227 protein-coding genes, 3 tRNA genes and 7 pseudogenes (2 of these 237 cut by a window edge) are annotated in these 223255 nt (G+C 61.7%); 115 read left to right on the plus strand and 122 right to left on the minus strand.

Translation table 11 applies throughout. From position 1 onward, the window contains the following. The 3 genes from coaD to ACMHLQ_RS02800 form a co-directional block, all read right to left on the minus strand. A protein-coding gene (gene coaD / locus ACMHLQ_RS02790) for a pantetheine-phosphate adenylyltransferase (RefSeq protein ID WP_415403243.1) crosses the window boundary here: on the minus strand, positions 1 to 131 show its 5' end (the start). 361 nt of this gene lie to the left of the window's left edge; only the first 131 of its 492 coding nucleotides appear in the window; its start codon is at positions 129 to 131; its stop codon lies beyond the left edge, outside the window. Between the two features lie 63 nt (positions 132 to 194). Next, entirely contained in the window at positions 195 to 629 is a 435-nt protein-coding gene (locus ACMHLQ_RS02795) for a CBS domain-containing protein (RefSeq protein WP_415403244.1), read from the minus strand. A gap of 156 nt (positions 630 to 785) precedes the next feature. Next, the gene (locus ACMHLQ_RS02800; protein ID WP_415403245.1) at positions 786 to 1721 is read right to left on the minus strand and encodes a LysR family transcriptional regulator; all 936 of its coding nucleotides are present in this window, start codon (positions 1719 to 1721) and stop codon (positions 786 to 788) included. 182 nt (positions 1722 to 1903) lie between these two features. Here ACMHLQ_RS02800 and ACMHLQ_RS02805 point away from each other — a divergent pair, with 182 nt between their 5' ends. The 5 genes and pseudogenes from ACMHLQ_RS02805 to mmsB all read left to right on the plus strand — a co-directional run bounded on the left by ACMHLQ_RS02805 (position 1904) and on the right by mmsB (position 6955). Then, a complete protein-coding gene (locus tag ACMHLQ_RS02805) occupies positions 1904 to 3403 on the plus strand; it encodes a CoA-acylating methylmalonate-semialdehyde dehydrogenase (protein ID WP_415403246.1) in 1500 nt (499 codons plus the stop codon). A gap of 1 nt (position 3404) precedes the next feature. Next, the gene (locus ACMHLQ_RS02810) at positions 3405 to 3839 is read left to right on the plus strand and encodes a hypothetical protein (protein ID WP_415403247.1); all 435 of its coding nucleotides are present in this window, start codon (positions 3405 to 3407) and stop codon (positions 3837 to 3839) included. Positions 3840 to 3902: 63 nt separating this feature from the next. Continuing rightward, on the plus strand, positions 3903 to 5045 hold the full coding sequence (locus ACMHLQ_RS02815; protein ID WP_415403248.1) for an acyl-CoA dehydrogenase family protein: 1143 nt from the start codon (positions 3903 to 3905) through the stop codon (positions 5043 to 5045). After that, positions 5042 to 5998 (plus strand): annotated as a pseudogene (locus ACMHLQ_RS02820) (enoyl-CoA hydratase/isomerase family protein); the annotation flags it as partial. The gene ACMHLQ_RS02815 and the pseudogene ACMHLQ_RS02820, both read left to right, overlap by 4 nt. Positions 5999 to 6082: 84 nt before the next feature. Continuing rightward, positions 6083 to 6955: a 3-hydroxyisobutyrate dehydrogenase gene (mmsB, locus tag ACMHLQ_RS02825; RefSeq protein ID WP_415405349.1), complete on the plus strand. Its 873-nt coding sequence runs from the start codon at positions 6083 to 6085 to the stop codon at positions 6953 to 6955. 34 nt (positions 6956 to 6989) lie between these two features. On the opposite strand, the gene ACMHLQ_RS02830 is transcribed toward mmsB, so the two are convergent. From ACMHLQ_RS02830 to ACMHLQ_RS02870, 9 genes and pseudogenes are all read right to left on the minus strand, one after another. After that, entirely contained in the window at positions 6990 to 7697 is a 708-nt protein-coding gene (locus ACMHLQ_RS02830; protein ID WP_415403249.1) for a GIN domain-containing protein, read from the minus strand. A 73-nt stretch (positions 7698 to 7770) separates the two neighbouring features. Next, a pseudogene (gene uvrA, locus ACMHLQ_RS02835) lies at positions 7771 to 10651 on the minus strand (excinuclease ABC subunit UvrA). A gap of 104 nt (positions 10652 to 10755) precedes the next feature. Then, entirely contained in the window at positions 10756 to 11910 is a 1155-nt protein-coding gene (locus tag ACMHLQ_RS02840; protein ID WP_415403250.1) for an MFS transporter, read from the minus strand. 77 nt (positions 11911 to 11987) lie between these two features. Next, positions 11988 to 12389 carry a hypothetical protein gene (locus tag ACMHLQ_RS02845; RefSeq protein WP_415403251.1) on the minus strand — a complete coding sequence of 134 codons (402 nt, stop codon included), beginning with the start codon at positions 12387 to 12389 and terminating at the stop codon, positions 11988 to 11990. 79 nt (positions 12390 to 12468) lie between these two features. Beyond that, on the minus strand, positions 12469 to 13866 hold the full coding sequence (gene lpdA / locus ACMHLQ_RS02850) for a dihydrolipoyl dehydrogenase (RefSeq protein WP_415403252.1): 1398 nt from the start codon (positions 13864 to 13866) through the stop codon (positions 12469 to 12471). Between the two features lie 144 nt (positions 13867 to 14010). Further along, complete coding sequence (locus tag ACMHLQ_RS02855) at positions 14011 to 14589, minus strand: DUF924 family protein (protein ID WP_415403253.1); 579 nt, start codon at positions 14587 to 14589, stop codon at positions 14011 to 14013. An 89-nt stretch (positions 14590 to 14678) separates the two neighbouring features. Continuing rightward, complete coding sequence (locus ACMHLQ_RS02860) at positions 14679 to 15947, minus strand: MFS transporter (RefSeq protein ID WP_415403254.1); 1269 nt, start codon at positions 15945 to 15947, stop codon at positions 14679 to 14681. Between the two features lie 75 nt (positions 15948 to 16022). After that, entirely contained in the window at positions 16023 to 17096 is a 1074-nt protein-coding gene (queA, locus tag ACMHLQ_RS02865) for a tRNA preQ1(34) S-adenosylmethionine ribosyltransferase-isomerase QueA (protein WP_415403255.1), read from the minus strand. 21 nt (positions 17097 to 17117) lie between these two features. Beyond that, a complete protein-coding gene (locus tag ACMHLQ_RS02870; protein WP_415403256.1) occupies positions 17118 to 20405 on the minus strand; it encodes a DUF3971 domain-containing protein in 3288 nt (1095 codons plus the stop codon). A 193-nt stretch (positions 20406 to 20598) separates the two neighbouring features. On the opposite strand from ACMHLQ_RS02870, the gene ACMHLQ_RS02875 reads away from it, so the two are divergent. The 5 genes from ACMHLQ_RS02875 (at position 20599) to ACMHLQ_RS02895 (ending at position 25358) form a co-directional block, all read left to right on the plus strand. Continuing rightward, positions 20599 to 21060, plus strand: a complete 462-nt coding sequence (locus ACMHLQ_RS02875) for a peroxiredoxin (protein WP_415403257.1) — start codon at positions 20599 to 20601, stop codon at positions 21058 to 21060. Beyond that, on the plus strand, positions 21060 to 21869 hold the full coding sequence (locus ACMHLQ_RS02880) for a ferritin-like domain-containing protein (protein ID WP_415403258.1): 810 nt from the start codon (positions 21060 to 21062) through the stop codon (positions 21867 to 21869). The genes ACMHLQ_RS02875 and ACMHLQ_RS02880 overlap by 1 nt, the downstream gene beginning before the upstream one ends. Positions 21870 to 22045: 176 nt before the next feature. Then, the gene (locus ACMHLQ_RS02885) at positions 22046 to 23377 is read left to right on the plus strand and encodes a DUF5930 domain-containing protein (protein WP_415403259.1); all 1332 of its coding nucleotides are present in this window, start codon (positions 22046 to 22048) and stop codon (positions 23375 to 23377) included. Continuing rightward, positions 23367 to 23876, plus strand: a complete 510-nt coding sequence (locus ACMHLQ_RS02890) for a bactofilin family protein (protein WP_415403260.1) — start codon at positions 23367 to 23369, stop codon at positions 23874 to 23876. Before ACMHLQ_RS02885 ends, ACMHLQ_RS02890 begins: the two co-directional genes overlap by 11 nt. A 30-nt stretch (positions 23877 to 23906) precedes the next feature. Then, the gene (locus ACMHLQ_RS02895) at positions 23907 to 25358 is read left to right on the plus strand and encodes an MFS transporter (protein ID WP_415403261.1); all 1452 of its coding nucleotides are present in this window, start codon (positions 23907 to 23909) and stop codon (positions 25356 to 25358) included. 116 nt (positions 25359 to 25474) lie between these two features. On the opposite strand, the gene ACMHLQ_RS02900 is transcribed toward ACMHLQ_RS02895, so the two are convergent. Both ACMHLQ_RS02900 and ACMHLQ_RS02905 read right to left on the minus strand, forming a co-directional pair. Beyond that, on the minus strand, positions 25475 to 26035 hold the full coding sequence (locus tag ACMHLQ_RS02900; RefSeq protein ID WP_415403262.1) for a peptidylprolyl isomerase: 561 nt from the start codon (positions 26033 to 26035) through the stop codon (positions 25475 to 25477). Next, positions 26025 to 26534, minus strand: coding sequence for a peptidylprolyl isomerase (locus ACMHLQ_RS02905; RefSeq protein ID WP_415403263.1), 510 nt, complete (start codon positions 26532 to 26534; stop codon positions 26025 to 26027). The genes ACMHLQ_RS02900 and ACMHLQ_RS02905 overlap by 11 nt, the downstream gene beginning before the upstream one ends. A 127-nt stretch (positions 26535 to 26661) precedes the next feature. On the opposite strand from ACMHLQ_RS02905, the gene ACMHLQ_RS02910 reads away from it, so the two are divergent. From ACMHLQ_RS02910 to ACMHLQ_RS02935, 6 genes are all read left to right on the plus strand, one after another. Further along, positions 26662 to 27852, plus strand: a complete 1191-nt coding sequence (locus tag ACMHLQ_RS02910) for a phosphoglycerate kinase (RefSeq protein WP_415403264.1) — start codon at positions 26662 to 26664, stop codon at positions 27850 to 27852. A gap of 74 nt (positions 27853 to 27926) precedes the next feature. Next, positions 27927 to 28700 carry an SDR family NAD(P)-dependent oxidoreductase gene (locus ACMHLQ_RS02915; RefSeq protein ID WP_415403265.1) on the plus strand — a complete coding sequence of 258 codons (774 nt, stop codon included), beginning with the start codon at positions 27927 to 27929 and terminating at the stop codon, positions 28698 to 28700. 90 nt (positions 28701 to 28790) lie between these two features. Further along, positions 28791 to 29090, plus strand: coding sequence for an FtsB family cell division protein (locus tag ACMHLQ_RS02920; RefSeq protein WP_415403266.1), 300 nt, complete (start codon positions 28791 to 28793; stop codon positions 29088 to 29090). 129 nt (positions 29091 to 29219) lie between these two features. Further along, the gene (gene pdhA / locus ACMHLQ_RS02925) at positions 29220 to 30209 is read left to right on the plus strand and encodes a pyruvate dehydrogenase (acetyl-transferring) E1 component subunit alpha (protein ID WP_415403267.1); all 990 of its coding nucleotides are present in this window, start codon (positions 29220 to 29222) and stop codon (positions 30207 to 30209) included. 17 nt (positions 30210 to 30226) lie between these two features. Beyond that, positions 30227 to 31606, plus strand: a complete 1380-nt coding sequence (locus ACMHLQ_RS02930; RefSeq protein ID WP_415403268.1) for a pyruvate dehydrogenase complex E1 component subunit beta — start codon at positions 30227 to 30229, stop codon at positions 31604 to 31606. Positions 31607 to 31618: 12 nt separating this feature from the next. Beyond that, a complete protein-coding gene (locus ACMHLQ_RS02935; RefSeq protein ID WP_415403269.1) occupies positions 31619 to 32914 on the plus strand; it encodes a pyruvate dehydrogenase complex dihydrolipoamide acetyltransferase in 1296 nt (431 codons plus the stop codon). Between the two features lie 68 nt (positions 32915 to 32982). On the opposite strand, the gene cysE is transcribed toward ACMHLQ_RS02935, so the two are convergent. The 13 genes from cysE to fabD all read right to left on the minus strand — a co-directional run bounded on the left by cysE (position 32983) and on the right by fabD (position 44350). Next, positions 32983 to 33792 (minus strand): serine O-acetyltransferase, encoded by an 810-nt coding sequence (gene cysE / locus ACMHLQ_RS02940; RefSeq protein WP_415403270.1) that lies wholly within the window; start codon positions 33790 to 33792, stop codon positions 32983 to 32985. Between the two features lie 85 nt (positions 33793 to 33877). Next, positions 33878 to 34165 (minus strand): hypothetical protein, encoded by a 288-nt coding sequence (locus ACMHLQ_RS02945; protein ID WP_415403271.1) that lies wholly within the window; start codon positions 34163 to 34165, stop codon positions 33878 to 33880. Then, a complete protein-coding gene (locus ACMHLQ_RS02950) occupies positions 34165 to 36621 on the minus strand; it encodes a baseplate megatron protein TIM-barrel domain-containing protein (RefSeq protein ID WP_415403272.1) in 2457 nt (818 codons plus the stop codon). The genes ACMHLQ_RS02945 and ACMHLQ_RS02950 overlap by 1 nt, the downstream gene beginning before the upstream one ends. Continuing rightward, positions 36545 to 36889, minus strand: coding sequence for a hypothetical protein (locus ACMHLQ_RS02955; RefSeq protein WP_415403273.1), 345 nt, complete (start codon positions 36887 to 36889; stop codon positions 36545 to 36547). The genes ACMHLQ_RS02950 and ACMHLQ_RS02955 overlap by 77 nt, the downstream gene beginning before the upstream one ends. A 293-nt stretch (positions 36890 to 37182) precedes the next feature. Then, on the minus strand, positions 37183 to 37833 hold the full coding sequence (locus ACMHLQ_RS02960; RefSeq protein ID WP_415403274.1) for a hypothetical protein: 651 nt from the start codon (positions 37831 to 37833) through the stop codon (positions 37183 to 37185). A 44-nt stretch (positions 37834 to 37877) separates the two neighbouring features. Continuing rightward, positions 37878 to 39038 carry an endolytic transglycosylase MltG gene (gene mltG, locus ACMHLQ_RS02965; RefSeq protein WP_415403275.1) on the minus strand — a complete coding sequence of 387 codons (1161 nt, stop codon included), beginning with the start codon at positions 39036 to 39038 and terminating at the stop codon, positions 37878 to 37880. Continuing rightward, on the minus strand, positions 39038 to 40297 hold the full coding sequence (gene fabF, locus ACMHLQ_RS02970) for a beta-ketoacyl-ACP synthase II (protein ID WP_415403276.1): 1260 nt from the start codon (positions 40295 to 40297) through the stop codon (positions 39038 to 39040). Before fabF ends, mltG begins: the two co-directional genes overlap by 1 nt. 359 nt (positions 40298 to 40656) lie before the next feature. Next, on the minus strand, positions 40657 to 41193 hold the full coding sequence (locus ACMHLQ_RS02975) for a GNAT family N-acetyltransferase (RefSeq protein WP_415403277.1): 537 nt from the start codon (positions 41191 to 41193) through the stop codon (positions 40657 to 40659). A gap of 150 nt (positions 41194 to 41343) precedes the next feature. Further along, entirely contained in the window at positions 41344 to 41577 is a 234-nt protein-coding gene (locus tag ACMHLQ_RS02980) for an acyl carrier protein (RefSeq protein WP_415403278.1), read from the minus strand. A 184-nt stretch (positions 41578 to 41761) separates the two neighbouring features. After that, positions 41762 to 42499 (minus strand): 3-oxoacyl-ACP reductase FabG, encoded by a 738-nt coding sequence (gene fabG / locus ACMHLQ_RS02985; RefSeq protein ID WP_415403279.1) that lies wholly within the window; start codon positions 42497 to 42499, stop codon positions 41762 to 41764. A 61-nt stretch (positions 42500 to 42560) separates the two neighbouring features. Further along, positions 42561 to 42965 carry a hypothetical protein gene (locus ACMHLQ_RS02990; protein ID WP_415403280.1) on the minus strand — a complete coding sequence of 135 codons (405 nt, stop codon included), beginning with the start codon at positions 42963 to 42965 and terminating at the stop codon, positions 42561 to 42563. Between the two features lie 16 nt (positions 42966 to 42981). After that, positions 42982 to 43425: a hypothetical protein gene (locus tag ACMHLQ_RS02995; RefSeq protein ID WP_415403281.1), complete on the minus strand. Its 444-nt coding sequence runs from the start codon at positions 43423 to 43425 to the stop codon at positions 42982 to 42984. Further along, complete coding sequence (gene fabD / locus ACMHLQ_RS03000) at positions 43418 to 44350, minus strand: ACP S-malonyltransferase (RefSeq protein WP_415403282.1); 933 nt, start codon at positions 44348 to 44350, stop codon at positions 43418 to 43420. Before fabD ends, ACMHLQ_RS02995 begins: the two co-directional genes overlap by 8 nt. Before the next feature lie 187 nt (positions 44351 to 44537). On the opposite strand from fabD, the gene ACMHLQ_RS03005 reads away from it, so the two are divergent. Next, positions 44538 to 45764: a cytochrome b/b6 domain-containing protein gene (locus ACMHLQ_RS03005; protein WP_415403283.1), complete on the plus strand. Its 1227-nt coding sequence runs from the start codon at positions 44538 to 44540 to the stop codon at positions 45762 to 45764. A 132-nt stretch (positions 45765 to 45896) separates the two neighbouring features. On the opposite strand, the gene ACMHLQ_RS03010 is transcribed toward ACMHLQ_RS03005, so the two are convergent. Together ACMHLQ_RS03010 and ACMHLQ_RS03015 are read right to left on the minus strand one after the other, a co-directional pair. Continuing rightward, the gene (locus ACMHLQ_RS03010) at positions 45897 to 46469 is read right to left on the minus strand and encodes a YceI family protein (protein ID WP_415403284.1); all 573 of its coding nucleotides are present in this window, start codon (positions 46467 to 46469) and stop codon (positions 45897 to 45899) included. 134 nt (positions 46470 to 46603) lie between these two features. Further along, a complete protein-coding gene (locus tag ACMHLQ_RS03015; protein ID WP_415403285.1) occupies positions 46604 to 47098 on the minus strand; it encodes a hypothetical protein in 495 nt (164 codons plus the stop codon). Between the two features lie 255 nt (positions 47099 to 47353). Between ACMHLQ_RS03015 and rpsF the strand changes: the two genes are divergently transcribed. From rpsF to ACMHLQ_RS03035, 4 genes are all read left to right on the plus strand, one after another. After that, the gene (rpsF, locus tag ACMHLQ_RS03020) at positions 47354 to 47716 is read left to right on the plus strand and encodes a 30S ribosomal protein S6 (RefSeq protein WP_415403286.1); all 363 of its coding nucleotides are present in this window, start codon (positions 47354 to 47356) and stop codon (positions 47714 to 47716) included. Between the two features lie 18 nt (positions 47717 to 47734). Beyond that, positions 47735 to 47962, plus strand: coding sequence for a 30S ribosomal protein S18 (gene rpsR / locus ACMHLQ_RS03025; protein ID WP_415403287.1), 228 nt, complete (start codon positions 47735 to 47737; stop codon positions 47960 to 47962). Positions 47963 to 47974: 12 nt separating this feature from the next. Beyond that, a complete protein-coding gene (gene rplI / locus ACMHLQ_RS03030; protein ID WP_415403288.1) occupies positions 47975 to 48616 on the plus strand; it encodes a 50S ribosomal protein L9 in 642 nt (213 codons plus the stop codon). A gap of 209 nt (positions 48617 to 48825) precedes the next feature. Beyond that, positions 48826 to 49305 carry a DUF4329 domain-containing protein gene (locus ACMHLQ_RS03035; protein WP_415403289.1) on the plus strand — a complete coding sequence of 160 codons (480 nt, stop codon included), beginning with the start codon at positions 48826 to 48828 and terminating at the stop codon, positions 49303 to 49305. A 53-nt stretch (positions 49306 to 49358) separates the two neighbouring features. Here ACMHLQ_RS03035 and ACMHLQ_RS03040 read toward each other — a convergent pair. The 3 genes and pseudogenes from ACMHLQ_RS03040 to tig form a co-directional block, all read right to left on the minus strand. Beyond that, positions 49359 to 49834: pseudogene (locus ACMHLQ_RS03040) on the minus strand (carboxymuconolactone decarboxylase family protein). Between the two features lie 45 nt (positions 49835 to 49879). After that, positions 49880 to 50230: a DUF6404 family protein gene (locus ACMHLQ_RS03045; protein WP_415403290.1), complete on the minus strand. Its 351-nt coding sequence runs from the start codon at positions 50228 to 50230 to the stop codon at positions 49880 to 49882. A gap of 187 nt (positions 50231 to 50417) precedes the next feature. Beyond that, entirely contained in the window at positions 50418 to 51752 is a 1335-nt protein-coding gene (tig, locus tag ACMHLQ_RS03050; protein ID WP_415403291.1) for a trigger factor, read from the minus strand. A 274-nt stretch (positions 51753 to 52026) separates the two neighbouring features. Here tig and ACMHLQ_RS03055 point away from each other — a divergent pair, with 274 nt between their 5' ends. The 6 genes from ACMHLQ_RS03055 to ACMHLQ_RS03080 all read left to right on the plus strand — a co-directional run bounded on the left by ACMHLQ_RS03055 (position 52027) and on the right by ACMHLQ_RS03080 (position 59807). Further along, positions 52027 to 52776, plus strand: coding sequence for a substrate-binding periplasmic protein (locus ACMHLQ_RS03055; protein WP_415403292.1), 750 nt, complete (start codon positions 52027 to 52029; stop codon positions 52774 to 52776). Then, positions 52776 to 54254 carry an ATP-binding protein gene (locus ACMHLQ_RS03060; RefSeq protein WP_415403293.1) on the plus strand — a complete coding sequence of 493 codons (1479 nt, stop codon included), beginning with the start codon at positions 52776 to 52778 and terminating at the stop codon, positions 54252 to 54254. Before ACMHLQ_RS03055 ends, ACMHLQ_RS03060 begins: the two co-directional genes overlap by 1 nt. Then, positions 54247 to 54636: a response regulator gene (locus ACMHLQ_RS03065; protein ID WP_415403294.1), complete on the plus strand. Its 390-nt coding sequence runs from the start codon at positions 54247 to 54249 to the stop codon at positions 54634 to 54636. The genes ACMHLQ_RS03060 and ACMHLQ_RS03065 overlap by 8 nt, the downstream gene beginning before the upstream one ends. Positions 54637 to 54694: 58 nt before the next feature. Beyond that, a complete protein-coding gene (locus ACMHLQ_RS03070) occupies positions 54695 to 57985 on the plus strand; it encodes a chemotaxis protein CheB (protein ID WP_415403295.1) in 3291 nt (1096 codons plus the stop codon). 148 nt (positions 57986 to 58133) lie between these two features. Then, complete coding sequence (locus ACMHLQ_RS03075; RefSeq protein WP_415403297.1) at positions 58134 to 59297, plus strand: sensor histidine kinase; 1164 nt, start codon at positions 58134 to 58136, stop codon at positions 59295 to 59297. 117 nt (positions 59298 to 59414) lie between these two features. Further along, positions 59415 to 59807, plus strand: coding sequence for a response regulator (locus tag ACMHLQ_RS03080; protein WP_415403298.1), 393 nt, complete (start codon positions 59415 to 59417; stop codon positions 59805 to 59807). Positions 59808 to 59814: 7 nt separating this feature from the next. On the opposite strand, the gene ACMHLQ_RS03085 is transcribed toward ACMHLQ_RS03080, so the two are convergent. Next, positions 59815 to 60840: a LacI family DNA-binding transcriptional regulator gene (locus ACMHLQ_RS03085; protein ID WP_415403299.1), complete on the minus strand. Its 1026-nt coding sequence runs from the start codon at positions 60838 to 60840 to the stop codon at positions 59815 to 59817. 220 nt (positions 60841 to 61060) lie between these two features. Between ACMHLQ_RS03085 and ACMHLQ_RS03090 the strand changes: the two genes are divergently transcribed. From ACMHLQ_RS03090 to ACMHLQ_RS03125, 8 genes are all read left to right on the plus strand, one after another. Beyond that, complete coding sequence (locus ACMHLQ_RS03090; protein WP_415403300.1) at positions 61061 to 62359, plus strand: extracellular solute-binding protein; 1299 nt, start codon at positions 61061 to 61063, stop codon at positions 62357 to 62359. A 73-nt stretch (positions 62360 to 62432) separates the two neighbouring features. Next, positions 62433 to 63314 carry an ABC transporter permease subunit gene (locus ACMHLQ_RS03095; RefSeq protein ID WP_415403301.1) on the plus strand — a complete coding sequence of 294 codons (882 nt, stop codon included), beginning with the start codon at positions 62433 to 62435 and terminating at the stop codon, positions 63312 to 63314. An 8-nt stretch (positions 63315 to 63322) separates the two neighbouring features. Continuing rightward, the gene (locus ACMHLQ_RS03100; protein ID WP_415403302.1) at positions 63323 to 64216 is read left to right on the plus strand and encodes an ABC transporter permease subunit; all 894 of its coding nucleotides are present in this window, start codon (positions 63323 to 63325) and stop codon (positions 64214 to 64216) included. Positions 64217 to 64228: 12 nt separating this feature from the next. After that, positions 64229 to 65278: a sn-glycerol-3-phosphate import ATP-binding protein UgpC gene (locus tag ACMHLQ_RS03105; RefSeq protein ID WP_415403303.1), complete on the plus strand. Its 1050-nt coding sequence runs from the start codon at positions 64229 to 64231 to the stop codon at positions 65276 to 65278. Then, entirely contained in the window at positions 65275 to 66279 is a 1005-nt protein-coding gene (locus ACMHLQ_RS03110) for an endonuclease/exonuclease/phosphatase family protein (RefSeq protein WP_415403304.1), read from the plus strand. The genes ACMHLQ_RS03105 and ACMHLQ_RS03110 overlap by 4 nt, the downstream gene beginning before the upstream one ends. A 337-nt stretch (positions 66280 to 66616) precedes the next feature. Continuing rightward, positions 66617 to 67105, plus strand: coding sequence for a helix-turn-helix domain-containing protein (locus ACMHLQ_RS03115; protein WP_415403305.1), 489 nt, complete (start codon positions 66617 to 66619; stop codon positions 67103 to 67105). Beyond that, positions 67078 to 67635 carry a GNAT family N-acetyltransferase gene (locus ACMHLQ_RS03120; protein ID WP_415403306.1) on the plus strand — a complete coding sequence of 186 codons (558 nt, stop codon included), beginning with the start codon at positions 67078 to 67080 and terminating at the stop codon, positions 67633 to 67635. Before ACMHLQ_RS03115 ends, ACMHLQ_RS03120 begins: the two co-directional genes overlap by 28 nt. A 6-nt stretch (positions 67636 to 67641) precedes the next feature. Further along, positions 67642 to 68106, plus strand: coding sequence for a DMT family transporter (locus ACMHLQ_RS03125; protein ID WP_415403308.1), 465 nt, complete (start codon positions 67642 to 67644; stop codon positions 68104 to 68106). 67 nt (positions 68107 to 68173) lie between these two features. Here ACMHLQ_RS03125 and ACMHLQ_RS03130 read toward each other — a convergent pair whose 3' ends face one another. Further along, positions 68174 to 69034, minus strand: coding sequence for a DMT family transporter (locus tag ACMHLQ_RS03130; RefSeq protein WP_415403309.1), 861 nt, complete (start codon positions 69032 to 69034; stop codon positions 68174 to 68176). Between the two features lie 111 nt (positions 69035 to 69145). Between ACMHLQ_RS03130 and ACMHLQ_RS03135 the strand changes: the two genes are divergently transcribed. Further along, positions 69146 to 70012 carry a LysR substrate-binding domain-containing protein gene (locus ACMHLQ_RS03135; protein WP_415403310.1) on the plus strand — a complete coding sequence of 289 codons (867 nt, stop codon included), beginning with the start codon at positions 69146 to 69148 and terminating at the stop codon, positions 70010 to 70012. On the opposite strand, the gene ACMHLQ_RS03140 is transcribed toward ACMHLQ_RS03135, so the two are convergent. Continuing rightward, a complete protein-coding gene (locus ACMHLQ_RS03140) occupies positions 70009 to 70737 on the minus strand; it encodes a citrate/2-methylcitrate synthase (RefSeq protein ID WP_415403311.1) in 729 nt (242 codons plus the stop codon). The genes ACMHLQ_RS03135 and ACMHLQ_RS03140 overlap by 4 nt on opposite strands. A gap of 477 nt (positions 70738 to 71214) precedes the next feature. Here ACMHLQ_RS03140 and ACMHLQ_RS03145 point away from each other — a divergent pair, with 477 nt between their 5' ends. Then, positions 71215 to 72558: a CoA transferase gene (locus ACMHLQ_RS03145; RefSeq protein WP_415403312.1), complete on the plus strand. Its 1344-nt coding sequence runs from the start codon at positions 71215 to 71217 to the stop codon at positions 72556 to 72558. Positions 72559 to 72566: 8 nt separating this feature from the next. On the opposite strand, the gene ACMHLQ_RS03150 is transcribed toward ACMHLQ_RS03145, so the two are convergent. The 3 genes from ACMHLQ_RS03150 to ACMHLQ_RS03160 all read right to left on the minus strand — a co-directional run bounded on the left by ACMHLQ_RS03150 (position 72567) and on the right by ACMHLQ_RS03160 (position 74970). Continuing rightward, positions 72567 to 73421 (minus strand): DMT family transporter, encoded by an 855-nt coding sequence (locus ACMHLQ_RS03150; protein ID WP_415403313.1) that lies wholly within the window; start codon positions 73419 to 73421, stop codon positions 72567 to 72569. Next, positions 73418 to 74320 (minus strand): DMT family transporter, encoded by a 903-nt coding sequence (locus ACMHLQ_RS03155; RefSeq protein ID WP_415403314.1) that lies wholly within the window; start codon positions 74318 to 74320, stop codon positions 73418 to 73420. The genes ACMHLQ_RS03150 and ACMHLQ_RS03155 overlap by 4 nt, the downstream gene beginning before the upstream one ends. Before the next feature lie 170 nt (positions 74321 to 74490). Next, entirely contained in the window at positions 74491 to 74970 is a 480-nt protein-coding gene (locus ACMHLQ_RS03160; protein WP_415403315.1) for an OsmC family protein, read from the minus strand. 70 nt (positions 74971 to 75040) lie between these two features. On the opposite strand from ACMHLQ_RS03160, the gene ACMHLQ_RS03165 reads away from it, so the two are divergent. Continuing rightward, positions 75041 to 75919: a DMT family transporter gene (locus tag ACMHLQ_RS03165; protein WP_415403316.1), complete on the plus strand. Its 879-nt coding sequence runs from the start codon at positions 75041 to 75043 to the stop codon at positions 75917 to 75919. Here ACMHLQ_RS03165 and ACMHLQ_RS03170 read toward each other — a convergent pair. Beyond that, positions 75903 to 76202, minus strand: coding sequence for a winged helix-turn-helix transcriptional regulator (locus ACMHLQ_RS03170; RefSeq protein WP_415403317.1), 300 nt, complete (start codon positions 76200 to 76202; stop codon positions 75903 to 75905). The two genes, ACMHLQ_RS03165 and ACMHLQ_RS03170, sit on opposite strands and share 17 nt — an antisense overlap. A 177-nt stretch (positions 76203 to 76379) precedes the next feature. Between ACMHLQ_RS03170 and ACMHLQ_RS03175 the strand changes: the two genes are divergently transcribed. Then, complete coding sequence (locus tag ACMHLQ_RS03175; protein WP_415403318.1) at positions 76380 to 77012, plus strand: LysE family translocator; 633 nt, start codon at positions 76380 to 76382, stop codon at positions 77010 to 77012. Between the two features lie 60 nt (positions 77013 to 77072). Next, positions 77073 to 77516, plus strand: coding sequence for a RidA family protein (locus ACMHLQ_RS03180; protein WP_415403319.1), 444 nt, complete (start codon positions 77073 to 77075; stop codon positions 77514 to 77516). On the opposite strand, the gene ACMHLQ_RS03185 is transcribed toward ACMHLQ_RS03180, so the two are convergent. Beyond that, positions 77506 to 78105, minus strand: coding sequence for an NUDIX domain-containing protein (locus tag ACMHLQ_RS03185; RefSeq protein WP_415403320.1), 600 nt, complete (start codon positions 78103 to 78105; stop codon positions 77506 to 77508). The genes ACMHLQ_RS03180 and ACMHLQ_RS03185 overlap by 11 nt on opposite strands. A 67-nt stretch (positions 78106 to 78172) precedes the next feature. Between ACMHLQ_RS03185 and ACMHLQ_RS03190 the strand changes: the two genes are divergently transcribed. Together ACMHLQ_RS03190 and ACMHLQ_RS03195 are read left to right on the plus strand one after the other, a co-directional pair. Beyond that, on the plus strand, positions 78173 to 78937 hold the full coding sequence (locus ACMHLQ_RS03190) for a DeoR/GlpR family DNA-binding transcription regulator (RefSeq protein WP_415403322.1): 765 nt from the start codon (positions 78173 to 78175) through the stop codon (positions 78935 to 78937). Positions 78938 to 79086: 149 nt separating this feature from the next. Continuing rightward, positions 79087 to 80271 (plus strand): benzoate/H(+) symporter BenE family transporter, encoded by a 1185-nt coding sequence (locus ACMHLQ_RS03195; RefSeq protein WP_415403323.1) that lies wholly within the window; start codon positions 79087 to 79089, stop codon positions 80269 to 80271. A gap of 282 nt (positions 80272 to 80553) precedes the next feature. On the opposite strand, the gene ACMHLQ_RS03200 is transcribed toward ACMHLQ_RS03195, so the two are convergent. The 6 genes from ACMHLQ_RS03200 to ACMHLQ_RS03225 form a co-directional block, all read right to left on the minus strand. Continuing rightward, positions 80554 to 80907, minus strand: coding sequence for a hypothetical protein (locus ACMHLQ_RS03200; RefSeq protein WP_415403324.1), 354 nt, complete (start codon positions 80905 to 80907; stop codon positions 80554 to 80556). Positions 80908 to 81392: 485 nt separating this feature from the next. Next, positions 81393 to 82601: a helix-turn-helix domain-containing protein gene (locus tag ACMHLQ_RS03205; RefSeq protein ID WP_415403325.1), complete on the minus strand. Its 1209-nt coding sequence runs from the start codon at positions 82599 to 82601 to the stop codon at positions 81393 to 81395. A 34-nt stretch (positions 82602 to 82635) separates the two neighbouring features. Further along, entirely contained in the window at positions 82636 to 83646 is a 1011-nt protein-coding gene (locus tag ACMHLQ_RS03210; protein WP_415403326.1) for a serine hydrolase domain-containing protein, read from the minus strand. Positions 83647 to 83734: 88 nt separating this feature from the next. Continuing rightward, on the minus strand, positions 83735 to 84475 hold the full coding sequence (locus tag ACMHLQ_RS03215; RefSeq protein WP_415403327.1) for a uracil-DNA glycosylase family protein: 741 nt from the start codon (positions 84473 to 84475) through the stop codon (positions 83735 to 83737). 45 nt (positions 84476 to 84520) lie between these two features. Continuing rightward, the gene (locus tag ACMHLQ_RS03220; protein ID WP_415403328.1) at positions 84521 to 84889 is read right to left on the minus strand and encodes a hypothetical protein; all 369 of its coding nucleotides are present in this window, start codon (positions 84887 to 84889) and stop codon (positions 84521 to 84523) included. 109 nt (positions 84890 to 84998) lie between these two features. Further along, a complete protein-coding gene (locus ACMHLQ_RS03225) occupies positions 84999 to 85955 on the minus strand; it encodes an AraC family transcriptional regulator (protein ID WP_415403329.1) in 957 nt (318 codons plus the stop codon). A gap of 136 nt (positions 85956 to 86091) precedes the next feature. Here ACMHLQ_RS03225 and ACMHLQ_RS03230 point away from each other — a divergent pair, with 136 nt between their 5' ends. Beyond that, positions 86092 to 86616 (plus strand): DUF4142 domain-containing protein, encoded by a 525-nt coding sequence (locus tag ACMHLQ_RS03230; RefSeq protein WP_415403330.1) that lies wholly within the window; start codon positions 86092 to 86094, stop codon positions 86614 to 86616. Positions 86617 to 86663: 47 nt separating this feature from the next. Beyond that, positions 86664 to 86960 carry a copper-binding protein gene (locus tag ACMHLQ_RS03235; protein ID WP_415403331.1) on the plus strand — a complete coding sequence of 99 codons (297 nt, stop codon included), beginning with the start codon at positions 86664 to 86666 and terminating at the stop codon, positions 86958 to 86960. A 224-nt stretch (positions 86961 to 87184) separates the two neighbouring features. Here ACMHLQ_RS03235 and ACMHLQ_RS03240 read toward each other — a convergent pair whose 3' ends face one another. Then, positions 87185 to 87898: a putative quinol monooxygenase gene (locus ACMHLQ_RS03240; protein WP_415403332.1), complete on the minus strand. Its 714-nt coding sequence runs from the start codon at positions 87896 to 87898 to the stop codon at positions 87185 to 87187. A gap of 156 nt (positions 87899 to 88054) precedes the next feature. Here ACMHLQ_RS03240 and ACMHLQ_RS03245 point away from each other — a divergent pair, with 156 nt between their 5' ends. Further along, positions 88055 to 88921, plus strand: coding sequence for a LysR family transcriptional regulator (locus tag ACMHLQ_RS03245; protein WP_415403333.1), 867 nt, complete (start codon positions 88055 to 88057; stop codon positions 88919 to 88921). Between the two features lie 87 nt (positions 88922 to 89008). On the opposite strand, the gene ACMHLQ_RS03250 is transcribed toward ACMHLQ_RS03245, so the two are convergent. From ACMHLQ_RS03250 to ACMHLQ_RS03295, 10 genes are all read right to left on the minus strand, one after another. After that, a complete protein-coding gene (locus ACMHLQ_RS03250; RefSeq protein ID WP_415403334.1) occupies positions 89009 to 89767 on the minus strand; it encodes an isocitrate lyase/PEP mutase family protein in 759 nt (252 codons plus the stop codon). Further along, entirely contained in the window at positions 89754 to 90839 is a 1086-nt protein-coding gene (locus tag ACMHLQ_RS03255; protein WP_415403335.1) for a bifunctional transcriptional activator/DNA repair enzyme AdaA, read from the minus strand. The genes ACMHLQ_RS03250 and ACMHLQ_RS03255 overlap by 14 nt, the downstream gene beginning before the upstream one ends. Positions 90840 to 91158: 319 nt before the next feature. After that, complete coding sequence (locus tag ACMHLQ_RS03260) at positions 91159 to 91764, minus strand: glutathione S-transferase family protein (RefSeq protein ID WP_415403336.1); 606 nt, start codon at positions 91762 to 91764, stop codon at positions 91159 to 91161. Then, the gene (locus tag ACMHLQ_RS03265) at positions 91751 to 92260 is read right to left on the minus strand and encodes an SRPBCC family protein (RefSeq protein ID WP_415403337.1); all 510 of its coding nucleotides are present in this window, start codon (positions 92258 to 92260) and stop codon (positions 91751 to 91753) included. The genes ACMHLQ_RS03260 and ACMHLQ_RS03265 overlap by 14 nt, the downstream gene beginning before the upstream one ends. 2 nt (positions 92261 to 92262) lie before the next feature. Further along, positions 92263 to 92604, minus strand: coding sequence for an ArsR/SmtB family transcription factor (locus tag ACMHLQ_RS03270; protein WP_415403338.1), 342 nt, complete (start codon positions 92602 to 92604; stop codon positions 92263 to 92265). 35 nt (positions 92605 to 92639) lie between these two features. Next, positions 92640 to 92996 (minus strand): nuclear transport factor 2 family protein, encoded by a 357-nt coding sequence (locus tag ACMHLQ_RS03275; protein WP_415403339.1) that lies wholly within the window; start codon positions 92994 to 92996, stop codon positions 92640 to 92642. 70 nt (positions 92997 to 93066) lie between these two features. Continuing rightward, entirely contained in the window at positions 93067 to 93318 is a 252-nt protein-coding gene (locus ACMHLQ_RS03280; RefSeq protein WP_415403340.1) for a helix-turn-helix transcriptional regulator, read from the minus strand. Then, positions 93318 to 93716: a hypothetical protein gene (locus ACMHLQ_RS03285; RefSeq protein ID WP_415403341.1), complete on the minus strand. Its 399-nt coding sequence runs from the start codon at positions 93714 to 93716 to the stop codon at positions 93318 to 93320. The genes ACMHLQ_RS03280 and ACMHLQ_RS03285 overlap by 1 nt, the downstream gene beginning before the upstream one ends. A gap of 277 nt (positions 93717 to 93993) precedes the next feature. After that, on the minus strand, positions 93994 to 94677 hold the full coding sequence (locus ACMHLQ_RS03290) for a GntR family transcriptional regulator (protein WP_415403342.1): 684 nt from the start codon (positions 94675 to 94677) through the stop codon (positions 93994 to 93996). A 9-nt stretch (positions 94678 to 94686) separates the two neighbouring features. Next, positions 94687 to 97503, minus strand: a complete 2817-nt coding sequence (locus ACMHLQ_RS03295; protein WP_415403343.1) for an FAD-binding and (Fe-S)-binding domain-containing protein — start codon at positions 97501 to 97503, stop codon at positions 94687 to 94689. A gap of 196 nt (positions 97504 to 97699) precedes the next feature. Between ACMHLQ_RS03295 and ACMHLQ_RS03300 the strand changes: the two genes are divergently transcribed. From ACMHLQ_RS03300 to ACMHLQ_RS03320, 5 genes are all read left to right on the plus strand, one after another. After that, a complete protein-coding gene (locus ACMHLQ_RS03300) occupies positions 97700 to 98887 on the plus strand; it encodes a pyridoxal-phosphate-dependent aminotransferase family protein (protein ID WP_415403344.1) in 1188 nt (395 codons plus the stop codon). 35 nt (positions 98888 to 98922) lie between these two features. Beyond that, complete coding sequence (locus ACMHLQ_RS03305; protein ID WP_415403345.1) at positions 98923 to 99903, plus strand: TRAP transporter substrate-binding protein; 981 nt, start codon at positions 98923 to 98925, stop codon at positions 99901 to 99903. Positions 99904 to 100010: 107 nt separating this feature from the next. Then, positions 100011 to 100553: a TRAP transporter small permease gene (locus tag ACMHLQ_RS03310; RefSeq protein WP_415403346.1), complete on the plus strand. Its 543-nt coding sequence runs from the start codon at positions 100011 to 100013 to the stop codon at positions 100551 to 100553. Next, entirely contained in the window at positions 100553 to 101833 is a 1281-nt protein-coding gene (locus ACMHLQ_RS03315) for a TRAP transporter large permease (RefSeq protein ID WP_415403347.1), read from the plus strand. The genes ACMHLQ_RS03310 and ACMHLQ_RS03315 overlap by 1 nt, the downstream gene beginning before the upstream one ends. A gap of 64 nt (positions 101834 to 101897) precedes the next feature. After that, a complete protein-coding gene (locus ACMHLQ_RS03320) occupies positions 101898 to 102296 on the plus strand; it encodes a GlcG/HbpS family heme-binding protein (RefSeq protein ID WP_415403348.1) in 399 nt (132 codons plus the stop codon). 84 nt (positions 102297 to 102380) lie between these two features. On the opposite strand, the pseudogene ACMHLQ_RS03325 reads toward ACMHLQ_RS03320, so the two are convergent. Together ACMHLQ_RS03325 and ACMHLQ_RS03330 are read right to left on the minus strand one after the other, a co-directional pair. Next, positions 102381 to 103063: pseudogene (locus tag ACMHLQ_RS03325) on the minus strand (fumarylacetoacetate hydrolase family protein). 195 nt (positions 103064 to 103258) lie between these two features. Further along, positions 103259 to 103975: a FadR/GntR family transcriptional regulator gene (locus tag ACMHLQ_RS03330; protein WP_415403349.1), complete on the minus strand. Its 717-nt coding sequence runs from the start codon at positions 103973 to 103975 to the stop codon at positions 103259 to 103261. Positions 103976 to 104199: 224 nt separating this feature from the next. On the opposite strand from ACMHLQ_RS03330, the gene ACMHLQ_RS03335 reads away from it, so the two are divergent. The 5 genes from ACMHLQ_RS03335 to ACMHLQ_RS03355 are packed head-to-tail and all read left to right on the plus strand — an operon-like array spanning position 104200 to position 108813. Further along, positions 104200 to 104991 carry a fumarylacetoacetate hydrolase family protein gene (locus ACMHLQ_RS03335; RefSeq protein WP_415403350.1) on the plus strand — a complete coding sequence of 264 codons (792 nt, stop codon included), beginning with the start codon at positions 104200 to 104202 and terminating at the stop codon, positions 104989 to 104991. A gap of 58 nt (positions 104992 to 105049) precedes the next feature. After that, positions 105050 to 106078 (plus strand): ABC transporter substrate-binding protein, encoded by a 1029-nt coding sequence (locus ACMHLQ_RS03340; protein WP_415403351.1) that lies wholly within the window; start codon positions 105050 to 105052, stop codon positions 106076 to 106078. Then, on the plus strand, positions 106075 to 106884 hold the full coding sequence (locus tag ACMHLQ_RS03345) for an ABC transporter ATP-binding protein (RefSeq protein WP_415403352.1): 810 nt from the start codon (positions 106075 to 106077) through the stop codon (positions 106882 to 106884). The genes ACMHLQ_RS03340 and ACMHLQ_RS03345 overlap by 4 nt, the downstream gene beginning before the upstream one ends. After that, a complete protein-coding gene (locus ACMHLQ_RS03350; RefSeq protein ID WP_415403353.1) occupies positions 106881 to 107747 on the plus strand; it encodes an ABC transporter permease in 867 nt (288 codons plus the stop codon). The genes ACMHLQ_RS03345 and ACMHLQ_RS03350 overlap by 4 nt, the downstream gene beginning before the upstream one ends. Continuing rightward, positions 107740 to 108813 carry an Ldh family oxidoreductase gene (locus ACMHLQ_RS03355; protein ID WP_415403354.1) on the plus strand — a complete coding sequence of 358 codons (1074 nt, stop codon included), beginning with the start codon at positions 107740 to 107742 and terminating at the stop codon, positions 108811 to 108813. Before ACMHLQ_RS03350 ends, ACMHLQ_RS03355 begins: the two co-directional genes overlap by 8 nt. Positions 108814 to 109244: 431 nt before the next feature. Here ACMHLQ_RS03355 and ACMHLQ_RS03360 read toward each other — a convergent pair. After that, a tRNA-Thr gene (locus ACMHLQ_RS03360) sits at positions 109245 to 109320 on the minus strand. Between the two features lie 134 nt (positions 109321 to 109454). Between ACMHLQ_RS03360 and ACMHLQ_RS03365 the strand changes: the two genes are divergently transcribed. After that, complete coding sequence (locus ACMHLQ_RS03365; protein ID WP_415403355.1) at positions 109455 to 110330, plus strand: hypothetical protein; 876 nt, start codon at positions 109455 to 109457, stop codon at positions 110328 to 110330. A gap of 2 nt (positions 110331 to 110332) precedes the next feature. Here ACMHLQ_RS03365 and ACMHLQ_RS03370 read toward each other — a convergent pair whose 3' ends face one another. Then, the gene (locus ACMHLQ_RS03370; protein ID WP_415403356.1) at positions 110333 to 110761 is read right to left on the minus strand and encodes a GFA family protein; all 429 of its coding nucleotides are present in this window, start codon (positions 110759 to 110761) and stop codon (positions 110333 to 110335) included. A gap of 96 nt (positions 110762 to 110857) precedes the next feature. On the opposite strand from ACMHLQ_RS03370, the gene ACMHLQ_RS03375 reads away from it, so the two are divergent. Next, positions 110858 to 111298, plus strand: a complete 441-nt coding sequence (locus ACMHLQ_RS03375) for a winged helix-turn-helix transcriptional regulator (RefSeq protein ID WP_415403357.1) — start codon at positions 110858 to 110860, stop codon at positions 111296 to 111298. A gap of 24 nt (positions 111299 to 111322) precedes the next feature. Here ACMHLQ_RS03375 and ACMHLQ_RS03380 read toward each other — a convergent pair whose 3' ends face one another. Continuing rightward, positions 111323 to 111586 carry a DUF2312 domain-containing protein gene (locus ACMHLQ_RS03380; protein WP_299376497.1) on the minus strand — a complete coding sequence of 88 codons (264 nt, stop codon included), beginning with the start codon at positions 111584 to 111586 and terminating at the stop codon, positions 111323 to 111325. 107 nt (positions 111587 to 111693) lie between these two features. Between ACMHLQ_RS03380 and ACMHLQ_RS03385 the strand changes: the two genes are divergently transcribed. The 4 genes from ACMHLQ_RS03385 to ACMHLQ_RS03400 are packed head-to-tail and all read left to right on the plus strand — an operon-like array spanning position 111694 to position 113249. Next, positions 111694 to 111936 carry a hypothetical protein gene (locus tag ACMHLQ_RS03385; RefSeq protein WP_415403358.1) on the plus strand — a complete coding sequence of 81 codons (243 nt, stop codon included), beginning with the start codon at positions 111694 to 111696 and terminating at the stop codon, positions 111934 to 111936. 11 nt (positions 111937 to 111947) lie between these two features. Further along, complete coding sequence (locus tag ACMHLQ_RS03390) at positions 111948 to 112367, plus strand: YeeE/YedE family protein (protein WP_415403359.1); 420 nt, start codon at positions 111948 to 111950, stop codon at positions 112365 to 112367. Next, positions 112367 to 112798, plus strand: a complete 432-nt coding sequence (locus tag ACMHLQ_RS03395; RefSeq protein ID WP_415403360.1) for a DUF6691 family protein — start codon at positions 112367 to 112369, stop codon at positions 112796 to 112798. The genes ACMHLQ_RS03390 and ACMHLQ_RS03395 overlap by 1 nt, the downstream gene beginning before the upstream one ends. A gap of 10 nt (positions 112799 to 112808) precedes the next feature. Continuing rightward, positions 112809 to 113249 (plus strand): TIGR01244 family sulfur transferase, encoded by a 441-nt coding sequence (locus ACMHLQ_RS03400; protein WP_415403361.1) that lies wholly within the window; start codon positions 112809 to 112811, stop codon positions 113247 to 113249. A 23-nt stretch (positions 113250 to 113272) separates the two neighbouring features. On the opposite strand, the gene ACMHLQ_RS03405 is transcribed toward ACMHLQ_RS03400, so the two are convergent. From ACMHLQ_RS03405 to ACMHLQ_RS03425, 5 genes are all read right to left on the minus strand, one after another. Next, positions 113273 to 114517 carry a hypothetical protein gene (locus ACMHLQ_RS03405; protein ID WP_415403362.1) on the minus strand — a complete coding sequence of 415 codons (1245 nt, stop codon included), beginning with the start codon at positions 114515 to 114517 and terminating at the stop codon, positions 113273 to 113275. A 78-nt stretch (positions 114518 to 114595) separates the two neighbouring features. After that, positions 114596 to 117277 carry an ATP-binding protein gene (locus tag ACMHLQ_RS03410; RefSeq protein WP_415403364.1) on the minus strand — a complete coding sequence of 894 codons (2682 nt, stop codon included), beginning with the start codon at positions 117275 to 117277 and terminating at the stop codon, positions 114596 to 114598. Next, entirely contained in the window at positions 117277 to 117510 is a 234-nt protein-coding gene (locus ACMHLQ_RS03415; protein WP_415403365.1) for a hypothetical protein, read from the minus strand. Before ACMHLQ_RS03415 ends, ACMHLQ_RS03410 begins: the two co-directional genes overlap by 1 nt. A gap of 55 nt (positions 117511 to 117565) precedes the next feature. Then, entirely contained in the window at positions 117566 to 117940 is a 375-nt protein-coding gene (locus ACMHLQ_RS03420; protein WP_415403366.1) for a response regulator transcription factor, read from the minus strand. Positions 117941 to 118038: 98 nt separating this feature from the next. Then, positions 118039 to 119337: a short-chain fatty acyl-CoA regulator family protein gene (locus tag ACMHLQ_RS03425; protein WP_415405350.1), complete on the minus strand. Its 1299-nt coding sequence runs from the start codon at positions 119335 to 119337 to the stop codon at positions 118039 to 118041. 231 nt (positions 119338 to 119568) lie between these two features. Here ACMHLQ_RS03425 and ACMHLQ_RS03430 point away from each other — a divergent pair, with 231 nt between their 5' ends. The 9 genes from ACMHLQ_RS03430 (at position 119569) to aat (ending at position 128939) form a co-directional block, all read left to right on the plus strand. Next, a complete protein-coding gene (locus tag ACMHLQ_RS03430; protein WP_415403367.1) occupies positions 119569 to 120909 on the plus strand; it encodes a substrate-binding protein in 1341 nt (446 codons plus the stop codon). A gap of 105 nt (positions 120910 to 121014) precedes the next feature. Beyond that, the gene (locus ACMHLQ_RS03435; RefSeq protein ID WP_415403368.1) at positions 121015 to 122046 is read left to right on the plus strand and encodes a branched-chain amino acid ABC transporter permease; all 1032 of its coding nucleotides are present in this window, start codon (positions 121015 to 121017) and stop codon (positions 122044 to 122046) included. Between the two features lie 3 nt (positions 122047 to 122049). After that, on the plus strand, positions 122050 to 123249 hold the full coding sequence (locus tag ACMHLQ_RS03440) for a branched-chain amino acid ABC transporter permease (protein ID WP_415403369.1): 1200 nt from the start codon (positions 122050 to 122052) through the stop codon (positions 123247 to 123249). Between the two features lie 12 nt (positions 123250 to 123261). After that, complete coding sequence (locus ACMHLQ_RS03445) at positions 123262 to 124026, plus strand: ABC transporter ATP-binding protein (RefSeq protein WP_415403370.1); 765 nt, start codon at positions 123262 to 123264, stop codon at positions 124024 to 124026. A 12-nt stretch (positions 124027 to 124038) separates the two neighbouring features. Further along, positions 124039 to 124794 carry an ABC transporter ATP-binding protein gene (locus ACMHLQ_RS03450; RefSeq protein ID WP_415403371.1) on the plus strand — a complete coding sequence of 252 codons (756 nt, stop codon included), beginning with the start codon at positions 124039 to 124041 and terminating at the stop codon, positions 124792 to 124794. Positions 124795 to 124962: 168 nt separating this feature from the next. Then, the gene (locus ACMHLQ_RS03455) at positions 124963 to 126126 is read left to right on the plus strand and encodes a calcium-binding protein (protein ID WP_415403372.1); all 1164 of its coding nucleotides are present in this window, start codon (positions 124963 to 124965) and stop codon (positions 126124 to 126126) included. Between the two features lie 159 nt (positions 126127 to 126285). Then, positions 126286 to 126795 (plus strand): acetyl-CoA carboxylase biotin carboxyl carrier protein, encoded by a 510-nt coding sequence (accB, locus tag ACMHLQ_RS03460; RefSeq protein WP_415403373.1) that lies wholly within the window; start codon positions 126286 to 126288, stop codon positions 126793 to 126795. A gap of 10 nt (positions 126796 to 126805) precedes the next feature. Further along, entirely contained in the window at positions 126806 to 128152 is a 1347-nt protein-coding gene (accC, locus tag ACMHLQ_RS03465; protein WP_415403374.1) for an acetyl-CoA carboxylase biotin carboxylase subunit, read from the plus strand. Positions 128153 to 128297: 145 nt separating this feature from the next. Then, a complete protein-coding gene (gene aat / locus ACMHLQ_RS03470; RefSeq protein ID WP_415403375.1) occupies positions 128298 to 128939 on the plus strand; it encodes a leucyl/phenylalanyl-tRNA--protein transferase in 642 nt (213 codons plus the stop codon). Here the strand turns inward: aat and ACMHLQ_RS03475 are convergent. From ACMHLQ_RS03475 to ACMHLQ_RS03510, 8 genes and pseudogenes are all read right to left on the minus strand, one after another. After that, positions 128903 to 129283, minus strand: a complete 381-nt coding sequence (locus ACMHLQ_RS03475) for a DUF2155 domain-containing protein (protein ID WP_415403376.1) — start codon at positions 129281 to 129283, stop codon at positions 128903 to 128905. The genes aat and ACMHLQ_RS03475 overlap by 37 nt on opposite strands. Next, on the minus strand, positions 129280 to 129732 hold the full coding sequence (gene mlaD, locus ACMHLQ_RS03480; RefSeq protein ID WP_415403377.1) for an outer membrane lipid asymmetry maintenance protein MlaD: 453 nt from the start codon (positions 129730 to 129732) through the stop codon (positions 129280 to 129282). Before mlaD ends, ACMHLQ_RS03475 begins: the two co-directional genes overlap by 4 nt. 13 nt (positions 129733 to 129745) lie before the next feature. Continuing rightward, a complete protein-coding gene (locus tag ACMHLQ_RS03485) occupies positions 129746 to 130129 on the minus strand; it encodes an NADH:ubiquinone oxidoreductase subunit NDUFA12 (RefSeq protein WP_415403378.1) in 384 nt (127 codons plus the stop codon). A gap of 81 nt (positions 130130 to 130210) precedes the next feature. Continuing rightward, positions 130211 to 130573, minus strand: a complete 363-nt coding sequence (locus ACMHLQ_RS03490; protein ID WP_415403379.1) for a RidA family protein — start codon at positions 130571 to 130573, stop codon at positions 130211 to 130213. A gap of 97 nt (positions 130574 to 130670) precedes the next feature. After that, positions 130671 to 131120 carry an SRPBCC domain-containing protein gene (locus ACMHLQ_RS03495; RefSeq protein WP_415403380.1) on the minus strand — a complete coding sequence of 150 codons (450 nt, stop codon included), beginning with the start codon at positions 131118 to 131120 and terminating at the stop codon, positions 130671 to 130673. Continuing rightward, positions 131117 to 131461 (minus strand): ArsR/SmtB family transcription factor, encoded by a 345-nt coding sequence (locus tag ACMHLQ_RS03500; protein WP_415403381.1) that lies wholly within the window; start codon positions 131459 to 131461, stop codon positions 131117 to 131119. The genes ACMHLQ_RS03495 and ACMHLQ_RS03500 overlap by 4 nt, the downstream gene beginning before the upstream one ends. Before the next feature lie 122 nt (positions 131462 to 131583). Then, positions 131584 to 132848 (minus strand): annotated as a pseudogene (gene clpX, locus ACMHLQ_RS03505) (ATP-dependent Clp protease ATP-binding subunit ClpX). A 183-nt stretch (positions 132849 to 133031) separates the two neighbouring features. Continuing rightward, positions 133032 to 133670, minus strand: coding sequence for an ATP-dependent Clp protease proteolytic subunit (locus ACMHLQ_RS03510; protein ID WP_415403382.1), 639 nt, complete (start codon positions 133668 to 133670; stop codon positions 133032 to 133034). A 133-nt stretch (positions 133671 to 133803) separates the two neighbouring features. Here ACMHLQ_RS03510 and ACMHLQ_RS03515 point away from each other — a divergent pair, with 133 nt between their 5' ends. Then, a complete protein-coding gene (locus ACMHLQ_RS03515) occupies positions 133804 to 134835 on the plus strand; it encodes an FAD-binding domain-containing protein (RefSeq protein WP_415403383.1) in 1032 nt (343 codons plus the stop codon). Continuing rightward, positions 134832 to 135032 (plus strand): hypothetical protein, encoded by a 201-nt coding sequence (locus tag ACMHLQ_RS03520; protein WP_415403384.1) that lies wholly within the window; start codon positions 134832 to 134834, stop codon positions 135030 to 135032. The genes ACMHLQ_RS03515 and ACMHLQ_RS03520 overlap by 4 nt, the downstream gene beginning before the upstream one ends. 1 nt (position 135033) lies before the next feature. Here ACMHLQ_RS03520 and ACMHLQ_RS03525 read toward each other — a convergent pair whose 3' ends face one another. Next, a complete protein-coding gene (locus ACMHLQ_RS03525; protein ID WP_415403385.1) occupies positions 135034 to 136143 on the minus strand; it encodes a zinc ABC transporter substrate-binding protein in 1110 nt (369 codons plus the stop codon). A gap of 149 nt (positions 136144 to 136292) precedes the next feature. Between ACMHLQ_RS03525 and ACMHLQ_RS03530 the strand changes: the two genes are divergently transcribed. The 3 genes and pseudogenes from ACMHLQ_RS03530 to ACMHLQ_RS03540 all read left to right on the plus strand — a co-directional run bounded on the left by ACMHLQ_RS03530 (position 136293) and on the right by ACMHLQ_RS03540 (position 138285). Then, the gene (locus ACMHLQ_RS03530) at positions 136293 to 136775 is read left to right on the plus strand and encodes a Fur family transcriptional regulator (RefSeq protein ID WP_415403386.1); all 483 of its coding nucleotides are present in this window, start codon (positions 136293 to 136295) and stop codon (positions 136773 to 136775) included. Continuing rightward, the gene (locus tag ACMHLQ_RS03535) at positions 136766 to 137497 is read left to right on the plus strand and encodes a metal ABC transporter ATP-binding protein (protein ID WP_415403387.1); all 732 of its coding nucleotides are present in this window, start codon (positions 136766 to 136768) and stop codon (positions 137495 to 137497) included. Before ACMHLQ_RS03530 ends, ACMHLQ_RS03535 begins: the two co-directional genes overlap by 10 nt. Continuing rightward, positions 137490 to 138285: pseudogene (locus ACMHLQ_RS03540) on the plus strand (metal ABC transporter permease). Before ACMHLQ_RS03535 ends, ACMHLQ_RS03540 begins: the two are co-directional and overlap by 8 nt. A 3-nt stretch (positions 138286 to 138288) precedes the next feature. Here ACMHLQ_RS03540 and ACMHLQ_RS03545 read toward each other — a convergent pair. From ACMHLQ_RS03545 to ACMHLQ_RS03570, 6 genes are all read right to left on the minus strand, one after another. Further along, the gene (locus ACMHLQ_RS03545) at positions 138289 to 138978 is read right to left on the minus strand and encodes an ABC transporter ATP-binding protein (protein ID WP_415403388.1); all 690 of its coding nucleotides are present in this window, start codon (positions 138976 to 138978) and stop codon (positions 138289 to 138291) included. Next, the gene (locus ACMHLQ_RS03550; RefSeq protein ID WP_415403389.1) at positions 138975 to 139730 is read right to left on the minus strand and encodes an ABC transporter ATP-binding protein; all 756 of its coding nucleotides are present in this window, start codon (positions 139728 to 139730) and stop codon (positions 138975 to 138977) included. Before ACMHLQ_RS03550 ends, ACMHLQ_RS03545 begins: the two co-directional genes overlap by 4 nt. Then, on the minus strand, positions 139723 to 140706 hold the full coding sequence (locus tag ACMHLQ_RS03555) for a branched-chain amino acid ABC transporter permease (RefSeq protein ID WP_415403391.1): 984 nt from the start codon (positions 140704 to 140706) through the stop codon (positions 139723 to 139725). The genes ACMHLQ_RS03550 and ACMHLQ_RS03555 overlap by 8 nt, the downstream gene beginning before the upstream one ends. Further along, complete coding sequence (locus ACMHLQ_RS03560) at positions 140703 to 141623, minus strand: branched-chain amino acid ABC transporter permease (RefSeq protein WP_415403392.1); 921 nt, start codon at positions 141621 to 141623, stop codon at positions 140703 to 140705. The genes ACMHLQ_RS03555 and ACMHLQ_RS03560 overlap by 4 nt, the downstream gene beginning before the upstream one ends. Positions 141624 to 141710: 87 nt before the next feature. Beyond that, positions 141711 to 142853, minus strand: coding sequence for an ABC transporter substrate-binding protein (locus tag ACMHLQ_RS03565; protein ID WP_415403393.1), 1143 nt, complete (start codon positions 142851 to 142853; stop codon positions 141711 to 141713). A 229-nt stretch (positions 142854 to 143082) separates the two neighbouring features. Continuing rightward, complete coding sequence (locus ACMHLQ_RS03570) at positions 143083 to 144210, minus strand: LacI family DNA-binding transcriptional regulator (RefSeq protein ID WP_415403394.1); 1128 nt, start codon at positions 144208 to 144210, stop codon at positions 143083 to 143085. A 33-nt stretch (positions 144211 to 144243) separates the two neighbouring features. Between ACMHLQ_RS03570 and ACMHLQ_RS03575 the strand changes: the two genes are divergently transcribed. The 6 genes from ACMHLQ_RS03575 (at position 144244) to ACMHLQ_RS03600 (ending at position 150051) form a co-directional block, all read left to right on the plus strand. Next, positions 144244 to 145329, plus strand: coding sequence for an ABC transporter ATP-binding protein (locus tag ACMHLQ_RS03575; RefSeq protein ID WP_415403395.1), 1086 nt, complete (start codon positions 144244 to 144246; stop codon positions 145327 to 145329). 36 nt (positions 145330 to 145365) lie between these two features. Further along, the gene (locus tag ACMHLQ_RS03580; protein WP_415403396.1) at positions 145366 to 146694 is read left to right on the plus strand and encodes an extracellular solute-binding protein; all 1329 of its coding nucleotides are present in this window, start codon (positions 145366 to 145368) and stop codon (positions 146692 to 146694) included. A 66-nt stretch (positions 146695 to 146760) separates the two neighbouring features. Then, positions 146761 to 147669 (plus strand): carbohydrate ABC transporter permease, encoded by a 909-nt coding sequence (locus ACMHLQ_RS03585; RefSeq protein ID WP_415403397.1) that lies wholly within the window; start codon positions 146761 to 146763, stop codon positions 147667 to 147669. Continuing rightward, complete coding sequence (locus ACMHLQ_RS03590; RefSeq protein ID WP_415403398.1) at positions 147669 to 148607, plus strand: carbohydrate ABC transporter permease; 939 nt, start codon at positions 147669 to 147671, stop codon at positions 148605 to 148607. The genes ACMHLQ_RS03585 and ACMHLQ_RS03590 overlap by 1 nt, the downstream gene beginning before the upstream one ends. Positions 148608 to 148611: 4 nt before the next feature. After that, complete coding sequence (locus ACMHLQ_RS03595; RefSeq protein WP_415403399.1) at positions 148612 to 149310, plus strand: cytochrome b561 domain-containing protein; 699 nt, start codon at positions 148612 to 148614, stop codon at positions 149308 to 149310. 60 nt (positions 149311 to 149370) lie between these two features. Beyond that, positions 149371 to 150051 (plus strand): GntR family transcriptional regulator, encoded by a 681-nt coding sequence (locus ACMHLQ_RS03600; protein WP_415403400.1) that lies wholly within the window; start codon positions 149371 to 149373, stop codon positions 150049 to 150051. Here ACMHLQ_RS03600 and ACMHLQ_RS03605 read toward each other — a convergent pair. The 7 genes from ACMHLQ_RS03605 to ACMHLQ_RS03635 are packed head-to-tail and all read right to left on the minus strand — an operon-like array spanning position 150048 to position 155889. After that, entirely contained in the window at positions 150048 to 150914 is an 867-nt protein-coding gene (locus ACMHLQ_RS03605; RefSeq protein WP_415403401.1) for a dioxygenase, read from the minus strand. The two genes, ACMHLQ_RS03600 and ACMHLQ_RS03605, sit on opposite strands and share 4 nt — an antisense overlap. 15 nt (positions 150915 to 150929) lie before the next feature. Next, positions 150930 to 152234, minus strand: a complete 1305-nt coding sequence (locus ACMHLQ_RS03610; protein WP_415403402.1) for a TRAP transporter large permease — start codon at positions 152232 to 152234, stop codon at positions 150930 to 150932. Next, a complete protein-coding gene (locus tag ACMHLQ_RS03615; protein WP_415403403.1) occupies positions 152231 to 152716 on the minus strand; it encodes a TRAP transporter small permease subunit in 486 nt (161 codons plus the stop codon). Before ACMHLQ_RS03615 ends, ACMHLQ_RS03610 begins: the two co-directional genes overlap by 4 nt. 51 nt (positions 152717 to 152767) lie before the next feature. Beyond that, the gene (locus ACMHLQ_RS03620) at positions 152768 to 153853 is read right to left on the minus strand and encodes a C4-dicarboxylate TRAP transporter substrate-binding protein (RefSeq protein ID WP_415403404.1); all 1086 of its coding nucleotides are present in this window, start codon (positions 153851 to 153853) and stop codon (positions 152768 to 152770) included. Between the two features lie 33 nt (positions 153854 to 153886). Beyond that, positions 153887 to 154342, minus strand: a complete 456-nt coding sequence (locus tag ACMHLQ_RS03625; RefSeq protein WP_415403405.1) for an OsmC family protein — start codon at positions 154340 to 154342, stop codon at positions 153887 to 153889. A 3-nt stretch (positions 154343 to 154345) separates the two neighbouring features. After that, entirely contained in the window at positions 154346 to 155011 is a 666-nt protein-coding gene (locus ACMHLQ_RS03630; RefSeq protein ID WP_415403406.1) for a malonic semialdehyde reductase, read from the minus strand. Beyond that, a complete protein-coding gene (locus tag ACMHLQ_RS03635; RefSeq protein ID WP_415403407.1) occupies positions 155008 to 155889 on the minus strand; it encodes a fumarylacetoacetate hydrolase family protein in 882 nt (293 codons plus the stop codon). Before ACMHLQ_RS03635 ends, ACMHLQ_RS03630 begins: the two co-directional genes overlap by 4 nt. Positions 155890 to 155986: 97 nt before the next feature. Between ACMHLQ_RS03635 and ACMHLQ_RS03640 the strand changes: the two genes are divergently transcribed. The 3 genes from ACMHLQ_RS03640 to ACMHLQ_RS03650 are packed head-to-tail and all read left to right on the plus strand — an operon-like array spanning position 155987 to position 159162. After that, entirely contained in the window at positions 155987 to 156361 is a 375-nt protein-coding gene (locus ACMHLQ_RS03640) for a YciI family protein (protein WP_415403408.1), read from the plus strand. Between the two features lie 21 nt (positions 156362 to 156382). Then, complete coding sequence (locus ACMHLQ_RS03645) at positions 156383 to 157666, plus strand: malonyl-CoA decarboxylase domain-containing protein (RefSeq protein ID WP_415403410.1); 1284 nt, start codon at positions 156383 to 156385, stop codon at positions 157664 to 157666. Beyond that, positions 157666 to 159162 (plus strand): malonate--CoA ligase, encoded by a 1497-nt coding sequence (locus tag ACMHLQ_RS03650; protein ID WP_415403411.1) that lies wholly within the window; start codon positions 157666 to 157668, stop codon positions 159160 to 159162. Before ACMHLQ_RS03645 ends, ACMHLQ_RS03650 begins: the two co-directional genes overlap by 1 nt. A gap of 72 nt (positions 159163 to 159234) precedes the next feature. On the opposite strand, the gene ACMHLQ_RS03655 is transcribed toward ACMHLQ_RS03650, so the two are convergent. Beyond that, positions 159235 to 160005 carry a class I SAM-dependent methyltransferase gene (locus ACMHLQ_RS03655; RefSeq protein WP_415403412.1) on the minus strand — a complete coding sequence of 257 codons (771 nt, stop codon included), beginning with the start codon at positions 160003 to 160005 and terminating at the stop codon, positions 159235 to 159237. A gap of 111 nt (positions 160006 to 160116) precedes the next feature. Then, positions 160117 to 160206 (minus strand) — tRNA-Ser (locus tag ACMHLQ_RS03660). Between the two features lie 210 nt (positions 160207 to 160416). Between ACMHLQ_RS03660 and ACMHLQ_RS03665 the strand changes: the two genes are divergently transcribed. The 7 genes from ACMHLQ_RS03665 (at position 160417) to ACMHLQ_RS03695 (ending at position 166910) form a co-directional block, all read left to right on the plus strand. Continuing rightward, positions 160417 to 161322 carry an SPOR domain-containing protein gene (locus ACMHLQ_RS03665; protein WP_415403413.1) on the plus strand — a complete coding sequence of 302 codons (906 nt, stop codon included), beginning with the start codon at positions 160417 to 160419 and terminating at the stop codon, positions 161320 to 161322. A 20-nt stretch (positions 161323 to 161342) separates the two neighbouring features. Beyond that, complete coding sequence (locus tag ACMHLQ_RS03670) at positions 161343 to 162506, plus strand: D-alanyl-D-alanine carboxypeptidase family protein (protein WP_415403414.1); 1164 nt, start codon at positions 161343 to 161345, stop codon at positions 162504 to 162506. After that, entirely contained in the window at positions 162503 to 163150 is a 648-nt protein-coding gene (gene tmk / locus ACMHLQ_RS03675; protein WP_415403415.1) for a dTMP kinase, read from the plus strand. The genes ACMHLQ_RS03670 and tmk overlap by 4 nt, the downstream gene beginning before the upstream one ends. 53 nt (positions 163151 to 163203) lie before the next feature. Next, positions 163204 to 164319, plus strand: coding sequence for a DNA polymerase III subunit delta' (locus ACMHLQ_RS03680; protein WP_415403416.1), 1116 nt, complete (start codon positions 163204 to 163206; stop codon positions 164317 to 164319). After that, the gene (locus ACMHLQ_RS03685) at positions 164316 to 165116 is read left to right on the plus strand and encodes a TatD family hydrolase (RefSeq protein WP_415403417.1); all 801 of its coding nucleotides are present in this window, start codon (positions 164316 to 164318) and stop codon (positions 165114 to 165116) included. Before ACMHLQ_RS03680 ends, ACMHLQ_RS03685 begins: the two co-directional genes overlap by 4 nt. Beyond that, the gene (locus ACMHLQ_RS03690) at positions 165113 to 165913 is read left to right on the plus strand and encodes an MBL fold metallo-hydrolase (protein WP_415403418.1); all 801 of its coding nucleotides are present in this window, start codon (positions 165113 to 165115) and stop codon (positions 165911 to 165913) included. The genes ACMHLQ_RS03685 and ACMHLQ_RS03690 overlap by 4 nt, the downstream gene beginning before the upstream one ends. Before the next feature lie 67 nt (positions 165914 to 165980). Continuing rightward, complete coding sequence (locus ACMHLQ_RS03695) at positions 165981 to 166910, plus strand: AEC family transporter (protein WP_415403419.1); 930 nt, start codon at positions 165981 to 165983, stop codon at positions 166908 to 166910. Here ACMHLQ_RS03695 and ACMHLQ_RS03700 read toward each other — a convergent pair. Together ACMHLQ_RS03700 and ACMHLQ_RS03705 are read right to left on the minus strand one after the other, a co-directional pair. Further along, complete coding sequence (locus ACMHLQ_RS03700; RefSeq protein WP_415405351.1) at positions 166876 to 167694, minus strand: YihY/virulence factor BrkB family protein; 819 nt, start codon at positions 167692 to 167694, stop codon at positions 166876 to 166878. The two genes, ACMHLQ_RS03695 and ACMHLQ_RS03700, sit on opposite strands and share 35 nt — an antisense overlap. A 194-nt stretch (positions 167695 to 167888) precedes the next feature. Further along, positions 167889 to 167972 (minus strand) — tRNA-Leu (locus ACMHLQ_RS03705). Positions 167973 to 168111: 139 nt separating this feature from the next. On the opposite strand from ACMHLQ_RS03705, the gene ACMHLQ_RS03710 reads away from it, so the two are divergent. Then, positions 168112 to 168615, plus strand: coding sequence for a Hint domain-containing protein (locus tag ACMHLQ_RS03710; RefSeq protein WP_415403420.1), 504 nt, complete (start codon positions 168112 to 168114; stop codon positions 168613 to 168615). On the opposite strand, the gene ACMHLQ_RS03715 is transcribed toward ACMHLQ_RS03710, so the two are convergent. Next, positions 168612 to 170315, minus strand: a complete 1704-nt coding sequence (locus ACMHLQ_RS03715) for an NAD(P)H-hydrate dehydratase (RefSeq protein WP_415403421.1) — start codon at positions 170313 to 170315, stop codon at positions 168612 to 168614. The genes ACMHLQ_RS03710 and ACMHLQ_RS03715 overlap by 4 nt on opposite strands. A gap of 174 nt (positions 170316 to 170489) precedes the next feature. On the opposite strand from ACMHLQ_RS03715, the gene ACMHLQ_RS03720 reads away from it, so the two are divergent. The 5 genes from ACMHLQ_RS03720 to ACMHLQ_RS03740 all read left to right on the plus strand — a co-directional run bounded on the left by ACMHLQ_RS03720 (position 170490) and on the right by ACMHLQ_RS03740 (position 174439). Then, positions 170490 to 170828 carry a P-II family nitrogen regulator gene (locus ACMHLQ_RS03720; RefSeq protein ID WP_039683188.1) on the plus strand — a complete coding sequence of 113 codons (339 nt, stop codon included), beginning with the start codon at positions 170490 to 170492 and terminating at the stop codon, positions 170826 to 170828. Positions 170829 to 170861: 33 nt separating this feature from the next. After that, positions 170862 to 172265, plus strand: coding sequence for a type I glutamate--ammonia ligase (glnA, locus tag ACMHLQ_RS03725; protein WP_415403422.1), 1404 nt, complete (start codon positions 170862 to 170864; stop codon positions 172263 to 172265). Between the two features lie 171 nt (positions 172266 to 172436). Beyond that, entirely contained in the window at positions 172437 to 172715 is a 279-nt protein-coding gene (locus tag ACMHLQ_RS03730; RefSeq protein WP_415403423.1) for a hypothetical protein, read from the plus strand. Positions 172716 to 173019: 304 nt separating this feature from the next. Then, positions 173020 to 173829 carry a lytic murein transglycosylase gene (locus ACMHLQ_RS03735; protein ID WP_415403424.1) on the plus strand — a complete coding sequence of 270 codons (810 nt, stop codon included), beginning with the start codon at positions 173020 to 173022 and terminating at the stop codon, positions 173827 to 173829. A 166-nt stretch (positions 173830 to 173995) separates the two neighbouring features. Beyond that, entirely contained in the window at positions 173996 to 174439 is a 444-nt protein-coding gene (locus ACMHLQ_RS03740) for a glyoxalase superfamily protein (RefSeq protein ID WP_415403425.1), read from the plus strand. A gap of 36 nt (positions 174440 to 174475) precedes the next feature. Here the strand turns inward: ACMHLQ_RS03740 and ACMHLQ_RS03745 are convergent, their stop codons facing one another. Beyond that, positions 174476 to 175219, minus strand: coding sequence for a heme-dependent oxidative N-demethylase family protein (locus ACMHLQ_RS03745; protein ID WP_415403426.1), 744 nt, complete (start codon positions 175217 to 175219; stop codon positions 174476 to 174478). Positions 175220 to 175259: 40 nt separating this feature from the next. After that, positions 175260 to 176381, minus strand: coding sequence for a S41 family peptidase (locus tag ACMHLQ_RS03750; RefSeq protein WP_415403427.1), 1122 nt, complete (start codon positions 176379 to 176381; stop codon positions 175260 to 175262). Positions 176382 to 176488: 107 nt separating this feature from the next. Between ACMHLQ_RS03750 and dddP the strand changes: the two genes are divergently transcribed. Further along, positions 176489 to 177829: a dimethylsulfonioproprionate lyase DddP gene (dddP, locus tag ACMHLQ_RS03755; protein ID WP_415403428.1), complete on the plus strand. Its 1341-nt coding sequence runs from the start codon at positions 176489 to 176491 to the stop codon at positions 177827 to 177829. Here the strand turns inward: dddP and ACMHLQ_RS03760 are convergent. Continuing rightward, entirely contained in the window at positions 177816 to 178907 is a 1092-nt protein-coding gene (locus ACMHLQ_RS03760; protein WP_415403429.1) for a Hint domain-containing protein, read from the minus strand. The two genes, dddP and ACMHLQ_RS03760, sit on opposite strands and share 14 nt — an antisense overlap. Positions 178908 to 179182: 275 nt before the next feature. On the opposite strand from ACMHLQ_RS03760, the gene ACMHLQ_RS03765 reads away from it, so the two are divergent. Then, the gene (locus ACMHLQ_RS03765) at positions 179183 to 180418 is read left to right on the plus strand and encodes an alpha/beta fold hydrolase (RefSeq protein WP_415403430.1); all 1236 of its coding nucleotides are present in this window, start codon (positions 179183 to 179185) and stop codon (positions 180416 to 180418) included. A gap of 97 nt (positions 180419 to 180515) precedes the next feature. Here ACMHLQ_RS03765 and ACMHLQ_RS03770 read toward each other — a convergent pair whose 3' ends face one another. Continuing rightward, positions 180516 to 181115 carry a biotin transporter BioY gene (locus tag ACMHLQ_RS03770; protein WP_415403431.1) on the minus strand — a complete coding sequence of 200 codons (600 nt, stop codon included), beginning with the start codon at positions 181113 to 181115 and terminating at the stop codon, positions 180516 to 180518. 150 nt (positions 181116 to 181265) lie between these two features. On the opposite strand from ACMHLQ_RS03770, the gene ACMHLQ_RS03775 reads away from it, so the two are divergent. Next, positions 181266 to 181523 carry a DUF6455 family protein gene (locus ACMHLQ_RS03775; protein ID WP_415403432.1) on the plus strand — a complete coding sequence of 86 codons (258 nt, stop codon included), beginning with the start codon at positions 181266 to 181268 and terminating at the stop codon, positions 181521 to 181523. On the opposite strand, the gene ACMHLQ_RS03780 is transcribed toward ACMHLQ_RS03775, so the two are convergent. Both ACMHLQ_RS03780 and ACMHLQ_RS03785 read right to left on the minus strand, forming a co-directional pair. Further along, entirely contained in the window at positions 181501 to 181914 is a 414-nt protein-coding gene (locus ACMHLQ_RS03780) for a DUF6314 family protein (protein WP_415403433.1), read from the minus strand. The genes ACMHLQ_RS03775 and ACMHLQ_RS03780 overlap by 23 nt on opposite strands. Beyond that, positions 181904 to 182236 carry a hypothetical protein gene (locus ACMHLQ_RS03785; RefSeq protein ID WP_415403434.1) on the minus strand — a complete coding sequence of 111 codons (333 nt, stop codon included), beginning with the start codon at positions 182234 to 182236 and terminating at the stop codon, positions 181904 to 181906. The genes ACMHLQ_RS03780 and ACMHLQ_RS03785 overlap by 11 nt, the downstream gene beginning before the upstream one ends. 82 nt (positions 182237 to 182318) lie before the next feature. Between ACMHLQ_RS03785 and purB the strand changes: the two genes are divergently transcribed. The 6 genes from purB to ACMHLQ_RS03815 all read left to right on the plus strand — a co-directional run bounded on the left by purB (position 182319) and on the right by ACMHLQ_RS03815 (position 187765). Continuing rightward, positions 182319 to 183626: an adenylosuccinate lyase gene (gene purB, locus ACMHLQ_RS03790; RefSeq protein ID WP_415403435.1), complete on the plus strand. Its 1308-nt coding sequence runs from the start codon at positions 182319 to 182321 to the stop codon at positions 183624 to 183626. 226 nt (positions 183627 to 183852) lie between these two features. Continuing rightward, complete coding sequence (locus tag ACMHLQ_RS03795) at positions 183853 to 184017, plus strand: hypothetical protein (RefSeq protein ID WP_415403436.1); 165 nt, start codon at positions 183853 to 183855, stop codon at positions 184015 to 184017. Positions 184018 to 184106: 89 nt separating this feature from the next. Beyond that, complete coding sequence (locus ACMHLQ_RS03800) at positions 184107 to 184709, plus strand: tetratricopeptide repeat protein (protein ID WP_415405352.1); 603 nt, start codon at positions 184107 to 184109, stop codon at positions 184707 to 184709. Between the two features lie 181 nt (positions 184710 to 184890). Further along, positions 184891 to 185856 carry a flagellar motor switch protein FliG gene (locus tag ACMHLQ_RS03805; protein ID WP_415403437.1) on the plus strand — a complete coding sequence of 322 codons (966 nt, stop codon included), beginning with the start codon at positions 184891 to 184893 and terminating at the stop codon, positions 185854 to 185856. A 100-nt stretch (positions 185857 to 185956) separates the two neighbouring features. Then, entirely contained in the window at positions 185957 to 186820 is an 864-nt protein-coding gene (locus tag ACMHLQ_RS03810) for a DMT family transporter (RefSeq protein ID WP_415403439.1), read from the plus strand. A gap of 30 nt (positions 186821 to 186850) precedes the next feature. Continuing rightward, positions 186851 to 187765, plus strand: a complete 915-nt coding sequence (locus ACMHLQ_RS03815) for a lysophospholipid acyltransferase family protein (RefSeq protein WP_415403440.1) — start codon at positions 186851 to 186853, stop codon at positions 187763 to 187765. On the opposite strand, the gene ACMHLQ_RS03820 is transcribed toward ACMHLQ_RS03815, so the two are convergent. Next, entirely contained in the window at positions 187758 to 188450 is a 693-nt protein-coding gene (locus ACMHLQ_RS03820; RefSeq protein WP_415403441.1) for a DUF1223 domain-containing protein, read from the minus strand. The two genes, ACMHLQ_RS03815 and ACMHLQ_RS03820, sit on opposite strands and share 8 nt — an antisense overlap. Before the next feature lie 249 nt (positions 188451 to 188699). Here ACMHLQ_RS03820 and acnA point away from each other — a divergent pair, with 249 nt between their 5' ends. Together acnA and ACMHLQ_RS03830 are read left to right on the plus strand one after the other, a co-directional pair. After that, on the plus strand, positions 188700 to 191387 hold the full coding sequence (gene acnA / locus ACMHLQ_RS03825) for an aconitate hydratase AcnA (RefSeq protein WP_415403442.1): 2688 nt from the start codon (positions 188700 to 188702) through the stop codon (positions 191385 to 191387). A gap of 62 nt (positions 191388 to 191449) precedes the next feature. Continuing rightward, entirely contained in the window at positions 191450 to 192151 is a 702-nt protein-coding gene (locus tag ACMHLQ_RS03830; protein ID WP_415403443.1) for an SDR family NAD(P)-dependent oxidoreductase, read from the plus strand. A gap of 128 nt (positions 192152 to 192279) precedes the next feature. Here ACMHLQ_RS03830 and ACMHLQ_RS03835 read toward each other — a convergent pair whose 3' ends face one another. From ACMHLQ_RS03835 to yajC, 10 genes and pseudogenes are all read right to left on the minus strand, one after another. Next, a complete protein-coding gene (locus ACMHLQ_RS03835; protein ID WP_415403444.1) occupies positions 192280 to 192819 on the minus strand; it encodes a DsbE family thiol:disulfide interchange protein in 540 nt (179 codons plus the stop codon). Beyond that, positions 192812 to 192967, minus strand: coding sequence for a heme exporter protein CcmD (ccmD, locus tag ACMHLQ_RS03840; RefSeq protein WP_415403445.1), 156 nt, complete (start codon positions 192965 to 192967; stop codon positions 192812 to 192814). The genes ACMHLQ_RS03835 and ccmD overlap by 8 nt, the downstream gene beginning before the upstream one ends. Next, complete coding sequence (locus ACMHLQ_RS03845) at positions 192960 to 193691, minus strand: heme ABC transporter permease (protein ID WP_415403446.1); 732 nt, start codon at positions 193689 to 193691, stop codon at positions 192960 to 192962. Before ACMHLQ_RS03845 ends, ccmD begins: the two co-directional genes overlap by 8 nt. Before the next feature lie 47 nt (positions 193692 to 193738). Then, a pseudogene (gene ccmB / locus ACMHLQ_RS03850) lies at positions 193739 to 194394 on the minus strand (heme exporter protein CcmB). Continuing rightward, positions 194391 to 195005, minus strand: coding sequence for a heme ABC exporter ATP-binding protein CcmA (gene ccmA / locus ACMHLQ_RS03855; RefSeq protein WP_415403447.1), 615 nt, complete (start codon positions 195003 to 195005; stop codon positions 194391 to 194393). Before ccmA ends, ccmB begins: the two are co-directional and overlap by 4 nt. An 82-nt stretch (positions 195006 to 195087) precedes the next feature. Then, a complete protein-coding gene (locus ACMHLQ_RS03860) occupies positions 195088 to 195441 on the minus strand; it encodes an Mth938-like domain-containing protein (protein WP_415403448.1) in 354 nt (117 codons plus the stop codon). Between the two features lie 3 nt (positions 195442 to 195444). Next, the gene (locus ACMHLQ_RS03865) at positions 195445 to 196197 is read right to left on the minus strand and encodes a sulfite exporter TauE/SafE family protein (RefSeq protein WP_415403449.1); all 753 of its coding nucleotides are present in this window, start codon (positions 196195 to 196197) and stop codon (positions 195445 to 195447) included. Between the two features lie 73 nt (positions 196198 to 196270). Beyond that, positions 196271 to 197239, minus strand: coding sequence for a protein translocase subunit SecF (gene secF, locus ACMHLQ_RS03870; protein WP_415403450.1), 969 nt, complete (start codon positions 197237 to 197239; stop codon positions 196271 to 196273). 2 nt (positions 197240 to 197241) lie between these two features. After that, positions 197242 to 198906 carry a protein translocase subunit SecD gene (gene secD / locus ACMHLQ_RS03875; protein ID WP_415403451.1) on the minus strand — a complete coding sequence of 555 codons (1665 nt, stop codon included), beginning with the start codon at positions 198904 to 198906 and terminating at the stop codon, positions 197242 to 197244. Then, positions 198906 to 199184: a preprotein translocase subunit YajC gene (gene yajC, locus ACMHLQ_RS03880; protein WP_415403452.1), complete on the minus strand. Its 279-nt coding sequence runs from the start codon at positions 199182 to 199184 to the stop codon at positions 198906 to 198908. The genes secD and yajC overlap by 1 nt, the downstream gene beginning before the upstream one ends. Before the next feature lie 167 nt (positions 199185 to 199351). Between yajC and ACMHLQ_RS03885 the strand changes: the two genes are divergently transcribed. Next, complete coding sequence (locus ACMHLQ_RS03885; protein WP_415403453.1) at positions 199352 to 200731, plus strand: pentapeptide repeat-containing protein; 1380 nt, start codon at positions 199352 to 199354, stop codon at positions 200729 to 200731. A gap of 312 nt (positions 200732 to 201043) precedes the next feature. Then, complete coding sequence (serS, locus tag ACMHLQ_RS03890) at positions 201044 to 202336, plus strand: serine--tRNA ligase (RefSeq protein ID WP_415403454.1); 1293 nt, start codon at positions 201044 to 201046, stop codon at positions 202334 to 202336. Here the strand turns inward: serS and ACMHLQ_RS03895 are convergent. Then, entirely contained in the window at positions 202333 to 203409 is a 1077-nt protein-coding gene (locus tag ACMHLQ_RS03895; RefSeq protein WP_415403455.1) for a DUF2235 domain-containing protein, read from the minus strand. The genes serS and ACMHLQ_RS03895 overlap by 4 nt on opposite strands. 90 nt (positions 203410 to 203499) lie before the next feature. On the opposite strand from ACMHLQ_RS03895, the gene ACMHLQ_RS03900 reads away from it, so the two are divergent. Beyond that, positions 203500 to 204189: a hypothetical protein gene (locus ACMHLQ_RS03900; protein WP_415403456.1), complete on the plus strand. Its 690-nt coding sequence runs from the start codon at positions 203500 to 203502 to the stop codon at positions 204187 to 204189. Here ACMHLQ_RS03900 and der read toward each other — a convergent pair. The 3 genes from der to ACMHLQ_RS03915 form a co-directional block, all read right to left on the minus strand. Next, entirely contained in the window at positions 204186 to 205637 is a 1452-nt protein-coding gene (gene der, locus ACMHLQ_RS03905; RefSeq protein ID WP_415403457.1) for a ribosome biogenesis GTPase Der, read from the minus strand. The genes ACMHLQ_RS03900 and der overlap by 4 nt on opposite strands. An 81-nt stretch (positions 205638 to 205718) precedes the next feature. Beyond that, the gene (locus ACMHLQ_RS03910; protein WP_415403458.1) at positions 205719 to 207062 is read right to left on the minus strand and encodes a PQQ-binding-like beta-propeller repeat protein; all 1344 of its coding nucleotides are present in this window, start codon (positions 207060 to 207062) and stop codon (positions 205719 to 205721) included. A gap of 10 nt (positions 207063 to 207072) precedes the next feature. After that, on the minus strand, positions 207073 to 207744 hold the full coding sequence (locus ACMHLQ_RS03915; RefSeq protein WP_415403459.1) for a tetratricopeptide repeat protein: 672 nt from the start codon (positions 207742 to 207744) through the stop codon (positions 207073 to 207075). 246 nt (positions 207745 to 207990) lie between these two features. On the opposite strand from ACMHLQ_RS03915, the gene ACMHLQ_RS03920 reads away from it, so the two are divergent. Genes ACMHLQ_RS03920 through ACMHLQ_RS03930 form a run of 3 tightly spaced genes read left to right on the plus strand, consistent with a single transcriptional unit; the run spans position 207991 to position 213186 of the window. Next, positions 207991 to 209298 carry an efflux RND transporter periplasmic adaptor subunit gene (locus ACMHLQ_RS03920; protein ID WP_415403460.1) on the plus strand — a complete coding sequence of 436 codons (1308 nt, stop codon included), beginning with the start codon at positions 207991 to 207993 and terminating at the stop codon, positions 209296 to 209298. Then, positions 209295 to 211613 carry an efflux RND transporter permease subunit gene (locus ACMHLQ_RS03925; RefSeq protein WP_415403461.1) on the plus strand — a complete coding sequence of 773 codons (2319 nt, stop codon included), beginning with the start codon at positions 209295 to 209297 and terminating at the stop codon, positions 211611 to 211613. Before ACMHLQ_RS03920 ends, ACMHLQ_RS03925 begins: the two co-directional genes overlap by 4 nt. Next, positions 211552 to 213186, plus strand: a complete 1635-nt coding sequence (locus ACMHLQ_RS03930) for an efflux RND transporter permease subunit (protein ID WP_415403462.1) — start codon at positions 211552 to 211554, stop codon at positions 213184 to 213186. The genes ACMHLQ_RS03925 and ACMHLQ_RS03930 overlap by 62 nt, the downstream gene beginning before the upstream one ends. A gap of 172 nt (positions 213187 to 213358) precedes the next feature. Here ACMHLQ_RS03930 and ACMHLQ_RS03935 read toward each other — a convergent pair whose 3' ends face one another. From ACMHLQ_RS03935 to ACMHLQ_RS03945, 3 genes are all read right to left on the minus strand, one after another. After that, on the minus strand, positions 213359 to 214369 hold the full coding sequence (locus ACMHLQ_RS03935; protein ID WP_415403463.1) for a hypothetical protein: 1011 nt from the start codon (positions 214367 to 214369) through the stop codon (positions 213359 to 213361). 201 nt (positions 214370 to 214570) lie between these two features. After that, entirely contained in the window at positions 214571 to 216424 is a 1854-nt protein-coding gene (locus tag ACMHLQ_RS03940; protein WP_415403464.1) for an ABCB family ABC transporter ATP-binding protein/permease, read from the minus strand. A 78-nt stretch (positions 216425 to 216502) separates the two neighbouring features. Next, positions 216503 to 217933: a peptigoglycan-binding protein LysM gene (locus ACMHLQ_RS03945; protein ID WP_415403466.1), complete on the minus strand. Its 1431-nt coding sequence runs from the start codon at positions 217931 to 217933 to the stop codon at positions 216503 to 216505. Positions 217934 to 218060: 127 nt separating this feature from the next. Between ACMHLQ_RS03945 and ACMHLQ_RS03950 the strand changes: the two genes are divergently transcribed. Then, the gene (locus tag ACMHLQ_RS03950) at positions 218061 to 218609 is read left to right on the plus strand and encodes a TIGR00730 family Rossman fold protein (RefSeq protein ID WP_415403467.1); all 549 of its coding nucleotides are present in this window, start codon (positions 218061 to 218063) and stop codon (positions 218607 to 218609) included. A gap of 62 nt (positions 218610 to 218671) precedes the next feature. On the opposite strand, the gene ACMHLQ_RS03955 is transcribed toward ACMHLQ_RS03950, so the two are convergent. The 4 genes from ACMHLQ_RS03955 to ACMHLQ_RS03970 all read right to left on the minus strand — a co-directional run. After that, a complete protein-coding gene (locus tag ACMHLQ_RS03955; protein WP_415403468.1) occupies positions 218672 to 219271 on the minus strand; it encodes a superoxide dismutase in 600 nt (199 codons plus the stop codon). A gap of 122 nt (positions 219272 to 219393) precedes the next feature. Continuing rightward, positions 219394 to 219747 carry a hypothetical protein gene (locus ACMHLQ_RS03960; protein WP_415403469.1) on the minus strand — a complete coding sequence of 118 codons (354 nt, stop codon included), beginning with the start codon at positions 219745 to 219747 and terminating at the stop codon, positions 219394 to 219396. Between the two features lie 81 nt (positions 219748 to 219828). Beyond that, the gene (locus ACMHLQ_RS03965; protein WP_415403470.1) at positions 219829 to 220404 is read right to left on the minus strand and encodes a sarcosine oxidase subunit gamma; all 576 of its coding nucleotides are present in this window, start codon (positions 220402 to 220404) and stop codon (positions 219829 to 219831) included. Next, a protein-coding gene (locus ACMHLQ_RS03970; RefSeq protein ID WP_415403471.1) for a sarcosine oxidase subunit alpha family protein crosses the window boundary here: on the minus strand, positions 220397 to 223255 show its 3' portion. It continues 156 nt past the right edge of the window; 2859 of the gene's 3015 nt are visible here — the last part of the coding sequence; the start codon falls outside the window, past its right edge; its stop codon occupies positions 220397 to 220399. Before ACMHLQ_RS03970 ends, ACMHLQ_RS03965 begins: the two co-directional genes overlap by 8 nt.

The raw sequence follows: 223255 nt of genomic DNA on the forward strand, positions 1-223255 counted from the left end.
AAAGGCCCCTTGTCCCGGTTGATCGCGACCCCGATGACCAGACGGTCGACCATGGGGCTGGCCCGGCGGATAATGTCGATATGCCCCAATGTGATGGGATCGAATGTGCCGGGGTATAGGCCGATACGCATGTGCGGCTCCGTCAGTCGTAATTACCGCACTGCATCATTAACGCGCAGCGATTGCAAGCAGGCTCAGTGGCCCATGATCATCCCTTCGAGGGCGTCCTTTTCCATCGCCAACTCGGTCAGCCGCGCCTTGACCACATCCCCGATGGTGATGAGGCCGACCAGTTGCCCGTCCTCGAGAACGGGCATGTGGCGGAACCGCCCGTCTGTCATCTTTTGCAGGATCTCATCCGCGCTGTCATCGCGGTGGCAGGTGACCAGCTTGGTGGTCATGAAGGTCTCGACCGGGTCGTTCAGGATCGCGCCGCCCCGCTTGGCCAGTACACGCACGATATCCCGCTCAGACAGGATGCCTTCCGCCGTGACACCATCGCCCGACACCACCACAGTCCCGATCTTGCGCTCTGCCAGAATCTTGGCGGCGTCCGAGACTTTGCTGCCCGGTGCGACAGTCACAACGGCATCGTCGGATTTGGACTTGAGAATTTGGTGCACAAGCATGGTTGGATCCTTCGCGTTGACAGTTATGTAGCCCAGCGTCGGACCCCGGGCGGGGGTCTGTCAAGCCTGCTTTGGTCCTGTGGCGTACAGTCGCTGGTTGAATGGCGGATTTTACCCAACATCAACCTTACCTCTTACTGCATTGTTTTATAGTAGTTATGAGAGATTTTCGCCCTCTGTCAGCGCCTCAAGCCGTGCAACCTCTGCGCGGATACCCTGGCCCAGCAGATCGGCAAAGCGCCCCAGGCGGCCACGTCCCTGATCCGCAGCGTGCCGGATCAGGTAAAAACTGCGCGTGATCGAGAACTGATCCAGCAACACACGCCGCACCCCCGGCGCTGCCGCCAGCGCAAAGTCATGGACAACGCCCACGCCCCCGCCCGTGCGCAGCATGTTCAACTGCACGGCGACCGAATTCGACGCCAGCGCCACGCGGGACACGCCCGCATCCGCCAGATAGTCCAACTCGCGATCAAAGATCATGTCGGGGATGTAGCCGACAATCCGATGCGCGCGCAGATCGGACAGGCGCGACAGCGGCGCAGATGCAGCGAGGTAGTCGGCATTGGCCGCGAAATGAAGTTTGTAGTCAGTAATGCGCTGCACCGTCAGCCGCCCCGCCGTGGGCGCACTGACCCCGATCGCGATATCCGCCTCGCGCCGCGACAGGTTCACGACGCGCGGCAGGGCCACGATCTGGATGTCGAGGTCGGGGTGCTGCGCGGTCAGCGCCGCGCAGACCTGCGGCAGCAGGAAATTGGCGCAACCATCGGGCGCGCCAATGCGGATTTGCCCGCTCAACCCCGCCGATTGCGCAGCCTGGCCCGCATTGTGCCCAGCCACCCCATCGGTGGCGGCGCGCATGGCCACTTCGGCAGCCTCGGCCTTGGCCAAAAGGCGCGCGCCCACGTCGGTCAGCGCATAGCCTTGCGGGGATTTCACAAAAAGGGCCGCGTTCAAATCACGCTCCAACCGGGCGATGCGACGGCCCAGGGTCGCCGCATCCAGACGGACAAGTTTGCTGGCACCCGACAGGGTTTCGGCCCGCGCCACAGCCAGGAACAGCCGCAAGTCATCCCAACGTGTTTGCAAACCTGTTCCCCTCCCTTTGCAAAGCCAACGTCGCGCGCCATATTGCAAAAACGCAAAACGATTTTGCCCACTTGCCTCTTTTACCCCGCATTTTGCAAGACTATCGTGCCGCCAACGCGCACAGACCCGCTGTGCGCACCCTCTCAACCCAGATCGGCGCCACCGCGCGACAAGGAGACCCCATGCAAGAGCTTTCCCACTATATCGACGGCGCCCATGTCAAAGGCACGTCCGGCCGCTTTGCCGACGTTATGAATCCGGCCACGGGTGAAGTGCAGGCGCGCGTCCCCCTCGCCTCGACCGCAGAGGTGGCGCAGGCAGTCGAGATCGCGGCCAAGGCCCAGCCCGCATGGGCCGCCGTGAACCCGCAACGCCGCGCGCGGGTGATGATGAAATTCGTCGATCTGCTCAACCGCGACATGGACAAACTGGCCGAAGCGCTGAGCCGCGAACACGGCAAGACGCTGCCCGATGCCGCCGGTGATGTGCAGCGCGGGCTGGAAGTGGTCGAGTACTGCATCGGCGCGCCCCACCTGCTGAAAGGTGAATACACCGACAGCGCAGGCCCCGGCATCGACATGTATTCCATGCGCCAGGCCCTTGGTGTGACGGCGGGCATCACGCCCTTCAACTTTCCCGCCATGATCCCGATGTGGATGTTCGCGCCCGCCATCGCCTGCGGCAATGCCTTTATCCTGAAACCGTCCGAGCGTGACCCGTCCGTGCCGCTGATGCTGGCCGAGTTGATGGAGGAAGCCGGGCTGCCCAAGGGCATCCTGCAAGTGGTCAACGGCGACAAGGAAGCGGTGGATGCGATCCTGCACCACGATGTCGTGCAATCCATCGGCTTTGTCGGATCGACCCCGATTGCCGAATACATCTACGCGACGGGCTGTGCGAACGGCAAACGGGTGCAGTGTTTCGGCGGGGCCAAGAACCACATGATCATCATGCCTGATGCCGACATGGATCAGGCCGCCGATGCGCTGGTGGGCGCAGGGTACGGCGCCGCAGGGGAACGCTGCATGGCGATTTCCGTGGCCGTGCCCGTGGGCGACGAAACAGCCGACCGGCTGATCGAAAAGCTGGTGCCGCGGATCGAACGGCTGAAAGTCGGCCCCTACACCGCGGGCAATGATGTCGATTACGGCCCCGTCGTCACCGCCGCCGCCAAGGCCAACATCGAACGGCTGGTGCAGTTGGGCGTGGATCAGGGCGCCAAACTGGTCGTCGATGGGCGCGATTTCAGCCTGCAAGGCTATGAGGACGGATACTTTGTCGGCCCGCACCTCTTCGACAACGTCACCAAGGACATGGATATCTACACCCAGGAAATCTTTGGCCCCGTCCTGTCCACGGTGCGCGCCCAAAGCTACGAAGAAGCATTGGGGCTGGCGATGGACCACGAGTATGGCAACGGCACAGCCATCTTTACGCGCGACGGCGATGCGGCCCGCGATTTTGCCAACCGGATCAACATCGGCATGGTGGGCATCAACGTCCCCATCCCCGTCCCACTGGCCTACCATACGTTCGGGGGCTGGAAAAAATCGGTCTTTGGCGACCTCAACCAGCACGGGCCTGATGCATTCAAGTTCTACACGCGCACCAAAACCGTGACAGCGCGCTGGCCTTCAGGCATCAAAGAAGGCGGAGAGTTTTCGATTCCTGTCATGGAGTAACATGCCACTCACCTTTCGCATTCTGGCGGATCGCGGCCTGGTCGTGGTTCGCTATTCCGGGCACGCCACCATCGAGGAAACGATGGCGGCGACCAAGGCCTATGTGGCCTCTCCCGACTATGCGCCCGGGCAAAAGCAGTTGATCGACATGACCCGCATCACCAGCTACGAAAAGGACTATGTCCGTTTCTTGGAGATGCAGGCGGCCAAGGCGGACCGGTTCATGAGTTCCGGCGTGCAGTCGCTGGTTGTCTACATCGCCCCCACCCCCGTCGCGCAGGAAATCGCGGGCCTGTTCATCCGGTCCTGGGCGGATGTGGACGCGGTCGTACCCTTGATGCAGCATTCCGAAGCCGAGGCCCTCGCCCTGCTCGGCCAGGCCGAGGACAGCGTCGACACGCTGCTGGCCCCCGTTGACGGACAAGCCTTGCAATAGTCTTGCAAAGATCGGAATTTAACACACGTTCAATTCGACCGATGTGACGCTGAGGGAGGCATCATGGACTTCGCCCTGACCGAGGAACAGACTGCAATTTTCGACATGGCCCATGCCTTTGGCCAGGATCAGATTGCCCCCTACGCCCGCGACTGGGAGGCCGCCGGCACCATCCCGAAAGAGCTGTGGCCCAAGGTGGGCGAATTGGGTTTTGCGGCACTCTACGTGTCTGAGGACGCGGGCGGCTCGGGCCTGTCGCGTCTGGATGCAACGCTTGTGTTCGAGGCACTTTCCATGGCCTGCCCTTCGGTCGCCGCCTTTCTGTCGATCCACAACATGTGCGCCAAGATGCTGGACAGTTTCGGCAATGACGACCTCAAGGCCCGCGTCATGCCTGGCGTGCTGAGTATGGAAACGGTGCTCAGCTATTGCCTGACTGAACCCGGCAGCGGGTCGGACGCCGCCGCCCTGCGCGCCCGTGCCGAACGCACGAATGAGGGCTACACCCTGAACGGCACCAAGGCCTTCATCTCCGGGGGCGGCTATTCCGATGCGTATGTCTGCATGGTGCGCACGGGCGAGGACGGGCCCAAGGGCGTCTCGACCGTCTATGTCGAAGACGGCACCGAAGGGCTCAGCTTTGGCGGCCTCGAGGACAAGATGGGCTGGCGCAGCCAACCCACCGCCCAAGTCCAGTTTGACAATTGCAACATTTCCAGCGGCAATCTGGTGGGTGAAGAGGGTCAGGGTTTCAAATATGCGATGATGGGGCTGGATGGCGGCCGGTTGAACATCGCGGCCTGTTCGCTGGGTGCCGCGCAGACCGCGCTTGACCTGACGCTGGCGTATATGGGCGAGCGCAAAGCCTTCGGCAAAGCCATCGACCAGTTCCAGGGCCTGCAATTCCGCCTCGCGGATATGGAGATCGAGCTGCAAGCCGCCCGCACCTTCCTGCGCCAGGCCGCATGGAAACTGGACACCGGTGCGCCGGACGCAACCAAGTTCTGCGCCATGGCCAAGAAATTCGTGACCGAGGCGGGATCGAAGGTCGTCGACCAATGCCTGCAACTGCACGGCGGCTACGGCTACCTCGCCGACTACGGCATCGAGAAGCTGGTGCGAGACTTGCGCGTGCACCAGATCCTCGAAGGCACGAACGAGATCATGCGGGTCATCGTGGCCCGCGACATGCTTAAGAACCGATGACAGACATTTCCATCCGCATCACCGGGCGCGCGGGCCGGATCACCCTGCAACGCCCCCAGGCGCTGAACGCCATGACATATGACATGTGTCTGGCGATCGAGGCGGCGATGGATGCCTGGGCCCGTGACGACGCGGTGCAGATCGTCGTGCTGGATGCGGAAGGTGACCGCGCCTTCTGCTCAGGCGGCGACATTGCCGAACTTTACGACACGGGCACCAAGGGCGACTACGCCTATGGCCAGACATTCTGGGCCGACGAATACCGCCTGAACCACAAGATTTTCCAATATCCCAAACCGGTCGTCAGCTTTCTGCAGGGCTTCACCATGGGCGGCGGGGTTGGCATCGGCTGTCACGGCTCGCACCGCATCGTGGGCGACACCAGTCAGATCGCCATGCCCGAATGTGGCATCGGCCTTGTCCCGGATGTGGGCGGCACGTTGATGCTGGCCCTCGCCCCAGGGCGTCTGGGCGAATATCTGGGCACCACGGCGGCCCGGATGAATGCGGGCGATGCCATCTATGCGGGGTTTGCCGATCTCTACATTCCCGAAACCGACTGGCCCGCCCTGATCGCCACTCTGGAAGCCACAGGCGATCCCGCCACAGTCGAACAGGCGGCACGCACCGCCGCCCCCGGCCCCTTGCAAGCGGGGATGCCCGACATCGACCGGCACTTTCACGGCGCGTCCCTCGGCGATGTTCTGACCACGCTGCGCGCAGAAGACAGCGATTTCGCCCGCGACACGCTGAAACGGATGGGGCGCAACAGCCCCCTGTCCATGGCCTGCGCCATCGAGACGCTGCACCGCCTGCGTGGCCCCTCCCTGACGCTGGAAAAGGCGCTCGACCTCGAATACCGTTTCACCGCGCGGGCGATGGAACATGGCGATTTCCTCGAGGGGATCAGGGCTGCGATCATCGACAAGGACCGCGCCCCGAAATGGCAGTATGCGGATGGCGACGTGCCAGCCTCTGCGGTCAGCAAGATGCTGATGCCATTGGGAAAGATGGCACTCAAGCTGGGAGATACAGGCATGAAGATCGGGTTTGTCGGACTGGGCAATATGGGCGCGCCAATGGCCGCCAACCTCGCCAAGGCCGGGCACAGGGTTACAGGGTTTGATGTGGCGGGCACCACCGCTGAGGGCGTGCAATCGGTGCCAAGCGCAGCCGAGGCGGCGGCAGGTGCCGATGTGGTCATCACCATGCTGCCCAACGGCGACATCCTGCGCGCTGTCGCGGCCGAGGTCCTGCCGGCGATGCCCAAGGGCGCAACCCTGATCGACTGTTCAACCGTGGATGTGGAAAGCGCGCGCGCGGTGGCCGCACAGGCACAGGACGCAGGCATGCTCTGCGTCGATGCGCCCGTGTCGGGCGGTATCGGCGGGGCGGCCGGTGGCACGCTGACCTTCATGGCGGGCGGATCGCCTGCGGCCTTCGACGTCGCACGCCCCCTCTTTGACATCATGGGCCAAAAGGCGGTGCATTGCGGTGAGGCTGGCGCAGGCCAAGCGGCCAAGATCTGCAACAACATGATCCTCGGCGCGACCATGATCGCCACCTGCGAGGCCTTTGCTCTGGCCGATAAGCTGGGGCTGGCGCGGGACAAGATGTTCGACGTGGTCAGCACATCCTCGGGCTACAGCTGGTCCATGAACGCCTATTGCCCGGCCCCCGGGATCGGGCCGCAAAGCCCGGCGGACAACGACTACACACCCGGATTTGCAGCGGAATTGATGCTGAAAGACCTCGGGTTGAGCCAGCAAGCGGCAGAGGCCGTTGATGCCGACACGCCCATGGGCGCGCGCGCCTTGGAACTCTACCGCCAATTTGTCGAGGACGAAGGCGGAAAAGGCAAGGATTTCAGTGCCATGCTCCCCCGGTTCACGGATCGCGGACGGGGCTGATCACGGCGCAGCACCATGCACCGGGATGCGCGGATCAAGAGCCCGGCAGACGGACCCGGCCACCTGAGCTTTCGTTGATCTTGGCATCTGTCGGCGCCCCTTCCACGGTGATGTCGGCCCCGCTCGATGCGCGCGCCAGCAACGCGCCCGTTGCGTGAATTTCAATGTCCGAGCCGCTGGATGCTTTTGCCTCGATGGTTGCGCATTCAAAGTCTTCGGCATCAATGTCCGATCCGCTGGACGCGTTGATCAACAAAGAGGCACAGGTGCCCCGCACATCCAGATCAGAGCCGGAGCTTGCCGTCAGGATCACCGTTTCCGCCTCAAGGCCATCTATGTCGACCTCGGCGCCGCTGCTGGTCTGCGCCTTGAACACACCCGAAAATGTCCCCGATGCATCCACGTCGACACCCCGGCTTGCCGTGATCCCTTGCAACTCTGGCAGATGGACCGTGACGGTATAGTAATCTGCCATCCCCATGAGGATCATCGACGACCGTCCCTTGCGCGAGATGATCAGCGTCTCACCGTCCTGCTCGATGACCAGCCTTTGTGCGCGGGCCGTACCGGACACGTCCGACACGACGCTGTAGTCGGAGCCAGAAAACACTTCGATCTTTACATGATCCGAGGCCACGATCTTGGAAAAACCGGTCAAATCATGAACGGTTTCGCGCGCGGCCAAGGGTGAGGAAAGCGCGACAGCACACAGAGCTGACACGGCATAACGAGATGGTCTCATCTTCACTCTCCTGACATGATTGTGAAGATGAGATGGTGTTAATAGGATTCACATTCAAGGCGCGGCGGCAATTTTACTCCGCCGCCACCTTGCGCCCCTCGAGCATCGGTTTGAGGTAGTGGCCGGTATGGCTTTCGGCGACCTCTGCCACCTGTTCGGGCGTGCCCGTGGCAACCACCTTGCCACCCCCATCACCCCCTTCGGGACCGATGTCGATGATGTGGTCGGCGGTTTTCACAACGTCCAGATTGTGTTCGATCACGATGACTGAATTGCCTTGTTCGACCAATTCATGCAGCACTTCCAACAGCTTGCGCACATCTTCGAAGTGCAAGCCGGTCGTCGGCTCGTCCAGGATGTAAAGCGTGCGACCGGTCGACCGCTTGCTCAGCTCCTTTGACAGCTTCACCCGCTGCGCCTCGCCCCCCGACAGGGTCGTCGCCTGTTGGCCCACCTTTATATAGCCAAGGCCGACCCGCATCAGTGCATCCATCTTTTCCCGGATCGAGGGCACCGCCTGAAAGAAGGTTTGCGCGTCCTCGACCGTCATATCCAGCACATCCGCGATGGACTTGCCCTTGAACTTGATCTCGAGCGTTTCGCGGTTGTAACGCGCGCCCTTGCAGGTCTCGCATTCCACATAGACATCCGGCAGGAAGTGCATCTCGATCTTGATGACACCGTCCCCCTGACAGGCCTCGCAGCGCCCGCCCTTGACGTTGAAGCTGAACCGGCCCGGCTTGTACCCGCGCGCCTTGGCCTCGGGCAGGCCCGAGAACCAGTCGCGGATCGGGGTAAAGGCGCCGGTATAGGTCGCAGGATTGGATCGCGGCGTGCGGCCGATGGGGCGCTGATCGATGTCAATCACCTTGTCCAGATGCTCCAGCCCCTTGATCGTCTCACAAGGTGCCGGCGTCTGGCGCGCACCGTTCAGGCGCATCGAGGCGGTCTTGAACAGCGTCTCGATGGTCAGCGTGGATTTACCGCCCCCAGACACCCCCGTCACGCAGACAAACTTGCCCAACGGGAAATCGACGGTCACGTTTTGCAGATTGTTGCCCGTGGCCTTGACCACTTTTACGGCCTTCTTCTTGCCCTTGCGCCGGGTGGCAGGCACCGCGATCTCGCGCACGCCCGTCAGGTATTGCCCGGTGATCGAGTCTGCATGGCCCGCAATCGCCGCAGGCGTCCCGTGGGCGACAACCTCGCCCCCATGCACACCGGCCCCTGGGCCAATGTCGAACACGTAGTCGGCCTCGCGAATGGCTTCTTCATCATGCTCAACAACGATGACCGTATTGCCCTGATCCCGCAGGTTCTTCAGCGTCCCCAGCAGGCGGTCATTGTCGCGCTGGTGCAGGCCAATCGACGGCTCGTCCAGCACGTACAAAACGCCCGTCAGGCCCGACCCGATTTGCGAGGCCAAACGGATACGCTGGCTCTCTCCACCACTTAAAGTGCCACTTGAACGTGACAGCGTAAGATATTCCAAACCCACGTTATTCAGGAATCCAAGACGCTCGCGTATCTCCTTGAGGATCGCGCGCGCAATCTCGTTTTTCTGGGCGGTCAGATGCTCGGGCACGGACGAACACCAGTCAAAGGCCTCGCGGATCGACATCTCGACCACCTGGCCCGCATGCAGCAGCTTGTCCGCGTCATCTGCCGGGCCGATCTTGACCGCCAGTGCCTCGGGGCGCAGCCGGTAGCCGCCGCAATCGCCGCAGGGGCGGTTGTTCTGGTAGCGCTCGAATTCCTCGCGAGATCCAGTTGCTATCCGTCTCGCGGTAGCGGCGTTCCATGTTGGGAATGACACCTTCGAAGACACGCGTGACCTGATAGACGCGGCCCCCCTCGTCATAGCGGAACGGGATTTCCTCATCGCCAGAGCCGTACAGGAACACCTGCTTCACATGGGCCGGCAGATCCTTCCACTTGGTCTGGGGGTCAAACTCGTAATGCTTGGCAATGGCCTCGATGGTCTGCAAGAAATACGGGCTTTTCCCCTTCCGCCACGGGGCCAGCGCGCCGTCATAGACCTTCAGCGATTGATCCGGCACCACCAGCCGCTCGTCAAAGAACAGCTCTTGCCCCAACCCGTCACAGGTCGGACAGGCCCCGAAGGGCGCGTTGAACGAAAACAGGCGCGGCTCGATCTCGGGGATGGTAAAGCCGCTGACCGGGCAGGCGAATTTCTCGGAAAAGGTAAAACGATCCGGCTCGCCCTCGGAGGGCGCAGTTTCCAGCACGGCAATGCCATCGGCCAGATCGAGTGCTGTGCGCAGGCTGTCCGCCAGCCGCGTCTCTAGCCCCTCGCGCACCACGATGCGGTCCACCACCACGTCGATATCATGGCGAAACTTCTTGTCGAGCGTGGGCGGCTCGTCCAGCTCGTAAAACGCGCCATCCACCTTGACCCGCTGGAACCCCTGCTTGCGCAGCTCGACAAATTCCTTGCGATACTCGCCCTTGCGGTCGCGGATGATGGGGGCCAGCAGATAGGCGCGCGTCCCCTCCTCCATCGCCATCACGCGGTCGACCATGTCCTGCACCTGCTGGGCCTCGATGGGCTTGCCGGTCGCGGGGCTGTAGGGCGTGCCGACACGGGCAAACAGCAGGCGCATGTAGTCGTAAATCTCGGTCACGGTGCCGACGGTCGACCGGGGGTTTTTCGACGTCGTCTTCTGCTCGATCGAAATCGCGGGGCTCAGGCCGGTGATGTGATCCACATCCGGTTTCTGCATCATGTCGAGGAACTGGCGCGCATAGGCCGACAGCGATTCGACATAGCGGCGCTGCCCCTCGGCATAGATGGTGTCAAAGGCCAAAGAAGACTTGCCCGACCCGGAAAGCCCGGTGATCACAACCAGTTGGTCGCGTGGAATATCGACGTCGATGGATTTGAGGTTATGCTCGCGCGCGCCGCGCACCTCGATGTTCTTTAGCTCGGCCATGGTCAGCCCCCCGAATTAACGATCTGTACATAGGTCAAAGGGCCGTGACAGCCAATGAAAAAGTGAGAACATGTCGTGAACATGTCTATTGCTGCCGCAATGTGTCAGTTGGCCCGCCGGATCGACATCCACGCATGGATGCCAAACCCGGCAGCAAAGACGGCGATGCAGGTCCACACAAGGCCCGGAAAGCCTGCAACCCCAAGGATGGCGAGCAGGACGGGCGTGCCCAGCGTGTTGCCCAGATTGCCGGTCTGGGCGATGCCCCCATAGGCCTGCGCCTGATGCGCGGCGCTGTCGTTCAACTGCGGTACGGCGGCAAAGCTCGCCCCCTGCACCAGCCCCAGTGCCCCGGCCAGCGCAAGGCAGGCCAGCGGCAGCCCCGGCGCAACCCACAGCCACAGCAGCGAGGCGATGCACAGCATGAAACCGGCCTGTACCAATTGCACCGCGCTGATGACCCGCAGGGCGACAACCCCCAGCGTCATCGACACCGCAATCGACGTCAGCGGCATCGCCCCCATCACCCAGGTTCGCCATTCCGGCGCGATATAGGGCGGCAGAACCGTCAGGATCGCGAGAAAACAGAAGGTGTAAAACAGCCACCCTGCCCCCGGCGCCGCAATGCGGGGCGAGCGGTATATGGCCACGTGGTCATGCAGAATGCCGGACAGCGACAGGCGCCCCTCGGCAGGCACCTCCAACGGGCGCAGGAACATGGTCAGGATCACCGCGAATGCCACCAGCCAGATGGCGTGGGCCATGAACAGCGCAGGCAGGCCATAGGCATCGACCAGCGGCAGGCCCAGGGCCACAAGCAGGGTAAAGGCAACGCTGAAAAATGTGCTCCACAAGGTCAGGGTCAAGCCGCGGTGCCGCTCTGCACTCAATTGCGCGATCAGCGTGGGGGCCGCAACCACCATGGCGAGGTGCGACAGCCCCTCGATCCCCCGGCTCAGCAACATCCACGGCAGGCTGGGCAGCGTGGACTGGAACAGCGACAGCAGCGCACCGGCCCACAGCGCCCACAGCATCGCGCGACGATAGCGGATGCGCGCCACGACAAGGCCCGCAACCACCCCCAGCACAATGCCGACAAAGCCGACAAGCGAGACGATGAACCCCAGCGCCGCCCCCGCTTCGGGATAGACGGCGGGCAATTGGTCGAAAATCACGCTGATCTTCGCATATTGCCCGGCCGCCCCCAGGCCCGCGCCCCAAAGAACCAGAACAAGAGGGAATGAGGTGCGATCAGCCATGCCCTTGCGCTACGCTGCAACGCACCCGCTTGCAAGGCCATGTTCTGTGCGCCATCGGCTAGGCTGTCGCGCCTTGGTCAGCCAGCGCCGTTGCGAACGACCATACGCGTCAATTGCCCTGCGTCCTGATACACAATCACCCAGACATAGATGCCGCCGTAGCGCGCAATCGTATCGGTCACAAAGGGAAAGCCACCGGATGCGCGGCACAGATCACCCAGCCGGGCGCGCATCGTCCGATTCCCGAACACCGGATCAACTCCGTCGCCTTGGTGCGCTCGGCCAAACCGGTGCACATTGGCCCGATCCTGTTGCAAAATGGCGCATGTATCTCCCAGCGGCACGCCCGAAGAATTGACCAAATCGACATCGCTCAAAGTCGAAAAGTACTCGACAAATACGTTTTCCGCAGTCGCCGGTACAACATTCCAAAACAGGGTGCAGAGCCCAATAATCACGTTCCTCAAAAAGCCACCCATTCTCAAAACCAAGACAAAAAAACCGATGGTCGCATCGTAGCAACCATCGGGCTTTGAGAACCACAAAAAACGTGGACGCTTACATGTGAATGACGCGGTCGTAGGCGTCGAGCACCGACTCGTGCATCATTTCCGACAGCGTCGGGTGCGGGAAAACGGTGTGCATCAGGTCTTCTTCCGTCGTCTCCAGCGCCTGCCCCACGACATAGCCCTGGATCAGCTCGGTCACTTCGGCCCCGATCATATGCGCGCCCAGCAACTCGCCCGTCTTGGCGTCGAACACGGTCTTGATCAGGCCCTCGGGTTCACCCAGGGCGATGGCCTTGCCGTTGCCGATGAACGGGAACCTGCCCACCTTGATGTCATAGCCCGCTTCCTTGGCCTTGGCCTCGGACAGACCGACGCTGGCCACCTGCGGGTGGCAATAGGTGCAGCCCGCGATCGAGTTCGGCTTGATCGGGTGCACGTCATTTTTGCCCGCGATCAATTCGGCCACCATGACGCCCTCATGGGATGCCTTGTGCGCCAGCCAAGGGGCGCCCGCGATGTCACCGATGGCATAGATGCCTTCGACACCCGTGCGGCAGTATTCATCCGTCACCACGTGGGTCCGGTCGACCTTCACGCCCAGCTTTTCAAGGTTCAGCCCCTCGACATTGCCCACGATGCCAACGGCGGAAATCACCGTGTCAAACTCGTGCTTTTCAACCTTGCCGCCCACTTCGATATGGGCCGTGACCTTGCCTTTGGCGCGATCAAGCTGCTTGACCATCGCCTTTTGCATGATGGTCATGCCCTGCTTTTCAAAGCTCTTCTTGGCAAATGTGCTGATCTCTTCATCCTCGACGGGCAGCACGCGGTCCATGACCTCGACCACGGTCGTGTCGGCGCCCAGAGTGTTGTAAAAGCTCGCAAATTCGATGCCGATGGCACCCGATCCGATGACCAGAAGCTTTTTCGGCATCCGCGTGGGCGTCAGGGCCGCCTTGTAGGTCCAGACCAGGTCGCCATCCGCCTCCAGCCCCGGCAATTCGCGGGCCCGCGCGCCGGTGGCCAGGATGATGGACTTGGCCGCGATCTCTTCGGTGCCCTTGTCGGTCTTGACGCTGACCTTGCCCTTGGACGGGATCGTGCCCTCGCCCATGATTACGGTCACCTTGTTCTTTTTCAGCAGGTGCTGCACGCCGCCCGACAGCTGGCCCGCGATCTTGCGGGACCGGTCCACAACGGCGGGCAGATCATAACCGATACCATCCGCCTTCAGGCCAAATTCCTTGGCGCGGTGCATCAGGTGGAACACTTCGGAACTGCGCAACATCGCCTTGGTCGGGATGCAACCCCAGTTGAGGCAGATGCCGCCCAGATGCTCGCGCTCGACCACGCAGGTGCTCAGGCCCAGCTGGGCCGCACGGATCGCTGCCACATAGCCGCCGGGGCCCGAGCCGATCACCACCACATCAAAGGATTTCGCCGCCATATCAATGTCCTCGCCAAACGCTGTCCCAGATTTAGTTTACCGTTAAACTATTTCTGCCCCAACCTCAACGAAACACTGGCGCGACAAATCGCCTGACGCAGGGGAAGGCCCTGCGCCGCCGCGTTCAAAGCAATGGAAATCGGATCAGGCCGCCGCGTTCGCCTGCATGCTGCGCACGACTGCGCCGTAACCGCCCGCGTCCAGATGCGCCTGCTCGGCCCCCGTGGTCTTGCGACCCAGGCAGGCGTTGCGATGCGGAAAACGGCCAAACTGGCGGATCACCTCGCGATGGGCGCGCGCGTGCAACAGGAAGGTCTCGTCCTCCATCCGCTCGCAGATCAGGCGCACGGCGCGATCCTGATCACACAGGTTCTCCGAATGCTCGAGCGGCATGTAAAAGAACTGGCGCGCCGGCGGGTCGACCCGCAAATCCCACCCTTTGGCAATGGCAGACTTGGCTGCAGCCAAGGCCGCGCGGTCTGTGGCAAAGGCGGTCGCATCATCGCGGAACATGTTGCGCGGGAACTGGTCGGTCAGGATGATATAGGCAAGCGCCCCGTTGGGGTAAGTCAGCCAGAGCGAAAACCGCCCCTCTGTTGCGGCCTTCCAGGTCGCGCCAAAACGCTCCCGTATGGTCTGGTCAAGCGCGGGGTCGGTCGAAAACCATTCCTCCGGACCACACTCGTCTAACCAAAACTTCAATACCTCGTCCGGACTCACCATGGCGTTCACTCCCGCTCCCATGCCCCGTACCTCATCGTTACACATGTTCCTGGCGGCTCCCAATCACGAAATACGACAGCTCCGACACATTAAGCGGCCGATGTGTCCTCTTCGCCTTCCAGATCGCTTTCAATGGCATATTCCTGCGCGATCTCCATCGCGACAGGTGTTGTCGCGGCCTGGGACATCACAACATAAGACCCTGTTTCATCGACAGGAATCGCAGGCCGCTGCGTCATCCGGTACCCGGCATAGATCACCAGCACGACAAACAGGATGGCAGTGAACAGATAGAAGCCACCGGGGCCCACATTCTCCATCAGCGCGCCCACGATCAGCGGGCCAAACACCGCGCCCAATCCGTTCAGAAATATCAACCCGCCAGAGGCCGCAGCCATGTCGTCGTGATCCAGAAAATCGTTCGTGTGCGCGATCAACAGGGAATAAAGCGGGTTGGACATGCCCCCCACCACAAAGGCCGAGGTCAACAGCAGCACAAAATTGCCACCCAGCACCATGCCAAGGAAGGATCCCGCAACACCAACCGCCGACACGCCCACAATCAACAGGCGGCGGTCCAACCGGTCCGATAACCATCCGATGGGATATTGCAGCACAACCGCGCCGACAAAGAACGTGGCCACAAAGGTCGAAATCTGTGCCACGCTCAGACCCGCCTGCGCACCATAAACCGACGCCATGCCGAACTGCGCCGAAAACACGCCGCCCAGCACGAACATGCCAAAGGCACCCAGCGGCGACACGCGCGTCAACTCGCGCAGCGTCATTGGCTTGGTCGTTTCAAAGGCGGGCGTGGGGCTGATCGACAAAAGGATCGGCGTGATCGCAATCGACACCAGCACTGATGGAATGACGAACAGCACAAATCCCGACGGGTCCGCTGTCAACAACAGCGCCTGGCTGGCCACGATGCCCAGCGTCTGCACGATCATATACAGCGACAGCGCCTGCCCGCGATTGGAATTGTCCGCCGCATCGTTCAGCCAGCTTTCCGCCGTCACATACACGGCCGAAAAGCAGAACCCGATCAGCACGCGGCCCGCTGTCCAGACCCAGGGGTCGGCAAAGGTCGGGTACAGGATCATCACCGCCGAGATCAGCGAGGCAAGCGCCGCAAACACCCGCACATGGCCAACGCGTCGGATCATGCCCGGCGCCATGCGGCTGCCCCCAAGGAAGCCCGCGAAATAGGCCGACATCACGATCGACATCTCGAGGGTCGAAAACCCCTCGATCTCGCCCCTGACCCCCAGCAGCGTGCCTTGCATGCCGTTGCCGACCATCAACAGGAACATGCCCAGCAACAGGGCCCACGCGCTGGTCAATACTTGCAACATGGCCGTCTACTCCTGCGCGTTGTGTGCCCCAGCCGTGACATGGAATCAGGGGGCCTGTCGGCGGTGGAAACGACCTCAGGATGTCGATTTTGTCTGCTCACCCGCTGGCAGCAACAGCGACGCATCGCCATAGGAAAAGAAACGGTATTGCTGGGCGACGGCATGGGCATAAATGCGCCGGATCGTCTCTTGCCCCATGAGGGCCGACACCAGCATCATCAGGGTCGAGCGTGGCAGGTGAAAATTGGTCATCAGCCCATCTGTCACGCGAAAGGTGAAACCGGGGTAAATGAAAATGTCGGTGTCCCCCTCCCACGGGGCGATGCCGCCATCGCGCGCCATCGTCTCGATCAGGCGCAGGGCCGTCGTGCCCACCGGAATGACCCGCGCCCCCCGCGCCTTGGCGGCGGCGATGTCGCGAGCCGCCTCGGCACTGACCTGCCCCCATTCAGCATGCATCTTGTGCGTGGTCACATCATCGACCTTGACGGGCAGGAAGGTGCCCGCGCCCACATGCAGCGTGACATAGGTCATCTCGACACCGCGCGCGCGCAATGCAGCCATCAGCGCATCGTCGAAATGCAGCGATGCGGTGGGCGCGGCAACGGCCCCGGCATTGCGTGCCCAGATCGTCTGGTAATCTGTCTTGTCCCGCTCGTCCGCCGCGCGTTTGGCCGCGATATAGGGGGGCAAGGGCATCGCCCCCGCCTCGGCCAGGGCCGCATCGAAATCCTCGCCCCGCAGGTTGAACATCAGATGCCCCTGCCCCGCATCCGTGCCCACCAGCGTCGCCGACAGCGCATCGGAAAAGCGGATGACCTCGCCCATCTTCACCTTCTTGAGCGGTTTGATCAGCGCCGACCACGCGCCATCCGCGCGCGGCTCCAGCAGGGTGACCTCGATGCGGGCGGTCGTGTCGCCTTGGGCGCTGCGGCGCTGGCGGGTGCCGAACAGGCGGGCCGGAATGACGCGCGTGTCGTTCAGCACCAGCAAATCACCCGGGCGCAGCCAATCGACCAGATCGGTCACGACGCCGTCGTGCAGGCTGTCCCGTTCAGCCACCAGCAGCCGCGCAGACGACCGGGGCACGGCAGGCCGGGTGGCAATCAGCGCCTCGGGCAGATCAAAGTCGAAATCGGTCAGTTTCATGCGCGCCACCTAGCGGCAGCGCTAGCGCTGATCAAGCATTTCCCGCCGCTCGCGCAGCCGGCGCTGCTCCGGCGTTTCCTGCTGCTCGGTCGGAGTAAAGGCCTCGGGCTGCGCGGGGGTCGCGGTCTGGCCCTCGACATCCGGTAGGCTCGGGGCGGGTGCGCGGAAAATCTCGCGGAACATGCCCGGTGTCAGGGCCGATAGCGGGTTGATCTGCACACGCGGGTCCTGCGCCGGGCCACGCAGCCGATAATTGAAGCCGATCAGCCCCTCGCCCTTGCGGGTAAAGATGCTGCCGATGCCGTTCAGCAGGAACAGAGGCGAGATCACGCCCTGCATGTCCAGCACCGACCGCGTCACGTCATACGTGCCGTCCATCGACAGCCCCATGGACGGGCCCACCGCACTGGCCGAGGTCAGCGCCATGGTCGAGGGCGTCAGGCGGAACGCGGCATCGACTTCCTGAAAGTGGATACCGCTGCCGCCCATCTGCTCCAGCAGGCCCACGATGCTGGCCGCGTTCAGCAGGGCGGCAATGGCGGGCGCGTCGCGGATGCGCGTTTCCTTGATGTTGAGCGTACCATCGAAACTGGCGGCCCCCACAGGCAGCAGGGTCAGGGACAAGGCCCCGCCGCGCGCCTGCTTGAGGATACCGGCCGCCGCCGCAACCCCTCCGGCATCGGCCGAGGTGATGCGGATCGCGCTGCGCCCGTTCTGCGGCAACACCTGCCCCCGGATCGCCGTGCCGCCATTCACCTGCGCGGTAAAGGCACCGTCCAGACCGCGGGCCATGTTGAACTGCCCCCGCAGGCCCGTGAGGCTGATCGTGTCGGTGATCTGCAACCGGTCCAGCGCCAGGGTCAGCGGCCCGCCGCCCTGCTGGCCACCCGTGCCCGCCCCCGATCCGCCAAAATCGGCCTCGCGCAGATCCAGCGTGCCGCCCCGCACCTCGACGGCGGGGGCCGCATTGCGGCCACGGCCCACCAGATCGACAGGCGCGCGCAGCCACAGGCCCACCTCCACCCGCTCGAACCGGGCCCGCTCCAACCCGCCTTCTGCGGTCAGCGTGACGGACCCCTCGGCGCGCAGTCCCGGCGTATCAAGGCTGAGCTGATCGACGCGCGGCGTCTGCCCAAGGCTGCCCGACAGCGCCAGACGCCCCGCCGTTCCTGCCGGTTTGCGCCAGCCCAGGGGCGGCGAATTCAGCGTGATGCCACGCAGGTTGGTGGCCAGGGAAAAGGCCGGATCACTACCGCCCACGGGCAGGTCCACCACGATGTCCCCGCTGCCCTTGCCCGTCACCAGACCCGCAGGCAGACCGATGCGAAACGCATCAATCGTGCGCTCGGACAACTCCAGCGTGCCCGTCACCTGCCCCGGTTGCGGCGTGCTCGAGATCGGCTGCGTCCACGCAGCATCAAACGGCACCCCATCCAGGGTGCCCGGCCCGGACACCGACACGCCCGTATTGTCCGCCACCACGCGCAAAGTCTGTGCCGCCAGGCGCCGCCCCTCGATCAAATCCGTACTGACCACATCGCGCGCCGTGCCCGAGGCGTTGAACACAAGGTCGCTTGTCTTCAGCCCGCGCTTAAGCGGCAAGGCCAGCGTGCCGGCCACCTGCAACTTGCCATCAGCCAGCGTCGGGGCAAGGTCGGCCTTTTCCATGATGCTCAAGGGGGGTTGATCCAGCAGGGACAGGGCCGCGGTGACCGTACCCCGCGCCTCAAGGCGCACGACCGCAGGCGCGCCATCGCGGGCGGCAACATCCGGAATGATGAACGATGACCCGCCCACATCGATATTGCCCCCCTGCGGGGCCGTCACCTGCCCACTGTCCACCGACACCACAAAGCGGTTGTCGAGCAGGCTGGCACTGCCACGTGCCTTCTGAACGGGCGGCAAAGTCTTGGCATAGCGCACATGCGCGTCTTCATAGGCAAAGCTGACATAGGCGGTCGGCGGGGTCATCGGCCCGTCGCGCAACACCACATCCAGATCATGCAACGTGCCCCCCAGCAGGTTTTCCACCAGCCAGGTGCGGGTCTTGGGAATACCGTTCTCGGGCCACAGGGCCAGCAGGCGTTCGGGGGTCAGCCCGTCCATCTGCCCATCCAGACTGTAACTCCACCCCTCCGGCGCCGCTTCGAGCATGCCGCGCGCGACCAGCACCTGGCCGCGATCCTCGAACAGGGCCTGCCCCACATCCAGACGGAACGGATCCAGGGTCAGCCGGAAATCCATCTCGGCGCCGTCAAACTGCACCGGCGCGGGGTAGAGGTTGTCCGGGTTGGCCGACAGGGTGCTGGCGCGAAACTGCCCGACGATGTCCTCCAGCGCGCCGGTGTCATCAATTCCCAGAACCGTCTGCCCCTCGATCTGGGCGGTGATCCAGGCGCTGTCGACCGACAACTCGCTGAACTCCAGCACCCGGTCGACCGGATCGTAGTCGAAATAGCTGCGTGCCGAGGTGAAGGGCACGGGCCGCGTCGCATCAGTGGGCTGGATCACACCGGCATCAATGGTCAGCGTGGCACTGAGGGGGGCAAAGGTGCCGTCGGCCTCAATCCCCCCGCGCACCGCCCCGGAAATGGGCGCGCGCAGCACGTCCAGCCAGGCAAAAGGCGTGGCAATCGCCGCAATGTCCCCCGCATCCACATCCTCGACCGTGGCCCCGAATGACGCAGCAGACTCCCCGATCCGGCTCTCGTAATTGGCCTCCAGCGTTGCGACGCCCTGGCCACCGCTCAACAGCGCAAGGTCCGAGGTGATGCGCACATCCTCGCCCGCCCGCGTCAGGCGCATGCGGCCCCCATCGACCGTCCAGGCCCGCCCCGAGCGTAAATCCTCGATCCGCAATGTCAGGGCACGAATATCCGCCTCGTCCAAGGCCGACAGGGCGGGTTCGGTCAGCAGATCGTCGATGCCCTCCACCAGTTCGGCCAGCGTGGCCGCCCGCTGGGACGGAGAGGCGATATCCACACCGCCCGACAGCACGACCGATCCGTCCTTCAGGCGCTGCAACTTGGCAAAGATGCCGCTGATGCTGATAGCAGAGGGGTGCACCTGACCGCGCAGCAAGGCCCCCAGCGACATGCCCGCGCGCAACTCGCCAAAGGCGACGATCTCGGCCCCTTCCTCGTTGACCAGGCGTACATTGGTCATGCGCAACTGCGGGGCAATGCCGTCCTCGACCACAAAGTCGAAGGCGTCGAATTGCAACTGGCCCTCGTTGATCGCCTCGTTCGCGCGCTGTTCGATCCGGTCGCGCAGCCAGGGGGGCCGACACGGGCCGCCCAACCAGCACATAGATGGCCGCGCCCACCAGCAGCGCCGTCAAAAGCGACATCAAAAGACTGCCCAGCCCAAGGCGGCGCCACAGGCTCTTGCGCCGCACCGGGCGCTCTGGGGTTGTCGGTTCTGCGCTGCTCATCTCTTTATTCTTGTCCGTGCAGCCCTATCATGCCAGTCACAACTTTCCCAACTGTGAAAAGGCTTGCCCGTGCTTGATATTGCGACCCCTGCCCCGGATTTCACGCTGCCCCAAGGGGACGGCACCGATGTGACCCTGTCTGCCCTCAAGGGCGGGCCTGTTGTCCTTTACTTCTATCCCCGCGACGACACACCCGGCTGCACCAAGGAATCCATCGCCTTTTCCGAACATCTCTCTGCCTTCGAGGCGGCAGGCGCCAAGGTCCTCGGCATATCCAAGGACAGCGTGGCAAGCCATGCCAAGTTCGCGACCAAGCGCGATCTTGCCGTCCCGCTTCTGTCGGATGAACACGGCTCGGTCTGCGAGGATTACGGGGTGTGGAAGGAAAAGAACATGTACGGGAAAAAGTATATGGGGATCGAACGCACGACCTACCTGATCGACGCCAAGGGCGACGTGGCGATGGTCTGGCCCAAGGTCAAGGTGCCCGGCCATGCCGAGGCGGTGCTTGCGGCTGTCCAGGCCCTGTGATGCAGCCCCTCGCCCAGATGGCCGAGGCGGTGTTGCGCACCGCCGATGGCCGGGAAAAGACGGCCCTGTCGCGGCGGCTTGCCGCGCAGTGGCAGGCGGCGCGTGGCCGTGGCGAGACGCCCGAGATCGGCCATGCCACGCCGCCCCTGCACCCCGCACGCCCCGCAGCGCCCGAACTGCTCAGCCCGCGCGACGTGCCCCGCCGCCGTCCCGGCAGCCCCGAGGGTCGCATCGCCCTTTTGCATGCGGTCGCCCATATCGAATTGAACGCGGTCGATCTGCACTGGGACATCATCGCGCGCTTCACGGATGTGAAGATACCGATGGGGTTCTATGACGACTGGGTCAAGGCAGCGGATGAAGAATCCAAACATTTCAATCTGATGTGCGACTGCCTTGAAGCAATGGGCAGCTTCTATGGCGCTCTGCCTGCCCATGCGGGCATGTGGCGTGCCGCCGAAGATACGGCGACGGATTTCATGGGCCGGCTCGCCGTCGTGCCCATGGTGCTCGAGGCGCGCGGGCTCGACGTGACGCCCGGGATGATTGCGGTCTTTGCCAAGGCCAAGGCCGATCAGGCGGTGGCCGCGCTCGAAACGATCTACGCCGAAGAGGTCGCGCATGTGGCCTATGGGTCCAAATGGTTCCACTTCCTGTGCGGGCGCCACGACATGGACCCGAAAGAGGCCTTTCACGGGTTGGTGCAGCGCTACTTCCACAGCCCGCTCAAACCACCCTTCAACGAAGAGAAAAGGGCCGAAGCGGGCTTACCCCCTGATTTCTATTGGCCTCTCGCAGTAGCAGACTGATCCGTATGGATTTCATGCGCGGTTTTCCGCCAATATGACACATTTCCGCACCGGTTTTTGACAGATCAACCAATGAGGCTTGCCGCCACGGGACTGCCCCCTTATGCACGCTCCCCAAGGCACCGTGTTGGGGGATGTGAGTGCCGCAAGTGGGATGGGACAAGGGACGAGACGCAGTGCGAACACGCCTCGGCATCAAATGGCACGGTTTACTGGAAAAATACTTTCCGGAACGCCGGGTATTCCTGAAATCAGATAACGACACTCGGTTCATCCGTTTGCGACCGGGCACGCAGCTCATGGCGTTTGCGGGCAGCTCGTTCCTCGTGGCCTGGGCCATCGTCGCCACGGCCATCCTGCTGATGGACAGCATCGGCGCCGGGAACTTCCGCGAACAGGCCAAACGGGATCAGCGTACCTACCAGGCGCGGCTCAACGATCTGTCCGGCCAACGCGACGCCCGCGCCGAAGAGGCGCTTGCCGCGCAAGAGCGGTTCAACGCCGCCCTCACCCAGATCTCCGTCATGCAGTCCGAACTGCTCTCCTCCGAAACGCGCCGCCGCGAACTGGAAACCGGCATCGAGGTGATCCAAGCCACCCTGCGCGGCACGATGAAGGCCCGCGAGGCCGCGCGCGCCCAACTCGCCGCGCTTCAGGAAAAGGTCGAAACCGGTGGCGCAGGCGCAGCGCTGGCATCCGCAGGCGCAGGCGCCCCGATGGATTTCGTGGCCGAGGCGCTGGCCAAGACGGCCGCCGAACGGGACCAGGTCGTGCAGGACGCACAGGATGCGCTGTTGGCCGCCGACGAAATGGCCGCCGAAATCGCGATCATGAAAGAACAAAACGACCAGATCTTCCGCCAGCTGGAAGAAGCGATGACCGTCTCGGTCTCTCCCCTCGACAAGATGTTCCGCGCCGCCGGCATGCCCACGGACCGCATCATCGAACAGGTGCGGCGCGGCTATTCCGGCCAGGGTGGCCCGCTCACACCGCTGTCCTTCTCGACCCGGGGCGAAGAACCCAGCGCGGATGCGCTGCGCGCCAACCGCCTGCTCAACCAGATGGACCAGCTCAACCTCTACCGGATCGCCGCGCAAAAGGCGCCCTTCGCGACCCCGGTCAAGAACTCGTTCCGCTTCACCTCTTCCTTTGGCTTCCGGCGCGACCCCAAGACGGGCGGGCGGCGCATGCACAACGGCGTCGACTTTGCCGCGGGCCTCGGCACGCCGCTCTACGCCACGGCTGACGGCGTGGTCACACATGCGGGCTGGCAGTCGGGCTATGGCCGCCTCGTCAAGATCCAGCACGAATTCGGCATCGAGACGCGCTATGCGCATCTGTCGAAACTTCGTGTGAAAGTTGGCCAAAGGGTCTCGCGCGGGGATCGGATCGGTGATATGGGAGCATCTGGACGGGTGACGGGCGTGCATCTGCACTACGAAGTCCGAGTCGGCGGCAAGGCCGTGAACCCCATGATCTATATCAAGGCAGCAAACGATGTTTTCTAAGAGCAAAATCAACGAACCCGGCCCCAATGCGGAGCAGGCCAAGCCCGCAACACCGGCCGCCCCAGCCCCCGCAGCGCCCAAGCAGAGCGAGTTCAAGGCCAGCGCCCCCAAGGCCAAGCCACCCGCCTCGATTCTGTCGGCTGACCTGCACGTGACGGGCAACATGAAGACAACCGGCGACATCCAGGTCGAAGGCACGGTCGAAGGCGACATTCGCGCCCACCTGCTGACCATCGGCGAAAGCGCCACGATCAAAGGCGAAGTCGTCGCGGATGACGTCGTGATCAATGGCCGCATCGTGGGCCGTGTACGCGGCCTCAAGGTGCGCCTGACATCGACCGCACGGGTCGAGGGCGACATCATCCACAAGACCATCGCGATCGAAAGCGGCGCCCATTTCGAAGGCTCCGTGCAGCGTCAGGACGATCCGCTGAATGCCAGCGGCGGCAAGCCCGGGCGCGCGCAGCAGCAACCGGCTCCGGCACCAAAACCCGAGTAAGGCAGCTTGGCCGATCCTCATTCACGGGCGTTGCAGTCACCTGCAGCGCCCGTTTTTCGTGCAGGCTTTTGTGCCGAACGCAACCGCCTCTTCATCCTTGCCGCAGCTGTCCTTGCCACCTCTATCGGCCTGATTGACGGCCATGTCGTTGCCATCGCCCTGCCCGCCATGCGCGACAGCCTCGGGGCCGATCTGATCCAGGCCCAGTGGATCCACAACGCCTATATGCTCACCCTGTCCGCGCTGATCCTCGTGGGCGGCGCGATGGGCGACAGGTTTGGCCTCGCGCGCGTTCTGGGATTTGGCATCGGGCTGTTCGTGGTCGCATCGCTCTTTTGCGCCATCGCCCCCGGCCCGCTGTTCATGATCATTGCGCGCGCCGTGCAGGGGGTGGGCGCGGCGATCATGGTCCCCGGCTCGCTCGCCATCATCGCGCGCGCCTATCCCCGCGAAAGCCGGGGGCGCGCCATCGGCATCTGGGCCGCCGCCTCTGCGCTGACCACAGCAACGGGGCCGATCATCGGTGGCCTCGCCCTCACCTTTGGCGGGCCTGACACATGGCGCTGGATCTTCGCCATCAACCTGCCGCTGGGCGCGCTTGCGCTCTATCTATTGCTCAGCCGTGTGGGCGACGATGTGCGCAACGATGCCACCCGCATCGACCTGCCCGGCGCGCTGAGTGTGACGCTCGCCCTGCTGGCCCTGGCCTGGGGTCTGACGGCCTTGCAGGAAGGGCTCGGCGCACCCCTTTGGCTGGTGGGCGGCGCGCTCATGCTGGTCCTCTTCCTGGTCATCGAGGCGCGCAGCAGCCACCCGATGATCCCCCTCTCCCTCTTTGCCTCGCGCACGTTCTCGGCGGCCAACGGGCTCACCTTCACGCTCTATGCCGGGCTCTCGATCATGTTCTTTTTCATGCCCATGACGTTCATTGCCGGTTGGGGCCTTAGCGAGATCGAAGCCTCGGCAGCCTTTGCGCCGATGTCGATCTTCATCTCGGTCATGTCCGCCCGCGCGGGCCGCTTGGCGGATCGCTTTGGGCCTGCACCCCTTTTGGTCATCGGGTCACTGATCGTCGCAACCGGCTATGCCGCGATGGCCTTGCTGGCGCATCAACAGAATTTCTGGGGCCATATCCTGCCCGCAATGTGTCTGGTGGGCTTTGGCATGTCAGCGGTGGTGGCTCCGCTCTCCACCTCGATCATGGGCGCGGTGGATGACCGCCAATCCGGCACGGCCTCGGGCATCAACAACGCGATCACCCGACTGGCCAGTTTGATCTCCATCGCGATGGTCGGTGGGCTTGTCGCCGCGCTTTATGCCGGTGCGGGCGGCACGGCCAGTTTCGGTGTGATCAGCGACAGCGCGGGCCATGCAGAGGCCATGACAACCGCCTTTGTCGGCCTCGCCTGGCTCGCCACGGGCCTGTCCCTGCTCAGCGCCGCCCTGGGCTGGCTGACCCACGTGAAACCGGTCGAAAATTAACACTTCAGTAACGGGTGGATTGGTTCAATATCGCCCCACAACCCATTATCAAAAAACAGAAAAAGCGCATCCAACGACGCGCTTTTCCCAGTTTTGTCCCCGCGGGGACAGATTTTTCACTCGGTCACGACAACCTTGGTCATCACGTCAGGCGCACCCGTGATCGCCCCCGACCGGGGGTGCCCGCGCTTGATCTGATCCAGCACCTCAAGACCCGAGGTCACGGTGCCAACGACCGTGTACTGCCCGTTCAGAAACTGCGCATCGCCAAAGGTGATGAAGAACTGGCTGTTGGCACTGTTTGGCGATTGCGAGCGGGCCATGCCCACGACACCGCGCACGTAAGGTGTGTCGGAGAACTCGGCTGGCAGATCACCCTGCGCCGACCCACCGGTACCCGCACGGCGTGCGTCATAGTCATCGGTGGTGTCGCCGAACTGCACGTCGCCCGTCTGGGCCATGAACCCGTCGATCACGCGGTGAAAGGCCACACCGTCATACTGCCCGCTTTCGGCCAGCGCAGTGATGCGCGCGGCGTGCTGGGGGGCGACGTCCTCCAGAAGGTCGATGGCGATCACGCCATTGGCCTCGCCCGCAACGGTGATCTCGATCCCGTTCGCAAGGACCGGGCTTGCCACGACGCCAAGCGCCAGGGCGGCTGTGAGGTTACGCCACATCGGCAGCCACCTTGACGCTGATCATGCGGTCAGGCTCGGCAGGCGGCTCGCCGCGCGTGATGGCGTCGACATGTTCCATGCCCGAGGTGACCTGGCCGTACACGGTGTACTGACCGTTCAGGAAATCATTGTCGCCGAAGTTGATGAAGAACTGGCTGTTGGCGCTGTTGGGGTTGGCCGAGCGGGCCGCGCCCAGCGATCCGCGCGCGTGGGGCACCTTGGAAAACTCGGCAGGCAGATCAGGCTTGTCCGACCCGCCGGTGCCCGCCATGCGGATGTTGAACCCGTCTTCCATGTCGCCGTGCTGCACGTCGCCGGTCTGCGCCATGAAGCCGTCGATGACCCGGTGGAAGGCCACGTTGTCATACTCGCCCGCGCGCGCCAGCTCTTTCATCCGCTCGACATGTTTGGGCGCCACGTCGGGCAACAGTTCGATGGTGACGGTGCCGCCCTTGAGTTCCATCAGGATCGTGTTTTCGGGGTCTTTGATCTCGGCCATGTGCGCCTCTCTTCATTTCCGTTGGGCAACTACCTATGCCGAGCAGCGGGTCGGGACAAGTCGCGCATTGACCGGAACCGAAATTGCCGCGATGCATGGCCCAAACATCGACCTCAAGGAGCACGCAATGGGCTGGAAAACGCTGGACGACATGGATTTGCAGGGCAAGCGGGTTTTGACGCGCGTCGACATCAACGTGCCGATGGAAGACGGGCAGGTCACCGATGCCACGCGGATTGCGCGGATCGCACCCACCGTTGCCGACATCCGCGCCAAGGGGGGCAGCCCTGTCCTGCTGGCCCATTTCGGTCGCCCCAAAGGGCAGCCAAACCCGGACATGTCGTTGCAACCGCTGGTGCCTGCCCTCGAAGACGCCTTTGGCTGCCCCGTCACCTTTGTCGAACGTCCCAGCCGGGACTGGATCGACGCGCAACCCGGCGATGCGGTGATCCTGGTCGAGAACACCCGCTTTTCCCCGATGGAAGAGGCGAACGATCCGCAGATGGCGCAGTTCCTGGCCACGCTGGGCGACGTCTATTGCAATGACGCGTTTTCGGCCGCGCACCGTGCGCATGCCTCGACCACGGGTGTTGCGCACCTCCTGCCCTCTTGCGCGGGGCGGTTGATGCAGGCCGAGTTGCAGGCGCTGGAGGCGGCACTGTCCAATCCCAAGCGCCCCGTTGGGGCTGTGGTGGGCGGTGCGAAAGTGTCGACCAAGCTGGACCTGCTGGAGAACCTCGTGAAGAAAATCGACGTGCTGGTGATCGGCGGGGGCATGGCCAACACGTTCCTCGCGGCACAGGGCGCGGATATGGGCGCATCTCTGCAAGAGGCGGATCTGCACGACACCGCGCGCGACATTCTGGCGGCCGCAGAGACAGCGGGTTGCACCGTGATCCTGCCCACCGATGGGCGCGTCGCGCGCGAGTTTGCGGCAGGTGCCACGCATGAGGTGATCGCGCTGTCGGGCGAGACCAGGCTGGGGGCGGACCAGATGGTGCTGGATGCGGGCGATGCCTCGGCCGCCGCGATTGCAGAGGCCTTCGGAACGCTCAAGACATTGATCTGGAACGGCCCTTTGGGCGCCTTTGAAATCGCGCCCTTCGACACAGCCACCGTTGCCGCGGCCAAGGCGGCGGCGGCCCTGACAACATCTGGAGATTTGATTACCGTTGCGGGCGGTGGTGACACGGTGGCCGCACTGAACCAGGCGGGTGTGGCCGAAGAGTTTACCTATATCTCCACTGCGGGCGGCGCGTTTCTGGAATGGATGGAAGGCAAGGAATTGCCCGGTGTCGCCGCGCTCACGCAGGGTTGAGATTTTTCCCTTTGGATGTGCCCGCCGCGCCGCCATAGTGAGTGCGGTTAACGGACATCACGGGGGAAACCGACATGGCGTGGACACTGGTCACCGGCGCATCCGAAGGGCTGGGCGTGGAGTTTGCCCGGATCGCGGCCAAGGAAGGGCGCAACCTGATCCTCGCCGCACGCTCAAAGGACAAGCTGGACAAGGTTGCCGAAGAGGTGCGCGCCACAGGCGTCGAGGTCGTTGTTATCCCTGCCGACCTGTCCGAGATGGCAGAGGTCGACCGGCTGTGGTCCGAAGCCAGCGCCGGGCGCGAGATTGACGTGCTCGTCAACAATGCCGGGCTTGGCTATAACGGCCCCTTTGTCGAGGGACAGGGCTGGGCGCGCGAATTAAGCTCGATCAACGTCAACATGCTGGCCCTGACCCGTCTGATGAAGCTGGCGATCCCGCATATGCAGGGCCTGCCCAAAGGGCGCATCCTGAACGTGTCGTCGGTGGCCGGGTTTTCGCCGGGGCCGCACATGGCCGTCTACCACGCCACCAAAGCCTATGTGCTGTCGCTGTCCGAAGCGGTGGCCGAGGAACTGCGTGGCACGAACGTCACCGTCACCGCGCTGTGCCCCGGGGCAACGGCCACGAACTTTTTTGACGATGCGGACATGCATGGCGTGCGCCTGCTGAAACTGTCCAAACCGATGAAAGCGGCGGAGGTGGCCGAGCTGGGCTGGCTACAGGCGCGGATCGGCAAACGGATCGTTGTGCCCGGTGCCTTGAACAAGGTTCTCGCCTTTCTGCCCCGCATCTCGCCCCGTGGACTGACCACGCGGATTGCCGCGCAAATAATGGCAAAACACTAAACATTTGAATCAAAGGGGATTCACAGGACGAATCACCTGTGCCATACTGTCTGCAGCCGCCCGACAGAGGTGGATTTGAGGCAGATCGACATGACCCGCACCGCACGACCCGCATTGGGCACATTCATCTTTTTCGCCGTGGCCTTTGCCCTGGCCATCTATTTCACCTTTGCCGCCGTGCAGGGGGATTTTGGCCTGTTCCGCCGCGCAGAGATCGACGCAGAGGCGCACCAGCTGGCGATCCAGCTGGCTGCTGTTCAGGCGGATGTGGTCGAGATGGAAAACCTGACCAAGCGGTTGTCGGATGACTATCTGGATCTGGACCTGCTGGACGAACAGGCCCGCAGCATTCTGGGCATGTTGCGCAGCGACGAGATCGTGATCCGCTAAACCCCGTTATTTTTCAGATATTTGGCTGTCGCTTTCCCTTGCGGCAGATTGACACTCGCTTGACGGGCGCGAATCCTGTAGAGAATAGTTTAACGCTAAACTATTTCTGCCTGGAGGAGGACGCCCCATATGGCCGCGCGCAAAGCCACAGCAAAACCGAACGTGTCAGCGGAGGAGTTGAAAGCCTATTACAAAGACATGCTTTTGATCCGCCGTTTTGAGGAAAAGGCGGGCCAGTTGTATGGCATGGGCCTGATTGGCGGCTTTTGCCACCTCTATATCGGGCAGGAAGCTGTCGTTGTCGGGCTGGAGGCTGCGGCGGATGAGGGCGACAAGCGCATCACATCCTATCGCGATCACGGCCACATGCTGGCCTGTGGTATGGACCCCAACGGCGTGATGGCCGAATTGACGGGCCGCGAGGGCGGCTATTCCAAGGGCAAGGGCGGCTCTATGCACATGTTCTCGAAAGAGAAGCATTTCTATGGCGGCCACGGCATTGTGGCAGCACAGGTGCCGCTGGGTGCGGGCCTCGCCTTTTCCGACATGTACAAGGGCAATGACCGCGTGACGTTTACCTATTTCGGGGACGGTGCGGCGAACCAGGGCCAGGTTTACGAGGCCTACAACATGGCCGAGCTTTGGGACTTGCCCGTCGTCTTCGTGATCGAGAACAACCAGTACGCGATGGGCACGTCCACCAAGCGTTCGACCAAATCACCCAGCTATTGGGAGCGTGGGGCGGCCTACGGTATTCCGGGTGAGGAAGTGGACGGCATGGACGTGCTGGCCGTAAAAGCCGCCGGTGAAAAGGCGGTTGCCCACTGCCGCGCGGGCAAGGGCCCCTATATTCTGGAAATCAAGACCTACCGCTATCGCGGCCACTCGATGTCGGACCCGGCCAAGTACCGGACCCGCGAGGAGGTGCAGAAGATGCGCGATGAGCGTGACCCGATCGAGGCGGTCCGTTCCATGCTGCTGACCGGCAAGCACGCCACCGAAGATGACCTGAAGGCCATCGACAAAGAGATCAAGGAAATCGTGAATGCCTCTGCCGAGTTCGCCAAGGAAAGCCCTGAACCGGCCTTGGACGAACTGTGGACAGACATTTACGCGTAATCGGGGAGAGACAGATTATGGCAACTGAAATTCTTATGCCCGCCCTCTCTCCGACCATGGAAGAAGGCACATTGGCCAAGTGGCTGGTCAAGGAAGGCGATACGGTATCGTCCGGTGACATCATGGCCGAGATCGAAACCGACAAGGCGACGATGGAGTTCGAAGCCGTTGACGAAGGTATTGTCGGCAAGATCCTGATCGCCGAGGGCACCGAGGGCGTGAAGGTGAACACGCCTATCGCGATCCTTGTGGAAGAGGGTGAAGAGGTGGGCGATGTGTCCGCATCCGCGGCCCCTGCCCCTGCCCCTGCCCCTGCGGCCGAGGCTGCGCCCGCACCGGCCGCCAGTGCACCCGCTGCAGCCGCACCTGCCGCCCCGCAGGCCGACCTGACGCCAGACTGGCCCGAGGGCACGGCCATGAAATCCCAGACCGTGCGCGAAGCGTTGCGCGACGGCATGGCCGAAGAGATGCGCCGCGACGACAGCGTGTTCCTGATGGGTGAGGAAGTGGCCGAATACCAGGGCGCCTACAAGATTTCCCAGGGCATGCTGGACGAGTTCGGCCCGAAGCGCGTGATCGACACGCCCATCACCGAACATGGCTTTGCCGGGATCGGTGTCGGTGCTGCCTTTGGCGGATTGCGCCCGATTGTCGAGTTCATGACCTTCAACTTCGCCATGCAGGCGATTGACCACATCATCAACTCTGCCGCCAAGACGCTCTATATGTCAGGCGGTCAGATGGGGGCACCCATGGTGTTCCGTGGCCCCAATGGTGCCGCCGCCCGCGTGGGCGCCCAGCACAGCCAGGACTATGCTGCGTGGTACATGCAGATTCCGGGTTTGAAGGTGGTGATGCCCTATGCGGCCTCTGACTATAAGGGGTTGATGAAGACCGCGATCCGCGATCCGAACCCGGTGATCTTCCTCGAGAACGAGATCGTCTATGGCCGCACGTTCGATGTGCCTGATCTGGACGATTTCACCGTGCCCTTCGGCAAGGCCCGTATCTGGCGCGAAGGGTCGGATGTGACCATCGTGTCCTTCGGCATCGGCATGCAATACGCGCTGGAGGCGGCGGACAAGCTGGCCGAGGACGGGATCAGCGCCGAGGTGATCGACCTGCGCACCCTGCGCCCGATGGACACGGCCACCGTGCTGCAATCGGTGATGAAGACCAACCGCTGCGTGACCGTGGAAGAGGGCTGGCCCCAAGGCTCGGTCGGCAACTACGTCAGCTCGGTCATCATGCAGGAAGCGTTCGATTATCTCGACGCCCCGGTCATCAATTGCACGGGCAAGGATGTGCCGATGCCCTATGCCGCCAACCTTGAAAAGCACGCGCTGCTGACGACCGACGAAGTGGTCGCAGCCATCAAACAAGTCACCTACCGCTAAGGAGCCGCAGACATGCCGATAGAAATTCTCATGCCCGCGCTGTCTCCGACGATGGAGGAAGGCACGCTTGCGAAATGGCTGGTGAAAGAGGGGGATACGGTGTCGTCCGGTGATCTTCTTGCCGAGATCGAGACGGACAAGGCGACCATGGAGTTCGAAGCCGTGGACGAAGGTGTCGTGGGCAAGATCCTCGTGGCCGAAGGCTCCGAAGGGGTGAAGGTCAACACGCCCATCGCGGTCCTTTTGGAAGACGGTGAAAGCGCGGATGACATCGGTGCGACCTCTGCGCCGGTGAGCGCGCCAGCGGCAGAGGCAGCAGCCCCTGCCGAAGCACCGGTGGCACCCACCGCTACTGCGGTCCCTGCCCCGGCAGCGCCCAAGTCAGGTGACGGCACCCGCGTCTTTGCATCCCCCCTTGCCCGCCGCATCGCCGCCCAAAAGGGTCTGGATCTGAGCGCGATCAAGGGCTCCGGCCCGCATGGACGCATCGTGAAAGCAGATGTTGAGAAAGCCGAAGCCGCACCTGCCGCAGCCAAGGCCGAGGCACCTGCTGCAGCGGCAGCCGCCGCGCCGACCGGACCGTCGAGCGATGTCATCAGCAAGATGTACGCGGACCGCGACTACGAAGAAGTGCAACTGGACGGGATGCGCAAAACGATTGCCGCACGCCTCACCGAGGCCAAGCAGACCGTGCCGCATTTCTACCTGCGCCGCGATATCAAGCTGGATGCGCTTCTCGACTTTCGTGGTACGCTCAACGCCCAGTTGGCCGAGCGCGGGGTGAAACTGTCCGTCAACGACTTCATCATCAAGGCCTGCGCGCTCGCGCTGCAGACAGTACCTGACGCCAACGCGGTCTGGGCGGGCGACAAGATGCTGAAACTGACGCCTTCGGACGTGGCCGTGGCCGTGGCGATCGAAGGCGGGTTGTTCACGCCGGTCCTCAAGGACGCGCACCAAAAGTCGCTCTCTGCTCTGTCAGCCGAGATGAAAGACCTCGCAGGCCGCGCACGTGACCGCAAACTGGCCCCCCACGAGTACCAAGGCGGCAGCTTTGCCATTTCTAACCTGGGCATGTTCGGCATCGACAACTTCGATGCGGTCATCAACCCACCTCATGGGGCGATCCTTGCTGTTGGTGCCGGTGTCAAAAAACCGGTTGTCGGGAAGGACGGCGCGCTGGAAGTCGCCACTGTCATGTCCGTGACACTGTCTGTCGATCACCGCGTGATCGACGGCGCGCTAGGGGCGCAACTGTTGAACGCGATTGTCGACAACCTGGAAAACCCATTGGCGATGTTGGCGTAACCCGGAGTCCAAACACGAAAAAAGGCCGGAGCATCGCTCCGGCCTTTCTCGTTTTTATATCTGATGGATTACTGGTCTTTGCCCAGCATGTGGTTCATCGACACCGACGGCTGATCGCACCCGGCCTCACCCACGATCCGAGCCGGGATACCCGCAACCGTCTTGCACGGCGGCACTTCTTCTAGCACCACCGACCCTGCGGCGATGCGGCTGCAATTGCCGATGCGGATGTTGCCCAGCACTTTGGCGCCGGCCCCGATTAGAACGCCGTCACCGATCTTGGGGTGACGATCCTCTTCCTCTTTGCCCGTCCCGCCGAGCGTCACGGAATGCAGCATCGACACGTTGTCGCCGACCACTGCCGTTTCACCGATCACGATGGAATGGGCATGGTCGATCATGATGCCTTTGCCGATCCGCGCGGCCGGATGGATATCAACGCCGAAAATCTCGGACACACGCATCTGGAAGAAATAGGCCAGATCGTGATGCCCCTCACTCCACAGAAAGTGCCCGACGCGATAGGCCTGCATTGCCTGATAGCCTTTGAAATACAGGATCGGCTGCACAAGCCTGTGGCAGGCCGGGTCACGTTCATAGACGGCAACCAGATCGGCACGCGCCGCCTCTACAAGGGACGGAGACTTCTGATACGCCTCTTCAACGATCTCACGGACCACAACCATCGACATCTCATTGGATGCCAACTTGGCCGCGATGCGATAAGACAGCGCCTTCTCGACCGACTTGTGATGCAAGATACAGGCGTGGACAAACCCACCAATCAGTGGCTCGTCCGAGACCGCCTGACGTGCTTCTTCGGTTATCTGGTCCCAGACGGGATCCAGTGATGCGACATTCGTTCTCAGATCAGCCATGGCATGTCCTTTCGGGATGCTCATACCCTACATAGGACTTGTTCGCCAAACGCAAACCTGTGATGGCGAAGATCGCGGACTCTGATCATTGATCCGCCTGCCGATGCAGCACCACCTGCAATACCGCGATCAACGCGCTCGCAAAGTCCGCTTTGCAAACCGTCGGCTCGTCCCGCATCCCCCAGTTGCGCGCGGCACCCGCCAACGTGCCGTCACCATACTCGGCATGGAGCTTGCCGGTCTCGCGGCGAAAGCTGTCTGCAATGTCGGCCCGTTCGGTGATCCGACGCGCGACGTCCATCCGTTCGGCCTTGGGCGCGCCAAGAACGGCGCGACCGGCGCAAATGAGGTCCGCCGCCAAAACGGGCCGCATCACGCCACCACATTGATCGTTTGGAACGGACCGGGACCATAGCGGGCCGAGTTCTGCGCAACTGCAATCTGATACAACCCGCTCAATCCATCAGCCTGCCGCAGCGCCCCGCTGTACGTCCAGGATGCACTCGGAACCGTCAATTCGCGCACAACGCTGTCCGCTTGCGTAACACGTACCGTGTAGCTCTCGCTTTCCTCTGCCAGCGGAACATCTGGCAAATCCCAGTCGTCGCCATCCACGCGGGTGCGCCGAATCCACTGAACCAGCAGATCACCGCCCTGCTCCGTTGCGCTCATGTGTACCGGCCGGTAGGGCCTTAGTCCGTTGCCATCGAACGCATGCACAAACTCTTCGTAAGACGGGTCGTCCACGCCGCGCCGCGCTGGTCCGATCCGGTAGGTTTGGGCAATGCGCCTCAAGTTGCGCGCGAGGTCAATCTGCGCTGGCACACCATTCAGCAAGACAAACCAGGACCCCGTCGGCCAAACATCAGGTGCAATCGCATCACTGCCCAACTGCCCCCGCAAACGGTGGCTCAGCAGGTAGCGTCCCGGCGCGATCAACTCCGCATCCCGGAACTGGAACAGTTCCCAGTTGTCCGTAGACCCGTCGCCGATGGCCACCAGATTGGCACCGCTCAGCAGGGCCTCGTCCGTGGTGGATTGCAATGTGCCATGCACCATGTCGACCTCAAGCGGATCACCGTTGTCGAACAAGCCCGGTGATGCATTGACCAGTGGTGACTTGGTGAACCCAATAGTGGATCGCGCCGCAACCAGAGAATTCAGGTAGAATCCAGAAACCGTTGGCGACTGGTAGACCGCCACGCTGCCGGGCCAAGGCGTGCCTGTGACCGCGACATAGGGGGCATGTGCGATTTCGCCGCCCGTCAGCAACGGCAAATCCAGAAAGACGGATGTCAGCGGCACAGGCGGTACAAACTCCCGCACCCGCGCCAACTCGTCTTCCAGATCAGACGGTTCATAAACCTCAGGCTCAACGCGCACCGCCTCAAGAATTTGCATCTGCCCGTTCTCGACCCGGTCCACGCGGTAACGCGCAGGACCCTCTGCCTGATCCGCAGCAACCTCGATGACATCGCCAGCACCAACCCCAATCAGCGACGGCGGCAAGGCCAGCCGCACCGACTCCCGCGAGATACGGGACTCCGTCAACCAACGCTCAGTGATCTGACGCCCCTCGGGGCGCGTCAGCGCCATCGGCAAATCGGTTGTCGACACCGAATGCGTTGCATCATCAGCCAGGATTGCCTCTTCCGACAGCACATCGAAATTACCATCCGTTTGCACGAAGCGAAGGCGCACACGGCCTGCCAGATCGGCTTCGGACTCTCGTGATTGCTCAAGCGTGCCATCAAGATCACTGCTGATCGCGAGGTGTTCGGACGGCAAAGCAACAGCGTCCTGCCCCGTGCGCATGATAAATTTCAGATAACCATCACGCTCGATCGCATCAAACGCATAGCGCAACATCAAAGGCTGCAGCGCACTGCGTGCGTCGGACACGTCATCAATCACGTAGCCGCGCACATACCCGTGCAAGGCGGACGTATCATAGGCACTCAACCCCGCACGATCACAAATCTCACCAACTACAGAGGCAAGCGTACGGGCCGATGTGCGGCCATTGATCCAATGTCCGCGGGGATAGTTCTCTCCGTCCGACCACTGGGTCAATGAGTTTGGAAAGAACGGGTAAGGGCGACAGTCCCAGGCCCAGACAAAGGCCCGGCTCATATCCACCATCGGCGCGTCATAGACCTCCGAGGTCGGATTGTTTGCCTCATCGGCCCAATAGGAATGCATCGCCCGCAGGTACTGCTTCTGGATCAGATCATCACGCGCACCGTTGGAGTACTTGGGCAAACTGCTCTCGGATGACTTCTGATCCAGGAACTTGTTGGGCTGGTTCGTCCCCTTGTCCACGGCGGCACAGCCCAGTTCATCGACCCAGGCCGCATCGAATTGCGGGCCCCGCAGCCCTTCGGGGTCATGGGCGGTGTGTACGCTGGCCACCGCGCCATTGGGCCATTCCAGCCGTTTGCGGGTCGCCTGCCACTTGGGACGGCGGTCAGGGGGCGAACAGGCCAGAATGCCACTCTCGCCGAAGATCATCACTTCACGCACCTGGTCATAGGTCTCGCCCACCAGTGCGATGCGGCGGGCACGGCCTTCGTCATGGGGCTCGGCCCCCTCGACCATGGATCGGACCCACTCGGCCCCGGCGCGCGTCTTGCCTGCACCGCGCCCGCCCATGATCACCCAGGTGCGCCAGTCGCCCTCGGGGGGCAGCTGATGCTCCAGCGCCCAGAATTCGAACAGAAAAGGGAGGGCGCACAATGCGCCCTCTCCCAACTCATCCAGAAACCTCTCCTGTGCCGCAGCAGGGGCGGACGCGAGCAAGCGCGCACCGAACCTCAGCTTTGGCAGCATCGAGATCGAGGGCGAACCCTCCTTGAGCGATCCGGCTGTGTTTTTGTCGGATATCTGCAAGTGCTGTCTCCAGTTTCTGGCAATTGATCATGACGGTCGTCACTTCCGATAGTTTGGATTTGACTTCCGTGACCTTGACGTCCTCCCCCTGTTCAACCCTTTCTTTGAGGGTTTTGAACTCTTGCCGCAGATCGCGGACAGAGTCCTGCACCGAGGAAAACAGCTCCTCGGTGCGGGCTTCTTCAAGCCCCGGGGTGATTAGTGTCATATGTGCATAACCTCTCATGCGTTGGGATTCCTCCGCACGAGCAAAATGAAAAAGCGACCCCGGATCACTCCGACGGCCGCTTGCCCACTTCTTCTAGCTTGTCACAAGTTATACGTGTGACCGTTCGCAGAGTCAAGCGTTTTGACCAGGCGCGCACCCCGCACAGCGTGCGCTGCGCTTAATAAAAAGCTAACAAAAACTGAATATTAGGTAAATGGGATCGCTAAGCCCCTGCAATCGCTACACAACCTTAAATTGTCCCCGCGGGGACAACACTTGCACATCGCGCCACACTACCCCACCGCCTTCACGCCCTGCAGAAAGTTCCAATACTGGGGCGAGCATTGATAGGCCGTTCCGTCCACGGTCTCATCGACCTCACTGGCGTATTTGTAGAACGACCCCTCCGAATTGACAAAGTCGAACTCGATCATGCAGTCATGAAAGCCCTGCGGGGGATAGTTGGCATAGATGAACATGCCCCCTTCGATGTCGGGGCGCGGCTCTTCGTCCAGGTAGGCGGGAAAATACAGGGCCACCGTCTGCGATGACCGCCCCTCGATCAGCGTGATGTCCGCGCTCCCCACCGCTTCGACATCCAGCCACGCCATGCCGTCGCCCGACAACTCCGGGTGATCCGGCCAGAACGCAATCGCCCGGTTCAGCACGACAGCACGCCGGCCCCGGTTCTCGATCAGCACCACATAGTGGTCCCCGGTCGAGGCGATGGTCGACACATTCACCGCCGTCTGCGGGCTCAGATAGAACTGCACCTGCGGGCCGACCAGGCCAGCCAGCGTGATCACGGCGAGGCCCAAAGACCCCGACGTCGCCGCCAGCGTGCCCCAGCGGCGCAGACCCTGGAAACTGCCACAGTGATGGCACTTGCCCGCCTTGGGCGCGATGGGCTGGCGACACGCCCGGCACAGTGGCGAAACATCCATGAGCGACCTCCCCTCGGACATGCCGAGGGAGCGGTCATGCGAACCTAGTTGTTCGAATTCGCCCGTTCGGCTTCGATCTCGCGCCAGCGTGCCACGTTCCGGTTGTGCTCGTCCAATGTTTCGGCAAAGGCGTGGCCGCCCGTTCCGTCCGCAACAAAGAAGACAAAGTTCGTGGCATCCGGCTGCCCGGCGGCCATCAGGCTCGCCCGGCCGGGATTGGCAATCGGGGTCGGCGGCAGCCCCTGGATGACATAGGTGTTCCACGGCGTCGCCGCGCGCAGCTCCGAACGGCGCAACCCGCGACCCAGCACGCCCTGCCCCTTGGTGATGCCATAGATCACCGTCGGGTCCGTCTGCAGGCGCATGCCCCGGTTCAGACGGTTCACAAAGACCGACGCCACCTGCCCGCGTTCCTCGGCCACCCCGGTCTCCTTCTCGATGATCGAGGCGAGGGTCAGCAATTCCTCGGGTGTGCGCAGTGGCACATCAGGATCGCGCGCCTCCCAGGCGGCAGAGACCAGCAGCTCCTGCTGCTCGGTCATCTGTGCCAGCACATCGGCGCGCTCATCACCGGGGCGCACCTCGTAGCTGTCGGGGGCCAGGGCCCCTTCGGGCGGGATCTCGTCCACAGCGCCGCGCAGGATGTCCATGCTGCGCAAGGCGGTGACCACCTGCCAGCTGGTCACACCTTCGGCCATGGCCACGCGATAGCGCGTGTCCTGCGCCTCCTTGACCTGCGTGTAGACCTCCGGCGTCTCTTCAACCTCGGGCTGGAACGCGGCACGCTCGACAAAGCGGTTGGTGGTCGGGTCCAGCTCGCGCACCTGCGCGCTCAGCCGGTTCACCCCGATGCGGTACACCACCTCGGTCCCGCAGGTGCTCGCACCGCCTTGCGTGACCACCTCGACGATTTCTTCCATCGACGCACCCGGCTCCACCAGGTAGCTGCCCGCCTTCAGCTGGCTTGTCTTGCCCGCATAATCCGCACCCATCCGAAAGATCGACGCACTGGTCACAGCACCCTCTTCCTCGAGGTTACGGCTCACCCGGCGAAAGTTCGTGCCCCGCTCCACCTGCACGCAGATGGCCTGCGTCAGCGGCCCCGGCCCCTCATACTGGCCCCGGCCCCACAGGATCACACCCCCGGCCACAAACAGGACCACGATCAGAAATGTCAGTGCGTTCGAGGCGATGCTCCGCCACATCAGCCGACTTTCCCAAAGATCACGCTGGCATTGGTGCCGCCAAAGCCAAAGCTGTTGGACAGGGCATAGTCCACCTTGCGCTCCCGCTTGGTGTTGGGGGCAAGGTCCACGGCCGTCTCAACCGCCGGGTTGTCCAGGTTGATGGTCGGCGGGCAGACCTGATCGCGGATCGCGAGGATGGAAAAGATCGCCTCGATGGCCCCCGCCGCGCCCAGCAAGTGGCCTGTGGCGGATTTGGTCGAGGACATGGTGACATTGCCCGCATGATCGCCCAGCAAGCGCTCTACCGCGCCCAGTTCAATCGTGTCGGCCATGGTCGAGGTGCCGTGCGCGTTGATATAGTTGATGTCCGACGGCTCCAGCCCCGCATTGCGCAGAGCCGCGCGCATGGAGCGCTCGCCACCCTCGCCATCCTCGGACGGGGCGGTGATGTGATAGGCATCGCCCGACAGGCCATAGCCCTTCACCTCGGCATAGATCTTCGCACCGCGCGCCACCGCGTGCTCGTATTCTTCCAGCACCACGATGCCTGCGCCCTCGCCCATGACAAACCCATCACGGTCCGCATCATAGGGGCGGCTGGCCTTGGCCGGTTCATCCGCGCGCTTGGTCGACAGCGCCTTGCAGGCGTTGAACCCGGCAATACCGATCTTGCAGATCGCCGCCTCGGCCCCACCGGCCACCATCACGTCGGCATCGCCCAGCATGATCAGACGGGCGGCGTCGCCGATGGCGTGGGCCCCGGTCGAACAGGCGGTCACCACCGAATGGTTGGGGCCCTTGAACTGATAGCGGATGCTCACCTGGCCCGAGATCAGGTTGATCAGCGCGCCGGGCACAAAGAACGGGCTGACCCGGCGGGGGCCCTTCTGTTCCATCATCACGGCGGTGTTGGCGATGGAGTTCAAACCGCCGATGCCGGACCCGATCAACACGCCGGTGCGCTCGCGATCCTCACGGCCCTCGGGCATCCAACCGGAATCCTCGACCGCCTGTTGGGCGGCCGCCATGCCGAACATGATAAAGGTGTCGACCTTGCGCTGTTCCTTGGGCTCCATATAAGCGTCGGCATTGAACGTGCCGTCCGACCCGTCGCCCAGGGGCACTTCGCAGGCGTAGGTGGTGGCGAGACCCTCGGGATCAAAGCCCGTGATCGGGCCTGCGCCCGACTGGCCTTCCAGAATGCGGCTCCAGCTCGCTTCGACACCATCTGCCAACGGGGTCACCAGACCCAGACCTGTCACAACCACTCTGCGCATCTGCTCATGCCCTTCTCTATAACTTGGCGCCTCTTACCGCGTGGCCGCACCCCTGTTCAAGCCCCCGCCCTAGCGGCGTCTTTCGCTTCGGAGCCGTCCTTGCTGACCCGCACGCGCCGGAATGGCCGGACCGGGCCAAGTCAAATCGCCGAGGGGCCCCGGCACGGGGAGACGGCTATTTGACTTGGGGCGGGCCGGACGCTCCGGCAAGACGGGATGGCAAGGACGGGTGCGCAGCGAAAGGGGTTTCGCTTTGGTGGGCTCCGCAGCGCCGGGTCGGCCCACCACATCGGCGGATAGGCGCCAAATCAATAATGTCGTGCGCCGCAAGGCGCGCCTTTGGATCACGGCCCGCCCCCTCACGCCTGGGGCGGAGATTTGCGCAGCATCAGACGCACCGGCCCGTCTGTATCCCCCGCGTCGCGCATCGGGACATAGCCCAGGCGTTCCGCCAGATGCAGAGACACGGTATGGTCAGGGTCGATCATGCACACCAGCGGGCCCGTCACCACGCGGTCAAACCAGTCATGGGCGGCCTGCGTCGCCTCGCGGCCCAAGCCCTGCCCCTGCACATCCGGGGTCAGCACCCAACCGGCCTCGGGCACGGAATCGAAATCTTCGCCGAGGCCGCGCGCGCCGTAAAAGAACCCCGCCTGCCCGACCATACGGCCCGAACTGTGTTCCTCGATCGCCCACTGGCCAAAGCCTGTCATCTGCCAGTGCCCGGCATTGCGCAAAAAGTTGTGCCAGCTTGCATCGCGGCTGCGCGCCTGCCCGCCGGTGAACTGCACCACCTCCGGCATGGCCCAGATTTCGGCAAAGCGGTCGAAATCGCCGGGGCGCATGGCGCGCAAGGTCACGCGCGCCGTGTTGATGGTCGGCACATGTCTGCTCATGTGGAATGTCCTGCCCGAACTTATTGTCGTTTTCACGAACTCTGGCAGGGCGCGGGCCACAAATGCAAGCGCGCAACGCAGTGCGCACAAAAAACGGCGCTCTTTCGCGAAGGAAAGAGCGCCGTTTGATCAGGCCGGGGCCTGAAACTCTCAGGAAGCCTTGGTGATGAAGCCCACTGCGTCGCCAAAGGTCTGGATGGTCTCGGCGGCGTCATCGGGGATTTCGATGCCGAACTCTTCTTCGAAGGCCATGACCAGTTCCACGGTGTCCAGGCTGTCTGCGCCCAGATCGTCGATGAAGCTGGCGTTCTCAGACACTTTTTCCTCTTCCACGCCCAAATGTTCTACAACGATCTTCTTCACGCGGTCGGCGATGTCGCTCATATGACTGTCCTCATTCTGCCGGGGCAAATAGATGCGCCCCCAAGTGGTGTCCCCATGAATTCAGGGCTCTGGTCTTTGCCCCTTGGGGCGGTGAAGCGCGCGGTGCCCGAACCGGTCCGCACGCCGAAATCTGCGCCGCCTATAGCATATCCCAAAAAGATGGCAAGGCTTGTGACGGCAGCGCCTACAACATGGCCATGCCACCGTTCACGTGCAAGGTGGTACCGGTAACATAGGCCGCCTCGGGGCTCGCCAGGTAGAGCACGGCGGCTGCGATCTCGTGCGCTTCGCCCATCCGACCGGCGGGAATTTGCCCCATGATTCCAGTCTTTTGGTCATCTGTCAGCTTGTCCGTCATGGCCGTGGCAATAAAGCCGGGCGCAACCGCGTTCACGGTGATCCCGCGGCTCGCCACCTCGTAGGCAAGGCTTTTGGACATCCCGACCATCCCCGCCTTGGAGGCCGCATAGTTCGCCTGACCGGGGTTGCCTGTCGCCCCGACCACGGACGAGATATTCACGATCCGCCCCCAGCGCGCCTTCATCATGCCGCGCATCACGCCCTTGCACAGTTTGAAGGTCGAGGTGAGGTTCACATCCAGCACCGACTGCCATTCATCATCCGACATCCGCATGAACAGGTTGTCGCGCGTGATGCCCGCGTTGTTGACCAGGATATCCAGACTGCCCATCGCCTCGATCGCCTGTTTCGGAAGCGCATCCACCGCCTCAAAGTCGCTGAGGTTGCAGGGCAGCACATGCGCCCGTTCACCGAGTTCATGCGCCAGTGCCTGCAACGGGTCGACCCGCGTGCCGCTCAGCCCCACGGTGGCCCCGGCCCCGTGCAGCGTGCGCGCGATATCGGCGCCAATGCCGCCTGACGCGCCGGTCACAAGCGCGCATTTTCCTGTCAGATCAAACATGTCCGTCCCTCGAAATGGTGTCGTTTTCCCAGCCCTGCCACGGCCCACGCGTGCGCGCAAGTCATGCCGGCAGGATTGTTGGGGTCCGTTCGCCCAAAAGCCAGCGGATCACGTCGACCGCGTCAAAGGCCAGGCTAACGCAGATGATGGCCACCACGACCCAGATGATCCGGCGCGGCCAGAGGCGCACATGCCCCTGCCCTTGCAGCCGCCAGAGGTAGACCACCACCGGCCCCCAGAAGATCAGATGCGGCAGCCCCAGCAGTTTGACATATCCCATCTGGGCATAGAGCCAGTTGATCGACACCGCCGCCGCCACGCTCGCCAGCACCGTCAGGACCGCGGCCAGCCGCGTTTCGCGCCAGATCAGCAGCGCCAGCGGCAGCACGAAGGCCCCGAAAAACAGGATATTGAGCCACAGCTGCACCCATGTGGGTTGCAGTGCCATCGCCTCGTTGAATGTCATCTGGATGTCCTTTCGATCACGGAGTGGGGTCGGTCACGTCCATATAGACATCAATCACGTTCAGCGCCGGATCGCGCGCCACTTGCCGGTAAACTTCCCGTGCCCAAAGGCCGCGCACCTTTCCCAGCGCCTTGGCCTGCGCGCTGAGGTCCTGGTAGATCTGCGGCAATCCATCGAACCCGCCCCGCAGGGTGTGGTGCAGTGCCTCGCTGCCCGGGGCCTCGAACATCTCAAAGCCCGGCAGGGCGCGGTCGAGCGGCACACCCACGCGCACCTCCATTTCATCACCGTCGATCCGATAGAGCGCGGTTTGCGGACCGACAAAGAAGAACCCCGCCTGCCCGATCAGCGCATCCATGCGCCCGAACACATCCGGGATCAGCCGCATCCGCTCGGCAAAGGGCACGGTGTCGACCACCCCGCCCAGTTGCACCGGATCAAGCGTGACGAGGTCAGCCATCCAGCGCCGCCTTGACATCGTCGGGCGTGCCGACGGCGCGGGTGGCGATGGCGCGGTCAATCCGCCGGATCATGCCCGATAGCGCCTTGCCGGCCCCGATTTCCCAGATTTCGCTCACCCCTTGCGTGCCCATCCACGCCACGCTTTCGCGCCAGCGGACCGAGCCTGTGACCTGCTGCACCAGCATCTCGCGCAGTTGGGCCGCATCTGTGCAGCCCGTGGCCTGCACGTTCGGCACTACGGTGACGCTGGGTGTCTGCATATCGACCTCGGCCAGCGCGTCGGCCATCACCCGGGCCGCCGGTTCCATCAATGCGCAGTGGAACGGGGCGGAGACGGGCAGCATCACCGCGCGCTTGGCACCCTTGGCCTTGGCGATCTCGACCGCGCGTTCCACGGCGCCGACATGGCCCGACACCACGACCTGACCGGGGTCATTGTCATTGGCGGCCTGGCAGACCTCGCCCTGCGCGGCCTCTGCCGCGACGGCGCCTACGGTTTCGAAATCCAGACCCAGCAGGGCCGCCATGGCGCCCACGCCCACCGGCACCGCCTCTTGCATGGCGCGCCCACGGGTGCGCAACAGCCGCGCGGCATCCGCCACGCTCAGGCTGCCTGCCGCGCAAAGGGCGGAGTACTCACCCAAGGAGTGCCCGGCGACAAAGCTGGCCTTGCCCATGCTCAGCCCTTCGGCCTCGAGCGCGCGCAGGGCCGCCATCGAGGTGGCCATCAGCGCAGGTTGTGCATTCTGCGTCAGCGTCAGCGTGTCCTGATCCCCCTCCCAGATCAGATCGCTCAGCTTTTCGCCCAGCGCCGCGTCCACCTCGTCAAAGACCGCCCGCGCCGCCGGATAGGCCAGCGCCAGATCGCGCCCCATGCCGATGGTCTGCGCGCCCTGCCCCGGAAATACAAATGCCACACTCATTGCCTGTCACTCCCCGCTTATATGTGCTGGGTCGGGTGTAATGGGCCGCACTGCCCCGGGCAAGAGAGTGCGGCCCCCTTGATCCTTCGCACGACAGCTGTGCGCGAATTCGCGGTTGTCTCTGGGGGCATACGCATAACATTAGGGGCACACGTGTTCCCATAGGGACAAGCATCGGAGAGCCACAATGCCCCTCGCCAACACCGCCGACCGTTTCGGCACCGTGTCCAAGACCTTTCACTGGCTGACCGCCCTGCTGATCCTCGTGCTGATCCCGCTGGGGGTTGTGGCCAACAACATGGCTTACGAGTTGCGCGCGGCGACCGCGCCTGCGGATGATCTGGTGGCGCGGACCGCCTGGCTGTTTTCCCTGCACAAGACGCTGGGCGTGACGGTGTTCTTTGTTGCGCTGGCCCGCATCGCATGGGCGTTGGCCCAGCCCAAGCCCGGCCTGCTGCATCCTGACCGCAAGATGGAGTCGCTGGCGGCAGAGACGGTGCACTGGCTGCTTTATGGCAGCCTTGTGCTGGTGCCGCTGTCGGGCTGGATTCACCACGCGGCGGCCTCGGGTTTTGCGCCGATCTGGTGGCCCTTGGGCCAGACCCTGCCGCTGGTGCCCAAATCCGAAGCCGTCGCGGCGGCCTTTGGCGGGGCGCATTGGGTGCTGACCAAAGTGCTGGCCGTGTCCTTGTTGCTGCATATCGCGGGCGCGCTGAAACACCATGTGATCGACAAGGACGCAACGCTGCGGCGCATGTGGTTTGGCCCTGCGGAGGTGCCTGCGACCGCCGGGGTGCACAAACATGCCGTGCCCATCGTGGCGGCCCTTGCCCTGTGGGTGCTGGCCCTGTCGGGCGGCGTGGCCCTGGGTGTCTATGCGCCCCATGGCAGTGGCGCCGAGAGCGCAGCGCTGGAGGATGTGCAATCGGACTGGCAGGTGCAGGAGGGTGCCCTGACCATCACCGTCACGCAGTTGGGGTCGGACGTCACGGGGCAGTTTGCCGATTGGACGGCCGCGATCAGCTTTGACGAAGCAGTGCAACAAGGGGTTGCGGGCAGCGTCGATGTGACCATCGCCATTGGCTCCCTTACCCTCGGGTCGGTCACGGATCAGGCGATGGGGCCGGATTTCTTCAACAGCACCGACTTTCCCACCGCGCAGTTCGTGGCCGATATCGTGCCCGTCGTGGATGGGTACGAGGCGCAAGGCACGCTGACGATCAAGGGGCAGTCGGTGCCCGTCACCCTGCCCTTTGGCCTGTCAGTGGATGGTGACACCGCGTCCATGGCCGGTGGCCTGACGCTGGATCGGCGCGACTTTGGCATCGGCGAGACGATGGCCGACGAAAGCTCGCTCAAATTCGCCGTGGCGGTCAATGTCGACCTGGTGGCAACGCGCGGCAGCGGCGACTGACGCACCCCTTCTCTGTTCCAAAAAAATCCCCGCCGGAGGCACAAAAAATAAGAGCCGTCTGAAAAGGCGGCTCTTATATAAATCATGTCACACCAAAGGTGTGTCAATTCCGTCAGATGCAGCTTGCGGGGCTTACTCCGCTTTCTCGGCCTCAAGCGAAATGCGCACCTCGACCTCGTCGCTGACCGCCGGGGCGAATGCGCCCAAGCCAAAGTCCGAGCGCAGCAGCGTGGTGGTGGCGTCAAAGCCCGCCCAGTCCTTGTTGGCCAGCGGGTTGGTGCCTGCCTGGTTCAGCGTGGCGTCCAGCACCACCGATTTGGTCACGTCGTTCATGGTCAGATCGCCGGTGATGGCGGCCGTGTTGTCACCCGTCACTTCGATCGAGGTGGAGGTGAAGGTGATCAGGTCACCGTCCTCGGCCCCAAAGAAGTCTTCGGACATGAAATGGCCGTCGCGCTGCTCCCAGCCGGTGAACATCGACTTTGTGGGCATCGACACCGTCACGCTCGAGGCGGCGGGGTTTTCCTGGTCGAACATGATCTCGCCTTCAAAACCCGAGAACATGCCCCAGGTCGTCGAAAAGCCAAGGTGGTTGTAGGAGAACAGCACCTGGCTGTGGCTGGAATCCAGCGTGTAACGGTCCGCCGCAAAGGCAATTGAGGCCGATGTCGACACAGCGGCGGCGGCAAGAAGAAGGGATTTCATGTATGTGCTCCACAAGGTTGAACGATGTGGAGCAAAGTTGGGTGTGCGCGCGTTCAAAGCAATTGCACATGGATCAACAGATTGTGCGCGCCCCTGAACAGGCGGATATGCGCATAATTGCGCCTGCTGGGGTGTTACAGTTTTCCTGCATCCTGCAACGCGTGGGTCAGGCTGGTGTGCAGGGCCGCGTCGCTCAGCGCAACCTCGGCGATCAGCGCGCCGTCCTCTGCCCAGAGCCGTGTCATGGTGCCGACCTGCTCGGCACGGCCCAGATCCGCCATGCGGGTGCGGCTGACCAGCTGACGTGCCCGGCCCTTGCCGCGCACGAGGCGGACTTCGCGGCGCACGGTGTCGATTTCGATCTCGACCGCAGGCAGGCTGCCGCCCATCTGCACCACGCTCAGCCCCAGAAAGCCCAGGATCAGCGACAGGGCAAACTTCATCAGCAACAGGTCGGCATCAAGCAATGCGCCCGGCTGCACCCAGAGGCCAATGGCGGCCAGCACGAGTGCTGCGCCCACGATGCGCTGGCCGCAGCGCGCCAGCCAGCGGCGCCCGTCCACGGTGCGCGGGATCTCTGTGGCTGGTGTGGCGGAGGTGTCGGTCATGGCATCAAAAAGCGCGGTCATTACTCTGTCATCCTTGTTGGGGTACACGACGGTATCTGCGGCCTACCCTTTCGTGCAAACTTGACTAAAATTGGGCGCTTACGGGGCGCGGGTGTGCCGGGCTTGCGCCGCTTGTTTGCCCTTGCCTGTGTCGGTGAGCCGTGTATACGGGCGCATCCCTGCAAAACCTTTTTTGCCGCGCAGTCTCTCGTGATCATCCAGCAGGGTATTCGGATCGATCTATGAAATGCGCCTTGATACAAGTGGAGTACGTCCATGCCTCTTTATGAGCATGTGATGATCGCCCGTCAGGACCTGTCGAACACGCAGGCCGAAGGGCTCATCGAACATTTCGGAACTGTCCTGTCGGACAATGGTGGCACCCTCGTGGACAACGAGTACTGGGGTGTGAAGACCATGGCCTACAAGATCAACAAGAACCGCAAGGGCCACTATGCCTTCATGCGCACCGATGCACCGGCCACCGCCGTGCAGGAGATGGAGCGCCTGATGCGCCTGCATGACGACGTCATGCGCGTTCTGACGATCAAGGTCGACGAGCACAGCACCGGCCCGTCGGTTCAGATGCAAAAGCGCGACGAGCGCGAAGGCCGCGGCGACCGCCGCGAGCGCCGCTGAGAGAAAGGGAGCTAAACCATGGCTACAAAACCATTTTTCCGTCGCCGCAAGGTCTGCCCCTTCTCGGGCGAGAATGCACCTGCAATCGATTACAAGGACACGCGCCTGTTGCAGCGCTACGTGTCCGAGCGTGGCAAGATCGTGCCATCGCGCATCACCGCCGTTTCGGCCAAGAAGCAACGCGAGCTGGCCCGTGCCATCAAGCGCGCCCGCTTCCTCGCCCTGCTGCCGTACGCCGTGAAATAAGGAGCGACTGACATGCAAGTTATCCTTCTCGAACGTGTGGCCAAGCTGGGCCAGATGGGCGACGTCGTCGACGTCAAGTCGGGCTATGCCCGCAACTATCTGCTGCCCCAGAAAAAGGCGCTGACCGCGTCCAAGGCCAATATCGCGGATTTCGAAGCGCAGAAATCGCAGCTGGAAGCCCGCAACCTGGAAACCAAGAAAGAGGCCGAAGCCCTCGGTGACAAGCTGAACGGTCAGCAGTTCATCGTGATTCGTCAGGCTTCTGACGGTGGCAACCTCTATGGCTCCGTCACCACCCGTGACGCGGCTGACGTTGCAACGGCCGAGGGTTTCTCGGTCGACCGCAAGCAGGTTGTGATCCCTGCCCCGATCAAGGAACTGGGCCTGCACGATGTGCATGTTGTCCTGCACCCCGAAGTCGAGGCCGTGATCCAGTTGAACGTCGCCCGTTCGGCAGAAGAAGCCGAACTGCAAGCCTCGGGCAAATCGATCCAGGAGCTGGCTGCCGAAGAGGAAGCCGCTGCCGAGTTCGAAATCCAGGAGCTGTTTGACGACATCGGTGCCGCGGCATCCGATGACGAAGAGCTGGCCGAGTCCGCGGGCATTGCCACAGACGATGGTGCCGCCGAGGACGAAGAGACGCCCCAGGCCTGATCCGCACCTTCCGGACAAGAGTTTGAGCCGCGCCCGACCCCCGGGCGCGGCTTTTTCTATGGCCACCTTCCTGCGTGGCGATCCCCTGCCCAACTTGCGTTTGACCATTCGGCCGCCCCGATGCAGTGTGCGCCCATGCGCAGACTACTCCCCTTCTGGCCTGTCTTGGTGTCGCGGCTTGCATTGTCGAAGACCTGGACACCTTGGAGATGGCCCCCCGCGCCGCACCGCAGACCGAAGCCGAAATCGCCTTTGTCAGCCGCCTGTTCAACGACATCCAGCCAGACTCGATTGCCGAGGATCGTGAGTATTGCGGCTTGATCGGGCTTGATGCGGCGGGCGGCCTAATTGCGACCGAACCCAAGCGCGGCCGGGTGTCTTCCTGCCTGCCGCCCAATCCGCGTTCGGTGGGGTTTGTGGTTGTCGCCTCTTATCACACCCATGGCGCGTCGAGCCTGGAGTACCTGACCGAGGTGCCATCCTTTGATGACATGCGCACGGATATCGAGGACGACACCGACGGCTATATCGCGACCCCTGGCGGGCGGATGTGGTATGTGGATGCGCGCAACCGCGTGGCGCGCCAGATTTGCGGGCTGAACTGCCTGATCCCGGATCCGAACCACATCGAAGACCCGGAGTTTCCGGTCGAGGCCACCTATACGCTGGACGATCTGCGCGGGCTTTGACTTGGGCTGCCCTGCGCGACCTCTTGTGCGGGGTTTTCGGCAGGCGCGGCCGCTCAGTCCGCCCTTAGGTCCGGCAGGTGGCCAAAGCTGATGGCCAGGCGGTTCCATGCATTCATTTGCGCGATGATCAGCGTCAGATCGACAACCTGTTGGTCGGAAAAGCAGTCGCACAGCGCCTCGTAAAGGGCTGCGGGCGCGCCTGTCTCGGCGATTGTCGTCACCGCCTCGGCCCAGGCCAGCGCCGCCTTTTCGCTCGTGGTGAAAAAGGGCACCTCGCGCCAGACCGTGAGGCAGTCCAGCCGCTGCGTGCTTTCCCCTGCCTTGCGGGCCTCGGTGGTATGGAGGCGACACAATAGGCGCAGCCGTTGATTTGTGACACGCGCAGTTCGATCAACGCCCTCAAACCCTCATCAATGGACTGCATGTTGGTCTTGGCCTTGGCCATGCTTGCGATGGCCGGGCCGTTTATGGATGCGTAGTCGAGCCGCTCAATCATGTTCCGCTCCGGATGTTTTGGGCAGGATGGCATGTCGGGCTGGCGCTGGCCAGTTTGCCGTGGCGTGCGAGTGACGGGCTACAGATCCGACCAGCGGCTGAGCGCGTGCCGCCTGCGGCCATACGCGTAGTAGCCAACCAGACCCAGCCCCAGCGCCGATCCGATCACCACCGTTTGCACGAGAAATTCCCCCGGCGTTCGCCCCCCGGGGATGCTGCCACCCGAGATCGAGACAGCGCCCAGCAGTACGGTGAAAAAGAGAGTGTTGGACAGGAAACTGCGCCAGAGCGGGACGTAATGTGGCGGGACGGGTTTCAGGCCGATCCGGTGCAACACTCGCGTGCAGAGCGGGATGGCGTTCGAGGGCCAGATCCCTGCATTGCTGAGTTCTGTTTCAGCGGCTTTGAAGCGGCGTTCATAGTCAGACATATGGGCACCCCCGAGCGTGGGGCACAATCGCATTGAGAGCCGCGCCGTTCAACGCAGTTGGGTTTGGGGCAGCGCAGGTCTGCCGATGCGCGCGCGGTGTACTGCCGAAGCGTGGAACATGTGGTGCCCATCAAAAAGGCCACGCTGGTGTCAGCGCGGCCTTTTCAGCATTCAGTGAAGGCGTTGATCAGTCTTCTGACTCGAGCTCTTCAACCGCCTTTTGCAGGTCGTCCTTGCTGACTTCCTTGTCCGTGACGGAGGCGTTTTCGACGATGTGATCAACCACCTTGTCTTCGAACAGGGGCGCGCGCAGTTGCTGTTGCATCTGGGCGTTTTGTTGCACGAATTCAAAGAATTGGCGTTCCTGGCCGGGGTATTGGCGCGCTTGCGCCATGATCGCCTGGCTCATCTCGGCGTCGGTCACTTCGACTTCGGCTTTCTGGCCCAGATCGGCGAGCAGGAGGCCCAGACGCACGCGGCGCTCGGCGAGTTCCTTATGCTCGTCCGTGGCTTCGATCTCGGGGTGATCATGCCCTTCGACCTCGGGGTTTTCCTCGTGCCAGAGCTGGTGCGCGATCTGGTTGGCCTCGGCGGTGACGAGGCTGGGGGGCAGATCGAAGCTGACGGCGGTGTCGAGCTGGTCGAGCAATGACCGCTTCATCACCGCGCGGGCGGCACCGGCATATTCGCCTTCGAGCTGTTCGGAAATGCGGGTCTTGAGACCGTCGAGGTCTTCTGCGCCGTATTTCTTGGCCAGTTCGTCATCGACTTCGGCCGCGACGGGGCGCTTGACCAGCTTGATCGTGCAGTCGAACACGGCCTCTTTTCCGGCGAGGTTTTCAGCCTGGTAGTCAGCGGGGAATGTGACTGTGACGGCCTTTTCCTCGTCTTTCTTGGTGCCGACGAGTTGTTCCTCGAAACCGGGGATGAACGAGTTGGAGCCGAGCACCAGCGGGTAGTCTTCGGCAGAGCCGCCTTCGAATGCTTCGCCGTCCACTTTGCCGACAAAGTCGATCACGACCTGATCGCCGTCCTTGGCGCTGACATTGGGCTTGCGCGGTTTGAAGTCCTGCGCGTTCTCGGCCAGCGATGCGAGGGTTTCCTCGACCGCGGCGTCGTCGGCCTTGACCACCAGACGCTCGAGCGTGAGCTTGCCCAGGTCGACGTCGGGGATGTCGGGGAGCGCTTCGTAGGACATCTCGACGTTGACGTCGTCGCCCTCTTTCCAGTCCTCGTTGGTCATCTTGACCTCGGGCTGCATGGCGGGGCGGTCGCCGGACGATTCAAAATGCTCGGACATGGCGCCGTCGATGCTTTCCTGCATCGCTTCGCCCATCAGGCGCTGGCCAAACTGCTTTTTCAGCAGGGCCATGGGCACCTTGCCCTTGCGGAAGCCTTTCATTTCGACTTCGGGCTGCGCCTCGACCAGCTTTTCGTTGACCTTTGCGTCCAGTTCGGCGGCGGTCACGGTGATGGCGTAGCCGCGTTTCAGACCGTCATTCAGCGTCTCGGTGACCTGCATGTGTGCTCCCATAGCGTATAGGCCCCGCATTGGGGGCTGATCGGAAATTCGCGCCCTTCTATGCAGGGTCAGGGCGGGGCGCAAGGGGATTGGGCGGTGAAGCGGGAAATGGGCCGACAAACCCATAAAATTCTCGTCAAATCGCGGCGATTTCGGCGCTGTTGCCAAGGAATGGCGGCCACATGCGTACGCAGAGTTAACGCAAACTTAAGGCTGGCGCGTCAACGATCCATCAACCATAAATTTCGCAACCTTGCCGGGAGGCACATTTTAGATGCGTTTTTTTCTCACCCTTGTTTTTGCGGTTGCAACCATCTGTGCGGGCGCGCAGGCGCAAGACAGGACCTTGACCGTTGTTGCGGATGAATGGCCCCCCTTTTCCGGCGATGCGCTGCCGGATGGAGGCATGTCGCTGGACGTGATTGCGACCGTACTGCGCCGCGCAGGCTACACCGTCGAAACCCGTGTCGTGCCCTGGGCGCGCATTATGGACGGTGCGCGCAACGGTCAGTTTGACATTGTCGGCAGTCTGTTTGCGGATGCGGAGCTGGCGCAGTTCCTGTCCTATGGCGATCCGTTTTACACCACCGAAGTACAGTTGGTTCAGCCCGTCGGGGGCACGCACCGCTTTACCGCCGTCGAAGACCTGCGCCCCTATTCGATCGCCGTGGGCGATGGTTTCTTGTACCAGGACGAGTTCGACAGCGCGCGATATCTGAACAAGGTGGTCGTCACCACGACCATGCAGGCCGTTCAGATGGTGGCACATGGCCGTGTTGATCTGACGTTGGACAGCGTGGACGTGGTGCGCCACATCATCACACAACTGGACCCGTCGCTGGCCGAGCGGGTCACATTCGCGCCGGGCATCCTTGCCTCGCAGGGATTGCATATGGCCGTGCGCACGGATCTGGAGGACAGCGCGCAGATCGTGGCCGATTTCAATGAAACACTTGCAAAGATGCAGGCGGACGGGTCGCTTGATGTTCTGTTGTCCAAGCATGTCGGCGATCAAAGCGGCTGATGACAAAGTGGTTTTATAGTGACCGGCTTGGTGTCCGGCTTGTCCTGGCTTCGCTGCTGGTGGGATCGGTTTTGTCGATCTTTTCGACCAGTGTGCAGCTGATCGCGAGCTTTAACCGCCAGAAGTCGGATGTGACGCAGGTTCTGGATCAGATCGACATGACCCTGGCCGATGCGCTGGAATTGGCGCTTTGGACCTTTGATTTCGACCAGGTGAACATCGTGCTAGACGGTCTGGCCTCGAATGAGGCGATCACCCATATCGAACTGGTCAGCCAGACGGGCCACAGTTGGGAGCGCGGTGTTGTCACGCCGGATCCGGTGCAGCGCATTTACGAGCTGTCCTATGCCCCCAATGGTCTGGAGGAAGAGTATCTGGGCCAGTTGCAGGTTGATCTGTCGCTCGACAAGATTGTCGACCGCGTCTGGGCGCAATTCTGGGTGACCTTGCTGACCAATCTGGCCAAGGCCTATCTGGCCGCCTTTGCGCTGTTGTTCATCGTCCATCGCATGATCACCCGGCATTTGCGCAACATAGCGGGCTATGTCGCTGGATCGGATGTCGAGAAAGGTCTGAAGACCTTGCAGCTGAACCGACCGCCACATGCCCGTGAGGACGATCTGGACCACATCGTGCACGCCATTCAGCAGTATGATGCACGCGTGGCGTCGTCGGTCAGCGACCTCAAGACAGAGATCGAGGAACGCATAAAGAGCGAGACACAGGCCCGCGAGGCGCTGTCCATCCGCACCAGTTTCATCGGCACGATGAGCCATGAGGTGCGCACGCCGCTGAACGCGATCCTGGGTTTCCTCCACCTGATCGAGATTGACGCGGCGGTGCCCGAGCGCCAGCGCCACTATGCCCGCGTGGCCACCAAGGCGTCGCATCAGCTGTTGAACCAGCTGACCAACGTGCTTGAGATGTCGCGGCTGGATTCGAATGCCGTTTCGATCTCGACCCGGCCCACCGACATCCGCCGCCTTGCCCAACAGTGGCAGGACACGACGGTCGCTGCCGTGCATTTTCACCAGAAGGATATCGACGTCACGCTGGATATCGACCCCAAGCTGGATGAAAAGTACATGCTGGACGGTGCCCGCGTTACACAGATTGTCACCAACCTGACGGACAATGCGGCAAAGTTCACACATCAGGGCGGCATTTGCATTGCCCTGCGCACCGTGCCCATGACCCATGAGGGCCGCGACACCCACGGCATCGAGATTTCCGTCGCCGACTCGGGCCCCGGCATCGACGATGTGCAACGGGCGCGCATTTTCCACCGCTTTACGCAGATCAACGACGGGCTAGAACGTTCCTATGGCGGGACGGGCCTAGGCTTGGCCATCTGTCTGGAAATGTCCGAACTGATGGGCGCGGAACTTAGCGTCAGGTCAGCGGAAAAAGATGGTTTCACCACGGAATTTTTGATAACCCTTGGTTGCAACGTTAGGCAGGACGAAGAAAATGAGTGACCGTAAAAAGGTTTTGCTGGTTGAAGACGATGAATTCACTCGTTTCATGATGAAGGAAATCATCCACACCTTGGGTGTGACAGTCGAAGTCGCGACGAACGGGACCGAAGGGTGCGAAGCGCTGACCGGCGACCCGGACGCCTTTGGCCTTGTATTGATGGATCTGCACATGCCGGTGCTGTCGGGTATCGATGCGGCCCGCCGGATCCGCGGGCTCGAGTCCGACCCTCCCAGCGATGTGCCCATCATCGCGGTGACGGCGGACGTGAATTACCACGACGACGCACGTATCGAACAGCTTGGGATGGATGGTTTTGCCAGCAAGCCGGTATCGCCGGGGCAATTGCTTGCCCTGATCGACCGATATTGTGCCGCGGCCTAGACGCTGTTTTCCAATTCGTATTCACGCGTACTGAAAAGCGTGGGCTGGGGGACAGCGTATGAGTTCTGATACAACCAATTCCGAAGACGATCCGGCCACGGATACAGATGACCGGACCCCAGATGACCAGCGCGTCATTGGCGTGGCCTCTTCGGCCGGTGGTCTGGAGGCGATATCGCTGCTGGTGCAGAACCTGCCCCAGAACGCCAACGCGATCTACGTCGTCGCCCAGCACATGTCGCCCACCCACAAGAGTGTGCTGTCGACCCTGATCGCCCGCGAGACGCGCCTGCAGGTGCGCGAGATGGAGGCCGAGACCAAGCCCGAGCCCGACACGATCTATGTCACGCCCCCGAACACGGATGTGACTTACGAAAACGGCATCTTGCGGCTGCGCAATCCGACCGGGCATTCGGCCTCTCCCAAACCGTCGGCGGACCGTCTGTTCAAGAGCATCGCCGCTGAATGCGGGGAGCGGTCGATGGGGATCGTGCTGTCGGGCACAGGCTCGGACGGCAGTTACGGGGTGCAGGCCATCCGCGAGGCTGGCGGCATCACCATCGCGCAAGATCCGGCATCGGCGAAGTATGACGGCATGCCCTCTTCTGCCATCGAGACGGGATGCGTTGACCTGACCCTGTCGCCCGAACAGATCGGCACGCACCTTGAGAAAATCCTGGCCCGCCCGCGCGATTTTGACGGTTTGCGCGCCTTGCAGGACGAGCCGAACCCTTTGGGGGAGTTGTTCGGTATCCTTTTGGCCCGCACGCAGGTGGATTTTGCGGACTACAAGGAAAACACCCTGAACCGGCGCATCGCGCGGCGGATGACAGCCCTCGGCATTGAGGACTACGAGGGCTACATTGATTTCTGCCGCACCAATGTCAGCGAAGTGGATGCGCTGCACCGCTATCTGCTGATCTCGGTCACCCGTTTTTTCCGCGATCCCGACCAGTTCGAGAAGCTGGAACGCGAGTTGCAGCGCAGCCTGAAGAACCGCAAAGAGGGGCCCGTCCGGGTCTGGGTTGTGGGCTGTGCGACGGGCGAAGAGGCCTATTCCATCGCTATCACCATCGCCGAAATCCTCGGCGGTATCAGCACCTTGGGCAACAACAACGTCCAGATTTTCGCAACGGATATCGACCAGAATGCGATCGAAGTGGCCCGGCGCGGTGTCTATCCGATTGCCGCCGCACAGGACATTCCGCCCAAGCTGCTGAACGAATATTTCATCATGGGCGAGACCGAGATCAAGGTGCGCCCGGAACTGCGCGCCGTCACCCTGTTTTCGCATCACAACGTGTTCCAGGACCCGCCCTTTATCAACGTGGACCTCGTCAGCATCCGCAACCTGCTGATCTACTTCAACCTCGCGCTGCAGGAACGCGTGCTGAGCCGCCTGCACTATGCCATGGGTGCCGGCGCCCTGCTGTTTCTGGGCACCTCCGAGACGGTGGGCGAGATGGGCGTGTTCTTTGAGGTTCGTCAGGGCGCGGACAAGATCTTCGTCAAGCGTCGGGGCATTTCCGGTGAATTGTCCGTCGATCCCGGCGCGCGCATCTTTCAGCGCTCGATCCGCAACAGGGGTGCTTCGGCCAGTCCGGCGGCGGCCATTGATACGGCTGCGGAGTCCGAGATGTCGCTGGCCCGCGCCGTCGCCCCCAATGGCATGATCTGCACCCGCAACGGAAACATCATCGAGGTTCTTGGCGATCTGAGCCCGTTCATGGAAATCCGGGCGGGCGCCTCCACCGCCCTGAACATCAAGATGCTGATCGAACCCTTGCGCGCCGAGGCTGCCAGCCTGATTGCCGTTGCCTTGCGCAGCCAGTCCCGCCGCGAGGGTCGCTGGCATTCCGTCGGTCTGTCGGTTGGCAACCGCGTTCAGCTTCAGGTCTTTCCCTTTACTGGCAACAAGGGCGGTGAGACCCATTGCCTTGTCGCGATCAATTCGAAGTTCGAGGAAGACAACGAAGTCAAGATCGAGGACATCTCGGACGAGGAACACCGCGCCTATGTCGAGCGGATGGAGCTGGAAATCCGCGCCACGCAAGAGGCGTTGCAGCAGACCATCGAGGAATTGCAGACCGCCAACGAGGAACTGCAATCGGCCAATGAGGAGCTGCAGTCCACCAACGAGGAATTCCAGGCAACGAACGAGGAATTGGAAACCTCGAACGAGGAATTGCAGTCCAGCAACGAAGAGCTGATGACCGTCAACGAAGAGTTGCAGATCAGTTCGGCAGAGCGTCAGGCCCTCGCCTCGGAACTTGAGGCGACGATGACCTCGGCCCCCTATACGGTCGCGTTGGCCGATCAGGCCCTGATGGTGCGCCGCCTGTCGAGTGTGGCGCTCGAGTTGTTCGGCCTGAGCGAAATTCCCCCCACCGGCATCCACCTCAGCCAGTGTAACCTGCCCGTGGGCTTCCCTGCCCTTGCGCCCATCGCAAACACCGTGTTGCGCGTGCAGGAGACCCGGCGCATGTCGATCCTGTCGGAGGGCAAATACTATTCCCTCGTCATGTCACCCGTCCATGATCAGCACCGCAAGCTGATCGGCCTGTCGATCACCATCACCCAATATGACAGCGAACCCTTGTCGCGCGTCGTCGAAATGATGAGCGATATCAGCCAGGTGGCCCATTGGTCCTATAATCTGGACACTGAAGAGCTGTTCTGGTCGCCCGAGATGTTTGCCATTTACGGACGTCCGAATTCGGGGCAGATGCCATCCTGGAGCGACACGCTGAACCTTGTGCATCCAGAGGACCGCAAGAAGGCTGCCGACGACCTCGAAAAACTGATGCAGGACGGGGGAAGCGTTCGTTTTGACCAGCGCATTTTCGGCCCCTCCGGGCATATTGTGTCGATCAGCGGCAAGACGACCCTGATCAAGAATGCTGATGGCGATGCGACCCAGTTGATCGGCGTCATCTGGGACACTGCAGACGAGACCGAGCGCAACATTCGCCTCAACAGCCTCGAGTCGGTGCAGGAGGAATTGGGCATCGGCTTCTTCTCGTTTGATGTGGAGAACAACACGCCGCAGTGGAACCGGTCGATGTTCGACATTCTTGGCTATGATCCGATTGTGCACGTGCCCTCGGTCGAGAGCCTGTTGCAGACGGTGCACCCCGATACGCGCGGCGATGCGCGTGACCGGTTCCAGGCCGCGCTGGAAAACGGTCAGGCCTTTCGCACGATGCTGCGCATCACACAGTCCGATGGCACCGAGATCCAGTGCGAATGCAAGGGCCAGGTGCGCCGCCGTGCCGACAGCAAGGTGTCACATGTGTTTGGCAGCTTGCGGCGGATCCCCGCGAGAAAGGCCGAGAGTGCAGTGGCGTAAGACTGATTTGCCCGCCCTGCCCGTCGCATTTGCCTGATCCTTAACCATCGGTTTACCAGCCCGTTCTTATAACTGCGCCTGTTGCAGTGTGTTGACAGGTGTTTCCAGAATGACCCATGCCCCCCTTCCCCAGAAAAGGTCACGCGATGTGGCGCAAACGCTTGCGCTGCTGCCTGTTGGGGCGGACGTGGATGAGGGGGTACTGAGTGCCGCATTCCTGGCCTTGCCCCAGGCCTCGTTCCTGCTCGATGTGAACGGGCGCATTCTGGTGTGCAACAGGCGGGCCGAGCGGCTTTACTGTCCTGAAACGGTGGCCGATCCGGCAGAGATGCGGGGCATGGCCTTTTCCAAACTTATCCTGCCCACATCCAAGGGGTTGGGCCTGCAACTGCGCGAGGGGGCGGCGCGTGGCACCGCAACCTTCGTGATGAAGACGGCCCGCACCGGCCGGACCCCGTCCGGTACGGATTTTCACATGTCGCTGTTGCGCTCTGCCGCCAATAACGCACCGATCTATCAGCTGACGCAGGATCATCTGAAGGCGACGGCCGATGCCCTGTCGGTGATGAACGAACGCCGGATCGAAACCCGCAACAAGCTGCACAAGTTGGAGGCGCAATACGAGGCCCTGCACCAGGTGATGATCGCGACCGAGGCCTTTGCCCACGCCGCCTCGCATGATCTGCGCACCCCGCTCAACACGCTGTCCGGCCTGTTGCAGATGTTCGAGACGAAATTTGGCACGGGCCTGCCCGAGAAGGCGACGGAATACCTGTCTTACATGTCGCGCGCCGTTGTGCAGATGGACGATTTGACCACCGATTTTCTGGAACATGCCCGCAGTGCGTCGGCTGATCTGGTCAAGGAACCTGTTGAGATACGTCCCTTCCTCGACATCGCCATCGACGATTTGCAGGTGGCCATTGATGCCGTGGGTGCCGAGGTCGTCATCGAAGGCGATGGCTGGCCGGTGATGGCGGAACCTGCCCTGTTGCGCATGTTGGTTAACAATGTTCTGGGCAACGCGTTGAAGTACCGCCATCCCGAACGCCCCTTGGTTTTGACGATCACGCTGGAACATACGCCTCAGGGCGGGCCGCTGCTGTCGATCTCGGACAATGGCGCGGGGTTCAGCCCCAGCGCCAGCGAGGCGATATTCCTGCCGTTCCGCCGCCTGAACAAGCAGATCGAAGGTTCGGGCATCGGTTTGGCCACGTGTCGCGAGGTCTGCCGTCGTCACGGTTGGACCATCACCGCCCAGTCTGACGGAGACAGCGGCGCCACCTTCAACATCACCTTCGTGGACGCATAAACCTTAACGCCGTCATAAAATAGTTGACCAAATGTTCACGATTTGGGGCGCACCATTAAGCCTTCATTCAACATACCGAACTACACGATATGCAGTCTTTGGTTCGGAGTATTTCTTATGGCTGTTGTGTTGTTGTTGGAAGATGATCCAGGTCTGCAATATGTCTTCTCGGAAGCGCTTGAGGATGCGGGCCACGACGTTCATGTCGCTTCGGACAACGACCAGGCCATGTCGGCGCTGCGTCGGTGCACTCCGGATGTTCTGTTGCTCGACCTGATGATCCAGGGCGGGCTGTCCACAGATGTGGCGAATTACGCGGTCTATTCCGCACCCGATGCCGACGTGATCTACATGACCGGCAGCGGGTTGTTTCCCAAGGGGGAACTGTTCGGGATGTCGCGCAACGCGCGCCTCGTGCTGCGCAAACCGGTGGACATCAGGGAACTGACCACAATGGTTGCCCATGTCACGCTCGGAGAGCCGACCTTGGAAGTGCCCGTGCCCACCTGAACACGGCCTAATGCGTATCGCGCGCCATCAGGATCGGCGCGATCCTGACCCGCTCGCCCGTTTTCGCCGGATTGTCGATCCGCTGGTCCAGCAGCCGCAGGATGTGCCCCACCGTTTCATCGACCGGATTGCGCAATGTCGTCAGCCTGAATTCGGCCCATTGCGCCATCGCGACATCGTCAAACCCGATGATGGACAGGGCCTCGGGCACGGCCAGTCCCAACGCATGACGCGCATGGGACAAGGCCCCCAGCGCCATCGCGTCATTTGCACAGATCAGGGCATCGAGGTCATTGGCCCGCAACATCTGCGCCGCCAGGTGCGCACCGCCTTCGAACGTGTAATCCGCGTTGCCATGGGCGACGAGCGAAAGACCATGATTGGCGAGGTGATGAACCACCCCGTCCAACCGCTCCGTCTCGGATGACCAATCGGCGGGCCCGCCCAGATAGCCGAATGCACGCCGCCCTTTCGCAATCAACAGATCAACGGCCATCCCCATGCCCGTCTTGTTGTCGCAATAGATGCTGTCGATTTTGCCACCCCGCACCGCGCGCCCGGTATAGATCATCGGGATGCTCAGCTTTTCGCAGGTCTGGATCACGTTGGGGCTGACGCTGCCGCCCCGAATGATCAGCGCATCAAGTGGAAAGCGCAGCACCGCAAGGATTTCGCGTTCGCTGCCGGCGTCCTGCCCTGCAAGGACCAGCGGCCATTTTTGCGCACGCCGCAGCGCCGAGACGAGGGCCGCCATGAATTCGGCATCGTATTGATTGCGCAGATCACCGACGATGACGGCCACCAGCTGAGTGGGCTTGCCCTGCAGGCTGGCGGCCAGCGCATTGGGGCGGTAACCGATCCGGAATGCCGTCTCGAGAACCCGTGCGCGCTTGGCCTCGTTGAGGTAGCTGCCCGGTGTGAAGGCGCGCGACACGGCCGAGCGTGACACGCCTGCCGCCGTCGCCACATCCTGCGCCGTCACCCGTCTGGGACGGCGGGTCAACTTGTCGGGTGGGTCGGCATGGTCGGTCATAGCGTGTCCGGCGTCATATACTTGTCATTTATTTTCATTACTTTTTGCGGTATGTGAACACGTGTGCATATCAAGAATCAACCGCGTCCATCCCTTCTTCTGCGAAGGTTTCGGCGTGAACATCTTGGCGCTCATATTTCGCCCAAACCGCATCCGGCACCGTCGGGGCCGTATGCTTGCTATCGCGCATTTTGCGCAACCATTTGGCATGGAGAAAGACATGAATATTCTGAAGATTGCTGTGACAGCCACGTTCGGCCTGACGGCCAGCGCGGCCTTTGCTGAAACCGAAATTACCTGGTGGCATGCCATGGGGGGTCAGTTGGGCGAAACCGTCAACCAGATCGCCAATGATTTCAACGCCAGCCAGGACGACTACAAGATCACGCCTGTTTTCAAAGGCACCTACGAAGAGACGCTGACCGCTGGCATCGCCGCCTTCCGCGCAGGCGAACAGCCCAACATCATGCAGGTGTTTGACGCCGGTGCGGCCACCGTGATCGGCGCCAAGGGTGCGGTTATCCCGGTCGAGGATCTGCTGGCCGAAGCCGGTGTGCCCTTTGACATCAACGACTACATCGCCGGTGTGCGCTATTTCTACGCCGATGCCGATGGCAAGATGATCGGGATGCCGTTCAACTCGTCCACCCCCATCATGTATTACAACGAAGACGCGCTGGCCGCCGCCGGTGTGACTGCCCCCAAGACATGGGAAGAATTTGCATCCGTCACGGCGCCCGCGCTGAAGGAAGCCGGTTATACGCCGCTGTCGCAGTCCCACCTGCCCTGGATCTTTACCGAGAACTTCTTTTCCCGCCACAACATCCAGTTCGCCACCAATGACAACGGCTATGGTGACGGCGAGACCGAGATCATGGTCGACCACCCCGCGATCAAGGCGCATTTCACCGCGCTGACCGAATGGCAGAACGACGGGTATTTCGAATGGTTCGGCACCGGCTGGGGCGACAATGCCAAGCCGTTTGAGGATGGCAAGGTTGCCATGTGGCTTGGGTCGTCTGGTTCGTTTGGCGGTTTGCAGCAAAAGGCTGCCTTCCCCTTCTCGGCCACCCTGCTGCCCTATTGGGAAAGCGTGACAACCGAGCCGACGCAGACCTTTATCGGTGGTGCGGCCCTGTTTGCGATGTCCGGCCAGCCGACGGAAGAGAACGAAGCGACCGCCCGGTTCTTTGAGTACATGGCGTCGCCCCAGGTCCAGCTGATGTGGCACAAGGAAACCGGTTATGTGCCGATCACCGAAGCCGCCTATGAGCTGGCCAAGGGTGAAGGTTACTACGATGAAAAGCCTGCGGCTGAAATCGGCATCAAGCAGCTGAAGCTGCCGGCCGGTGACTACACCAAGGGCTACCGTATGGGTTTCTACGTGCAGATCCGTGACGTGATGAACCGCGAATATGGCCGCATCCTGACCGGTGAGACATCGGTGGATGACGCATTTGCCACCATCCAGGAAGAGGCCAACACGCTGCTGGCCCGTTTCGCCAAGACCCAGGGCTAAGCCTTGATCAGACTGTCAGGCGGCCCCACGCGGGCCGCCTGATTTTTGTTATGCATACCAAAGGGGACAACAGGTGAAACGCGCAGGCTTTGCCCAACCATGGCTGCCGATCTTGTTGCTGGTGCCACAGCTCACCATCATCGCGGTCTTTTTCTACTGGCCTGCGGGCTACGCGATCCAGTCCTCGTTCTTTTTGCAGGACCCGTTCGGTTTTGGCTCCACCTTTGTGGGTGTCGACAATTACACCGACCTGCTCGGGTCGTCCGAATACCGCAAGGTGGCGTGGTTCACCGTCTACTACACTGCCCTTGTCACCTTCTTTTCCCTCAGCTTTGCGCTGTTGCTGGCGGTCAAGGCCGACAATGTGATCCGCGGGGCCAAGACTTACCGCACCCTGTTGATGTGGGTCTATGCGGTCGCCCCACCCGTCGCCGGGTTCATGGGCATCCTGATGTTCGATCAGTCCAATGGGCCGCTGACCCAATTCGCGCAGATGTTCGGCTGGGATTACAAACTGGGCGTGAATTACGGCGATACCACCACGGCCATGGTTGTCGTGGCCGTGTGGAAACAGGTGCCCGTCAACTTCATCTTTTTCCTGTCGGGTCTGCAATCCATCCCCCGCGCGGTGCGCGAGGCGGCGTTGATCGACAACGCCTCGGCCTCGGGCCGGTTCTGGGATGTGACCTTTCCCCTGCTGGCACCTACGGCGTTTTTCCTGCTGATCATCAACATCACCTACGCGCTGTTTGACACGTTCGGCATCATCGACACGCTGGTGAAGGGTGAACCGGGCAACAACCCGATGACCCTTGTCTACAAGGTCTATGTGGACGGGTTCCGCGGCAATGACCTCGGCGGATCGTCGGCCCAATCTGTGATCCTGATGGTACTGGTCCTCGCCCTGACCGTCTTTCAATTCCGGCTGCTTGAGCGCCGGATTCACTATACCTGAGGTGCGCCATGGCTGATTTGATCGCAACCGACACGCCAAAGACCCGCGCACGCAAACCGATCAAATGGGGCGTTGTGACGGATCATGCGGTGCTGATCATCGGATCGCTGCTGATGACGCTGCCCGTGGCGATGCTGATCCTGTCGACCACGCTGGAGGATACGACGCTGGCGCGCGACGGTCTGCATCTGGCCATCGACGATCAGTTCATGAACAACCTCGAATCCGCGCTTGTCACGGGCAAGGGGTTTTCGGGTGAGCTGACAGGCCTGTTGATGATGCAGAACTCGTTCATCCTTGGCATCGGTTTTGCCGTGGGCAAGATCATCGTGGGCATGATGGCCGCCTATGCCATCGTTTACTTCCGCCTGCGCTTTGCCACTTTTGCGTTCTGGATGATCTTTACCACGCTGCTGCTGCCGCTTGAGGTGCGTATCCTGCCCTCTTACGAGGTCATTCAGGGCATGGGCCTGATCAACACCTATACCGGGCTGATTGTCCCGCTTGTGGCCTCGGCCACGGCCACGTTCTTTTTCCGACAGTTCTTTATGTCGGTCCCTGAGGAACTGGTCGAGGCCGCGCGCATCGACGGGGCCGGGCCCGTCAAGTTCTTCATCGACATCCTCGTGCCCCTGTCCCGCACCATGATCGCGGCGATGTTCATCATCATGTTCGTGTTCGGCTGGAACCAGTATCTCTGGCCCACGATGATCACGACCGAAGAATCCATGTTCACCCTTGTGCGCGGGATCAAGCAGATCACGCAGGTGCTTGATGCATCCACCCTGCCTGAATTCGGCCGGGCCAACATGCTGGCGGTGCTGGCGATGATCCCGCCCGTCCTCGTGGTGATCTTTTTCCAAAGCTGGTTCGTCAAGGGCCTCACAGAATCCGACAAGTAAGGAGCCACCCAGATGGCACAAGTCACATTGGAAGGGGTGCGCAAGGTCTACCCCAACGGCGTCGAAGCGGTGGAGCCGTGCAGCTTTACCATTCCCGACGGCGAATTGGTGGTGCTGGTGGGCCCGTCGGGCTGCGGCAAGTCCACGCTGCTGCGCATGGTTGCGGGGCTCGAAGAGATCACCGATGGCAGCCTGTCCATCGGCGATCGGCGCGTCAATGATGTGGACCCCGCCAATCGCAACATCGCAATGGTGTTCCAGAACTACGCGCTTTATCCCCACATGACAGTTGCCAAAAACATGGGCTACGGGCTGAAGAACCGGGGCCTGCCCAAATCCGAAATCGCGGCCAAGGTCGAGGATGCGGCCAAGATGCTGAACCTCACCGAATTTCTTGACCGGCGGCCCAGCCAGTTGTCGGGCGGTCAGCGTCAGCGCGTCGCGATGGGCCGCGCCATCGTGCGCTCGCCCGACCTGTTCCTGTTTGACGAACCGCTCTCCAACCTCGACGCCAAGCTGCGCAACCAGATGCGCATCGAAATCCGCGCGTTGCAGCGCCGCCTGGGCACCACGTCGATGTATGTGACCCACGATCAGGTCGAAGCGATGACCATGGCCGACCGCATCATCGTGTTGAATGCGGGCAGGATCGAACAGATCGGCACACCGGCCGAGATTTACGGCAAGCCTGCCTCGACCTTTGTGGCGAGTTTCATGGGCGCGCCGCCGATGAACATCTTTGAAGGGTCAAGCGACGGCACACAGGCGACCCTGAATGGCGGGCTGACGCTCAACGGGGCCGCACCGCCGCCCACAAGCGGCAAGGTTCTGGTGGGCATCCGCCCCGAAGACGTGGCCATCGACGCCTCCGGCCCCCTGCCCTTTGACGTGCAGATCATCGAGGAGTTGGGCGCGCATCGCCTGCTCCATGGTACGCTGAGCGGTCAGCCCTTTTCGGTGAGCATTGCCAAGGACGAACCGGCGGCCACGGGGCCGGTGCAACTGGCGCTGAAACCGGGTGCTGTCCATTTCTTTGACACCGAGGCGGGACGCCGGTTGTGACCCCCATTGTTGATCGGTTGCCTGATGTGACCGATGCGCAGCGCGCCGCCATTCTGGCCGCACCGCGCACCCCTGAGGCGCATGCCGCGTTGATGCGCGACATCCCGGCCATGACCGCGCTGGAGGTCGGTGGACCCGGTGCGGCGCACCACTTGCCCGCCCGTTTCAACGTCGCGGCCTGGAACCTTGAGCGTGGCTTGTTTCCCGAGCAAAGCGCCGACTTCCTGCGCCCGCACACCCCCGCCGTCATCCTGCTGAGCGAGATGGACAGCGGCATGGCCCGCACCGCGCAGCGCAACACCACCCAAGCCATGGCAGAGGCCCTGGGCATGCACTACGCCTACGGAGTCGAGTTTTACGAAATGGACCTCGGGGGACCGACCGAGCGCCACTTTTGCAAGGATGATTTCAATCAGAGCGGCTGGCATGGCAATGGCATCCTGTCCGCGACCCCGTTCGAGAAACTGGCGCTGATCCGGCTGGACCGGAAAGGCCACTGGTTTCTGGCCGAGGGTGCCGGGGACACGGGCCAACCGCGCGTGGGCGGGCGCATGGCCGTGGCCGCCGTGGTGACAACGGAGTCCGGACCGCTTTGTGTCGTGTCCACCCATCTGGAGAGCAATGCGGGCGCAGCCCATCGGCACGCCGAATTCGAACGGTTGCTGGACGAGGTGCAGGCGTTTTGCGGTGACATGCCGGTTCTGATCGGCGGCGACCTCAACACCGGCAATCACGTGCCCCCGGATTTTGACTGGCGCGCGGACACCCTTTTCGATCTGGCGCGCAGGCGCGGCTATGACTGGGCGTTCACGCCCGAGGGGATGACGACCCGGCCCAGCCTGATCACTCCGCACCCGACCCGCAAGATGAAGCTCGACTGGTTCTGCCAGCGCGGGTTGACGCATGACGACAGCCGGGTTCTGGCGGCCGTGGCACCCGATGGCACGCCACTGTCGGATCACGACTGCATCTGGGCGCGCGTGGCCATGCCAACGGCGTAGGCACGCCCCGCAGATCCGCACGGACATATCTGGATTTAGAGCGAAGACTCGGTGCCTGCACACGGCATTGAACCGTTGCTGCCGTGGGATACGGATGCGGGTTTGCAGGCACTGGACGAGACGCGCGCACGGCTCGGGGCGCAAAAGCATCACGTCAGGTACTTGCCAGCGATGCATTGTCGCAATGTTCCGGCCCTTTTACGCCAACCGAAATCACGGAAGTTTCCTCTTGACGTTCCGCCCGTTTATGGGAATTTTCTCAGTTATGGGAATCACAGATATACCAAACTCAACACGGCTCGCTGAGCATCTGTCGAGCTTGCGCGCGCAGCATCAGATGACGCTTGCCGCGCTTGCCGACAAAAGCGGGATCAGCCGGGCCACCCTGTCGCGCATCGAAAACTCGGAAGTCAGCCCGACAGCGGAGACGCTTGGGCGGTTGGCGGCAGTCTATGCTGTGCCGATATCGCGCCTGTTGGCCCCGATGGAGCAGGTGTTTCAGCCCGTCATCCCGCGTGCGGATCAAGCGATCTGGCGCGATCCGGAACATGGCTTTGAGCGTCGGAGCGTGTCGCCGTCCAATGGGCCGCTTGCCGTCGAGCTGATTGAGGGCACGATTGAGCCAAATCAGGAGATCACATACACCGCCCCCGCGATCCCGGGCCAGGAACACCATGTCTATGTCCTGTCGGGCCAGATCGAGATAGCCGTCGAAGGCAGGCCCAACGCGCTGCACAAGGGCGATTGCCTGCGCTACGTTCTGTTTGGCGAGACCCGGTTTCGAACGGGCGACGCCCCGTGCACCTATGTGATCGCCCTGAAATGACCCCGGCAGAGGTCGCAATCGCCCGCCTTGGTGCTGCGGATCTGGATACGCATCTTTCTGCGCTCTGCACCATCCTGATTGACAGCGTTGCAGAAGGTGCTGCGATCAGCTTTATGGCGCCGCTGTGCAGTGCGGACGCCACTGCTTTCTGGGACACTGATGTAAGAGGCGCGGTCGACACAGGTCGCACACATCTCTTTGGTGCTTTCGTTGGAGGTCGTCTGGTGGGCACGGTTCAACTGGTTCTGGCGATGCCCCCCAATCAACGACACTGCGCCGAGATTTCAAAGATGATTGTACATCCCAGCGGCAGGCGACGCGGTGTCGGCACCGCGTTGATGCGCGCCGCACTGGAAGCGGCCAAAGAGGCAGGCAAGACGCTGATCACATTGGATACGCGCACTGGCGACGTTTCCGAGGCGCTGTACCGCGGTGTCGGTTTCACAGAGGCGGGCGTCATTCCGGACTTTGCCTACGATCCCGACGGCGGTCGGCGCCATCCGACCACGCATATGTACCGATATGTCTGAGCGGCGATGCCCGGGGTGTTGATCCATGGCCTGCTGGCCCTGCTGGGCGGTGTGTTGGTTGCAGCGCAGGGCCCGATCTATGCGCGGCTGTCAGAGGGGCTGGGCCGTGACTATCTGCTGGCCGTTTTCATGGCTTTTCTCAGCGCAACACTTGTGTCCGGCATCCTCGCCTTGGCGAGCGGGAGTTTTCGGTCCCTGACGTTCGTGGCACTTGCGGGGTTGCCGCTTTGGGTGTGGCTGGGCGGCATCTTCGGAGCCCTGCATGTCATGATCTCAATGCAGAGCATCCCGGTCCTGGGTGTGACACTGTTTCTGGTTATCGTCGTGACCGGCAACCTGATGGGCGCTGCGGCCTATGATCACTTTGGGGCCTTCGGCCTGAAACAGCGGCCGTTCTCTTTGGGGACGGCTATTGGGTTGGGCATGGTGATCCTGGGTGTGGCCATACTGGCGATGGCGCAAGAGCACTGAAGGATCATTCGGGCGCATGACAGATCCTGTATGGCGCTCCATGAAACATGTCGTCCTGGCAGAGCGGTCAGCGCGTTGGCGGAACCTTTTGCCGCCGACACAATATGATGCCGCCCAAGATGATACACCCTCCACCAAGTATGACGGTTCCACCGGGGCGTTCCCCGAAGGAGACCCATCCGATAACAATCGCGAAGAGCAGCCAAGAATAATCCACAGGCCCCACCACTGACAGCGGTGCCGAGCGATATCCCCGGATCGTGCAGTATTGCGCCAGCACAGCCAGCGGCCCCAGCGCAAAGCACATCAGATAGACCCCGGCCCCGATGGGTTGCCATTCATAGTAAGCGGGGACTGCCATCAAGCCGATGCCAAACATCCCGATATAGAGCATCATGGTCACCGCGCTGTCGCGCTGACTGAGAACCCGGATCAGATACCCTTCGCTTGCCATCAGCATCGCGCTGAGCAGTGCGATCAGTGCGGGAACAATCACCAGACCCGTTTGAAAGGCGCCTTTGCCCATCATCAAGACAGTCGCACCCGCCAGCGAGATCAAGACGGCAACAGCCTGACTTCTGCCAATACGTTCGCCCAGCAAGACAACGCCAAGCGCGACGGCGAACACCCCATAGAGCATTCCGATCGCGGAAGCGTCGGCAAGCGGCATATGCGCCGAGGCCCATGTAATGGACGCCGCCGCAAGACAGCCGAAAGCGGCGCGGATCAGGTGCAATCCCGGTGTCTGGCTGCGATACGCGCGCAGTGGTCTCGACCACCGCGCAATCACCACCACGACCGCCGTAGAGCCGATATAGCGCAGAAACAGGATCTGGAACGTGCCCACAGCACCATCTGCAAACTTGGCGGCGGCAAAAATCAAGGCGAAAAGGCCCGTACTGATCAACACCCACAGGATCTCTGGCAAATAGCTTTTTTGTTCGGATGAGTGAGATTTTGCATTAGCCATACCTGTTCCAAGATCAGACTATGAAACTGATCTCAAACCAGTATGGCTGTCTCTGGAGTAGAAATTTTGATGCAGAACTCTCTAGACATATCGCTGAATGCCGTCCGGGTCTTTCTGCTCGTGGCCGAGCATGGCAGCATCAAACGCGCAGCAGAGGTCCTGCACGTGACGCCTGGCGCGGTCAGTCATCAGGTGCGCATCCTCGAGGATGGGCTTGGTGTGCAGTTGCTGCGGCGTGCCAACAACTCGATAGATTTGACCCCTGTGGGCCAACAACTCTTTCGCGAAGGATCCCCCGGATCGGATCTGCTGCACGGCGTGATTGACCGGATCAGGCGCGACGCCAACGAGTTGCGTGTACATGTCAGTCTGTCCTTTGCCACGAGGTGGCTCATTCCAAGACTTCAGGACTTTCAGGCGCGCAATCCGGCCGCCCGCGTCCGCGTGGAAACAACCCATTCAATTGACAGCAAACCTGACCCGGATGCCGATGTCTCAATCCAGTACTTCAGTCAGAGCCGCATCCCCGACGGATCACAGGTGCTGTTTCAGGACATCTGCCGCCCCTATGTGTCACCCGCGCTTTTGACGGGGTCACATCGTGTCGAGGACTATCCAGCCATTCAGGCCACGCAGGACAATTGGGACTGGACGCTTTGGCGCAAAGGCGCAGGGCTCGGGGCGGCGAAATTGCAGATGGCAACCCGGGTCGATCTGGATGACGCAGCATTGCGCGCTGCCATTGCAGGCCTTGGGATGGTGCTGACGTCCGAGTTCATGATCGCCGACGATCTTGCCAATGGGCACCTTTGCCCGCTGCCGGACAGCCCCGAGGTTTTGCTGGGTGCCTATGTGATCCATCAAAGCGCACGCCAGACCGGCCTTTCCCAGCGTTTTGTCGATTGGCTGCACAAATCTGCCGGCGCAGTTCGCTAGTCGGGTGTGAAATCTGCCCTCGGGCGGATCAGCTCCTTGGTTTCGAACTGCTCAATCGCATGGGCACACCAGCCCGCAAGCCGTCCGACGGCAAAGATGACAAAACCCGCGTCGCGGGGCAAATCTGTTGTCAGTGTGAATGCGGCCAAAGCCGCGTCTATGTTGGGGCGCATGTCCCACCTGTCTGCGATGGCCGCGACGTGCTGCAACGCGGGTGCGTCTGGCCCCAAAGCGTCCAACAGGCAGGACGCCCGGACATCCCCCGCGGGGTAAAGCGGATGCCCGAACCCATGCATATAGGGGGCTGCCCGCGCCTGGCGCAGAAAGGTGGCATCGCCTGCGATCTCTGCCTCTATCGTTTTACACGCATTGCCCGCGACCCCGCCATGGCGCGGCCCGGACAGGGTGGTGAGCCCCGCCAGCAAGGCCGCCGACAGGCTGGCCCCGGTTGACGCGCAGACACGCACCGCAAAGGTTGAGGGGTTGAGCTCGTGATCGCTTATCAGCACCAGCGACCGGCGCAGCGTGTCCGTGGCTTGCGCATCCAGCCCCCATGCCCGGCCGATCCGAAGATGGATAGGGGCGTTTGTGGACAGGCCAAACATTGCATTGACCGTGTCGGACAACAAAGCGCCCCCCGCTGCGGCCAAAGCGTCGCGATCCTGGTCGATCCCTGGCGGGTCATGGGCTGCGCGGCGGGCCAGAAACGCCAAGGCGTTTTGCAAGTGGTGCGCCCCCTCTGACAGGGTTCGGACACTGCGGGGGCAGCCACGTGCGCTTTGCAATGATGCGCGGCCACCTCTTCAAGGCTCATTTGCGCGGCACACTCCGTTGCCTGTCGATGGCCGAACCACAGCACCCCGTCGCGCACACCGGAAATCGACGTCTTGAGAACGGGATCGCCCCAGCGGATCGCCTGTGCCGCCACATCGCTGCGCGCACGCGGACGCCTGTGCTTTTGTGCCAATTGGTCCACGTCGAGTTTGGCGTAGAGGCTGCGGCGCGGGTCGTCGGGATCGCTTGTGACCTGCAAGAAACCCCGGCTCACATAAGCATAAAGCGTCTGCGGCCTGACGCCCAAAAGCTGGCAAGCGGTCTTGGCATCGATCCAATCCGTGTCCCTCATATGTTGATTATCTTTATCAAGATTGAGCGGAGGTCAATGGCGCTCTACCACGTGCTGAGCACAGGAGACCCGTTAGATGATCACAGGCTTTTCCGAACAGATTGCCGAGGCATTGGGCCACGGCATGGATGCGGCACCAGAGGTGCATTTCACCGGCAGAGGTGCCCTGCCCTCGTATTTTGATGTGGCCGGTCTGGCCGCCGACAGCATTGCCGCTGCGGCCCGGGAACTGGGCGCGCTCATGGGGGCGCGGCAGGTCCAGGTCGATCGTCGTTTGGCGCAATTCTGGTTTGGCATGACATTGCGCCCGGAGGGCTGGACCTTGCCCAATCCGTGGGATGACATTGCCGGGGACTACCGGGCGCGAGACGGTTGGATCAAGCTGCATACCAATGCCCCGCATCACCGTGCTGCCGCTCTTTCCGTATTGGACTGTGCGCCCAACAAGACCGCCGTCGCGCAAACCATCGCAGGCTGGCGCGCGGAAGACCTGGAAACAGCCATCGTTGCCGCATCCGGTTGCGCGGCTGCCTTGCAGAGCCGCGCTGCGTGGGCCACGCATCCCCAGGGCCGTGCAGTAGCCCGTGAGCCACTGATCTCATGGCAGGACACCGCAGAAGCGACAAAGCGCGTTCCTCAAACGCTGGATGGCTTGCGCGTTCTTGATCTGACCCGCGTGTTGGCGGGGCCGGTTGCGACGCGCCTGCTAGCGGGTTTCGGTGCGAATGTCCTGCGTATTGATCCCCCGGACTGGCATGAGCCGGGGGTAGAGCCAGAGGTGACGGTGGGCAAACGCCGTGCGGGCCTCGATCTGCGCAAGATGGCGGATCGGTCGGTGTTCGAGGGCCTGATGCGCGATGCCGATGTTGTGGTCCACGGTTACCGCCCGGATGCACTGGATCGGATGGGATATGGCGCGCACGCCCGGCGCGCTCTAAACCCGGATCTAATCGATGTCAGTCTGTGCGCCTATGGGTGGACGGGCCCGTGGGCCGGCCGACGCGGGTTTGACAGCCTGATACAGATGAGCAGCGGCATTGCCGCCGAAGGATTGGCCCGCGGCGATATGGACGTGCCCAGCCCCCTGCCCGTTCAGGCGCTGGATCATGCCACGGGCTACCTGATGGCTGCTGCTGTTTTGCGTGCCTTGCGGGTGAAGGGCGCGACCGGTGCTGTTCGCTCGGCCCGGCTTTCGCTGGCGCGCACGGCGGCTTTGCTGGCGTCTGGCAGAGTGCAAAGCCCTGAAGACACGCTTGATCCCGAAACGCCCGCTGACCTTGACCCGACACCTGAGCGGACGCCGTGGGGCCCTGCACAGCGGTTGCGTTTTCCGATCCTTGTGGACGATATGCCGCCCAATTGGCGCACCCCAGCGGGCCAATTGCGTGTAGACCCTGCGCAATGGACGCGCATGGTCTGAACTCGGCGTCACGCCTTGCGCTGCACAAGCCAGATGGCGACGGCTGTCGTCGCCATCCCGCACAGCTGAACGCCGCCAAGCGCATCGCCGTATATCACCCAACTCATCGCCGCTGCGACACCCGGCACCATGAAAAACAGCGCGCCGACCTGCGTGACGGATCCGCGATTGATGAGCCACATCAAGAGCATGACAGCCGAGATCGAGAGCACGAAGACAAGCCAGACAAAGGCAAAGACCAGTTCACCGCTCCAGATCACCACGCGGGTCTCGAACAGCATCAGAATGGCCGGCGGTACCAGGCCGCCAAGATACTGTACCGCCGTTCCTGATCGCAGGTCTGTGCTGCCTCCCACGGCCCGTTGCAGCACCGTGCCGCAGGCGATGGCCACACAGGATATCAGGACCGCAGCGACCGTGGTGCCGTTGATCCCGGATCCGGTCACATCCAGCTTGGGCGCAAGCACCAGGACGACGCCGACAAAGCCCAGAACAAGGCCTGCCCCATGCCGCCGTGTCATCGGCTCGCCCAAGAACCAGGCCGCCAACAGGGCAGTCAGCAGCGGTTGCAGCCCAACCACCACTGCCGCCACCGCCGACGGCATCCCATGTCGTACCGCCCAAAAGATGCCAGTGAGATAGACTCCGTGCACCAGCATCCCGATCAGGAAGGCAGACAGGGTCTGTTGTCGCGATAATCGTTCCGCCCGCATCACCCATGACAGGGCAGCGAGTACCGCAAAGGCAAAGGCGAACCGGAGTGACAGGAAGGTGCCGGGCTCTGCATAGGGCATCCCCGCCTGCGCCCCGACAAAGCCAGACGCCCACAGGACAACGAACAGAACCGGGGCGAGGCGCGTCATGGCAAGTCTCCTTTGACCGTCGCGGAGACACTGCGCGGCAGCGAGGCGAGAACAACGCCGATGATGGCCAATGCGCCCCCGATAATGGTCAGGCTGCCGGGCCAGGCGCGGGTCCAGACGACTTCGAGCATCAAGGCTGTCGGCGGCGTGAGGTAGAGAAAGCGCGCCGCGACCGATGGCCCAAGCTGGGCCACCACGTAAGCCCAAGACGCATGCGCCAGAAACGCGGAAAAGAGCGCCATGAACACGATCACCGGCAATAGAATACGCAAGGTGGCGGCTGGTTCTGCGAGAATCTGGCGCACGCCTGTTCCAAGCCAAGGCAGCAGTAAGACACCGCCGATGATCACCGCGTATGCCGTGCATGTCAGCGCGCCGTAGCTGCGCACCAGGGGCTGCTGCACCATGAAAAAGACCGCGGATGAGAGTGCTGCCCCAAAGGCCAGACTGGCGCCTGAGCCAAGCGCCACGCCCCCCGGTTGTACGGTCGCGATACAGGCCAGCCCACATAGCGACACGCCCGCCCCGAACCACACCCGCTTGCCAATACGCTCTTTGCGCAGCCCCCAGGACAGCAGCATCGTCAGAATGGGCACCGTCCCGATGATGAAACTCGCCGCACCCGGTGAAATCGTGCGCTGCCCGGTATTCAGCAGAACATTGTAGAGGAAGGTGCCTGTCATCCCAAACAGCAGAAGCGTGCCGAAATCCTGTCGCTTTGGGACCTTTGCCTGCGTCGCAAACAGCCAGATCAGGCACACGAGCCCAGCGCATGCAAAGCGCACGGCCGCCAAGGGGATCGGGTCGAGATGCGCCACCGCAAAGGTGATCATCGGAAAGGTCACGGCCCAGGACAGAACCGACAGGATGATGGCGGCCGCGATGCGCAGTTTTGTCATGTGCACGATCATGTGGCGGTCGACGGCAACTGAAGCCCGGCACAGGCGATCCCAAGCACAAAGGCGGCGCTTGGTCCCGAAGACAGCGCACCGAACGCTTGGATGGACCAGGCCAACGCTAGGTTTGGTAGTGCCTCAACCAGCATGTCAATTTGATCCGTTGCCCATGTCTATTCCGGCTGAATACGAATCTCGGTCTTGACCGAATTGGCGATGTAGCACTGCGCATGCGCCCCCGCATGGAGACGCGCCAATGCGTCAGGATCTGGCCGCGCACCAGACCACTGCGTCTTGGGTCGCAGCGTGACCGTGCTGACCCAATACGTCCCCGCCTCGGTTCGTTCCAGGCGTCCCTGGGCCTCATCATGATAGGTCAGGACGGTGTGACCCTGCCGCTGTGCAAGGCTGAGGAACCACAGCATGTGACACGACGCTATGGCAGCGACAAAGGCTTCCTCGGGGTCGACAGAACCGGGATCCGAATAGGGCACGGGCACCACCTGAGGCGAGGCAGAGGCCGGGATGCGCGCCCCGCCATCAAAGCGCCAGAGGTGCGCGCGGGTGTACTTGCCCTTGGTGAATTCCCCGCCGTCGATCGACCATTCAACTGTCGCTTCATGGGTGCCCTGTGCCATCTTGTTCCTCGTCATTACACGGTTGCTACTTTTTATGTAGCACGTATAGTATTGCTACTCATCGTGTAGCAACAGGAAATTCGGGATGTCGGTTTTGGCTGGGGGTGCCGCCCTTTTGGCGTCGCTTGGATGGGCCACGGGCATCGTCTTTGCAGAGCGGCCCGCGCGGCTTTTGGGGACGTTTGATTTCACGCGCATACAGTTGGTGATCTGTGCTGTAACGGCGATCGCGCTGAGCAGCCTGTTTGGCCTATGGGCCAGCGTCGATCCCGGACAGTGGCCCGCCTATGTCGTCAGTTCGGTCATTGGCATTGTCGTCGGCAACATCGCGATGGTCGGCTGTTTGCGCCTTGGTGGGCCGCGGCGGGCCGAATTGCTGGTATCGCTGAAACCGTTGTGCATCGGCCTGATTGCTTATCTCTGGTTCGAAGAGCTGCCGGACCTGCGCGACGCAATCGGGGCATTGATCGTCATGGCAGGCATTGTTCTGGCCATCGCGCCAGATCAGCAGGAAGCCGGGAACAGCGCCCCTTTGTGGCAGGTCATCGCGCTTGGCCTGCTGGCCACGATCAGTCAAAGTATTGGGTTTTTGGTGGTCAAACCGGCGTTGGAGGCCGGTGCCGACCCGCTTGCTGTCACCTCATTGCGCCTGTCGGGGGCGGCGGTGCTGGTGACACTGGCAGGTGCAATGATCGGTGCGCGGTTGCGGACGGGCACACCTATCTCGGCACGGCTGATTGCCCAAACAGCGTTTCCGGGCCTCTTGGGCTATGTCTTGTGTTCGTCCCTCTTGCTCTATGCGCTGGCGCATATGGAGGCGGCAGTTGCCTCGGTTCTGGGGTCGTTGTCGCCGGTTTTGGTGTTGCCCGTATTGTGGATCAAGTACCGTAGACGGCCGACCATGCGCAGCACACTGGGCGCGGTCGCATCATTCCTGGGCATCGTTGTTATTTTGACGGGGTAGAAGCGGCCGCCTTCGCCTGCATTGCCTCTGCCCATCGGTGGGAAAACGCATCGAGCGGCTTCATCTGCTGAAAAAGGTCCTGACCCAGTGGTGTCAGCCCATATCCCTGGCCGTGATGGTCCACGATGCCCGCCTCGCGCAGCTCTTTCAGCCGCCTGTTCAACACGGTTGGCGACACGTCATCGCAGGCTTCCTGCAGTTTGCGAAATGTCAGCGGTGCGGGGGCAAGTTGCCAGATGACACCCTGGGCCCAGCTGCGCCCCAACAGGTCAAAGAGCGCCATCACCGGCCTCCCTGTTTTTGAGCCGCGCACCGGCTCTCCGGGCAAGGGAATTTTGGTGGTCAAAGACGTCTCCTTGCGCTACCGTTTACGTAGCAATACACGCTATCCTAAAGGTAGCGTTTATCCGTATCGTTGTCATTGACCTTCCAAAGCATCTGCCCTGTGGGAGTTTTGCGCATGCTGTTCGACATCTTCATTGCAACCTTTTTGGCTGGCATGTCCTATGTCTTGATCCCCGGCCCCGCCACATTGGCCGCTCTTAACCTCTCGGCAACGACAGGGCGCGGGGCCTGCGGCAAGTTTCTGACCAGCCACCTTGTGGGCGATCTGTTTTGGGCAAGTCTGGCCATCGCCGCACTCATCGGAACCTCTTACGTGGGGCCCATGCTGTTCCATGCACTGGGCGTGGTGTGTGGGATGTACCTGATCTATTTGGGGGGACGCGCGTTGACCTCATCCCAAACTGCGGCGGCGCCTCTTGTCATGAACCCTTGGCGCAGCGGCCTCATTTTCGGGATCACCAACCCAAAGGCCTACCCTTTCGCAATGGCAATGTTTGCCGCCGTGCTCAGCCGGTTTGAGGACGATCTGGTGTTTGGCAACGCCGTCTTGCTGGTGACGGCGGCATTCTGCGGTTTTGTCCTGGCGACGGCATTGGTGGTGTTCTGGACAGGGTTGCCCGCAATCCGTCGGTGTTTCATCCGCTATGGGCAGCTGATCAACCGCGCAATCGGCGTGATCTTTATCGCGTTGGGGGCGAAGATCGTGGCGGAGGCATCCGCCGGTTTTGCCGCCCGCCGCCATGGCTAGCCTTGAATCGCAGGCAGACAGATACCAACCATCCCCCTTTTCGCAGACAGGAACACAGCCATGGCCCATAGCTTTAACCCGCCCGACATCTGGCAACCCTTTGGTGCGTTTTCCCAAGCCGTTGTCGGGGGACCCGGTTACACCATTTATGTCAAAGGACAGGTCGCGCTGGACCCCCGCGGCACGATTGTCGGCGAAGACGATATGCGGGCGCAGGTGCGCCAGGTGCTCGAGAACGTCGCGGCCATCCTCGCTGCGGCGGGCGGGCGGATGAGCGACATCGTCTCAATCCAGCAATTCACCACGGACATTCAGGCCTTTATGCAATGCGGCGACATACGCGCCGCCCATTTCAACGCGCCTTTTCCCGTGACCACAACGCTTGAGGTTTCGGCCCTTTATGACCCCGGATTGATGGTTGAAATGACCTGTATCGCGGAGATCCCTCTCGATCGTTTCGAGCGCCCCGGAAACGCTATCGAGATGCACCAAATCAGCTTGTGAATGATGTGCCTTGCAGTTGCGCGATCATCAGATGTTGCAGCAAAATGATCGTCTTCGCATCGCGAATGCCACCGTCCGCGATCATTTGCATGGCTTCGGTCAGTGGGACTTGCAAAACCTCAATATCCTCACCTTCCTCATGTGATCCGCCACCCTCGCCAGTTTGATCATCCACGCGGTATTCACCTTTGAAAAAGGCCAGATACTCGGTCACTGAACCGGGGCTCATATAGACATCGTATAGATGGGTCAGCGTCTCTATCTGGAAGCCGGTTTCTTCGATCAATTCGGCGCGCATCCGTTCCTCGGCATCGGCACCGTCCAACAATCCGGCGGGCGTTTCGATGAGCGAGGTCAGCCCGCCATTCAGAAACACGGGAAGTCGAAACTGCCGTGTCAGCAGGACATGGTCTGTGTCGGGATTGTGCAGAAGGCAGGTTGCCCCGTTGCCTCGATCATAGGTCTCACGCGTCTGGCGTTGCCACTCTCCGTTGCGGCGGCGCAGCTCGTATTCAAATTTGGTCAGGACACCCCAATCGTCTGCAAGAACTTGGCTTGAAACCTCTCGGTAGACACCCGTTTCGCTCATCTCACTTGCCCCCTCACGTCCATACGCGCATCGTGCAAAAACGTGCAGAGTCAAGAAAAGTCGTGCAATGCTGAGTCATGAGCGGAAGACACATCTTCTTTCCATTCTTTCCCAAACAGGCAGCGTCATTGCCAAGGGTGTGAGCCGTGAACTTCAGGTTTCAGAGGACACCATCAGACGAGATCTGCGCGAACTGGCCAAGGACGGCCATTTGAAGCGCGTCCACGGAGGTGCCGTACCGGTCGCGGCCGCAAATGCGCCGTTTCCACGCAGGATTGGCATCGCCACGCCGGAGAAAGCTGAGATTGGCAAACGCGCTGCGGCGATGATTGAACCAGGACAAGTGGTTTTTGTGGACGGGGGCACGACCGCGCTGCAACTGGTTCGCAGCATTCCGCAGCGCTTAAGTGCAACGATCATCACGCACAGCCCCGGCATTGCGATGGAATTGCTCGACCACGAAAGTCTGGAGGTGGAAATCGTGGGAGGCAGGCTTTCGCGTCATTCGGTTGTCACGCACGGCGCGGCGACGATCGCATGGCTGGATCGCTATCGCCCTGACATCTGTTTCATCGGTGCGACCGGTCTGCACCCCGAACAGGGCATCACCACTGGCCAAAGCGAGGATGCAGAGGTCAAGCGCGCCATCATTGCGAGGTCGGGTGCCGCTATCATTCTCGCCTCATCAGAAAAATTTGGTGCCGTATCCGGCTTTGAGGTTGCAGGCTGGGCGGACGTTGATGGTCTCATTGTCGCGGAAGAAGCGCACTCAAAAGCCAACAACTTGTTCGGCCACCTTGGCTGCGAGATACACGCACCGGTGACCGCGTAGATGCGCGCGCCAGGCGTCTGCTGCAAGCTGCCGCGATGATTGCAACGCAGGGCGAAAGGGTCTTCTACTGTGCGATAATCAGTGACCGCTCGGGAGACTCCGCGGCACTCTGGGAATGTATTTCGAACTTATGTAAGGCGACTTAATCAATGTTCCGCGACCTTCAGATATCAGCGATTTCCATGGGGTTACTCGCCGCTTTCGTGGGATATTCGGCATCCTTCGCAATTGTGCTGGCAGGGTTGACAGCGATGGGGGCCAGCGATGAACAAGCTGCCACAGGACTGTTTTTTGCCACACTCGGAATGGGGATTTGCAGCATCTGGCTGCCTGCCGTCACCCGCATTCCGGCCGCTGTGGCGTGGTCCACACCGGGGGCCGCCTTTCTAGCGGCAACAGTCGCCCTGCCCGGCGGATTTGGCGAGGCGGTCGGGGCTCTGATATGTTGCGCTGGCTTGATCGCTGTAACCGGGCTCATTCCCGCGCTCGGACGAATCGTTGCCGCGATCCCAAAACCCATCGCAAACGGGCTTCTGGCAGGTGTCCTGCTCAAACTCTGCCTGGCGCCTGCGCTCGCGCTTGGCAGCATTCCCTTGCTGTTTCTGCCAGTGCTGGTCGCCTGGCTGGCTGGATTGCTGTGGAACAGGCTGGCCGCAATGCCGTTCGCCGTGCTTGCGTTTCTATTGGTTCTCTATTTCGCCGTCGACCTGTCGGGCAGCGGACCTCAATCCGACATGGCGTGGTTGCCTGCCTTTGCGCCCGTCGCGCCGGTCTTTACAGTCCAGTCATTCTTTTCCATCGCCTTGCCGCTCTACCTCGTGACAATGGCGGGGCAAAACATCCCCGGCTTTACTGTGCTTGAACTGCATGGCTATCCGGTGGAACGACAACCCTTGGTCCGCAACACTGGCCTTGTCAGTCTCGCCTTTGCTCCGTTCGGATCGATACCGGTCAATATGTCCGCAATCACAGCGGCTATGATGGCCGGTGAGGATGCTGGCCGCGATCCCGCAACACGTTACTGGGCTGCGATCACATCCGGGGTCGTTTACGTGTTTCTGGCCTTTGCCGCTGCACTTGTCACATCATTGGCCAGCCTTGCTCCACTCGCGCTGATCACTGCGGTGGCAGGCCTTGCGCTTATCCCCGCCTTGGTCGGCTCCGTTTCGGCCGCCTTCAGTGAACCCAGCCAGTTGGAAGCGCCAGCGCTCACGTTTTTGGTTGCGGGCAGCGGTATGACGCTTTTCGGCGTAAGCGGAGCGTTTTGGGGGATTATCGTAGGCGTGGTCATCTGGTTATCAAAGACGGCAGCGAAACAACGTATGCAGCCCTAGCCCGCCTCACTTCTGCAAATCCAGACGCTTGCACAGAGCACAGCACCCCCACTTTGACGAAACCGTCGCTGGACGGGGACGGCCCACTCCCGACCTTGGACGTGCCATCCGGTGCTGCGGCGCGGCCCGTCAGAGCCACCATTCGCTGCAAGTGCAAGATCTCGAACGAATGGAACTCACAGCCGGCTCGACGATGCGGGCTTTCGCTGCAGCTGCGCGAAAGGCGGCTTTCGGTTGGCAGGGCAGAAACGTATGCGTGTTCAGCTGAGCTTTTCGACGCTTCTAAGGTTGCTCTGCCCAAACCTTGTAGTTGAACAAGGCACCGTCTTCCTTCGCATATCTTACAGTTTCGCGAACATATTCAGCCGAACGCTGAGGATCGAAATGATTGAGCCAGTGCTCTGGCTCGTCGCCTAATGGGGCAGGCAAGATGCCGTAACCGAAGTTTCGCCGTACAGTCCCACCTTCCGCACGTAACACTCCCATTCGAGAAACGCCAATTCCACGCGTTGCAAGGTAATCATTGAAAGCAAGCAGCTCAGCTTCGGAAATCCATTCCGTGCTTTTCCCCGATTGTGCTTGGGAAATGAGGTTTTCGAATCTGGCGTTCATGGTCGCTCCAGCAATCAACTTCATGGCCACCTCCTGTCCGGCTTTCGTTAGACGGAAGAACTGATTGTTGCAGGTTCTGAACGGCTGTACCGATCAGAACCTGCATGGCTTGGCTCGTCCTCTTTACGCATGCCTAGCAAAAGCTAAGTCACCTGCTCGAGTTAATCAAAACCTGCCGCTGTTGTCGCGAGCGTTTGGTTGCGGCTGTCAACTCTTCTTTGAACTGCAGCGCAGGCCTGGATGTTTCCTTCCAAACAGGCAGCGTCCAGTTGTTGGCTTGCTGCAATTTCCGCAGGAGAGTCGCACGCGCTCAGTCCAAGCACTGCAAGAATTACGTATCTCTTCATTGACGTTCTTTCATATTTTTTGGTTCCGCGCCGGTCAAAACAGCACGGGAGGGTGGACAAGGTTGTGAACCTCGCGAGGAATCCGCGAAGTCGTAACCTCTGTTACTTTGGTGGTTCGTGAGTGGTGGTTCGGTTTGGGTTGTCCTGATCAGTTCTGACGGATCAGGTGTCCTCCAACTGCGCTTTGATGTCGTCCACCCCATCACGCTTAGACATTTTTTTTCGATAACTTGTGGGGGTTTGACCGGTATGCCGCTTAAATGCGTTATAGAATGATGAGCGGGCGTTGAAGCCAACATCGTATGTGATGTTCAAGACGGACTCGTTTGTGGTCGCCAGCAAGGTTTTGGCCTCAGCGATGCGGTAGCTGTTTACGAAGTCGAAAAAGCTCTCACCGATCACCTCGTTCAGTGTTTGAGAAATGTAGTTTGACGACGCACCTATGTGCTTGGCCAATGCCCAAAGCGACAGATTGGCATCCCGGTGCAAGTGGTCCACTTCCATGGCCTTGCGCAGTTTGGCACTTAAGCGATCCGATGCCTCTGGGCTCAATGCAGACTTTTCATACTTTCCAGGTGTCGGAAATTTCGGCTGAGCCGCAGGTTCACCGACATCCTCAGGTGCCAAGGGCGGGCGCTGACGTATCCCCCAGAGCGTGATCGCGCTGACAAGGATGAAACCCACGACGCTTGTCAAAATATCCATCGACGGTGGGATGTCTCCGGATCCCACGGCAACAAACAACAACAGTGTCATTGTAAACCAGAATGAAAAGCCCAAGCCGCCTATGACGTATATCCAGCGCAACTCGTAGTGCTCGGTGCTGGAGTAGTAGTCTCGCAACTTGAGCCGGAACCTTGAAAGACGGCGCACGATGAAGACCAGATAGAGTGCGATCTGGGGAAAAACCGCGAGTTGGAGCAGCCCCACAACGACAATAAGCGTCATACCCCATGCAGTGTTTGGCTCTGGATCGTTCGAAAACAGCGTCTCGCGAATGGTTGGCGGTGATGCCAAGACCAAGAGTGTGACGATCAGCGACGCGGCTGGCAGGGCAAAATGCCGGACAATGCGCCTCGGCATGTCTTGCTCTGATGATGTTAAGACAAACACGTAGAGCCAAAAAAGCGGAGCAAGAAAAAACGAACTGGGCCAGGTGATTAAGCTTGCGGTTGATGTGTAGCCACTTGGCAAGGATGCCAATAACTGGGCGAAGGCTTCGGGACTGTTGTTCACTGCAATCGCCATGAGGAAGATCGCGAAACTCCAGCTGACGCGCGAGTGTCGCGTCTGCATCAGACAGAAGGCCGCCCCGAAAATGGTGATTGCGACTGACCCAAGGCTCGTCATCTCAACAAGAATACTGTCCATAAACTCAATCACCTAAAAAATGCCGATCCGCGCGTTACTGCGGAATAAGCTCTTGCGCGTAGCTTTCAATAGCGCCGTTTCGGTTGGTGACCGCTGCGCGGACCCGACCGGTCGTAAGCTCGGCTGCCACAACTGCGTCGAACCCGTGGTTTCGCCCCTCGTGCCAAATGACACGACCCGGTTCAACAAACACGCCCAACCCAGATTGCCGATGCACGGGTGTGACCATGCGGGCGGCCAACTCAAACGGCAGAATTGCGCGGCGTTTGCGGCGCAAGGAATCGAGTATCCCTTGATATAGTTTCGCAAGGTCAGAAGCGGTGGCCCATAGTCCGGCCGCTGCACTCTCCGGGTGCCGTCTGAACCCGCCTTCCACACGCTGGCCACTCTCATAAAAGCCGTGGGCGAAGGCAGCGTGCGGCGTGATTGCAAACGTCGCGGCAGACGCGCCGGCGGGCTGAAGGACCGCTCTTGATGTGTAGGTTGAGAATGCCTCGCCGGTCACGTCCTCGATCAGCGCCTGCAACACCATCGTTCCTCCGCCACTATACCTGAACTTACCCAACAGCCGAGGACGCGTAATGACGGCGCCGGAAGTCGCAGGCACTCGCCCGTCGAGGATCTCAAACAGTTCGGGTAGATCTTCGGACGGGCCGTATCCATCAAAGCCATGGATGGACGTGCCAGCCGTATGAGACATAAGCTCTGCCACAGTTGCCGTGTCGCCGCGCAGGCCAGGCAACTGCCAGCGCCTCAGATACGGGTTCACGGGGGCGTCAAACGCCAGGTGACCGTCACGCACCAAGGTTAGAACAGCAAGGCAAGTCACGGTCTTTGAACATGATGCCACCTGAAAAAGCGTGTCATCATCAACAGCGACGCCCGCCCGCGCCTTGCCCCCGTGTTGCACCGTCAAAAGGCCATCATTCATCGCGGCAATTTGATAGCCGGTGTCGGTTCTGGCAATGTGCTGTGCCGAAGAAATGCGCGGCAGCGGCGCAAAGGCAGCGGCTAGGGTCGCCGCGTTAAATGTTCGTCGGTTCATGGTTTTGATCTTCTGCCTCCGGCTCTGGCCAGTTTTTCTGGCTGTTCGGGGCAGAAATGCGCGTCAGTCAAACCAAGATCGCCTGTTCCTATAGGTTTGGACGAAAGAACGGCGGGGTTGAGCAGATTGGCACCACGTGGAATGGCCTATCGCTGCCGTTGAACAGAGCCGCGCCATGTTGAAGTTGATCTGGCTTCCAAGTCGTCGCCCCGTCCTCTCGTTGGAAGATCAGCTCGGTCATGGCCTTTACGCGGTCTTGCAGTATTGGGATGAGACGGTTGGAAAACCATGGGTTCGACTTGAGCCAGCGGTTGTTCCGGGGGCTCGGGTGAGGAAGGATAATCTTTTCGGGCCACACCTCTGGCCAGGCTTTCACAGCGTCCGTGACAGAATGATTGGCGTAATCCGGCAGGTGCCAATTGATCGCATAGCGTCCGATTACGATGGTGAGTTCAACAGAGCCCAAAGCCTTCAAAACCCGGCTACGCCACGCTTTGGCACATTCAGAGCGCGGCGGCAGGTCGCCGCTGGGCCCGGTGCCGGGATAGCAGAACCCCATCGGCAGAATCGCGATCTTCGATGCATCGTAGAAAGTCTCGCGGGACACGCCCAACCAGTCCCGGAGCCTGTCCCCCGACGGATCGTCAAACGGGATGCCTTTGTGATGGGTGATGCGCCTGGGTGCCTGCCCTGCGATCAGGATCTTGGACGTCGCAGTGAACTGCAGAATGGGTCGGGGTCCCAGAGGAAGATCCTTACAGGCGTTGCATGACAAAATGCTGTCGATCAGGTCAGTGTTTCGATTTGGTTGCACGCGGCCCTCCGCCATGGCGTGGACGGCGCCTTTGCGCCGCCCTCTGCCGATTGAGGGACTTCAGATCGCCGCAGGGCGATCTTCGGGCTGGTGCAGGCCAACCACGGCCAACACCGTCAGGCCGAGGATCATGTAGTACCAGAAATCGAGACCAGCAAAGCCAAGCACGATTGGAGCGACCACGAATGCAATCCCGACTAGACCATCCACCGCCAAATGCAGCGCGTACGGCAAGACCCGAATGACACCGAGGTGATGGTCGGTCAAAACGGTGAGGACAAATGCGGCGACACCAGTGGCAACAGACAGCCAGAACGCCAGCGCATTCTCGGCACCGAGGCCAACGAGAAACGGCATTGCGATCAGGCCAAGGGCAACCGGGTAGTCCAGATAAGCATGGATGGATTTTGTGACAAAACGGGGAAACATGGTGACGTGTCCTTTTCTTCGGATGCTGTGTGTAACGTAGACAGGACAAAGATAGGGCGACGTTTTCGACCGATACACGCGGGATCGTCCGCTTGTTCGTGCAGATCGTTCAGACTGTTGAACTTTCAGCCGAGATGGCTTTGCGGAACTCAGCCGGCGACATCCCCGCCTCTTTCTTGAAGGTACGCGCAAACGCAGAATCCGACGCATAGCCCGCGCTTTCTGCTGCGTCCGTCAAGGATGAGCCGGGCGACAGGAGCACTTTTTTTGCAACCTCCATGCGCCATTTGGTGACATAGTCGATGGGTGTCATATCCATCGCCTTTTGGAACTGAACGGCAAAACTGGTTCTGGACATGCCCGCGACTTGCGCCAGTGTCTCGACCGTCCAACTGTCCGCGGGGGCCTTGTGAAAAGCGTCCAGCGCCCGGCTCAGATTTCGGTCGGCAAACGCCCCCAAACCCCATTCCGGGGCATCACTGCTTTCGATGAATGTGCGGACCGCTTGTGCAAAAATGGTTTCAGACATCTTCAGGGCGATCAGGTCACCGCCCATCTTTTGGCCACCGGATTCCTCGCCGATCATCCGCAACGTAGCCTCCATCCAACGCCCCGCGCTCTCGCCGTAATTCTTGAGATGGATGATGGGTGGCAGACGCTCCATCAGGATATGGCGCGCATGAGGTTCGAACGAAAAGTGACCGCAGATCAACTGCGTTTCGCTTTGTGGTTCCTCGCCGCCATAGACCAGCACGCCGGCCCCGGTGAAACCCGAAACTTCCAGAACCGTATCAAGGGGCATGATCGTCCGCTCGGGGTCGTGCCCACAATAGAGCGCGTGCGGCGCGCCATGTGGAATGATCACCAGGTCCCCCTGAGCCAGATCGACGGGATCATCGACACCCTCGACGCGGATGAGGCAATTGCCACGGTGCGCGAAGTGAAAACGTGCCACGTTCTCGTACTGCGGAACGGCAACGCCCCATGGCTTGGTGAAAGACGTGCGGAAATAGATCGTTCCGCGCATGGACAGGTTGGTGAGGATGTCACTGAGAAGGTCAAGCATGCGGAAACCATATGGAACCGCGTGAAACTGTACAGAGGTCTGAACGATCTGCACAGCATTTGGGACGCACGCGCATTCAAACACACGCAAATGAGGGGCTATCCAAACGGGGTCCAACCTCAAAGGAGACTCCAAGATGAAAAAGCTGCTTTCCACCTTCGCCGTGTTCCTCGCCATGACAGCTGTTCAGGCAACTGCACAGGATGTCGCCGACATGAGTGATCTTGAATACGCCCATATCGCCTACACCGCCGACAACATCGACATTCGTTACGCGCATCTGGCACTTGCACTGTCCAGCAATCCCGACATCCACGACTTCGCCAACACCATGATCCGCGACCATACGGCGGTGAATGCGGCGGCGCTGGAACTGCTGGACAAGCTGGGCGCAACAGCTCAGGACAACGCGGTCAGCCAGACCCTCAATGCCAATGCCGAACGGATCATCGACGGCTTTGTCAAACTGCGCGGGGCAGAATTCGACGCAGCTTATGCGGCCAACGAACTGGCCTACCATCAGGCGGTGAACGCGCTGGTCGAAGACACCATGATCCCCAACATCGACAACGACGAGGTGCGGGCGTTGTTCGTACAAGGTCTGGAAATCTTCAAGGCGCACGAACACCACGCCGAAATGATGGTCAAGGCGCTTCAGTGATGACGCGCAGGCCTACACGTCGAAGCGTGTTGGTCGGAGCGGCTGCGATGGCAGCCGTTCCTGTTCCAATTGCCCTGCTGGCGGATACCGGAAAGGTGCACGAGGTCGAGATCAGGTCGTTTGAGTTCACCCCGAGCCTGATTCAGGTCCGCATTGGTGATGTGATCCGATGGAGCAACAAAGACCTTGCGCCACACACAGCAACTGCCGATCAATTCGGGTGGGATACAGGTGCTTTGGAGAGGGATGCCGTCGGTGAAGTGCGGGTAACAGACGGAATGGAGACAACCTACTTCTGTGCCTTTCACCCGCACATGAAGGGGCGGGTCGAGATCATTCATTAGCCAATCAGTGGGAAGGCAAGATTGTTGGAGCCAGCTATATGTCTGCGCCTTGCGCATCGCAGTGAACAAGCAAAGTCCGAAATTGCGTCAGCGGCCCACCTAACAACATGTTGCTCGCCGCGGTGCCGCTTCTCCAAAACAGACCTTGATCCCGCGCCAAAGCAGCAAAGACAGGTAGAGCCCGGCAGTCGATGGCCGGGCTCCCATGACTTTCGCTACAGGACTTACTTGATCGCCAGAATGTCAAAGTTTCTCACATTTGCGACGACTCCGTCTTCCCATCCCCCCTTGACCAGGTCAGTGGCCTGCGCCTTCAGAAGAGCTGCAACCTCACCGGCAAAGTGGGCTTCGCGGCCTGAGTTGTCAGCGAAGATGTCGTAGATTGCGAATTTGTTTTCGTCGATCTGAAGGGCCACCCAGAACAAGGTCTTCGGTTCTGTTTCGGCGACAATTGGACCTGCTGCGGTCAAGAGCGCTGCCAAATCACCAGCTTTGCCGGGTGCCGCCTCGATAGAGATATAAGTGGCTGTGGTCGCGCTGTAGAGATCAACCGGTGCCTTCACCGACAGCACGTTCGAATTGTTGATGTTGGCAACAACACCCGCCTCCCAGCCTCCAGCGACAAGAGCATCGGCGTTCTCGTTCAGCGCACCTGCAACAAGGCCTGAAAAGTGGGCGTTGCGGGCCCCTTCATCGACAAAGATGTCAAAGATGGCCAGCGTGTCGTTGTCTTGCAGGGCGAACCACAGTTCGGTGCCTGGCTCGGTTTCTTTCACCAAGGGGGCCGCACCGACAAGAAACTCGGCGAAGGCGTCTGTTTGGCCATCTGCGGCTGGCATGGCGATGTAACTTGCCGTGTAGTTGTCCATGACGTTTTCCTGTGCATGAGAAGTGGTGGTTGTCGTGATCAGTGCGAGTGCGGTCAGTGCATTGAGCATGTGAACTTTCATCGGTCGTCTCCTGGGTCTGTGTTCTTCTGAACTTGTTTCGATGCGCCTTTGTCCCACGACCAGTATCTTTCTCTCCAATCCCGAGATTCTATTTTACGATAGCCAGAAGCTATGGTTAGAAGTGAGCCTGAAAGGGTGCGTAATATGGAGATGAACCAGGTTCGCTATTTTCTTGCGGTTTGCGAACACCGAAACTTCACGCATGCGGCGAGTGCGTCCAACGTATCGCAACCGTTGCTCACGACTGCGATAAAGAAACTTGAGGCTGAACTTGGCGGTGCGTTGTTCATTCGCGATCGCGCGGGTTGTCGCCTCACTCCGCTGGGTCAGCTTGTAAAACCTCGGTTGGAAAGGGTTCAGTTAGAAACGCTCGAGGCCAAGGCCGAGGCCGTGAGACACACAAGACTTGAGCGTGTTCCCATCGGCATCGGTGTTGGAGAAACGATAGGTAACAGCAAGATCGCTGCCGCGGTGGAACGGTTTCGGCTACGTCTGCCGCAAGCCGAGATAGAACTGATTGTCGGCGCGACAGACGACCTGCTCGCGCAGCTTCGCGAGGGCCAATTGGATGTCGCCGTGGTCGCGGCAGTCGCAAGCCCGGAACTATATAGAATAGACCATCTCTATAGTGAGGCATACCGGGTGGTGGTCGAGAAAGGTCATGATCTAGCCAAGTTAGGCGCTGTAACTCTAGGGGATCTGGCGAAAACAACACTGTTGGATCGACCAAACTGCGAGATGCGGGACACGCTTCATTCGACCTGTTCCGACCTCGGACACGCGCTTTACGCCTCATATCGCTCCAACCGTGTCGATTGGCTTATTGACTTGGCACGCCAAGGCTCTGGTGCTGTCATCCTACCTGAAACAGCCATCCCGGCAGATGCTGCGCTGAAGACTATGGCGATTGAGGACATGGACATTCAACGAGATGTCGTAGCGCTCAGATACCGACATCAATCGGGGCGCCCAGAAACCAATGAACTCGTGAAAGAGATGTCGCGCAGCTAGCGGCTTAGCGGACTCTGAAGCCGCCCTAGTTCACACATCGCGGGACAAGTGAGCTTTCGCTCCAATTGCGCAGATGTATGGCCCGCCCTATTCGATAGAGACGAAAGCCTTCTTCAGTTTGGAAAGAAACTCCAAGAAAGGTCCAGGACCATAGCTTGCTCTGGACACGCCCACAGAGGCGACATCCCTGATAGAATTCAAGTCACCCATCATCATGGCATTTACCGGCAAGCTGGCTTTCTCAGTAACCTGAGAAAGGAGCGCGGTGTCCGTCAGACCTGGCACAAAGTAGCAACCGGCACCCGCCTCTGCATAGGCAGCTTCGCGTTCCATCGCCTCTGCGAGTTTAGCTTGATGACTGGCCGGGTCGGTTCCGAGGAAGAGGTCGGTTCTCGCATTCAGAACCAAAGGGATACCTTCATCTGCAGCAACGGTTGTGATCGCGCGAATGCGAGCGACTTGCGCGGAAATCGAATGCAGCCCTTCACCCTTGACGATCCGGTCTTCGAAGTTGATGCCAACAGCTCCTGCGCGGATGACCTTGCGCACGTTCTTAGCAACTTCATCGGGATCGGTCGCGTAGCCACCTTCAAAATCCACTGTCACCGGCACGTCGACGCTGGCACAGATGCGCTCGACAAGTCCCAGTGCGAATTGCAGTGGAATTTCTTCCCCATCGCCATAGCCGTGCGCGGCCGCCATGGACCAGCTTCCCGTCGCAACAGCAGTTGCGCCGGCCTCCACCACCGCCTTGGCTCCCCCTGCATCCCAAATGTTGTAGAGCACCAGCGGATTACCCTTTTGATGCAGTTCTGCGAGGCGCGTTGCCTTTTCAGCCTGTGACATGATGCGTTCCTTTCGACTTTTCAGGCAGATATTGTCGTTCGATTTCCAGGAGCTTTTGTTTGCGCCAAAGCCCCCCGCCATACCCGGTCAGCGAGCCGTCCGCGCCGATGACGCGATGGCAGGGGATGACCAGGGCGATCTGGTTTGCGCCATTTGCCCGAGCGACGGCCCGAACCGCCGAAGGGCGGCCGATCCGGGTTGCGATTTCGGCGTAGCTACGCGTTGTGCCGGCTGGTATCTCTCTCAACGCATCCCAGACGGCCCCACTGAACTCCGATCCATGATAGGCCAATGGGGTCCGGAACTCTGAGGTTGCGCCTTCAAAGAAGGCGGATAGCTCTTCTTTTATCTGTGCGGCGGGGTCCGTCCGTCCAATGCCCAGGCGGCCTTTCGTAAAACCGTTCAGTCTCTCCAGCTCTTTCGGTAGAGCCTTGCGGTCAATGAATTCAAGCAGATGGAGTTGGGACTTGCTGGTGACAGAGACCATGTCGCCAAGGGGTGTCGGAACCCAATCGGCAAAGAGCATCGGATCTGCCGATAGATTGCCTGACGCTTTTCCGAGCAACTTCAGAAACGCCGACCGGAATGCACTCGCCGACTCGAACCCCGCTTCAAGCTGGCCGTCGATGACCGTACCACCATCGGCGAGTGTCTCAAACCCATCCCGAAGCCGCCTCTGACGGGCCATTTCCAGGAATGTCATCCCGAACTGGCGTTTGAAGCTTCTTCTGACAGTCGAAAGATCAAACCCCATGCGTGCGACATCGCTTTCCCGCCAGCGATAGTCAGGACGTTCGTCCAGAGCGGCAAGGAGCGCAGCAATTGCCGGGTCAGCCAGGGCCATGGGCGCAAGAGGGTGGCACCGCTTACACGCTCTAAAGCCAGCCTCGATACATTCCCCGACAGTCCCGAAGAACGTGCAATTCTCTTGCTTGGGCTTGCGGGCTGGACAGGTCAGGCGGCAAAAGACTCCGGTTGAAGACACACAGACATAGACCTGCCCGTCATAGGAGGCATCCCGCGCCAAGAGTGCTTTGTAGAGCGTATTGTGACTAGGAAGATCGAACAGCATGTTCGCATAGATAGCACAGGAAAAATCCGGTTCCGCCGAAGATCAGGCGTCTATTCGATTTCTTGAAGCGGGCAACGAATGCGGCCATCCATACGCGCCGCAGTATCAGGGACACTGGGCTCAATGCCAGCGATGGAGAAAGCGCTACAACACCGCACGACCTGGGCTATCACCCGCCCCCTATCGTCCAGATGGACCACAGGCCGGTGATGCACTCAGAATCAAATTGGACCACTCAGGTCGGGCTGATCTGAGCCGCTGAGCGGCCCGTTTTCGTGCTGTTCTACGAAAGCCCTCGGGCAATCGGTCTGTGACTGCGCTATGCAGCCCAACTGGCGCGTTGCCGCATCGCATCCGCCCACCGACATACGTGTTCGCAATCCTCGGGGGGACCCAGATCAAAGATGTCCGCCGGTGCCAGCGCAGTGATGCCCTGCACATCTGCAAAACTGAATGCGTCACCCGCAATGAAGGGGCGACCATCTGCGAGCTCTCCATCCAGCCAACGCCATTTGCCGGGCATCGCACGGCGCTGCGCCGTTGCAAATGCCGGGACCTGTTCAAGAACCTCAGCAAACAGAGGCAAAGTATGGCGCACCGTCAGGCCCACGGGCAGGAAGATTTCCTGAAACATCCGTTGGCTCCACATTTCTATGTGGCCTTGTTCATAGGCTGTGCGGCCCATCAGGGGTTTTTCAGGGAAAGCATGGTCGAGATAGCGACAGATGGCAGTGCTGTCAGTGATCACCTTGCCGTCGTCCAGTTCCAGAACAGGCACTTCACCCAGGGAATTGAGTTTCAGAAACTCTGCCGTGCGGGTATCCGTTCCAAGTACCAGGACGTCTTTGGGAAGGTCGATGCCCTTTTCCGCCATAAAGACCCGGACCCGTTTTGTGCTGCCTGACTGAGCATCATAGAGTTTCATGATATGCCTCCAAGGTCGCTTTGGACGTGTCGACGTCCGCATCAGCGACAACGTAACGTGACAGATTATCCAGGGTCGGAACCCAACCATCCTCGTGGAACACACGACAGTCTTCGCTTTCCAGACCATCATGCAGCAGGCTGACCTCGGTCTGGTCGCCTATCTGTTTCAGACCGATGGAGACGCGACTTACCTCATCTCGCCCTTCCCATGACCATGAGAAGATCAGCGTTTCGGGTGGATAGATGAGCCGATACGTTCCATGTGCCACGAGCAGCTTGCCCAATCCTGGCGGCCGTTGAATGTCGAGGTCACCGGGGTCCATCACAACGCGAAAGGTTCCGCCAACCTTTAGGTCGGCCTCGACATCCGCCACGTTCATTCCAAGGGGGCAAAACCACTGTTTCATCAGCGCGGGTTGTGTCCATGCGTCCCAAACTCTCTGGATCGGAGCGTCTATGATGCGGGTTTCGTGTACTGTGTAGGAGCCCTTCATAATCAGGTCTCTTTCCTTGTGTCGGATTGAGTGAGGAACTCGTCCAGATTATCCAATGTCCCGGACCAGAACTGCTTGTAAAAGGACAGCCAGTCAAAAGCAGTACGCAATGGCTCGGGGCGCAGACTGCAAATGTGCTTGCGCCCATCCAGCCTTTTCGTGACCAACCCCGCGGCCTGCAAAACGGACAGGTGTTTTGAGAAACCTGCAGGGGACAGCGCAAAAGGCTCTGCCAGTTCACCGACGCTTGCCGGTCCATCGGTCAATTTCGCAATGGTCGCCATGCGCACCGGATCACTCAGTGCCGCGAAAGTACGTGTCAGTTCAGGTGTGATTTCTTGCATCAGTTGTCCTTCGCGCTGCGCGTTGAAAGGAGTGACTACGCGGCTTCTTCATCAGGGAATCGCTTGGAGTCGGTATAAAGCTCCTGCCGGGCGATTTTCCCGCCATCGAATGTGAAGATATCGCACATCTCCAGATATCTCTGCCCGTCGGGCATTTCCGCAACCAGGGTAAAGATATGAACGACCGAGTCGCCTTCGGAGATGTATCTTGAGTTTTTCACATGGCCGCAGAAACCCACCAGATGTGCGACATAGGCGTCAGGATCATCAAACGTCATCATCTGCGACTTGAAGGTAAAATTGTCGGACAGCAAGGGGCGGATCATGCTCCCATCCTGTGCCGTCGCGCCTGCGTAAAACTGATCGAGCGCTGCTTTTTGGACTGGGGTCATCAGGGCATGCCTTCTGTAAGATTCGCTATTTAGCTAACTATTAACCGAACCACGAATTAGTCAAGCCCACCTATCCGGAGCGCGACACTTTTTGAATGCGAGGCGGGGTTTCAGCACAGCGAATGTCATCCTCGCCATCATCAAAAATGTCTTCGATACTCCGTTCGAACAGCCGCGCTATCTTGAACGCCAAAGGTAGCGATGGATCATAGCGGCCAGCTTCGATTGCATTGATCGTTTGGCGCGAAACATCGAGGTGTTCTCCGAGCACTGTTTGAGACCAGCCACGGTCTGCCCGGAGCACCTTCAAACAGTTCTTCATCAGAACATGCCTTCCTTCTGTGACAGGATTGCCGTCGCTGCCGAATGCGCGACCCAGAATAGCGGAAACAACCAAAACACAGGAAGTCTGGGTGCGTCAGCCAGCATCTCCAATGTGCCCCAACCCGAGGCCACGACCATAATGCACACAACGCCCACAAGCGTCGCCTTGATCTGAATGAGCCGCATGAATTCGTCAATTTCAGTCGCAAAGCGCCAGTGCGCCCAGAAGATGACGAACATCGCTGCGATGGGAACAATTGCCACACAGTACAACGCATATTGCGGCATTGGGATGCTATTGCCTGCCCAACTCAGCCCCACCGAACCAATCGCATAGACGAGAATGGCGGGTATGAAGACTTTGAAATAGCGGTAAGTGGCATGCTCTGTCGTCATCTCAGAACCTCTCTGGCATGGAAAGCGCCCTTTACATATTGACGATCACGGCAGATGTAAAGGGTGCTTTACATTTACGCTCCAGCTTCAGACACCAGTATTGTGCGCTTGGCCCAAACACGCAGACACGTTACAGGCCCAGCGTGGGCGGAGTGCGCTGGACGTAAGTGTTCGCCGATCATGCTGAAAAATCTCGTAAATACTGTGTACCGACGTGAATTTTGATCAGTGGGAAAAGGGTACGGCCGCGCAGTTCAGCGCTCATGCCTTGGAGTCCTCAGGCGGCGGTGTCTTCGCCAGATTTCGCATCAAGCGCCTGAATATGGGCCGCGAATTTGTTCATCATGTGCAGTTTCATCAATTGGCCAAGACCTTCTGCGTCGCGGTCTCTGAGACGGTCCATCATCTGTTCATGCTCGTCTATGGCTTGAGACCAGCGTTCATTTGAAAGGTTCGCCATGAACCGCGCCCGGCGCACACGAGCCGCCAGAAGCCTGTGATGGCCTTCCAGTATTTCGTTGCGCGCGCCGCGGATCAATGCTTGATGAATGTCCTGGTTGGCTTGAAAGTAGGATTGCCGGTCCTGCGCCTCAAAGGCATTGAGCATGGCGCTGTGACGCCCCTCGATCCAGGCCAATTCTTCGGCATCCAGATGCCGGCACGCCAGTTCTCCGGCCAGTTGTTCGAGCATCGCAATCACGGGGAAAGTGTTTTCGAGTTCCTGCCGCGTCACCTCGGCGACCCGCGCACCGCGATTGGCCTGAAGCACAATGAAGCCTTCGGAAGCCAGAACCTTCAGCGCTTCCCGCAAGGGCGTGCGAGAGACGCCGAAGCTTTCGCACAGCTCTTTTTCCGGAACCTTTTCACCCGGCTTCAGCTTGTCTTCGACAACGAGGTTGCGCAGCCGTTCGACCAGTTCTTCGTGCAGGGTCGGTCGTTTGATCGTTTCTACGAGGTTCATAGCAATATCCTATCCATCAAGCACCTGATCCAGCAAGCGCGCGACATGTATCGGCTTGCGGGGGGTGCCATCGGCAATCTGGTGACGGCAAGAGGTGCCGTCCGCGACAATAAACGCGTCCTTCGGGGCAGCTTCAAGTGCAGGGAACAGGTCAAGATTGGCCATCTTGAGCGAGACATCGATTGTCTCCGGCGCATATCCGAACGCACCGGCCATGCCGCAGCACGAGGTTTCGATCATGTTCACCTCCGCTCCCGGAATGCGTTTCAGCAGATCAAGCATCGGTGTCACCGCGTCCTGTGCCTTTTGATGACAATGACCATGCACATAGATCGGCTGGCCCAACGGTTTGAGCGGCAGGTCCGGGCGTTTGGCCAGAAGCTCTTCGAACGTATGGGTCGCTTTGGCCAGCGCTTCGGCCGCAGGGCCCGGACAAAGTGCGAGAAATTCATCACGGAACGTCAGGATCGACGACGGCTCAAGCCCGACAACCGGAATGCCTCTGGCCACCGCATCTTTGGTGGCGGCGATGGTGCGCAGCGCTTCGGTTCGTGCGTCGTCCACGCAGCCGACAGCCAAAAGAGTGCGGCCACAATCAAGCGATCTGCCGCTGCCATCCTGCGCCACGGCAACGCGCAGACCGGCCTTGCGCAGGACACGGACGGCGGCACGCAGGTTCTCAGGCTCGAAATAGCGGTTGAAGACGTCGGCGAACAACAGCAGATCAGGATTGGCGTCTTGCGCCTCGTCATCGTGGAACGGGTTGGCGGACCAGACGGGTATGTCCCGGCGGTGCGACACGCCGGTCAGCTTTTCCGTCACTTTTCGCAGCAGGCCTATCTTGTTGCGCAGGTTCAGCAACCAGGCCACCTTTGCCGCTTTCGGGGCATAGCGCGGAAGGTTACCCACAAGTTTGTCCGCCAGCGTAAGTCCGATGTTCTTGCGCCGCGCCGCCAGCACTTCGATCTTCATGCGCGCCATGTCAACACCGGTGGGGCATTCACGGCGACAGCCTTTGCAGGACACGCAGTATTTCATCGTCTCGGCCATCGCGTCCGAGGTCAGACCGCCAGGCATCTGGCCGCTGATCGCAAAGCGCAGGGTGTTTGCCCTGCCCCGCGTCGCATCGCGTTCGTTGCGGGTCGCACGGAAGGACGGGCACATCACCCCGCCTTTCAGCTTTCTGCAGGCGCCGTTGTTGTTGCACATCTCGACCGCGCCCTGAAATCCGCCACCTGATCCGGGCCAGGCGGTCCAGTCCAGCGCAGTTTCAAACTCCGGCACTTCGTAATTCGGTCCGTACCGGAAGACGCGACGATCATCCATTGCCGGTGCGTGCACGATCTTGCCAGGGTTCATCAGGCCGTCGGGATCAAAACGCGCTTTCACCTCTTCGAACGCCGAGACGATACGCTTTCCGAACATCTTTTCATGGAACTCGGAGCGCACGATGCCGTCACCATGTTCGCCCGAATGCGAGCCTTTGTACTGCTTGACGAGCTCGAAGATGTCCTCGGCCATTGCCCGCATGGTCTTGACGTCTTTGTCCTGCCGCATGTTCAGCACGGGCCGCACATGCAAGCACCCGACCGAAGCATGCGCATACCACGTCCCCTTGGTCCCATGCCGGGCAAAGATGTCGGTCACGCCTTGAGTGTATTCCGCCAGATCGGGCAATTCGACGGCGCAATCTTCGACGAAGGAAATCGGCTTTCCCGCCTCCTTCATCGACATCATCACGTTCAGGCCCGCCTTGCGGTATTCGGCAATCGCGCCCTGCAACCTGTTGTCGGTGACAGGAACAACCCCGCCCCACGTGTCGCCCTGCCCCCGGAAAGAAAAGCCCAGATCGCTCATCAACTGCGACAGCTCTGCCAATTTGGCGGCGTTGGCCGCGGCACTACCTTCGGCAAATTCCACCAGAAGCAGCGCGGCGGGGTCGCCTTCGACAAACGCCTCGATCGTCTTGCGAAACAACGGAATGTCGCGGCCTAGCGCGATCATCGTGTCGTCGATCAGCTCTACACCTTGCGGTGTCAGCGTCACGAGGTGTTGTGCCGCGTCCATTGCGGCATAGAAATTCGGGAAGTGGCAGACGCCCGTGACCTTTTCACCCGGCAGATGCGCAAGGCTGAGATCAAGCTCGGTGAAATAGGCCAGCGTGCCTTCGGACCCGACCAGAAGATGCGCCATGTTCAGGTCGTTGCTGTCCAGTGCGTCGATATTGTATCCGCCCACCCGGCGCAGGACCTTCGGAAACTGCGCTGCGATCTCATCCGCTTCGCGCTGCCCCAGGGCACGCATGTCGTTCACGAGTTCCGCATACGGGCCGGGGTCCGGGTCAACTCCGTTGAACTGGGCCTTGGTGCCATCGGGCAGAATTGCCGAGATCGCCCGGACATTGTCGCGCATGATACCAAAGCGCAGGGATTTGCCGCCGGACGAGTTGTTCGCGGCCATACCTCCAAGCGTGCAGCGCGACGCCGTGGAAGGATCAACCGGAAACCAAAGCCCGTGCGGTTTCAACGCGCGGTTCAACTCGTCCAGCACCAATCCGGGTTGCACTTTCGCCGTCAAATTTTCGGTGTCGATGTCGAGGATCTTGTTAAGATGCCGGGAGTTATCCAGCACAACCGCACGGTTCACGGTCTGGCCGCATTGGGACGTTCCGCCGCCACGGGGAAGGATCGGCACCTCCTCTTCCCGGGCCACCTGCATCGCCGCCTGAACATCGTCTTCCGAGCGCGGAACGACCACCGCTTCGGGAACCATTTGGTAGATGGATGCGTCGGTTGCGTAACGTCCGCGCGAGGCGGGATCGCTCATCACGTCGCCTTCGACAGCAGCGCTCAAGCGACTGGAAAGACGTACATTCTCACGCATGACCTTTGTAAATCCCTCCCCTTCCGGCCCTCGCATCCGGGACCGAATTTTTTTGGTTGACTGAATTATGAATTCATAATTACGTTTTGACAACTGCTAATCGCGCTGCAATCCGGCGCACGGGGGAGGGCCAAATTCAATGCGCCAGGCTGGCAGACATTTCTTGCAAATTCCGGGTCCGAGCGCTGTACCCGACCGAATTCTGAAGGCGATTGGTCAGCAAACCATCGACCATCGTGGCCCTGACTTCGCTGCTGTGGGCAAAAAGGCTCTTGATGGAATGAAGACCATCTTCAAGACCAAGCAGCACGTTTTCATATTCCCCTCTTCCGGCACTGGTGCATGGGAAGCGGCACTCGTGAATGCCGTATCGCCAGGCGACAAGGTCCTGATGTTTGAAACCGGACACTTCGCCGCGATGTGGAACAAGATGGCGCAAAAGATCGGGGTCGAACCCGAATTGCTTGAAGGTGACTGGCGCGGCGGTGCAGAGCCGGACCGGATCGAAGCGCGTCTGCGCGAGGACACCAATCACGAGATCAAAGCGGTCTGCGTGGTGCATAATGAAACCTCGACCGGGTCGGTGTCGCCGATTGCAGACGTGCGCAAGGCCATGGACGCAGCGGGGCACCCGGCGCTCTTGATGGTGGATTCCATTTCCGGCCTTGCCTCAATCGACTTCAGATTTGACGAATGGGGCGTGGATGTCTGCGTGTCCGGGTCTCAGAAGGGTTTGATGCTGCCGCCGGGGCTCAGCTTTAACGCGGTCAGCGCAAAAGCCATGGAACACGCGAAAACCACAACCATGCCCCGCAGTTATTGGGATTGGCACGACATGGTTGGCCCGAACGAAAGCGGGTATTTCCCCTACACGCCGGGGACCAACCTGCTTTACGGGCTGAACGAAGCCATCGACATGCTGCACGAGGAAGGTCTGGACAACGTGTTTGCCCGGCACGCCCGCCACGGCGTGGCGACCCGTTCTGCGGTGCGGACCTGGGGGCTTGAAGTGCTGTGCGCACGCCAGGGTGAGGAATCCGGCGTGCTGACTGCGGCGCTGGTTCCCGATGGACATTCGGCGGATGCGTTTCGCGCAACCACGCTCGAGCATTACGACATCTCTCTGGGCAATGGATTGTCCAAAGTCGCCGACAAAGTGTTCCGCATAGGACATTTGGGCGACTTCAACGACCTGATGCTGATGGCAACCCTGTCAGGGGTCGAGATGGGGCTGGCGAAGGCTGGCATCCCGCATCAATCAGGCGGCGCGCAAGCTGCGATGGAGCATCTCAAGAAAACAACTCAAGAGCGGGTGGCCGCTGAGTAAGTCCCGGGGAGCGGGTACCAAAGGGAGGAAAGACCATGAAACTGAAAGCAACAATTTTCGCGAGCGTCGCGTCGATTGCAATGCCGCTGGCCGCATCTGCTGCGGACCTGACATTGCGGTTTGGCCATGTCGGCAATCCGGGGTCTCTGTTCGAGGCCTCTGTGGACGCGTTCGCCCAATGCGCCAATGACAAGCTGGGCGACAAGGCCGAGGTGCAGACCTTCGGCTCCAGCCAGTTGGGCAAGGACCGTGAACTGCTGCAAAAGCTGAAGCTGGGACAGGTCGACTTCTCGCTGCCGTCCTCGGTGATGTCCTCGGTCGCACCCGAATTCGGTGTGTTCGAAATGCCTTACATCGTGCAGGATCGCGAGCATATGAAGCGCATCCAGACGGAACTGGGCGACGTGTTCCAAGAGGCCGCTCTGCGCGAAGGGTACCGGATCATCGGGTATTTCGAGAACGGGTTCCGCCACATCACCAACAATACTCGCCCGATCAACACGCCAGCCGATCTTGAAGGCATCAAGCTGCGTACGCCCAATGGCGAATGGCGCGTGAAGATGTTCCAGACCTACGGCGCGAACCCGACACCGATGTCCTTCTCCGAAGTGTTCACGGCGTTGCAGACCAACGTTATTGACGGGCAAGAAAACCCGTATGCGCAGATTGCCTCGGCCAAGTTCCAGGAAGTACAGAAATACCTGTCGATCACGGGTCACGTCTACACGCCCGGCTACGTCCTTGTGGCGGACAACCAGTGGCAGAGACTGCCCCAAGACGTGCGCGCCGGACTTGAGGCGTGCGGTGCCGAGACACAAGGCTTTGTCTACGACCATGCCGCCAAGCTGGAAACCGAACTGCTGCAGGTGATCCGCGACGCGGGCGTCGAGGTCAATGAGGCTGACAAGCAGGCCTTTATCGACGCCTCCGCAGCGATCTATGATGAGTTCGCCTCGTCCGTGGATGGCGGCGCGGAACTGATCGAGCGCATCCAGAACCTCGCGTCGGGGTCCTGAATTGAACGTGGCAGAGGGCCAATCGCGGCCCCCTGCCAAATCTGGCACGCCAAGACACGTCCACATGAAAAGAAATCACCGGGTCCTGCGCCCGGCAGGGGCCGCTCATGCTGAACAAGCTGCGCAAATTTTTTGAGGTCGTTCTCGAGTATTTCGTGATCCTGCTGATGGTGATCCTGACAACCATCGTGGTTGTCGCCGTGATCTACCGTCTGCTGGGGTCGAGCCTTGCCTGGTACGACGAGGTGGCCGCAATCCTTCTGGCCTGGATCACCTATTACGGCGCCGCCCTCGCCGCGCTGAGGCGACGTCATATCGGGTTTGACAATGTCCTGCTATCTATCCCGATGCCCGCGCGAATGTGGGCCGTGATGCTGGCAGAGGCGATTACGGCTGGCTTTTTCATCCTGCTGGCCTGGGCCGGGTTCACCGTGATGACGATCCTCGGCGGCATGTCGCTTGTCTCGCTTACATGGGTGCCGGTCAGCTTCACCCAATCCGTCATCCCCATCGGCGCGGTGCTTTTCGTCCTTTGCCAGGTGCTGAGCTTGCCGGACTACTGGCGCAAGACCGCCGCTGGCGTGTCGCTCGAACATGCCGAGATCGAAGAAGAGGTTGAAACCGAGATGAAGAAAGCGGGGAACGCCTGATGCTGATGCTGGGTATCTTCATCGCCATGGTCGCGATGATCTGTCTGAACGTACCCATCGGCGTCGCTCTGGCTGTATCGGCAATCCTCGGGCTACTGATCCTCGAAGGTGCAGGGTCGCTCGTGAACGTGGCGTTGGACATGTATGGCGGGTCGACCAAGTTTTCGCTGATCGCCATCCCGATGTTCGTGCTTGCTGGCGCCATCATGAATGCGGGAGGGATAACTGACCGACTGATCAATTTCGTGGCCGCGCTGATCGGTTTTGTCCGGGGCGGGCTGGCCCATGTGAATATCGGCGTGTCGCTTTTCTTTGCCGAAATCTCCGGATCTGCGGTGGCTGACGTGGCCGCGATGGGCTCGGTGATGATCCCACAAATGAAAAAGCGCGGCTATTCCGGCGCTCTGTCCGCTGCGGTCACGTCCTCCTCCGCCTCCTTGGCGATCATCATTCCGCCGTCGATCCCGATGATCCTTTATGCCACGTCGGCCAACGTGTCCGTCGAACAACTCTTTGTCGCCGGTGTGGTGCCAGGTCTCATGGGGGCGGCGGGCCTGATGGGCGTGGCCTATTATTTTGCCGTGCGATACGACCTGCCCCGCGAAGAGGCGTTTTCCGGTCGCCGTCTGTGGGCCACGTTTGTGGATGCGCTTCCCACGTTTTCCCTGCCCTTCATAATCTTGGGTGGCATTTTCGGCGGCTATGTGACCGCAACCGAGGCCGCAGGACTGGCTGTGCTTGCCGCCATCGTCATCAGCTTTTGGTATCGCCAGGTGAACTTCAAGCACCTGCTCAACTCGATGCTCGACGGCGGCATGCAGACCGCAGTCGTCATGCTGCTGGTCGCGGCGTCGGTGGTGATGGGCGGGTTCCTGACCCGCGCGCAATATCCCCAACAGCTTGCCGAAGGCATTCTGAGCATCACCGAAAACAAGTGGCTGATCCTGCTGATCCTCAACTTCTTCTTCCTTGTGATCGGCTTCTTTCTGCACTCTGCGGCGGCGATCATTCTTGTGGTGCCAATCGTCATCCCGCTGATCGCGGCGGTCGGGATCGATCCGATCCATTTCGGGTTGGTGGTGACGCTGAACCTTGCCATTGGTCAGCAAACCCCGCCCGTGGCCAGTGTTCTGATCACCGCCTGTGCCGTTGCGAGGGCGAACATCTGGGACGTGACCAAGATCAATATCTATTTCATTGTAGTGCTGCTGACCGTGCTGCTGATGTGCACCTATATCCCGTCAATTCCACTCTTCCTAGTGGACTATTTCTACAACTAGAACCCGGCCACCTCGCCGCTTTCGCAAGGCGGGCTGACGACCGTTTGCAATGGAGAAAACTGCAATGAACCTTGACCTTGCAGAGGCGCTTGTCACCGAGGCGCTGAAGTATCGACAGGCGCACAACTTAAAACCGCTGACCGTTGCTGTCATCGATGCAGGCGGCCATCTGGTGGCCCTGAAACGCGAGGACGGCTGCAGCAACTTGAGGGCCGAAATTGCGCAGGGCAAAGCCAAAGGCGCTGTGGCGATGGGACTTGGGTCGCGCGCGCTCTTCAATCGTGCGCAGAAAGAGCCCTATTTCATCAACGCCATGAACGCGCTGAATGGCGGCGATCTTGTTCCTGTCGCGGGAGGGGTCTTGATCCGTCGGGATGGGGTGCTTGTGGGCGCGATCGGTATTACCGGTGACAGCTCTGACAACGACGAGGCTTGTGCCATTGCTGCCATTGAAACTCACTGATTTACCGCTGATCCGGGGTGAGTACCGGTCAGCGCATAAACTCGTCAATTGAGCGCGCCCTAGGGACGCGCTCTTGATTTTTAACTACACAACCTTGACCGAAAGCGTTCCGACGCCTTCGATTGAAGCCTCCATTACATCGCCACTCACGATGGCATTCACGCCTGATGGGGTGCCAGCCATGATAACGTCACCCGCCGCGAGTTCGAAATACTCTGACAAGTACGAGATCATTTCAGGAACCTTCCAAATCATCTGGTTCAGGTCGCCTTCCTGGCGCAACTCTCCATTCACCAGAAGCGCGACGCGACCCTCGGCAGGATGCCCGACCTCTGATACCGGCCGCAGCGGCCCAACGGGACCGGAGCGTTCAAATGCTTTACCGATTTCCCAGGGGCGCCCCATCTTTTTCATCTGGCCTTGCAGGTCGCGACGGGTCATGTCGAGGGATACCCCGTAGCCCCAAACGTGATCCAGCGCCTGATCAACCGGAATTTGCGTGCCGCCGGATTTCAATCCAACCAGCAATTCGATTTCGTGATGCACATCCGACGTGTGCGGCGGATAGGGAAACTCACCAGACGGGTCCAGATTGTTGGGGTTCTTCTGGAAAAAAAGGGCGGTTCACGATCAGGGTCGTGGCCCATCTCAACGGCGTGTGCTGCGAAGTTTCGGCCAATGCAATAGACGCGGCGCACTGGAAAGGTTCCACCTTGTTCGGTCGGGATGGTGTGGATCTCTGGCGCTGGGATCACGTGATCGGACATAGTTCTTCTCCTGGTGAGCGACAGATTGCCGAAACTCTCTGGGCGCACTCACCACCGGGGTGGTGATGCGTGCCATTGTCGCTTGTGGCATTTCTTTTCGTATGCAGGACTATTCATAGCTCTTGGCTGCGTTTGACAAGTATTCGCACGCCTCACCTTGCCAACCATTTTCCCGATTGGTTGGGGCAGTTGGTGTCATCTACGATCTGAGAAACCTTCTGGCTGGATCCGAGAATAGACGGATTGAAGGTGCCGACGCATTTCCTCTGCGGCGCGGTCACTGTCTTTGGATACAATGGCGGCGACAATTTTTCGGTGCTGCTCAAAGCTGGAATAGTCCCGGCAAGGACCGCGCGTATCACGCGGTTGCCCCCAGACAATGGACCGCCTCACCGAGTTCAGTGTTTCGAAGAAATAGAGGTACAACTGGTTGCGTGTTGCGCGCGCAATTGTGTGGTGCAGATTGTGATCCCATGCCTCGTAGGTTCGCCAGTCTTCGGCGTCTTGGCACCGTCTGGAGCATATTTTCATCTGTTCGCGGTCCGAACTTGTGGCGTTGGACGCTGCCAGTCGAGCCAATTCAGGCTCGATGTTCAGACGCACCGACACCACGTGTTCGGGCTTGATCTGATCACGCAGATACGTGACGTCTTGCAGGTTCAGAACCGGTCGCGCGCCGACAAAAGTGCCGCGTCCGACGTGGCGCCAAATGCGGCCTTGCGCTTCGAGGTCGGCCAGCGCTTTGCGCAATTGATTGCGTGTCGTGCCCAACCGTTCGCACAGATCGCGCTCGGGTGGAATTCGATCATTCAGCCGGTATCCTGCGTTATCGATCAGATCGCGCAGCCTGAGTGAGAGCTCTTCCATCGCGCTTCGATGCCCGCCCAATTTAGGGATTGGTTGGTTGATCATTAGTCGGACTGCTTCAAACTGTAAACAACAAGTGTGACAGCGAGTCGCAGTTTGACACTGCGCAAAAACGGCAACGGGAGGATCGCCGCGTGCGGCTGGCAACGGTTTCAAAGAATGGTCAGGACCTCTGCGTCGCAATTCTGAGCGACGGTCGCATGGTCAATATCGCCTTGGCAGCGCGCGGTCTTCAAGATGCAAGCGCGCCCGCATTGCAGGCCGGGACCATGTTGGATCTGATCGCTGGCGGCGCCGACACGATGACAGCTCTTACTGCTCTGGTCGACGCAGCTGAGACCGGCAAACACACCGATGCCATCATCTCCGATGGCGCGGTTCTGCAGGCTCCAATCCCCAAACCTCCAAAGAATGTCCTGTGCGTCGGGCGCAACTATGCCGAACACGCTGCCGAGTATACGCGCACCACAAAGCAAAAGGATGGTCTGACCGAATACCCGGTTTTCTTTACCAAGCCACCGACGTCGATTGTTCCGCCAGATGGCGACATTCTTGTCTTCCCAAACCTTTCCGAGAAGATCGACTACGAGGTCGAGTTGGCCGTGATCATTGGGACCGCAGGCCGCAATATCGACAAGGCCACCTCGATAGATCACGTGTTCGGTTATACCGTGCTGAACGACGTGACTGCGCGCGACATTCAACGGCGACACGGCGGTCAATACTTCAAAGGCAAAGGCCTGGACGGATCCTGCCCGCTTGGCCCCTGGATCGAAACCGCCGACGGCATTCCCGACCCGCATGCGCTGTCCATAACGCTGAGCGTCAATGGTGAGACGCGTCAGGACGGGACGACTGCCGACATGATTTTCGACATTCCGACACTGATCGCATCACTGTCCGAGGGCATGACGCTGGAACCGGGCGACATAATAGCCACGGGCACACCATCGGGCGTCGGCTATGCCATGGAACCTCCGAGATTCCTCAAAGACGGAGACACGGTGGTTTGCGAGATTTCGGAGATCGGCACGCTCAGCAACACTGTGCGCGCTGTGTAAGGCCCTGAACTGCCGCAAACGGTTTTCGATGGGCAAAACACTAGGGAGGAGACTAACCATGATTAACAGAAGAACATTCACAGCCTCACTGCTTGCCGCTGTTCCAGTCACTGGCATGATGGGCACGTCTGCGCTGGCACAAAGCCTGCGCGATATCACCTTCGTGCAGCCAAGCCCGTCGGCCATCAATTCATTCCCGGTCTTCGTTGCCATTGGCGAAGGGTTCTTCGAAGAGGAAGGCTTGAACGTCACTGTCGAGGCGATCAACGGCTCTGGCGCGGTGCTGCAGGCGCTCTCCGCGGGTCAGGCTCATTTCGGCCGTCCCGGCCCGGGCCCGCTCATCGCGGCGCGGTCTCGCGGCGTCAACGCGGTCCACATCTACAATGTGGCGGCGCGCAGCAACTTTGGCATCGCCGTCCAGCAGGACAGCGCGTTCCAATCCGTTGAAGAGCTTCGCGGCAAGGTCATCGGTACAGGCACAGCCGACGGTGCCGAAGTGGGCTTTGCGCGTAACGTGTTGACGGGCGCGGGCATGACCGAAGGCACGGATTTCGAATTCCTGACCGTGGGCGATGGCGGCCCGGCAACAGCGGCGTTCCTGAATGGCGAAATTGACGCCTACTCCGCGTCAACTGCGGACACCGCAATCCTCAACCAGCGCGGCATGGCCGTGCGGGACATCACCCCCGCTGAGTTCGGCCGTTTCTTCGGCAACGGCATCGCGACGATGGCCGATACCATCGCGAATGACCGCGAACTTGTCGAAGGTTGGAGCCGCGCCTTCGCGAAAGGGCATGCCTTTGCGCTGGACGACGCCAACCGCGAGACCGTCCTAAAGCATCTTGCGGACGGAAATCCGCAGGAAGGCGAAGACAAGGAATTCCAGTCCGCTCTCTTCGACGCGGTGCGCTCCAAGACGATCCCGCCAGAAGGCAGCCCGCACAACGGTTGGTACCCGGCTGAGGTTTGGGCGGAATGGCAGGATGCACTTGTCGCCGGTGGTGAGATTGCGGCGCCGCTTGACGATCTGGATGCCATCTGGACCAACGAATTCGCCGCCCTCGGCGCTGAGGCAGTTGGCGGATGAATTCCGTCCTGACAGAAAACTTGACCGGCGCGCCCACGGATGCGCCGGTTTACCAGTTGTCGAACGTCAGCAAGACCTACGCGCGCAACCTTGTTGTCGCACTCCAGAACGTGGATCTGACGCTCAACAAGGGCAGCTTTACTTCTGTTATCGGGTCCAGTGGTTGCGGCAAGTCCACCCTTCTGAAGATCATGGCCGGGTTGATTCCGCCCTCCAAAGGACGCGTCGTATTGCAGGGCCAGCCGGTAACCGGGCCGCGGCGCGATATCGGGATGATGTTCCAGCAGGCAACGCTCTTCCCTTGGAAAACCGCGGTGGAAAACATAGTTCTTCCGATCGAAATTCGCGATGGCAAGGCCGCCGCCAAGAAAGCAATGGACAAGGCGCACGAGCTTTTGGACATCGTGGGCCTCAGCGGCTTCGAAAACGTTTATCCAAACGAGCTTTCGGGCGGCATGGCGCAGCGCACCTCGATCTGTCGCATGCTCATCACGGAACCCGCCGTGTTGTTGCTGGACGAACCTTTTAGCGCGCTCGACGAGTTGTCGCGCGACATGATGAACATGGAACTGCAACGCATCTGCACCGAGCAGAACGCGACGGCATTCCTCGTCACCCATTCCATTCAAGAGGCAGTCATTCTTTCAGACGAAATCGTGGTAATGAAGCCGCGCCCGGGCCGCATTGCCGAGATCGTTGATGTCGATCTGCCGCGACCAAGGACTCTCGACATGATGACAACGCCGAAATTCGGCGAAATCGTCGATCACATTCGGGGCATGCTGGACAAGGGAGAAGACATGTGACCGAGTTGCAGACCAACGCTTCAAAAGACGCCGAGACGGATCAGGACACGGTCTGGGTCCAGGAAGTGGCCTTCATCGATTCCGTTCCCCGCTCGATCGCCATGATCTTCGTCTTCGTCGTTTTTGTCGGAACCTGGCAATTGGCGACAAGCCTGAACCTCGTGTCACCCATCATCCTGCCGACCCCGATGGAGACGTTGAACGACATGATCTTTGTCGGCAAAAATCTGTTGACGGGCGGCTACATGCTCGGCGCGCTCTGGATCACCATCAAAGAGGTCATCTACGGTTTCGCCCTTGCCATCGCCATCGGCTTTTCGCTCGGCGTGCTCGTTGGGGAAACCGCGTTCGGGGAAAAGGCGGTGATGCCTTACCTCGTGGCCATCGACACCATGCCCAAGGTGGCCTTTGCACCGCTCTTTGTGGCCTGGCTGGGCTTCGGGATTGAATCCAAAGTCGCACTGGCCGCGTTCATCGCGACCTTTCCCATCGTTGTTGGCACTGCCGCCGGCCTGCATGCGGCGGATGAAAACGCGCGTATGTTGTTCAAAACCATGGGTGCCAGCCGGATGCAGACCCTGATCAAAATGAAACTGCCAACTGGTCTGCCGCAGATATTTACTGGCCTGAAGATCGGTGCGGTTGGCGTGATGGCGGGGGCGATCACTGGCGAATTCCTCGGCGGCGGCAAAGGCTTTGGCGAGTTGATCCGTGTCGCAGCGTCGCAACTCAACACACCACGCGTGTTCTCATTGATCCTCTATCTCAGCGTTGTCGGCCTTGTTCTTTACTTGACCGTGCAGTGGACACAGCGCCGCGTCGTCTTCTGGCAAAAAGAAACCGTGGGGTCCTATGATGGCTGACGGACCTGCGATCCCGGTCAGTGACCTGAGCGATTTTGTCTCCCGCGCGCTCATGGCGCGGGGGGTGCCAGACGCAGACGCGGCCACGGTCGCGGGCCTCATGGTCGAGGCCGACATCTTCGGATACGGCACCCACGGCGTGTTCCGCCTGCGGCAGTATTTGGCGCGGCTTGAGGGCGGCGGATGCAACCCGACGGCGACGGTGTCCCGTGTCGAAGAAACCGCGGCGATGGCCGTGATTGATGGCGACAACGGGCTTGGGCATCTCGCAATGGCGGCCGCGCGCGATCTTGCCATCGAGAAGGCACGCACAGCCGGGATTGGCTGGGTCGGCGTGCGGCGCGGAAATCACGCAGGCCCTCTTGCGCTTTACGTGCGCCCGCAGGCCGAGGCGGGACTTCTGGGTATGGCCGCTGCAGTGGGAAGCGCGAACCACGTACCCCCTTATGGTGGCTCCGACCTTCTTATCGGCACCAACCCGATTGCATTCTCGGCGCCGGCCGCGGGGCCTGATCCCTTCGTGTTCGACATGGCCACCACCGTGGCCGCAATGGGCAAGATCAAGACGTTGCTGCAACAGGGAGAACCGATGCCCGAGGGCTGGATGGTCGGGCGCGATGGGAAACCGTTAACCGATCCGGCGCGCAAATCCGAAGGTTTCCTGCTTCCAATTGGCGGACCCAAGGGTTTCGGCCTGTCCGCGGCCATCGGGCTGATGGCTGGGGTCCTGAACGGCGCAGCATTTGGGTCGGATGTGGTTGATTTTACAAAAGACACGACATCCCCCACCAATACCGGACAGTTCGTCGTAGCCCTGGATCCCGCTGCCTTTGGTATTGGCGACGACTTTGGCAATCAGGCTGCCCGGGTTTTCGCCGAAATGCGCGCATCACCCCCATTGCCCAGCCATGACCCGGTTCGATTGCCCGGCGATGGCAAGAGCGCCTTTGCTCAGTCGCGCCGCGAGAACGGGCTCCTCCTCAACTCCGCGCTGCGCCGGGATCTAAACGCACTGGCAGCGGACTGCGAACTGGCCCTGCCCTTTCCTGACGCTGCATCGACATGATGCGATTTGCGTCAATACGTTGAATTCCTCTCTGGGACGAGGACACCACAAGCCGGACGAAACGTCATACAATTTTAAGTGGGCCGCATTCCGCTCATTCTGTGAAAAAACAACGTGTTGCGAGCGCAGAAGAAAGGCTTTTGAACTGAGCGTGTGCGCCTTTCTGATCAGGCTTGTCGCGTTTGCTGCGGTGCGGGAAAGAACTTGGCCAGCGTCCGGAGGCTCAGGTCCGCGCAGGTTATCGCAATGCTCCGTGGGCATTGGGTCAGAGTTTAACCGCCCACGGATACATCAGATAATCGCGGCCGGAAAACGGCGCGTGTGCCCGTTTGGAAGTAGATGGAACACTTACCCATCTACCTCGTGCAGTGGGATCAATAAAGACACGGCACAACGAAGTATTTGATGTTGCTAGATTTCAAGGGAAGAAATGGTGCCCCCACACGGACTCGAACCGCGGACCTACTGATTACAAATCAGTTGCTCTACCAGCTGAGCTATAGGGGCGCTGCGACGGGGGTCTAATCCTTGTGCGCAGAGCTGGCAAGATCAAATTTGCACTGTGGGCAGAGGTTTTATCCCCCGCCAATTCGGGTATAGGGTGGCATCGAACCCGAAGGGCAAGTTTGAGGCACCCAAAGATGCAATTGGTCCTGCACGCAGGCGCACATTTTACTGAGGAAGAGCGCCTAGTTCGGTGCCTTTTGCGCAACAAGGAGGACTTTTCCAAACGTGGCGTCGCGGTGCCCGGTCCGGGCAAGTATCGCACACTGCTCAAGGAGACCATGGCCGCCCTTCAGGCCGCCCCGCCCGCGCCGGATGCGCGTGATGTGCTGCTTGATGTGATTCTGGACGACGAAAATGCCGACCGGATGATTCTCAGCCACATGTTCCTGTTCGGCGCACCGCGCGCCTGCGTGCGCAATGGCATGATCTACGAAGCCGCGCCCGACCGCCTCGCCCGCCTTGCGCAACTGTTCGTGCATGACGACATCGAGGTGTTCCTCGCCCTGCGCAATCCTGCGACCTTCCTGCCCGCCCTGTTTGAAAACGCGCCCCAGGAGGACATGAACGCGTTTTTGCGCGGCGCTGACCCTTTTGCGATCCGCTGGTCCGACACATTGTCCGCGATCCGGGCCGTGGCGCCGCGGATCACGATCACCGCCTGGTGCTTTGAGGACATGCCGATGATCTGGGCCCAGATCATCCGCGAAATGGCCGGGCTGGAACATGGCGAAAAGATCATCGGCGGGTTTGATCTGCTGGCCGAGATCATGTCGCAAGAGGGCATGCAGCGCTTTCGTGCCTACCTCAAATCCCACCCGACCATGACCGAGATGCAGAAGCGGCGCGTGATTGCCGCCTTCCTCGACAAGTTCGCGCTGGAGGACGAGATCGAAGAGGAACTCGATGCCCCCGGCTGGACCGAAGAGACGATCGATACCCTGACCGACATCTACGAGGAAGACATGCACGTCGTCTCGCGCATCCCCGGAGTGACCTTTATCGCACCTTGACCCTAGCGGGGCGGCAACCCCTCAAAGACAGGAATACCGTCCGGCACGCTGTGGAACGCAGGCGCCTCGGCGTGGCAAATCGCAACATGTGGGCGAAATCGGCTTGCATCATCCAGCGTTCCGACCTTGAGCACCAGCGCGCTCTGGTCTGGCCGCTGTGTCAGGATGTGGGTGCCGCATGTTCCACAGAAAAAGCGGGTGACCGCGTCTTGCAGATCGGGTCGGGTGAAGCATTGCGGCTTGCCTTTCGTCCACCGGAACGCCTCTGGCGCCACCAGTTGAAAGTACTGCGGCCCGCCACCTGATATGTGCTGACAGACCCGGCAATGGCACTGTCCCTTGACCAATGGGCGCGCAGAAAGCGCATAACGCAGCGCTCCGCAGTAGCATCCCCCGGTCTTTGGCGCGATTTCTGTGGTCTGATCGGTCATGGCGCGATACCCTTTGTGAGAGCAAAACCAAACTGACAGGCCTGAGTTCACGTGTCAAACCCAGAATCCAATCCCATCCGCCAAAGCCCCGTTCCCATGGACCAGTGCGGCGCCGCCCTTGCTTTCGACATCGTGCCGGATCGCTGGACCTGGCTGATCCTGCGCGAAATGTTTTACGGGGTGGGCCGGTTCGCCGACATTCAAGCCGACATTGGTATCCCCAAATCCGTCCTGTCCGGGCGGTTGGCCAAGATCGTGGAAAACGAGCTGGCGACCAAGGAACCCTACCGCGACGGCGCGGCGCGCACGCGCTATGCCTACGTGCTGACACCAAAGGGGCGCGAGCTGGTACCCGCGATCCTGGCGCTGATGCAGTGGGGGGACAAACATCTCAAGGACGGCAAGCCGGCGCTTGAGCTGAAAGACAAACGCAACGGCAATCCGCTCAAAGTGGGGCTGGTGGCAGATGGCGGCGCGATGCCGCTGCGCCGATTGGTGTTCAAACCGGTCTGGGACCGGCCTGAAAACAAGGTCTGAAACGGAAGGTCTGAGGCGCGGACCTCAGCCCATGCCAAGCGCTTCCTTGTACATCTCGAGCACCGCCTCTTCTTCGGCGATGTCGTCCTTGTCGCGCTTGCGCAGCGCGATGACCTTGCGCATGACCTTGGTGTCATACCCGCGTGCCTTGGCCTCGGCCATGACCTCTTTTTGCTGGTCGGCGAGGTCTTTCTTTTCCATGTCCAGCCGTTCGATCCGTTCGATGAACTGGCGCAGTTCGTCTGCGGTGACCCGGTAGCTTTCGGCGTTGGTGGCGGTGTCGGACATGGGCGGCTCCTTGGCGGTGGTGAACCCGCTGGATAGCGGGGCCTGCGCCACCCTGCAAGGGGCAACGCGGCTTGCCAAGACCGAGCGTGTCGGATAGCCCGTGGCCCATGGAAAACAGCACATCATTCACCCTTTTCGATGGCCTGATTTGGGGCGGCGCCGCGCTGTCCGTCATAGGGCTGATCGGCCTGATCTGGTGCATCATCTCGGTCTGGAAAGCGCGGCGTGCGCAGCTGGCCGATGACGCGATGCGCGCGGTTATGGCGCGCGTCCTGCCGCTCAACCTTGGGGCACTCTTTGTCTCGGTCATCGGGCTGATGCTGGTGATCGTAGGCATTTTTCTGGCCTGAGGGGGGCGCATATGGACATCGCGTGGATCTACGGGCTGTTCGGTGGGCTGCTGATCGGCTGTGCGGCGGCGCTTTTGCTGCTGGGCACGGGGCGGATCATGGGGGCCAGCGGCATTGTTGGGGGGCTGGTTGACGGCTCTGGCACGGATCGCAGTGCGACGATTGCTTTTGTTCTGGGCCTTGTGGGGATGCCCGCAGTGATGAGCCTCGTGGGCTGGCAGGTCGCGACACATGCGACTTCGCAAATCTGGCTTTTGATTCTGGGCGGGCTGGCCGTCGGCATCGGCACACGTTTTGCAAATGGGTGCACGTCAGGGCACGGAGTGTGTGGGCTGTCGCGCCTGTCGCTGCGCGGGCTGGTGGCGACCCTTGCCTATATCGGTGCAGGTGCTGTCACGGTCACGGTGTTGCGCGTGGGGTTGGGGCTGTGATGCGCCCGCTGTTGTCGCTGCTGAGTGGTGCCCTCTTCGGGGCAGGTTTGCACATTTCCGGCATGACGGACACGGACCGCGTGCGCGGATTTCTGGACTTTGCCGGTGCGTGGGATCCCACGCTGGCCTTCGTGATGGGCGGCGCAATCGTGCCCATGGTGATTGCGTGGCGCATGACAACCGGGCGCGCGCCCCTGACCGGAGACACCTTCCCCGCCCGCCCCACGCAAGAGATCACGCGCCCGCTGATCCTTGGCTCGGTCCTGTTCGGGATCGGTTGGGGGCTAGTCGGCTTGTGCCCCGGGCCTGCGCTTGCCTCGCTCAGCTATGGCGGCTGGCCGGGCGCGGTGTTCCTGATGGCCATGCTTGCAGGCATGTGGGCGGTGCCCCCATTGCGGCGCGCGCTGGACAGTCGCCGCGCCGCTATCTAGGTTTTCAAACATGGACATCCGACAAATCACACCGACCTATTTCGTGGCCCCCCAGGTCGATCCGGCTGACATGGCGGATATCGCGGCGGCCGGGATCACCACGGTGATCTGCAACCGCCCCGACGAAGAGGTGCCGCCGGCCTTTCAGGCCGACGCCATCGAGGCGGCCGCGACAGCGGCGGGGCTTGAATTCGTGCGCCTGCCGTTGACGCACCAATCCATGAACGCGCAAAACGTCGCGCGCCATTTCGATGTGGCCGCCCAAGCGCAAGGCCCGGTCTTGGCCTATTGCGCGTCGGGGACGCGGTCGACGGTTGTGTGGTGCCTCGGCCAGGCGGGCGAGATGCAGACGGATGACATTCTGGCTGCGGCCCGCTCGGGGGGCTATGACCTCGACAATCTGCGCCCGACACTCGAGTCGATTGCGCGCAAGAAGCAGGGCTGGCAGTAGCAATTGGGCTTCAGCCTGTGGCGTTAGCCGGTGTTTTGCATCGCAAGGTCCGGCAGGTCAGCCAGATCGGGTAAGTCGGCCAAGTCTGGCAGATCGTTGAGATCGGGAAGATCGTCAGGATCATCTGATGCGGGGTCTTCCCCCACCTCTTCAAGGGCCGTGGATATCGTGGTCAGTGCGGGCAGGTTCGCCAGATCATCGGTCTCCTCTGTCGCACTGAGGTTCACTTCGATCTCGTCGATATGCATGTCTTCTTCGGCCTCGTCCGCATCGCGGCGTCGGCGACTGTTGAAGTCTTCGACCTCGGGCATGTCCACCTGTGGTGCATCGCTGGCGCGGCGCAGCGGCTGCGAGGCGTGCAGGGGTTTGCGTTGCGGCTTGACCGCGCGCACGCCGTCCACGTGACCCACAATGCCCTTGCCCACAACCCGGCCCGTGCGCGTGACAATCTGCACATTCGGGAACTGGCCCGGGGTCAGCGGCACCTCCTGGCCCACTTTCATCGCGCGCAGCGCGCTGAGCGGGACGTTCAGGTGGCAGATCACCATGTTCAGATCGGCGTTCAATCCCATGACCGTTTTGGCGAAATCGGGGCCTTTCGGCTGTGCGCCCTCGCCGTCTTCTTCATCCTCTACCTGCTCCTGGCGCGCTTCGGGTTTGGGCAGGATAAGGGTGATGTCCCCCTGCCGCGCGCCGCGCTCCATGTCGACCGTGACCCGGATCAGGGCGTAATCCTGCGCATCCAGCGCCATGGCCAGCGTGCGGGCATCATCCGCCTTGGCCCCAAAGCGGAACCCCTCGATCAGCGCGCGATCCTCGGGATCGTCGAGTATGGGGGCGGCCCGTTCTATCAGCGCGTCGATCAGCGGTGCGCAGATCGCGGCATCCGTGCGGGTCATCGCCCGCGTCGCGCCCGTGTCGGGACGCACCGCGCCGATGGTCTGTTGCTGGATCAGCCCGCCGACGACGATTGGATCCATCATCACCGCACCTGTACAACGGCCCGGCCCGTCCAGCAGCAGCAATAGGGTGTCGTCACTCAGCGCATCCTCGACCCCCTCACCGTCCAACGGTTGGACCACCGCGCCGATCACGGCCATGGGCAGGCCCATCAGGCTGTCTGCCACCTTCGCCATGGTCACGCGCAAGGCCTTTTGCAGCGTCATCGCACGTGCCTTGCGCGCATCGCGGCCTGCCGCCGCAATACGCCCCAACACGGTGTCTGAATTGGTGTCGCCCATATACTCCGCCGCTGCTCCGGCCTGCATTTACCACGTCAGATTTAGGCGGAATTGGTTACCAACCACTTTATGGCTTTGCGTTTCCTTGCGGGCATTTACACGCAATCACTGCGCGGCCAGTGCGGCCTCGCGCGGCAGATGGACCACGAACGTGTTACCATCGACTTGCGGTGCGAAAGAGATATCGCCGCCCAGTCGCGCCATGATCTCGCGGCAGATGGCAAGGCCCAAACCGGCGCCTGACCCTTCCTGATCGTCGATCCGCGCAAATTTTTCAAAGATGAGCGCCCGCGCTTCAGGTGGGATCGGGGTGCCATTGTCCGAGAACAGCACATCGACATGCGGCCCGTCCTGGCGCACGTCGATCGTGAGTGTCGGCGTGTCGGCCACGCAATACTTCTGCGCATTCGTGATCAGGTTGATAAAGACCTGGCTCAGCCGATCGAGATCGGTGGTCAGCGTCACACCTTCGTTCAGATGGCGGCGGCGGATGTCGAGGGTACCGCTGCTGCCCGCCTGCGCGGTCACAACCGCCTGTTTCAGCACGTCGTTCAGGCGCCCCGTCTCAAGGTTCAGGCTGACCTGCCCGTTTTCAAGCACGCTCAGATCCAACAGATCATCCAGCAGCCGCGTCAGTCGGATCGCCTCGCCGTGGATGATCGAGGCGTATTTCGTCTTTTCCACCTGCCCCAACCCGTCCGTGTCGCGCAGGATTTCCGAGAAAGACCGGATCGACGTCATCGGCGTGCGCAATTCGTGGCTGATCTGGCTGAGGAAGGCATCCTTTTGCACCGACAGGGCGGTCAGTTTTTCATTGGCTTCGCGCAGCTTGCGTGCGGTGCGCGTCAGCTCGCCCGATTTGGCCTCAAGCTGGTTGGAGTATTCGAGGATTTGCGCAGATTCGTCCGCCACCGCCATCAGGTCCTGCACCGACACGGACGCCCCGCCCACCAGCTGGCTGATCATGGCATGCGCCGTCGCGGCCCCCACGGATGCGGCCAGCTCGCGTTCGAGATGTTGCAGGAATCCCGGCGTTGCCTCGGGCAACTCGCCGCTGACCCCCTGGCGTCGAGCCTCGGCGCGAAACAGGGTTTGGGCCTCTTGCGGGCCAAGGATGCGCTGCGTCATGATCATCAGGTCTTCGGATGTGGCACGCGACGCATCCCAGCCCCGCGCCTGGGTCGAGCGATCAAAGACGTTCACGAATTGCGCGCCCTGCAGCCGCTCGAGCGGGTGCGGGAACGTCATGAGCGACACGGCAAGGAAGGCCGCCATGTTCAACGTCAGCGACCAGGCCACCGCATGAACCGTCGGGTCGATCCCCTCGATCCCGAACAGCGCCTGGGGGCGCAGCCAGCCGATGCCCCATGGGCCAGTGTCGAAGGTGGCGACACTCAGCACCGCGCCGGGCCCGAAACTGGGCAGAAGCGAGCAATAGACCCAGACCGCAAAGCCCACCAGCAACCCGGCCAGCGCCCCCCACCGGGTCGCCCCGCGCCAGAAGATGCCGCCCAGCATGGCCGGCAGGAACTGCGCCACCCCGGCAAAGGAGATCAGACCGATAGCGGCCAGCGCCGCCCCACCCCCCGAAAAGCGGTAGTAGAAATAGCCAAGTCCGATGATCATCAGGATCGAGGCCCGCCGCGCCACCAGCACCACGTTGCGCACATCCCCCGACACCTTAGCCCCTTCGGCATTCGTGCTGAGCCAGACGGGCATGACCACGTGGTTCGACACCATGGTCGACAGCGCCAGTGTCGCCACGATCACCATGGATGTGGCCGATGAAAATCCGCCCAGAAAGCTGAGCGTGGCAAGGCCGACACGCCCCTCGGCCAAGGGTACGGTCAGCACGAACAGGTCCGGGTTCGATCCGGCGGGCATGAGATCAAGGCCGACCACCGCAATCGGCACGACAAAAAGGCTCATCAACATCAGGTACAGCGGAAAGGCCCAACTGGCGATTTGCAGATGCCGCTCGTCCTCGTTCTCGACCACCATCACCTGGAACATGCGCGGCAGGGCGAGGAATGCGGCGGCGGACAAGGCGGTCAGCGCCAGCCAGCGGCTGTGATCCATGTCCCATTCGCCAATGGGCGAGGCGTCGATCCGCTCCATCATCGGGCCGATGCCCCCGGCGATGCCCCAGACCACAAAGATGCCTACGGCCAGCAACGCAACCAGCTTGACCACCGCCTCGACCGCGATGGCGATGACAACGCCGTCATGGCGTTCATTGGCGTTGAGGTTCCGGGTGCCGAACAGCACGGTAAAGATGGCCAGCCCGAAGGCGACCCAGAAGCCCGCGCGCACCTGGTTGAGGCTGCCCGTCTCTTCCGGCACGGAAAAAATCGACAGCGACAGGGTCACCGACTGCAATTGGAGCGCGATGTAGGGCGTCACGCCGATGACGGCCATGACCGTGACCACGATGGCCAGCAGGTTCGACTTGCCATAGCGCGCCGAAATCAGGTCAGCGACCGAGGTGGCGCGTTGGATACGCCCGATCCGCACCATCTTGCGCAGCGCCCACCACCAGCCGATCATGACAAGGCTGGGGCCGAGGTAGATGGTTACAAACTCCATCCCCGACCGGGCGGCATAGCCCACGGCGCCATAAAACGTCCACGCGGTGCAATAGATCGACAAGGATAGCGTGTAAACGAGGGGCGAGCGTAGCCAGCCGCCCCTGCCCTGCACCGCCGCGCGTTCAGCAAAGAAGGCGATGGCGAAAAGAAATGCGACATAGCCAATGCTGACGGCGATGAGCTGATTGACGGAGGCCATTACCGTTCGTCCCTGGCGATTTCCTCGCCCATCTCGGGGCTGGTGCGCAGCGCCCACCACAAAGCAAATGCCGCAAGGATCAGGGCGATCCAGACGCCAAAGACATAGATGATCGCATCCGACATCGCGATGGGCGTCGCCGCATCGGGCCCATCGGTAGGAGTGGGCCAGAACAGGGGCAACAGCCACAGCATGACGCCGACAACCGGCAAGATGCGCAGCGCATCCATCATGCGGCGGCGGCGGTAACTGCGCTTTTCAAGAAAGACGGGGGAGGCGCGCCGTCGCTCATTGTGCCAGTTGCACAAGGTCGCGCACGGCCGTCATCACCTCGGTATTGGAAAAGGGCTTGGTCATGAAGCGGCTGACGCCCGCCTTCTCGGCCATCTCGCGGTCGCGGGACTGCCCGCGGGCGGTCAACATCAGCACCGGCAGGCTTTGAAATTCGGTGTCGGCGCGCAGTTCGGTCAGGATATCAAGGCCACTTTTGCCCGGCAGCATATAATCCAGCACAACAAGATCGGGCCGCGTGGCGCGGATCGTATCCAGTGCCGTTACCCCATCCGAATGGGTGTCGACCTGCCATCCCTCGCGGCTCAGCAGGAACCGGATGGCTTCGATGATATTGACCTCGTCCTCGACGAGCAGAACATGCTTTCCCACGTCTGCGTCTCCTCCCCTGATTGCGCCGGTTGTGCGGGCTTGGGCCCGTCTGCGACGCGCGCTAACTATGTGCCGTTTTCCATGGCCTGTCAAAATCCTCAGAAGCCATCGGACAGGATTGATGGCTCGCGCCGTCCGGTACAGGCACTGACAGGGCAAATGCGGCAGGCCGCCCCCACATCGCGGGGCTCTGGCCCTGCCCGTTGGTCCCCGCCCGGCACGGGTACGATCAGCATCGTGGCCTGGGTCAGCGGGGCGGTGTTCAGCGCGACAGGCCCGATCGGTTCGGCCGCGGCATAACAGTCGAATACCGCGTCCGTCCGGCCAGGCATACGCACCCGCTGGTAAAGGATCTGCCCCGGCTGCCCCAGCGCCTGAAACAAGGGCCAGAGCGGGCAAGCCGGGCCATAGCGCGGAATGGTGAACCCCGGAACCGCCTTGCGAAACAGCAGGCTGCCCGCCCTGTCCGCCACCACAAGGCCACAGATCAGATCCGGCACCGCCGCCAGACGGCGCAGCATGCGGGGCACCGACACCTGAAACGTTGCGGCCAGCGCCAGCGGATCCAATGGCGCGCCGCCCAACGCAGCCTTCAGATCAGCCATCGACACCTGCGCGCTGTCGGCCTTGACCCGCTCGAGCACCCCGCGCGCGATGTGGCGGGCAGCAACGGAGGTCAGCTGGCTTGCCTCTGTCACAAGGGCGTCGACATCTGCGCGCCCCTCTTCGACGGCGGGAAAGCTGTAATCATGCGCCTCGAGAAAGGCTTCGACCTCTTCCTGAGGAGAGCTTGAGGCCGCGGCCTCGCCGGTTTCGGCGTCCAGAAACCCCACAAGAGCCTTGGAGCTTTCGGCCAGGCGGCGGCTATCGGCGTCGATGTTGGTGTGGAACCTGTCGCGCCATTCCGGCTCGAGGTCCTTGTCCTCCGCCAGGATCGAGGCGGTGGAGCGGATGGCGGCGGCGGTCGAGAGCACCTCGTGCACGGAGGCGGCGAGTTCGGGGTCGTGGGCCAATCGATCGCTGAGGGTTTCGACAGTACGCTCAAGTGCGGCGATCTTGCGGTGGGTCACCGCCACCGCATCGGCCCATCCCGGAAAGCGGCCCGCGAACTCTTCGGCGCGGGCCACCTCGGCCTCGGGCATCCGGGCGTCCTGCGCAGCCTCGCGCAAGGTGGCCAGCAATGCCGCCTCTGCCCCCTCGCTGAGGGCCGTCGGCTCGACCGACAGGGCGCCTGCGATATCAAGCAGCAGTTTGCCCCCGATTCTGCGGCGGTTGTGCTCGATCAGGTTGAGATAAGAGGCGGAAATGCCGATCTGGCGGGCCAGATCGGACTGCTTGATCCCGGCCATGACCCGTCGTTCGCGAATTCTAGTGCCTGTGAGCGCGTCGCGCACCATGCGCATCCCCCAATTCTTTGCGTGCTATTTCAACACGTTTCTGCGGCGCAACATAAGAAAATTTACAATGTATACCGCGGCGTTGTGCATATGTTTACAAAATAGTTGTGAAAAACAAAGGGTTTATTGCGCAATTTTCTGTCTTTGCGCCATAACGTATTTGCATCAAAAGGTGCCGTGCGGTCCCGTTGAGGAGCAGGCCCGCACATTTCAACAATTGGGAGGATATTCATGTCCAAAATGAACCTGACACGTCGTGGCGTGCTGCAAACCGGCGCTGTTGCCGGTGCCGCAAGCCTGACGCTGCCAACGTATCTGCGCGCTGACGGCCACTCGGGCTTTACCAATGCGCCCACGGGCAGCACGGTCACGCTCGGCTTCAACGTTCCGCAATCCGGCCCCTACGCCGACGAAGGTGCGGACGAGCTGCGCGCCTACGAACTCGCGGTCGAGCACCTGAACGGTGGCGGCGACGGCGGCCTGATGAACACGTTCTCGTCCAAAGCCCTGCAAGGCAACGGCATCCTGGGCAAGAAAGTCGAATATGTCACAGGTGACACGCAGACGAAATCTGACGCGGCCCGCGCTTCGGCCCGGTCGATGATCGAAAAAGACGGCGCCGTGATGATCACGGGCGGTTCGTCCTCGGGTGTGGCTGTGGCCGTGCAGGCGCTGTGCCAAGAGGCTGGCGTTATCTTCATGGCGGGTCTGACCCACTCCAACGACACCACCGGCAAGGACAAGAAGGCTAATGGCTTCCGCCACTTCTTCAACTCCTACATGTCTGGTGCGGCGCTGGCGCCAATTCTTGCCAACAACTACGGCACGGACCGCAAGGCCTACCACCTGACGGCGGACTACAACTGGGGTTACACCACAGAAGAAGCCGTGCGCACATCGACCGAAGCCATGGGCTGGGAAACTGTTGCGGCTGTGAAAACACCGCTGACACAGACCGACTTCTCCTCCTATATCGCGCCGGTTCTGCAATCGGGTGCGGACGTTCTGGTTCTGAACCACTACGGCGGCAACATGGTGAACTCGCTGACCAACGCGGTTCAGTTCGGCCTGCGCGACAAGCTGGTGAACAACAAGAACTTCGAGATCGTTGTTCCGCTCTACTCGCGCCTGATGGCGAAGGGTGCGGGCGCCAACGTGAAGGGCATCTTCGGGTCCACCAACTGGCACTGGTCGCTGCAGGACGAAGGCTCCAAAGCGTTCGTGCAGTCCTTTGGCACCAAGTACGGCTTCCCGCCGTCGCAGGCCGCGCACACATGCTACGTTCAGGCCCTGCTGTATGCAGATGCCGTGGAACGCGCAGGTTCGTTCAACCCATGTGCGGTTGCCGAAGCGCTCGAAGACTTCCAGTTCGACGGCATGGGCAACGGTCCGACACTCTATCGCGCCGAAGACCACCAGTGCTTCAAGGACGTGCTGGTCGTGAAGGGTAAAGAGAACCCGACATCCGAGTTCGACCTTCTGGAAATCGTCGAAGTCACGCCGACAAGCCAGGTCACCTACGACGCCTCCATCTTTGGTGGCGAGCTGGGTTCCTGCAACCCCGGCGCCTAAGACTTGAACCAACAGGGTGGGCAGATTGCCCACCCTACCCTGCCCCGGCCCGCGCTGCTGCCTTGGCCGGTGAGGCCCTAACCGTTCCAACCAAAGGTCAGACCGATGGAAGCGATCATCCTTCAAATTCTCAACGGGCTCGACAAGGGCTCGGCCTATGCGCTGATTGCGCTGGGACTTACGCTGATTTTCGGCACTTTGGGCGTCGTGAACTTTGCCCACGGGGCGCTGTTCATGATCGGGGCGTTCTGCGCGGTCACGCTCAGCCGGATCATCTCGGCCAGCCACACGGTCATCGACGAAACGCAAAAGGACTTCTTGGGCAATCCGCTGAAAGTGGACGTGCCATACGTCCATGACTGGTTCGGCCAGGCGACCGGAGACGCCATCATCGACTGGGCCGTGCCCCTGTCCATCCTGTTCGCCATTCCCGTGATGATCGCCATCGGCGTGGCAATGGAACGTGGGCTGATCAAGCACTTTTACAAGCGCCCCCACGCGGACCAGATCCTCGTGACCTTCGGCCTTGCCATCGTGCTGCAAGAGATCATCAAGTATTACTACGGTGCCAACCCGATCCCGACGCCCGCGCCTGACGCGTTCCGCGGCTCGTTCGATTTCGGCGCCATGCTGGGCTTTGATCCCAACGTCATCATCTACCCCTACTGGCGCATCATCTACTTTGCCTTTGCGGCCGTGATCATCGGTGCCGTCTTTGCCTTTCTCCAGTTCACCACCTTTGGGATGGTCGTCCGGGCGGGCATGGCCGACCGCGAGACGGTGCAACTGCTGGGCATCGACATCGACCGCCGGTTCACCCTGATGTTCGGCATCGCGGCGGCTGTCGCGGGCCTTGCCGGGGTCATGTACACGCCGATCAATTCGCCGAACTACCACATGGGCATGGACTTCCTCGTGCTGTCCTTTGTCGTGGTGGTCGTCGGCGGCATGGGCTCTTTGCCCGGTGCGGTTGCCGCGGGCTTCCTTCTGGGCATCCTCGAAAGCTTTGCCTCGATGCGAGAAGTGCTGAACGTGCTGCCCGGCATCAACCAGATCGTGATCTACCTGGTCGCAATCATCATTCTGTTGACCCGTCCTCGGGGCCTTATGGGCCGCAAGGGCGTGATGGAGGACTAAGCCATGTTCGGACTTGAGAAAAAAGACTTTCGCTTGCTGATCCTGGTCGTGATCCTGACCATGGCAGCCCCCTTCATCCTCAACCCCTTCCCCGAAGGGTCGGGCATGGCGCAATTCAATGCGGGCTACCCGGACCTGATGCAGCGCTTTGTGATCTTTGGCATCTTCGCCATCGGGTTCAACATTCTCTTCGGGCTGACGGGCTATCTGTCCTTTGGGCACGCTGCGTTCCTGGGTGTCGGATCATACGCTGCAATGTGGATGATGAAACTGCTGACCATGAACGTCGTGCCGGCCATCATCGTGTCGGTGATCGTGGCCGGCCTCTTCAGCCTCGCTGTTGGGTGGATCAGCTTGCGCCGCTCGGGCATCTATTTTTCCATCCTGACGCTGGCGTTCGCGCAAATGTCCTATTCGCTGGCCTATTCGGTGCTGACACCGATCACGGGCGGGGAAACGGGCCTGCAGCCCAAAGTCTTCGATCCACGTATCCTGGACGCCGCGCTGGCAAACGGCGCCACGCCCAAAGCCAACCTGTTCGGGTTGGAAATGGGCAGCAGCGCATACCTTAACGTCGGTTCATGGGTGTTTACCTTCAACGCAGGCTACTACGTGGCGGCGATTGTGATGCTGTGTGCCTTCTACCTGTCGATCCGCATCTTCCGTTCGCCCTTTGGGCTGATGCTGAGGGCGGTCAAATCGAACCAGCAGCGCCTGAACTATACCGGCCTCAACACCAAGCCCTACACGCTGGCAGCCTTTGTGATCTCGGGCATGTATGCCGGTCTGGCCGGTGGCCTGATGGTGGCAATGGACACGCAGGTGGGTGCGGAACGCATGTTCTGGACCGCAAGCGGAGAAGTTGTTTTGATGTCCATCCTCGGCGGTGTCGGCACGTTGATTGGCCCCGTGCTGGGTGCCGGTGCGATCAAGTACATGGAAAACATCCTGTCCAAGATCAACAGCGACATCCTGCATACGTGGTTCGCGTTCCTGCCTGACGGGCTCGAGGATTTCGTGGTCACGCTGATCTACCCCTTCATCGGCAAGGGCTGGCACCTGACGCTTGGCCTGATCTTCATGCTGGTCGTGATCTTCCTGCCCGGTGGTCTGGTCGAGGGCGGTCAACGCATCGCGCGCCTGTTCAAGCGCAAGAAGCCGACCACCAACACGCCTGACGGCAAAACCACACCTGCGGAATAAGGAGAGAACGATATGGGTATCCTTGAAGTCAAAGACGTAGGCAAACGGTTCGGCGGTCTGCAAGCGCTGGGGGACGTGAACCTGAGCATTGCTGAAAACTCGGTCCATGCGATCATCGGCCCCAACGGCGCGGGCAAGTCCACCCTGCTGAACTGTCTGGTGGGCAAGCTGATCCCCGACACCGGGTCGGTCATGTTCGACGGTCAATCGGTGCTGGGGCGCAAGCCTTACGAGATCAACCAGATGGGCATTTCCCGCGTGTTCCAGACGCCCGAGATCTTTGGCGATCTGAGCGTGATGGAAAACATGATGATCCCCTGCTTTGCCAAGCGTGACGGGGCCTTCACCGCCAACGCCTACATGGCGATGATGAAAGACAGCGAAATCATCGACCGCGCCATGCATATGCTGGAAGAGATGAACATGGCCGACAAGCGCGACATGCACGCGGCCTCGCTGTCGCGCGGTGACAAGCGGCGGCTAGAAATCGGGATGTGCCTGTCACAAGAGCCGCGCCTGCTGCTGCTGGACGAGCCCACCGCCGGTATGGCGCGGGCCGACACCAACAACACCATCGACCTGCTCAAGCAGATCAAGGACGAGCGTGATATCACCATCTCGATCATCGAACACGACATGCATGTGGTGTTCTCGCTGGCCGAACGGATCACGGTGCTGGCACAGGGCACGCCCCTGGTCGAAGACACGCCCGACAACATCAAGGGCCACCCCAAGGTGCGCGAAGCCTACCTGGGTGAATCCCAGGATGCGGCATAAGGAGCTGAACAGATGAACGTCAAACCCGACTTCTCCAAAGGCGTCAGCCACGCCCAGACCGCCCCTGCCTTTCTGTCCGTTTGGGACATGCACGCCTATTACGGCGAAAGCTATATCGTGCAGGGCATCAGCTTTAACGTCCACGAGGGCGAAATCCTCGCCCTGCTGGGGCGCAACGGGGCGGGCAAGACCTCGACCCTGCGGTCCATCGCCCGCATTGGCGACCCGGAGGTGCGGCACGGAGAAATCTGGCTGGACCACCAGCCGCTGCACAACATGTCGAGCCATCAGGCCAGCCAGGCCGGTCTAGGCCTCGTGCCCGAAGACCGCCGCATCATTCCCGGCCTCACTGTCGAGGAGAACCTGAAGCTGGCCCAGATCGCCCCACCCATCGGCTGGTCGATCGAGCGGCTCTATGACCTGTTCCCGCGCCTCGGCGAGCGGCGCTCGCAGGAAGGCACAACTCTGTCAGGGGGTGAGCAGCAGATGCTGGCCATCGCGCGCGCATTGGCGCGCGACATCAAGGTGCTGTTGCTGGACGAACCTTACGAGGGACTGGCCCCTGTCATCGTAGACGAAATCGAAAAAACGCTGACAATCATCAAAGAACAGGGAATCACCACCATCATCGTCGAGCAGAATGCGATCCGTGCGCTGCAATTGGCGGATCGGGCCGTGATTCTGGATACCGGCGGAATCGTTTTCGACGGCACCGCATCCGAAGTTCTGGAAAACGAGGAATTGCGGGCCGAATACCTCGCAATCTGATCGGGAAATTCACTACCATAACTAGAAAAGCCGGCCCTTTGGGTCGGCTTTTTCATCAATAGAGCAAGCAATTGGGGAATTGTATCTTTTTACTCAACCTACGGCGCCGTCTGTAGAAAATACGAAAAAAGTAAGGCAAAATTGCGTCATAACCTGGGGGTTTAAAACATGACAACTGACGCACTCGACCTTTTGAGTCGCTCTATTTTCCGTGGCGGCAACTTTTACGTTCCGGACGATTTCGAAATTACCTTCGATCCCGTTCTGGAAATCGAACAGACCAGCACACAAGCGCGAAACTTTGTTTTCCTGGAAGACAATGAAAGCCTGTTTCTGAATGACGGCTTTGTGCGCGACTTCATTTCCGGCGACGGGGATGCAGATGTGGTGATCGGCAATACTGGTACAATCGGAAGCAGCGGACGGGCCGATCCGTCCATTACGCTGACCGGGAATGGGCAACGCGCCATCCTGAACGAGGGCGACATCCTTGGCGGTATCCAGCTTGGGGGTGGCGATGACCTGCTCTACACTGCCGGTCTGATTGACGGTGACGTCAACATGGGGGGCGGCGACGACATCGTGCTGGTCCGCGACTTTGTCCGGGGAGGCGAGGCCTTTCCCGGCGAAATCACCGGCACCCTGAACACCGGCTCGGGCAACGATGTGGTGGTGAACGGCGGCCTGATCGGCAACGTGAACCTCGGCAGCGGCGATGACATCTACAATGCCCTGGCCTTGAATGGAGAGATCGCGGCCGGTGGGCGCATCAGCGCCGGTACAGGCAATGACATCATCCGGGGCGGCGCCTCCGCTGAGCGTGTCTATGGCGGGTCCGGCAATGACGAGATTGATGGCAACGATGGCAACGACTGGCTGAATGGCGGCATCAATGGTGACACCGTTCGCGGTGGCAACGGCGATGACATCATCACAGGCGGCAATGGGCGCGACTGGCTGTCTGGCGGCAGCGGTGATGACACGATCCACGGCGGCACCGGGCGCGACATGATCTATGGCGGGCGCGGCGACGACATGCTGAACGGGCAGTCGGGTGCGGACACGTTCCACTTCTTCGGGCGCGGCGGCAATGACACGATCGTTGACTTCAAGGACAACGATCTGGTCGTGATCGACGCACCCGCGGGCTTCCCCGGCCTGTCCTTTGCGCTGATCGACAGCCTGCTGGATTACAGCGGCACGGGCGCGCGTCTCGACCTGACGGAGCTGTTCGAACAGGCGGGCCTTGGCGACTATACCGACGGCGAGAATTCGATCACCTGGTTGGATGTGGCAGATGGCGCGCTGACGGCGGACCATTTCGCATTCTGATAGGCCTGGACCGGGGCAGGCATCTGCGCTGCCCCGGTCCGTCCACCCCGATTGCGAGGGTGCTTTCCTCTGCGTCATTGCACCGCTATAAGCGGCGGCGAGCACAGGTGGTACGCCCGCACGGCGCGCGGCCCATACGCCAATCGGTTGAGGACAAGAATGACAAAGAAAACCCATGACGCGGACGTGGCCTTTATCCAGGCCCTTGCTGAACTGCTGCGCGAAAACGATCTGACGGAATTGCAGGTCAAACGCGAATACGGCGAAGATGACAGCCTGAACGTGCGCGTCTCTCGCCATATGGGCCAACATGTTTCCATGCAAACTGTCGCCGCTGCCGCGCCCGCACCGGCTGTGCTGGCCCCACCGGCCACCGCAGCCGCCGCGCCTCAGGCCGCCCCTGCCGCAGATGCAGGCGCAGACCCTGCCAGCGACCCCGGCGCCGTGACCTCGCCCATGGTTGGCACGGTCTATATGCAGGCGGAACCCGGATCGCCCGCCTTTATCAAGGTCGGACAAGAAGTGTCCGAAGGCGACACGCTGCTGATCGTCGAAGCAATGAAAACCATGAACCACATCCCTGCCCCGCGCGCGGGCACGATCAAGCAGATCCTCGTGGATGATGGTGCCGCCGTGGAATTCGGCGCACCGCTCGTGATCCTCGAATAAGGGGGCGGGCATGTTCAACAAGATCCTGATTGCCAACCGCGGAGAGATCGCCCTGCGGGTGATCCGTGCGGCCCGCGAGATGGGCATTGCCACCGTGGCCGTGCACTCGACCGCGGATGCGGATGCCATGCATGTGCGTATGGCAGACGAATCCGTCTGCATCGGCCCACCCGCATCGCCTCAATCCTATCTCAGCTTTCCAGCCATCATTTCCGCATGTGAAATCACCGGCGCCGAAGCAATTCACCCCGGCTATGGCTTTCTTTCGGAAAACGCGCAATTCGTGCAGATCGTCGAAGATCACGGGCTGACCTTTATCGGCCCCACCGCCGAACATATCCGCGTGATGGGCGACAAGATCACGGCCAAGGACACGATGAAGGCGTTGGGTGTGCCCTGCGTGCCCGGCTCTGATGGTGGTGTCGCCACCCTGGCCGAGGCGCAGGCGCTGGGGAATGAGATGGGATACCCCGTCATCATCAAGGCGACGGCAGGCGGCGGCGGGCGCGGCATGAAAGTGGCGGAAACGGCCGCTGACATGGAACGCGCTTTCATGACCGCGCGGGCCGAGGGCAAGTCAAACTTCGGCAATGACGAAGTCTATATTGAAAAGTACCTAACGACGCCCCGCCACATTGAAATTCAGGTCTTTGGCGACGGCAAAGGCCGCGCCGTGCATCTGGGCGAGCGGGATTGTTCGCTGCAACGCCGCCACCAGAAAGTGTTCGAAGAGGCCCCCGGCCCCGCGATCAGTGCCGAAGAGCGTGCCGCGATTGGCAAGGTCTGCGCGGATGCCGTGGCCAAGATCAACTATATCGGCGCAGGCACCATCGAGTTCCTCTATGAGAACGGCGAGTTCTACTTCATCGAGATGAACACGCGCCTGCAGGTCGAACATCCGGTGACCGAGGCCATCTTTGGCGTCGATCTGGTGCGCGAACAAATTCGCGTGGCCTCTGGTATGGACATGTCGTTCCAGCAGGATGAACTGGAGATCAACGGCCACTCGATCGAGGTGCGGCTGAACGCCGAGAAACTGCCTGACTTTACGCCCTCACCGGGCCGGATCACGCAGTACCATGCACCGGGCGGTCTGGGCGTACGGATGGATTCCGCGCTCTATGACGGTTATTCGATCCCGCCCTATTACGACAGCCTGATTGGCAAGCTGATCGTGCACGGACGTGACCGCGCCGAAGCGCTTGCGCGCCTCAACCGCGCCCTGGGCGAATTGATCGTGGACGGTGTCGACACCACCATTCCCCTGTTTCACGCGCTGCTTGCGGAAAAGGCCATTCATACAGGCGACTACAACATTCACTGGCTGGAACACTGGTTGGAACAGCACGTCGAATAGGCATCGGTGCGCATTTGACGTGCGCGCCGCATCCTTGATCGCCACGCCCTCGGGTCATTGCGCCGCGCCCTTTTCTGCGCTGATCGAACGCAGTAGCTTGGTGTGTGCGGCGCGCATGCCCGCGCAATTCGGGTAAGGCCGGGACATGAAAGACCTCGCACTCACGCCTGACGTTCTGTTGCAGGGATATGCCGCCGGCATATTCCCGATGGCCGAGTCGCGCGATGACCCAGAGATTTTCTGGGTCGACCCGAGGTTGCGGGGGGTGTTGCCGCTAGATCAGTTTCACATGTCCCGCTCGCTCGCTCGGGATATGCGCAAGACACCATGGGCGCTGCGAATTGACAGTGATTTTGCCGGTGTTTTGGACGGATGCGCGGATCGCATCGACACCTGGATCAACCCGGAAATCAGGCGCCTTTACCTGAGACTGCACGAGATCGGGCATGCCCATTCCATTGAAATCTGGGACGGGACACAGTTGATCGGCGGAGTCTACGGAGTGACGCTGGGCGCTGCTTTCTTTGGCGAAAGCATGTTTTCACGGCGCACGAACGCCTCGAAAATGGCACTGGCCGCCGCCGTCGATCACCTGACACGGGCGGGGTTCGAGTTGTTTGACACCCAGTTCCTGACGCCGCATCTGGCGAGCCTTGGCGCGGTCGAGATCACGCGCGCCGCCTATCACAGGCACCTCACCCGTGCATTGGCCGAAGATCGGGATTTTGATGCAGTGACGCCCGGAACGCTTCAGGATGTGGTGCAGCGCATGACCCAAACGTCATAGCGCGCGTGTTCCATCGCATTAAGCGCGGGGGCCGAGGCGATCATCCAGCCTGAAAACACAACGCCCTCCCGCCCCACTTCGGTGATCTGCAGGCCCGCATAGGCGTTGCCCGACGGGTTGCCGGACGGATAGCGACACTCGGTCAGGGTGATGTTGAGGCGTTCGAAGGTAACGGTGCGCCCGGCAGGCAATTCGATGTCCACCACTTGACCGCTGAACTTGTCCAGACCACGCAGAACCGCGCCCGGTGCGCTTTCCGTTTCCTGCTCTTGCTGTGCAGACAGGGGGATGACCGAGGTTGCCACCATCGCCAACGCCCCAATCAGCGCCGCGCCCTGTCTCATTCGCTTTCGCCGCCAGATACGAATTTCAGCAACAAAGAGATCAGGCTCACCGCCCCTTGGGTGTCCGTGATCTCGTCGCCCGGCTCAAAGAAAAAGGGCGAGCCTCCGGGAACGATTTCGACAAAATTGCCGCCCAACAGCCCTTCGGAGCTGATGATGATCGCGCTGTCATCGGGGATTTGGGTTGCGCCACGCACAGCCACGGTAGTGTCCGCGCGAAACGTGTCCTGGTTCAGCGCCACATCCGTCACGGTGCCGACCTTGACGCCTGCAAGGCGCACATCTGTGCCGACATTCACGCCCTCGAGGCTGCGAAAGCTGGCTGTCAGCGGATAGGTCGCACCGCCGCCATTGCCCAGTCCCGCCACTTGCGCGCCATAGACGGCAAAGGCGATGGCCCCTGCCAGCACAACGCCGCCAACCATCACTTCGGTTGTGTTTTCAGCCATGGCCGATCCTGCCCTATTCCGGTGTCCAGGCTTCGTAATCCGTGCGGTCCGCGGGATCCGCGCGCCGGATCGACCCGGCAGGCGCATAGGCCATCGCAGTGCCCGTCAGGTTGGGCTGGTGTGGCTTTTCCCAGTCCTTGCGCTTGAGCGGCTTGTCGGTCGGTGGCTCGTCCCAGGTGCGGTGTAGCCAGCCGTGCCATTCGGGATCAATGCGGCTGGCCTCGGCCTCGCCGTTGAAGATCACCCAACGCTTTGAATCGTCGCGCAATTTGTAAAAGACATTGCCCTGCGCGTCTTCGCCCACCTTGACGCCCTTGCGCCATGTGAACAGCTGGGTGTTGAGCGTTTGCCCGTTCCACCAGGTCACCGCCCGCAGCAGAGTGTTGAGAATGCCCATGTATCGCCTCCGACGCTTTGTCCCTGTCTATGCCGTATCCGGGCGCGGGCGTCCAGAGGACACAGGCGCGCAAGGCCCGGCTCAGGCAGGCAACAGCGCAGTCACTTCGATTTCGATGCGATACTTGGGATCAATCAAGCCGCATTCGATCATCGTGGCGACCGGCGGGTTGGCCCCAAACGTCTCGGCAAGGATGGGCCAGCACGGTTCGAACTCGGCCGAATCCGGCAGCATGTAGGTGACGCGCACCACGTCTTTCCAATCCGCGCCTGCCTCAATCAGCGCGGCGTGGATGATCGAGAGGGCGTCGCGGCACTGATCGGTGACCGTCGCGCCCTGCCCCACGGTGCCTGCCACATGGACCCAGCCGCCTGCGACAACGGCCCGGCAATAGCCGATCTTGGGCTCGAACGCGCCGCCCGAATGAATGCGTTTGATGGTCACGGTATGCTCCTCCCATGGTATCACATGCGGGGTATCGAGCATGATGGCGTGGCCGCGTCAATCACCGTCACCGAACAGATGGGTGTTCCCCAATGCGTCAGGCGACATGCGTGGCCAGGTTTTCGATGGCATGTGTCCAGCCACCTTCGAATTCCGACATCATCTCGGCCCCGGCAAAGTTCGCGATCTGCACGGTGGCGCGCAAAGCGGTGCCTGTATCGGCTGACACCAGTTCAAACGTGGCCAGGCTCGTGCCCAGCACTTCGCCCTCCGCCGACAGGGTTTCGGCGTAGACCAGGCGGGACGATGCCTCCATCACGATCCAGTCGGTGGCCACATCGACATAAGGGTTGTCGCGCGGGCCACATCGCGACAGTTCCCGCCCGCCCGGCGTCGGGGTGGGCTGATCTTCGATGAGGACAATGGACTCCGTATCCGGCGGCCCCCAAGCCATACGATCCTGTGGCGAGATCAGGGCCTGGTAGACGCGATCGACAGGTGCGGTCAGCTTGCGCTCAAATTGTAGTTTTCCGAAATCGGCAATCATTGCTTGGGTCCTTTCTGGATCGCGTCGAGATGTGCGGCCAAACGGTCAAGGCCCCCCGCCCAGCGGCGTTCCTCGCGCGAAAGCCACTCCTTCACCGGGCGCAAGCCGCCAGGTTGCAGGTGGCAGGTGCGCACGCGCCCCGTCTTCCGGGTGCTCAGGATGCCTGCCCGCTCAAGCTTGTCGATATGCTTGAGGAAACTGGGCAGGGCCATGTCATGATCGCCGGCCAGCACCGACACGGGCAGCGGCCCGTCCGCCAACGCCGTGACAACGGCACGCCGGGTCGGGTCAGCAAGGGCAGACATGATATGGGACAAGGTGTCTTCAGATTCGTTAGCCATGCGGCTAACTATCACGGGACAACCGGCATGGCGATCAAAAACTTACCCATATGGCTAAGTTTTTTGACGCAAAAAAGGCCGGTTCGAAACCGGCCTCTTCCTTTGTCTGCCTTGCCGCTGCTTCAGCCTGCGCTTGCGGGCTCTTTCTCTGCATCGGCGTGGATCATCAAAGGCGCGGCGTCCGAATTCACCGCTTCCTCGTTCACGACGACTTCCGTGACTGACCCGAGGCCCGGCAGTTCGAACATCGTGTCCAGCAGGATGTCTTCGAGGATCGAGCGTAGACCCCGCGCGCCTGTCTTGCGCTCGATGGCGCGTTTGGCGATGGCACTCAGCGCGTCCTCGGTAAAGGTCAGATCGGTGTCTTCCAACTCGAACAGACGCTGATACTGCTTGACCAGCGCGTTCTTGGGTTGGGTCAGGATGGTGACAAGCGCGTCCTCATCCAGATCCTCGAGCGTTGCCAGAACCGGCAGACGTCCAACGAATTCAGGTATCAGGCCGAATTTCAGCAGATCTTCGGGCTCGAGCTCCGTGAAAATCTCACCGACACCACGCGAGTCGTTGTCGCGCACATCAGCACCGAACCCCATGGCAGAGCCCTTACCGCGCTGCGCGATGATCTTGTCCAGACCGGCAAATGCACCGCCACAGATGAACAGGATGTTCGTCGTGTCCACCTGCAGGAATTCCTGCTGCGGATGCTTGCGCCCCCTTGCGGAGGAACCGAGGCAACGGTGCCTTCCATCAGCTTCAGCAACGCCTGCTGCACACCCTCGCCCGACACGTCGCGTGTGATCGAGGGGTTTTCGGATTTGCGCGTGATCTTGTCGACCTCGTCGATATAGACGATGCCGCGCTGCGCGCGTTCCACATTGTATTCAGAGGCCTGCAGCAGCTTGAGGATAATGTTTTCAACATCCTCACCCACATAGCCCGCTTCGGTCAGCGTGGTCGCATCGGCCATGGTAAAGGGCACGTCAAGGATGCGCGCCAGCGTCTGGGCCAGCAGCGTCTTGCCGCAGCCCGTGGGGCCGATCAGCAAAATGTTGGATTTCGCCAGTTCAATGTCCCCACCGTTCTGGGCGTGGTTGAGGCGCTTGTAGTGGTTGTGTACCGCGACTGACAGAACACGTTTGGCCATCGCCTGCCCGATCACGTAATCATCCAGAACGCCGCAGATATCCTTGGGCGTGGGCACACCGTCCGTGGACTTCAACCCAGACGCCTTCGTCTCTTCGCGGATGATGTCCATGCACAGTTCGACGCATTCATCGCAGATGAATACTGTCGGGCCCGCAATCAGCTTGCGCACCTCGTGCTGGCTCTTGCCGCAGAAGCTGCAATAGAGGGTATTCTTGCTGTCGCCGCTTGAATTCGTGGCCATGTCGCGTCCTTCCCGGCTCGATGCCGCCATCTCTGGTGCCGAACCCTGCCCGGCGCACCCCGCGTTGACCGTCAGCTTAGGACAGGCCCGCGGGGTCCACAATCGTATTTTTGCGTGATCCGCGCTGTGACGCGGCGCACTTGTGCGTGAAACCGCACCCTGCCGAAACAAGGTGCAGTTGCCTTAGCTTTCGTCGTCGTCCTTGGCGCGATTCTCGACGATCTCGTCGATATGGCCCCACTCTTTCGCCTCTTCCGGCGTCATCCAGCTGTCGCGGTCCAGCGCCTGTTGCACCGTGTCATAGTCCTGGCCCGAATGCTTTACGTACAGCTGATACAGCCGCTCGCGGGTGCGTTCGATGTGACGCGCCGAAATCAGGATGTCCGCCGCCATGCCCTGTGACCCGCCCGAGGGCTGGTGCACCATGACTTCGGAGTTCGGCAGCGCAAAGCGCATGCCCGGCTCGCCCCCGATCGCCACAACCGACCCCATGGAGGCCGCCATGCCGCAAATCAGCGTCGACACCTTGGGTTTGATGTATTGCATGGTGTCGTAGATCGACATGCCCGAGGTAACCACGCCACCGGGCGAGTTGATGTACATGCTGATCTCTTTCGAGGGGTTCTCAGCCTCGAGATGCAGCAGCTGTGCCACGACCAGCTGGCTCATCCCGTCATGGATCGGGCCGTTCACGAAAATAATCCGCTCTTTCAGCAGACGTGAAAAGATGTCGTACGCACGCTCGCCCCGGCTGGTCTGTTCGACAACCATAGGCACGAGGTTGTTGGTGATATTCGCATATTGTTCGATGGGATCGCGCATGAGTTCCTGCCTCGTCAAACTGTTGCGAGACCATACCCGCAAACACGTTACCCGAGTCTTAGTATTGCCCTTGGGGACCTGCAAGAGCACCTGATGGCTTGAAGCGCCTATTCAGCCCGCTAGCTGTGCGGGCATGACACAGGCTCTTGATCGCTTTCCGCCCACCCGCACCGCAGCCCTTGAGCGCTTGCAACGCTTCATTCCCCATGCCGGGCGCGACTATGCTGCGCGCCGCAATTACGATCTGGGCCGCGACGGGCACAGTGGCGTGTCGACCCTGTCGCCCTACATCCGCGCCCGCCTGCTGAGCGAAGAGGAGGTGCTGGCCGCCGTCCTGAACCGTCACAGCGCAAGTGCGGCGGAAAAGTTCGTGCAGGAAGTGTTCTGGCGGACCTATTGGAAGGGCTGGCTGGAAATGCGCCCGATCGTCTGGGGGCAGTACAAAACCGCGCTCAAGGGCGCGCTAAACAATGTACAGACGCAGGCCGGTCTGCGCACCCGATGGGAGGCGGCCTGCGCGGGCGAGACCGAGATCGATTGCTTCAACGCATGGGCGCAAGAGCTTGTCGAAACAGGATATTTGCACAATCACGCCCGGATGTGGTTTGCCTCCATCTGGATATTCACGCTGCGCCTGCCGTGGGAGTTGGGGGCCGATTTCTTTCTGCGTCACTTGCTTGATGGGGATCCGGCGTCAAACACGCTGGGCTGGCGCTGGGTGGCGGGCATCCAGACACCGGGCAAGACATATCTCGCGCGCACCTCCAACATCTCGAAATACACCGAAGGGCGGTTTGCACCCAAATGGCAATTGGCTGGCGAAGCGCCCCCCGTGAGCGGCCCGCCTGTGCCCGAACGCATGGCGCTGCCCGCGGCAGCACGGCCACTCATGGACGGGCGCGTAGGACTGATCCTGCATGATGAAGACCTGAGCCCCGGTTTCATGCTGGATGCCGGGATCAGCCCTGTCGCCACCGCCGTCATCACGACACGCAAAGGGCTTTCCCCCTCGAACTGGCCCCGCATGTCACGGCGTTCGCGGAACAGGCCGCCGCGGATGTCACAACGCGCTTTGCCGCGCGCCTTGGCCAGGTCGAGCATGTCGCGCCGACCGCTGCGGCCCTTTTGGACTGGGCAGGCACAGCGGCGCTGGACCACATCGTGACGCCCTACGCCCCGGTCGGGCCTGCGGCAGATGTGCTGCACCGGCTGTCACTGACAGAAGATGCGCCAGCCCTCCACCAGATCCGGCGGGACTATGACAGCGCCGCATGGCCGCACGCGACCCACGGCTTTTTCCGGTTCAAGGACAAGATACCGAAACTGCTCGGCCAGATGCAGGGCCTGGAACTGGCGCGCTAGATCACTCGACGCACGCCACCAACCCTTGTGCCATGTTGCGCAAGACCGCAGGATAAAGCGTTGATCCAACCGGTAAATCCACACCAATCGGATCAACCTCACTCAGCCTGACAGCGCCCAGGGCATTCAGGATGCCGGGATTGAACTGCGGCTCGGTCAGGGCACATACCGCGCCCAATTCTTCTATCTCGGCGCGCAGTTCCGCAACGCGTGCCGGGCTTGGGGAGGCGGCATCATTGGCGGATACGGCACCAGCGGCCTCGGTTTCGAACCGGTGCTCGAAATAGTGGTAGGCGTCGTGGAAGACGACAAAGGGAACGCCCTGAACGGGCGCAAGAGTAGCCGCGATCTCGGCTTCCAGCGTAGCGAGGTCCGCCTGAAAACGACGCGCGTTTTCAGTGTAGACTGCAGCATTGTCAGGATCGAGGTCGCTGAGCGTGTCCGCAATCAGCCCCGCCCAGATCGACGCATTGCGCGGGTCGAGCCAGGCATGCGGGTCAGAGCCGTTGTGGGCATGCTCGGCGTGGTCTTCGTGCCCTTCTGCACCTTCGGCATGCTCCTCATGGTCATGCTCATGTTCCTCATGCACGTTTTCCTCATGCGCATGGTCATCGTGACCAGCCTCGGCCTCGGCATGCTCTGCATGGTCGTGATCGTGTTCTTCGTGAGCGTGTTCTTCGTGGGCGTGTTCTGCATGATCGTCATCATGCGCCGCATGGTCTGCATGATCCTCGTCGTGTTCCGCATGATCGTCATGCGCGTCGTGATCTTCTGCGTCATGCCCGTGATCACCATGGTCATGCGCGCCAAAGGTCGCCCCTTCGCGCACATCCAGCAGCATCGTTTGGGGATGCGCCAGCAGTGTCAGCAGATCGCTGTCACCGGCAAGGCTCTCGACGGGCCCTTCCAGCCACGGGGTCAAGGCGGGCCCCATCCATACGATCAGGTCGGCAGAGGACAAGGCGCGCGCCTCGGACGGGCGCAGGCTGTAGCCATGGGGCGACGCACCGGGTGGCAAGATCAGATCGGGGCTGGCGATGTCGCCCATGACCGCAGACACAATCGAATGGACAGGTGCAATATCGACCGCCACGCGCGGGGCCTCTGCCAATCCTGCTCCGGCCCATCCTACGCACGCCCACGCACACACCATCAATCGCATCGCCATACTCCGTATGTTATATCATAACGTATTTGGCGGTTGTAAAGCGTAATACTATAACATATCAACCCTCAAATTCGCGCCCAAAGTGAGACATCATGCCCGCCCTCGGCTTTCATGCCCACGATCACAACACCTGCATCAGCGCGACCCTGTCGCGCGCCGAAGCACATTGTGCCGAACACAAGCTCAAGCTGACACCGATCCGTCGGCGCGCGCTGGAGATACTGCTGGCAGAACACCGTGCCATAGGGGCCTATGACCTGCTGGCCGAACTGGCCAAGGAGGGCCTCGGCACGGCCCCGCCTGTCGCCTATCGCGCGCTTGATTTTCTGACCTCTGCCGGCTTCGCCCACAAGATCGAGGGGCTGAACGCTTACATCGCCTGCGCGCATCTCGGCTCGGATCACACGCCCGCTTTCCTGATCTGCACCAATTGCAAATCCGTGGCCGAGGCCGATACCAAGGCCACCCATGGGCGGCTGGGCGAAGCGGCGCGCGCGACCGGCTTTCAAATCAAACGCACCGTGATCGAAGCGCTTGGCCTGTGCCCGAAATGTCAGGACAGCTCATGCGTCTGATCACCGCCACCGGCCTGACCCTGCAACAGGCGGGCAAAACCGTCATGCGCAATGTCGATATGCATATCGACCGGGGCGAGATCGTCACGCTGGTGGGGCCGAACGGGTCCGGCAAATCCACACTGATCAAAGGGCTGATCGGGGCCCTGCCGCCTGCCGAAGGCAAGGTCGACACTTTGCGCGGGCTGCGCATCGGTTACGTCCCGCAATCCCTTCATATGGATGGATTATTGCCGCTGACTGTGGCCCGCTTTCTGTGCCTGCCACACCGGCACAGTGCGGATGCGATGCGGCGCGCGCTCAGCGAAGCGGGCGTGCCGGATCTCGGCCAGTCCCAGATGCGCACCCTCTCGGGCGGGCAATTCCAGCGGGTGCTTCTGGCGCGCGCGCTGTTGATGGCACCCGACCTGCTGATCCTGGACGAGGCGACACAAGGGCTGGACCAACCGGGCGCAGCCGCGTTCTATCGCCAGATCGCAGATGTGCGCACACAGCTTGGATGTGCCGTGCTGATGGTCAGCCACGACTTGCACGTGGTCATGGCCGCGTCGGACCGGGTGTTGTGCCTGAACGGTCACGTCTGCTGCGAAGGCACACCGGACGTGGTGCAGGACGCCCCCGAATACCGCGCCCTCTTTGGCAGCGGCACGCAAGGGGCCTTTGCCCTTTATCGCCACGATCACGACCATCACCACGGGCACGACGAACACGACCATGCTTGACGACTTCATGATGCGCGCCGGGCTTGCCGGTATCGGCACGGCCCTTGCCGCTGCCCCCTTGGGATGTTTCGTCGTCTGGCGGCGTATGGCCTATTTCGGTGATGCCACTGCCCATGCCGCCCTGCTGGGCGTCGCCCTGTCACTTGCCCTGCAAGGCCCCGTTATGCTGGGTGTGCTGGCGACGGCACTGGTCATGGCGCTGGTGGTGCAAGCGCTGTCCGGGCGCGGGCTGGCCGAGGACACGTTGCTGGGTGTTCTGGCCCACGCAGCACTGGCCTTTGGTCTTGTCGGCGTGTCCTTTCTGTCCGGCGTGCGGGTGGATTTGATGGGCTACCTGTTTGGCGACATCCTCGCCGTGACCCGTGCGGACCTCGCGCTGATCTGGGGGGTGCGGCAGCCGTCATCGCGCTGATGGTCTGGCGGTGGCAGCGCCTGTTGACCACCACACTCAACCCCGACCTTGCCCAGGCCAGCGGCATTTCGGCCCGGGCCGAGCAACTGGTGCTGACCATCGCACTGGCGCTGACGGTTGCGGTGGCGATCAAGGCGGTGGGGGCCCTGTTGATCGGCGCGCTGCTGGTCATCCCCCCGCTGCGGCCCGTCCCCTCGCTCGCACACCCGAAGCGATGGCCCTGATCACGGCTGCCATCGGCAGCCTGTCTGCCGTCGGCGGGCTTGGGGCAGCGTTCCAGTTCGACACGCCGACAGGCCCGACAATCGTATGCGTGTCCGCGGGCCTCTTCGTGCTCAGCACGATCACCGAACGGTTCAAAGGGCGCGCGGGCTAAGGGTCACACGCCCAGATACTGGTCTGCAATTTCGCGGCTTACATCTTGCATGGCGCCCGACCAGACCGACCTGCCCCGCTCAAGGATCACGGCCCTGTCCGCGATGCGCCCAAGCTCGGCCAGCGACTTGTCCACAACGACAAGGGCCAGTCCCGCCTCGACCTTCAACTGCACCAGGGCGGCCCAGATCTCTTGCCGCACGACGGGGGCCAGCCCCTCGGTCGCCTCGTCCAGGACAAGCAGGCGCGGGTTGGTCATCAGCGCCCGGCCAATCGCCAGCATCTGCTGCTCTCCGCCCGACAGGCTGCGCGCCACCTGATCGCGCCGCTCGGCCAGTCGCGGGAACAACTGTGCGACGCGCTCAAAATTCCAGTGCCCGGGCCGCGCCGCTGCGATCAGGTTTTCGTGGACTGTGAGCGCCGCAAAACAGCGCCGCCCCTCGGGCACCAGCCCCAAACCGGCCCGCGCCGCGGCATGCGGGGCAAGCGCGCCCAAATCCCGCCCGGCAAACTGCACCGTCCCCTGATCCTGCCTGAGCAGGCGAAACATCACTTTGATGGTCGAGGATTTGCCCATCCCGTTGCGCCCCATGAGGGCCACAACCTCGCCCTCGCCCACGTCCAAATCGACACCGAACAGGGCCTGACTGGGGCCATATGCGGCCTCGATCCCGCGCATCTGCAACAGGGTCATGGCGCGCCCTCCTCGCCCAGATAGGCGGTGCGCACGTCCGCATTGGCCTTGATCTCTTCGGCTGATCCGGTGGCGATGATACGGCCATAGACAAGCACCGAAATCCGGTCTGCCAGCGCAAAGACCGCATCCATGTCATGTTCGACCAACAGGATCGGCGCCTCGCTGCGCAACTGATCCAGAAACCCCGTCATGCGTTTGGACCCCGATGCACCCAGCCCGGCCATCGGTTCGTCCATCAGAAAGGCCTTGGGCTGCAAGGTCAGGGCCACCGCCACTTCCAGAAGGCGCCGCTGCCCGTGGCTGAGGTCCGCAGTGCGCTTGGCCGCCATGTCCATCAGCCCAACGCGGGTCAGCGCCGCCTCGGCCTGCGCACGCAGCCTGGCATCTTTCAGAACAGGTTTGAAAAATCGCCACACGCCGCCATCCGCACCAAGTGCACCGAGCATGGCGTTCTGCAACACCGTGTATTCCATCGCGAGGGCGCTGATCTGAAAGGTACGCCCCAGGCCCAGTTGCGCCCGCCGCGCGGTGTTGAGCGGTGTCACATCCGTGCCTGCAAACCGTATCTGGCCCGCATCCGGGGCCAGGGCCCCCGCCACCTGTTCGATCAGTGTCGATTTGCCCGCGCCATTGGGGCCGATCAAAGCGTGGATTTCACCCGGCATCAGGGTCAGCGTCACATCATCCGTGGCCTGCAAGGCACCGAAAGCCTTGGATAATCCCGCGATGTGCAGCAACGGCTCAGTCATGGGCGACCTCGCGGCCCGCCAGCGCGCCGATCAGACCACCCCGCGCAAACAGCACAACCAGCAGCAGGATCGCGCCCACATAGATCAGCCAGAACTCACTGACCCCGCTCAGCAGATGTTCGAGCAGCACAAACAGGCACGCACCCGCAACCGGCCCAAACAGGCGGCCGATCCCGCCCAGCACGATGAACACGATGAATTCGCCCGACATCTGCCAACTGAACATCGTAGGCGACACAAAGCGGTTGAGATCGGCAAACAACGCCCCCGCCAGCCCGGTCACGGCCCCCGATATGACAAAGGCCACAAGGCGCAGGCGCATTGGTGTCAGCCCCACGGTTTCCACCCTCACCGCGTTCTGGCGCGCAGCACTGAGCGCAAGGCCAAAGGGCGAACGCCCGATGCGCCCCATCATCCACAACACCGCCGCCAATACCACGAAGACGAGGCCGAAAAACTGAACGGGATCAAGGGTGTTGAGGCCGGGAAAGTTGTTGCGCACATAGATGCTGAGGCCATCCTCGCCCCCGTAAGCGGGCCAGGAGATCGAGAAGTAATAGAACATCTGCCCGAAGGCGAGCGTGATCATGATGAAGTAGACCCCGGACGTGCGCAGGGACAAAACGCCGATGGCGAGGGCCGCCAGCGCGCTTGAAATCATGGCAACCAACCAGATGACGGGCATGGATTTCGTCCCCTCGATCACGATCCACCCGTCGATCAGCGGCACATAGCTTTGGGCGTGACTTGCCAGAATGCCCATCGCATACCCGCCCAGACCAAAGAACACCGCATGCCCCAGACTGACCAGCCCGCCAAGGCCCAGGACCAGGTTCAATCCCACTGCGGCCAGTGCGAGGATCGCCGCGCGCGTGGCCAGCGTGATGATAAATGGCTCGTCCAGCGCCCATGCCGCGGCTGCTACACCCGGAAGAGCAAAGAATATCAGCGTGTTGACGGCGTTTTCTCGTGTCACGTCGCCACCCCGTAAAGACCCGTGGGGCGGTAGATCAGGACACATGCCATCAGGATGTAAATCGCCATAGATGCCAGCGCCGACCCGATGGCTGTTGCAGTGGCCGCATCCATGAACAGACCAAACAGCAACGGCAGCAAGACGCCCCCCAACGTATCCGTCAGACCCACCAACAACGCCCCCACCAGCGCCCCCTTGATCGACCCGATGCCACCAATGACGATCACCACAAAGGCGAGGATCAGAACAGGCTCGCCCATGCCGACCTGCACCGACTGGATCGCGCCCACCAGCGCGCCCGCCAGACCCGCCAGCGCAGCACCCAGCGCAAACACGATTGTATAAAGGCGAGAGATATCAACGCCCAAGGCCCCGATCATCTCCCGGTCGCTCTCGCCTGCGCGGATCTGGATACCGATGCGGGTGCGCGCGATCAGCTGAAATAACCCCACGGCCACCAACAACCCGACACCGATGATGAGCAAGCGGTAGGCCGGGTATTGAATGCCCCCTGGCAGGCTGACCGGGCCCGACAACGCAGCAGGCACATCGAGGTACAGAGGGAATGAGCCGAAAAGCCACCGCGTCCCTTCGGAAAAGATGAGGATCAGCGCGAAAGTGGCCAACACCTGATCCAGATGGTCGCGGTCATAAAGCCGCCGGATCACAGCCACTTCGATCACGGCACCAGCAGCAGCAGCCGCACACAGGCTCGCCGCCAGCGCCAGAACAAACGATCCTGTGGCCCCCGCCACTGCAGCCGCCGCAAAGGCCCCGACCATGTAGAGCGATCCGTGCGCGAGGTTGATCAGCCCCATGACCCCAAAGATCAGCGTCAAACCGGCCGCCATCAGGAACAGCATGATCCCCGATTGCAGGCCGTTCAGCACCTGTTCGATCAGCAATAGGGTTGTCATCTGCCTCGCCATGCCAAACGAACACCGTCTGGCAAACTATTGTTCATTATCGAGAATTGGCCCCGACACATGCCGGGGCCGCGCGGCTTACATCTTGCAGTCAGCGCCGTAGACATCCGTGTGGTCGGTTGCCGCCACACCGATCATCTTGTTCGTCACGATGTCACCTTCCTTGATGACTTCGCGCATATAGATGGTCTGTATCGGATGGTGATTGTCGCCAAAGGCGAAGTCACCGCGCACGGACTGGAAATCCGCCTCTTTCAGCGCCGCACGGAAGGCGTCGGCATCTTTCACATCTGCCTTGGATGCTGCCGACAACAACAACAGGGCAGTGTCATAGCCCTGGGCTGCGTAAAGCGACGGCAAACGCCCGTACTCTGCCTCGAAGGCTGCAACGAACTCGGCGTTACCGGGCACATCCAGGTCCTTGGACCAGTGGGCTGTGTTCTTGACCCCCAGGGCCGCCTCGCCAATCGCGCCCAGGATACCCTGATCAAAGCTGAAGGCCGGGCCAGCAACGGGCTTGTCCACGCCAGAGCCTGCATATTGCTTCATGAACGAAATCCCCATGCCGCCGGGCAGGAAGAAATAAACCTGATCGGCGTCGCTGGCGCGGATTTGCGCAATCTCTGCGGCGTAGTTGGTCTGACCCAGCTTGGTGTAAACTTCGTTGGTCACCTCGCCCTCGAAAAAGCGCTTGAAACCCGCCATCATGTCCTGACCCGCCGGGTAATTCGGCGCCATGAGGAAGACTTTGCCCACGCCCTCGGCGCTCAGATAGGCCCCTGCCGCCTCCGAGAACGCGTCGTTCTGCCAGCTCACATTGAAATAGTTCGGGCTACAGCCCCGCCCGGCCAGTGCCGACGGGCCCGCATTGGGGCTGAGGTAGAATTTGCCCTGCGCGGTCGCAGCGGGCACGACGGCCATGGCAAGGTTGGACCAGATGATGCCGGTCATCACGTCGACCTTCTCCGACTGGATCATCTTGTCCGCCAGTTGCACGGCGATGTCGGGCTTGCGCTGATCATCCTCGATCACGACCTCAAGGGCGTCACTGCCCTTGGCCGCCAGCAAGAAGCCGTCGCGCACGTCAATGCCCAGGCCAGCACCGCCGCCGGACAGCGTCGTGATCATGCCCACCTTGACCTTGCCGCCATGCCCATCTGCATGCACAGCTGTCCCCAGGGCCGCCACGCAGGCGGCCAGAACCATTCCTTTGACACTCATTCATCTTCTCCCTTTTGGCACCGCGCACTTCCGGCCCGGTTTTGTTTCGCCATCAAACCCTTATGCAGCCCAACTCTGTCAAGTCGCTCGTTGCGATCCGTGGCAGTTTGATGGAAATGTACCCTCTCAGAGGGCCGGTGACAGACAACTCATCCAAAGCCTTCAGTATGCACCGTAACTCCCTGTAAAGAATGAGCCTTAATACTTATCCACATCCGGGGCTATAGGCTTATTGCGCCCGTGTGGTCGCCCCCCGCACCAATTCCACCGGCAAGGCAATGCTTTCGCGCTTTCCGACCCCGTGAATGCGCGCCAAAAGCTGCCGCGCACCCAGTGCCCCCATGGTGCGACGCGGGGTGCGCACCGTGGTCAGGGGCAGCGGCAGAACGGATGCAAGATCGAGCGAGTTGAACCCCACGATGCCAAGATCGCGCGGGACAGACAGGCCCCTTGCCTCACATGCGGACAGGCCACCAAAGGCAAGGTGATCGTTGAGGTAGAACAACACGTCCGGGCGCGCACCCTCGGGGCGGTCCAGCAAGGCCTCGGTGCCCAGCTTGCCCGCCACAAACGGGTTCACGTCCTCCGACCGCCCGACCATGACCGCGTCCGGACCGCCATAGGCTTGCGAAAATCCGACAAGGCGCGCCTCGGCCCGTGTGTCGCGGCCTTCGGCGATGCCGACAAAACCCGGGCGTTTGTAGCCGAGCGACATACAGAACTGCGCCACCTCGACCCCGGCGGCGTGATGATCAATCCCGACACAGATGTCGATCGGATCATCCGTCACGTCCCAAATCTGCAAGGTCGGCACGCCCGCACGGCGCAACGCACCGCGCAGGCTGGGATGATGGTGGATGCCGGTCAGGATCATGCCCGCCGGTCTCCAGCTCAGCATCCGTTCGGCCCAGGCAAACTCGATATCCTTGCTGTATTCGGTGGTGTCCACGACGCTCGAATACCCGGCGGAATCAAAGGTGCCGCGCATGCTGGCCATGATCTCTGCAAAGACATTGTTGAACAGATTCGGCACCGCGATCCCGATCAGGTCCGAGTTCATGGTGACCAGTGATCGCGCACTGCTATTGGGTGTATAGTTCAGCTTGCGCGCAATCTTGAGGATGTGATTGCGCCTGCTTTCCGAGACACCCTCGACACCGCGCAGTGCACGCGACACCGTCATGATGCTCACCTGTGCGGCCTCAGCTATATCCTTGAGAACAGTATCTTTTTCCGTGCGCCCGCGGGGCATGTGATGCCCCCTTTCGGCCTCGGAAAACCACGCCGCGACGTTAACGTTAACGCTGTAAATCCGCAAGACGGGTTTGTAGAACGCGCAGGCCGTGGCACGTTTCATGACCAAGACGCGGTCATGACTTCGGGGGGAAACGTGCCAGAAATCGTCTTCGACAAGGTCGAAAAAAGCTATGGCGCTGTCCGGGTGTTGCCACCTCTGGACCTCAAGCTGAATGATGGTGAGTTCACAGTGCTTGTCGGCCCATCGGGCTGCGGCAAGTCCACGACGCTCCGCATCCTCGCGGGGCTCGAAACCCTGTCGGGCGGTGAAATCTACTTCGATGGCAAGCCCATCGGCGCGCTGGAGCCCAAGGAACGCGACATCGCGATGGTGTTTCAGGATTACGCGCTCTACCCCCATATGAACATCGCGCGCAACATGTCCTTCGCACTGCGGCTGGCCAAGGCGCCCAAATCCGAGATTGACGAAAAGGTCAAAACCGTCGCCGACATGCTGGGCATCGGCCACCTGCTTGACCGCAAGCCCGCTGAATTGTCGGGCGGTCAGCGCCAGAGGGTCGCCATGGGCCGCGCCCTCGTGCGCGATGCGGGCACATTCCTATTTGACGAACCGCTGTCCAACCTCGACGCCAAGCTGCGTGGCAAGATGCGCACCGAACTGGCCGAGATGCGCGACCGGATCGACAAGAACATGGTCTACGTCACACACGACCAGGTCGAGGCGATGACGCTGGGCGACCGGATCATCGTGATGAGCGAAGGGCTGGTGCAGCAACAGGGCACCCCCGAAGAACTGTTCAAATCGCCCGTGAACCTGTTTGTCGCCGGGTTCATCGGCAGCCCGCCCATGAACTTTATCGAAGGGCAGATCTTTGACGAGGCAGGCGTGATTGGCGTCGCGGGCAAAGGGTTCAAACTGCCGCTTGGTGCCGAGACGGCGGCGCGCGTGAAATCGGCAGGCGGGCGTGATGTCACCATCGGCATGCGCCCGTCTGCCTTCTCTCTGCCCGACGGCACGGACAGCGCCACCATCGATCTGAACGTGGTGGTTTCCGAATATCTCGGCGCCCAATCCGTTCTATCGACCCGCTGCGATAGCGCAGAAATTCTTGTGGAAATTCCAAGCCTTGCCCCTGTCCCCGCGGGGACAACCCAAAGTTTTGCCGTGAATGCGGACGAAATCATGGTCTTTGACCGCGCCAGCGGCCTGAGACTGTAAGCCACAAAAAACGACAGCATTAGGGAGGAACCAATTATGCTGAACTTCAAGACGACCCTGACGGCGACGAGTGCCGCGCTTGCGCTCAGCGCCAGTGCGCTGTTCGCCAATCCATATGCGGACTACGAAGGCACGACGCTGGTCGTGAACTTCCCCGCGCACCCGCATTACAACGCCGCGATCAAGGCGCTGCCCGAATTCACCAAGCAGACCGGCATCGAAGTCGAAGTCGACCAACTGCCCTACCTCAAGATGCGCGAGCGCCAGACGCTCGAACTGGCGCAGGACGAGGGCGAATATGACCTAATCTCTTACGTTGTTTTCTCCAAGGCCGACTATGTGTTTGCCGATCAGCTGGAAAACCTCGCCAAGTATTTCATGAACCCCAAGCTGGCCGATCCGAACTATGACGCGGACGACCTGATTGACGGATATGTGCAGAACATCGGCGTTGCAGGCGGCACCAAGGGCTACCTGCCCGGCCCCACCGGTTCGCTGTTCGGCATTCCGTTCGGCTCTGAAACCTCTGTGCTGGCCTATCGCAAGGATATCTTTGAAAAGCACGGGATTGCCGAGCCTGAAACCTATGACCAACTGCTCGATGCGGCCTGCAAAATCCCCGAGCTGGAAGAAGGCATGGGCGGCATGGCCTCGCGTGCGGCCTCTGGCCACCAGGCCTCCCACGCGTTCCTGCTGCACCTCGCCCCACTGGGCGGTCGCGTCTTTGACGACGCATGGAACCCGATCATCAACAACGCGGCAGGCGTCGAAGCGGCCACAGCGCTGAAAACCATCGTCGATTGCGGCCCCGAAGGCTCGCTGAGCTTTGGCCCCTCCGAGGCGGCAAACGCGTTCTCGAATGGTGATGCAGCAATGTTCCTTGACTCCATCGCCTTCATGCCCGGGTTCGAAAACCCCGAGCGCTCCAAGGTTGTGGGCAAGGTCGGCTATGCCATGCACCCGATGGGCGTGCGTCGCGGCAGCCAGACCGGTGGTTTCGGCATCGGCATTCCCAGCAACGCCGAAAACAAAGAGGCCGCGTTCCTGCTGATGCAGTGGCTGACCTCGAAAGAGGGTGACCTGATGGTGGCCATGAATGGCGGCAACCCCTCGCGGTTCTCGACCTACCAGGATGCGGGCCTGAACGAAAAGTTCCCGTTCTCCGCCACCTTTGGTGAAGCGCTGAAATATGCTGATCCCGACTGGCGTCCGATCATCCCCGTCTGGGGCAAGATCAACGCGGATATCGGCACAACCATGTCCAAGGTCCTGACCGAAGGTCTGGACATCCAGGAAGCGCTGGATGGCGTGGCCGAGCGGACCAAGGCCGTGATGGAAGACGCCGGTTACTATACCTGGCAGTAACGTTCCTCCCTCGGGTGGGCCCGGTCATGGGGCCCGCCCACTTTACTCTTCTCAGGACATATTCAGATGCGCACTGCCCGGCTCAACCGCCTGACCCCGTACATGTTCATGGCCCCTGCGGCCATCATCATGGGCATCGCGCTGCTTTATCCGCTGGCTTACATGATCTGGGGCAGCTTTCGCGCCTGGAACCCCACCCAACAGATCGGCGAGACCGAGTTTGTCGGCCTCAAGAACTACATAACCCTTTGGAACGACGCCGCTTTTCGTGAGAGCCTTGGGGTTACGCTGAAATTCGCGATCTCTGTCGTGTCGATCGAAATGCTGCTGGGGGTCGGACTGGCCCTGCTGCTGGATCGCAACATTCGCGGCATGTCCGTCCTGCGCACCCTGTTCATCCTGCCGATGATGATCGCCCCCGTCGTGGTGGGCCTGATGTGGCGCTACATGTACCACCCCACGGTCGGCACCTTTAACCGCTTTCTCGAAGGCATCGGTATTGATGGCATCGACTGGCTGGGCAAGAACGCCCTGTTCTCCGTCATCGTCGCTGACATCTGGCAGTGGACACCGTTCATCTTCATCCTGTCGCTGGCCGCCCTGCAATCCCTGCCCCAATCCGCGCTCGAGGCGGCGCGCATCGACGGTGCCACGGGCTGGCAGCAGATCTGGCATATCAAGATCCCGCTGATGATGCCCGTGCTGATCGTAACCGCCCTGTTGCGCCTGATCGACGCCTTCAAAGTGCTTGAGGTGATCCTCGTGATGACCGAGGGCGGACCTGGCCTGAGCACGGAAATCCTGGCCCTGCGCATCTCGCGCACCGCGACCGAGTTCCGCGAACTTGGGGTGGCCGCGGCCATGTCCAACTATCTGCTGATCCTGCTGTTGATCCTCACGGGCCTCATGTTCGGCTACACCAAATGGCAAGAGGCGCGCGCCGCCCGCCTGCGCATGGCGAAGGAGGACGGATGATGGCCAACACCACCTACGACAAACAGCACCCCGGTTATTATGCCCTGCTGATCGCCCTGATCTTCATGGCCGTTGGACCTATTGCGCTCATGTTCGTTAACTCGTTCAAGCTCGACGTCGATATCATTTCTGGGACGTCGGGCTTGCTGTTTCTTCCCACCATCCAGAACTATGAAACGGCGCTGTGCGATGTGCTGCCTTACGAGCTCGATCACCTCGATTTCTGCTCGCTCAAGTTCGGCGGCGCCTTCATCAACTCGCTGATCATTGCGCTGGTGTCGACCGCACTGACCCTCGTGATCGGCTGTATGGCGGCCTATGCGCTGGTGCGCTTCCGCTTTATGGGGCGCGACACGGCCTCGCTGACCACGCTGATGGTGCGCATGGTGCCCCCTGCGGTGCTGTTGGTCCCCGTCTTCGGTCTGTGGAACAACGAATTCTGCATTGATCGCGACAGCATGGTGGGCGAGATGATCCGCGACACCTTTGGCGGGCGCGGCGATGTCTGCCTTGCGGGCACGCATTCGGGCATCATCCTGATCTATGTGGCGATGAATCTGCCCTTTGTGATCTGGATCCTCCAAAGCTTTATCGTGCAGGTCCCCTATTCGCTGGAAGAGGCCGCGCGCGTTGATGGCGCGACGCCGTTCCAGGTGTTCTTTCGCGTGGTTCTGCCCCTGATCAAGCCCGGCCTTGCGGCGGCGGCGATTTTTACCTTCCGCATCGCCTGGAACGAATATCTGCTCGCCTCGGCCCTGAGTGACAGGGATACCAAGACTGTGCCCATTCTGATCGTGAACAACATGTCCGAATTCAACGTGGAATGGGGGGTCATCATGGCCACGGGCATGCTGCTGGCGATCCCGCCGATCATTTTCACCCTGTTCGCCTCGCGCCAGATCATCACCGGCATGACCGCCGGCGCGGTGAAGGGCTAGGGCCATGTGGGAGTGGCTGTTGGCCCCTGTTGACGCCGCGCGCGCCCACGAGGTCGGCCTGGCCCTGTCGTGGCATGCCCGGCTGATGGTGGCGGCGTGGACGTTCCTTGTGCCCATCGGCATCATCGCGGCCCGGTTTTTCAAGATCTGGCCAGGCCAGAACTGGCCGCAGGAACTGGACAATCAGGCGTGGTGGACCACGCACCGGGTCTGCCAGTACTCGGCCACCGTTCTGATGATCATCGGGCTGATCCTGATCCTGTCGCGTCCGACGCTGGTGGCCGTGCTGCCCGGCCCGCATAGCCTGATCGGCTGGACCGTGCTGGCGCTGGCGGGCACGCAAATTGTCGGCGGCATCCTGCGCGGCACCAAGGGCGGGCCGACGGATGCCGACATACGCGGCGATCACTTTGACATGACGCCACGCCGCCTTGCCTTTGAATATGCGCACAAGTCCATCGGCTACATCGCGTGGGTCCTGTCGGTCCTGGCGGTGTTCAGCGGATTGTGGCAAGCCAATGGGCCGAACTGGATGTGGCTGTCGCTGATCCTGTGGTATCTGGGCCTCATCGCCGCCTTTGCCTGGCTGCAGGCCAAGGGCCGTGCCATCGACACTTATCAGGCCATTTGGGGCACGGACCCCACCCTGCCCGGCAATCAACGCCCAACCATCGGCATCGGTGTAAAAACCCTGTCCGAATAAGTGCGATCAGGCGTCCAAATCGGTTGAATTTCCTCGAAAAATCGATAATCTTTGCCGGTCATGAATTCAATCGAAGCCAAACTCGCGTCATCAGACGGGTCCGCCACGCAGCGGGCCTATCACACATTGCGCGCCATGATCGTGACGGGTGATCTGCGCCCGGGTGAAAAGCTCAAGATCGACGCGCTGCGCCAGCGTCTGTCCACGGGGGCCTCGCCCATCCGCGAGGCGTTGAGCCTGCTGACCTCGGACAATCTGGTGGAAAGGATTGACCAGCGCGGGTTTCGCACGGCGGATGTGAGCGCGGCCAACTTTGCCGAAATCCTGAACCTGCGCTGCACGCTTGAGGATATGGCCCTGCGCGAAAGCATCGCCCAAGGCGATCAGGCCTGGGAGGAGGCCATCGTGCTGGCCCATCACCGGATGCAAAGGGCCAAGGAGGCGCGCAGCAGCAATTTCGAGGATCTGCACAAGGCGTTCCACATGGCGCTGCTGGCCAATGCGCCCTCGCCGATCCTGCTCAAGTTCTGTTCGCAGCTTTATGATCTGAACATCCGCTACCGCTATCTTGCGGGCAGCGCGCTGAACTATCAGCGCCGCGATGTGAGCGACGAGCATGCGGGCATTCTGTCAGCCGCGATCAAGCGCGATGCCGATGATGCCAGCGCGCGCCTGCTCAACCACTACCGGATGACTGGGGATTTCCTGTCCGGCCTGTTGGGTGACGGGGCCCTCGGCTAGGCCCGCACCAGCGTCAGATCGAATTCGACCTTCAGATAGTCGCCATCGACCTTGCCCGACAATACGTACCCATCCGGAAACGTCCCCGCCTTCATATCCTGATAGGACATCACCAGATCACGGCGCACGCCAAAGACGGTGTCCTGATCGAGGTAGGGGTCATCCTCGGGAAAGACTTCGGTGACCAGCGGGCGGAACCCCTCGGCCTCCACGATGAAGTGCAGGTGCGAGGGCCGCCACGGGTGACGCCCGCAGGCGCGCAGGATGTCCCCCACCGGTCCGTCCGAAGGCACGGTGTATTCGACGGGCCGGACCGAGGTGAACCCATAGCGCCCGTCCGCGCCCACGGTCTGCAACCCGTGGAAGGAATATGTGTCCTGGTTTTCGTCCTGGCTGGAATAAAGCCCATTGGGTGCCGTCTGCCAGATGTCGAGCGTGGCACCCGGGATCGGATTGCCATCGGGGTCTTTCACGACCCCTTCGACCAGCAGCACGGTCTCTTCAAAATCACCGCGCAGATCGCCCCCCACCGGCAAGTCGGGAGAGCCGGAGATGTGGAACGGCCCCAGCACCGATGATGACGTCCCCTCGGGGGTCGAGTTGATCATGTCGACCAGGCTCGACATCCCCAGCACATCCGACAGCAGCACGAACTCGTGCCGCTCGGCATCCGAAATCTCGCCCGCCCGTTCAAGGAACGCGATGCCGGTATTCCATTCGGCATGGGTCAGGTTCACCTCGCGGGCAAAGTTGTGCAGGTGCTTGACCAGGCTGCCCATGACTTCGCGGAGGCGCGGGTCCGTATCTTCCCCCAGATAGCCCATGAACACATCGGTGATATTGTCCTTGGTTACGTCACGCATGTGAGAACTCCTTGGTTAGAGAAGGGCGAGGCTGAGCACCGGGAAGCGGATCAGGACGATCAGCACCAGCAGCATCACGAAGGCGAAAGGCAGCGCGCCCAGAAACACATCCTTGAGCGCGATCCTGTCATCATCAAGCGTCGCCTTGATGACAAAACAACTGAGGCCAAGGGGCGGCGTCAACAGCCCGATCTCGGCCGCGACCACCGCCACGATACCGAACCAGACAAGGCTGAGGCCCATTGTGTCAATCAGCGGCAGGAACAGCGGCACCACGATCAGGATGATCGATGCCGTGTCGAGGATGGTGCCAAGAAACAGCATCAGGACGACCAGCAACAGCATGACCCAGAAGAAAGAGAAATCGTTGGCGCCGAGGATGTTCTGCAACTCGTTCGGCAACCCGGCGAGGCCCAGCATCCGCGCATACATCGAGGCGGCTGTGATCAGGAACAGGATGGCGGCGGTGATATGCCCCGTCTCGATCACGGTGTCCCATAAACTGCGCAGGTTGATGCGCCCGCGCACCGCCGCAATGATGATCCCGAGCAGGGAGCCCGCGGCCCCAGCCTCGACCGGTGTGGTCCAGCCGGTGTAGATGCCCCCCAGCACCACCACGATCAGCACCATGATGGGCAGTGTTTTCACCGCGATTTCCGACCAGGGCATCAGCTCGCCCTCATCCACCAGCGTGCCGCCGACAAAGCCGGGGGTGAAACGCCCCATGAACCAGATCGCGGCCACATAGGCCGCCGCAAGCAACAGGCCCGGAATGACACCGGCGAGGAACATCTCGCCCACGGACTGTTCCGCCACGAAGGAATAGATGATCAGCATCGCCGAGGGCGGGATGATCATGCCCAGAACGGAACTGCCCGCCACCACGCCCACGGCAAAGCGCGGGTTGTAATTGTGTTTCAGCATCTCGGGCACGGACATCTTGGAAAAGACCGAGGCCGAGGCGATGGACGATCCCGTCACGGCGGCGAATACTGCGTTGGCTCCCACCGTGGCCATACCGATCCCGCCCGTGATCCGGCGAAACCCCTGGTTCATCACGCTGTAGATGTCGGCGCCCAGCCCCGCCTTGGACACGATCAGCCCCATGAAGGTGAACAGCGGAATGGTGGCGAAGGTGTATTCCATCGCACTGTCGCCAATGGCGATTTTCAGCAGCGCAAAGGACAGATCATAGCTGTCGCGCATGATCCAGATCGCGGCAAAGCTGACCACGCCCAGCGCAATCGGGATGTAAACGCCGAGGTAGATCAGCACGATGATCGCGACAATCGAGATCATCCCAATATCAACAGAACTCATGAGCCGCTTTCCAGGGGGGCTGCGTCATCCAGCGGAGCCGTCAGGATGTGCAGCAGGAAGTGGATGGTGCACAGGCACGCGCTGAGGAAGATCACCAGCTTGACCGGCCACCACGGCGCGGTGAACACACCCGGCACGCCAAAGAAGTCGTTGGTCTCCCACATCTCGACGAATTCGGGCCAGATCGCGACCGCGACCAGCACCATGAAACCTGCGCTGATCAGGTCGATCACGCGACGCAGGAAGCGCCCTGTCGGTGGTGCCTTGGCCGAGACGAGGGACAAAAACCCGTCAGAGCGGGTCAACCGGCCCACGCGGATCACGTCGGGCAGTTGCAGGAACACGATCAACACCATGGAGAACTGGACAACCTCGACCGCGCCCAGAAACGGCTTGTTGAACAGACCGCGCGCGACGATGTCGTAGTTGACCACCGCAATCAGCGCGATGACCACAAAGGTGCCGGCGGCATTGGCCGCCATGGCGATGCCGCCGGCAATTTTGCTGAAGATGTCCAACACTGGGCTGCGGGCCTAGTTCGTGGCCGCTTCGGCTGCCCAGTCACGCACGGGGGTAAAGCCTGCCTCGGCCAGTTTGCCCATGTAGCTGTTCAGCATGTCCGTGCCGGGCTGGCCCGCATCATCAAGACCCTTGGCCCATTCCAGCGCGATGTTGGGCATGGCATTGGCCCATGCGGCGCGTTCGGCCGGGTCCATCTCGACGATGGTGCCCCCTGCCTCGACAAAGGCGTCGCGGCTGGCCTGGGCGCGGTCCATGGCGATGCCTGCGACGTGATCGCGGTAGGCCACGGCGACCTCTTGCAGCACGCCTTTGACCTCATCAGGCAGTTTGCCCCAATAGTCCTTGTTGACCGTGATCGTCTTGGAATTCACGGCCCCCAGATCGGCGCGCAGCATGTAGGGCGCAACTTCGGCGATCTTGAAGGTCTTGGCGGCTTCGGGCCACAGCATGGCATCGTCCACAAGGCCGGTTTGCAGCATGTTGTAGAAATCGGTCAGACCGCCCCGCACGCCCGCGGCGCCCTCAATCCCCTCGAGGTAACGCAGGTTCATGCCTGCTCCGGCGATCTTCTTGCCTTCAAGATCCGACAGCGAATTGACCGGCTCTTTGCCAAACACCTGATAGGTATCCAGCACCACCCCCGTGGCCAAGTAAACCTGGTTCTGCTTGTCGAACTCTGCCTGCATCGCCGGGTATTCCTTGGCGATCTCGTCCACCGCCTTGGCCACCGCACGGGCATCTGCCGCCACGAAGGGCGTCACCGCCGACAGCGCCTGGCTGGGCAGTTTGGACGAGTGGAAGATCGTGGTGACGATCCCGATGTCGCCCAGACCCAGCTTGACGCCTTCCAGCACGCCCTTGGGCTTGACGATGGTGCCGCCATAGCTTTCCTGCCAGTCCATCTTGTAATTGCCGCTTTCGGCGAGGCGCTTGTCGACTTCTGGAATGAAGAAGTTGGTGAATTCCTGCACCCAGAGCGCGCGCGCCGGATAGCCGTCGATCACGACCGCCTTGATCGTTTCGGTGGCAAAGCCCGGCATGGCAGCCGTTGCGGCCAGCAATGCGCCCAGTGTCAGGCGCCGTGTCCAGTTGTTCATATTGTGTCCTCCCTATTGATGTCGCCGAGGCGGTCAGGCTTTGCGCCAGTTGACCTCGAGCTTGGTGCCAGCCGCCTCAAACAGCTTGGCGATTGCGCAGTACTTGGCCGTTTCCTCCCCGACCTCGTCCAGATTGGCCTGCGAGGCAGGCCCGGTGCAGTTGACCGTGAGTGTGATTTCGGGAAACGGAAGATCGATCTCTTCCTCCATCAGCACCCCGCGCCGGTCGAATTTGCAGTCCGCATCGATCGTGACGTCGCCCAAATCGACCCCAAGGCGGTGCGCATTCTTGTGGCCGATCACGTTGGTGCAGGCGATCAGCGCGGCAAGCGCGGTTTCGGTGGGTGTGATCCCCTCGTTCGTGCCACCCCGTTCAAGCGGTTCATCAATGATTGTCGTCAGATCGCGCACCGGGATTTCGGTGCGGGAATGGCTGGTGGCCCGGGCTGTCGTGCGGTAGGTCACAACCGTTTTCATCTTGATCGCCATGGCTCAGATCACCTCGCATACATCGTCAAAGTCAAAGCGCGGCAGCTTCTGGAACAGTGCCGTTTCATCCGCGTATCCCAGGTTGCACAGAAAGTTCGATTTCCAGCCGTTTTCGGAGAAGAACTCCTCGTCCACGATCTGGTTGGAGAAACCGGACATCGCGCCCACATCCAGGCCCATCGCGCGGGCTGCGATCATGAAATAGGCCCCTTGCAGCGTCGAATTGCGGTAGGCCGTGTCATGGGCGTAGTCCGCATTTCCGGCAAAGAGCGGTTTGCGGTCCTCATGCGGGAACAGAAAGTCGAGCCGCTTCCAGTAGTCAGGATCCCAGGCGATGATCGCCGTCACGGGGGCCGCGCGCATCTTGTCCACGTTCTTGGCTTTCAGTGACTTGGCCAGCCGACCCCTGGCCGCATCCGTGGTCACGAACACAAAGCGTGCGGGGCACGTGTTCATGCTGGTGGGTCCGGCAATCGTGATGTCAAAGAGGATGCGCAGCATGTCCTCGGTCACGGGCTTGTCCGTCCACGCATAATGCGAACGCGCATCGCGCAGGATCAGATCAATGCCGTCCGCGTCGAGATGGTCGATGCGCGCCCGTAGCGAGCGCACAGCCTCTTGTGCCTGGTCCCGCAGCGACGCGAGCGTATCGCCACCTTCTCCGCTCATTCGGCCGCCAGTTTGGTCAGGTCGGCCTCGTCCACGATGGGGCTGGCGCAGATGCCGATCCCTTCGATTTCGATCTCGACCACCTCGCCGGGCTTCAGCCAGCGCGGGTTCGGTTTCTTGGCGTGTCCTACACCGGGGGGCGTGCCCAGCGCGATGTGATCGCCGGGGGCGAGGGTCGTGTATTCCGAGATGATCGCAATTGTGCGCGCTGCCGCCCAGATCATGTTGGAGGTGTTGGAGGATTGCAAAATCTCGTCCCCCACCCGGCTTTCGATCTTGAGCCCGGAGGCCCCCGGCGGCACCTCGTCCGGTGTGACCACGATGGGGCCAATGGCCCCGGTCGAGTCGAAATTCTTGCCCGGCGTCCACTGATGCGTCTTGCGCTGGTAGTCCCGCACCGATCCGTCATTGAACACGGTGTAGCCAAAGACGTGATCCAGCGCGTCCTCTTCCGCGATGTGACGCCCGCCCTTGCCGATGATCATCATCAACTCGGCCTCGTAATCCAGCTTGTCCGAACAGGTGGGCCGCACGAGGGGCTGGCCTGCGGCCATGATCGAATTCTTGCCCCGCATGAAGATCGCCGGATAATCCGGGATCTCGTAGCCGCCTTCCTTGATATGTTCGATGTAGTTGAGGCCAAGGCAGATAATGGTGCCCGGCGCCCCAATCGGCAGGGCCGGAACGATGTCGCCGACAGCGACGGTCGCATCCCCCTGCGCCGCGCTTTCTACGCGCGCCATCAGGCCGGCATCATGCGTCAAGGCGGTCAGATCCTGCCCGATCTCGGGGACCGCCGCCGTCAGATTGACCGCCTTGTCACCCGCAACCGCAAACACGCTCTGCGCGCCACCATGGGTTCCCACAATAAAGCGCATAGAATCCTCCTTGTTGATTGATCCAAATTTTGGCGATAAAAATACACCAAGTCAAATAAAATCGATTTTCCAAGATTCGCCTGAACGGAGCACAACAATGCCAGCCTGGGACGACTACAAATCCGAAGCCAAATCGCGGGGCGCTCTCGCGCTCGAGCTGTATGTCGCGCAGTCCACACCCGTGAAGGGACCGGAAGATTTGCGCGCCGTCCTGCCCGACCACCTTGCCTATATCTCGCAGCTCGAACAAAGCGGTGCGCTGATGTTTGCCGGCCCACTGTCGGATGAAACAGGAACACAGATGCAGGGCATGGGCATGCTTGTCCTGCGCGCTAAATCCTTTGAAGAGGCACAGGCGCTCGCGGCGAACGATCCCATGCACCTCACCGGCACCCGCACCTTCACTTTGCGCAAATGGCTGATCAACGAGGGGGCTTTACCGTGTCTGTCCAGCTATCGGGTCAATCGGTGAGTGTCAGTTAGGAGGATGTGAATGGCACAGCGCAGCTTTCTCGGAGACATGCTGACGACGCTGTTCGAGCGTCGTGCGCCCGGCTCCGCGCCCGGCGATGCGCGCAGCCTGCAAGACATGTGCCTTGCCCTGCTGGACGCGGAGGGCGAAGTGTCCGGCATCACCCTGGCGCAGGCCATTCTCGAACGCTATGCCCAGTTGGATAGCGAGGAAAAGCGCGCCTTTTTTGCCTTTCTCAATGACGATCTGGAAATCAACCTCTCCGCACTGCGCGCGGCGGTAGACAGGTTCGACACCTCCCATGCTGGACAGGACTACCGCGTTCTTGCCCAATGCGCAGAACCGCGGCGCCAGGAATTGCTGCGCCGTCTCAATCAACCGCCCGGTGCGACCCGCGCGCTGGTCGAGATGCGCACGGATTTGCTCGACGCGCTGCGCGACCACCCCGAACTCGGCCGCACCGACCTCGATTTCCGCCACCTTCTGCGCAGCTGGTTCAACCGGGGTTTTCTGGTGCTGCGCCAGATCAGCTGGGAAACGCCCGCCAGCATCCTGGAAAAGATCGTCGCCTACGAGGCCGTGCACGCCATTCAGGACTGGGACGAGTTGCGCCGCCGCCTTTACCCGCAGGACCGCCGCTGCTTTGCCTATTTCCACCCCACCATGCCGGACGAGCCGCTGATCTTTGTCGAGGTGGCGCTGACCATGTCGGTGCCCGCCTCGATCCAGCATGTGTTGGCGGGCGACCGTGTGCAGCGCGCCCCGCACGAGACGAAGGTGGCCGTGTTCTACTCGATCTCCAACTGTCAGAAGGGGCTCAAGGGTATCAGCTTTGGCAATCTGCTGATCAAACAGGTGGTGGACGAATTGCGACAGGATCTGCCGGGCCTCGAGACCTTTGTCACTCTGTCCCCTATTCCCAAATTCAATGCATGGCTGTCCCAGCAGGCAGAGGACGAGGAAGCGCGCAGCATCCTGCAAGGCGTCGCAACGCCTGACGACATCCGGGCGAAAGCATCCGCGTATCTGGCCACCGCCCGCCGTGACGATGGCGCGCCCTTTGACCCTGTCGCCCGCTTCCACCTTGGCAACGGCGCGCAGATCTATGCCGTGCACGCAGATGCTGACCTGAGCGAAAACGGCCAGACTCAATCCAGCGGGGCCATGGTGAACTATCACTATGACATGGGCCTGCTTGAACAAAACCACGAACGATTTGTACAACACGGGCAAGTGTCGATGACGGACACATTTCGCGCAACGCTGTCCAGGCAGATCGCCAAAACCCAAAGGATGTCCGCATAGTGGCCAACCATCTCTACGACCACCTGATCGCCCCCCACGCCCGAAACGATGCCCCTTTCTTGGTGCGCGACGGGGCAGAAGACATCAGCTATGCCGCCTTTGTCCGCCGCAGCGCGCAGATGGCGCATCGTTTGACCGACGCGGGCCTGCGTCCGGGCGACCGGATCGTGGTGCAGGCCCCCAAGACGGTCGAGATGGTCATGCTTTATGCTGCGACCGTGCAGGCGGGCGGGATTTTTCTGCCGCTCAACACGGCCTACAAACGCGATGAGGTGTCCTATTTCGTCGGGGATGCCACGCCCCGTCTGATCGTGTGTGACGGCACGTCCGAGGCGCAGATGGCCGAGATCGCCAATGGCGCAACCGTTCTGACCCTGAACCCGGACGGTTCGGGCACATTGAGCGATGATCTGGCGGCGTTGCCGACCGAGTTTGCCACAGTCGCGCGGGGTCCGGATGACCTGGCCGCGCTGCTCTACACCTCAGGGACCACGGGGCGCTCGAAGGGCGCGATGCTCAGCCATGACAACCTGCTGTCCAACACGCAGGCCCTAACGGACCTGTGGCAGATCACCGACAATGATCGGTTGGCCCATGCGCTGCCGATCTTTCACACCCACGGGCTCTTCGTTGCGCTGAACACCTGCATGCTGGCGGGCGCGTCTGTCGATTTCATGGCCAGCTTTGATCTTGATCAGATGATGGCCGCCCTGCCCCGTGCCACCATGCTGATGGGTGTGCCGACCTTTTACACCCGGCTCTTGTCAGACGCGCGGCTGAACCGGGAACTGGTTGCAAACATGCGTCTGTTCATTTCAGGCAGCGCGCCCCTGCTGGCAGAGACGCACACTGCCTTCACCGCACGCACAGGCCACGCCATCCTCGAACGCTATGGCATGACCGAAACCAACATGAACACGTCCAACCCCTATGCAGGCGAACGCCGCCCGGGCACGGTGGGCCACCCCCTGCCGGGGGTCGAACTGCGCCTGACGGATGCGCAGACGGGCGTGACTGTGCCAGAGGGCGCTGTCGGCATGATCGAGGTGCGCGGGCCCAACGTGTTCAAGGGCTACTGGCAGTTGCCCGACAAGACGGCGGCCGAGTTGCGCGACAACGGGTTCTTCATCACCGGCGATCTCGGGCAGATCGACGCGGATGGTTATGTCTCGATCGTGGGGCGCGAAAAGGATCTGATCATCACGGGCGGCTATAACGTTTATCCCAAAGAGATCGAGGATGTGCTGAACGACATCCCCGGCGTGCTGGAATCCGCTGTCGTGGGCATACCGGATGCGGACTTCGGCGAGGCCATCATCGCGGTCGTGGTGCCCGAAAACGGCCACCGGATCGCGCCGGACGACCTGAGTGGCGTGGTTGCCGATAAACTGGCCCGCTTCAAACACCCGCGCCGCTATGAATTTGCAGAGGCATTGCCACGCAACACGATGGGCAAGGTGCAAAAGAACGCATTGCGGGAAAGCTGTGTGCGCTAGCGCGGTGCATGTCGAGGACTGGGGAACCCTCAAGTCTGCGCGGGTGACGTTTTCCAAAGCAAAACAAACGGCCTATCCGGGCTTCTTCAAGTGCCAGACTTGCTCCACTGGATACTGTTTCGCCCATTCGGCCGGGATTGCGGCACGTGTTCCTGTGGCCCATTCAGGCGCATAGACCTCCTGATACCGCGCAACCACAAAGCCGATTTTGGCAAAGAGCGCCATCCAATCTGAGATGGTTAAATTGAAACAGACCCCGCTTGGTTCGATCTCGACTTTGGTCCAGTCTGCGCCCCACATGTCACGATAGGGACGATGCAGCGTCACATCGCACGGGGACCCGTCCAGGGGCGAACAGATCAACGACAAGGGATGGTTGCCGAGAAAAACCAACTCCCCGCCCGGTCGCAACAAACGCCATGCTTCCCCAAGCCACTTGTCCGGCGCGCACCAGATCGCCGCACCGTATTCGGAAATCGCGAAGTCGAACGCACCGTCGGCCAACCCTGTCTCTTCTGCGTTGACCTGAAGGAATGTGATGTCTGCCTGATGCTCTGCCGCAAGGCGGCGCGCCGTTGCCAGTTGCGCCGAGGAGACATCAATCGCAGTCACGCGCGCGCCGCGTCGCGCCATCCAGCCCGACACATAGGCAGTGCCACAGCCCAGCTCGATGGCGTCCTTGCCTGCGAGGCTGGCCGGCAGCAGCGCCAGCGGCGTGTCAGGATGTCCCCAGTTCCCCCATTCGGGCGCCTCGGCGCGCCAAAGACGCTCGCCAACCGCAACCCAACCCGGTGCATCCGCGTCCCAGATATCTTGATTTATCGAAACGTAGTCGCGCGACATGGCACTTTTCCGGCTGCTCCAACCTATGTTCACAGGTATGCCAACGGTCTGCGTCACAAGGCAAGTTGCAATCTGCGCGCCTTGCCCCGGGTCCGTAACAGGCAAAGACAGTGGCGGAGGCTGTGGGATTCGAACCCACGGGACGCTCTCACGCCCAACGGTTTTCAAGACCGCCGCATTCGACCACTCTGCCAAACCTCCGGTGTGCCTGCTTTAGGCAGGCTTTCGCGATTCGGCAAATGCCCACACCACCGTAGAAATTTGCCGATCTGGCGAGGCGACGCTTTTCAGATCGGCACCGGCACGCTATGGTGTGCGCAGAAGCCCGCCAAGCGGGACACAAAAACGTGCCGATCAAGGCATGCGGCCAAAAACGGCCCCACAGGCAAACAGCAGGCAAGGACTTGGTCCATGAGCAGAACAATTTCCCGTTCCACCCTTCGCAGCAGCGTCACGTTCGTTCTCGCCCTCGGCCTTTTGGCAGGATGCGACGAAAGCGGACAATTCGTGGCCATGCAGGCATTCAAACCCAATACGGATGTCGAGGGCAAGCCCAAGGCGGGCGCCGCCATCAAGACGGTCGAGCGTGATGTCGAGGCACCCGATGTGTTCTCGGCCACCGAGCCCGGCCTCTGGGACGGTCGCCCCTCGCTGGGGGGTGTCTGGGTCGCACATGCAGACGTGACCGAGCCCGAGCGCGTGATCATCCGCAACACGACCAACGACAAATTCGTCGTCGGTGCCCTGTTCCGCCGTGAACGTGATATTCCCGGACCCCGCCTGCAGATCAGCTCGGATGCGGCAGAAGCGCTTGGCATGCTGGCCGGTGCGCCTGCCCAGTTGAACGTGACCGCACTGCGCAAGGAAGAGGTCGCGGTCGCCCCCGAGGTCGCGCCGACCGAGGCCGATACGGTCGCCGCCCCGACAGACATTGTGGCAACGCCGCTGGACCCGATTGAAAGCGCGGCTGCGGCCATTGACGCCCCAACGCCTGACGCCCCAGCGGCCGTGGTCAGCAGTGGCATCCAGCCCGCCGCGACGCCCACGCCGACACCTGCCGCTGCGCGCACAACCACATCGGGCCTGTCCAAACCGTTTATCCAGATCGGCATCTTCTCGGTCCAGGCAAATGCCGAACGCACGGCCAAGCAGATGCGTGGCGCAGGCATCATCCCGACCGTGAAAGAGTTCGACCGCAGCGGCAAAACCTTCTGGCGCGTGGTGGTTGGCCCAGCCGCATCGGCGGGTGAGCGCTCGCAGCTGTTGACCAAAATCAAGGAAGAAGGGTTTACTGACGCCTACGCCGTCACCAACTGACCCTCCAAAGGAGCAAATCCGTGATCCGCACCCTTGCTGCTGCCGCCCTGCTGATCTCAACCTCCCTGCCGGTGTCCGCGTTCGAAACGCGGGCCCAGGCGGCTTATGTGATCGACCACACCACGGGCACTGTCCTGCTGAACAAGAATGCGGACGAGCCTTTGCCGCCCGCCTCCATGTCCAAGCTGATGACGCTGTACATGGCGTTCGAGGCGATCGAACGCGGCCAGCTCAGCATGACGGACGAACTGGTCGTCTCGGCCCATGCCAACAGCTTTGGCGGCTCCACCCTGTTCCTGAAACAGGGTGAACGTGTCTCGGTCGAGGATCTGATCCGCGGCGTGATCGTGCTGTCGGGCAACGATGCCTGCGTGGTCATCGGCGAAGCGCTGAGCCCCGACGGGACCGAACACGGGTTCGCCCGCCTGATGACACGGCGCGCGCAGGAAATGGGCATGACAAACTCGACCTTTGCCAATGCCAGCGGCTGGCCTGCCGCCGGGCACCGCATGTCGATGCGCGATCTGGGGTTGCTGGCGCAGCGGCTGATCACGGACTACCCCGAATACTACCCTATGTTTTCCGAAACAGAGTTTCTGTTTGACGCCACCGAGTCCTCGAACCGGTACAACCGCAATCCGTTGCTGACGCTGGATATTGGCGCGGATGGTCTCAAGACCGGCCACACGCAAGAGGCAGGGTACGGTCTGACCGGCTCGGCCAAACAGGGCAATCGCCGCGTCGTCTTTGTGCTGTCGGGTCTGGATACCGCCGCCGCGCGCGCGCAGGAATCCGAGGCGATTGTGAACTGGGCCTTTCGCCAGTTCGCCGAACGCACCCTCGTGACCGAAGGCGAGCGCATCGCAACTGCCCGCGTCTGGGAAGGCGCCGAACCCGAAGTGGGGCTTGTCCCGCAGGCAGATATCTCGGTGCTGTTGCCCGTCCTGGCAGGCAACAATGTGGCGGCCGAGGTCGTCTATACCGGCCCGATCCAGGCCCCCATTACCGCAGGCACACCGCTGGCCGAACTGGTGATCCAGCCCGACGGCCTGCCGGAGCAGCGCTTCCCCCTCATCGCCGAGGCGGACGTGGCCCATGGCGGCTTTCTTGCCAAGATTTCGACGGCTGCGCTGTCCCTGCTCGAGCAGTTGAACGAAGGGCCCGCGCCCGAAGGTGGGGCGTGAGCGCCACAGGTCATTTCATCAGCTTTGAAGGCATCGACGGCTCGGGCAAATCCACCCAGGCCAGGCTGCTGGCTGACCATTTGCGCAGCCTCGGTCACGATGTGATCCTGACCCGTGAACCCGGCGGCAGCCCCGGCGCCGAAGAAATCCGCGCGCTGGTGTTGCAGGGTGATCCGGATCGCTGGTCTGCCGAAACCGAACTGCTGCTGTTCACGGCGGCCCGGCGCGATCACATGGAACGCTTGATCCTGCCCGCCCTGGCCGAGGGCAAGATCGTGATCTGCGACCGCTTTGCCGACAGCACACGGATGTATCAGGGCCTCAGCCGGGGTGATTTGCGCGCCACGGTCGATGCGCTGCACGACCTCATGATCGAGCGCGAGCCCGACCTGACCATCCTGATCGACATGGACCCGGCCCAGGGCCTTGCCCGCGCCAAGGGCCGGCAGGGCATCGAAGAACGGTTCGAGGATTTTGGCGCAGACTTGCAAACCCGGATGCGCGCCGGTTTCCTGGCACTGGCCGAGGAATTCGCCCCCCGGTTTCGCACCATCGACGGCGCGCGCGACATGGAAACGGTGGCCGCCGACGTGCGCCACACGGTCGAGAGCCATCTGAACACCGCGCACCACCTCGCCACGTAAAGTGCGCAAGACACCCCATTTCCCCCGCCCTGCCCCTCTGCTACATCCCTCGCATGGCCGACGAGACTACAGACCCCACGCGCGTTCCGGGCGCACCGCACCCACGTGAAACGGCGCAACTGATCGGTCAGGACGCGGCAGAGGCTGCGTTTCTGGATGCGTTCACCACGGGGCGCATGCACCACGCCTGGCTGATGACCGGCCCGCGCGGTGTGGGCAAGGCAACGCTGGCCTGGCGCATCGCCCGCTTTCTGCTCGCCACGCCCGATCCTGACCCGGACGACATGTTCGGGGCACCCCTGCCCACCTCGCTGGACGTTGATCCCGATCATCCCGTTGCCCGCCGCATGACGGCCGGGGCCGAACCGGGCCTCAAATCCGTGCACCGCAGCGAGAACGAAAAGACCAAGCGCCTGCGCGACCAGATCGTGATTGACGACATCCGCGCGCTTGCCAGCTTTTTCCAACTGTCCTCGACCGATGGCGGGCGGCGCGTGGTGATCATCGACGCCGCGGACGAGATGAACGTGAACGCGGCCAACGCGCTTCTGAAAATGCTGGAAGAGCCTCCGGCGCGCACCACGCTGTTGCTGGTCTGTCACCAGCCCAGCCGGTTGCTGCCCACCATCCGGTCGCGATGCCGCACGCTGCGGCTCAACACTCTGTCCGCCCCGCAAATGGCCGAAGCGATGGCCAATGCAGGCGTTGATCCCGGCCCGGATGGGCCAGCGCTTGCAGAACTCAGCGCCGGGTCGGTGGGGGAAGCGATGCGCCTGTCATTGCTTGACGGCCTCAAAATCTACAATGAAATCATCGCGCTCATGGGCACCATGCCCAATCTCGACCGGGCGCGCGCGCTTGCGCTGGCCGAGGCTGCGGGCGGGCGCGGAGCCGAGGCGCGCCTTGATCTGCTCTACACCCTGATCGACGTGGCACTGAGCCGCCTTGCCCGCACTGGCGCAGGCCATCCGCCCATAACCGAGGCAGCCCCAAATGAGGCAGCGACCTTTCAACGCCTTTGCGCCCATCAGGTCCAGGCCCGCGCCTGGGCCGATACGGCGCAAACCGCCCTCGCCCGCGCGCGTCACGGGCGGGCCGTCAACCTTGACCCCGCCGCCCTCGTCCTCGATACGCTTTTCAAACTTTCCGCGACGGCCCCAGCCAGATGACACCCGAAATCACCGACAGCCACTGCCACCTCGATTTTCCCGATTTCGAGGGGCAACTTGACCAGATCGTCGCGGACGCTGCCGCGGCGGGTGTCACGCGCATGGTCACCATCTGCACCAAGCTGCGGCTTGAGCCGCAAGTGCGCGCGATTGCCGAGGCGCACGCGCCCGTGTTCTACGCCGCAGGCACCCACCCGATGAGCGTGGCGGAGGAGCCACTGGCCACCACCGACCAACTGATCGCACTGGCGCAGCATCCGAAATTCGTTGGCATCGGGGAAACCGGGCTAGACTACCACTACACCTCAGACAGCGCTGATATTCAAAAGAAATCCCTGCGCATCCATATCGATGCGGCGCGCGAAACCGGCCTGCCCCTCATCATCCACGCGCGCGCTGCGGATGACGACATGGCCCGCATCCTGACCGAAGAACACGCGCGCGGCGCCTATACATGCGTCATGCACTGCTTTTCGTCCTCCCAGGCGCTCGCACATGCTGCGCTGGACCTCGGCTTTTACCTCTCCATGTCGGGCATCACCGCCTTTCCCAAGAGCCAGGAGCTGCGCGACATCTTTGCCACCGCGCCCGTTGACCGCATCCTTGTGGAAACCGACGCCCCCTACCTCGCGCCGCCCCCCTATCGGGGCAAGCGCAATCAACCGGCCTACACCGCGCACACGGCCCGAAAAGCCGCCGAAACATTCGGCCTCGACTACGCCGAATTTGCCGCGCAGACACAAAAGAACTTCGACCGCTTGTTCTCCAAAGCGGCGCAATACAAAGTGCCGGAATGAGCGACACGCTGACTTTCACGATCCTTGGCTGCGGCTCCTCCGGTGGCGTGCCACGCCTCGGCGGGCTCTGGGGGGCATGTGACCCCGAAAACCCCAGGAACCGGCGCCAGCGCTGTTCCCTTCTGGTCGAACGCACCGGCGCAAACGGCACCACAACGGTGCTGGTCGACACCTCGCCCGACCTGCGCAACCAGTTGCTCGACACGGGCACGGGGCGGCTGGACGGGGTGATCTATACCCACGCACATGCCGACCATGTGCACGGCATCGACGATCTGCGCATGATCGTGTTCAACATGCGCGCGCGGCTGCAGGTCTGGGCCGATGGCAACACGCAGGACGATCTGCTCAGCCGCTTTGCCTATGCGTTCGTGCAACCCAAGGGCTCGCCCTATCCCCCCATCCTCGACCTCAACACGATCGACGGCGATACGGTGATCGACGGACCGGGTGGGCCAATCACCTTCCAGCCGTTCGAGGTCGGACATGGCAGCATCGATGCGCTCGGGTTTCGGATCAACTCCGTCGCCTACCTGCCTGATGTTGCAGAGATTCCGGATGCGGCATGGGAGGCACTCAGCGATCTCGACATCTGGATCGTGGATGCGCTGCGGCGCGATCCGCACCCGACCCACAGCCATCTTGCCAACACGCTCGACTGGATCGCACGCGTGAAACCCAAACGCGCGATCCTGACCAACATGCATATCGACCTTGATTACGAGACCGTCCTGAACGAAACCCCGGACCATATCGAACCCGCCTATGACGGCATGCGGCTCACCATTTCGACCTGACCTTCATTTCGCCAGATAAACCGCCGCCGGAGGCTCCCGCACTCTCGGCCCACTGATAGGCCCGCCCATGCAAGCGTTGCTCGACGTCATCCTGCCCGTCTTCCTTGTGATCGGGTTCGGCTATGTCGCGGTGTGGCGTGGCGTCTTTTCCGCAACCGGTGTGGATGCGTTGATGAAGTTCAGCCAGAACTTTGCAATTCCATGCCTGTTGTTTTCCGCCATCGCGCATCTCGATCTGGGTGCCAGCCTGGATGGACGCCTGCTTGCCAGCTTCTATGTCGGCGCGGCCAGCGGGTTCCTGTTGGGCACGCTTGGCGCTTACTACGTGTTCAAACGCGACATCGAAGACAGCATTGCCATCGGGTTCTGCTGCCTGTTCTCAAACTCCGTGCTTCTCGGGCTTGCGATCAACGAACGGGCCTACGGACCGGACGCGCTGGCGGGGGCCTATGCGATCATCGCCTTTCATTCACCGTTTTGCTACGGGCTTGGGATCACCGCGATGGAAATCGCGCGCAATCGGGGCCAATCCCCGCTCAGGATGGCGCGTGGCGTGGCGCGCGCGATGTTCCGCAATGTGCTGGTTCTGGCGATCATGGCCGGTTTTGTCGTCAACCTGACAGGCCTCGTGCTGCCCGATGTGCTGCGCGATGGCCTCGACCTCGTGATCCGGGCTGCCTTGCCCATCGCGCTCTTTGCCCTGGGCGGCGTGCTGATCCAATACAAACCCGAGGGTGACGCGCGCGTGATCGCCATGGTCTGCATCATCTCGCTGCTTGTCCACCCGGCCATCACATGGGCGCTCGGATCAACACTGTCGGTGCCACGCGATGTGTTCAATCCCGGCGTATTGACGGCCGCCATGGCCCCGGGCGTCAACGGCTACATCTTTGCCAACATGTATGGGCGCGCGCGCCGGGTTGCCGCCTCCTCCGTGCTGGTGGCGACGGCAGCCTCGGTCCTTACGGCGTGGATGTGGCTGATGGTTCTGGGATAGCCAGCTTGGCCCGGCGTGCCCGCGCCAGCTCTGCATTCAGCGCGCCCCCCAGCAGCACGAGATAGGCGCTGATGAACAGCCACATCAACATCACGATCACCGCCCCGATCGAGCCATAGACCTCGTTATAGGTCCCGAAATTGCGCAAGTAGATCGAGAACCCGACCGAGGCCGCAACCCACCCCACTGCCGCAAACAGCGCACCTGGAGAGATCAGCTTGGGCCGCTGCCCGGTCAGGTTCGGCCCCAACCGGTAGATGATGGCAAAGCCCGCCAGCAAGACACCGATCCCCACGCTCCAGCGCAGAACCTCGACCCCGAAGCCCGCCCATGGCCCCAAGGGGACAAAGGCAAGGATCACAGGCAAAACCACGATGCAGCCCATTGCCACCAGCAAAACGCCAATGAGACTGCCGGTCAGCATCAGGGCACGTATGTATTGCGCCAGCCCAGTCCGGTTGGGTGCTTCGTAGATTGCGTTCAGCCCGCGCATCAGCGCCGCAACCCCGGCCCGCGCCGACCACAGCGCAAAACCGAAGGACAGCAGCGAGGCCCAGCCCAGGGTCAATCCGTCCGTCGTGGCCAGCTTGATCAACTGCGCCGCCAGCAACCTGTAGACATCCGCCGGGATCACGGCGCGAAATTCTTCGAGTTGCTCAAGCGCAAGGGCCGGATCCCCCACAATCCCCCACAGCGCAATGGTCGCGGCAAGGCCGGGAAACACCGCCAGAATGGCGTAGAATGCGACACCCGCCGCAATCAGGCCCAGGTTCTTTTCGTCCATCAGGCGCAACACATGGCGCCCCGCGCGCCACCACAGCGCGGCATCTTTCGGCGGAAGGGGGTGGAAACAGGCTCGGTCACAGGGCGCACAATCTGGAGTTTTTCGTCATCTGAACGGTAGCGCATGCGCAGCGTCGGGCAAACCCGACATCATCCGCGCGCACCTGTGCCACCGCTTCCGTACAATTCGGAAAATGGTGCGGGTGAAGGGACTCGAACCCCCACGCCAAAGGCGCCAGAACCTAAATCTGGTGCGTCTACCAATTCCGCCACACCCGCAACACGGCAGGCTTTAGCAAAGCACGCGCACGGATGCGAGGGGTTTTCGCCGCCCCGATGACCAGAAACTGCGCGACATTAAAGGATTATTCAGGTATTGTGTCCCTAACCTAGAGGCAGGTTGTGAGAAAGTGACGCCATGAAACCGAATACGGTCGGGCGCGATATCAGCGGGCAGATGCCCCCATTGCGCACAGAGATTGCACATACCGGTCTGGTGGCCGGTTCCATCCTATTGACAGCTGACGGCGAAATCCCGGTCGAGTATCTCTCGCCCGGTGATCGGATCATCACGCGCAATGCGGGCCTTGTGCCCTTGCGCGCCGTCGAAAGCATCCGCGTGACCCAGGAGGCGGTCAAGATCGCCGCCGGATCGCTGGGCGATACCAAGCCCACGCATCACGTGATGCTGCCTGCAGCGCAGATGGTGCTGATCCGCGATTGGCGCGCGCAGGCGCTGCGCGGCGCATCCCAGGCGGTGATGCCTGCGGGATGCCTGATCGACGATGAATTCATCACGTCGCTGGGCATGCGCGAGATGACATTGGTGCGTCTGGGCTTCGATGCGCCTTACGTGATCTACGCGGACGGTCTGGAACTGTCCGTTCCGGCCATGACCAAGGCAACCGCCGTCGCCGCCTAGATCCCGACCTCTCGCAGCACCTGCGGGAGGATGTCTGGCAGATCTTCGGCAATCAGGCCCGGCCCAAAGGCGCGGGCGCATTCCACATGCAGCCATGCGGCCATTTCCGCGGCCTCCATCGGTGCGAAGCCACGCGCCAGCAGCCCCGCGATAAACCCGGCCAGCACGTCCCCCGCCCCTGCGGTGGCGAGCCAGGGCGCCGCCCGCGCATAGAGGGCGGCGTGCACCGACACACGCCCATCGGGATGCGCGATCACTGTGTCCGGCCCCTTGAACAGCACAACGGCCCCGCAGCGCGCCGCCGCTTCGCGCGTCGCATCCACCTTCGAGTAAGCCGGACCTTGGTCCGGCACCGCCGCAAGCCGTTCAGCGATGTCGGGAAACAGGCGCGCGAACTCGCCGCCATGGGGGGTCAGCACGGCGTTGTCGTTCAGCGCATCCAGCCGCTGCGCGTTTCGTGCCATCAGCGTCAGCGCATCCGCATCAAACACAACACGCCGCGTAAGGCGGAGGTGTCCTCCGCCCAGCACCCGGTCCACCAGCGCCTCTGCATGATCATGCAGCCCAAGCCCCGGCCCAAGGCACAGCGCAGTGATCCGGTCATCCTCCAACACCGCCTCCAGGGCGTCGTCATCCGCGACCCGGCGCAGCATCAGCGACGTGATCTGCGCCGCCACTTCCATCTGTGCAGAGGGCGGCACACCCAGTGTCACCAACCCCGCCCCGATCCGCAGCGCCCCGCGTGCCGCCAGACGCGCCGCCCCGGTGCGTCCCGGCCCGCCACTCAGGACCAGCGCGTGCCCATGATCGAACTTGTGGGCGTTGCGGCCCATGGCCTTGTCCAGATCACGGCCCGGCCAAATACGTCGGCGCGCGCCGCGTGGTCTGTCAAAGTCCAACAGACAGGCAACCTCCTGCGATCGCGGCAGTTGCAGATGTGCGGGATGCCGGTCTTCCTCTCCCAGGCCGATATCAACCACCCGCAAGCGCGACAAAGGATTGCCCAGATAGTGCCCGACCTTGCGGCGGTGGAACGTCACGGTCAGGTGCGGATGCAGCAGGCGCGGCGCGCCCTCCTGGCCCCACCACTGCATATGCGCCTCGACATCCGCGTCTTCATTGTCGGTTTCCCCAGGGTGCGGCGGCAACAGAACCTTGCCGCTGTCGCAATCAAGGCCCGAGACGCAATCCAGCGCAACCACGTGATAGGGCACGCGCCAGGGGTGCCTGTCCCCGACATCGCGCGCCTCGACCGCGCGAAAGGCCAGCGCACAGTCCAGCGGGATGGCGCGGGACAGACCGGTCCCGAACATCGCATCGACCATCAGCGCGGGCCGCGTCCCCTGGCCAACCGCGTCCGGGGTCAACGCGGTAACAGCCCCCAATTCGCACCAGCGCAGGTAATTCGTTCTCGCATCCGGCGGCAGTTTTTCAGCATCACCGTATAGAAACACCTCGACCGTCCACCCCGCCTCGGCCAACAGGCGGGCCACCACGAACCCGTCGCCGCCGTTGTTGCCGGGGCCGCACAGAACAACGGCAGACTGCGTGTCTTCGGCCAGGTCCGGCCACTCTTCGAACACCGCGGCAACTGCGCCCGCGCCCGCACGTTCCATCAACGCAAGGCCCGTGACCGCGCCCGACTCAATCGCGGCGGTTTCGATGGCGCGCATCTGGGCGGCTGTCAGCAGTTCAGTCATGTCCCAAACCTCCGCGATTCACTTTCGTCTATATTTTGGGCACATCGCATAATTCATGGGCGCGCCCTTCACATTCCCTGCCTCGCATGCGCATTCTCTATCCGATGGCATGGACGCCCGAAACACATAGATGGTCCATCGCCAAGGCAAGACATGGCAGAGGGAGGCCAGCACGTGAAAAAGATCGAAGCGATCATCAAGCCCTTCAAGCTTGATGAAGTCAAAGAGGCCCTGCAAGAGGTCGGTGTGCAAGGGCTCTCCGTCATCGAAGTCAAAGGTTTTGGCCGCCAGAAAGGGCACACAGAGCTCTATCGCGGCGCGGAATACGTGGTCGACTTTCTGCCCAAGGTGAAAGTCGAGGTTGTGCTGGACGACGATCAGGTCGACGCCGCCATTGCCGCCATCGTGGACGCCGCCAAAACCGAGAAAATCGGCGACGGCAAAATCTTTGTCACGCCCATCGAACAAACCATTCGCATCCGTACCGGCGAGACCGGCTCGGACGCACTCTAACAGACCAGAAAAGACAGGAAGGACTTCCCAGAAATGGCAAACCCCGTTCTCGACATGATCAAGGCCGAAGACGCCGAATACGTCGACATTCGCTTCACCGACCCGCGTGGTAAACTGCAACACGTGACCGTCATGGCCGACCAGGTCGACGAGGACTTCCTTGAAGAAGGCTTTATGTTCGACGGCTCCTCCATCGCGGGCTGGAAGTCCATCGAAGCCTCCGACATGAAGCTGATGCCCGACCAGGACAGTGCCTATGTCGATCCCTTCTACGCGGAAAAGACGATCTGCGTGCACTGCTCGATCGTTGAACCCGACACGGGCGAAGCCTATGACCGCGACCCGCGCTCGACCGCCGAAAAGGCCGAAGCCTACCTGAAGTCTTCGGGCATTGGCGATGTGTCCTACTGGGGTCCAGAGGCCGAATTCTTCCTGTTTGACGATGTGCGCTTCTCGAACTCGATCAACAAGGTGTCTTATGAGGTCGACGCGACCGACGCGTCCTGGAACACCGACACCGAATACGAGATGGGCAACATGGGCCACCGCCCCGGCGTCAAGGGCGGCTACTTCCCCGTGAACCCCACGGACGAAGCGCAAGACCTGCGCTCCGAAATGCTCTCGACCATGAAACGCCTCGGCATGAAGGTCGACAAGCACCACCACGAAGTGGCGTCCTGCCAGCACGAGCTGGGCCTCATCTTTGGCTCGCTGACCAAGCAGGCGGATGAGCTGCAGAAATACAAATACGTGATCCACAACGTCGCCGCCGCCTATGGCAAGTCGGCCACGTTCATGCCCAAGCCCATCGCGGGCGACAACGGCACCGGCATGCACTGCAACATGTCGATCTGGAAAGACGGCAAGCCGCTGTTCGCAGGCGACAAATATGCGGATCTGTCGGATGAGGCCCTGTGGTTCATCGGCGGTATCCTCAAGCACGCCAAGGCGCTCAACGCCTTCACCAACCCCTCGACCAACAGCTACAAGCGCCTGATCCCCGGCTTTGAAGCCCCCGTTCTGCGCGCCTATTCGGCCCGCAACCGCTCGGGCTGTGTCCGGATCCCATGGACCGAGTCGCCCAAGGCCAAGCGCGTCGAGGCCCGCTTCCCCGATCCCTCCGCAAACCCCTACCTGTGCTTTGCGGCGCTGCTGATGGCCGGCCTTGACGGCATCAACAACAAGATCAACCCGGGCGAGGCGATGGACAAGAACCTCTATGACCTGCCCGCAGAAGAGCTGGCGGACATCCCGACCGTCTGCGGTTCCTTGCGCGAAGCGATGGAAGAGCTGCAAGCCGACATGGACTTCCTGCTGGCCGGTGACGTGTTCACCAAGGACCAGATCGAAGGCTATATCGAGCTGAAGATGGAAGAGATCGAAACATACGAACACACACCCCACCCGGTTGAGTTCGGCATGTACTACAGCTGCTGATCCTCCCTGGCAGTTGAACTTGAAGGGCGCCTCTCCCTCGGGGCGCCCTTTTTTGATGTGCAAGGCTTGCCTCGAACCGTCGAGGATGTGTGATCTCACCGACGCATCACGCACATCGAGGAAAGTCAAAACGACTGCGACAACCCCCTGACATTGCCTTGACCAAGCGAAATGGATCTGGTGCGGTACATTCAACGCTGCGGTCTGCAATCACGCCTTGCAGCATCCACCCCGGCCCGCCTGACACGCACCCCGGCACGGTGCCTGAATGCCGAGGTCCATGCGTTGGCCAACGCGCTCGAATCGATTGGGCAGCAGCGTGTCGCCACCCGAAAATTCAAGATGCCGGACGGCCATCTCGGCCCGCCAGACGGCACATGGGCGCAAAAAATCATCGCGCGCCACCGGCGCATGCCCCGTGCCCCGTCGCCCAGCCGCCGATCTGCCTAAAAGAACGGCAGAAACCCGCTCAAATTCCGCAGTGCAGCAATGGTCATGTTTTCCTTACTTGCGCCCGGCCCCGCCACGTTGGACCATGGCCGTGTTTAGACGATCATTTTTCTGACGGTGGTACATCATGACAACGACACAGTTTTGCTTTCGCGTCTGCATCGCAGCATCGGTCATCATGGGCTTGCACCTTATTTTGAACCATTTGCCTGCTTAATGCCTTGTGCGTGCTTTGAAATTTAAAACTTTGGCCCAGCGCTGATGCGCGATAACCTGACCGCATCAAATGGTGGGAGGGTAACAAATGACCAAACATAAAATCTTCGGGCGCAGCACCGCTGCAGCATTGGCCTTAACCTTTGCTGCTGGTGCTGCAACCGCACAATGCGGCAACAGTGCCGCCGGATTTGACGGGTGGAAGTCCGGCTTTGCTGCAGTTGCAAAGCAGTCGGGCGTCAAAGCGCCGGGTTTGCAGGCACTCGCAAATGCCCAATATGCGACGCGAACAATCGCCGCGGACCGCAACCAGAAATCCTTTCGATATTCCCTGTCGAAATTCATGCAGGTGCGCGGTGCCGACACGATTGTGGCCCAGGGCCGCAAGCGCAAGGCGCGCAGCCCGGACTTCTACGCAGCACTCGAACGTCAGTACGGCGTGCCCGCCGGGGTGATCATCGCCATCCACGGGATGGAGACCGCGTTCGGGGGCTTCATGGGTGACAGTTCTGTTGTTTCTGCGATTGTCACCCTGACCTATGACTGCCGGCGCTCCGACTTTTTCCGCCCCCACGCGATCGGCGCGCTGAAGCTGGTGGATCAGGGTGCGATCACAGGCGCCACCAAGGGGGCCAAGCATGGCGAGTTGGGCCACACCCAGTTCCTGCCCGGCAACGCGCTGAAATACGGTGTGGATGCCAATGGCGATGGTCGTGTGGATTTCTACAACCAGACCGACGCGCTGGCCTCGACTGCCAACTTCCTGCGCCAAAAGGGCTGGAAGGCGGGCAAAGGGTATCAGGAAGGCCAGCCCAACTTTGCCGTCATCAAGCAATGGAACGCGGCCACGGTCTATCAGCAGGCCATCGCGATCATGGGCGCCCGCATCGACGGTTAAGCCCCTTGCCAAAGCCCCATGCGCGCAGTAACGAGCGCGCATAGGGTTCAGGCCCCTGCCCTCCGCATCTGGTGAAGCCTGACATGTCCGACCCATTTCCCATGGTCGCACATCTGGCAACGCGGAGACCCAGACCAAACAACGCGACCCGGAACAGGAGACGGATATGGATATCCCCCTTCCCTCGCGCAGCGCGCTCAAGGCGCAGGCCAAACGCCTGCGCGCCAAGCTGAATGATGCTGGCACCCCCTGCAACTATGCCAAGGCCCTCGAGGCCGTCGCCCACCAATGGGGCATGCGCGACTGGAACACGCTGCATGCCCGTGCGCAGGACACGCCGCAAAACGCCTATCGCCCCGGCCAGCGGGTGACGGGCCGCTACCTTGGCAACCGCTTTGTCGGGCACATCAAGGCCGCCCAGATCATGCCCCATGGGCATCACCGGCTGACCTTGCGCTTTGACGAGGCGATTGACGTGGTCACCTCACCGCATTTTTCCGCGCTGCGCCGTCAGGTGAATTGCGTGGTGAATGCCAACGGGCAGACCAAGCGTGTGACGTCAGATGGGCAGCCACACCTTGTCATCGACGATGCATGGGCGGGTGGCTGACAAAAGGGCCAGGGCGGGCGATGTGCCTGCCCTGGTTCAGCGCAGCGGCGGCACATCTGCGCGGGCCAGAACATAGGTGTGGATGGCAAAGACGACCGCCCCCGTTTCGGGCAGGCGCAGCAATGTCTGCCGCTCTGTCCGGTAATAGGGCCCGTCCTGCTGCTTGGCCCCCACGCGCCGCGGCTCAGATGCGGACCGGGGCTGAAACAGCTCAGGGTCGTCATACCAAAGCTGGTTGAACCGCCACAGCGGACGCCCCACCTGAATGCCGTCAAACAGGCGCTGCACGCGGCGCGCCATGTCATCGCTGTACTCCGACACGGGGATGTGGATGTCCGTCAGGGGCCGCCCCGCCTTTTCCGCCAGACGCCACGAGGCCGGAAAGCACAGGACCGCCCCGGTCAGCACATGCTGGTCACCGCGCTTTTCCATAAGGACAAAATCGTTCTGCATGAGCCGCCCCAGCGTCTCCATCGGTGCGTCGCGCCTGACAGCCACATGTCGCCCATCCGGGCAGATCACAGCGTGTTCTGACAGCGTGAACCCAAGCGCCAGGGCAGCGTCCAAAACCGCCTCCAGCAACTCTTGCGCCGCAGGCAGCGCGGCAGGGTCCAGATGCAGAACGTCATCCGCGCGGTCCCGCAACAACGCCTCCCGACGCGCCATCTGGGCCGCATAGGCCTCATCCACATGCAGCCACGCGCTTCGCTCGGGTTGAATGCCGGGCAGATGGCGGGCTGTGCGCATGTCTTCGGGCAGATGTGTTTGCAGAATGGGCATGGGGCTGTTCTGACATGCACGCTGGACCATGGCCAGACCGTCACCCGCCCCGGGCAAAGGCACAGGCGGCGGCCAACTGATCCGCCTCGGGCACCGGTGTCACCTGCATGGCTCCGCCAGCGACGAGGTGCTGTGCAATCTCTGCCGGCGTGGTCGCATCCGTCTGCCCGTTTTCCCAGTCATGCCAGGCCGTGGAATAACGCAAGTCTGCACCGCTTTGGCCGAGGGCTTCGGTTCCGCCCTCTGCCCAGAACGTCAGATCATCCCCCATATCCGCGCCAAACAAACGCGCACGTGGCCCAAGGCGATGTTGTATCAAAACAGCCGTCACAATGGCGGCTGAAAACGTGTAGGCATTGACCAGAACGGCACATCGCCCTGTGCCCGCTTCAAGCGCGTCGATCAGCGGCAGGGCCTTGAGGAAACTGCCTCCCGGATTGCCACGCAGGTCCACGACACTGGCGGACGCTTGCGCTCTCTCCATCTGGGCCACAGCTTCGGCGATGGCATCAGGCGTAACGGATTTGAGATCAGCCAGGCGGATGCGGCACACCCCATCAAGCGGCACGCACATCGCCCCATCAGGCAGCCCGCAATCGTCTTCTAAAGGGTCCAGAAACCCGGGATCGGACACCGGATACAGCGGCAGCGCAGGCACGCAAACCGACGTACTACAGCGCACCGATATGTCGCCCTCAAGCCGGTAGGTGATCCCATCTGCCACCTCCAAACCCGCATGTTTCAGGGCCGCAGGCCAGGCCAGCATGATCCCCGACAACATCTCGCGCCGCGCGGCGTTGCCCGCCAGAACATCGCTCCAGCGCTGCATCAACTGGGCCGGGGAAACGCCGTTCACATCCTGAATGGGACACGCAACACCTTCCATCACCAGCGCAGGTCGACCATCGCGCAGCACAATGCGATGCGGCACCACGGTGATGGCCGCATTCGGGATGACACGGCTGTGCCCGTTCTGCCCAAGGGCGGCCACACGCATCGCAGCCAGCAGAAAATCATCGCGCGCATCCAGCCCGCCAAGCGCGGCCAACGCCGCCTCACGCGCGTCCACCGACACTTTGGCAAAGGCCGGATCGCGCCGCAAAACGACGTCGCGCAGCACCTCGATATCCCGCTCAAACCCCATACCAACACTCTGCCCCATGCGTGCCGACCCGTCCAACGGAATGAAAAAAGAACCGGTTTACGTCGCAAAACGGCAAACACCGCGCCCGAATCCGCGCAACGCTTGCGCTCAGAGGGAGGTGCGACATGAACCAACACTACAGTTCAACCCGCAAGATCGACCCCAACCGGGGCAGTACGCTGGGCGATGGCACGCCAAACGATGCCGACCGGATCGAGATCGGGCCGACCCAACTCGCCTTCAACGAATGGGAGGCGGCGGGGCTGAGCCTGCCCAACCTCGCCGCGATGCGCGAATACCGCTGGACGCGGCTGACACAGAAGGTGGTCGAGCGCGGCTATGGCGGCGTGCTCATGTTCGACCCGCTCAACATCCGCTATGCCACCGACAGCACCAACATGCAGCTGTGGAACACGCACAATCCGTTCCGCGCCGTGCTGGTCTGCGCAGACGGATACATGGTGATCTGGGATTACAAGAACGCGCCCTTCCTCTCCAGCTTCAACCCGCTGGTGCGCGAGGTCCGCTCGGGGGCCTCCATGTTCTACTTTTCCGCCGGGGACAAACCCGATGCCGTGGCCGATCCCTTTGCCGCCGAGGTCCGCGACCTCATCAACGCACACGGGGGCGGCAACACCCGGCTCGCCGTGGACAAGATCATGCTGCACGGAGCCCGCGCGCTCGAGGCGCAAGGCTTTGATCTGAAAGACGGCGAGGATGTCACGGAACATGCCCGCGCCATCAAGGGCCCGGACGAGATCCTGGCCATGCGCTGCGCCAACCACGCCTGCGAAACCTCCGTGCGCGCGATGGAGGAGTTTGCCCGCGCCAATGTGGGGGATGGCAAAACCTGCGAGGATGACGTGTGGGCCGTTCTGCACGCCGAAAACATCAAACGCGGCGGCGAATGGATCGAAACCCGCCTGCTTGCCTCGGGCCCGCGCACCAATCCGTGGTTCCAGGAATGCGGCGCGCGGGTGTGCCAGCAGAACGAGATCATCTCGTTCGACACGGACCTGATCGGCTCTTACGGCATCTGCATCGACATCTCGCGCAGCTGGTGGATTGGCGACCAGAAACCGCGCCCCGACATGATCTATGCGATGCAACACGCGGTCGAGCATATCCAGACAAACATGCAGATGATCAAACCGGGCGTCATGATTCCGGAGCTGACCGCCAACACACATGTGCTCGATGACAAGTTTCAGGCCCAGAAATACGGCTGCCTGATGCACGGCGTCGGCCTGTGCGATGAATGGCCCCTGGTCGCCTACCCGGACAAGGCCGTGCCCGGCGCCTTCGATCACCCGCTTGAGGCGGGCATGGTGCTGTGCGTGGAGGCAGCAGTGGGCGAAGTCGGGGGCGACTTCACCATCAAGCTCGAGGATCAGGTGCTGGTGACCGAAGACGGGTTCGAAAACCTGACCACCTACCCGTTTGATGCAGCCCTTATGGGCGATTGATCCGGGGCGCGCGCCCGTCTTGTGCAGCGCGCTGCGCATGTCCACGCACCCGCAAACGACAGCGATCAAAGGGCGGCGGCGCCTCTGGATCGCTCAGGCTGGGGTGCAGGGCGACAAGCTGCGCGCGCGCAATCGGGTCAAGGCTGCGGCGGGCGACCTTGCCGGGGTAAAAGCTTTCTGACGGCATGCCATTGGCCCAGATGATCTCGTGCCCCGGGCACATGAAGTGATGGTATTCGATCGCCTTGGGCGCCGTGTTCCGGGTGACCAGATTGCCATCAACGCAGTCGCGTGCGGCCATCAGCACTTCGGGCGTGTCAAACAGCAGACGATAGGTCGGATCCCGGCGCAGCAGGCAGTGGCGCGGGGACACGCGGGTGTCCGTATAGGGTTGGTCCGGGCCAAAGGCATGGGCCGCAATCTGGATCGGCGCGTCGTCATCCGAGGGGAACAGCACCGCGCGGCTCGAGCGCCAGACGATGGGCTGCGCGCCGTGATCGAATGTCACCACCCGATCACCCACGCACAAATCCTCGACCGGGATATCGCCCCCCGGCGTGCGGATCAGCGTCCCGCGGGCAAAACAGACCAGTTCGCCGTAGGGCGTACCGCCCCCGTCATTCTTGAATGCAATGCTGTAGGTCGTGCCGGGATCCAGCGGGGCCGTCGACACCACAAGGGTCAGGTCGCCCTGGTTTTCGCCCGGTCCGGCGGCCACGAACAGCAGGTCAATCGGCGCACCACCGCCAACCGGGGTGGCGGTCAACGTGAATTCGACCTCCAGCACCGCGCCCGCCCCCACAGTCACAGCATTGCCCGCGGCATCCGTGGTCTGGATATCATCGCGCAGAATCTGGTTCAGCGGCGTGCCATTGGGGTCGTCCTGAAACCCGTCATCAAATTCCTCGTCATCGTCGAGAACGTTGATGTCGATGGTCGTGGCACCACCCGCCAAGGTACCCTGCGCGTCGGACGGCAAGGAAAAGGGGCCGTTCTGGCCGGGGGTCAATTGCCCGTTGTCGTTCACGAACGAAAAGTCGGCAAAAAGATACCCTGTGATCGAGCCGCCATTGGGCATAACACGTCTCTCCTGTTTCTCGCCGCACCCGTGGCACTGCAATATGTCCGATTCATGTCCTAAAACGTGCAATATTACACGTCCTATGGTTGTTTCAGGGGGAAACCGGATGATCTTCGCTCAGTGAATCGGCACGTGCCTGCCCGCCTTGGCCGCGCAAAAAGGGGACGCAGGCCAGCCATGTCGCCGTCAACACCTCGCCGTGAGCCATATTACATCCCCTTCCCTCGGCGCCTGCCAACCCCCATCCTAAAGCGCGAAGGAAGGACCATTTCATGCCCACTGAACGCATCACATTCCCCGGCCACGCAGGCACGCTTGACGCCCGCCTCGATTTGCCCGACGGCCCGCATCTTGCCACGGCTGTGCTGGCCCACTGCTTCACCTGCGGCAAGGACATCCCGGCCGCCCGCCGGATTGCCGCGCGCCTGACGACCCTTGGGATCGCGGTGCTGCGCTTCGACTTCACCGGGCTGGGTCACAGCGAAGGCGAATTTGCCAACACCTCCTTCACCTCCAATGTGCAAGACCTTGAAAAGGCTGTGCAATACCTCAACGAACGGGACATGCCCCCGACCCTGCTGATCGGGCACTCCCTCGGCGGTGCTGCCGTGCTCAAGGCCACGGCGAACCTGCCGCAGATCAAGGCGGTGACCACGCTTGGCGCGCCTTTCGATCCCGGTCATGTGACCCACAACTTTGCCGACGCCCTGCCCGAGATTGCCCAAAACGGCGAGGCCGAAGTGTCCCTCGGTGGCCGGTCGTTCCGCATCGGCAAGACCTTTGTCGATGATGTCGCGCAAGAGGCGCTGGCCCCTGCCATCGCCCGTCTCGGCGCAGCACTGCTGGTATTGCACGCCCCCGGGGATGCAATCGTGAGCATCTCGAATGCCAGTGACATCTTCCTTGCTGCGAAACATCCCAAGAGTTTCGTGACGCTGGACGATGCCGATCACCTGATCACCAAGGCCGAACACGCCGAATATGCCGCCGACATCATCGCCACGTGGTCGCGGAAATACCTCGCCCTGAAACCACCCGCCCCGCCCATCGGCGCCCCCGAAGGGATCGTGCGCAGCGCCGAAGCGGATCCCAAAGGCTTCCTTCAGGACATCACCCACGGCACGCGCCACCACATCCTGGCCGATGAACCGCGCGCCTATGGCGGCACCAACCAGGGCCTGTCGCCCTATGGCCTGCTCTCTGCCGGGCTTGCGGCCTGCACGTCGATGACCATCCGGATGTATGCGCGGCGCAAGGACTGGCCCCTCGATCACGTGGCCGTCGATGTCAGCCACAACAAGGTCCACGCGCAGGATGCGCATACCGGCGCAGGCGACCAGATCGACCAATGGAAACGTCGGATTTCCCTGACGGGCAATCTGGATGAACAGCAACGCCAGCGCCTGCTGGAAATCGCAGACAAATGCCCGGTGCACCGCACGCTGGAACGCACCTCGACCGTGGTGACGGAACTGGCCCCGCTCCAGCCGCAACTGGAAACGACCTGAGGCCGCGCGGGCTCAGGCCCGCCACATGTCCCAAAAATGAAATGAGGCGCGGGCCCTGCACAGGGTCCGCGCCTCTCATTTGGATCGGGTTTGGGTGTCAGCCGCGTGCGCGACCGACCAGGGCCCAGACACCGGGCAGAACCAGCGCTGCCAGCGCCAGCTTGATCGCATCGCCCACAAGGAACGGCGTCAGGCCCCAGGCCAGGATGGGCTGATCCCAGCCATAAAGCTGGCCAAGCCACACCAGGCCCGGCACGTAGATCAGCACATTGCCGATCAGCATCGCCAGCGCCATCCAGACAACCGACCGGTCCCAGCCGCGCTGCGCCAGCGCACCCAGCGCCAGCGTGGCCAGCACATAGCCCACCAGATAGCCGCCCGTGCCGCCCATCATGTAGGTCAGCCCGAATTTTTCGGCCGACGACCCGGCAAAGACGTCAAAGCCCAGCGCGCCGATGATCATGTAGCCAAGGATCGTCACCAGCCCCAGACGCGCGCCATAAGCGGCCCCGATGGTCAGAACGGCGAATGTGCCCATGGTGATCGGCACAGGCCACATCGGCACCTTGATTTTTGCTGCAACTGCGAGAACCGCAATGCCCAGAACCACCAGCACCGCTTGCTTGATCCGCAGGGCCGTGCCCTCATTCGCGCCAAGAACATCGCTCAGCACCTTGTTATTCCACGTCGATTCCATGAGCCCTCACCTACCCAGTCAAAAGAATGGGCATCTTGTGCCAAGACCACAATCTTTCTGCAAGCGCAAAGCGGCTTGATACAGGTCAAGGCGGGCGGCACCCGCCCATGGCATGGGCTTTGCATCGTCTGCAGGAAAAAGGTGGCGCATATGCTTTCCCCCTCAAAACTGGCCCAAAGCGCCGATCTGATGACCGGCATCCTCGACCGGATCGGCAAGACCCTGGTGGCACCGGGCGCGCATGCTAGCCGCGCCAATGCCCAAGCTGCACGCAACATGGTCTACCGATGTGCGGCCTGTCCGGATCAGGACGGATGCCGCCGGCTCCAGGCCACCGCCCTGCACCTCGAACGCCCCCCGCTCTTTTGCACCAATGCCGAACGCCTCATGGCGCTGCCCGACGTGTGAACAGGCTGGTCATCCTGTAGGCCTTGCGCGGCCCCTTGACCGTCCACGTGACCTCAAACACGGGCCAGCGGGCAAAGTCATAGTCAACGACATATGTATCGGGGTCACAAAAGTGCTGCGCCCGCCCGCCCGTCGTCGGTACGTTGTGAAAAAACCGCCCGTCCTCGAAATAGACGGCCATGTCGGCGGCCCAGCGGTACCGCCGCTCCGCACGCATGGGCGTGGCCCCCGCGACCCGCAGCATACCGCTTTCGGCATAGGCCAGATCGGCCCCCTCCCAGCGCCACACCCCTTCCCCTTCAAATCGCGCGGGCGCGCCCTGCGCGGGGATGATGTCGCGCTCGATGCGCCAGGTGCCTTCGAAATCGGCCAGGACACGCTCAGTCGGCATACACCGCCTCGGTGATATCTTCGCCTTCTCCCACAAACCGCAAGCGGTCGCCCGCACGGTCCATCCGGTAGCAGGCCCAAAGATCATTGGGCGGCCACTGGCTGCAATAGCGATCCGCCTCGACGCGCCAGTATCCCCAGCTTTCGCGCCCCTTGTGCACATAGAGCGTGCGGCCAGAGGCGCGGAAATCCTGCGTGGTGTCCGGATAGGCCAGCATGCGCCCGGTCAGGGCGGCCGCGATCTCCTCTCCCGACAGGGGCACCCAGTCTGCGGCGACCAACGGCTGGGCCAGAACGGCAAAGAGCAGGGCAAAGCGTCTCATCTTGGGGCCTTCATCTTGTCGTGTCAGTCCGCGCAGTCTAAGAGCGCGGTGAAAAATCCGACAGTCACAAAAAGGTGCCGCCATGATCCCCCGCTATTCCCGCCCCGACATGGTCGCCCTCTGGGAGCCCGCAACCAAGTTCCGCATCTGGTACGAGATCGAGGCCCATGCCTGCGACGCGATGGCCGATCTGGGCGTGATCCCGCGCGAGAACGCCGAGGCGGTCTGGAAAGCCAAGGACGTGGAATTCGACGTCGCCCGCATCGACGAGATCGAGGCCGTGACCAAGCACGACGTGATCGCCTTTCTGACGCATCTGGCCGAACATGTGGGCAGCGACGAGGCTCGCTTTGTCCATCAGGGCATGACGTCCTCGGACGTGCTCGATACCTGTTTCAACGTGCAACTGACCCGCGCGGCCGACATCCTCATCGCCGATCTCGAAGGGTTGCTGGCCGCCCTCAAGCGTCGCGCGATCGAGCACAAGGACACCGTTCGGATCGGGCGCAGCCACGGCATCCACGCCGAGCCCACGACCATGGGGCTGACCTTTGCCCGCTTCTACGCCGAGATGGACCGCAACCTGTCCCGCATGCGCGATGCACGGGCCGAGATTGCGACCGGCGCGATCTCGGGCGCTGTCGGCACATTCGCCAATGTCGATCCTGCGGTGGAGGAACATGTGTGCAACAAGCTTGGCCTCGTCCCCGAACCCATCAGCACGCAGGTGATCCCGCGCGACCGCCACGCGGCCTTCTTTGCCACGCTCGGCGTGATCGCCAGCAGCATCGAAAACATCGCCGTCGAAATCCGGCACATGCAGCGCACCGAAGTGCTGGAAGGGGCCGAATTCTTCTCGATGGGGCAAAAGGGCTCCTCCGCAATGCCGCACAAGAAGAACCCCGTGCTGACCGAGAACCTGACAGGGCTGGCGCGCATGGTGCGCGCGGCCGTGATCCCGGCGATGGAGAACGTCGCGCTCTGGCACGAACGCGACATCAGCCATTCCTCGGTCGAGCGCATGATCGGGCCGGATGCGACCATCACCCTCGACTTTGCGCTGGCGCGTCTGACCGGTGTGGTCGACAAGATGCTGATTTTCCCCGAGAACATGCTGGAGAACATGAACAAGTTCCCTGGCCTGGTAATGAGCCAGCGCGTTCTGCTTGCGCTGACCCAAGCCGGGGTCAGCCGTGAGGATGCGTATGCTTACGTGCAGCGCAACGCGCTGAAAGTCTGGGAACACCGTACGGACTTCAAGGAAGAGTTGCTGGCGGATGCGGATGTGACGGCTGCCCTCAGCCCGGCCGAGATCGAAGAGAAGTTCGACCTTGGTTATCACACCAAACATGTCGACACGATCTTTGCCCGCGTGTTTGGCGACGACTGAACGCGGGGAGGCGGACGACACGTCCGCCTTACGTAACGCACCGCCTGACCGGTAGGGCGCATCTGGGTGCGCTCTGCACCGCATCAACACCAGTGCCTTTTGCCCGGAAGCCGCCCAACCAAGTGGCAGTAAGGCGCATCAAGATGCGCCTTACGGGTGAAATCGTTTTGCTGCGGGCCGCATTTGCCCTACCCTTACGTCACCCGATGAAAAAAGGAGACGACAGATGACGACCAAGACCCTCGCCGTGGCGCTGGCCCTCACCCTCGCCCCCACCCTCGGCCTTGCCATGGGCTGCAACTATGACAAGCACGAACAGCAGGCCATGTCCTGTGCCGCAGGCACCACATACGACGCCGGCACAAACACCTGTGTGGCCACCACAGGCTGACCTCACGATTTCGTGATCGCATAAAGGCAGGACGCGTCGGGTTACCTCACTATCCTAACCCCAACGCGTTCAACCGGAGACCCGATATGCTGCGTACCCTGATCCTGACCACCGCCCTGACACTGCCCCTTGCGCTGCCCACCGCGGGTCTTGCCGCAGGCGGCGACAACACGTCCAAACCCCAGAAAACCGAAACCACCAAGAATTGCTTTCAGGCCCGTCAATGGGATCCCGAAACCAAGAAATACGTCCGCTTCTCCCAGCCTGTGAACGGCGTTTGGGATGCCAATATCAGCAAATGCGTCCGCCCCGACAAAACCTCGCATCTGGACAGCGACACGCTTTATAAGGCCGTGCGCGAACTGGCCTATGCGGGCCGCTACCAGGATGCGATCAAGGTGCTCGACCAGATGCCCGATCAGCTGGACGACCGCGTGCTGACCTATCGCGGCTTCACCGCGCGCAAGCTCGGTGACCTCGAACTGGCAAATGTTTATTACGAACAAGCGCTTGAGGTGAACCCTGACAACATCCTCGCCCGCTCTTACATGGGCCAGGGCAAGGTCGTCGCGGGTGACAAGGTCGCCGCTCTGACGCAGCTGCGCGAGATCCAGGCGCGCGGGGGTGCAGGCACCTGGGCCGAAGCCTCGCTGCGCTCCGCCCTCGAAACAGGGACAACCTACAGCTACTGACGCTGAATGCGGTCGGGGTTGAGGGTTTCTCAACCATTGCCTGCCAGAACGAACACGCACAGTTTGTTAAGGCAGGACATGACCGACTTGGTACCTATGTCCGCCGCCCCTGCCGCGTTGCAGTCGGGCGGCGGTTCTCTTCGCGCACCGCCCCCTCAGCCGCCGCGCCAAGGCGGCCATCGTGGTGCGCCTCTTGCTGAACGAGGGCGCGGATATCCCGCTCGAGGAATTGCCCGAAGAGTTGCAGGCCCACCTGACCAAGGCCATGGGCAACATGCGCGTGGTCGATCGCGACACGCTGCATGACGTCGTGGGCGAATTTGCCGAAGAGGTTGAGCGGATCGGCCTCAGCTTTCCCGGCGGCATGGCCGGTGCGCTGAGCGCGCTGGATGGCAAGATCAGCCCGCAAACTGCCGCGCGCCTGCGCAAGGAAGCAGGGGTGCGCGAGGCGGGCGACCCTTGGAAGCGCATCCGCGAAATGGGCCCCGACACCCTGCTGCCGGTGCTGGAAGAGGAAAGCATCGAAATCGCCGCCGTCATGCTGTCCAAGCTCGATGTGTCCAAGGCTGCCGAACTTCTTGGCAAGCTGCCCGGCCCCCGCGCGCGCCAGATCACCTATGCCGTGTCCATGACCGAGGCGGTGACGCCGGACGCTGTCGAACGCATCGGCCTGTCCCTCGCCAGCCAGCTTGACGCCCGTCCGGTGCGCGCCTTCAACGACGGCCCCGTGCAGCGCGTCGGTGCGATCCTGAACTCGAGCACGACAAACACGCGCGACGACATGCTGGCGGGCCTCGATGAAACGGATGAGGGGTTTGCCAACGCCGTGCGCAAGGCGATCTTTACCTTCGCCAACATCCCCACCCGCATCGCACCGCGCGACGTGCCCCGCATCCTGCGCGACATCGACCAGGAACAGCTGGTGATCGCCCTGGCGGGTGCCCCGTCCATGGGGATGGAGGCGAGTGTCGACTTCATCCTCAGCAACATGTCCGCGCGTCTCGGCGATCAGCTGCGCGAAGAGATGTCAGAGGCAGGCACACCCAAACCGGCAGAGATCGACGCAGCCATGGCCAGCGTCGTGTCCACCATCCGCACAATGGAAGCGGCAGGGGACTTGATGCTGGTAAACGAAGACGAGGCATAAGGCACCCCCACAGGCCGCGGAAACACGCGCCTGCGGGGAGGTCACGCGCACTCAATCACGTCCATTCCCTTCCGCACGCAAACAGTCTAAGGCCATGGGCATGACCCAAGCCGCCGCCGTACCTGCCCGTGCCATCCTGTTGGCGATTGCGGCCATTTTCTGCTTTGGGATCATGGACATCTCGGTCAAGGCTGTCTCTCCCTTCACCGGGCCGATCCCGGCGCTTTGGGCGCGCTATGCGGGCCAGATGCTGATCGTCCTGGTCCTCGTGGCCCCGCGCCTGCGCAGCGTTGCGCACAGCCAGTACCCCAAACTGCAAGTCGCCCGCTCGGTTCTGCTGATGCTGGCGACCTTCTTCTTTTTCCTCGCGCTGGGGCGCATCGGTCTGGCCGAGGCGACGGCGGTCATGTCGATGAACCCCCTGCTCATCACCCTTGGCGGTGCGCTCTTCCTGGGCGAAGCGCTTGGCCCAAGGCGCATCATCGCCATCCTGATCGCCCTGATCGGGGCGCTGATCGTGATCCGCCCCGGCTCGGACGTGTTTCAGGCCGCCAGCCTGCTGCCGCTCATCGCGGCCTTCTGCTTTGCCTCCTACACGCTGATCACACGCCGCCTCGGCCCGGACGAAGACGTATGGACATCGCTGTTCTACACCGGCCTCGTCGGCTCGGTCATCCTCACGGCCATCGTGCCTTTCCACCTCGCGCCGCTTAAACCCACCGCCATCGCACTGCTCTGCGTGATCGGGGCTGCGGGCACTTTGGGCCAGCTGATGCTGATCCGCGCGCTGTCCATGGCCGAGGCCGGGATGCTTGCACCCTTCAACTACTCGGGCCTCGTCTTTGCGGTGATCTGGGGGGTCGTCCTGTTCGGCGAGGTGCCGGATGCGCTGACAGTGCTCGGCGCGCTTGTGATCGCGGGTGCAGGGATTTATGTCTGGCACCGAGAGACGCGCGTCACCTAGCGCCCCGACCAGCACAGGCCTGCCCGCATAATGCGAAAAGATCCCGACGACCTGTCCCCTCTTGCCAAGGCCGGATACCTGGCAACGAATGCGCTGGCGCGGACCTGTATCGGCACGGCGCTGGCCCTGCCTTACCGGTGGCGGGTGCCCTTCATGGGCTGGATCCTCAGCCGCCTGATCGGGCCGGCCGCCGGTTTCTTGCGCCGCGCCGAGGCACATGTGGCCCATGTCTTTCCCCACCTGCCCCACGCTGAACACCGGCGCATTGCGTATGCGAGCCTCGACAACGCGGGGCGGACCCTGATCGAGAATTACTCGACCCGCACGTTGCTGGATCGCCAGAAAGGGGCACAGATCGACGGCCCCGGATTGGCCGCGATGACGCAAGCCGCCGCCAACGGGCAACCGGTGATCCTGGTGACGGGCCATTTCGGCAATTACGAGGCGCTGCGCGCAGCCCTTGTCGGGCAGGGTTTCGATGTGGGCGGCCTCTACCGCGACATGTCGAACCCCTATTTCAACGCCCATTACGTGCGCACGATGCAGGCCTTTGGCGGCCCCGTCTTTGCCCAGGGGCGCAAAGGCACGGCGGGCTTCGTGCGTCACCTCAAGGCCGGTGGGCAGCTGGTCCTGCTCTTTGACCAGCACGTGCAACGCGCCCCGATCCTAGACTTTCTCGGGCACCCCGCGCGCACCGCCGTGTCCGCCGCCGAGCTTGCGTTGCGCTATGACGCGCTGCTGATCCCGTTTTACGGCATCCGCACAGGCGACGGGTTGGATTTTGAGTGTGTGATGGAGGCGCCGATCCCGCATTCGGATCCGGAAACCATGACCCAGGCCATGAATGACAGTATCGGCGCGCGCATCCGGGCAAATCCCGAACAGTGGCTGTGGGTTGCGCGGCGCTGGCGCACCGACGAACCCTACCCCGAAGATTTTACTTGATCTGAGCCGCCGCGAGGATCGGCCCCGTGCGCCCTTCCTGGATCATCACGACCAGCGGATGCTCTCCCTTGGCCTGCGCCTCAAGCGCCAGTTCGGTCACCCCGTCCCATTCCTGCAGGATTTTCCAGTCCTCGGTGACATTGGCATAGGTCAGCGTGTGGCCCGCATTCTCGCCGCGCGTGATCTTGGCCGTACGGCTGGGCTGATAGCGTACCATGTGCACCAGCAGGGGCGCACCGCGATGCGCCGTCGTGGCCGAGATCGACACCACATCCCCCGCCCGCGTCACATCCAGCGCGACAACCGGCGGTTTGGCGGCATGTTCCGAGATCGCCTTGGACAACTCCATGGGCCGCGCGCCGACAATATCCGTGGTGCCGTTGATGATCATCTGCGGCGTGTAGACCGACCGCCGCCCCGCCTCGATCGCATAGCCGCGCTGGCGCTTGGAATAGTTCGGATCGGCGAATTCATCCTTCCACCCGATGTAATCCCAGTAATCCACGTGCAGGGCCAGCGCGATCACGTCGTCGCGCTGTGCAAGATCATGCATCAGCTTGTCGGCGGGCGGGCAGGACGAACACCCTTGCGAGGTGAACAGTTCGACCACAACGGGGGATTGGGCCTGGGCCGGTGCGCTCAGCGCGGTGACGGCCCCGAGGACCAGGGGAATCAGATGTTTCATAAGGGTGCGCGCCATCAGTTGAGTGGGTCAGAGTCGGGTGCTGACAACACATATGCAAGCCGCATCCGCTGCGCCAATCAAGGTTTGTTGAGCAGTTATGTCAGTTCGATCACGTCTTTGCGTTCGCAAATTGTACACCATGGTATACAAAAACGTCGCAGGACCCCCAATTGCGGTTGATCGAACGCACCGCTTGGGGCATGACGCATGCAAACCGATGCCCCATCCGCCATAGGAAAGGAATTCCCCATGCCCATCACCGTTGGTCACGACACAGCCAAGACGCGCAAGACGCTGACCGTTGGCGATCAGTCCATTGCATACTACTCGATTCCCGCCGCGACCGCAGCCGGTCTGGGCGATTTTGCCAACCTGCCCGCCGCGCTCAAGGTGGTGCTGGAAAACATGCTGCGCTTCGAGGATGACAAGACGGTCACCGTCGACGACATCAAGGCCTTTGCCGAATGGGGCGCCAAGGGTGGCAAGAACCCCCGCGAAATCGCCTACCGCCCGGCTCGGGTGCTGATGCAGGACTTTACAGGCGTGCCCGCGGTCGTGGACCTTGCCGCCATGCGCGACGGCCTCGTGGCATTGGGTGGTGATCCGGAAAAGATCAACCCGCTGAACCCCGTCGATCTGGTCATCGACCACTCCGTCATGATCGACGAATTCGGCAATCCCCGCGCCTTCCAGATGAACGTGGACCGCGAATACGAGCGCAACATGGAGCGTTACACCTTCCTCAAATGGGGCCAGTCCGCGTTTAACAACTTCCGCGTCGTGCCCCCCGGCACCGGCATCTGCCACCAGGTGAACCTCGAATATCTCGCCCAAACCGTCTGGACCGATGCGGACCAGAACGGCGAACAGGTCGCCTATCCCGACACGCTGGTAGGCACCGACAGCCACACCACCATGGTCAACGGCGCCGCCGTTCTGGGCTGGGGCGTCGGCGGCATCGAGGCCGAGGCCGCCATGCTGGGCCAGCCGATTTCCATGCTGATCCCCGAAGTCGTCGGGTTCGAGCTGACAGGCTCCATGATGGAAGGCACCACAGGCACCGACCTCGTCCTGAAAGTGGTCGAGATGCTGCGCGCCAAGGGCGTCGTGGGCAAATTCGTGGAATTCTACGGCGAGGGCCTGAACCGCCTGCCGCTGGCCGACCGCGCCACCATCGCCAACATGGCCCCGGAATACGGCGCCACTTGCGGTTTCTTCCCCATCGACGACGAAACCCTGCGCTACCTGCGCAACACCGGCCGGGATGAGGACCGTATCGCGCTGGTCGAGGCCTATGCCAAGGAAAACGGCTTCTGGCGCGGCGACGATTACGCCCCGATCTACACCGACACGCTGCACCTCGACATGGGAACCATCGTGCCCGCCATCTCCGGCCCCAAACGCCCGCAGGACTACGTGGCCCTCACAGACGCCAAAACCGCCTTCCACAAGGAAATGGAAGAGACGTTCAAGCGCCCCATGGGCAAGGAAGTCGCGGTCGAGGGCGAAGATTACACCATGGAATCCGGCAAGGTCGTGATCGCCTCGATCACCTCCTGCACCAACACCTCGAACCCCTACGTGATGATCGGCGCAGGCCTCGTGGCCCGCAAAGCGGCAGAGCTGGGTCTGGACCGCAAACCATGGGTCAAGACCTCGCTGGCACCCGGCTCTCAAGTGGTTTCCGCCTATCTCGAGGCCGCGGGGCTGCAGGACGATCTGGACAAGATCGGCTTCAACCTCGTTGGCTACGGCTGCACCACCTGCATTGGCAACTCCGGCCCGCTGCAACCGGAAATCTCCTCGGCCATCGCCGAAGGTGATCTGGTCGCCACCGCCGTCCTGTCCGGCAACCGCAACTTCGAAGGGCGGATTTCCCCCGATGTGCGCGCCAACTACCTCGCCTCGCCCCCGCTCGTGGTGGCCTACGCGCTGGCCGGCACGCTCGACATCAACCTCGCCTCCGACCCCATCGGCCAGGACAAGGACGGCAACGATGTCTTCCTGAAAGACATCTGGCCCTCGTCCCAGGAAGTCGCCGAACTGGTCGAGGCAACAGTGACGCGCGAGGCGTTCCAGACCAAGTACGCGGACGTCTTCAAGGGCGATGAAAAATGGCAGGGCGTGGAAACCACCGACCAGAAAACCTATGACTGGCCGCCCACCTCGACCTACGTGCAAAACCCGCCCTACTTCCAGGGCATGTCGCCCGAACCGGGCGTGATCACCAATATCGAGGACGCCAAAGTGCTGGCCATCCTCGGCGACATGATCACCACCGACCACATCTCGCCCGCAGGCTCGTTCAAGGAAAGCACACCCGCAGGCCGCTACCTCACCGAACGGCAGGTCGCCCCGCGCGAGTTCAACTCCTACGGCTCGCGTCGCGGCAACCACGAGATCATGATGCGCGGCACCTTCGCCAACATCCGCATCAAGAACGAGATGCTGGACGGCGTCGAAGGCGGCTACACCAAGGGCCCGGACGGAGAACAGACCTCGATCTTTGACGCGGCCATGGCGCATCAGGACGCGGGCACACCGCTGGTGATCTTCGGGGGCGAACAATACGGCGCCGGATCGTCGCGCGACTGGGCGGCCAAGGGCACGGCGCTGCTGGGCGTCAAGGCTGTCATTGCGGAATCCTTCGAACGCATCCATCGTTCCAACCTCGTCGGCATGGGCGTCATCCCGTTCGAATTCACAAACGGCGACACGCGCAAGAAACTCGGCCTCACAGGCGAAGAAACGGTCAGCATCAGTGGCCTCGACACCATCCAGCCACTGCAAGAGGTGCCCTGCACCATCACGTTTGCAGACGGCACGGTGAAAGAGATCATGCTGAAATGCCGGATCGATACCGCGATCGAGATTGAATACATCGAACATGGCGGCGTTCTGCACTACGTGCTGCGCAACCTTGCATCCGCCGCCTAAAGCGGGTGTGATACCACCAGAACGGGCGCCCCTCGGGGCGCCCTTTTTGTTGGGAGAAGCCGATGAAAACCGCACTCGTCACCGGCGCCGCCCGCGGATTGGGCCGCGCCATCGCCGTCGATCTGGCACAGGATCACCAGGTCGCCATCACCTGTAACAGCACCGCGCCGGACACGCTTTTGCAGGACTGCCCCGGCATCCATGCCATTCAGGCCGATCTGTCAGACCCGGACGCGGCACAAGGCGTCATCGACCAGACCATCGACCGGTTCGGACGGCTCGATGTGCTGGTGAACAACGCAGGCGCCATCGCCCCGAATGCCGTGGACAGCACCGGTTTTTCCGACATCAGGACAACCTTCGACGTCAACGTGATCGCCCCCATGGCGCTGCTCGCCGCCGCCCTGCCCCATCTGCAAGCCGGCGCAACGGTGATCAACATCTCGTCCACCAACGCCACCCTGCCCGCCATGGGCGCCTCGGCCTATTCCGCCAGCAAGGCCGCGCTCAACACCTGGACCCGCGCCATGGCCAAGGAACTGGGGCCAAAAGGCATCCGCGTGAACGCCGTCGCCCCCGGCGCCACCGAAAGACCTGAAAGCCCGCGCCCGGACGACCTGATCAAACTCTTTGTAGACATGACGGCACTGGGCCGGATCGGCCAGCCCGAAGACATCGCAAACGCCGTGCGCTTCCTCGCCTCGGGCGCCGCCAGCTTCATCACCGGCGAGGTCCTGAACGTGAACGGCGGCTACCGCCTCTGACCCATCTTCATTGTTCGAAAAAATATGCCCGCCGGAGGCACCCAACAGCAGACGCGCACACCTCCAGAGATGTTGTACTCAGTCAGAAGAAACAGGGCGGATCAAGAATAGCGTGCGCCGCAAGGCGCTCAATTTGACAGCGCCTTGTTCAGTTCAGGCAGGAACCGCTGTTCATAATCCGACCCAACCAGCGGCCCGATATAGCGAAACAGCACCGTCCCCTCGCCATCCAGAATGAAGGTCTCGGGCGGGGCCGTCACCCCCCAGTCAATGGCCGACCGCCCCTGCGGATCAAAGGCCACTGCGACGAAAGGATTGCCATCCTCGGTCAGATACTTGACCGCAGGCCCCTCGGTATCGCGAAAATTCACGCCCACAATCGACACCCCGTCCGCCGCCATCTCCAGCAGCTTGGGATGCTCGGCACGGCACGGCGGACACCACGAGGCCCAGAAATTCACAACAGTCACCTCCCCCGTCGCCAGCGTCTCGGGCCTCACGCCCGGGAAATCACCCAGCGTCGCCTCGGTCAATTCAGGCGCAGGCCCACCCACACGGGTCGAGGGCAACTCGTTGGGATTGTCGCGAAACATGCCCACGGCAGCCATGGCAACAAACGCGGCAAAAATCCCCACCGGGGCCAGCATCAGGGGCGATACCTTAGCCATCCCGCCCACTCCGCTTTTCCACCGCATCCATCTCCGCCCGCACCCGGCGCCCACGCCACAGGCTCAGGGCAACGATGGCGACCAGCAGCACAATCGACACCGCATAGGCCGACAGAACCGCATCCGCATATTTCCCCAGATCAGGCAACGCGCGCCTCCCGTGCGATCAGGGCGCGTGTCCGCCGCACCCGGATTTCAGTGCCCGTGCGGTAGAGCACAAGCGCCAGAAACAGCAGGACAAAGCCCGCAATGCACACCAGCAATGGCTGATAAAACACATCCGCCACGTTCTCTTCCTTGTCGAGCGACAGCGACGCCCCCTGATGCAGCCCCTGATTCCAGAAGTTGACGGCATAGCGGCTGAGCACGGCAAAGACGGTGCCGACCAGACACAGGATCGACGTCAGATCCGCCGCCGTATCCGGATCCTCGATCGCCTCCCACAAGGCGATATAGCCAAGGTAGAACAGGAACAGGATCAAAAACGAGGTCAGGCGCGGATCCCACGCCCACCACGTCCCCCACATCGGCTGCCCCCAGATCGCCCCGGTAAAAAGCGCAATCAGCGTCATCACCACCCCCACAGGGGCCGCTGCCCGCGCTGCGAGGGCCGAGACGTGATGGCGCCGCACGATCCAGATGAGCGAGGCCACCAACATCATGAACCACGCATTGATCGCCATCAGAGCGCTCGGCACATGCAGGTAAATGATCTTGACGGTAGACCCTTGCCGGAAATCATCCGGGGTAAAGAAAAACCCCCAGACAAGGCCCACGACCAGGCACACCGCCGCCAGGCCCCAAAGCCACGGCAGCACCCGCTCGCTCAGGCCCAAGAACTTGACCGGATTGGCATATTCCCAAAGTGACATGGCTGTTTTCTATCCCCCCACTGACCGGCCCGCAATCCACATCGACGTTATCGCAGATTGACCCGCAGCACGAGGCCCGCGGCAAAGGGCATGCAGGCCAGAACCGCCCCCGTGATGCCCGCCAGCAACAACAGCGGCGTGGTCGGGTCCAACCCTTCCGCCCCCCGCCGCGCGGCCTCCGCGCCAAAGATCAGCGTGGGCACATAAAGCGGCAGAACCAGCAGCGACAAGAGCAACCCACCCCGCTTGATCCCCACCGTCAGCGCCGCACCAAAGGCGCCGATCATCGACAGCGCGGGCGTGCCCAGGAACAGGCTCAGCACCAGCACAGCGTACCCCCCGGCGCAAGGTTCAACAACACGCCGAACACGGGCGCGGCCACCACCAGCGGCAATCCCGTGGTGATCCAATGCGCCGCCGCCTTCACGGCCAGCACCCCTTCCAGCGGCAAGGGCGAGGTCGCCAGCAGATCCAGCGCGCCATCTTCCCAATCCACGGCCAACAGCCGGTCCAGCGACAAAAGGCACGCCAAAAGCGCCCCCAACCACAACACACCCGGCGCAATCCGCGTCAGCAAGGCCGCTTGCGGCCCCACGCTGAACGGCACCAGCACCACCACGATCAGGAAAAACGCCAACCCAAGGCCAAAGCCGCCCCCCGCCCGCAGCGCCAGCCGCAAGTCCCGCACCAACAGCGCCCTCACAAAAACGCCTCGTCCGAGGCCGCAACCGCTCCGGCCTGCGCCCGGTAGGGCGTCACATCCAGCACATCCGCCTCAAGGCCCAGATCGATATGCGTAGCGATCAGGGCCGATCCTCCGCCTGCCAGATGCGCACGCACCGCATCGGCAAACAGCGCGACAGAGGCGGCATCCAGCGACACCGTCGGCTCATCCAGCACCCAGACCGCGCGGCCCGTCACCATCAGGCGGGCCAGACCCAGCCGACGCTTTTGCCCGGCCGACAACTGCCCGGCGCGGCGATCCCGCAACGCAACCAGATCAAAGGCGGCCAGGGCCGCCTCAATCCCGGACTGCCCAAAAACGAAAGCCCAGAATTCAAGGTTCTCCGCCACGCTCAACGCCGCCTTCAACCCGTCCGCATGGGCAGCATAGGCAATGCGGTCCTCCGCCCCCTCGACACGCCCCGCCATCGGCTCCTGCAGGCCCGCCACACAGCGCAGCAACGTGGTCTTGCCCGACCCGTTGGGCCCGCGCAGCACCAGCGCCCGCCCCGCCCCAAGGCCAAAGGACACACCCGCCAGCACCGGCACACCCCCGCGGCCCACGGCCAGATCAGTGACACTCAATTCCATGCCCACAGCCCTAACCCATTGCAGACGGGCATGAAAAGCATCTTCATTGTTCTTCAAATATGCATGCGCCGGTGGTGCCGGATCACACGGGCAACATGGCGAGCGCCACGCGCCGCCCCTCGCTCAGCAACACGTTGTAGGTGCGCGCGGCCGAGGGTGACGACATCACCTCGACCCCGACACCGGCCGCATCCAACTGATCGCGCAACTCCACCGGCATATGGGCAATCTCCGCCCCAGTCCCCAGAAACAGCACGTCCACATGCCCGGCCAGTTCCAACAATGCCTCGGGCGCGTCATACCCGCCCCAAGGGCCCGTACCCAGCGGGCTGGTCAGCACAGCGCCTTCGATCACGGCGCCGCCAATGCGAAAAAAGCCCGGGCCATAGCCCTCGATGGGCTTGGCATCGGTATAGGTGATCTCGGTCAGGCGCATTACTCACTCCCAGACAGGCAGGCCCAGAATAGCCGAAGCCGCGATGACGATATAGGCCACCGCGCGAAAAAGTCGCTCGGCCTTGGGGTCAAACAGCCACGCCCCCGCGACATTGGCCAGCATGTACAAAGGCACCAACACCACCCCGATCAGCACCGCCTGCCTGTCCAGCAGGCCAAAGACGACAAAGATGGCCAGCATCATCATGTCGATGCCCAGAAGATACAAAAGGAAGTTGGCGCGGATGACCGACACCGCCTTGGCCGACGCCATGTAAAGCAGGATCACCGGAGGGCCGGGAATACCCGCCAAACCGCCCAGGAATCCACCAAAGGTGCCGACACCGGCAATCATGCGCGGCCCCATCGGCCCCGCATAGCGCCAGCCCGACACCAGTGCTGCCAACAGGATCAGAATGGCAATCGATACCCCCCAGCCGAACAGCTCCGGATCGACAAAGGACAAGGTCCACAAGCCGACAGGCAAGCCGATGGCCACCCCCATCAAGAGGAACTTCGCTTCGTTCAGATCCCCCTCGCGCCAGGCCGCGCGCAGGTTGGGCAGTGGCCCCCAGAACTCGACCACGACCAGAAATGCCAGGGCGGCAAAGGGCGACATGACCGAACTGGCCGCAGCCATGATGATCATGCCCGACCCAAACCCGGCAAAACCACGCACCAGCCCGGCGGCTGCAATGGCCGCAATCAGCCAGCCCAAACCGGGCAAGGCAAGGCTCTCTGTAAAAAGCTGGACCATCAGGGATTAACCTGATGGCCGTCTTTGGTGGTTGTTAGGGCCAGTTGAACGCGGCAACTAGGCCAGCGCGGCGTCAAGCGTCCACATTCGCATATTGGTTGCCCACATTGGCGTCGGGCTTGTCCCAGTTCCGCTTGACGCCCAGCCACAGCAGAATGGTCGAGGCGACAAAGACGGAACTGTAGGTCCCCACGATCACACCCCAGATCATCGCAAAGACAAAGCCCCGGATCACGTCTCCGCCCAGCACATAAAGCGAAATCAGCGCCAAGAGCGTGGTGACCGAGGTCATGACGGTCCGGCTGAGGGTCTCGTTGATCGAGATGTTGAGCACTTCGTTCAGGGGCTTTTTCTTGTACTTGCGCAGGTTCTCCCGCACCCGGTCGAACACAACCACGGTGTCGTTCAGCGAATAGCCCACAATGGTCAGCAGCGCCGCAATGATCGCCAGATCAAACTTAATCTGCAGCTCGGAAAACACGCCGATGGTCAGGATCACGTCATGGACAAGGGCCGCCACGGCCCCCAGCGCAAACTGCCATTCGAACCGCAGCCAGATATAGACCAGCACCGCTGCAATCGCCAAAACGACCGCAATCGCCGCTGTCTGGATCAACTCGCCCGACACTTTGGGCCCGACGGATTCGACCGACACGAACTGGATATCGGGCACGGCCACCGTCATCGCCGCCTGCACCTCGCGGATGGTCTCGGGCGTCACCGCCTCCTGCCCTTCCTGCGCCTGGATACGGATCATCGCGACGTTCTGATCAGCGTCAAAGGTGGGATCGAACACTTCGGTAATCGACACATCGCCCAGTTCCAGCACCGCCAGCGCATCGCGGTAGAGGCCGATATCGACCGGCTGCGCGCTTTCGGTCCGCACCGTGGTGCCACCCCGGAAATCGATGCCAAAGTTCAGGCCCTGAATGGCAAAGGACGCAAATCCGATCACCATCATCAGCGCCGAAATCCCCAGCCACATCTTCCAGCGGGAAAAGAAATCGAACGAGGTGTTCTGTTTGACCAGCTTCAGTCTCATCTTCAAACCTCGATCGTTTTCGGGCGGCGGCGTTCAAACCAGATCACCACCAGCAGGCGCGTCACGAAAATGGCCGTGAACACGGATGTCAGGATGCCAAGGCCCAGCGTGATGGCAAAGCCGCGCACCGGGCCGGAACCCATGGCAAACAGGATCACGGCCGTGATGAACGTGGTGATGTTGGCGTCCAGAATGGCCGACAGCGCCTTTTCATAGCCAAGCTCAATGGCCCGCGCAGGGCCGCGCGCACTTTTCAATTCTTCGCGGATACGCTCGAAAATCAGCACATTGGCATCCACCGCCATACCGACGGTCAGCACGATCCCCGCAATACCCGGCAAGGTCAGCGTCGCCCCGATCAGGCTGAGCAGGCCAAAGATCAGGCCGATATTGATGATCAGCGCGACATTGGCAAACAACCCGAACAGCCCGTAACTCAGGAACATGAACACCAGCACAGCGGCAAAGGCGACAGTCGTTGCCACCTTGCCCGCATCAATGCTGTCCTGCCCCAGTTCCGGGCCGATGGTGCGTTCCTCAAGAAAGGTCAGTTCCGCAGGCAAGGCCCCTGCCCGCAGCAACACAGCCAGATTTGTCGACTCCTCGACATTGAAATTGCCGGTGATGATGCCGGACCCGCCCGGAATATGGCTCTGGATCACCGGGGCGCTCACCACCTCGTCATCCAGCACAATGGCAAAGGGCGAGCCGATATTTTCCGCCGTATAATCTCCGAACCGACGCGCGCCCGAGGTGTTAAAGCGGAAACTGACCGCCGGATTGCCGTTCTGATCAAAGGAGGGCTGGGCATCGACCAGATCCTCGCCCGTGACCACGGGGGCCGCCTCGATCACATAGAACAGGCCCGGCTCGTCCAGGGACGGCACCAGCTTGTTGCCGACACCGGGGGCGGCATTGGCATCCGATGTGCGATTGACAACAGGGTTAAAGGTCAGCGCCGCCGTGGTCCCGATGATCTCTTTCAACTCGGCGGCCGACCCGATGCCCGGCACCTGGATCAGGATGCGCTGGGACCCCTGGCGCTGAATGGTCGGCTCGCGCGTGCCCACCTCGTCGATCCGGCGGCGCACGATCTCAAGGGATTGCTGCACGGTCCGCTCATCGCTCGCCAGCTTTTCCGCATCGCTCAGGGTGACGACAATCACGTCCGTCCCGTCCGCGCGGACTTCGATGTCATTCGCACCCACACCGGTCAGCGTCTGCACAGGCACAGCAAGACCGCGCACCAGTTGCAAGGCGCGCTGCATGCCCGCAGGCTCGCCAATGCGCACACGCAACTCGTCGGGCGGAGAGGGCTGCAAGCGGATCGTGCCGATGGTCGCGCGCTCCGGGCGCAGCGTGTCGCGGATCTCGGGCCAGCTCGCCTCCATCCGCGCGGCATAGACCTGCTCGACCTGCACCTCGGCCAGCAGATGCGCGCCACCGCGCAGATCGAGGCCCAGGTTCACAAGGCTCGACGGCATCCATGTGGGCCACTGCGCCAGCAGGCTCTGGTTCTCGGGCGTGTCCGCGCCCAGCTCGATGGCTTGTGCCGCGTCGTTATGCTGCTCGACCCGGGTGTAAAACCCGTTCGGCAGCGCCAAGAGCAGACCAAGGGCGACAACCGCCCAGATCAGAACCCGTTTCCAACCCTCGATCTGCAGCATTACTTGGCAGGCTCGGTCTTGTTGATGACCTGCGCGATGGTGGACTGCACGACGCGCACTTTGACGCCCTCGGCCAGTTCCACCTCGATCTCGTTGTCATCCTTGACCTTGACCACCTTGCCGATCAGCCCGCCTTGCGTGACCACCTGATCACCGCGGCGCAGGGCGCTGACCATGGCCGCATGCTCTTTGACCTTCTTTTGCTGAGGGCGGATCAGCAGGAAATACATGATCGCAAAGATCAGAATCAGGGGAATAAACTGGCCAAAGGCTTCCATCGACGTGTCCTTGTTTTCGGGGGCGAAACCGCCCCGCGCAGAGTTTGGCAGAACCTATGGGGGGTGGGTGCCATGCGCAAGGTGGAAAGGCGCGAAAACAGGCGCTGAGAACGGGCACTGCGGCGAAAGGCCTTTTGCCTGTCTCACATTCGCGTCAGGATGGTGGGATGACAGCAGCACTTACCTTCAGCGATCAATTGCCGGAGCCACTCTTTTGGGGCCTGCTTGCCCTGGCCGGTGCGACTGTCGCCGGAATAGTCATACACCTTATCTGGTCCAACTTTGTCTCACCCAATGGAAAAGGCATCGCCTCCCATCTCGGCTTTCCAAACCTGCACAATGTGGCCTTCGTCGTCGCAGTACTCTTATGGTCTGGGCTCACGCTGCTTCTCACCAGCAGCCTTTTCGGCTTGATCCTCTCCACGCTTGAACTTTCTGGCAACGGCAAGGACGACCGTTTTTACGTCCTACGCATTGGTGGCTTGACCGCTGTAGTGGTGGCCGTCATCGCCCTGCCGTTCACAGTGATCCGCCTGCGCCTGACGCAAGAGCAGACAGAAACCGCGCGCGAAAGCCTGTTCAACGACAAGATCAATGAGGCCACCAAAGGGCTTTATGCAAGGCGTCAGGTGACAAAAGCTGTATCGCCCGGTGGCAGCTACCGATTGCATCAGGATTTTTGGCAAGACGACATCGTCCAACGCAACGCCGCCATCGACCGGCTCGAAGGGTTGGCACAGGAAAAACCAACCGAGGTGCCCCGCATCGCCCGCTTGCTCTCGGTCTATGTCCGCGAACTCAGCGCCGAAGTGCCGTCACAAGACCCGCCAATCGACGCAACACCGGACGAGCTCTGGGATTGGGCACAGTCCCTGCCAAAACTCCGTTCCGACATGGAAAAAGCCGCGCAAACTCTTGGCCGTCTAGCGGTCATGGCGCCCGCCCCCCTCACGAACGGCGAAATCGACCTGCGTGCCGCGAATTTGCAGCGGGCAGACCTAATTAAGGCGACGCTAGAAAAAGCGTGGTTGCAAGGAGCGCAAATGCAGGGGGCAGACCTCGGCGGTGCGCAGATACAAGGGGCAGACCTCGAAGGGGCACGGATGCAGGGGGCAGACCTCGGCGGGGCGCAGATGCAGAGAGCAAACCTCAAAGAGGCGCGGATGCAAAGGGCAAACCTCAAAGGGGCTCGCATGCAGGGGGCAAACCTCAAAGGGGCCCGGATGCAGGGGGCAGACCTCAGCACAGCGCGGATACAGGGGGCAGACCTCGACAGGGCGCAGTTTGACAGTGCAACTCTTCTAACGGCAGCCATTCTTCGTGGTACCGCCGTTAGAAGAATTGATTTTACAAACAAATCACAATTCAACACCCATCTGGATGACATATTTGGCGATGCCACCAGCACGCCGCCAAACCGCGCGCGCCCCGATGACAACCATTGGCCTAAACACTGGGTCAAACTGCGGCTAAGCGACGACAACTTCAACAAGGCATGGCGCATATGGCAGGCCACACTGCCGCCCGGCTGGGACAAGATCGACTGACACCCCCAAACCTTACCCAAAAGTTATCGCTCGCCGCCAAACGTTAACGCGCCCCAAATCCTAACAACCCGTTACCAAACACACGCCCCACAAAACGTACAATTCCCCCCAAAATCTGCGCACTTCCCCGAAAACCCCACCAAAACCGCCCCTCACCGCCCCGCCAAAACGTACAGTTCCCACCCCGAACTGCGCATTTTGCGCCAAACACCCCGCAACACCCCCACCGTACGCTGCCTTAACCCCTTGGCCCCCGCCCCCTGATCGGGCATATCACCCCCACCGCAAAATCCGTCCCAAAGGACCAGACCCATGCACGACATCCGCGCCATCCGCGAAAACCCTGACGCCTTCGACGCCGCCCTTGCGCGCCGTGGGGATGCGCCCGTGTCGTCCGACCTTCTGGCCCTGGACGAGGCGCGGCGTGCCAAGATTCTCGCCGCCGAAACCGCGCAGGCCGAACAGAACAAGGCCAGCAAGGAAGTCGGCGCCGCCAAGGGCCGCGGGGACGAGGACGAGTTCCAACGTCTGCGCGCCTTAGTCGCTGAAAAGAAAGCAGAAATTGCAGCCATGCAGGAGGAGGCCAAGGCGCTCGACGCTCAGTTGACCGACGCGCTCGCCTACATCCCCAACCTGCCCGCTGACGACGTGCCCGACGGCGCAGACGAAGACGACAATGTCGAGGTCACCCGCTGGGGCACCCCCCAAGCCTTTGATTTCGCGCCGAAAGAGCATTTCGACATCGCCGCCGTCGCGCCCAACATGGATTTCGAAACCGCCGCCAAAACCTCTGGCAGCCGCTTTGTCATGCTCAAAGGGGCCGTGGCCCGTATCCACCGCGCACTGGCCCAATTCATGATCGACACCCATGTCGATCAGAACGGGCTTACGGAAGTGAACAGCCCGGTGCTCGTGCGCGATGACGCCATGTATGGTACTGATAAGCTTCCCAAATTTGGCGAAGACAGCTACCGCACCGAGGAAGGCATGTGGCTCGTGCCCACCTCCGAAGTGCCCCTGACCTACACAGCCGCAGGCGACATTCTCGACGCGGCCCAACTGCCGATCCGGATGACGGCCCACACCCTCTGTTTCCGCTCCGAAGCGGGCAGCGCGGGCCGCGACACGGCGGGCATGCTGCGTCAGCACCAGTTCGAAAAGGTCGAGATGGTGTCGATCACCCATCCCGACGACAGCGAGGCCGAACAGAAACGCATGCTACGCTGTGCCGAAGGTATCCTGGAAGCCCTTGAAATCCCTTACAGAACTGTCGTTCTCTGCACCGGCGACATGGGCTTTGGCGCGCGCCGCACCTATGATATCGAAGCATGGCTGCCAGGTCAGGACGCCTATCGCGAGATAAGCTCGGTCTCGACCACCGGCGACTTTCAGGCGCGGCGCATGAACGCCCGGTTCAAACCGGCTGATGGCGGAAAACCGCAGTTCGTTCATACACTTAACGGCTCCGGCCTCGCAGTGGGGCGCTGCCTGATTGCGGTGCTGGAAAACGGCCAGCAAGCGGACGGATCGGTCAAACTCCCGAGCGCCCTGGCGCCCTATCTCGGCGGCAAGACAACGCTGTCAGCCGACGGCACACTGGCCTAAATCTTCAAAGAGCCGGGGCGGTAATCGCCCCGCGCCTGCCTGCGCTCCTGCACCGAGGCATGCACCTCCCACGGAGCAATCGGACCCTGCCGCCACTTCTTCAACGGTGACCAGCGATAGGTCAGATCGGGGGCTTCGGCCAGCGGATCAGGATCGCTGGGCGGGAACCGTTCGCCCGATTTCAGGGTCAGCTTGCCTGCCCCCTGCACCACCCAATCCAGCGCGATCATCGACAGCGGCTGCACCGCGCCAGACCCGCCGACAATGCTGTGATCGCCCACGAACCACATCTGCTGATAGGCGCGCAGCGGACCAGTGTCGCCATCGTTAAGCCCTTGATCCCCATCAAGATTGTCCCACTTGGCAGGTCGGTAGAACACCCGGCGCTCATCCAGCGCCAGCGCATGCCGCGCCGATTGCACAAGGCTCGACAGCGCCATGTCGTGAAACTTGTACTGCCGGTTCCACATCGATGCGACCGGGCCCAGCAGCGACGGCGGGATGCCCCGCGCGCCCACCGTATCCCAGACCCCGAGGTAGGACACGGCCACCAGCCGCGATGTGTCGTTGCGCCACGTGAGGTCGGTGGTGGAGGTCGCGAATTTGGGCGACATCGCCCGCCGCGCCTCGCGGATGTGATCGGCATCCGGGTGATTGCGCTGGCCCCGCTTGCGATAAAGGTCAAAGGCTGCGTTCACCCCATCCGTGCTGGTATCGGAAATGATCCCGCATTTGCGGATCATCCCCGCGACAGACCGTGCCGTGAACGCGCCCCGGGAGAAGCCGAAAAGATAGATCTCGTCCCCGTCCTGATAGGCCTGTGCAAGGAACTGATAGGCCTGCTTGACCTTGGCATCGAGGCCCCAGCCAAAGGCACCGCCGCCCCATTTGTTAAAGAACTTCTTGACCGGCCCATCAAAGCGTTCGTCCGTGCCGATCCCGGGGAAGTAGGCCGCCACCTGCCCCTTGGCCGGATCGCTGACAAGCGCGCGTTTCAATTTGTGCACGTTTGTGGTTTCATCAATCGTGGGTGAATTCCAGGTGCCGTCGCAAAAGATCGCAATGCGGGTCATCGGTTGCCAAGTCCTTGAAAAGCGCAGAAAAGCGGAATGTGAATGCAGCCAGACTAGCTGCATGCGTATGTTTGTAAACGGTGGAAAACCATGCCTCTTGTCGTTCTGATCCTGACCCTGGCCTTTGCCGGCTCGACCCTGTGGGTGCCCGATTTCGGCGGGTTTGACCCCGACCAGTTCCCGGTGCCGCAGAACACGCCGCCCGTGCAGCCGGCCGGATATGCCTTTGCAATCTGGGGCGTTGTTTACCTTTGGCTGCTGGTGTCCGCCGTCTTTGGCGTGGTGCGGCGATGGTCTGCGCCGGACTGGCGCGACATGCGCCTGCCCCTTGCCATTTCCCTTGCTGTCGGTGCGATCTGGTTGCCCGCCGCTGTCCTCAGCCCCGTTCTGGCGACGGTTCTGATCTGGGCCATGCTGCTGCCTGCCCTTGTGGCGCTCTGGCGCAGTCCTGTTCTGGACATCGGCTGGGCCAGCTGGCCCATCGGCCTTTATGCGGGGTGGCTGAGTGCGGCCAGTTGCGTCGCCATCGGATTGCTGCTGGCCGGGTATGGCATCACGAGCGAGGAGATTGCCGCGGCCCTCATGCTGAGCGTCGCCATCATTCTTGCCAGTGTCGTGCAAAGCCGTCTGGGCCGGGCGCCGACCTACGGTCTGGGTGTCATCTGGGCGCTTGTGGCGGTCGCAGTGCAGAACGGCACCGAGCAGCCGTGGATCGCCATGCTGGCCCTGTTTGGCTGCGGTATCGTGTCGGCCCCGACGCTGCGCGCAAGGCGCGGCTAGCTGCGCCGCCCTTCGGTGTGTTTGCGCAGTTTGGACGGCCCCGCCTTCTTGCGCCCCTTATAGGGGTTCGCATCGTTCTGGCCGCGCATATAGAGGCGGATGGGCGTGCCCGGCATGTCAAAGTCGAGCCGTAAGCCGTTGACAAGATAGCGGTTGTAGCTTTCGGGCACCTTGTCGGGATGCGAGCACATCACCACGAACCCGGGGGGCCGTGTCTTGGCTTGGGTCATGTAGCGCAGCTTGATCCGTTTGCCCTGCGGCGCGGGGGGCGGATGCGCCTCGAGCATGCCGGTCAGCCATCGGTTCAACTGCGCCGTGGTCACACGGCGGTTCCACACGTCATAGGCGCGCAGGATGGCGTCGTGCAGCCGATCAAGGCCCCGCCCCGTCTTGGCCGACACGGTGATCAGGGGCGCGCCGCGCAATTGCGGCAACAGCCTCTCGAAGCTTTCCTTGAGGTCGCGCAGCTTTGCTTGCTTGTCGTCCTCGATGTCCCATTTGTTGATCGCGACCACCACCGCGCGGCCCTCGCGTTCGGCCAGATCGGCGATGCGCAGATCCTGCTGTTCGAAAGGGATGGCGGCATCCAGAAGGACAACGACAACCTCGGCAAACTTGACCGCACGCAACCCGTCGCTGACACTGAGTTTTTCCAGCTTTTCCTGCACCTTAGCGCGTTTTCGCATACCGGCAGTGTCAAAGATGCGCATGGGCGTGCCGCCCCAGTCGGTGCGCAGGGAAATGGCGTCGCGGGTGATCCCGGCCTCGGGGCCAGTCAGCAGGCGGTCTTCGCCGACGATCTGGTTGATCAGGGTCGATTTACCCGCGTTGGGCCGCCCGACAACGGCCACCTGCAACGGCTTGGCATTGGTGGGTTGGGGCACATAGTCGGGATCATCCTCGTCGATCTCGACATCGACCTCGGGGGCGTCCTCCGCTGCCCGCTCGGCGAACTTGTCCGCCAGAGGCTGCAACTGGGCATAAAGGTCATTCAGCCCCTCGCCATGTTCGGCAGACAGGCGGATCGGTTCGCCCAGGCCCAGCGAAAACGCCTCGAGCACGCCCGCGTCAGCCGCCGATCCCTCGCCCTTGTTCGCGGCAAGCAGAACATGGTCGGCCCGCTTGCGCAGGATTTCGGCAAACACCTCGTCCGTCGGGGTCACGCCGGTGCGCGCGTCGATCATGAACAGGCAGACATCGGCCATGTCCACGGCCCGTTCGGTCAGCCGTCGCATGCGCCCCTGAAGGCTGTCATCGGTCGCTTCTTCCAGCCCGGCGGTGTCAATGACGGTAAAGCGCAGATCGGCCAGCCGCCCGGCCCCTTCGCGCAAGTCACGCGTCACGCCCGGCTGGTCATCGACCAACGCAAGGCGTTTGCCCACAAGGCGGTTGAACAGCGTCGACTTGCCCACATTGGGGCGGCCAACAATGGCGAGGGTCATGGTCATGGCGGGGTCCGCAAGTCAGATCAGAGGGGGCACATAGACCATATGCGCGCCCGCGAAAAGGACCTAAAAGCCGCGCCTTTGTCAGCGGTAGGCCAGTAACTGCCCCTTGCGCGACACGACATAGAGCGTTTGGCCTGCCACAACGGGTGCTGTCGAGGCGCCATTCGGGATCTCGGTCGTGGCGGTCAGACCGCCCGTTGCGGGATCAAAGCTGCGCAGAAACCCGTCGGACGAGGCAACATGCAGACGACCACCGGCCAGGATGGGACCATGATGCGCAAACACTTCCGAGCGGCGGCGCGGGCGATCCTTGACGAAATTCGGCAAGGCGGTGCCCCAGATGCGACTGCCGTCCTCATCGCTCAGCCGGACCAATTCATTGCGGTCCGTGACCAGGAACACGCTGTCCGCGACAGGCAGGACCGTGTCGATGGCCCCTTCTTCTGCCGTCCAGATACGCACGCCGCTGCCGCCCGAGACAGCAACGGTGCGCCCGGACTGGTTGCCCGCATAGACCACGCCATTTGCCGCGATGGGGCGGCCCGTGACGTCATCGATCTTGGACAGCGCCCGGCCCTTGCGTTCGCCCAGCACAGAGGCGTCCCAGCGGCGCAAACCGCCCTGCCGGAACACCGCCTGCATCTCGCCAGAACCAAAGGAGAATACGGTCAGCCCGTCGGTTACGATGGGGGCCGGTGCGCCCAGCACGTTGGTGCGGCTCAGCGATCCGGTCACGCGCCATGCCACGCGGCCTGTGTCCTTGTCGATGGCCCAGCCCGTATCGTCGCCCGCCATCACATAGACCAGATCACCAAAGACGGAGGGACGCCCTGAGCCCGTCGCCTCGAGGTCCTGCGTCCAGATGGTCCGTCCAGTTGACGCCTCGAGTGCAGTAAGCGCGCCAAAGCCGGTCGAGACATAGAGCACATCGCCATCCGCGGCGAGCCCGCCGCCGGTGGCATCACCGGACTCGGCACCGTCCGGCAGCACATCGCGCTGCCACTGAACCGCGCCGGATGTCGACACGGCCGTGACCAGCGTTTCTGAATCCAGAGTGAAGACCCGCCCGCCTGACACGACCGGGTCGGCCACGATCCGGTGCTTGCGGCTGTCGCCTGCGCCGATATTAACGGCAAAGACCTGTGTCAGCGCGGTGCCGAGTTGGGGGTGATCGGTGCGGAAATCCGGGGTCCCGTTGCCTTGCGGCGCGTTGGCGTTCGCTGTCTGGGCGGGCAGTTGTATCGCGCGGGCTGCCTCCGACACCGCCTCCGCGGCGGCCTCTTCGGACTGGATGTTGCGGGTCAGGACCGCGCTCACAGGTTCGCGTTTGCCCGGCAGGATCACGTCACGTTCGGAACATCCAGCCAGCAAGACGACCGACAGGACGCACATGCCAAAAACGCTGCGGGTGCGGGTGTCCGTCATGTTCGAGCCCTCATTCATTGGCGGTCTCTGTGGCCTCTGGCGCGCCGCCCAGGGCCACCATCGCCTGTAGGGCACGGCGTTGCAAGCCCGGGGTGGATTCGGCGTCGTCCATGATCATCTGGAACCGGGCAATCGCCGCGTCCGTATCACCGCTTTCGATGTCGATCAGGGCCAGTTGTTCTTCGGCCAGCAGCCGCAGGCGCACGCCGGGCACGGCCAAGGACTCAAACCCGGCGCGGCGCGCCTCGGCATCGACATTGTCGGCCTGCAGCATGAGCGATTTGAACGTCGCAACCTGGCGATAGATCAGCGGCACATCGCCATTGTTGGTAACGGTGTCGAGGGTCGCCGCCGCCGCTGCGGCATCGCCCGCATCAGCCTGCGCACCGGCGGTCATGAAGGCCAACACGGCTGCACCCTGCGGCGTCTCTGCAGTTACACCGCTCAGGGCCTCTGCGCGGGCCTCCTGTTCATCTGCGGACAGGGCCGCCAGCATCGCATCACCCAACGCTTGCGCCTTGGCTTCTTCCTGTGCGCGGCTGTACTCGAAATAGCCCGCCGTGCCGACGATGGCCACGATGACCAGGGCCGCAATCCAGCCATAGCGCTTGAGGTAGCCATAAAGGCGATCGCGGCGCACTTCATCCGTGACTTCCTCGATAAAGCTGTCGGTGTCGCTCACGCCTGCGCTCCCCTGATTTTGCGGCGGATTGTCACCGCCTCACCCTTGTTATCGCGCTTCTCTTATCCTGCCCAATCGCCCAAGCCAAGAGCGACAAACAGCTGGTCCACCTGCGGCAATTACACGTCATTGCGATTTACTGTCAAAAAAAGTAATCTGAACTGGTTAGTTTAGACGTAAGACCTCCTATATCGAGCGCTAAGCGCGGCAGCGCGCTGGGTCTTATACTATCGGGGAAGAACGCAAATGCGATTTGTGTCATTGATTTTGGCCATCGGCGTGGCCGCTGGATTGTCATTCTGGATTCTGCAGCGCGACCGCGCCGAGGAATTCTTTGCAGGCATGATAGCCCCTCCCGCCACCGAGGAGGCCGCCCCCGAAGCCAGTGAAGCCCAAGACGCTGTCGCCGAGGAAGAGGCAGAGCCCGACGCCCAAGGGCTGATCAAGGTCGTGGCGCGCAAGTCAGTTGCGCGTGAAATCGACAGCGCCGTTATCCTGCGCGGCCAGACCGAAGCAGTGCGCCAGGTCGAAGCGCGGGCCGAGACAACCTCGACCGTCATTTCCCCGCCCCTGCGCAAGGGCGCTTTCATCGAAGAAGGCCAGTTGCTCTGCCAGCTTGACCCCGGCACACGCGAATCCGCCTTGGCCGAAGCACGCGCCGCCCTGGCCGAGGCCATCGCGGGCAAGACCGAGGCTGAGAGCCGGGTGCCCGAGGCCCAGGCCCGCGTCGCCGAAGCCCAGGCCATGATCGAAGAGGCACTGGTCAATCAGAATGCCGCCCGCCGCCTGAGCGAGGGCGGATTTGCTGCGGAAACCCGGGTCAAGAACACCGAAGCCGCTGTTGCAAGCTCCGAAGCATCGCTGGAAGCCGCGCGCGCCAACGTGTCGGGCGCCATTGCCGGTCTGCAAGCCGCCGATGCACGGATCGAAAGCGCGACGGCCGCAATCGCCACCGCCGAGAAAGAGCTGGAGCGTTTGGAGATCCGCGCGCCCTTTGCCGGTATTCTTGAAAGCGACACGGCCGAGTTGGGCAGCCTGCTTCAGCCCGGATCGCTCTGTGCCACGATCATCCAGCTTGACCCGATCAAACTGGTCGCCTTTGTTCCCGAGACCGAAGTGAACCGCGTCAAGCTGGGCGCCATTGCGCGGGCGCGCCTGGCTGCGGGCGGGCAGCAGGTGTCGGGCGAAGTGCAGTTTCTCAGCCGCTCGGCCGACATGACCACCCGCACCTTCCGCGTTGAAATCGAGGTGCCCAATCCAGATCTGGACATCCGCGACGGCCAGACAGCCGAAATCGCCATCTCCTCTGCCGGGGCCAAGGCGCACCTGCTGCCGCAATCGGCCCTGACGCTGAACGAAGAGGGTCGGATGGGTCTGCGCACGGTGACGGATGAGGGGATCGTGGAATTTGCCCCCGTCACGGTGATGCGCGACACAACGCAAGGCATCTGGCTGACGGACCTGCCGGACGAGGTCAACGTTATCGTGGTGGGCCAGGAATTCGTTACCGCAGGCGTCAAAGTCGCGCCGACCTATCAGGAGCAAACCCAATGACAGGTGTTGTCGACTGGGCCGCGTCCCGCGCGCGGATGGTGCTGGCCTTTATCCTGCTGTCCCTGACAGTGGGCACGGTGGCCTATGTCAGCCTGCCCAAGGAGGGCGAGCCGGATATCGAAATCCCAACCCTCGTGATCTCTGTTCCCTTCTCCGGCATTTCGGCCGCCGACAGCGAGACGCTGTTGATCAAACCGATGGAGACGGAACTGGCCGATCTGGACGGTCTGGATCGCATGACCTCCACCGCGGCAGAGGGCTATGCCAACGTCGTTCTGGAATTCGAGTTCGGTTGGGACAAGACTCAAGTCATGGCGGATGTGCGCGACGCGATGGACAGCGCGGAATCCGAATTCCCCGACGGGTACGAGCAATACACGCTGGACGAATTCAACTTTTCCGAATTCCCGATCGTTATCGTGAACCTGTCCGGGCCGGTGCCCGAACGGACGATCACCCGTGTCGCCAAGGACTTGCAGGACGACATCGAAGCCATGGATTCGGTGCTAGAAGCCAGCATCGTGGGCAGCCGGGACGAGATGCTCGAGGTGGTGATCGACCCCTTGCGGCTTGAGGCCTACAACGTCACCGCAAGCGAATTGCTGAACGTTGTCCAGAACAACAACCAGTTGATTGCCGCAGGCGAGGTCGAGACCGCCCAAGGTACATTTGCAGTCAAGATCCCCTCGTCCTTCGACGAGCCGTCCGACGTCTACAACCTGCCGGTCAAGACCAATGGCGACCGCGTCGTCACACTGGGCGATCTGGCCCAGATCAACCTGACATTCGAAGACCGCGAGTCCACCGCCCGGTTCAACGCCGAAGACACCGTCGCCCTGCAAGTGGTCAAGCGCAAAGGGTTCAACCTGATCGACACGGCCACAGCCGTCAAAGAGCTGGTGGCGGAAAAGGCGGGCGAATGGCCTGACGGCCTCAAGGCGGCAGTCGAGGTGGGCACCTCAAACGATCAGAGCCGCGAGGTGGCCTCGATGGTCGGACAGCTGGAAGGGTCCGTTCTGACGGCCATTTCGCTGGTCATGATCGTCTCCCTGGCCTTCCTCGGGCCGCGGGCGTCGATCCTTGTCGGCTTTGCCATCCCCACCTCGTTCCTGTTGTGCTTTGTGCTGCTGGCGATCATGGGCATTTCGATTTCCAACATCGTGATGTTCGGCCTGATCCTGTCGGTCGGCATGCTGGTCGACGGGGCCATCGTGGTTGTCGAATATGCGGACAAGCGCCAGCAGGAAGGCGCCGGACCGATGCAATCCTATGTGGATGCGGCCAAGCGGATGTTCTGGCCTGTGGTCTCTTCCACCGCGACGACCTTGTGTGCGTTCCTGCCCATGCTGTTCTGGCCCGGTGTTCCGGGGCAATTCATGGGCATGCTGCCGGTCACGCTGATCTTTGTTCTTTCCGCCTCGCTGATCGTCGCCCTGATCTATCTGCCCGTCATGGGCGGGGTGCTGGGGCGCATCACAAGCTGGCTCAGCAAACAGTGCACGCGCATCGCCAGCCTGCCCTTCCTCGCGCATCTCCTGGTGTTCCCGCTGGGTGTGGCCCTCATGGCGGGTCTGGCCGCGATGCAGCCCCTGCTGGGCAACATCACACTGGCCTTTGCCGCGATGGATCAGCAGAACACGTTTGGTTCGGTTGTCCCGACATTCTTCAGCGTCTTCCTAAACGGTCTGGCGATGACGGCGCTTGTCGGTCTTGCGCTTACAGGCCTCATGACCGTGGTGCTGGCCATCTTCGCCTTCTTCCTGCGGATGGGCTGGGTCGGCATGTGGGCGCAGCGCAAGGTATTCGGCACCTCGAACCGTCGGGTGAAATCCGGTTACCAGCGCTCGGGCTTTGGCTACGTGATCAAGGGGATCGTGGGCAACCCGTTCATGCCACTGGTCATGGTCGGGGCCGTCTTTGTCTTTGTCGGCACCACGCTGATCTACTTCATCAACAACAACAAGGGCGTCGAGTTCTTTGTCGAGACCGAGACAGAGCAGGCCATCGTCTACGTGCTGGCCCGCGGCAACCTCAGCCTTGATGAAAAGGACGGATTGCTGCGCCAGGCCGAGGCTGTGGTCAACGCGCATCCCGGCATCCGCAGCGCCTTTGCCTTTGCCGGCAATGGCGGGCTGAATGCCAATACCGGAGGCGCGGGCGCGCCCAAGGATTCCATCGGGCAGATCCAGCTCGAGACCATTCCATGGGAGGAACGCCCGGATCTCGACCGAAGCCTGGTTCACAGTTCCTTTCGTGAACTACACGGTGATGCGCGAGGTCAAAGCCGAGGATTTCGACGGCGATACGGTCATTGACGAATTGACGGCCGACCTGTCCCTGATCCCCGGGGTCCAGACCGAAGTGCTGCCGCTGGCCCAAGGCCCAGCCTCGGCCAAACCGGTCCACCTGCGCATCAAGGGCGACAACTGGCAGGATCTGCTCGACGCCACCTCGCTGGCGCGCCAAGAGTTCAATGCCACCCCCGGTCTGATCAAGATCGAGGACACGCGCCCCCTGCCCGGCATCGACTGGCAGATCGACGTGGATGTGGCCAAGGCCGGACGCTACGGCGCGGATGTGGCGACGGTCGGAGCCATGGTGCAACTGGTCACGCGCGGCCTGCTGCTGGACACGATGCGTGTGGACACCTCGGATGAAGAGATCGAGATCCGCGTGCGCCTGCCCGAAGAAGACCGCGTGCTGTCGACACTCGACACGCTCAAGGTGCGCACGGCTGACGGTCTGGTGCCCCTTGCCAACTTCATCACCCGCACGCCCGTGGCCGAATTGGCGCAGATCAACCGCGTTGATCAGAACCGCTATTTCGACGTGAAGGCCGACGTGATCGGAGGCCTGCAAAAACTGGCCACGACCACCGAGGTCGACGGCGAACAGGTTGAAGTGATCGCAGCCACATTGCGCCCGTCCGCCAGCGGCGCCATCACCTCGGCCGACGGGGTGACATATGACGTGCTTGCGCTGGAAGAGAGCGGGCAAGGCGTGGACCTGCAAGCCGCGCTTGATGCCGGCGATCTGCGCATGCTGCCCGTGAACGCAAACGAACGCATCGCCGAATTGACCAAATGGCTCGAAACCGACCCCTTTGCGGTTGGGCTCGAGTTCGAGTGGACAGGCGATCAGGAGGATCAGGCCGAATCCGGTGCCTTCCTCGGGCAGGCCTTCCTGGGGGCCTTGGGGCTGATGTTCATCATCCTGCTCGCCCAGTTCAACAGCGTCTACAATGCGCTGCTGGTGCTGGGTGCCGTGGTGCTGTCCACCACCGGCGTTCTGATCGGGATGCTGGTGATGGATCAGGCGTTCTCGATCATCATGACAGGCACGGGCATCGTCGCCCTCGCCGGAATCGTGGTGAACAACAACATCGTGCTGATCGACACCTATCAGGAGTATGAGAAATACATGCCCCGGATCGAGGCGATCATTCGCACCGCACAGGACCGGATCCGCCCGGTTCTGTTGACCACCATCACCACGATGGCAGGTCTTGCGCCCATGATGTTCGGGCTGAGCCTCGACTTTGGGGATGGTGGCTATACCGTCAACAGCCCCACCGCCTTGTGGTGGAAACAGCTGGCGACGGCCGTTGTGTTCGGCCTCGGCATCGCGACCGTGCTGACACTGATGGTGACCCCGTCCCTGCTGGCCATGCGGGTGTGGATCGTGACCTATGCGATGTGGTTCAGCCAGTTGCTGGCCAAGCTGTCGCTGGGCCGCGCAAGCGCTGCTGCACGCGACTGGTCGCTGGCACGTCAGACCGGAAAGATGCAGGCCCAGGAACTTGTATGGGATTTCGACGACGAGCCTGTCGCCGACACCCGGCAGTCCGAACTGCCCTTCCCGTCCCCAACGCTCAAGGCTGCCGAGTAGCCACGAGGCGCAATGTGTCAGAAAGAAACAAGGCCGGCGCCCGGAAACGGGCCCGGCCTTTTTCGCATATACACGACACTTATCGGGTGGGGAGACTGCGTGCGGAGCGCATGTGTCTCATGGCAGGGCGGAGCCCAGCGGCGGCCTTGCAGGATCTGCCGCGAAAGCGGGATCAGGTGTTGGAGTCACCACACGACTCAACATTTGCCTGCGCAAGACAAACGATGACCTTGATGAAATCCTCGGCCTCGACGTCTTTAATCGGGCTGTCATAAATCGACATGTCCTGGCTGAACAATTGATCACGACCGAACCACTGCTGCGCAACTCTGCGATTGCTTTCCTCATGTGCGGAAATAATCTCTTTCGCGCGTTCAAGCCCGATGTGGAACGCATACTCCTTTTCAGGAAATGCGGCCAGGATGGCATTCTCGATGCAAATCCGTTCTTTGCGCACCCGGCCCTTGTCGAGGGGCGGTAGAAGCGCGTTCACCTGCCTCAATATCTCGAGCGAGCGCGCATCCCATGTCTCGTTTGCAATCTTCCTTTCCGGTACAGCCCAGCCGTCCAAAGGAAGATCACTGGCGTCAAGAAAGTCGGAAATGAGATCACCCGGCTGAGGGGCACTATCTGGAAGCAAGAAAGGATGAACGTTGCCTTTTCCAAACACGGAAGACAGGGCATCCAGCTTGTCCGCATGGTTCGGGCCCACCCCTTTTTGCATGCCTTTTTCGGTTTTCCCGCTATTCCTGACAGCGTTCTTGTATACGCTGTTCAGTAGCAGATCCTGCCTGCGTAGAGCGGTGACAACAGTGATCGCCTCACAGGATCTCTCGACGATATGGCGAAGCCGGACAAGTTCGTTTTTTGACAGTCCTCCCAGACCCTCATGAGAAACCACAACGGTGTCACAACGATCCTCGGACAACCAGGTTTCCAATTGTCTGACGATCTTTGGTTGGGCATCTTCCAGATCGTTCTGCGAGAATATCCCCCACCCGGCGAGAATTCTGTTGGGCCGGTATTTCTGCAGGATAGCAATGTAAAATTCATCTGCACGGGCAACCCGGGTCGGCGGAACCAGAATTCCGCAGGCTCTCATGGTTTCACGGTTTGCGCGCAGAAAGCGTTGTATCGAACTCGTCCCGGTTTTTGCGGGGCCGACATGTAGGATACAGCGCATCAATAGTCTCCAATGTTATCCTTGGAAATCCTGGAAGGGTATCTTGCCGCCTTATGCCGAAAAGCCGACATGCGTACAACTGACATGACCGTCGGTTTCGTACCGCATACCGGACCTTTGAGCCTTGAGCGACTGCCCTTCCGGTCACAACTGCGGAACCGGAACGCCTGCCGTGCGGGCTAAACCGCAGACGACACCGTACTAGGTCTCGTCCGCCTGCTGGCGTTGCCAGAGTTGCGCATAGCGCCCGTCGGCAGCCAGCAGGGCCTCGTGCGTGCCCGTTTCCACGATCACACCCTGTTCCAGCACGACAATCCGGTCCGCTTCGGCAATCGTGCTCAGGCGGTGCGCGATGGTCAGCACGGTACGGCCCTGCCCCGCTGCGTGCAGCGCTTCCTTGATGTCCTGCTCTGTCTCGGTGTCGAGCGCACTGGTCGCCTCGTCCAGCAACAGGATGGGCGGGTTCTTGAGCAAGGTGCGGGCAATGCCGACGCGCTGCTTTTCTCCGCCTGACAGTTTCAGACCACGCTCGCCCACGGCCGTGTCATAGCCTTGCGGCAACGCCTCGATGAAATCGTGGATCTGCGCAGCGCGCGCGGCGGCCTCGATGTCTTCCTTGGTTGCGTCATCGCGTCCATAGGCGATGTTGTAGCGGATGGTGTCGTTGAACAGCACGGTGTCCTGCGGCACGACGCCGATGGCGGCATGCAGGCTGTCCTGCGTCACGTCCCGCACGTCCTGCCCGTCGATGCGCAACGCGCCCGACCCGACATCGTAAAAGCGGAACAGCAGACGCCCGATCGTCGACTTCCCCGACCCGGTGGAGCCCACGATCGCGACTTGCTGGCCCGGCTCGGCCACCACCGACACCCCCTTGAGGATGGGGCGCGCGGGATCATAGCCAAAGTGCACATCATCCAGCTCGATCCGCCCACCCGTCACAGCCAACGGGCGTGCATCGGGCGCATCCACCACTTCGGCAGGCTGTTCGAGCAGATCGAACATTTCGCCCATATCCACCAGCGCCTGCCGGATCTCGCGGTACACCGTGCCGAGGAAATTGAGCGGCATGGTGATCTGGATCATGTAGGCATTGACCATGACGAAATCGCCCACGGTCAGATCGCCGTTCTGCACGCCAACAGCGGCCAACACCATCACCCCGACAAGGCCAGCCGTGATGATCAGCGACTGGCCAAAGTTCAGAAATGCCAGCGAATAGCTAGTCTTGAGCGCGGCGGCCTCGTAACGCTCCATCGCGCTGTCATAGCGCATCGCCTCGCGGTTCTCGGCCCCGAAATACTTGACCGTTTCGAAATTGAGCAGGCTGTCGATGGCCTTCTGGTTCGCGTCCGTATCCTGATCGTTCATGATGCGGCGCAGTTTGACGCGCCATTCGGTGACCGCGAAGGTGAACCAGACATAAAGCGCGATGGTGACCGCGACGATCAGCAGATACCACGCGTCAAACAGCACCGTCAGCACGATCCCGATCAGCAACAGTTCCAGGATCAGCGGGCCAATCGAAAACAGCAGGAACCGCAGCAGGAATTCGACGCCCTTGACCCCCCGCTCGATGATGCGGGACAGGCCCCCGGTCTTGCGTGTGATGTGATAGCGCATCGACAGGCGGTGAATGTGCTCGAACGTCTCGAGCGCCAGCATACGCAGCGCCCGTTGCGCAACGCGGGCAAAGATCGCGTCGCGCAACTGCTGAAAGCCGACATTCATCAACCGCGCAAAGCCGTAGGCGACCGTCAGGCCAATCGCACCAAGGGCAAGTGCAGACACGCCGTCCCCCGCCAGCGCATCCACCGCGTCGCGGTAGATGATGGGCGTATAGACCGACACCAGTTTGGACAAGATCAGCGCCAGCATGGCCAGCACAACCCGCTTTTTCACCCAGGGTTTGTCGGCAGGCCACAGGTACGGCGCCACCTTGCGGATGGTACGCAGGCCCGACTTGCGGTCCGCATTGTGCGGTGCCTCATCCGGGTCGGGTTGAGAAGAAACCGGGTCAGCCGAAGCTGCCGATGCCGTCGTGTCAGCGGGCATGGAAAACGTCCTGTCGTTCAGACGCTGTTACATAGTTCAGCTTGGGATGACTTGCCAGTGCTACAGGGCGCACAGACCCTACTGCGGCAATGCAAAGACCTGGCCGGGAAAGATCAGGTCCGCATCGCGAATACGGTCACGGTTGGCCTCGAACACCTGCACGAACAGGCGGCCCTCGCCGTAGCGGTCGCGTGCGATGCCCCACAGGGTGTTGCCTGTCTGGACGGTGATCTGGGTGGCTGGCGCGCTGGCGTCATCAATCTGGGCCAGAACGACAGGATCTTCCCGCCGGAACGGTGTTTCCACGCGGCTTGTGACTTCACCGTCCTGGTTCAACTCGTCCACGCGCAGCGTGTAGACGCCGGTATCGATCTGGGGCAGATCACCGCGCCACTTGCCGTCGGTGCCCACGTTCAGATCTGCAACGGGCCGATTGTCGACATAGACGCGCACAACCTCCGCCTCTTCCTGCGCGCGCCCGGCCAGTTGCACGTCGCCGGTTTGCGAATAGCTGATAGTGTCGAGTTCGATGTTGTCCAGCGCGGCGGGCGGCGTGGCGCTTAGCACTTCGACCCCGTCCGGTGTCGATTTCAGGACCGTAACGGGGGCCGGAATATCCGGCACGTCGGTCGAGGCCGTGACCTCGGGCGCAGGCTCAACCGTTTCTGTATCGGTGGGCGTGGCGGTCGCAACCTCTGTGTCTTCCGCTTGAGGAACGGCGGCGGGTGCCTCTGTCGCCACAGGGTCCGGGCTGTCCACTTGCGTGTCCGCGACAACCGGTGCCGGGTCGGTTTCGACTTCTGGCGCGGTAGGCGCGGATGCCGGGGCCGGGGCGGTTTGCGCCACATCCGGTTCCGCCGTGTCTTCGGCTTCAGGCAGCGCGGCGGTTTGAGGCGCGTCCACCTGTTCCGCGGCATCAGAGGTTGGCACCTCTGCTTCCTCCACAACCGTTTCAGGCACAGCCGCAACGACCTCGGGCGCCTCGGTCTCGACCACGTCTGGCGCTTCCGCCTTTGCAGTTTCAACCGGCTTGGGCTGGGCTTGTGGTGCCAGGATCACTTCGTCGATCGAGGCGAGTTCCTCGACACCGACCCGCTGCACGATGGTCAACACCTGCGCCTTTGCGCTTGGCGGCAGGATCGTGATCGCGGCAAAACTGCCGCCGGAATCCGTGGTGACCGAAGTGTTCTTGGCCCCGTCCAGCAGCACCGACACCTCGCTGCCAGGAGATGCCCGCCCTGCGATGATGGTCAAGCCATCCGGTTCAACCCGCACCTCGTCAATCGAGGGGCGTTCTGGTTCGACCGCCGCCTGCACATCTGCCTCGGGTGTCGCGGGTGTTTCTGCCACGGGCACTTCAGCGGCCTGAACAACGGGTTCAGCCACCGGTACAACCTCGGCATCGCGTGAATTCAGGTAAAGCCCGGCCCCCACGGCAACCACCGCCACAACAGCCGCGCCAGCGACCATTGCACCGTTCGACGCCCCCAATGCTGCCCATTTGGACATAGCAGACCTTTCCCACAACCGGCACAGCCCGGTTTCGTTGCGCTTGCATAACAGGCAGCTTAACAACGGTCAAAACACTGCTGTCACAAAACCATCACTTTCACGCGCTCGATCAGGAACTGTTGCCATGGCCCCACTGTCTGTCTGTGTTTATTGTGGGTCGCGCCCTGGCGGCGACCCGGCCTATATGGCGGATGCCGAAGGGTTGGGGCGCGGGATTGCAGCGCGCGGTTGGCGGCTGGTCTACGGCGCGGGCGACGTGGGCCTGATGGGCGGCGTGGCGCGCGCGACCCAAACTGCGGGGGGCAACACCTTTGGCGTCATCCCCAAACATCTGGTCGATTGGGAAGTCGGCAAGACCGACCTTACCCGCTATGTCGTCACCGAAACGATGCACGAGCGCAAGAAAGTCATGTTCATGAACTGCGATGCTGTTGTCGTTCTGCCGGGCGGCGCCGGATCGCTGGACGAGCTGTTCGAGGTGCTGACATGGCGCCAGCTGGGTCTGCATGAAAAACCTGTCGTTCTGATCAATACGAACGGCTATTGGGACCCGTTGCTGACCCTGCTCGATCATGTCGTATCAAACGGCTTTGCCGATGCCACATTGCTCGACTATTTCGTCTCTGTTCCGGATGCAGAAGGGGCGCTGGCGGCGCTTGAGCGTACTGGCTGAACGAAAAAGGGGCCGACCATGTTCTGGTCAGCCCCCAAAGATTCACGTCACAGTCAAGCGTCTCACATGCGCGAGGCGACGTTTTCCCAGTTCACCAGGTTGTCCAGGAAGTTGGTCAGGTAGGCCGGGCGCTTGTTGCGGAAATCGATGTAGTAGGAGTGTTCCCACACGTCGCAACCCAGCAGCGCGGTTTGGCCAAAGCACAGAGGGTTCACGCCATTTTCGGTCTTGGTCACCTTCAGGCTGCCGTCGGCATCCTTGACCAGCCAGCACCAGCCCGAGCCGAACTGACCCGCGCCTGCCGCAGAGAACGCGGATTTGAATTCGTCGACCGAGCCAAAGCTTTCGACAAGCGCGGCTTCCAGTTCGCCTGGCATGGCGCTGTCACCGGGGCCCATCATTTCCCAGAACTGGTTGTGGTTCCACAACTGGCTGATGTTGTTGAAGATACCATTCTGAGCGACCGCCGAGGCATCGTAGGTGCCCTTGATAATCTCTTCCAGAGACTTGTCGGCCCATTCCGTGCCCTCGATGGCCTTGTTGCCATTGGTCACGTACGCGTTGTGGTGCAGATCGTGGTGGTATTCCAGCGTTTCGGCGGACATGCCCTTGGATGCGAGCGCATCGTGCGCATAAGGAAGGTCAGGAAGTTCAAAAGCCATGTGCGGGATCCCTTTGGTTCGTATTGCAGCCATGTGACTGACAGATTGTGCAGTTCACGGCAAGATCAAGGGCGCCTGTCGCAAAACCGTCCCAATGCCCCCGATCAGACCGTTGGCGCGATCTACTTGCAGGTGCCCTGCCAGCGCAAGCTGCCGACGTAGCCATGCGCCTTGGCATTGACCTTGGTCGCGCCAGTTGCGTCCGTGGTGACAGAAGAAAAGCGGAACGGGCTCCAGTTCCAGTCGGTCCGGGTCTTGCCGTTGCTCTGGCGCACACGCACATCCTTGCTGCGCAGCCCTTCGATGCGGGCCGATCCATCTTCCTCCACGGTCAGGCGGTAGTTCAACGCGTACTGCCCTTTTTGTGGAGACACGGGCACAACATCGCACGTGAAAACCTGCGGCGCCGCCACGACGGCAGACGGTCCGACGAACATCAGGGCGCACAGCCCTGTTCCCAAAATCCCGAGTTTCACGGCTTTTTCCCCTATGCAAACATGACGCTAATACGCATCATGTCGCGCATCGGTTGAAAAATCTCAATCGAAAAACTTAGCCTATCCTTGGAAAAAACGCGCCTGACTGCCCTTTTGCGCCGCGACCGACAGCAGATCGAACATGTACCGCGCCTGCGAGCGGAAACAGACGATTTGAAACGTCTCGTCATCAGGCATCCAGAAGGCCGCTGCGACCTGGGCCATGCGGGTGCGGCGGAACATGCCCGGCTGAAACGCGGCGGGGCCCACGTCGACCGGCGCCAGCTTGGCCATGACCTCGCGCGCAAATGCGCCCGACACCTGAAACACCGCGCGTGCATCAGACACATCGACGGCAAGCGCGTGCGCATCCCCCAGTTTGGCATTCAGGGTGACGAGGTGCGTATCAACTTCGGCGTAAGGGCACAGGATCAGCACCTCGTCGGGCGACATCCAGCAGATCCCGTGATCGCCGGCAAAGTTCGCCTGCCCCGGGCCCGGCATGCCGACGCCGGCAACGCCGGTCGCCGCCGCCTTGATCGGTGCCGAGGACAGATCCCCGCGCAAGGTGATCATGCCCTGCAACGGCGCCTCGGTGATCGTCGCAATCCCGTCTGTGAAAGTCGCCCCGTTCAGGGCCGTCACGGCGTTAGACATTCTGCTTCTCCCCTTCCGGATCATAGAACACGGGGCTGACGATGCGGGTCTTGTAGACCTTGCCATCCGTTCCGGGGAATTCGATCACCTCGCCCATCCGGTCCGGCCCGTGCAGTACCAACCCCATTGCGATCCCCTTGCTAAGGTTGGGAGAGTGATAGCTGGACGTGACCCGCCCCTGCACGTTGCGCTGGCCGTTTGCGTTGGTCCCGTCGGCAACCGCATAGGCACCGTCAGGCAGCACCGATCCATCCTCGGTCTCCAGCCCCACCAGTTGCCAGCGTTCAGGGTCGGCCATGTGGCTGCGTGTGTGCGCGCGCTTGCCGAGGAAGTCTTCCTTCTTCTTCGACAGGGCCCAGTGCAGGCCCAGATCCTGCGGGATGACGGTGCCGTCCGTCTCGTCCCCGATCATAATAAAGCCCTTTTCGGCGCGCAGGATGTGCAACGCTTCGGTGCCGTAGGGCATCACACCCAGATCAGCCCCTACCACCATCAGCGCATCCCAAAAGGCCTGGCCTTCGCTGGCCTTGACGGCGATCTCGTAGCTTAACTCGCCCGAGAAGGAGATGCGGTAGGCGCGCACGGCAAAGCCGCCCAAAGTACCATCCGCCCACTCCATGAAGCCCAGTGCCTCTTTGGAGACGTCCATGCCCCCCAGCGCCTCCAGCGCCTTGCGGGCATTGGGGCCGACCACGGCGATCTGGGCGTATTGTTCCGTCACGTTGGCGACATAGACATTCCAATCCCACCACTCGGTCTGCAGCCATTCTTCCATATGGCCATGGATGTTTTCGGCCCCGCCGGTGGTGGTGTGACACAGGAACGTGTCCTCATCGATCCGCGCCACGACGCCGTCGTCGATCAGGAACCCGTTTTCACCGCACATCAGGCCGTAGCGACACTTGCCCGGTTTCAGCGTGCTCATCATGTTGGTGTAGAGCATGTCGAGGAATTTGCCCGCATCCGGCCCCTTGACGATGATCTTGCCAAGGGTCGAGGCATCCAGCAGGCCCATGTTCTCGCGCACATTTTTCGTTTCGCGCATCACCGCGTCATGCACGCTTTCGCCCGGGCGGACATAGGCGTATGGCCGACGCCATTGGCCGACCGGTTCCCAATCCGCGCCGTTTGCGTCGTGCCAGTCGTGCAAGGGCGTGCGTCGCAAGGGCTGGAACACGTCGCCCCGCGCCTCTCCCCCAATCGCACCCATCGAGATGGGGGTGTATGGCGGGCGGAAGGTCGTTGTGCCCGTCTGGGGAATAGGCTGATTTAGTGCATCAGAAAGGATCGCGAGGCCGTTGATATTGCTCAACTTCCCCTGATCCGTCGCCATACCGAGCGTGGTGTAGCGCTTGGCATGTTCCACGCTTTCGAACCCCTCTTGCGCGGCCAACTGCACGTCCGACACCTTGACGTCGTTCTGATAATCCAGCCACGCCTTGGACCGCAACGCGACGCCTGCGCCTTGCGGCATCAGCCAGACCGGGGCCATCGCCGCCTCTTCCACGATTTCGGCCTCGGGCGCATTGACCTTCTTGCCGCTGAAACCAGCGGCGCGTGCGGCACCCTGCCCCATCGCATGGGCATCGCCGAGGATTTCGGTCAGGCCGAAGTGGCCGTTTGCGGCCCCCGCAGGGCTGACAAAGCCGGTGCCATCCGGGCCAAGCGGTGCTTTATCCACATTGGGGCGGAACATGGCGAAATTGCTGTCCCACAGCAGCTTGCCCCCGCAATGGGACCAAAGATGCACCACCGGCGACCAGCCGCCCGACATCGCCACCGCATCGCAGGCGATCTCTTCCAGCACCGCACCTTCACCGGCTTGCGCACAGACGGCCACGCCTGTGACCCGCTTTGTGCCCTTCACCTTGGCGATTCCATGGCTCATCATCACACGGATTCCAGCCGCCTTGGCCTCGGCCACCAGCGGGCTGTCGACAGGCAGGACGCGGGCGTCCAAAATGGCCGGAATCGACAATCCGGCGTCTTTCAAAGCGATTGCAGTGCGATATGCGTCGTCATTATTGGTCACCACGACCGTGCGGTCACCGGGGCTGACGCCATAGTTTACGACATAATCCCGCACCGCAGAGGCCAGCATGACACCCGGCACATCGTTGCCCGCAAAGCTGAGCGGGCGTTCGATTGCTCCGGTTGCTGTCACCACGTGGCTCGCGCGAATGCGCCACAAACGATGGCGCGGACCATCCGTTTCAGGCGCGTGATCGGTCAGCCGTTCGTACCCCAGAACATAACCATGGTCGTAGACGCCCGCCCCCATGGTGCGGCTGCGCATCGTCACATTCGGCATGTCAGACAGATCTGACACCAATTCTTCCACGAACTTATCCACAGGGAGGCCCTGAACGGCGCCGCCATCGACCGGGGCACGCCCGCCCCAATGGGCGGTTTGTTCGAGGATCAGCACCTGTGCGCCTGTTCCCGCCGCCGATTTGGCCGCAATCAACCCGGCGATACCGCCACCGATGACCAGAACATCGCAGAAGGCGTAGAAATGCTCGTAACTGTCTGCATCCCGCCCTTTGGGCGCCTGGCCGAGGCCCGCAGCCTGTCGGATAAACGGCTCGTAGACGTGTTTCCACAAGGGGCGCGGATGGATGAACATCTTGTAGTAAAAACCCGCAGGCATGAAACGCGCCAGTTTCGCGTTGATCGCACCAACGTCGAATTCAAGGCTGGGCCAGTGGTTCTGGCTGGAGGCCAACAGCCCCTCGAACAGCTCGGTCGTGGTGGCGCGCTGGTTCGGCTCGAACGTGCCTTCGGCGCCAAGGTTCACCAGCGCATTGGGCTCTTCCGGGCCAGCCGCGACGATCCCGCGCGGGCGGTGATA

The organism is Tateyamaria algicola, from assembly GCF_047715485.1.
In the GTDB taxonomy this organism is placed as follows: Bacteria; Pseudomonadota; Alphaproteobacteria; order Rhodobacterales; family Rhodobacteraceae; genus Tateyamaria.

Coding starts and splice junctions, on each gene's coding strand:
- ACMHLQ_RS02810 (WP_415403247.1), top strand. CDS start 3,405: ATGCCACTCACCTTTCGCATTCTGGCGGATCGCGGCCTGGTCGTGGTT.
- ACMHLQ_RS02935 (WP_415403269.1), top strand. CDS start 31,619: ATGCCGATAGAAATTCTCATGCCCGCGCTGTCTCCGACGATGGAGGAA.
- ACMHLQ_RS03045 (WP_415403290.1), bottom strand. CDS start 50,230: ATGTCTGACTATGAACGCCGCTTCAAAGCCGCTGAAACAGAACTCAGC.
- ACMHLQ_RS03220 (WP_415403328.1), bottom strand. CDS start 84,889: ATGTTTCCCCGTTTTGTCACAAAATCCATCCATGCTTATCTGGACTAC.
- ACMHLQ_RS03295 (WP_415403343.1), bottom strand. CDS start 97,503: ATGAGCGATCCCGCCTCGCGCGGACGTTACGCAACCGACGCATCCATC.
- ACMHLQ_RS03445 (WP_415403370.1), top strand. CDS start 123,262: ATGGGTATCCTTGAAGTCAAAGACGTAGGCAAACGGTTCGGCGGTCTG.
- ACMHLQ_RS03225 (WP_415403329.1), bottom strand. CDS start 85,955: ATGCTTGACCTTCTCAGTGACATCCTCACCAACCTGTCCATGCGCGGA.
- ACMHLQ_RS03060 (WP_415403293.1), top strand. CDS start 52,776: ATGACAAAGTGGTTTTATAGTGACCGGCTTGGTGTCCGGCTTGTCCTG.
- ACMHLQ_RS03300 (WP_415403344.1), top strand. CDS start 97,700: ATGCGCCAGGCTGGCAGACATTTCTTGCAAATTCCGGGTCCGAGCGCT.
- ACMHLQ_RS03730 (WP_415403423.1), top strand. CDS start 172,437: ATGGATCTGGTGCGGTACATTCAACGCTGCGGTCTGCAATCACGCCTT.
- ACMHLQ_RS03425 (WP_415405350.1), bottom strand. CDS start 119,337: ATGGTGCGCGACGCGCTCACAGGCACTAGAATTCGCGAACGACGGGTC.
- serS (WP_415403454.1), top strand. CDS start 201,044: ATGCACGACATCCGCGCCATCCGCGAAAACCCTGACGCCTTCGACGCC.
- ACMHLQ_RS03240 (WP_415403332.1), bottom strand. CDS start 87,898: ATGCTCAATGCACTGACCGCACTCGCACTGATCACGACAACCACCACT.
- ACMHLQ_RS03600 (WP_415403400.1), top strand. CDS start 149,371: ATGAATTCAATCGAAGCCAAACTCGCGTCATCAGACGGGTCCGCCACG.
- ACMHLQ_RS03455 (WP_415403372.1), top strand. CDS start 124,963: ATGACAACTGACGCACTCGACCTTTTGAGTCGCTCTATTTTCCGTGGC.
- ACMHLQ_RS03200 (WP_415403324.1), bottom strand. CDS start 80,907: ATGAAGTTGATTGCTGGAGCGACCATGAACGCCAGATTCGAAAACCTC.
- ACMHLQ_RS03595 (WP_415403399.1), top strand. CDS start 148,612: ATGTGGGAGTGGCTGTTGGCCCCTGTTGACGCCGCGCGCGCCCACGAG.
- ACMHLQ_RS03080 (WP_415403298.1), top strand. CDS start 59,415: ATGGCTGTTGTGTTGTTGTTGGAAGATGATCCAGGTCTGCAATATGTC.
- ACMHLQ_RS03010 (WP_415403284.1), bottom strand. CDS start 46,469: ATGAAATCCCTTCTTCTTGCCGCCGCCGCTGTGTCGACATCGGCCTCA.
- ACMHLQ_RS03585 (WP_415403397.1), top strand. CDS start 146,761: ATGCGCACTGCCCGGCTCAACCGCCTGACCCCGTACATGTTCATGGCC.
- ACMHLQ_RS03235 (WP_415403331.1), top strand. CDS start 86,664: ATGGCAGCCGTTCCTGTTCCAATTGCCCTGCTGGCGGATACCGGAAAG.
- cysE (WP_415403270.1), bottom strand. CDS start 33,792: ATGGCTGATCTGAGAACGAATGTCGCATCACTGGATCCCGTCTGGGAC.
- ACMHLQ_RS03625 (WP_415403405.1), bottom strand. CDS start 154,342: ATGGCGATCAAGATGAAAACGGTTGTGACCTACCGCACGACAGCCCGG.
- ACMHLQ_RS03680 (WP_415403416.1), top strand. CDS start 163,204: ATGGCCGACGAGACTACAGACCCCACGCGCGTTCCGGGCGCACCGCAC.
- ACMHLQ_RS03910 (WP_415403458.1), bottom strand. CDS start 207,062: ATGACGGACACCCGCACCCGCAGCGTTTTTGGCATGTGCGTCCTGTCG.
- ACMHLQ_RS02955 (WP_415403273.1), bottom strand. CDS start 36,889: ATGACACTAATCACCCCGGGGCTTGAAGAAGCCCGCACCGAGGAGCTG.
- ACMHLQ_RS03845 (WP_415403446.1), bottom strand. CDS start 193,691: ATGTCACTTTGGGAATATGCCAATCCGGTCAAGTTCTTGGGCCTGAGC.
- ccmA (WP_415403447.1), bottom strand. CDS start 195,005: ATGGAATTGAGTGTCACTGATCTGGCCGTGGGCCGCGGGGGTGTGCCG.
- ACMHLQ_RS03815 (WP_415403440.1), top strand. CDS start 186,851: ATGCGAAAAGATCCCGACGACCTGTCCCCTCTTGCCAAGGCCGGATAC.
- ACMHLQ_RS03775 (WP_415403432.1), top strand. CDS start 181,266: ATGCTTTCCCCCTCAAAACTGGCCCAAAGCGCCGATCTGATGACCGGC.
- ACMHLQ_RS03940 (WP_415403464.1), bottom strand. CDS start 216,424: ATGCCCGCTGACACGACGGCATCGGCAGCTTCGGCTGACCCGGTTTCT.
- rpsF (WP_415403286.1), top strand. CDS start 47,354: ATGCCTCTTTATGAGCATGTGATGATCGCCCGTCAGGACCTGTCGAAC.
- ACMHLQ_RS03165 (WP_415403316.1), top strand. CDS start 75,041: ATGTCGGTTTTGGCTGGGGGTGCCGCCCTTTTGGCGTCGCTTGGATGG.
- ACMHLQ_RS03310 (WP_415403346.1), top strand. CDS start 100,011: ATGCTGAACAAGCTGCGCAAATTTTTTGAGGTCGTTCTCGAGTATTTC.
- ACMHLQ_RS03830 (WP_415403443.1), top strand. CDS start 191,450: ATGAAAACCGCACTCGTCACCGGCGCCGCCCGCGGATTGGGCCGCGCC.
- ACMHLQ_RS03345 (WP_415403352.1), top strand. CDS start 106,075: ATGAATTCCGTCCTGACAGAAAACTTGACCGGCGCGCCCACGGATGCG.
- ACMHLQ_RS03615 (WP_415403403.1), bottom strand. CDS start 152,716: ATGGCGGCCAATGCCGCCGGCACCTTTGTGGTCATCGCGCTGATTGCG.
- ACMHLQ_RS03590 (WP_415403398.1), top strand. CDS start 147,669: ATGGCCAACACCACCTACGACAAACAGCACCCCGGTTATTATGCCCTG.
- ACMHLQ_RS03055 (WP_415403292.1), top strand. CDS start 52,027: ATGCGTTTTTTTCTCACCCTTGTTTTTGCGGTTGCAACCATCTGTGCG.
- ACMHLQ_RS03290 (WP_415403342.1), bottom strand. CDS start 94,677: ATGAACCTCGTAGAAACGATCAAACGACCGACCCTGCACGAAGAACTG.
- ACMHLQ_RS03690 (WP_415403418.1), top strand. CDS start 165,113: ATGAGCGACACGCTGACTTTCACGATCCTTGGCTGCGGCTCCTCCGGT.
- accC (WP_415403374.1), top strand. CDS start 126,806: ATGTTCAACAAGATCCTGATTGCCAACCGCGGAGAGATCGCCCTGCGG.
- ACMHLQ_RS03945 (WP_415403466.1), bottom strand. CDS start 217,933: ATGTCCAAATGGGCAGCATTGGGGGCGTCGAACGGTGCAATGGTCGCT.
- ACMHLQ_RS02990 (WP_415403280.1), bottom strand. CDS start 42,965: ATGACATTCAACGAGGCGATGGCACTGCAACCCACATGGGTGCAGCTG.
- ACMHLQ_RS03065 (WP_415403294.1), top strand. CDS start 54,247: ATGAGTGACCGTAAAAAGGTTTTGCTGGTTGAAGACGATGAATTCACT.
- ACMHLQ_RS03795 (WP_415403436.1), top strand. CDS start 183,853: ATGACGACCAAGACCCTCGCCGTGGCGCTGGCCCTCACCCTCGCCCCC.
- rpsR (WP_415403287.1), top strand. CDS start 47,735: ATGGCTACAAAACCATTTTTCCGTCGCCGCAAGGTCTGCCCCTTCTCG.
- ACMHLQ_RS03150 (WP_415403313.1), bottom strand. CDS start 73,421: ATGACGCGCCTCGCCCCGGTTCTGTTCGTTGTCCTGTGGGCGTCTGGC.
- ACMHLQ_RS03190 (WP_415403322.1), top strand. CDS start 78,173: ATGCTGAGTCATGAGCGGAAGACACATCTTCTTTCCATTCTTTCCCAA.
- ACMHLQ_RS03085 (WP_415403299.1), bottom strand. CDS start 60,840: ATGACCGACCATGCCGACCCACCCGACAAGTTGACCCGCCGTCCCAGA.
- acnA (WP_415403442.1), top strand. CDS start 188,700: ATGCCCATCACCGTTGGTCACGACACAGCCAAGACGCGCAAGACGCTG.
- ACMHLQ_RS03315 (WP_415403347.1), top strand. CDS start 100,553: ATGCTGATGCTGGGTATCTTCATCGCCATGGTCGCGATGATCTGTCTG.
- ACMHLQ_RS03335 (WP_415403350.1), top strand. CDS start 104,200: ATGTTGGATCTGATCGCTGGCGGCGCCGACACGATGACAGCTCTTACT.
- ACMHLQ_RS03635 (WP_415403407.1), bottom strand. CDS start 155,889: ATGCGCTTTATTGTGGGAACCCATGGTGGCGCGCAGAGCGTGTTTGCG.
- ACMHLQ_RS02845 (WP_415403251.1), bottom strand. CDS start 12,389: ATGGGTGGCTTTTTGAGGAACGTGATTATTGGGCTCTGCACCCTGTTT.
- ACMHLQ_RS02855 (WP_415403253.1), bottom strand. CDS start 14,589: ATGGTGAGTCCGGACGAGGTATTGAAGTTTTGGTTAGACGAGTGTGGT.
- purB (WP_415403435.1), top strand. CDS start 182,319: ATGATCCCCCGCTATTCCCGCCCCGACATGGTCGCCCTCTGGGAGCCC.
- ACMHLQ_RS03355 (WP_415403354.1), top strand. CDS start 107,740: ATGGCTGACGGACCTGCGATCCCGGTCAGTGACCTGAGCGATTTTGTC.
- secD (WP_415403451.1), bottom strand. CDS start 198,906: ATGCTGCAGATCGAGGGTTGGAAACGGGTTCTGATCTGGGCGGTTGTC.
- ACMHLQ_RS03035 (WP_415403289.1), top strand. CDS start 48,826: ATGGCCCCCCGCGCCGCACCGCAGACCGAAGCCGAAATCGCCTTTGTC.
- ACMHLQ_RS03160 (WP_415403315.1), bottom strand. CDS start 74,970: ATGACGAGGAACAAGATGGCACAGGGCACCCATGAAGCGACAGTTGAA.
- ACMHLQ_RS03385 (WP_415403358.1), top strand. CDS start 111,694: ATGGAAAACAGCACATCATTCACCCTTTTCGATGGCCTGATTTGGGGC.
- ACMHLQ_RS03535 (WP_415403387.1), top strand. CDS start 136,766: ATGCGTCTGATCACCGCCACCGGCCTGACCCTGCAACAGGCGGGCAAA.
- ACMHLQ_RS03640 (WP_415403408.1), top strand. CDS start 155,987: ATGCCAGCCTGGGACGACTACAAATCCGAAGCCAAATCGCGGGGCGCT.
- ACMHLQ_RS03415 (WP_415403365.1), bottom strand. CDS start 117,510: ATGATGGATGCGCTGCGCATCTTGCCGGTTGTCGGCGTCATGCTGTGG.
- ACMHLQ_RS03695 (WP_415403419.1), top strand. CDS start 165,981: ATGCAAGCGTTGCTCGACGTCATCCTGCCCGTCTTCCTTGTGATCGGG.
- rplI (WP_415403288.1), top strand. CDS start 47,975: ATGCAAGTTATCCTTCTCGAACGTGTGGCCAAGCTGGGCCAGATGGGC.
- ACMHLQ_RS03390 (WP_415403359.1), top strand. CDS start 111,948: ATGGACATCGCGTGGATCTACGGGCTGTTCGGTGGGCTGCTGATCGGC.
- ACMHLQ_RS03180 (WP_415403319.1), top strand. CDS start 77,073: ATGGCCCATAGCTTTAACCCGCCCGACATCTGGCAACCCTTTGGTGCG.
- ACMHLQ_RS02930 (WP_415403268.1), top strand. CDS start 30,227: ATGGCAACTGAAATTCTTATGCCCGCCCTCTCTCCGACCATGGAAGAA.
- ACMHLQ_RS03115 (WP_415403305.1), top strand. CDS start 66,617: ATGACGCTTGCCGCGCTTGCCGACAAAAGCGGGATCAGCCGGGCCACC.
- dddP (WP_415403428.1), top strand. CDS start 176,489: ATGAACCAACACTACAGTTCAACCCGCAAGATCGACCCCAACCGGGGC.
- ACMHLQ_RS03365 (WP_415403355.1), top strand. CDS start 109,455: ATGCAATTGGTCCTGCACGCAGGCGCACATTTTACTGAGGAAGAGCGC.
- ACMHLQ_RS03745 (WP_415403426.1), bottom strand. CDS start 175,219: ATGCCCATTCTGCAAACACATCTGCCCGAAGACATGCGCACAGCCCGC.
- ACMHLQ_RS03170 (WP_415403317.1), bottom strand. CDS start 76,202: ATGGCGCTCTTTGACCTGTTGGGGCGCAGCTGGGCCCAGGGTGTCATC.
- ACMHLQ_RS03570 (WP_415403394.1), bottom strand. CDS start 144,210: ATGAAACGTGCCACGGCCTGCGCGTTCTACAAACCCGTCTTGCGGATT.
- ACMHLQ_RS03270 (WP_415403338.1), bottom strand. CDS start 92,604: ATGCAAGAAATCACACCTGAACTGACACGTACTTTCGCGGCACTGAGT.
- ACMHLQ_RS03565 (WP_415403393.1), bottom strand. CDS start 142,853: ATGAGTGTCAAAGGAATGGTTCTGGCCGCCTGCGTGGCGGCCCTGGGG.
- mmsB (WP_415405349.1), top strand. CDS start 6,083: ATGAAGATCGGGTTTGTCGGACTGGGCAATATGGGCGCGCCAATGGCC.
- ACMHLQ_RS03070 (WP_415403295.1), top strand. CDS start 54,695: ATGAGTTCTGATACAACCAATTCCGAAGACGATCCGGCCACGGATACA.
- ACMHLQ_RS02980 (WP_415403278.1), bottom strand. CDS start 41,577: ATGAGCGACATCGCCGACCGCGTGAAGAAGATCGTTGTAGAACATTTG.
- secF (WP_415403450.1), bottom strand. CDS start 197,239: ATGAGACTGAAGCTGGTCAAACAGAACACCTCGTTCGATTTCTTTTCC.
- ACMHLQ_RS03155 (WP_415403314.1), bottom strand. CDS start 74,320: ATGACAAAACTGCGCATCGCGGCCGCCATCATCCTGTCGGTTCTGTCC.
- ACMHLQ_RS03245 (WP_415403333.1), top strand. CDS start 88,055: ATGGAGATGAACCAGGTTCGCTATTTTCTTGCGGTTTGCGAACACCGA.
- ACMHLQ_RS02950 (WP_415403272.1), bottom strand. CDS start 36,621: ATGCTGCCAAAGCTGAGGTTCGGTGCGCGCTTGCTCGCGTCCGCCCCT.
- ACMHLQ_RS03750 (WP_415403427.1), bottom strand. CDS start 176,381: ATGGGGCAGAGTGTTGGTATGGGGTTTGAGCGGGATATCGAGGTGCTG.
- ACMHLQ_RS03780 (WP_415403433.1), bottom strand. CDS start 181,914: ATGCCGACTGAGCGTGTCCTGGCCGATTTCGAAGGCACCTGGCGCATC.
- ACMHLQ_RS03685 (WP_415403417.1), top strand. CDS start 164,316: ATGACACCCGAAATCACCGACAGCCACTGCCACCTCGATTTTCCCGAT.
- ACMHLQ_RS03610 (WP_415403402.1), bottom strand. CDS start 152,234: ATGAGTTCTGTTGATATTGGGATGATCTCGATTGTCGCGATCATCGTG.
- der (WP_415403457.1), bottom strand. CDS start 205,637: ATGACCATGACCCTCGCCATTGTTGGCCGCCCCAATGTGGGCAAGTCG.
- ACMHLQ_RS03895 (WP_415403455.1), bottom strand. CDS start 203,409: ATGACCCGCATTGCGATCTTTTGCGACGGCACCTGGAATTCACCCACG.
- ACMHLQ_RS03265 (WP_415403337.1), bottom strand. CDS start 92,260: ATGAAGGGCTCCTACACAGTACACGAAACCCGCATCATAGACGCTCCG.
- tig (WP_415403291.1), bottom strand. CDS start 51,752: ATGCAGGTCACCGAGACGCTGAATGACGGTCTGAAACGCGGCTACGCC.
- ACMHLQ_RS03340 (WP_415403351.1), top strand. CDS start 105,050: ATGATTAACAGAAGAACATTCACAGCCTCACTGCTTGCCGCTGTTCCA.
- ACMHLQ_RS02910 (WP_415403264.1), top strand. CDS start 26,662: ATGGGCTGGAAAACGCTGGACGACATGGATTTGCAGGGCAAGCGGGTT.
- ACMHLQ_RS03665 (WP_415403413.1), top strand. CDS start 160,417: ATGAGCAGAACAATTTCCCGTTCCACCCTTCGCAGCAGCGTCACGTTC.
- ACMHLQ_RS03860 (WP_415403448.1), bottom strand. CDS start 195,441: ATGCGCCTGACCGAGATCACCTATACCGATGCCAAGCCCATCGAGGGC.
- ACMHLQ_RS03395 (WP_415403360.1), top strand. CDS start 112,367: ATGCGCCCGCTGTTGTCGCTGCTGAGTGGTGCCCTCTTCGGGGCAGGT.
- mlaD (WP_415403377.1), bottom strand. CDS start 129,732: ATGGCTGAAAACACAACCGAAGTGATGGTTGGCGGCGTTGTGCTGGCA.
- ACMHLQ_RS02975 (WP_415403277.1), bottom strand. CDS start 41,193: ATGAGCAGACATGTGCCGACCATCAACACGGCGCGCGTGACCTTGCGC.
- ACMHLQ_RS03580 (WP_415403396.1), top strand. CDS start 145,366: ATGCTGAACTTCAAGACGACCCTGACGGCGACGAGTGCCGCGCTTGCG.
- ACMHLQ_RS03475 (WP_415403376.1), bottom strand. CDS start 129,283: ATGAGACAGGGCGCGGCGCTGATTGGGGCGTTGGCGATGGTGGCAACC.
- fabF (WP_415403276.1), bottom strand. CDS start 40,297: ATGCGCAGAGTGGTTGTGACAGGTCTGGGTCTGGTGACCCCGTTGGCA.
- ACMHLQ_RS03015 (WP_415403285.1), bottom strand. CDS start 47,098: ATGACCGCGCTTTTTGATGCCATGACCGACACCTCCGCCACACCAGCC.
- ACMHLQ_RS03645 (WP_415403410.1), top strand. CDS start 156,383: ATGGCACAGCGCAGCTTTCTCGGAGACATGCTGACGACGCTGTTCGAG.
- ACMHLQ_RS02880 (WP_415403258.1), top strand. CDS start 21,060: ATGCAGCCCCTCGCCCAGATGGCCGAGGCGGTGTTGCGCACCGCCGAT.
- ACMHLQ_RS02920 (WP_415403266.1), top strand. CDS start 28,791: ATGACCCGCACCGCACGACCCGCATTGGGCACATTCATCTTTTTCGCC.
- ACMHLQ_RS02805 (WP_415403246.1), top strand. CDS start 1,904: ATGCAAGAGCTTTCCCACTATATCGACGGCGCCCATGTCAAAGGCACG.
- ACMHLQ_RS03735 (WP_415403424.1), top strand. CDS start 173,020: ATGACCAAACATAAAATCTTCGGGCGCAGCACCGCTGCAGCATTGGCC.
- ACMHLQ_RS03515 (WP_415403383.1), top strand. CDS start 133,804: ATGACACAGGCTCTTGATCGCTTTCCGCCCACCCGCACCGCAGCCCTT.
- aat (WP_415403375.1), top strand. CDS start 128,298: ATGAAAGACCTCGCACTCACGCCTGACGTTCTGTTGCAGGGATATGCC.
- ACMHLQ_RS03820 (WP_415403441.1), bottom strand. CDS start 188,450: ATGAAACATCTGATTCCCCTGGTCCTCGGGGCCGTCACCGCGCTGAGC.
- ACMHLQ_RS03125 (WP_415403308.1), top strand. CDS start 67,642: ATGCCCGGGGTGTTGATCCATGGCCTGCTGGCCCTGCTGGGCGGTGTG.
- ACMHLQ_RS03935 (WP_415403463.1), bottom strand. CDS start 214,369: ATGCGCTGTATCCTACATGTCGGCCCCGCAAAAACCGGGACGAGTTCG.
- ACMHLQ_RS03090 (WP_415403300.1), top strand. CDS start 61,061: ATGAATATTCTGAAGATTGCTGTGACAGCCACGTTCGGCCTGACGGCC.
- ACMHLQ_RS02960 (WP_415403274.1), bottom strand. CDS start 37,833: ATGGATGTTTCGCCACTGTGCCGGGCGTGTCGCCAGCCCATCGCGCCC.
- ACMHLQ_RS03925 (WP_415403461.1), top strand. CDS start 209,295: ATGACAGGTGTTGTCGACTGGGCCGCGTCCCGCGCGCGGATGGTGCTG.
- ACMHLQ_RS03400 (WP_415403361.1), top strand. CDS start 112,809: ATGGACATCCGACAAATCACACCGACCTATTTCGTGGCCCCCCAGGTC.
- ACMHLQ_RS03605 (WP_415403401.1), bottom strand. CDS start 150,914: ATGCGTGACGTAACCAAGGACAATATCACCGATGTGTTCATGGGCTAT.
- ACMHLQ_RS03510 (WP_415403382.1), bottom strand. CDS start 133,670: ATGCGCGATCCCATCGAACAATATGCGAATATCACCAACAACCTCGTG.
- ACMHLQ_RS03405 (WP_415403362.1), bottom strand. CDS start 114,517: ATGCAGGCCGGAGCAGCGGCGGAGTATATGGGCGACACCAATTCAGAC.
- ACMHLQ_RS03785 (WP_415403434.1), bottom strand. CDS start 182,236: ATGAGACGCTTTGCCCTGCTCTTTGCCGTTCTGGCCCAGCCGTTGGTC.
- ACMHLQ_RS03175 (WP_415403318.1), top strand. CDS start 76,380: ATGCTGTTCGACATCTTCATTGCAACCTTTTTGGCTGGCATGTCCTAT.
- ACMHLQ_RS03950 (WP_415403467.1), top strand. CDS start 218,061: ATGGCCCCACTGTCTGTCTGTGTTTATTGTGGGTCGCGCCCTGGCGGC.
- ACMHLQ_RS03215 (WP_415403327.1), bottom strand. CDS start 84,475: ATGGCGGAGGGCCGCGTGCAACCAAATCGAAACACTGACCTGATCGAC.
- ACMHLQ_RS03430 (WP_415403367.1), top strand. CDS start 119,569: ATGTCCAAAATGAACCTGACACGTCGTGGCGTGCTGCAAACCGGCGCT.
- ACMHLQ_RS03195 (WP_415403323.1), top strand. CDS start 79,087: ATGTTCCGCGACCTTCAGATATCAGCGATTTCCATGGGGTTACTCGCC.
- ACMHLQ_RS03765 (WP_415403430.1), top strand. CDS start 179,183: ATGCCCACTGAACGCATCACATTCCCCGGCCACGCAGGCACGCTTGAC.
- ACMHLQ_RS03500 (WP_415403381.1), bottom strand. CDS start 131,461: ATGGCTAACGAATCTGAAGACACCTTGTCCCATATCATGTCTGCCCTT.
- ACMHLQ_RS02915 (WP_415403265.1), top strand. CDS start 27,927: ATGGCGTGGACACTGGTCACCGGCGCATCCGAAGGGCTGGGCGTGGAG.
- ACMHLQ_RS03715 (WP_415403421.1), bottom strand. CDS start 170,315: ATGACTGAACTGCTGACAGCCGCCCAGATGCGCGCCATCGAAACCGCC.
- ACMHLQ_RS02995 (WP_415403281.1), bottom strand. CDS start 43,425: ATGGCTGACCTCGTCACGCTTGATCCGGTGCAACTGGGCGGGGTGGTC.
- ACMHLQ_RS03655 (WP_415403412.1), bottom strand. CDS start 160,005: ATGTCGCGCGACTACGTTTCGATAAATCAAGATATCTGGGACGCGGAT.
- ACMHLQ_RS03210 (WP_415403326.1), bottom strand. CDS start 83,646: ATGAACCGACGAACATTTAACGCGGCGACCCTAGCCGCTGCCTTTGCG.
- lpdA (WP_415403252.1), bottom strand. CDS start 13,866: ATGGCGGCGAAATCCTTTGATGTGGTGGTGATCGGCTCGGGCCCCGGC.
- ACMHLQ_RS03205 (WP_415403325.1), bottom strand. CDS start 82,601: ATGGACAGTATTCTTGTTGAGATGACGAGCCTTGGGTCAGTCGCAATC.
- ACMHLQ_RS03260 (WP_415403336.1), bottom strand. CDS start 91,764: ATGAAACTCTATGATGCTCAGTCAGGCAGCACAAAACGGGTCCGGGTC.
- glnA (WP_415403422.1), top strand. CDS start 170,862: ATGGCAAACCCCGTTCTCGACATGATCAAGGCCGAAGACGCCGAATAC.
- ACMHLQ_RS03965 (WP_415403470.1), bottom strand. CDS start 220,404: ATGTCTAACGCCGTGACGGCCCTGAACGGGGCGACTTTCACAGACGGG.
- ACMHLQ_RS03280 (WP_415403340.1), bottom strand. CDS start 93,318: ATGAAGAACTGTTTGAAGGTGCTCCGGGCAGACCGTGGCTGGTCTCAA.
- ACMHLQ_RS03330 (WP_415403349.1), bottom strand. CDS start 103,975: ATGATCAACCAACCAATCCCTAAATTGGGCGGGCATCGAAGCGCGATG.
- ACMHLQ_RS03440 (WP_415403369.1), top strand. CDS start 122,050: ATGTTCGGACTTGAGAAAAAAGACTTTCGCTTGCTGATCCTGGTCGTG.
- queA (WP_415403255.1), bottom strand. CDS start 17,096: ATGAAACTGACCGATTTCGACTTTGATCTGCCCGAGGCGCTGATTGCC.
- ACMHLQ_RS03005 (WP_415403283.1), top strand. CDS start 44,538: ATGCCCCTCGCCAACACCGCCGACCGTTTCGGCACCGTGTCCAAGACC.
- ACMHLQ_RS03835 (WP_415403444.1), bottom strand. CDS start 192,819: ATGGCTAAGGTATCGCCCCTGATGCTGGCCCCGGTGGGGATTTTTGCC.
- ACMHLQ_RS03450 (WP_415403371.1), top strand. CDS start 124,039: ATGAACGTCAAACCCGACTTCTCCAAAGGCGTCAGCCACGCCCAGACC.
- ACMHLQ_RS03100 (WP_415403302.1), top strand. CDS start 63,323: ATGGCTGATTTGATCGCAACCGACACGCCAAAGACCCGCGCACGCAAA.
- ACMHLQ_RS03530 (WP_415403386.1), top strand. CDS start 136,293: ATGCCCGCCCTCGGCTTTCATGCCCACGATCACAACACCTGCATCAGC.
- fabG (WP_415403279.1), bottom strand. CDS start 42,499: ATGTTTGATCTGACAGGAAAATGCGCGCTTGTGACCGGCGCGTCAGGC.
- ACMHLQ_RS03900 (WP_415403456.1), top strand. CDS start 203,500: ATGCCTCTTGTCGTTCTGATCCTGACCCTGGCCTTTGCCGGCTCGACC.
- ACMHLQ_RS02945 (WP_415403271.1), bottom strand. CDS start 34,165: ATGCGGCCCGTTTTGGCGGCGGACCTCATTTGCGCCGGTCGCGCCGTT.
- ACMHLQ_RS02890 (WP_415403260.1), top strand. CDS start 23,367: ATGTTTTCTAAGAGCAAAATCAACGAACCCGGCCCCAATGCGGAGCAG.
- ACMHLQ_RS03740 (WP_415403425.1), top strand. CDS start 173,996: ATGGATATCCCCCTTCCCTCGCGCAGCGCGCTCAAGGCGCAGGCCAAA.
- ACMHLQ_RS03105 (WP_415403303.1), top strand. CDS start 64,229: ATGGCACAAGTCACATTGGAAGGGGTGCGCAAGGTCTACCCCAACGGC.
- ACMHLQ_RS03700 (WP_415405351.1), bottom strand. CDS start 167,694: ATGGACGAAAAGAACCTGGGCCTGATTGCGGCGGGTGTCGCATTCTAC.
- ACMHLQ_RS03955 (WP_415403468.1), bottom strand. CDS start 219,271: ATGGCTTTTGAACTTCCTGACCTTCCTTATGCGCACGATGCGCTCGCA.
- pdhA (WP_415403267.1), top strand. CDS start 29,220: ATGGCCGCGCGCAAAGCCACAGCAAAACCGAACGTGTCAGCGGAGGAG.
- fabD (WP_415403282.1), bottom strand. CDS start 44,350: ATGAGTGTGGCATTTGTATTTCCGGGGCAGGGCGCGCAGACCATCGGC.
- ACMHLQ_RS02905 (WP_415403263.1), bottom strand. CDS start 26,534: ATGGCCGAGATCAAAGACCCCGAAAACACGATCCTGATGGAACTCAAG.
- yajC (WP_415403452.1), bottom strand. CDS start 199,184: ATGGAAGCCTTTGGCCAGTTTATTCCCCTGATTCTGATCTTTGCGATC.
- ACMHLQ_RS03495 (WP_415403380.1), bottom strand. CDS start 131,120: ATGATTGCCGATTTCGGAAAACTACAATTTGAGCGCAAGCTGACCGCA.
- ACMHLQ_RS03485 (WP_415403378.1), bottom strand. CDS start 130,129: ATGGGCATTCTCAACACTCTGCTGCGGGCGGTGACCTGGTGGAACGGG.
- ACMHLQ_RS02900 (WP_415403262.1), bottom strand. CDS start 26,035: ATGTGGCGTAACCTCACAGCCGCCCTGGCGCTTGGCGTCGTGGCAAGC.
- ACMHLQ_RS03770 (WP_415403431.1), bottom strand. CDS start 181,115: ATGGAATCGACGTGGAATAACAAGGTGCTGAGCGATGTTCTTGGCGCG.
- mltG (WP_415403275.1), bottom strand. CDS start 39,038: ATGTGGCGGAGCATCGCCTCGAACGCACTGACATTTCTGATCGTGGTC.
- ACMHLQ_RS03885 (WP_415403453.1), top strand. CDS start 199,352: ATGACAGCAGCACTTACCTTCAGCGATCAATTGCCGGAGCCACTCTTT.
- ACMHLQ_RS03250 (WP_415403334.1), bottom strand. CDS start 89,767: ATGTCACAGGCTGAAAAGGCAACGCGCCTCGCAGAACTGCATCAAAAG.
- ACMHLQ_RS03560 (WP_415403392.1), bottom strand. CDS start 141,623: ATGACAACCCTATTGCTGATCGAACAGGTGCTGAACGGCCTGCAATCG.
- ACMHLQ_RS03275 (WP_415403339.1), bottom strand. CDS start 92,996: ATGACCCCAGTCCAAAAAGCAGCGCTCGATCAGTTTTACGCAGGCGCG.
- ACMHLQ_RS03920 (WP_415403460.1), top strand. CDS start 207,991: ATGCGATTTGTGTCATTGATTTTGGCCATCGGCGTGGCCGCTGGATTG.
- ACMHLQ_RS03810 (WP_415403439.1), top strand. CDS start 185,957: ATGACCCAAGCCGCCGCCGTACCTGCCCGTGCCATCCTGTTGGCGATT.
- ACMHLQ_RS02830 (WP_415403249.1), bottom strand. CDS start 7,697: ATGAGACCATCTCGTTATGCCGTGTCAGCTCTGTGTGCTGTCGCGCTT.
- ACMHLQ_RS03185 (WP_415403320.1), bottom strand. CDS start 78,105: ATGAGCGAAACGGGTGTCTACCGAGAGGTTTCAAGCCAAGTTCTTGCA.
- ACMHLQ_RS03410 (WP_415403364.1), bottom strand. CDS start 117,277: ATGGCCTCCGTCAATCAGCTCATCGCCGTCAGCATTGGCTATGTCGCA.
- ACMHLQ_RS03710 (WP_415403420.1), top strand. CDS start 168,112: ATGAAACCGAATACGGTCGGGCGCGATATCAGCGGGCAGATGCCCCCA.
- ACMHLQ_RS03230 (WP_415403330.1), top strand. CDS start 86,092: ATGAAAAAGCTGCTTTCCACCTTCGCCGTGTTCCTCGCCATGACAGCT.
- ACMHLQ_RS03305 (WP_415403345.1), top strand. CDS start 98,923: ATGAAACTGAAAGCAACAATTTTCGCGAGCGTCGCGTCGATTGCAATG.
- ACMHLQ_RS03135 (WP_415403310.1), top strand. CDS start 69,146: ATGCAGAACTCTCTAGACATATCGCTGAATGCCGTCCGGGTCTTTCTG.
- ACMHLQ_RS03760 (WP_415403429.1), bottom strand. CDS start 178,907: ATGCCCAATGGCGGCTCGATCACAGGGTATCTTTTTGCCGACTTTTCG.
- ACMHLQ_RS03865 (WP_415403449.1), bottom strand. CDS start 196,197: ATGGTCCAGCTTTTTACAGAGAGCCTTGCCTTGCCCGGTTTGGGCTGG.
- ACMHLQ_RS03320 (WP_415403348.1), top strand. CDS start 101,898: ATGAACCTTGACCTTGCAGAGGCGCTTGTCACCGAGGCGCTGAAGTAT.
- ACMHLQ_RS03545 (WP_415403388.1), bottom strand. CDS start 138,978: ATGACCCTGTTGCAGATGCGCGGGATCGAGGCCGCATATGGCCCCAGT.
- ACMHLQ_RS02870 (WP_415403256.1), bottom strand. CDS start 20,405: ATGTGCTGGTTGGGCGGCCCGTGTCGGCCCCCCTGGCTGCGCGACCGG.
- ACMHLQ_RS03255 (WP_415403335.1), bottom strand. CDS start 90,839: ATGCTGTTCGATCTTCCTAGTCACAATACGCTCTACAAAGCACTCTTG.
- ACMHLQ_RS03370 (WP_415403356.1), bottom strand. CDS start 110,761: ATGACCGATCAGACCACAGAAATCGCGCCAAAGACCGGGGGATGCTAC.
- ACMHLQ_RS03380 (WP_299376497.1), bottom strand. CDS start 111,586: ATGTCCGACACCGCCACCAACGCCGAAAGCTACCGGGTCACCGCAGAC.
- ACMHLQ_RS03630 (WP_415403406.1), bottom strand. CDS start 155,011: ATGAGCGGAGAAGGTGGCGATACGCTCGCGTCGCTGCGGGACCAGGCA.
- ACMHLQ_RS03145 (WP_415403312.1), top strand. CDS start 71,215: ATGATCACAGGCTTTTCCGAACAGATTGCCGAGGCATTGGGCCACGGC.
- ACMHLQ_RS03375 (WP_415403357.1), top strand. CDS start 110,858: ATGGACCAGTGCGGCGCCGCCCTTGCTTTCGACATCGTGCCGGATCGC.
- ACMHLQ_RS02815 (WP_415403248.1), top strand. CDS start 3,903: ATGGACTTCGCCCTGACCGAGGAACAGACTGCAATTTTCGACATGGCC.
- ACMHLQ_RS02860 (WP_415403254.1), bottom strand. CDS start 15,947: ATGTTGCAAGTATTGACCAGCGCGTGGGCCCTGTTGCTGGGCATGTTC.
- ACMHLQ_RS02795 (WP_415403244.1), bottom strand. CDS start 629: ATGCTTGTGCACCAAATTCTCAAGTCCAAATCCGACGATGCCGTTGTG.
- ACMHLQ_RS03620 (WP_415403404.1), bottom strand. CDS start 153,853: ATGAACAACTGGACACGGCGCCTGACACTGGGCGCATTGCTGGCCGCA.
- ACMHLQ_RS03550 (WP_415403389.1), bottom strand. CDS start 139,730: ATGACTGAGCCGTTGCTGCACATCGCGGGATTATCCAAGGCTTTCGGT.
- ACMHLQ_RS03435 (WP_415403368.1), top strand. CDS start 121,015: ATGGAAGCGATCATCCTTCAAATTCTCAACGGGCTCGACAAGGGCTCG.
- ACMHLQ_RS02840 (WP_415403250.1), bottom strand. CDS start 11,910: ATGGCTGATCGCACCTCATTCCCTCTTGTTCTGGTTCTTTGGGGCGCG.
- ACMHLQ_RS03285 (WP_415403341.1), bottom strand. CDS start 93,716: ATGACGACAGAGCATGCCACTTACCGCTATTTCAAAGTCTTCATACCC.
- accB (WP_415403373.1), top strand. CDS start 126,286: ATGACAAAGAAAACCCATGACGCGGACGTGGCCTTTATCCAGGCCCTT.